174 protein-coding genes, 3 pseudogenes and 1 riboswitch (1 of these 178 cut by a window edge) are annotated in these 230,686 nt (G+C 61.5%); of the genes and pseudogenes, 138 read left to right on the top strand and 39 right to left on the bottom strand.

Annotated features, from left to right (window positions below; all coding sequences use genetic code 11):
* From ACFPN2_RS23715 to lexA, 3 genes are all read left to right on the top strand, one after another.
* Nucleotides 1-3,106, top strand: partial view of a pilus assembly protein gene (locus tag ACFPN2_RS23715; RefSeq protein ID WP_380601212.1) — the 3' portion only. Its footprint begins 1,478 nt before the window's first position; the window shows 3,106 of its 4,584 coding nt (coding positions 1,479-4,584); its start codon lies beyond the left edge, outside the window; its stop codon occupies nucleotides 3,104-3,106.
* 15 nt (nucleotides 3,107-3,121) lie between these two features.
* The gene (locus ACFPN2_RS23710; RefSeq protein WP_380601210.1) at nucleotides 3,122-3,544 is read left to right on the top strand and encodes a type IV pilin protein; all 423 of its coding nucleotides are present in this window, start codon (nucleotides 3,122-3,124) and stop codon (nucleotides 3,542-3,544) included.
* A gap of 115 nt (nucleotides 3,545-3,659) precedes the next feature.
* Complete coding sequence (lexA, locus tag ACFPN2_RS23705; protein WP_129778834.1) at nucleotides 3,660-4,289, top strand: transcriptional repressor LexA; 630 nt, start codon at nucleotides 3,660-3,662, stop codon at nucleotides 4,287-4,289.
* 3 nt (nucleotides 4,290-4,292) lie between these two features.
* On the opposite strand, the gene ACFPN2_RS23700 is transcribed toward lexA, so the two are convergent.
* Genes ACFPN2_RS23700 through nirB form a run of 3 tightly spaced genes read right to left on the bottom strand, consistent with a single transcriptional unit; the run spans nucleotide 4,293 to nucleotide 11,031 of the window.
* Complete coding sequence (locus ACFPN2_RS23700; RefSeq protein ID WP_380601208.1) at nucleotides 4,293-6,947, bottom strand: molybdopterin-dependent oxidoreductase; 2,655 nt, start codon at nucleotides 6,945-6,947, stop codon at nucleotides 4,293-4,295.
* Complete coding sequence (gene nirD / locus ACFPN2_RS23695; RefSeq protein WP_380601206.1) at nucleotides 6,944-8,500, bottom strand: nitrite reductase small subunit NirD; 1,557 nt, start codon at nucleotides 8,498-8,500, stop codon at nucleotides 6,944-6,946. The genes ACFPN2_RS23700 and nirD overlap by 4 nt, the downstream gene beginning before the upstream one ends.
* Entirely contained in the window at nucleotides 8,497-11,031 is a 2,535-nt protein-coding gene (gene nirB, locus ACFPN2_RS23690) for a nitrite reductase large subunit NirB (RefSeq protein ID WP_380601204.1), read from the bottom strand. Before nirB ends, nirD begins: the two co-directional genes overlap by 4 nt.
* A 344-nt stretch (nucleotides 11,032-11,375) precedes the next feature.
* Between nirB and ACFPN2_RS23685 the strand changes: the two genes are divergently transcribed.
* The 6 genes from ACFPN2_RS23685 to ACFPN2_RS23660 all read left to right on the top strand — a co-directional run bounded on the left by ACFPN2_RS23685 (nucleotide 11,376) and on the right by ACFPN2_RS23660 (nucleotide 18,901).
* Nucleotides 11,376-11,981 carry an ANTAR domain-containing response regulator gene (locus tag ACFPN2_RS23685; RefSeq protein WP_380601202.1) on the top strand — a complete coding sequence of 202 codons (606 nt, stop codon included), beginning with the start codon at nucleotides 11,376-11,378 and terminating at the stop codon, nucleotides 11,979-11,981.
* On the top strand, nucleotides 11,978-13,141 hold the full coding sequence (locus ACFPN2_RS23680; RefSeq protein WP_380601200.1) for a CmpA/NrtA family ABC transporter substrate-binding protein: 1,164 nt from the start codon (nucleotides 11,978-11,980) through the stop codon (nucleotides 13,139-13,141). Before ACFPN2_RS23685 ends, ACFPN2_RS23680 begins: the two co-directional genes overlap by 4 nt.
* Before the next feature lie 260 nt (nucleotides 13,142-13,401).
* Entirely contained in the window at nucleotides 13,402-14,787 is a 1,386-nt protein-coding gene (locus tag ACFPN2_RS23675; RefSeq protein WP_380601198.1) for a CmpA/NrtA family ABC transporter substrate-binding protein, read from the top strand.
* Between the two features lie 50 nt (nucleotides 14,788-14,837).
* Entirely contained in the window at nucleotides 14,838-15,908 is a 1,071-nt protein-coding gene (locus ACFPN2_RS23670) for an ABC transporter permease (protein WP_380601196.1), read from the top strand.
* 10 nt (nucleotides 15,909-15,918) lie between these two features.
* On the top strand, nucleotides 15,919-17,595 hold the full coding sequence (locus tag ACFPN2_RS23665; protein WP_380601194.1) for an ABC transporter ATP-binding protein: 1,677 nt from the start codon (nucleotides 15,919-15,921) through the stop codon (nucleotides 17,593-17,595).
* 85 nt (nucleotides 17,596-17,680) lie between these two features.
* On the top strand, nucleotides 17,681-18,901 hold the full coding sequence (locus ACFPN2_RS23660) for an alginate export family protein (RefSeq protein WP_380601193.1): 1,221 nt from the start codon (nucleotides 17,681-17,683) through the stop codon (nucleotides 18,899-18,901).
* A 24-nt stretch (nucleotides 18,902-18,925) separates the two neighbouring features.
* Here ACFPN2_RS23660 and arsC read toward each other — a convergent pair whose 3' ends face one another.
* Entirely contained in the window at nucleotides 18,926-19,291 is a 366-nt protein-coding gene (gene arsC / locus ACFPN2_RS23655; RefSeq protein WP_380601192.1) for an arsenate reductase (glutaredoxin), read from the bottom strand.
* 105 nt (nucleotides 19,292-19,396) lie between these two features.
* Between arsC and ACFPN2_RS23650 the strand changes: the two genes are divergently transcribed.
* The gene (locus ACFPN2_RS23650; RefSeq protein WP_380601191.1) at nucleotides 19,397-20,515 is read left to right on the top strand and encodes a dipeptidase; all 1,119 of its coding nucleotides are present in this window, start codon (nucleotides 19,397-19,399) and stop codon (nucleotides 20,513-20,515) included.
* A gap of 60 nt (nucleotides 20,516-20,575) precedes the next feature.
* On the opposite strand, the gene ACFPN2_RS23645 is transcribed toward ACFPN2_RS23650, so the two are convergent.
* Complete coding sequence (locus tag ACFPN2_RS23645; protein WP_380601189.1) at nucleotides 20,576-20,887, bottom strand: HPF/RaiA family ribosome-associated protein; 312 nt, start codon at nucleotides 20,885-20,887, stop codon at nucleotides 20,576-20,578.
* A gap of 222 nt (nucleotides 20,888-21,109) precedes the next feature.
* Between ACFPN2_RS23645 and ACFPN2_RS23640 the strand changes: the two genes are divergently transcribed.
* The 3 genes from ACFPN2_RS23640 to ACFPN2_RS23630 all read left to right on the top strand — a co-directional run bounded on the left by ACFPN2_RS23640 (nucleotide 21,110) and on the right by ACFPN2_RS23630 (nucleotide 23,930).
* Nucleotides 21,110-21,310, top strand: a complete 201-nt coding sequence (locus ACFPN2_RS23640) for a KTSC domain-containing protein (protein WP_380601187.1) — start codon at nucleotides 21,110-21,112, stop codon at nucleotides 21,308-21,310.
* A gap of 80 nt (nucleotides 21,311-21,390) precedes the next feature.
* A complete protein-coding gene (gene sulP / locus ACFPN2_RS23635) occupies nucleotides 21,391-23,544 on the top strand; it encodes a sulfate permease (RefSeq protein WP_380601185.1) in 2,154 nt (717 codons plus the stop codon).
* The gene (locus tag ACFPN2_RS23630; RefSeq protein ID WP_380601183.1) at nucleotides 23,541-23,930 is read left to right on the top strand and encodes a YchJ family protein; all 390 of its coding nucleotides are present in this window, start codon (nucleotides 23,541-23,543) and stop codon (nucleotides 23,928-23,930) included. The genes sulP and ACFPN2_RS23630 overlap by 4 nt, the downstream gene beginning before the upstream one ends.
* 10 nt (nucleotides 23,931-23,940) lie before the next feature.
* Here the strand turns inward: ACFPN2_RS23630 and ACFPN2_RS23625 are convergent, their stop codons facing one another.
* The 3 genes from ACFPN2_RS23625 to ACFPN2_RS23615 form a co-directional block, all read right to left on the bottom strand.
* Entirely contained in the window at nucleotides 23,941-24,528 is a 588-nt protein-coding gene (locus ACFPN2_RS23625; RefSeq protein WP_380601181.1) for a TMEM165/GDT1 family protein, read from the bottom strand.
* Between the two features lie 5 nt (nucleotides 24,529-24,533).
* A riboswitch (yybP-ykoY riboswitch) is annotated at nucleotides 24,534-24,712 on the bottom strand.
* A gap of 68 nt (nucleotides 24,713-24,780) precedes the next feature.
* Nucleotides 24,781-25,401, bottom strand: a complete 621-nt coding sequence (locus tag ACFPN2_RS23620) for a glutathione S-transferase family protein (protein WP_380601179.1) — start codon at nucleotides 25,399-25,401, stop codon at nucleotides 24,781-24,783.
* An 82-nt stretch (nucleotides 25,402-25,483) separates the two neighbouring features.
* Nucleotides 25,484-27,169: an MFS transporter gene (locus tag ACFPN2_RS23615; protein ID WP_380601177.1), complete on the bottom strand. Its 1,686-nt coding sequence runs from the start codon at nucleotides 27,167-27,169 to the stop codon at nucleotides 25,484-25,486.
* Nucleotides 27,170-27,346: 177 nt separating this feature from the next.
* Between ACFPN2_RS23615 and ACFPN2_RS23610 the strand changes: the two genes are divergently transcribed.
* From ACFPN2_RS23610 to ACFPN2_RS23585, 6 genes are all read left to right on the top strand, one after another.
* The gene (locus tag ACFPN2_RS23610) at nucleotides 27,347-27,625 is read left to right on the top strand and encodes a type II toxin-antitoxin system RelE/ParE family toxin (protein ID WP_380601175.1); all 279 of its coding nucleotides are present in this window, start codon (nucleotides 27,347-27,349) and stop codon (nucleotides 27,623-27,625) included.
* Nucleotides 27,626-27,632: 7 nt separating this feature from the next.
* Nucleotides 27,633-27,923: a HigA family addiction module antitoxin gene (locus ACFPN2_RS23605; protein WP_380601173.1), complete on the top strand. Its 291-nt coding sequence runs from the start codon at nucleotides 27,633-27,635 to the stop codon at nucleotides 27,921-27,923.
* Nucleotides 27,924-28,087: 164 nt separating this feature from the next.
* Nucleotides 28,088-29,650, top strand: a complete 1,563-nt coding sequence (locus ACFPN2_RS23600; protein WP_380601171.1) for an EAL domain-containing protein — start codon at nucleotides 28,088-28,090, stop codon at nucleotides 29,648-29,650.
* A 155-nt stretch (nucleotides 29,651-29,805) separates the two neighbouring features.
* Nucleotides 29,806-31,638, top strand: coding sequence for a S8 family peptidase (locus ACFPN2_RS23595; RefSeq protein ID WP_380601169.1), 1,833 nt, complete (start codon nucleotides 29,806-29,808; stop codon nucleotides 31,636-31,638).
* A gap of 110 nt (nucleotides 31,639-31,748) precedes the next feature.
* Nucleotides 31,749-36,215 (top strand): two-component regulator propeller domain-containing protein, encoded by a 4,467-nt coding sequence (locus tag ACFPN2_RS23590; RefSeq protein ID WP_380601167.1) that lies wholly within the window; start codon nucleotides 31,749-31,751, stop codon nucleotides 36,213-36,215.
* A complete protein-coding gene (locus ACFPN2_RS23585; protein WP_380601166.1) occupies nucleotides 36,212-37,984 on the top strand; it encodes a putative bifunctional diguanylate cyclase/phosphodiesterase in 1,773 nt (590 codons plus the stop codon). The genes ACFPN2_RS23590 and ACFPN2_RS23585 overlap by 4 nt, the downstream gene beginning before the upstream one ends.
* A 53-nt stretch (nucleotides 37,985-38,037) precedes the next feature.
* Here ACFPN2_RS23585 and ACFPN2_RS23580 read toward each other — a convergent pair whose 3' ends face one another.
* Nucleotides 38,038-39,063 (bottom strand): GGDEF domain-containing protein, encoded by a 1,026-nt coding sequence (locus tag ACFPN2_RS23580; protein ID WP_380601164.1) that lies wholly within the window; start codon nucleotides 39,061-39,063, stop codon nucleotides 38,038-38,040.
* Between the two features lie 290 nt (nucleotides 39,064-39,353).
* Between ACFPN2_RS23580 and ACFPN2_RS23575 the strand changes: the two genes are divergently transcribed.
* Nucleotides 39,354-41,417, top strand: a complete 2,064-nt coding sequence (locus ACFPN2_RS23575; protein ID WP_380601163.1) for a discoidin domain-containing protein — start codon at nucleotides 39,354-39,356, stop codon at nucleotides 41,415-41,417.
* A gap of 49 nt (nucleotides 41,418-41,466) precedes the next feature.
* Here the strand turns inward: ACFPN2_RS23575 and ACFPN2_RS23570 are convergent, their stop codons facing one another.
* On the bottom strand, nucleotides 41,467-42,483 hold the full coding sequence (locus ACFPN2_RS23570; RefSeq protein WP_380601161.1) for an aldose epimerase family protein: 1,017 nt from the start codon (nucleotides 42,481-42,483) through the stop codon (nucleotides 41,467-41,469).
* A 167-nt stretch (nucleotides 42,484-42,650) separates the two neighbouring features.
* On the opposite strand from ACFPN2_RS23570, the gene ACFPN2_RS23565 reads away from it, so the two are divergent.
* From ACFPN2_RS23565 to ACFPN2_RS23555, 3 genes are read left to right on the top strand one after another with little or no spacing between them, the layout of a single operon-like run.
* Nucleotides 42,651-43,385, top strand: a complete 735-nt coding sequence (locus ACFPN2_RS23565) for an SDR family oxidoreductase (RefSeq protein WP_380601159.1) — start codon at nucleotides 42,651-42,653, stop codon at nucleotides 43,383-43,385.
* 10 nt (nucleotides 43,386-43,395) lie between these two features.
* Complete coding sequence (locus ACFPN2_RS23560) at nucleotides 43,396-44,250, top strand: fumarylacetoacetate hydrolase family protein (protein WP_380601157.1); 855 nt, start codon at nucleotides 43,396-43,398, stop codon at nucleotides 44,248-44,250.
* Nucleotides 44,247-45,014, top strand: a complete 768-nt coding sequence (locus tag ACFPN2_RS23555) for an SDR family NAD(P)-dependent oxidoreductase (RefSeq protein ID WP_380601155.1) — start codon at nucleotides 44,247-44,249, stop codon at nucleotides 45,012-45,014. The genes ACFPN2_RS23560 and ACFPN2_RS23555 overlap by 4 nt, the downstream gene beginning before the upstream one ends.
* Here the strand turns inward: ACFPN2_RS23555 and ACFPN2_RS23550 are convergent.
* Nucleotides 44,989-45,954 carry an AraC family transcriptional regulator gene (locus ACFPN2_RS23550; RefSeq protein WP_380601153.1) on the bottom strand — a complete coding sequence of 322 codons (966 nt, stop codon included), beginning with the start codon at nucleotides 45,952-45,954 and terminating at the stop codon, nucleotides 44,989-44,991. The genes ACFPN2_RS23555 and ACFPN2_RS23550 overlap by 26 nt on opposite strands.
* A gap of 148 nt (nucleotides 45,955-46,102) precedes the next feature.
* On the opposite strand from ACFPN2_RS23550, the gene ACFPN2_RS23545 reads away from it, so the two are divergent.
* The 12 genes from ACFPN2_RS23545 (at nucleotide 46,103) to ACFPN2_RS23490 (ending at nucleotide 62,030) form a co-directional block, all read left to right on the top strand.
* Nucleotides 46,103-48,361, top strand: a complete 2,259-nt coding sequence (locus ACFPN2_RS23545; protein WP_380601151.1) for a TonB-dependent siderophore receptor — start codon at nucleotides 46,103-46,105, stop codon at nucleotides 48,359-48,361.
* A 14-nt stretch (nucleotides 48,362-48,375) separates the two neighbouring features.
* Nucleotides 48,376-49,968: a serine hydrolase domain-containing protein gene (locus ACFPN2_RS23540; protein ID WP_380601149.1), complete on the top strand. Its 1,593-nt coding sequence runs from the start codon at nucleotides 48,376-48,378 to the stop codon at nucleotides 49,966-49,968.
* 2 nt (nucleotides 49,969-49,970) lie between these two features.
* The gene (locus tag ACFPN2_RS23535) at nucleotides 49,971-51,764 is read left to right on the top strand and encodes a GMC family oxidoreductase (RefSeq protein WP_380601147.1); all 1,794 of its coding nucleotides are present in this window, start codon (nucleotides 49,971-49,973) and stop codon (nucleotides 51,762-51,764) included.
* Nucleotides 51,764-52,399 carry a gluconate 2-dehydrogenase subunit 3 family protein gene (locus ACFPN2_RS23530; protein WP_380601145.1) on the top strand — a complete coding sequence of 212 codons (636 nt, stop codon included), beginning with the start codon at nucleotides 51,764-51,766 and terminating at the stop codon, nucleotides 52,397-52,399. The genes ACFPN2_RS23535 and ACFPN2_RS23530 overlap by 1 nt, the downstream gene beginning before the upstream one ends.
* Nucleotides 52,400-52,464: 65 nt before the next feature.
* Nucleotides 52,465-53,397 carry a sugar phosphate isomerase/epimerase family protein gene (locus ACFPN2_RS23525; RefSeq protein ID WP_380601143.1) on the top strand — a complete coding sequence of 311 codons (933 nt, stop codon included), beginning with the start codon at nucleotides 52,465-52,467 and terminating at the stop codon, nucleotides 53,395-53,397.
* Nucleotides 53,394-55,391 (top strand): 3-keto-alpha-glucoside-1,2-lyase-like domain-containing protein, encoded by a 1,998-nt coding sequence (locus tag ACFPN2_RS23520; protein ID WP_380601142.1) that lies wholly within the window; start codon nucleotides 53,394-53,396, stop codon nucleotides 55,389-55,391. The genes ACFPN2_RS23525 and ACFPN2_RS23520 overlap by 4 nt, the downstream gene beginning before the upstream one ends.
* A gap of 14 nt (nucleotides 55,392-55,405) precedes the next feature.
* Entirely contained in the window at nucleotides 55,406-56,539 is a 1,134-nt protein-coding gene (locus tag ACFPN2_RS23515; protein WP_380601140.1) for a Gfo/Idh/MocA family protein, read from the top strand.
* 13 nt (nucleotides 56,540-56,552) lie between these two features.
* A complete protein-coding gene (locus tag ACFPN2_RS23510) occupies nucleotides 56,553-57,473 on the top strand; it encodes a phosphotransferase family protein (RefSeq protein ID WP_380601138.1) in 921 nt (306 codons plus the stop codon).
* Nucleotides 57,474-57,486: 13 nt separating this feature from the next.
* Complete coding sequence (gene eno, locus ACFPN2_RS23505) at nucleotides 57,487-58,776, top strand: phosphopyruvate hydratase (protein WP_380601136.1); 1,290 nt, start codon at nucleotides 57,487-57,489, stop codon at nucleotides 58,774-58,776.
* Between the two features lie 337 nt (nucleotides 58,777-59,113).
* A complete protein-coding gene (locus ACFPN2_RS23500) occupies nucleotides 59,114-59,698 on the top strand; it encodes a class I SAM-dependent methyltransferase (RefSeq protein WP_380601134.1) in 585 nt (194 codons plus the stop codon).
* Nucleotides 59,699-60,264: 566 nt separating this feature from the next.
* On the top strand, nucleotides 60,265-61,266 hold the full coding sequence (locus ACFPN2_RS23495; protein WP_380601132.1) for an SDR family oxidoreductase: 1,002 nt from the start codon (nucleotides 60,265-60,267) through the stop codon (nucleotides 61,264-61,266).
* Nucleotides 61,263-62,030, top strand: a complete 768-nt coding sequence (locus ACFPN2_RS23490) for an SDR family NAD(P)-dependent oxidoreductase (RefSeq protein ID WP_380601131.1) — start codon at nucleotides 61,263-61,265, stop codon at nucleotides 62,028-62,030. Before ACFPN2_RS23495 ends, ACFPN2_RS23490 begins: the two co-directional genes overlap by 4 nt.
* Here the strand turns inward: ACFPN2_RS23490 and ACFPN2_RS23485 are convergent.
* The 5 genes from ACFPN2_RS23485 to ACFPN2_RS23465 form a co-directional block, all read right to left on the bottom strand.
* Nucleotides 62,024-62,965 (bottom strand): helix-turn-helix domain-containing protein, encoded by a 942-nt coding sequence (locus ACFPN2_RS23485; RefSeq protein WP_380601130.1) that lies wholly within the window; start codon nucleotides 62,963-62,965, stop codon nucleotides 62,024-62,026. The genes ACFPN2_RS23490 and ACFPN2_RS23485 overlap by 7 nt on opposite strands.
* A 6-nt stretch (nucleotides 62,966-62,971) precedes the next feature.
* Nucleotides 62,972-64,537 (bottom strand): CocE/NonD family hydrolase, encoded by a 1,566-nt coding sequence (locus ACFPN2_RS23480; RefSeq protein WP_380601129.1) that lies wholly within the window; start codon nucleotides 64,535-64,537, stop codon nucleotides 62,972-62,974.
* 229 nt (nucleotides 64,538-64,766) lie between these two features.
* Nucleotides 64,767-68,120 (bottom strand): glycosyl hydrolase, encoded by a 3,354-nt coding sequence (locus tag ACFPN2_RS23475; protein WP_380601128.1) that lies wholly within the window; start codon nucleotides 68,118-68,120, stop codon nucleotides 64,767-64,769.
* A gap of 11 nt (nucleotides 68,121-68,131) precedes the next feature.
* Entirely contained in the window at nucleotides 68,132-69,973 is a 1,842-nt protein-coding gene (locus tag ACFPN2_RS23470) for a TolB-like translocation protein (protein ID WP_380601127.1), read from the bottom strand.
* A 77-nt stretch (nucleotides 69,974-70,050) separates the two neighbouring features.
* The gene (locus tag ACFPN2_RS23465) at nucleotides 70,051-71,715 is read right to left on the bottom strand and encodes an AMP-binding protein (RefSeq protein ID WP_380601126.1); all 1,665 of its coding nucleotides are present in this window, start codon (nucleotides 71,713-71,715) and stop codon (nucleotides 70,051-70,053) included.
* Here ACFPN2_RS23465 and ACFPN2_RS23460 point away from each other — a divergent pair.
* The 15 genes and pseudogenes from ACFPN2_RS23460 to ACFPN2_RS23390 form a co-directional block, all read left to right on the top strand.
* Nucleotides 71,680-72,441 (top strand): annotated as a pseudogene (locus tag ACFPN2_RS23460) (cupin domain-containing protein); the annotation flags it as partial. The gene ACFPN2_RS23465 and the pseudogene ACFPN2_RS23460 overlap by 36 nt on opposite strands.
* 9 nt (nucleotides 72,442-72,450) lie before the next feature.
* Complete coding sequence (locus ACFPN2_RS23455) at nucleotides 72,451-72,879, top strand: helix-turn-helix transcriptional regulator (protein ID WP_380602821.1); 429 nt, start codon at nucleotides 72,451-72,453, stop codon at nucleotides 72,877-72,879.
* 319 nt (nucleotides 72,880-73,198) lie between these two features.
* Nucleotides 73,199-75,373 (top strand): DUF6351 family protein, encoded by a 2,175-nt coding sequence (locus ACFPN2_RS23450; protein ID WP_380601125.1) that lies wholly within the window; start codon nucleotides 73,199-73,201, stop codon nucleotides 75,371-75,373.
* Nucleotides 75,374-75,530: 157 nt separating this feature from the next.
* Nucleotides 75,531-76,793 carry a glycoside hydrolase family 1 protein gene (locus ACFPN2_RS23445; RefSeq protein WP_380602819.1) on the top strand — a complete coding sequence of 421 codons (1,263 nt, stop codon included), beginning with the start codon at nucleotides 75,531-75,533 and terminating at the stop codon, nucleotides 76,791-76,793.
* 35 nt (nucleotides 76,794-76,828) lie between these two features.
* Complete coding sequence (locus ACFPN2_RS23440) at nucleotides 76,829-78,100, top strand: sugar MFS transporter (protein WP_380601123.1); 1,272 nt, start codon at nucleotides 76,829-76,831, stop codon at nucleotides 78,098-78,100.
* Between the two features lie 7 nt (nucleotides 78,101-78,107).
* Nucleotides 78,108-79,814, top strand: coding sequence for a D-lactate dehydrogenase (gene dld, locus ACFPN2_RS23435; RefSeq protein ID WP_380601122.1), 1,707 nt, complete (start codon nucleotides 78,108-78,110; stop codon nucleotides 79,812-79,814).
* A 189-nt stretch (nucleotides 79,815-80,003) separates the two neighbouring features.
* Nucleotides 80,004-81,251 carry a family 1 glycosylhydrolase gene (locus ACFPN2_RS23430; protein WP_380601120.1) on the top strand — a complete coding sequence of 416 codons (1,248 nt, stop codon included), beginning with the start codon at nucleotides 80,004-80,006 and terminating at the stop codon, nucleotides 81,249-81,251.
* A gap of 13 nt (nucleotides 81,252-81,264) precedes the next feature.
* A complete protein-coding gene (locus tag ACFPN2_RS23425) occupies nucleotides 81,265-83,283 on the top strand; it encodes an acetoacetate--CoA ligase (protein WP_380601119.1) in 2,019 nt (672 codons plus the stop codon).
* A 20-nt stretch (nucleotides 83,284-83,303) separates the two neighbouring features.
* Entirely contained in the window at nucleotides 83,304-84,617 is a 1,314-nt protein-coding gene (locus ACFPN2_RS23420) for a serine hydrolase domain-containing protein (RefSeq protein WP_380601117.1), read from the top strand.
* 46 nt (nucleotides 84,618-84,663) lie between these two features.
* Nucleotides 84,664-86,283, top strand: a complete 1,620-nt coding sequence (locus tag ACFPN2_RS23415) for a tannase/feruloyl esterase family alpha/beta hydrolase (protein WP_380601115.1) — start codon at nucleotides 84,664-84,666, stop codon at nucleotides 86,281-86,283.
* A 203-nt stretch (nucleotides 86,284-86,486) separates the two neighbouring features.
* A complete protein-coding gene (locus ACFPN2_RS23410; RefSeq protein ID WP_380601113.1) occupies nucleotides 86,487-88,799 on the top strand; it encodes a TonB-dependent receptor in 2,313 nt (770 codons plus the stop codon).
* Nucleotides 88,800-88,869: 70 nt separating this feature from the next.
* Nucleotides 88,870-91,374 carry a glycoside hydrolase family 2 TIM barrel-domain containing protein gene (locus ACFPN2_RS23405; RefSeq protein ID WP_380601111.1) on the top strand — a complete coding sequence of 835 codons (2,505 nt, stop codon included), beginning with the start codon at nucleotides 88,870-88,872 and terminating at the stop codon, nucleotides 91,372-91,374.
* A 12-nt stretch (nucleotides 91,375-91,386) separates the two neighbouring features.
* Nucleotides 91,387-93,186 (top strand): IlvD/Edd family dehydratase, encoded by a 1,800-nt coding sequence (locus tag ACFPN2_RS23400; RefSeq protein ID WP_380601109.1) that lies wholly within the window; start codon nucleotides 91,387-91,389, stop codon nucleotides 93,184-93,186.
* 33 nt (nucleotides 93,187-93,219) lie between these two features.
* Nucleotides 93,220-94,080 carry a fumarylacetoacetate hydrolase family protein gene (locus tag ACFPN2_RS23395; RefSeq protein ID WP_380601107.1) on the top strand — a complete coding sequence of 287 codons (861 nt, stop codon included), beginning with the start codon at nucleotides 93,220-93,222 and terminating at the stop codon, nucleotides 94,078-94,080.
* A 16-nt stretch (nucleotides 94,081-94,096) separates the two neighbouring features.
* Nucleotides 94,097-94,858, top strand: coding sequence for an SDR family NAD(P)-dependent oxidoreductase (locus ACFPN2_RS23390; RefSeq protein ID WP_380601105.1), 762 nt, complete (start codon nucleotides 94,097-94,099; stop codon nucleotides 94,856-94,858).
* An 18-nt stretch (nucleotides 94,859-94,876) separates the two neighbouring features.
* On the opposite strand, the gene ACFPN2_RS23385 is transcribed toward ACFPN2_RS23390, so the two are convergent.
* A complete protein-coding gene (locus ACFPN2_RS23385) occupies nucleotides 94,877-96,256 on the bottom strand; it encodes a class I adenylate-forming enzyme family protein (RefSeq protein WP_380601103.1) in 1,380 nt (459 codons plus the stop codon).
* Nucleotides 96,257-96,423: 167 nt separating this feature from the next.
* On the opposite strand from ACFPN2_RS23385, the gene ACFPN2_RS23380 reads away from it, so the two are divergent.
* Nucleotides 96,424-97,818 carry an MFS transporter gene (locus ACFPN2_RS23380; RefSeq protein WP_380601102.1) on the top strand — a complete coding sequence of 465 codons (1,395 nt, stop codon included), beginning with the start codon at nucleotides 96,424-96,426 and terminating at the stop codon, nucleotides 97,816-97,818.
* A gap of 15 nt (nucleotides 97,819-97,833) precedes the next feature.
* On the opposite strand, the gene ACFPN2_RS23375 is transcribed toward ACFPN2_RS23380, so the two are convergent.
* Complete coding sequence (locus ACFPN2_RS23375; protein ID WP_380601100.1) at nucleotides 97,834-98,526, bottom strand: TetR/AcrR family transcriptional regulator; 693 nt, start codon at nucleotides 98,524-98,526, stop codon at nucleotides 97,834-97,836.
* 209 nt (nucleotides 98,527-98,735) lie between these two features.
* On the opposite strand from ACFPN2_RS23375, the gene ACFPN2_RS23370 reads away from it, so the two are divergent.
* Together ACFPN2_RS23370 and ACFPN2_RS23365 are read left to right on the top strand one after the other, a co-directional pair.
* Nucleotides 98,736-100,082 carry an alpha/beta hydrolase gene (locus tag ACFPN2_RS23370; protein ID WP_380601098.1) on the top strand — a complete coding sequence of 449 codons (1,347 nt, stop codon included), beginning with the start codon at nucleotides 98,736-98,738 and terminating at the stop codon, nucleotides 100,080-100,082.
* 34 nt (nucleotides 100,083-100,116) lie between these two features.
* Nucleotides 100,117-100,491 carry a hypothetical protein gene (locus ACFPN2_RS23365; RefSeq protein ID WP_380601096.1) on the top strand — a complete coding sequence of 125 codons (375 nt, stop codon included), beginning with the start codon at nucleotides 100,117-100,119 and terminating at the stop codon, nucleotides 100,489-100,491.
* A gap of 19 nt (nucleotides 100,492-100,510) precedes the next feature.
* On the opposite strand, the gene ACFPN2_RS23360 is transcribed toward ACFPN2_RS23365, so the two are convergent.
* The 5 genes from ACFPN2_RS23360 to ACFPN2_RS23340 form a co-directional block, all read right to left on the bottom strand.
* Nucleotides 100,511-101,641 (bottom strand): hypothetical protein, encoded by a 1,131-nt coding sequence (locus ACFPN2_RS23360; RefSeq protein WP_380601094.1) that lies wholly within the window; start codon nucleotides 101,639-101,641, stop codon nucleotides 100,511-100,513.
* A gap of 11 nt (nucleotides 101,642-101,652) precedes the next feature.
* On the bottom strand, nucleotides 101,653-102,990 hold the full coding sequence (locus ACFPN2_RS23355; RefSeq protein WP_380601092.1) for a DUF1552 domain-containing protein: 1,338 nt from the start codon (nucleotides 102,988-102,990) through the stop codon (nucleotides 101,653-101,655).
* A complete protein-coding gene (locus ACFPN2_RS23350; RefSeq protein WP_380601090.1) occupies nucleotides 102,987-104,708 on the bottom strand; it encodes a DUF1592 domain-containing protein in 1,722 nt (573 codons plus the stop codon). Before ACFPN2_RS23350 ends, ACFPN2_RS23355 begins: the two co-directional genes overlap by 4 nt.
* A 112-nt stretch (nucleotides 104,709-104,820) precedes the next feature.
* Nucleotides 104,821-106,401: a DUF6351 family protein gene (locus ACFPN2_RS23345; RefSeq protein WP_380601089.1), complete on the bottom strand. Its 1,581-nt coding sequence runs from the start codon at nucleotides 106,399-106,401 to the stop codon at nucleotides 104,821-104,823.
* A 45-nt stretch (nucleotides 106,402-106,446) separates the two neighbouring features.
* Complete coding sequence (locus ACFPN2_RS23340) at nucleotides 106,447-108,540, bottom strand: glycoside hydrolase family 3 C-terminal domain-containing protein (protein WP_380601087.1); 2,094 nt, start codon at nucleotides 108,538-108,540, stop codon at nucleotides 106,447-106,449.
* Here ACFPN2_RS23340 and ACFPN2_RS23335 point away from each other — a divergent pair.
* From ACFPN2_RS23335 to ACFPN2_RS23265, 15 genes and pseudogenes are all read left to right on the top strand, one after another.
* A pseudogene (locus ACFPN2_RS23335) lies at nucleotides 108,502-109,917 on the top strand (AMP-binding protein); the annotation flags it as partial. The gene ACFPN2_RS23340 and the pseudogene ACFPN2_RS23335 sit on opposite strands and share 39 nt — an antisense overlap.
* A 60-nt stretch (nucleotides 109,918-109,977) precedes the next feature.
* Nucleotides 109,978-110,499, top strand: a complete 522-nt coding sequence (locus ACFPN2_RS23330) for an AMP-binding enzyme (protein ID WP_380602817.1) — start codon at nucleotides 109,978-109,980, stop codon at nucleotides 110,497-110,499.
* Between the two features lie 241 nt (nucleotides 110,500-110,740).
* A complete protein-coding gene (locus ACFPN2_RS23325) occupies nucleotides 110,741-111,685 on the top strand; it encodes an alpha/beta hydrolase (protein WP_380601086.1) in 945 nt (314 codons plus the stop codon).
* Between the two features lie 53 nt (nucleotides 111,686-111,738).
* On the top strand, nucleotides 111,739-114,429 hold the full coding sequence (locus tag ACFPN2_RS23320; protein ID WP_380601084.1) for a TonB-dependent receptor plug domain-containing protein: 2,691 nt from the start codon (nucleotides 111,739-111,741) through the stop codon (nucleotides 114,427-114,429).
* Nucleotides 114,430-114,434: 5 nt separating this feature from the next.
* Nucleotides 114,435-115,622 carry a serine hydrolase domain-containing protein gene (locus ACFPN2_RS23315; protein WP_380601082.1) on the top strand — a complete coding sequence of 396 codons (1,188 nt, stop codon included), beginning with the start codon at nucleotides 114,435-114,437 and terminating at the stop codon, nucleotides 115,620-115,622.
* A 270-nt stretch (nucleotides 115,623-115,892) separates the two neighbouring features.
* A complete protein-coding gene (locus ACFPN2_RS23310; protein ID WP_380601080.1) occupies nucleotides 115,893-117,176 on the top strand; it encodes a tannase/feruloyl esterase family alpha/beta hydrolase in 1,284 nt (427 codons plus the stop codon).
* 124 nt (nucleotides 117,177-117,300) lie between these two features.
* Entirely contained in the window at nucleotides 117,301-120,726 is a 3,426-nt protein-coding gene (locus ACFPN2_RS23305; RefSeq protein WP_380601078.1) for a glycosyl hydrolase, read from the top strand.
* Nucleotides 120,727-120,771: 45 nt separating this feature from the next.
* A complete protein-coding gene (locus ACFPN2_RS23300) occupies nucleotides 120,772-123,111 on the top strand; it encodes a glycosyl hydrolase (protein ID WP_380601077.1) in 2,340 nt (779 codons plus the stop codon).
* A 108-nt stretch (nucleotides 123,112-123,219) separates the two neighbouring features.
* Entirely contained in the window at nucleotides 123,220-124,104 is an 885-nt protein-coding gene (locus ACFPN2_RS23295; protein WP_380601075.1) for a ThuA domain-containing protein, read from the top strand.
* A gap of 24 nt (nucleotides 124,105-124,128) precedes the next feature.
* Nucleotides 124,129-124,728: a gluconate 2-dehydrogenase subunit 3 family protein gene (locus ACFPN2_RS23290; RefSeq protein WP_380601073.1), complete on the top strand. Its 600-nt coding sequence runs from the start codon at nucleotides 124,129-124,131 to the stop codon at nucleotides 124,726-124,728.
* A gap of 14 nt (nucleotides 124,729-124,742) precedes the next feature.
* Nucleotides 124,743-126,428 (top strand): GMC oxidoreductase, encoded by a 1,686-nt coding sequence (locus ACFPN2_RS23285; protein ID WP_380601071.1) that lies wholly within the window; start codon nucleotides 124,743-124,745, stop codon nucleotides 126,426-126,428.
* 42 nt (nucleotides 126,429-126,470) lie between these two features.
* Nucleotides 126,471-127,388 carry an alpha/beta hydrolase gene (locus ACFPN2_RS23280; RefSeq protein WP_380601069.1) on the top strand — a complete coding sequence of 306 codons (918 nt, stop codon included), beginning with the start codon at nucleotides 126,471-126,473 and terminating at the stop codon, nucleotides 127,386-127,388.
* 14 nt (nucleotides 127,389-127,402) lie between these two features.
* Nucleotides 127,403-128,977 (top strand): tannase/feruloyl esterase family alpha/beta hydrolase, encoded by a 1,575-nt coding sequence (locus tag ACFPN2_RS23275; RefSeq protein ID WP_380601067.1) that lies wholly within the window; start codon nucleotides 127,403-127,405, stop codon nucleotides 128,975-128,977.
* A gap of 17 nt (nucleotides 128,978-128,994) precedes the next feature.
* Nucleotides 128,995-131,028 (top strand): beta-galactosidase, encoded by a 2,034-nt coding sequence (locus ACFPN2_RS23270; RefSeq protein WP_380601066.1) that lies wholly within the window; start codon nucleotides 128,995-128,997, stop codon nucleotides 131,026-131,028.
* Between the two features lie 91 nt (nucleotides 131,029-131,119).
* Nucleotides 131,120-132,028: an alpha/beta hydrolase gene (locus tag ACFPN2_RS23265; RefSeq protein WP_380601064.1), complete on the top strand. Its 909-nt coding sequence runs from the start codon at nucleotides 131,120-131,122 to the stop codon at nucleotides 132,026-132,028.
* Nucleotides 132,029-132,050: 22 nt separating this feature from the next.
* Here the strand turns inward: ACFPN2_RS23265 and rhaT are convergent, their stop codons facing one another.
* Genes rhaT through ACFPN2_RS23250 form a run of 3 tightly spaced genes read right to left on the bottom strand, consistent with a single transcriptional unit; the run spans nucleotide 132,051 to nucleotide 135,414 of the window.
* Nucleotides 132,051-133,112 carry an L-rhamnose/proton symporter RhaT gene (gene rhaT / locus ACFPN2_RS23260; RefSeq protein ID WP_380601062.1) on the bottom strand — a complete coding sequence of 354 codons (1,062 nt, stop codon included), beginning with the start codon at nucleotides 133,110-133,112 and terminating at the stop codon, nucleotides 132,051-132,053.
* Nucleotides 133,112-134,005, bottom strand: coding sequence for an L-lactate dehydrogenase (locus tag ACFPN2_RS23255; RefSeq protein ID WP_380601060.1), 894 nt, complete (start codon nucleotides 134,003-134,005; stop codon nucleotides 133,112-133,114). Before ACFPN2_RS23255 ends, rhaT begins: the two co-directional genes overlap by 1 nt.
* Entirely contained in the window at nucleotides 134,002-135,414 is a 1,413-nt protein-coding gene (locus tag ACFPN2_RS23250) for an FGGY-family carbohydrate kinase (protein WP_380601058.1), read from the bottom strand. Before ACFPN2_RS23250 ends, ACFPN2_RS23255 begins: the two co-directional genes overlap by 4 nt.
* A gap of 94 nt (nucleotides 135,415-135,508) precedes the next feature.
* Between ACFPN2_RS23250 and ACFPN2_RS23245 the strand changes: the two genes are divergently transcribed.
* The 4 genes from ACFPN2_RS23245 to ACFPN2_RS23230 all read left to right on the top strand — a co-directional run bounded on the left by ACFPN2_RS23245 (nucleotide 135,509) and on the right by ACFPN2_RS23230 (nucleotide 143,352).
* Nucleotides 135,509-137,626, top strand: coding sequence for a bifunctional rhamnulose-1-phosphate aldolase/short-chain dehydrogenase (locus ACFPN2_RS23245; protein WP_380601056.1), 2,118 nt, complete (start codon nucleotides 135,509-135,511; stop codon nucleotides 137,624-137,626).
* A gap of 21 nt (nucleotides 137,627-137,647) precedes the next feature.
* Nucleotides 137,648-138,814 carry an L-rhamnose isomerase gene (gene rhaI / locus ACFPN2_RS23240; RefSeq protein WP_380601054.1) on the top strand — a complete coding sequence of 389 codons (1,167 nt, stop codon included), beginning with the start codon at nucleotides 137,648-137,650 and terminating at the stop codon, nucleotides 138,812-138,814.
* Between the two features lie 195 nt (nucleotides 138,815-139,009).
* Complete coding sequence (locus ACFPN2_RS23235; RefSeq protein ID WP_380601052.1) at nucleotides 139,010-141,667, top strand: TonB-dependent receptor plug domain-containing protein; 2,658 nt, start codon at nucleotides 139,010-139,012, stop codon at nucleotides 141,665-141,667.
* Nucleotides 141,667-143,352: a tannase/feruloyl esterase family alpha/beta hydrolase gene (locus ACFPN2_RS23230; protein WP_380601050.1), complete on the top strand. Its 1,686-nt coding sequence runs from the start codon at nucleotides 141,667-141,669 to the stop codon at nucleotides 143,350-143,352. Before ACFPN2_RS23235 ends, ACFPN2_RS23230 begins: the two co-directional genes overlap by 1 nt.
* Before the next feature lie 144 nt (nucleotides 143,353-143,496).
* Here ACFPN2_RS23230 and ACFPN2_RS23225 read toward each other — a convergent pair whose 3' ends face one another.
* Genes ACFPN2_RS23225 through ACFPN2_RS23215 form a run of 3 tightly spaced genes read right to left on the bottom strand, consistent with a single transcriptional unit; the run spans nucleotide 143,497 to nucleotide 146,853 of the window.
* Nucleotides 143,497-144,723, bottom strand: a complete 1,227-nt coding sequence (locus ACFPN2_RS23225; protein WP_380601048.1) for an NAD(P)/FAD-dependent oxidoreductase — start codon at nucleotides 144,721-144,723, stop codon at nucleotides 143,497-143,499.
* Nucleotides 144,708-145,655: a hydroxymethylglutaryl-CoA lyase gene (locus tag ACFPN2_RS23220; protein ID WP_380602815.1), complete on the bottom strand. Its 948-nt coding sequence runs from the start codon at nucleotides 145,653-145,655 to the stop codon at nucleotides 144,708-144,710. The genes ACFPN2_RS23225 and ACFPN2_RS23220 overlap by 16 nt, the downstream gene beginning before the upstream one ends.
* 16 nt (nucleotides 145,656-145,671) lie before the next feature.
* The gene (locus tag ACFPN2_RS23215) at nucleotides 145,672-146,853 is read right to left on the bottom strand and encodes a CaiB/BaiF CoA transferase family protein (RefSeq protein WP_380601046.1); all 1,182 of its coding nucleotides are present in this window, start codon (nucleotides 146,851-146,853) and stop codon (nucleotides 145,672-145,674) included.
* Nucleotides 146,854-147,055: 202 nt separating this feature from the next.
* Here ACFPN2_RS23215 and ACFPN2_RS23210 point away from each other — a divergent pair, with 202 nt between their 5' ends.
* On the top strand, nucleotides 147,056-148,063 hold the full coding sequence (locus tag ACFPN2_RS23210; RefSeq protein ID WP_380601044.1) for an aldo/keto reductase: 1,008 nt from the start codon (nucleotides 147,056-147,058) through the stop codon (nucleotides 148,061-148,063).
* Here ACFPN2_RS23210 and ACFPN2_RS23205 read toward each other — a convergent pair.
* Nucleotides 148,048-148,899 carry an IclR family transcriptional regulator gene (locus ACFPN2_RS23205; RefSeq protein ID WP_380601042.1) on the bottom strand — a complete coding sequence of 284 codons (852 nt, stop codon included), beginning with the start codon at nucleotides 148,897-148,899 and terminating at the stop codon, nucleotides 148,048-148,050. The genes ACFPN2_RS23210 and ACFPN2_RS23205 overlap by 16 nt on opposite strands.
* Nucleotides 148,900-149,097: 198 nt before the next feature.
* Between ACFPN2_RS23205 and ACFPN2_RS23200 the strand changes: the two genes are divergently transcribed.
* The 6 genes from ACFPN2_RS23200 to ACFPN2_RS23175 all read left to right on the top strand — a co-directional run bounded on the left by ACFPN2_RS23200 (nucleotide 149,098) and on the right by ACFPN2_RS23175 (nucleotide 154,233).
* Complete coding sequence (locus tag ACFPN2_RS23200; protein WP_380601040.1) at nucleotides 149,098-149,967, top strand: helix-turn-helix transcriptional regulator; 870 nt, start codon at nucleotides 149,098-149,100, stop codon at nucleotides 149,965-149,967.
* A 69-nt stretch (nucleotides 149,968-150,036) separates the two neighbouring features.
* On the top strand, nucleotides 150,037-151,245 hold the full coding sequence (locus tag ACFPN2_RS23195; RefSeq protein ID WP_380601038.1) for an alpha/beta hydrolase: 1,209 nt from the start codon (nucleotides 150,037-150,039) through the stop codon (nucleotides 151,243-151,245).
* A gap of 23 nt (nucleotides 151,246-151,268) precedes the next feature.
* The gene (locus tag ACFPN2_RS23190; protein ID WP_129780891.1) at nucleotides 151,269-151,496 is read left to right on the top strand and encodes a biotin/lipoyl-containing protein; all 228 of its coding nucleotides are present in this window, start codon (nucleotides 151,269-151,271) and stop codon (nucleotides 151,494-151,496) included.
* A gap of 15 nt (nucleotides 151,497-151,511) precedes the next feature.
* Entirely contained in the window at nucleotides 151,512-152,495 is a 984-nt protein-coding gene (locus tag ACFPN2_RS23185; RefSeq protein WP_380601036.1) for a thiamine pyrophosphate-dependent dehydrogenase E1 component subunit alpha, read from the top strand.
* Between the two features lie 62 nt (nucleotides 152,496-152,557).
* A complete protein-coding gene (locus ACFPN2_RS23180) occupies nucleotides 152,558-153,523 on the top strand; it encodes an alpha-ketoacid dehydrogenase subunit beta (RefSeq protein WP_380602813.1) in 966 nt (321 codons plus the stop codon).
* Entirely contained in the window at nucleotides 153,523-154,233 is a 711-nt protein-coding gene (locus ACFPN2_RS23175; RefSeq protein ID WP_380601034.1) for a 2-oxo acid dehydrogenase subunit E2, read from the top strand. Before ACFPN2_RS23180 ends, ACFPN2_RS23175 begins: the two co-directional genes overlap by 1 nt.
* A 22-nt stretch (nucleotides 154,234-154,255) precedes the next feature.
* On the opposite strand, the gene ACFPN2_RS23170 is transcribed toward ACFPN2_RS23175, so the two are convergent.
* Nucleotides 154,256-154,720, bottom strand: a complete 465-nt coding sequence (locus ACFPN2_RS23170) for a DUF3237 domain-containing protein (RefSeq protein WP_380601032.1) — start codon at nucleotides 154,718-154,720, stop codon at nucleotides 154,256-154,258.
* A gap of 150 nt (nucleotides 154,721-154,870) precedes the next feature.
* Between ACFPN2_RS23170 and ACFPN2_RS23165 the strand changes: the two genes are divergently transcribed.
* The 13 genes from ACFPN2_RS23165 (at nucleotide 154,871) to ACFPN2_RS23105 (ending at nucleotide 165,879) form a co-directional block, all read left to right on the top strand.
* On the top strand, nucleotides 154,871-155,494 hold the full coding sequence (locus tag ACFPN2_RS23165; protein WP_380601030.1) for a VOC family protein: 624 nt from the start codon (nucleotides 154,871-154,873) through the stop codon (nucleotides 155,492-155,494).
* A 4-nt stretch (nucleotides 155,495-155,498) separates the two neighbouring features.
* A complete protein-coding gene (locus ACFPN2_RS23160) occupies nucleotides 155,499-156,266 on the top strand; it encodes an SDR family NAD(P)-dependent oxidoreductase (protein ID WP_380601028.1) in 768 nt (255 codons plus the stop codon).
* Nucleotides 156,266-157,450: a cytochrome P450 gene (locus ACFPN2_RS23155; RefSeq protein ID WP_380601026.1), complete on the top strand. Its 1,185-nt coding sequence runs from the start codon at nucleotides 156,266-156,268 to the stop codon at nucleotides 157,448-157,450. Before ACFPN2_RS23160 ends, ACFPN2_RS23155 begins: the two co-directional genes overlap by 1 nt.
* A 66-nt stretch (nucleotides 157,451-157,516) precedes the next feature.
* A complete protein-coding gene (locus ACFPN2_RS23150) occupies nucleotides 157,517-159,685 on the top strand; it encodes a TonB-dependent receptor (protein ID WP_380601024.1) in 2,169 nt (722 codons plus the stop codon).
* Nucleotides 159,686-159,860: 175 nt separating this feature from the next.
* Complete coding sequence (locus ACFPN2_RS23145; RefSeq protein WP_380601023.1) at nucleotides 159,861-161,090, top strand: MFS transporter; 1,230 nt, start codon at nucleotides 159,861-159,863, stop codon at nucleotides 161,088-161,090.
* Entirely contained in the window at nucleotides 161,091-161,822 is a 732-nt protein-coding gene (locus tag ACFPN2_RS23140; protein WP_380601021.1) for a hypothetical protein, read from the top strand.
* A 42-nt stretch (nucleotides 161,823-161,864) separates the two neighbouring features.
* Nucleotides 161,865-163,088, top strand: a complete 1,224-nt coding sequence (locus ACFPN2_RS23135) for a cytochrome P450 (RefSeq protein ID WP_380601019.1) — start codon at nucleotides 161,865-161,867, stop codon at nucleotides 163,086-163,088.
* On the top strand, nucleotides 163,085-163,435 hold the full coding sequence (locus tag ACFPN2_RS23130; protein ID WP_380601018.1) for a hypothetical protein: 351 nt from the start codon (nucleotides 163,085-163,087) through the stop codon (nucleotides 163,433-163,435). The genes ACFPN2_RS23135 and ACFPN2_RS23130 overlap by 4 nt, the downstream gene beginning before the upstream one ends.
* A 19-nt stretch (nucleotides 163,436-163,454) precedes the next feature.
* Nucleotides 163,455-163,763: a 2Fe-2S iron-sulfur cluster-binding protein gene (locus ACFPN2_RS23125; RefSeq protein WP_380602811.1), complete on the top strand. Its 309-nt coding sequence runs from the start codon at nucleotides 163,455-163,457 to the stop codon at nucleotides 163,761-163,763.
* Nucleotides 163,764-163,769: 6 nt separating this feature from the next.
* A complete protein-coding gene (locus ACFPN2_RS23120) occupies nucleotides 163,770-164,510 on the top strand; it encodes an SDR family NAD(P)-dependent oxidoreductase (protein WP_380601016.1) in 741 nt (246 codons plus the stop codon).
* Between the two features lie 31 nt (nucleotides 164,511-164,541).
* Complete coding sequence (locus ACFPN2_RS23115; RefSeq protein WP_380601014.1) at nucleotides 164,542-164,904, top strand: hypothetical protein; 363 nt, start codon at nucleotides 164,542-164,544, stop codon at nucleotides 164,902-164,904.
* 10 nt (nucleotides 164,905-164,914) lie between these two features.
* Nucleotides 164,915-165,229, top strand: a complete 315-nt coding sequence (locus ACFPN2_RS23110; RefSeq protein ID WP_380601012.1) for a 2Fe-2S iron-sulfur cluster-binding protein — start codon at nucleotides 164,915-164,917, stop codon at nucleotides 165,227-165,229.
* Entirely contained in the window at nucleotides 165,142-165,879 is a 738-nt protein-coding gene (locus ACFPN2_RS23105; RefSeq protein WP_380601010.1) for an NIPSNAP family protein, read from the top strand. The genes ACFPN2_RS23110 and ACFPN2_RS23105 overlap by 88 nt, the downstream gene beginning before the upstream one ends.
* 59 nt (nucleotides 165,880-165,938) lie before the next feature.
* Here ACFPN2_RS23105 and ACFPN2_RS23100 read toward each other — a convergent pair whose 3' ends face one another.
* On the bottom strand, nucleotides 165,939-166,724 hold the full coding sequence (locus ACFPN2_RS23100; protein WP_380601008.1) for an SDR family NAD(P)-dependent oxidoreductase: 786 nt from the start codon (nucleotides 166,722-166,724) through the stop codon (nucleotides 165,939-165,941).
* 13 nt (nucleotides 166,725-166,737) lie between these two features.
* Entirely contained in the window at nucleotides 166,738-168,201 is a 1,464-nt protein-coding gene (locus tag ACFPN2_RS23095) for an efflux transporter outer membrane subunit (RefSeq protein ID WP_380601006.1), read from the bottom strand.
* A 94-nt stretch (nucleotides 168,202-168,295) separates the two neighbouring features.
* Here ACFPN2_RS23095 and ACFPN2_RS23090 point away from each other — a divergent pair, with 94 nt between their 5' ends.
* The 17 genes and pseudogenes from ACFPN2_RS23090 (at nucleotide 168,296) to ACFPN2_RS23010 (ending at nucleotide 190,671) form a co-directional block, all read left to right on the top strand.
* A complete protein-coding gene (locus tag ACFPN2_RS23090; RefSeq protein ID WP_380601004.1) occupies nucleotides 168,296-168,913 on the top strand; it encodes a TetR/AcrR family transcriptional regulator in 618 nt (205 codons plus the stop codon).
* A gap of 75 nt (nucleotides 168,914-168,988) precedes the next feature.
* Complete coding sequence (locus ACFPN2_RS23085) at nucleotides 168,989-170,107, top strand: efflux RND transporter periplasmic adaptor subunit (RefSeq protein WP_380601003.1); 1,119 nt, start codon at nucleotides 168,989-168,991, stop codon at nucleotides 170,105-170,107.
* The gene (locus tag ACFPN2_RS23080) at nucleotides 170,104-173,223 is read left to right on the top strand and encodes an efflux RND transporter permease subunit (protein ID WP_380601001.1); all 3,120 of its coding nucleotides are present in this window, start codon (nucleotides 170,104-170,106) and stop codon (nucleotides 173,221-173,223) included. Before ACFPN2_RS23085 ends, ACFPN2_RS23080 begins: the two co-directional genes overlap by 4 nt.
* 42 nt (nucleotides 173,224-173,265) lie before the next feature.
* Nucleotides 173,266-173,664 carry a hypothetical protein gene (locus tag ACFPN2_RS23075; protein WP_380600999.1) on the top strand — a complete coding sequence of 133 codons (399 nt, stop codon included), beginning with the start codon at nucleotides 173,266-173,268 and terminating at the stop codon, nucleotides 173,662-173,664.
* A gap of 306 nt (nucleotides 173,665-173,970) precedes the next feature.
* Nucleotides 173,971-174,231: pseudogene (locus ACFPN2_RS23070) on the top strand (aldo/keto reductase); the annotation flags it as partial.
* A gap of 91 nt (nucleotides 174,232-174,322) precedes the next feature.
* A complete protein-coding gene (locus ACFPN2_RS23065) occupies nucleotides 174,323-175,288 on the top strand; it encodes an MBL fold metallo-hydrolase (RefSeq protein WP_380600997.1) in 966 nt (321 codons plus the stop codon).
* Between the two features lie 45 nt (nucleotides 175,289-175,333).
* Nucleotides 175,334-175,873, top strand: coding sequence for a sigma-70 family RNA polymerase sigma factor (locus tag ACFPN2_RS23060; RefSeq protein ID WP_380600995.1), 540 nt, complete (start codon nucleotides 175,334-175,336; stop codon nucleotides 175,871-175,873).
* A 7-nt stretch (nucleotides 175,874-175,880) separates the two neighbouring features.
* Nucleotides 175,881-176,924, top strand: a complete 1,044-nt coding sequence (locus tag ACFPN2_RS23055; protein ID WP_380600993.1) for a FecR family protein — start codon at nucleotides 175,881-175,883, stop codon at nucleotides 176,922-176,924.
* Nucleotides 176,925-177,035: 111 nt separating this feature from the next.
* Nucleotides 177,036-179,744: a TonB-dependent receptor gene (locus ACFPN2_RS23050; RefSeq protein WP_380600991.1), complete on the top strand. Its 2,709-nt coding sequence runs from the start codon at nucleotides 177,036-177,038 to the stop codon at nucleotides 179,742-179,744.
* Between the two features lie 22 nt (nucleotides 179,745-179,766).
* Nucleotides 179,767-181,248 (top strand): serine hydrolase domain-containing protein, encoded by a 1,482-nt coding sequence (locus ACFPN2_RS23045; protein ID WP_380600989.1) that lies wholly within the window; start codon nucleotides 179,767-179,769, stop codon nucleotides 181,246-181,248.
* 131 nt (nucleotides 181,249-181,379) lie between these two features.
* The gene (locus tag ACFPN2_RS23040; protein ID WP_380600987.1) at nucleotides 181,380-182,360 is read left to right on the top strand and encodes a dipeptidase; all 981 of its coding nucleotides are present in this window, start codon (nucleotides 181,380-181,382) and stop codon (nucleotides 182,358-182,360) included.
* A gap of 19 nt (nucleotides 182,361-182,379) precedes the next feature.
* On the top strand, nucleotides 182,380-183,663 hold the full coding sequence (locus ACFPN2_RS23035) for an MFS transporter (RefSeq protein ID WP_380600985.1): 1,284 nt from the start codon (nucleotides 182,380-182,382) through the stop codon (nucleotides 183,661-183,663).
* A gap of 21 nt (nucleotides 183,664-183,684) precedes the next feature.
* Nucleotides 183,685-185,109: an aldehyde dehydrogenase family protein gene (locus ACFPN2_RS23030; protein ID WP_380600984.1), complete on the top strand. Its 1,425-nt coding sequence runs from the start codon at nucleotides 183,685-183,687 to the stop codon at nucleotides 185,107-185,109.
* The gene (locus ACFPN2_RS23025; protein WP_380600982.1) at nucleotides 185,106-186,023 is read left to right on the top strand and encodes a sulfite exporter TauE/SafE family protein; all 918 of its coding nucleotides are present in this window, start codon (nucleotides 185,106-185,108) and stop codon (nucleotides 186,021-186,023) included. Before ACFPN2_RS23030 ends, ACFPN2_RS23025 begins: the two co-directional genes overlap by 4 nt.
* Nucleotides 186,024-186,113: 90 nt before the next feature.
* Nucleotides 186,114-188,531, top strand: coding sequence for a TonB-dependent receptor (locus tag ACFPN2_RS23020; RefSeq protein ID WP_380600981.1), 2,418 nt, complete (start codon nucleotides 186,114-186,116; stop codon nucleotides 188,529-188,531).
* A gap of 21 nt (nucleotides 188,532-188,552) precedes the next feature.
* Nucleotides 188,553-189,218, top strand: coding sequence for a response regulator transcription factor (locus ACFPN2_RS23015; protein WP_380600979.1), 666 nt, complete (start codon nucleotides 188,553-188,555; stop codon nucleotides 189,216-189,218).
* 10 nt (nucleotides 189,219-189,228) lie between these two features.
* Entirely contained in the window at nucleotides 189,229-190,671 is a 1,443-nt protein-coding gene (locus tag ACFPN2_RS23010; RefSeq protein ID WP_380600977.1) for a sensor histidine kinase, read from the top strand.
* Here the strand turns inward: ACFPN2_RS23010 and ACFPN2_RS23005 are convergent.
* Nucleotides 190,589-191,665 carry a helix-turn-helix transcriptional regulator gene (locus ACFPN2_RS23005; protein WP_380600975.1) on the bottom strand — a complete coding sequence of 359 codons (1,077 nt, stop codon included), beginning with the start codon at nucleotides 191,663-191,665 and terminating at the stop codon, nucleotides 190,589-190,591. The two genes, ACFPN2_RS23010 and ACFPN2_RS23005, sit on opposite strands and share 83 nt — an antisense overlap.
* Before the next feature lie 231 nt (nucleotides 191,666-191,896).
* On the opposite strand from ACFPN2_RS23005, the gene ACFPN2_RS23000 reads away from it, so the two are divergent.
* The 5 genes from ACFPN2_RS23000 (at nucleotide 191,897) to ACFPN2_RS22980 (ending at nucleotide 198,054) form a co-directional block, all read left to right on the top strand.
* Entirely contained in the window at nucleotides 191,897-194,098 is a 2,202-nt protein-coding gene (locus ACFPN2_RS23000) for a TonB-dependent receptor (RefSeq protein WP_380600973.1), read from the top strand.
* 29 nt (nucleotides 194,099-194,127) lie between these two features.
* Nucleotides 194,128-195,483, top strand: coding sequence for a sodium-dependent transporter (locus tag ACFPN2_RS22995; RefSeq protein WP_380600972.1), 1,356 nt, complete (start codon nucleotides 194,128-194,130; stop codon nucleotides 195,481-195,483).
* Between the two features lie 30 nt (nucleotides 195,484-195,513).
* Nucleotides 195,514-196,089, top strand: a complete 576-nt coding sequence (locus tag ACFPN2_RS22990; protein ID WP_380600970.1) for an RNA polymerase sigma factor — start codon at nucleotides 195,514-195,516, stop codon at nucleotides 196,087-196,089.
* A gap of 71 nt (nucleotides 196,090-196,160) precedes the next feature.
* Complete coding sequence (locus ACFPN2_RS22985; RefSeq protein ID WP_380600968.1) at nucleotides 196,161-196,307, top strand: hypothetical protein; 147 nt, start codon at nucleotides 196,161-196,163, stop codon at nucleotides 196,305-196,307.
* 121 nt (nucleotides 196,308-196,428) lie between these two features.
* Nucleotides 196,429-198,054, top strand: coding sequence for a gamma-glutamyltransferase (locus ACFPN2_RS22980; RefSeq protein ID WP_380600967.1), 1,626 nt, complete (start codon nucleotides 196,429-196,431; stop codon nucleotides 198,052-198,054).
* Here ACFPN2_RS22980 and ACFPN2_RS22975 read toward each other — a convergent pair.
* Both ACFPN2_RS22975 and ACFPN2_RS22970 read right to left on the bottom strand, forming a co-directional pair.
* On the bottom strand, nucleotides 198,048-198,929 hold the full coding sequence (locus tag ACFPN2_RS22975) for a bifunctional 5,10-methylenetetrahydrofolate dehydrogenase/5,10-methenyltetrahydrofolate cyclohydrolase (protein WP_380600965.1): 882 nt from the start codon (nucleotides 198,927-198,929) through the stop codon (nucleotides 198,048-198,050). The genes ACFPN2_RS22980 and ACFPN2_RS22975 overlap by 7 nt on opposite strands.
* 63 nt (nucleotides 198,930-198,992) lie before the next feature.
* Entirely contained in the window at nucleotides 198,993-200,273 is a 1,281-nt protein-coding gene (locus ACFPN2_RS22970; protein ID WP_380600963.1) for a spinster family MFS transporter, read from the bottom strand.
* Nucleotides 200,274-200,305: 32 nt separating this feature from the next.
* Between ACFPN2_RS22970 and ACFPN2_RS22965 the strand changes: the two genes are divergently transcribed.
* Together ACFPN2_RS22965 and ACFPN2_RS22960 are read left to right on the top strand one after the other, a co-directional pair.
* Nucleotides 200,306-200,458, top strand: coding sequence for a hypothetical protein (locus tag ACFPN2_RS22965; protein ID WP_380600961.1), 153 nt, complete (start codon nucleotides 200,306-200,308; stop codon nucleotides 200,456-200,458).
* Between the two features lie 32 nt (nucleotides 200,459-200,490).
* On the top strand, nucleotides 200,491-202,197 hold the full coding sequence (locus tag ACFPN2_RS22960) for a gamma-glutamyltransferase (protein WP_380600959.1): 1,707 nt from the start codon (nucleotides 200,491-200,493) through the stop codon (nucleotides 202,195-202,197).
* Here the strand turns inward: ACFPN2_RS22960 and ACFPN2_RS22955 are convergent.
* Both ACFPN2_RS22955 and ACFPN2_RS22950 read right to left on the bottom strand, forming a co-directional pair.
* Entirely contained in the window at nucleotides 202,187-202,648 is a 462-nt protein-coding gene (locus tag ACFPN2_RS22955; protein WP_380602809.1) for a POT-type proton-dependent oligopeptide transporter, read from the bottom strand. The two genes, ACFPN2_RS22960 and ACFPN2_RS22955, sit on opposite strands and share 11 nt — an antisense overlap.
* A complete protein-coding gene (locus tag ACFPN2_RS22950) occupies nucleotides 202,620-203,066 on the bottom strand; it encodes an oligopeptide:H+ symporter (RefSeq protein ID WP_380600957.1) in 447 nt (148 codons plus the stop codon). Before ACFPN2_RS22950 ends, ACFPN2_RS22955 begins: the two co-directional genes overlap by 29 nt.
* A gap of 287 nt (nucleotides 203,067-203,353) precedes the next feature.
* Between ACFPN2_RS22950 and ACFPN2_RS22945 the strand changes: the two genes are divergently transcribed.
* From ACFPN2_RS22945 to ACFPN2_RS22910, 8 genes are all read left to right on the top strand, one after another.
* The gene (locus ACFPN2_RS22945; RefSeq protein WP_380600956.1) at nucleotides 203,354-205,180 is read left to right on the top strand and encodes a DUF885 domain-containing protein; all 1,827 of its coding nucleotides are present in this window, start codon (nucleotides 203,354-203,356) and stop codon (nucleotides 205,178-205,180) included.
* 69 nt (nucleotides 205,181-205,249) lie between these two features.
* On the top strand, nucleotides 205,250-206,971 hold the full coding sequence (locus ACFPN2_RS22940) for an alpha/beta hydrolase-fold protein (RefSeq protein ID WP_380600954.1): 1,722 nt from the start codon (nucleotides 205,250-205,252) through the stop codon (nucleotides 206,969-206,971).
* A gap of 35 nt (nucleotides 206,972-207,006) precedes the next feature.
* A complete protein-coding gene (locus ACFPN2_RS22935) occupies nucleotides 207,007-207,573 on the top strand; it encodes an RNA polymerase sigma factor (protein WP_380600952.1) in 567 nt (188 codons plus the stop codon).
* Entirely contained in the window at nucleotides 207,570-208,619 is a 1,050-nt protein-coding gene (locus tag ACFPN2_RS22930; RefSeq protein WP_380600950.1) for a FecR family protein, read from the top strand. Before ACFPN2_RS22935 ends, ACFPN2_RS22930 begins: the two co-directional genes overlap by 4 nt.
* A 470-nt stretch (nucleotides 208,620-209,089) precedes the next feature.
* Nucleotides 209,090-211,366, top strand: coding sequence for a TonB-dependent receptor (locus tag ACFPN2_RS22925; RefSeq protein WP_380600948.1), 2,277 nt, complete (start codon nucleotides 209,090-209,092; stop codon nucleotides 211,364-211,366).
* A 111-nt stretch (nucleotides 211,367-211,477) separates the two neighbouring features.
* On the top strand, nucleotides 211,478-213,319 hold the full coding sequence (locus ACFPN2_RS22920) for a DUF885 domain-containing protein (protein WP_380600946.1): 1,842 nt from the start codon (nucleotides 211,478-211,480) through the stop codon (nucleotides 213,317-213,319).
* Nucleotides 213,320-213,453: 134 nt separating this feature from the next.
* Nucleotides 213,454-214,425, top strand: a complete 972-nt coding sequence (locus ACFPN2_RS22915) for an alpha/beta hydrolase (RefSeq protein WP_380600944.1) — start codon at nucleotides 213,454-213,456, stop codon at nucleotides 214,423-214,425.
* Between the two features lie 7 nt (nucleotides 214,426-214,432).
* Complete coding sequence (locus tag ACFPN2_RS22910; RefSeq protein WP_380600943.1) at nucleotides 214,433-215,662, top strand: metal-dependent hydrolase family protein; 1,230 nt, start codon at nucleotides 214,433-214,435, stop codon at nucleotides 215,660-215,662.
* A gap of 35 nt (nucleotides 215,663-215,697) precedes the next feature.
* On the opposite strand, the gene ACFPN2_RS22905 is transcribed toward ACFPN2_RS22910, so the two are convergent.
* Nucleotides 215,698-216,396 (bottom strand): FadR/GntR family transcriptional regulator, encoded by a 699-nt coding sequence (locus ACFPN2_RS22905; protein ID WP_380600941.1) that lies wholly within the window; start codon nucleotides 216,394-216,396, stop codon nucleotides 215,698-215,700.
* A gap of 93 nt (nucleotides 216,397-216,489) precedes the next feature.
* Between ACFPN2_RS22905 and ACFPN2_RS22900 the strand changes: the two genes are divergently transcribed.
* From ACFPN2_RS22900 to ACFPN2_RS22835, 14 genes are all read left to right on the top strand, one after another.
* Nucleotides 216,490-217,266, top strand: a complete 777-nt coding sequence (locus tag ACFPN2_RS22900; protein WP_380600939.1) for a (Fe-S)-binding protein — start codon at nucleotides 216,490-216,492, stop codon at nucleotides 217,264-217,266.
* Nucleotides 217,263-217,946 (top strand): LutC/YkgG family protein, encoded by a 684-nt coding sequence (locus tag ACFPN2_RS22895; RefSeq protein ID WP_380600938.1) that lies wholly within the window; start codon nucleotides 217,263-217,265, stop codon nucleotides 217,944-217,946. The genes ACFPN2_RS22900 and ACFPN2_RS22895 overlap by 4 nt, the downstream gene beginning before the upstream one ends.
* Nucleotides 217,943-219,391 carry a LutB/LldF family L-lactate oxidation iron-sulfur protein gene (locus ACFPN2_RS22890; protein ID WP_380600936.1) on the top strand — a complete coding sequence of 483 codons (1,449 nt, stop codon included), beginning with the start codon at nucleotides 217,943-217,945 and terminating at the stop codon, nucleotides 219,389-219,391. The genes ACFPN2_RS22895 and ACFPN2_RS22890 overlap by 4 nt, the downstream gene beginning before the upstream one ends.
* A 56-nt stretch (nucleotides 219,392-219,447) precedes the next feature.
* Entirely contained in the window at nucleotides 219,448-221,451 is a 2,004-nt protein-coding gene (locus tag ACFPN2_RS22885; protein ID WP_380600934.1) for a sigma-54-dependent Fis family transcriptional regulator, read from the top strand.
* A gap of 274 nt (nucleotides 221,452-221,725) precedes the next feature.
* The gene (locus ACFPN2_RS22880; protein ID WP_380600932.1) at nucleotides 221,726-222,574 is read left to right on the top strand and encodes a transporter; all 849 of its coding nucleotides are present in this window, start codon (nucleotides 221,726-221,728) and stop codon (nucleotides 222,572-222,574) included.
* Between the two features lie 16 nt (nucleotides 222,575-222,590).
* On the top strand, nucleotides 222,591-224,024 hold the full coding sequence (gene aldA / locus ACFPN2_RS22875) for an aldehyde dehydrogenase (RefSeq protein WP_380600930.1): 1,434 nt from the start codon (nucleotides 222,591-222,593) through the stop codon (nucleotides 224,022-224,024).
* 18 nt (nucleotides 224,025-224,042) lie between these two features.
* Nucleotides 224,043-224,639 (top strand): QcrA and Rieske domain-containing protein, encoded by a 597-nt coding sequence (locus tag ACFPN2_RS22870; RefSeq protein ID WP_380600928.1) that lies wholly within the window; start codon nucleotides 224,043-224,045, stop codon nucleotides 224,637-224,639.
* A gap of 55 nt (nucleotides 224,640-224,694) precedes the next feature.
* Nucleotides 224,695-226,422 carry a PQQ-dependent dehydrogenase, methanol/ethanol family gene (locus ACFPN2_RS22865; protein ID WP_380600926.1) on the top strand — a complete coding sequence of 576 codons (1,728 nt, stop codon included), beginning with the start codon at nucleotides 224,695-224,697 and terminating at the stop codon, nucleotides 226,420-226,422.
* 467 nt (nucleotides 226,423-226,889) lie between these two features.
* Nucleotides 226,890-227,072 (top strand): hypothetical protein, encoded by a 183-nt coding sequence (locus ACFPN2_RS22860; protein ID WP_380600924.1) that lies wholly within the window; start codon nucleotides 226,890-226,892, stop codon nucleotides 227,070-227,072.
* Nucleotides 227,073-227,641: 569 nt separating this feature from the next.
* Nucleotides 227,642-227,869, top strand: a complete 228-nt coding sequence (locus ACFPN2_RS22855) for a hypothetical protein (protein ID WP_380600922.1) — start codon at nucleotides 227,642-227,644, stop codon at nucleotides 227,867-227,869.
* The gene (locus ACFPN2_RS22850; protein ID WP_380600920.1) at nucleotides 227,866-228,246 is read left to right on the top strand and encodes a helix-turn-helix transcriptional regulator; all 381 of its coding nucleotides are present in this window, start codon (nucleotides 227,866-227,868) and stop codon (nucleotides 228,244-228,246) included. The genes ACFPN2_RS22855 and ACFPN2_RS22850 overlap by 4 nt, the downstream gene beginning before the upstream one ends.
* Nucleotides 228,243-228,458: a hypothetical protein gene (locus tag ACFPN2_RS22845; protein ID WP_380600918.1), complete on the top strand. Its 216-nt coding sequence runs from the start codon at nucleotides 228,243-228,245 to the stop codon at nucleotides 228,456-228,458. Before ACFPN2_RS22850 ends, ACFPN2_RS22845 begins: the two co-directional genes overlap by 4 nt.
* Before the next feature lie 241 nt (nucleotides 228,459-228,699).
* Complete coding sequence (locus ACFPN2_RS22840; RefSeq protein WP_380600917.1) at nucleotides 228,700-228,987, top strand: HigA family addiction module antitoxin; 288 nt, start codon at nucleotides 228,700-228,702, stop codon at nucleotides 228,985-228,987.
* 1,019 nt (nucleotides 228,988-230,006) lie between these two features.
* A complete protein-coding gene (locus ACFPN2_RS22835) occupies nucleotides 230,007-230,603 on the top strand; it encodes a phage integrase N-terminal domain-containing protein (protein ID WP_380600915.1) in 597 nt (198 codons plus the stop codon).
* Nucleotides 230,604-230,686 lie beyond the last annotated feature (83 nt).

The following is a 230,686-nucleotide window of genomic DNA, read 5'->3' as shown; positions in this document are numbered from 1 at the left end:
CAGCGATGCCGTCAGCGACACGCTCGCGGATACCAATCTGGCGCCGGCGATGAACGTGTCCGACCTGGCCACTGAGATCACCGATAACGAGCCTGGCATTCGCGGGCTGCGGTTCATCGGCCAGTCCGGTGCCACCTACGACGGCTCGCCCCGGCCCAAGACCGTGGACAGTCTGGCCAGCGTTCGCGGCCTCGCGCCCGAAGAGCCGACCAAGCAGGGCAGCTACTATCCTGCGAGCGTCGCGTACTACGGCATGAAGAATCGCGCCAACGCACGCACGCGCCAGAAGGTGCAGACGTTCGCCGTGGCGCTGGCGTCGCCGCTGCCGAAGATCGAGATCCCGGTCGGCGACAAAAAGATCACGCTGGTGCCGTTCGCCAAATCGGTTCAGTACAACAGCGAAATCAATCGCACCGAGGGCCAGTTCCAGCCGACCAACCAGATCGTCGACTTCTATGTCGAGAACATCGCCGCGGACGGCCGCAGCGGCTCGTTCCAGGTGAACTTCGAAGACGTCGAAGCCGGTAACGACCACGACATGGATGCCATCGTCCGTTACAGCTACCGCATGGTCAACGCCACCACGCTGGAAGTGGAGTTGTCCTCGGACTACCAGGCGGGCGGCATCATCCATCACATCGGTTATGTGATTTCCGGTACCACCGCGGACGGTGTGTACCTGGTCGTGCAGGACTGTAACAAGAACAGCTCCGGCGGCTATGACTGCAATGGCAGCGATCCGAACTACTTCCTGGACGTGCCGAACGATAACAATCCGCTGCCGGGTCGCTCGGTGCGTCAGTTCACCGTCAATACCGCCGCCAGCAGCGCCACGCTGTTGAGAGATCCGCTGTGGTACGCGGCCAAGTGGGGCGGCTTCGAGGATCGCAACGGCAACGGCATCCCGGACCGGGATGACGAGTGGGACGCGGACCACGACGGCAAGCCGGACAACTACTTCCTGGTCACCAACGCGTTGACGTTGAGTCAGCAGCTGCGCGAGACCTTCAACGAAATCATCAACCGTTCGTCGTCGGCCTCGGCCGCCTCGGTGAACAGCGGTGCGATCAGCACCACGACGCGCATCTATCAGGCGAAGTTCGACACCGACGGCTGGACCGGCACGTTGTCCGCCTTCGGCCTCAATAACACCGGCACGGTCAATCCCACCGCGGTATGGGAGGCGAGCGCGAAGATTCCGTCCGCCGGCGACCGCAAGATCTATACGATGAACAGCGACAATACCGTCGTGCCGTTTACGTGGGACACCACGGGCATCGATGCAACCCGTCGCCTGCAGCTCAACTCCAATGCGACGGAGGCGCAGAAATATCTGAACTTCATCAGAGGCGCGAACGTCGTCGGCTTACGCCAGCGCGCCACGCCCCTGGGCGACATCGTCTCGTCAGCGCCGATCTACGTCGGCCCGCCGCGCGGCCGCTATTCGGACGATCTCGAAGCCCACAAGTATTCGACCTTCGTCAATTCGAAGCGCGAGCGCATGGGCGTCGTCTATGTCGGCGCGAACGATGGCATGTTGCATGCCTTCAAGGCCGATGAAGTGCTCGAGTTCACCGCCGCCGGTAACACCGAGAAGCGCCGGGTCGACGACAGCACCAATGTGCCGGACGCCGGCAAGGAGCTGTTCGCCTATATTCCCAAGACGGTGTTCGGCAACCTCCGCACGCTGACGCGGACCAACTACTCGCATAAATATTTTGTCGACGGCTCGCCCAATTCGGCCGACGTGCACGTCAACGGCGGCTGGCGCACGGTGCTGGTCGGCGGCATGAATCTCGGCGGTCAGGGCATTTATGCACTCGACATCACCACTCCCGAGCCCGACGTGGGTGGGCTGGGAGCGAACTCGGTGATGTGGGAGATCAACGATCGCACCAGCGCCGACTTCGCCGACCTGGGCTTCACCTACAGTCAGCCGGCGATCGTTCGCCTGCACGACGGCACGTGGGGCGCGGTGTTCGGCAACGGCTACAACAACACCTTCCCGGATGGCACGGTCAGCAGCACCGGCAACGGCGTGCTCTATATCGTGAACATTGCCAACGGTCAGCTGCTGCGTAAGTTCGATACCCGGCAAGGTATAGCGCAGGATCCGACCGGCGCTGGCCGCCCGAACGGCCTGGCGACGCCGACCCTGGTCGACCAGGACGGCGATCGCATCGTCGACTTTGCTTATGTCGGCGACCTGTTCGGTAACGTGTGGAAGATCGATCTCAGCTCGACCAGCGCGAACAGCTGGGATTTTGCGTTCCATGCCTCCAACGGCGATCCGCAACCCTTCTTCGTCACGACCGACGACGGCACGAATACCGATGCCGACGCCGACCTGGAGATCGCGGCTCAGCGTCAGCCCATCACCTCCCGCATCGAAGTGGCGCGCGGTCCGTACGGCGCCGGCGTGATGGTGCTGTTCGGCACCGGTAAGTTCCTCGAGCCCGAGGATAAGGTGATCCTGCCGCGCGCCGACCAGACCTTCTATGCGCTGCTCGATCCTCTGGACGGCACCCGCATCGTCGGTCGCTCGGACCTGGTGGAGCAGACCATCGAGGAGGAGTACCAGCTGGGTGAGGACGACGCTGCGACCACCACCGTGAATGAGCGGAATCAGCTCAACTTGCGCGGCCGGAGAACCTCCAACCGCGGCATGATGGGTAAGGGCTGGTATCTCGACCTGGTCTCTCCGGCGAACGGCTATGAAGGCGAGCGCGTCATCACCGATCCGATCGTGCGCGACGACCGCGTCATCTTCAACACACTGATCCCGAACAACGATGTCTGCGGCTACGGCGGCCGGAGCTGGACCATGGCGCTGGACCTGCTCAGCGGCGGGCGGCTGCCGGATGGGCAGTTCGATACCAACGGCGACGGCGTCATCGACGGCGACGACGATCCGGATGTGTCGGGTGTCACGAACCAGGACAACAATGGCGGTATCCTGTCGCGACCGGCTGGCCTGCGCTGCCTGGACGACAGCTGTGCCACGGACAATCTCATGTCCTCGAGCACCAACGGCACGCTGGATCAGCGGTTGCTACGGTCGCTGACCGGTGCGCGCGGCCGGCAGTCGTGGCGACAGATTCGATAAAGGAGTGAGCTTCGCATGCGGCACAAGCAGCTGGGTATGTCCCTGATCGAGCTGATGATCGTGGTGGCGATCGTCGGCATCCTCGCGGCGATCGCGTATCCGAGTTACCGCCAGTACGTCGTCAGAGGCAATCGCACGGAGGCGAAGACGGCGATCATGCAGGCGTCGCAGGCGATGGAGAAATGTTTCACGCGCTTCGGCGTCTACAACAGCGCCCAGTGCGCGACGTACAACAACCTCCGTGCCGCGGCCGGCGTGGTCACGGAAGGTGGTAGATATCGGCTGACGTTCGCGCAGATCAACGATGTGCAATTTACTATCCAGGCGGCTCCTTTGGGGGCGCAGGCCACCGACGATAGAGCCTGCGGCACGTTGACGCTCGATCAAACCAACCAGCGTGCGGCATCGGCAACGACCGATACCAAGAAGTGCTGGTAGCGGCCGCATACGACTGACATTCAAGGCTGAAAGCGACCTCCTTCATGGAGGTCGCTTGCTTTCATGCGTAAGCACCTGTATATAGGCACAGTCGTTGGATGCATATACAACCGCTATGTCCGAACTGACGCCCCGGCAACGTGAGATCGTCAAGCTGATTCAGGAGTCCCTGCGCGATAACGGCATGCCGCCCACGCGCGCCGAGATCGCGACCGCGATGGGCTTCAAATCGGCCAATGCCGCCGAGGAGCACCTGCGTGCGCTCCAGAAAAAAGGGGTGCTCGACATCATTCCCGGCGCTTCGCGCGGCATCCAGTTAAAAGATTCTCTTCGTGAGCAAATGGGTCTGCCGCTGATTGGTCGAGTTGCAGCCGGCAGGCCCATGCTCGCGGAGGAGCACATCGAGGGCCGGTATCAGATCGATCCGAAAATCTTTCAGCCCCGCGCGCATTACCTGCTCAAGGTGCGCGGCATGAGTATGAAAGACATCGGCATCATGGATGGCGACCTGGTCGCCGTGCATCGCACGCCGGAAGTGCGCAATCGCCAGGTCGTGGTCGCGCGTCTGGACAACGAAGTGACGGTGAAGCGTTACAAGCAGGACGGCAAGATCGTCTGGCTGTTGCCCGAGAACGAAGAGTTCGAGCCCATCCGGGTCGACTTGAAAGAACAGTCGCTGATCATCGAAGGCATCGTGGTCGGTGTGCTGCGCCAGGGCGGCAAGTCCAAAGGGCTGTTCCAGTAGCCCTCATTTCGCCAGCCCGGCGATCAACGATTTGATTTCCGGCAGGCACGAGCCGCAGTTCGTGCCTGCTTTCAACCTCCGACCCACCTCCTGCGGCGTCTTCAATCCATCCTGGGCGATGGCCTTGCACAGCGTGTTGCGGCCCACGCCAAAACACGAGCACACCAACGGACCGGGATCTTCCGCGGCCGAGGTCGGCCCGCCGTTGAGCAGCGACGCTCGATCCGCGTTGCCGATCCGTTTCTTCGCGAACAGATTGGACAGCCAGGTTCGCGAGGGCAGGTCGGTGCGAGGAGAAATGAACACGCAGCCTTCGAGTCGCTCCTCCACCAGCAGCGCGCCCCGAAATATCCCGCACGCCGGATCGGAGAATTCCACCCAGTCCGCGTCGGGATGATTCGCTTGGAAAGCCTCACGCGCCCAGGCCGACCCGGGTGAGCGGCCGCGTCCGGCAATCTCATATCGCATGAACTGCGCGCCGCGGATGGCTGTCCACCAGGTGGCATCCAGCTTTTCGATGGGCGTGCGTGTGAGCACGAACCCGTGCCAATTGACAGGGAAGGGCGTGACGCGCGCCGGCGTATGTTTGAACTCCGGCTCACCCGACACCGGATCGACGACTGGATTGACCAACGCCCCCACGCGCGCATCCGATGCAACAGCGCTATTCCAATGGATGGGCACGAAGATCGTGCCTCTCGGCATTTCACCGCTGGTCTTCACGCGTGCGACCAGTGCACCCCACTGAGTTTCAACGCGTGCGAGCTGACCATCGCTCACCGCCGATAACAAGGCGTCCTGCGCATGCATGTCGATGTATGGCTCGGGCAGATGCGCGCCCAGTTGAGGAGCGCGTCCGGTGCGGGTCATCGTGTGCCATTGATCGCGGATACGGCCGGTGTTCAACACCCACGGAAATTCCGAATCGACCTTGTGAGCGGGCGCGCGGGTTGCGGTCGGCACGAAGCGGGCGCGACGGTTGTTTCGATAGAAGCGCCCGGACTCGAGCAGGCGCGGCGTTCCGGGATGATTGCGCTCAGGCACCGGCCATTGGATCGGCGCGAGGTCGTCGTATTCGGTCGAGCTGATTTTCGCCAGGCCGCCGATGTCGAAGGCGCGCTCACCGTCGTTATTCCATGCCGACAGCGCGGCGTGCTCGACGAAAATCTCGTGCGCGTTGTCGTAGTTGAAGCTGCGATCGAAGCCCATGCGTCGTGCGACTTCGCAGATCAACCACCAGTCGGGTCGCGCGTCGCCGCTCAACTGTTGGAATGCTCGCTGACGTGAGATCCGTCGTTCCGAGTTGGTGACAGTGCCGTCTTTCTCGCCCCAGCCCGCGGCTGGTAGCAATACATGCGCGAGCGCGTTGGTGTCGGTGCCGGCAAAACAATCGGACACCACGACCAGCTCGCACCGTCGCAACGCTTCCTTGACCTTGTCGGCGTCGGGCAGGCTGACCACTGGATTCGTCGCCATGATCCAGACGGCTTTGACTTTGCCGTCGTGAATGGCATCGAACAGCTCGACCGCTTTGAGTCCGCCGCGCTCGGCCATGCGCGGGCTGCGCCAGAAGTCCTGAACGAGATCGCGATGGCTCGTATTTTCCAGGTCCATGTGAGCAGCGAGCATGTTCGCAAGGCCGCCCACTTCGCGACCGCCCATCGCATTCGGTTGGCCGGTGATAGAAAAGGGCCCGGCACCCTGCTGACCGATGCGACCGGTGAGCAAGTGACAGTTGATGATGCTGTTGACCTTGTCCGTGCCGGCCGACGACTGATTCACGCCCATCGAGAACGCGGTGATGACGCGCTCGTGATCGGCAAACATGCGATAGAACTCGAGCAGTCGCTCGGTCTCGAGGCCGCAGGCGGCGGCAACTTGTTTCATGTCGCCGGCGGATTCACGGGCAACGCGCAATGCTTCGTCGACGCCTTCGGTGTGGTTGGCAATGAAGTCGTTGGCAACGTGGCCGTGCTCGTGCAGATACGCGAGCAGTCCGTTGAACAGCCACACATCGCTACCGCTGAGCACCGGCACATGCAAGTCGGCGATGTCGCAGGTCATCGTTCGCCGCGGGTCGACGACCACGATTTTCATTTCCGGCCGCTGCTGTTTCGCTTGAGCGATGCGTTGGAACAGCACGGGATGACACCACGCGGTGTTCGAGCCGACCAGCACGATCAGATCCGCCAGCTCCAGATCTTCGTAACACGCCGGCACGATGTCCTCGCCGAAGGCGCGTTTGTGACCGGCGACCGCCGATGACATGCACAGTCGGGAGTTGGTGTCGATGTTCGCGGTGCCGACGAATCCTTTCATCAGCTTGTTCGCGACGTAGTAGTCCTCGGTCAATAACTGACCCGAGACATACAGCGCGACCGAATCAGGCCCGTGCTCGGCAATGATGCGATTGAAGCCGGCGGCGACGTGAGTCAGTGCCGCGTCCATGCTGACGCGCTGGCCGTTGATCTCGGGATAGAGCAGCCGACCGTCCGAGCCCAGCGTTTGGCCCAGCGCCGAGCCTTTGGAGCACAGGCTGCCGAAATTGGACGGATGAGTTGTATCGCCGCTGATATTGACCGTGCCGCGCGCAGCGTCGGGTTGCGCGATGACTCCACACCCGACGCCGCAATACGGACACGTCGTCTTGATGCTCACTGTCGCCGGGCCACCGCTTCGCCAAATATCAGTTTGTCGCGCAACGGACCGACGTCGCGGCCTTCGCTCATCAGCTCGCAGTACCACGCGCCGTCGCGAGTGTCGCCGTACAACACGGCGCCGCGCACTTTGTTGTCCTCGATGACGATGCGTTTATAAATGCCGCGCTTGGCATCGCGTAGAACCAACGCTTCGCTGGCCGGACCGCCCATGAAGTCGCCGGCGGAGAACAGGTCGATGCCGGTCACCTTGAGGTGGGTGGACAGCATCGAACCGCGATAGCGACCGACGCCATGCTCGGAAAGATGTGTCGCGCAGACGCTGGCCTGTTCGTAGAGCGGGGCGACCAGGCCATACGTGTTGTTGCGATGCTGGACACATTCGCCGACCGCGTACACGCAGGGATCGAACGTTTGCATCGTGTCGTTGACCAGCACGCCACGGTCGCATCGCAGGCCGGCCGCGCGAGCCAGGTCGGTGTTCGGACGAATGCCGGCGGCCATGACAACCAGGTCCGCCTCGATGATAGTTTCATCCGCGAACTGCACGCCTCGGACTCGATCGGTGCCCAGAATCGCCGTGGTCTTGGCCGGCATGTGGAATTGCAGTCCTCGTTTCTCGAGCGACTGCTTCAACAGCTGCGCGGCGACCGGGTCGAGCTGCCGCTCCATCAATGTTTCCAGCAAGTGCACGACAGTGACTTGCATGCCTTGCTTCAGCAGCGCGTTGGCAGCCTCCAGGCCCAACAATCCGCCACCGATGACGACGGCCTTCTTGTGCGTGCGAGCGGCCTCGAGCATCGTGTTGACGTCCTGCAGATCGCGGAACGTCACGACGCCTGCCAGGTCCTTGCCCGGGACAGGCAGCACGATGGGATTGGAACCTGTCGCCAACAGCAGCCGATCGTAATCAGCTTCGATACCGTTCTGCGAGCGCACGCGACGACGGATACGATCGATGGCGACCGCCGGATCGCCGAGATGCAACGTCACGCCATTGTCCCGATACCACTCAATGGGATTCAGCACGATATCGTCGAACCGTTTCTCGCCGGCGAGCATGGGCGACAACAGAATGCGGTTGTAGTTGGGCACAGGCTCGGCGCCGAACACGGTGATGTCGTACGGCTGACCGGCGATGCCGAGCAGTTCCTCGACCACCTTCATGCCCGCCATGCCGTTGCCGACGACGACCAGCTTGCGACGCGAGGTCTTGCGCAGCGGCTGAGTCTTGATCCAGATCTTGCCGTCGCTCACCCGCGTCGGCCAGGCGCGCACCGAATAGTCCGCATCTTCGACGCAGCGTCCGGTCGCAAGATTGAAGTGATGTTTGTAAACGGGGGAGGCGACGACCGGCTCACCGTTCAAATCGCCGACCAGACCGCGGGAAAGCACGTTGGCTTCGCTGTGCGGGTCGTAGTTGTCGAGTGCGTAGATCGCGTCGCCGACGCGGAAGATGGCAATCTGCCGCCCATCGATCAACGCTGCGACACCGCTCTCCGGCAGCAAGTCATCGAACGAGCAGGCGCTGCTCCAGGCGTGCGTGTGCTTCATACGGCCTCCCGCTGGCGCTGCGCGCGTTCTTCGTTGGTCGCAGGGCGGATCTGTCCGCGCTCCTGCACGAACACGACGTTGTCGTCGGTGCGATCGCTGTTCACAAAGTGGCGGAAGCGTTTCAGCGTCTGCGGATCTTCCACAGCCTTCTTCCACTCGCACTCGTAAGTGTTGACGATGCGCGCCATGTCCGCTTCGAGCTCCGCTCCGATGCCGAGCTTGTCTTCGATAACGACCTGCTTGAGGTAATCGAGGCCGCCTTCCAGATTGTCGAGCCACACCGACGTGCGCTGCAGGCGGTCGGCGGTGCGGATGTAGAACATCAGGAAGCGATCGATGTATCGGACCAATGTTTCGCGATCCAGATCGCCGGCCAGCAGATCGGCATGACGAGGCTTCATGCCGCCGTTGCCACACACATACAGATTCCAGCCTTTCTCGGTGGCGATGATGCCGACATCCTTGCTTTGCGCTTCGGCGCATTCACGAGTGCAGCCTGACACCGCGAACTTGAGCTTGTGCGGGGAGCGCAGACCTTTGTAGCGGTTCTCGATGTCGATGGCGAAACCGACGCTGTCCTGGACGCCGTAACGACACCACGTCGAGCCGACGCACGACTTCACGGTGCGCACGGACTTGCCGTAAGCGTGGCCGGATTCGAAACCCGCATCGATCAGCTCGCGCCAGATCAGCGGCAGCTCGTGAACCTGTGCACCGAACAGATCGATACGCTGACCGCCAGTGATCTTCGTGTACAAGCCGTACTTCTTCGCCACCTCGCCGATGACGATCAGCTTCTCCGGCGTGATCTCGCCGCCCGCGATGCGCGGGACGACGGAGTAGGTGCCGTCCTTCTGCATGTTCGCGAGGTAATAGTCGTTCGTGTCCTGAAGCGTGGCTTTGTCGCGCTTCAGCACGAACTCGTTCCAGCACGACGCGAGGATGGATGCGACGGTGGGTTTGCAAATGTCGCAGCCCAGGCCGCGGCCGTGCTTCTTCAGCACTTCGTCGAAGCTCTTCAGCTGGCCGACGCGCACGAGGTGAAACAATTGCTGGCGCGAGAAGCGGAAGTGCTCGCAAAGATTGTTGTTGACCGCGACGCCTCGGCTCGCCAGTTCTGCCTTCAGAATCTGAGTGACCAGCGCCGTGCAGCCACCGCAGGAGGTTGCTGCCTTGGTCGAGCTCTTCAGGGAACCGATGGTCGTGCAGCCGGCATCGATGGCCGAACAGATCATGCCTTTGTTGACGTTGTTACAAGAGCAAATCTGAGCGGTCGCGGGCAATCCCGCGACACCCGATTTCTTCGGTTGCTCGGCGCCGCCGAAGTTCGGGACGATCAACTCTTCCGGATTCGACGGCAACGCGGTGCCATCGAGCATCATGTTCAACAGCACGCCGTAGTCTTCGGCATCGCCGATCAGAATGCCGCCGAGCAGTCTCGTCCCGTCGTCGTTCACGACCAGCTTCTTATAGACCTGCTTGCGCTCGTCGACGAAGGCATAGGCACGTGAGCCCGGGCTCGAGCAGTGCGGGTCGCCGATCGAGGCGACGTCGACACCCATGAGCTTGAGTTTCGTGCTCATGTCCGCGCCGGTGAAGATCGGGTCGGCAGTCTCCTGCAAGCGCGCGGCGCAGACGTTGGCCATTTGGTAGCCGGGCGCGACCAGGCCATACAACTTGCCATTCCACAGCGCGCACTCTCCGATAGCGAAGATGTCTGGATCGGAGGTGCGACAGTCGCTGTCGATGACGATGCCGCCGCGCTCGGCGACGTTCAGTCCGCAGGCGCGGGCCAGCTCGTCGCGGGGGCGAATGCCCGCAGAGAAGACCACGATGTCCGCCTCGAGCGAGCTGCCGTCGGCGAAGTTCAAGCGATGCCGGCACTGCTCGCCGTCGATGATGCCTGTCGTGCTCTTGCCCGTGTGAATGCCGACATCCATCTCGGCGATCTTCTGTCGCAACACGCGACCGCCGACATCGTCGATCTGAACGGCCATCAAGCGCGGCGCAAACTCAACGACGTGCGTCTTCAAGCCGAGATCGCGCAGCGCCTTGGCCGCTTCGAGGCCGAGCAGGCCGCCGCCGATGACTACGCCGACCTTACTTTGCGCGGCGGCTGAACGAATCGCTTCCAGATCTTCGATGGTGCGATAGACGAAGCAGCCCGCGCGCTCCCGTCCGGGGATGGGAGGCACGAAAGGATAGGAGCCGGTGGCGAGCACCAGCTGATCGTAGGGCAGGGTTCGACCTTCCGCCGTGCGCACACAGCGCGCGTCGCGATCGATCCCGACGGCCTTATCATTCAAATGGAGCGCGATGTCGTTGCGCTCGAAGAAGTCTTCGCTGACCAGCGACAGCTCGGCGGCACTCTTACCGCTGAAGAAACTCGTGAGTTGCACACGATCGTAGGCCGCGCGCGGCTCTTCGCAGAGCACGCTGATTTCATACGACGAGCTCGCGTCCACGAGCCGCTCGAGGAGGCGTTGCCCGACCATGCCATTGCCGATGACGACCAACTTTTTCACAGACATCTTGCACCCATGACTTCAGGGCCCCGAGAGCGGGCATCCAGATCGTTTGCTGAGGGTGGTTGGGACAGCGAGCTGCGACAGGCCGCGCGTGGCGGAGATGAGTACCGGCAGTCACTGGTGCTGCGCCCGTCATTGGAGCAGCCAAGATGCTTCCAATGTTGCAAGCGCTATGCCACGACCCGCCGGGCGATTTGCCCGCTATTTGGCGCCTTTGCGGGGCCTGAGTGCGCGGATGTGGTGCGTGCGTCCCCCATGGCGCGCTTAAAGTGGTGCGGTTCGGGCCGCGCCTCCTGATAGTGCAAGGGCCCGGGCCATGGCACAGGCATTGCAACCCCCACTGATCGATGCCCGATGCCAGGCCAAAAACTGAAGCCTCCTTGCGCGTGCTGATCGTCGATCAGAACGTCATGCGAGCCAGCATTCTCGAAGAGGGACTGCGGGAGGCCGGCTATCACAACGTGACGGTGCTGCGTGAGATGCACAACCTCATGCGACGTATCGTCGACATCGATCCTGAGGTCATCGTCATCGACCTGGAGAATCCCAATCGCGACGTGCTGGAGCAGATGTTCCAGGTGTCGCGCGTGGTGCGCAGGCCCATCGCCATGTTCGTCGACCGCTCCGACACCGACATGATCGAAGCGGCGGTGGATGCGGGTGTCGGCTCTTACGTCGTCGACGGTCTGAAGAAGGAGCGGGTGAAAGCCGTGCTCGACATGGCGATCAGTCGCTTCCACGCCTTCAACAAGCTGCGTGAAGAGCTCGACAGTGCCCGTCAGGCGCTGGACGAGCGCAAGATCGTGGAACGGGCCAAAGGCATCCTGATGAAGCAGCGGGGCATGAGCGAGGAGGCGGCCTATGCGCTGCTGCGTAAAGCCGCGATGAACGAGAATCGCCGGATCAGTGAGGTGGCGCAAAGCGTCGTGACTGCGTCGAGTTTGCTGAAATGAATGAAGTGACCACCGTCGTCGGATTCATTCCGTTGATGGACTGCGCGCCGCTGGCGGTCGCGGTCGAGAAAGGGTTTGCCGCCGAGGAAGGGCTCGACCTGCGTCTGGTGCGCGAAACTTCGTGGGCGAACATCCGTGATCGGGTTGTGGTCGGTCATTTCGATGCCGCTCACATGCTCGGTCCCATGGCCATTGCATCGACGCTGGGCATTGGTCATCTCAAGGTTCCGATGGCCGCTCCCTTGTCGTTGGGCTTGGGCGGTAACGCCATCACTGTTTCTTTGCGAGTGTGGGACTTGATGCTGGCGGAAGGCGCTGTCTTGTCTGCCGGGCCGCGTGCGCTTGGTGAGGCGCTTCGTAATGTCGTGCGTGCGCGTGAGCGGGCGAACAAGCAGCCGTTCACGTTCGCCATGGTCTATCCATTCTCCGCGCATAACTATGAGCTTCGGTATTGGCTGGCGGCGTCGGGCATCGATCCGGATCGGGATGTGCGGCTCGTCGTGATTCCGCCGCCCTTGCTTGTCGATGCCATGCGTGAAGGGCAGATCGACGGTTTCTGTGTTGGCGAGCCTTGGAGCAGTGTCGCGGTGTCGGCCGGCGTCGGCTGCATTGCATTGCCGACCACTGCGATCTGGAAACTGAGCCCGGAGAAAGTGCTCGGCTGCCGTCTCGAGTGGACGCAGCGACATCCGGATCGTCTGCAGGCGCTGGTGCGCTCCTTATATAGGGCAGCGGTGTGGTGTGAGCAACCGGAGAATCACTCGGAACTGGCACGCTTGCTGGCCGAACCGCGCTTCGTCGGTGCACCGGCGGAAATTCTTCTGCGCGGCTTGTCGAACCGACTGTATTTGCAGCGGGGCGGAGAGCCCGAGCACTTGCCTGGGTTTTACTTGCCCGCGTCGCAGGCGGCGACGTTCCCTTGGGTGAGTCATGCGCTGTGGTTCTATTCGCAGATGGTGCGCTGGGGTCAGGTCGCTTTCGATCCCGAGCACGTTGCACAGGTGCGGGCGACGTATCGGCCCGATCTGTATCGTCTCGCGCTGGACAAAACAACAAACGTTCCTTCCGCGGATACCAAGCTCGATGAGCTCTTCGACGGTGTCAGCTTCGATTCGGACGATCTTCCTGCCTATCTCGCTGCGCTACTGTCGTGCAGCTGAAATAAACATCTGCTCCGTTGCGGCTCAAAGACGCGGCGCATCTGTTTGCTCCAAATATGCAAGTCCTTGTCTTCTCGGGAACAGAATGACGTTAGTCATGCTGGCACGGTCGTTGCAACTCTGAGCGCAACGGGGCGATTCGTCGCTCCCACCAACGGGCTGGCCCAATAGCGGGCTGGCCGGGCAACGCCGCCGACTCCACTGCATGCCATGCGCGTGCAATGAAGTCGGCGGCGTTTTTTTTTTCGCCTGGAGATGCCATGCTGAAGAAAACGTTTCGGGCTTGTTGGCTGATTGCCGCCGCATTCAGCGCCACTCATGCGGCCGCAGCGGAGCTCGAGCTGGAGAAGGAACAACTCAAGCTCGGCTTCATCAAGCTCACCGACATGGCGCCGCTCGCCATCGCTTACGAGAAAGGCTTCTTCGAGGACGAAGGGCTGTATGTAACGCTGGAGCCGCAGGCGAACTGGAAAGTCATCCTCGATCGCGTCATTACAGGCGAGTTGGATGGCGCACATATGCTCGCAGGACAGCCGCTCGGCGCAGCGGTGGGCTTCGGCACCAAGGCCGACATCGTCACCTCGTTCAGCATGGATCTGAATGGCAACGCCACCACCGTCTCGAACGAAGTCTGGAATTTGATGAAGACGAAGTTGCCGGCGGATGCGCAGGGCAAGCCGATTCATCCGATCAAAGCGGACGCGCTCAAGCCGGCGGTCGACGCGTTCAAAGCGGCGGGCAAGCCATTCAAGATGGCGATGGTGTTCCCGGTATCCACGCACAACTATGAGCTGCGGTATTGGCTGGCGGCGGGCGGGCTGCACCCGGGTTTCTATTCGCCCACTGATGTGTCCGGCCAGATCAAGGCTGATGTGTTCCTTTCCGTGACACCGCCGCCGCAGATGCCGGCGGCGTTAGAAGCGGGCACTGTCAATGGCTACTGCGTCGGCGAGCCGTGGAATCAGCAAGCCATCTTCAAAGGTGTCGGCGTTCCCATCGTCACCGATGCGGAAATCTGGAAGAACAATCCGGAGAAGGTGTTTGGCGTCACGCGAGCGTGGGCGGAGAAACATCCGAATACTTATCTCGCGCTGCTCAAGGCGCTGATCCGTGCCGGCAAGTGGCTCGATGAAAACAATGGCGCGAATCGCAAGGAGGCGGCGCAGATTCTGTCGCGGCCCGAGTATGTCGGCGCTGACTACCGTGTGATCGCCAACAGCATGACAGGCACGTTCGAGTTTGGCCGCGGCGACAAGCGAAGCGTGCCGGACTTCAATGTGTTCTTCCGCTACTACGCAACATATCCATACTACAGCGATGCGGTGTGGTTCCTCACGCAGATGCGGCGTTGGGGTCAGATTCCCCAGACCCAGACGGATCAGTGGTATCACGACACCGCGAAGAAGGTTTATCTCACCGAGCCTTATCTGCGCGCGGCGAAGCTGCTGATCGAAGAGAAGAAGGCCAAGCAGGAGGACTTCCCTTGGAACAGCGACGGCTACCGCCCGGCGACCAAGGAATTCATCGACGGCGTCGAGTACGACGGCCGCAAGCCCAATGACTATTTGCAGAAGCTCACGATTGGCCTGAAACAAGGCCAGATCGTCGAGAGCGGCAATGTCGTGACCAAGCAGGGAGCCACCTGATGCCTACATCAAGTTTGGCTATCGCGCGAGAGCAAGCCCCATCGAGTGCAATGGAGGCAGCGTCGCCGCCGCCTCCCGAAAAAGCGAAGGCTAAAGAGTCGCCACTGTGGCTCGAGCGTCTGTTGCGCTTGTTCGCGACCATCGGGCTTGGCTTTATCAACCCCATCGTTCGCTTGTGTCGCGGCGAGAACCCACAGCTGCAGCTGCGTGAGCTATGGCGACAACTCGGCGTGCCGCTGCTTGCCATCGCGATCTTTCTCTTTGCCTGGAGTCAGGCGTCCAGCCGCATTCAAACCAGTCTCGGTCAGATCCCGGGCCCGATTGCCGTTGCGGCGCAGGCGCAGAGCTTGTGGGCGGATCACAAGGCGGAGCGCGCCAAGGCGGCGGCGTTCTATGAGCGCCAGGAGAAGCGCAACGCCGCCAAGTTGGCGAAGGATCCGAACGCCGAGATCAAGTTCGTGAAGTACACGGGCAAGCCGACGTACATCGATCAGATCCTCACCAGCTTGAAGACCGTGTTTACCGGCTTCCTGCTGGCGACGCTGGTCGCGGTGCCGCTCGGCATCTTGTGCGGGCTCAGCACGACCATCAACTCGTCTCTGAACCTGCTGATCCAGATCTTCAAGCCGGTGTCGCCACTCGCGTGGCTGCCACTCGTAACCATCATCGTTAGCGCGGTTTACGTGACGGCGGATCCGATGTTCGAGAAGTCGTTCCTGATCTCGTCGATCACGGTCACGCTGTGCTCGCTGTGGCCGACGCTGATCAATACCGGCGTCGGCGTGAACTCCATCGACCGCGATCTGCTCAACGTTTCGCGAGTGTTGCAACTGAAGTGGACCACCAAGCTGTTCAAGCTGGTGTTGCCGTCGTCGCTGCCGCTGATCTTCACCGGCATGCGACTGTCATTGGGCGTGGGCTGGATGGTGCTGATCGCGGCCGAAATGCTCGCGCAGAATCCAGGCCTCGGCAAATTCGTGTGGGACGAGTTTCAGAACGGCAGCTCCGATTCGCTGGCGCGGCTGATGGTGGCGGTATTGACCATCGGCATCATCGGCTTCCTGCTCGATCGGGTCATGCACACGGTGCAGAGCCTGCTCGACTTCGGCGTGCGTCGCTAAAGGAGGTCGCATGTCGTTTCTGCAACTCAAAGGTGTGAGTAAGAACTATGGCTCGGGGGAGCAACAGGCCGAGGTGCTCAGCGACGTTGATTTGAGCATCGAAGAGGGCGAGTTTGTCGCCATCGTCGGCTTTTCCGGCAGCGGCAAAACCACGTTGATCTCGACCATCGCCGGCTTGATCCAGCCGGACGCGGGCGAGGTGCTGTTCCAGGGTCGGCCCGTCACCGGGCCGGCACCGGATCGGGGCGTGGTATTTCAAAATTATTCATTGCTGCCCTGGTTGACGGTCCAGAGTAACGTCGCTCTGGCCGTCCACAGCGTGTTTCCAAAGTGGTCGGCCGAACAGCGGCGGGCGCACGTTCTCAAATACATCGAGATGGTCGGCTTGACTCACGCGGTCGATCGCCGACCGGCGGAGTTATCGGGCGGCATGCGTCAGCGTGTGGCGGTGGCGAGGGCGCTCGCGATGGACCCGAAGGTCTTGCTGCTCGATGAGCCATTGTCCGCGCTGGATGCGCTCACGCGGGCGCGCTTGCAGGATGAGATCGAGGCGATCTGGGAGCGTCAGCGCAAGACCGTCATTCTCGTGACCAACGATGTGGACGAGGCGCTGTTGCTGGCGGATCGAATCATCGCGCTGAAGCCGGGGCCGCGAGCCACGCTGGGTCGTGAATTCAAAGTCGACTTGCCACGACCGCGCGATCGCAGGGCTGTCAACGAAGATGATTCCTATCGGCGGCTGCGTGCACAGGTCTCGCAATACTTGATGAGCCTGAGCATGCAGCGGAGCGGGGCGGCCAACGCGACGCGTGCGCTGCCTTCGGTCGTTCCTATCGAACCGCCGGTGCCGAAGACCATGCGCAAGGCGACGCGGCCGAAGCCCGCCGAGAATCTGGATAAGTTCGTCGAGTTCTACGACGTGAGCAAGGTGTATCCAACGCCAAAGGGACCGCTGACCGTCGTCGATCGTTTTCAGCTCGACATTCGCAAGGGCGAGTTCATCTCGCTGATCGGACACTCGGGCTGCGGCAAGTCGACCGTGCTGTCGATGGTTGCCGGGCTCAGTGAGGTTTCCGGTGGTGGCATTACGCTGGATGCGCGCGAAGTCACGTCCGCTGGCCCGGATCGTGGCGTCGTGTTTCAAGCGCCCAGTCTCTTGCCCTGGCTGACGGCACGCGAGAACGTGGCGCTCGGCGTGAACCGAGTCTATCCGCACGCCACCGAGCAGGAACGACGCGACATCGTCGAGTACTACCTGACTCGCGTCGGCCTGAGCGACGTGCTGGAGAAGAAGGCGAGCGAGTTGTCGAACGGTATGAAACAACGCGTCGGTCTGGCCCGCGCGTTCGCTCTCTCGCCAAAGCTGCTTCTGCTGGATGAGCCGTTCGGCATGCTCGACGCGCTGACCCGCTGGGAGCTGCAGGAGGTGCTCATGGAAGTGTGGAAGCGCAATCAAGTGACCGCGATCTGCGTCACGCATGACGTCGACGAGGCCATTCTGCTCGCCGATCGCGTGGTGATGATGACCAACGGTCCGCAGGCGCGCATCGGTCGCATCATGAATATCGATCTGCCGAGACCGCGGACGCGCAAGCAGCTCCTGGAGCACCCGATGTATTACCGCTATCGGAACGAGCTGTTGGCATTTCTAGAATCTTGCGAGCGACAGCATATACACGCCGCATAATTGGGCCAAACAAACGCTCTCGGAGGGCGAAACAATGGGTTCATGGGGTCAACGAAGCAGCTTGAGGTTGGGCGTGGCGCTGGCTATGGCAGCTCCATGCGTGTCTGGTGCCGCGGACTTGGGTGTTCTGGGCGGCGCGCTGAGCGAGTCGAAGCCGATCTTCGATGCGCGATTGCGCTACGAGGATGTGGATCAAACGCCGTTGGCGGAGGATGCGGACGCAGAAACATTGCGTGTCCGGCTCGGCTTCGAGACCGGCAAGGCGTGGAACACGACTTTCCTGGCCGAAGGCGAAGCAATCGTCGACCTGGCCGGGAACTATCGTGACGATCCGTCGCGGCCACGTAATGCCGCCTATCCCGTAGTCACCGATCCCGAAAGTGAGGAGATCAATCGCCTGCAGCTGGTGAATACGTCGCTGCCGGGGACCACAGTGACTCTCGGTCGGCAGCGAATCCTGCTCGACGATCAGCGCTTCGTAGGCAACTCCGGCTGGCGGCAGAACGAACAAACGTTCGATGCCGTGCGCATCGTCAACAAGCCGACATCATCGCTCACCTTGGATGCGAGCTACTTGACCCAGGTCAATCGCATCTTCGGCCGTGACTCCCCGCAAGGCCGTTATCACGGCGAGGGTGTGCTCGCCAATGCGGGGTATCAGTTTGGATTCGGCAAGCTCAGTGCCTTCGGCTATTGGCTGGACTTCGATCACCTGGAGGGCGTGCCGGTGGCGCTGGATCCGATTCGAGTGTCCAGCGAAACGTTTGGTGCCCGATTCGCGGGCGATCGCCCGTTGAGCAAGATCAAGCTGGCATACGCGGCGTCGTACGCCCAACAGAGTGATTCCGGCAACAATCCGCTCAATTTCGACCTCGATTACTATTCAGTCGAATTGACCGGCACCTATCGCCAATACAGCGTGACATTGGGTCAGGAAGTGATGGAGGGCAACGGCACGGTCGGCTTCTCGACGCCGCTTGCGACCATGCATCGCTTTCACGGCTGGGCGGACAAGTTCCTGACCACGCCGGCCAATGGCATCGACGATAAGTATGTGAGCGTTGGTTATCTCGCGAAGGGCGTCGCCATGCTCGATACCTTGTCCGCAACGCTCGTGTATCGCAACTTCGAATCGGAGCGACTGTCGCAGGATCTGGGCGACGAGGTCGATCTGCAGGTGCAGGGCAAGTATCAGCGCTTTGTCGGGCTGGCGAAGATCGCGCTCTACGAGGCGCACGAAGGCCGCACGCCGGTCGCCTATCAGGACACGACCAAGTTCTGGGTGCAGCTCGAGTACGTCTGGTAACGAGTCGAGCAAAAGATCCTGTCGTTACTTCTTTGGCGGCAGGATCTTCAACACAGTCTCCGGCGGACGGCTGAGCACGGCGCCGAGCGATGTGATCACGATAGGGCGGTTCATCAGAATCGGATGCTTGAGCATCTGCTCGACGATCTCATCGTCGCTCCACTTGGCGGTGTCGCCCAGGCCAAGCTTTTCCGCGTCTTTCTCGCGCAGTAGCTCGCGAGGCTTCAGCTTGGTTTTCTTCAGCAGATCCAGCAGCATTTTCCGGTCGGGCGGCGTTTTCAGATACTCGATGACCGTGGGCTCGATGCCACGTTCGCGGATCAGCGCCAGGGTGTTGCGGGAGTTACCACACGCGGGGTTGTGGTAGATGGTCACGTTGTTCGAGCTCATGCCGGCAGTTTAGCACCGAGTCGCATGGATCGCGATTTCGCGACTGTCGCGATCCGGCGTGCGGTACGCTGCGGAGCCACCATAAATGTCCAGGGGAAGCTTGCAGTGATCACTCGCCGCTCTGTATTGAAGTCCGCCGCTGCCGCGACCGCCATGATCAATCTAGGCCAATACCAGGCGTTCGCGGATTCGCCGACCAAATACTCGGCGAAGACCATGAAGACGGTGGAGCGCGCGATCGTGATCGACATGCTCGGGCCGCTGAAGATCAACTTCGCTCCCGAGGCTTATGCGGGACGCATGACCGACGCCGAAGCCGAGATGTTTCGGACTTGCGGCATCACTGCCTTTCACAACTCCATCGGTACGGGCGGGCCGAGCGCCGTTGAAGACACGCTGTCCTTCATTGCGGCCTGGCAAGGTTACGTCGCGCGCAATTCGCATGTGTTCACACAGGTGAACACCGCCGTCGACATCGATCGCGCCAAGGCCGATCGCAAGATCGCCGTAATCACGGGCCTGCAGAACTCCGAGCACTTCCGCAAGAAAGAAGATGTGAAGGCGTATTATCAGCTCGGCCAGCGTTGCTCGCAGCTCACGTACAACACGCAGAACCTGCTGGGCAGCGGCGGCACTGAACGCGTTGACGGCGGCTTGAGCGATTTCGGCGTGGAGATCGTCAACGCCATGAACGAAGTGGGCATGCTGGTCGACGTCTCTCATTGCGGCGATAAGACGACGCTCGATGCGATCGAGGTGTCGCCGAAGCCCATCGCCATCACGCATTCGAACTGCCGCGCCATCTTCAATCATCCGCGGCTGAAGACCGACGAAGCGATTCAAAAGTGCGCGGCGAAGGGCGGGGTGATGGGCATCACCGGCGTGCGCATGTTCGTGCGGGACAAGGAGCCGACCACGATCGAGCACATCGTCGATCACATCGATCATGTGGTGAAGCTGGTGGGCATCGAGCACGTCGGCATCGGCTCGGATGCGGATCTGAACGGTTACGACGACATGCCGCCCGATCAGCTCAAGATGCTGCGTGGCTCGTACAAGGCGAGCTATGGTTTTCGTGACAAGATCGACATCGAAGGCTTCGATCATCCGAAGAAGGTCTTCGATTTGACCGAAGCGCTGTACCGTCGCGGCTATTCGGAACAGAACGTCCTCGCCGTGCTCGGCGGCAACTTCCGCCGGCTGCTCGGATCGACCTGGATCTAACTGCCGATCAGGTCAGGGTCGTGCGAGAGCCAGCTCTCGCACGACTTGTATGAGACTCGACTAGTGCGTTTCGCGCTTGCCGATGGCGTGGCTGATCGCGTGATCCAGCCGCTCCAACGCGCCGTCGATGGCGAGTTGCAGGGTCTCGGCGTGATGGCTCACTGCGATGGGTTGCAGATTCGACATGCGCGCTTCGAGCATGCAGCGCTTGTCAGGGCCTCCTTTGCCTCCGTTGAGGTCACCCAGGTGCATTTCTACTCTTGTGATCCGGTCGGCGAACTTGGCGAGAGAACTCTCGACGGCCTGGGAAAGCCGTTCGGCGGTGTCCCCGGTGAGACGGACGCGGTTGTCGTGGTTCACTTGTATCTGCATGCGAGCTTCCTTCGAGACCCATAAGCCACTAATTGGCCTATTTAAAGTACTCAGGCGGCTGTCGAGTTGTTCCTGTCGGTGAAAACTCCACAGCGGCGCCCCACACCTGCACGATGGGGCCGTTGCGGACATTACGCAAGTGTGCCCGGTCACGATTCAATAAGGCCAAGCCGCAAGGCGTGAGCCGGGGAACCACTGGGAATCCGGCGCCGTTTGGGCCGCATGCCTTCGACCGTGATTCAGTCGTTCCAGTACGATGCCGGCAAGCGGGAGTTGCGAGTGGTTTTCACCTCCGGCCGCCTCTACGTTTACGAAGGCGTGCCGCCCGACACTTATACTGCCATGCGCCGCTCGTTCTCCAAGGGCGAGTATTTCAACGAGCACATCCGCGACCGGTACGCCTTCCGGCGCGAAGAGCCGTAGGTTGTATATAAAAGGTCCGTAGTCACCCCCGCGAAGGCCGGCGTATGATTCCGGGCTGGGTGAAAATAACGAGAGCGGGTGTGAACAAGGTCACCGTGCGAGGCGTCGATGGCTCCCACCGCGACTATGGACTGACCGCCGGGACTCTCGCCATCGGCCGCGATCCGGCCAGCGCCATTCATTTGAAAGACTCGCAGGTCAGCTGGAAGCACGCCGTGCTGATCAGCGACGCGAATGGCTGCATCATCGAAGACCTGGGCAGTTCCAACGGCACGTTCGTCGGCTCGCATCGGGTCCAGCGGCATGTGGTGCATCCCGGCGAGCGCATCAAGATCGGTCCGTACGAGTTGATGTTGCAATCGGCGCAGGTGCCGTCGCCCAATTCCGCCAGCGAGCGCACGTTGTTCGCCGCCGCCGATCACTACGTCCAGCGCCACGAACAAGAGCAAGACGCGAGTGTGCAGGCCGCGGTCGAGAAGGCGGGTGCCGCGGCCAAGCCCACCCTCGAAGTGCGCGACTGGCGCTCGTTGACGAAACGTTTGTTTCCGATTGCGAGCGGCAAGGCACTGTACGGCGACTTCCAGCTGCGCACCGAAGTGCTCGCGGGTATCACGGTTGCGGCGTTGTTGGTGCCACAAGGCATTGCCTATGCGTTGCTCGCCGGGTTGCCGCCTGTGATGGGTTTGTATGCGGCCATCCTGCCGATGATCATGTATGCGCTCACGGGCAGCGGCAGACAAACGTCGACGGGACCGGTGACGGTCGATTCGCTGATGCTGGTGCTCGGCCTGAGCACGATTGCGACGGCGGGCACCGCGGCTTACATCGCGCTCGCTGTCTTGCTCACTGCAGTCATCGGCATTTCACAGTTGTTGATGGGGGCGCTGCGGCTCGGCTTTCTGGTGAACTTTCTTTCCTATCCGGTGCTGGCCGGCTTTACGTCGGGTATCGCCATCATCACGGTGCTGGGTCAACTGCATCATCTCCTGGGTATTCCTCAGCATCAGTTCCCATATCTGTACGAATCCGTGATCGATGTGGCGTCGCGCGCCGATCAAACCAACCTTGCGACATTTGCCATCGGAGTCAGCTGCATTCTGTTGTTGCTGGGCTTCACGAAGCTTTCGCCCAAGGCGCCGGGGCCGCTGACCATGGTCGTAGCGTGCACGGTGTTGTCGTTCGTGTTCCGGCTCGATCAGCACGGTGTCGCTGTGCTCGGCGACGTGCCGCGAGGTTTGCCGCATTTCAGCGTGCCGAATTTTGAATGGGCGCAGATCAAACAACTGCTGCCGCTGGCGTTGACGATGGCATTGGTCGGGTTCGCACAAACCGTGTCGGTGGGGAAGTCGCTCGGCAATAAATATGGTTACGACATCGACGCGAATCGCGAGCTGTCGGCGTTGGGGTTGGCGAACATCAGCGCGAGCGTGTCGCAGGGTTACGCGGTCTCGGGCAGTCTGGGTCGATCGGCGTTGAATGCAACGGCGGGCGCGAGAACGCCGATTGCCGCCATCGTGACGGCGCTGTGCATGCTGCTGATCGCCTTGTTCTTGACCCCGTTGTTCACCTATCTGCCCAACGTGGCGTTGGCTGCCATCCTCGTCGTCTCATCGATGCGATTGATCGATACGCGGGAGATCCGCTATCTGTTCAACGTGAAGATCACGGAAGGCCTGCTGCTGGTGTTGACGTTCATCGCAACCCTCGTGTTCGGGGTGATGCCGGGGCTGTTGTTGGGCATCGTCGCGTCGATCCTGCTGTTCATCACGTTGAACACGCGACCCTATACGGCCATCCTGGGTCGGCTGCCGAACACCAACATCTTCCGCAACGTCGAGCATTTCCCGGAAGCGGAGACCATTCCAGGGCTGGTGATCCTGCGCATCGACGCGTCGCTGTATTTTGCGAACGTGGTGTTTCTCAAGGAACGTTTGCACGAAATCTGCGATAGATACGAGGGTGAGCTGCAGGCGTTGATTCTCGATGCCAGCGCGGTGAACGATCTCGATTCCTCCGCGGACACGGCGCTCCATCAGCTCTCCGATGAGTTCAAGCAGAAGGGCATCACGTTTTATATCGCTGGCGTGAAGGCGCCGGTGCGGGAAGTCATGCGACGCTCCGGACTGTACAGCGCCCTCGGCGGCGATCATTTCTTTTTCACCATCGATGCGGCGGTCCGGCGCTTTCAGGAGCGGACTGGGATCACTGCATTGAAGAGCGCGATACCGCGATGAAGCGTCCGACTGAGAGCTTGTGTCCCTGTGGCTCTTCGCGCGCGTATGAAGGCTGCTGCGGCCGATGGCATGCTGGCGAGCCCGCGCCGGATGCGGAATCGTTGATGAGATCGCGATATTCGGCGTTCGTGATGCGGAATGAGCCGTATCTGCTCGCGACGTGGCACAGCACTCAGCGTCCCAAGTCGATCGAGTTCGATCCCCATCAAAAGTGGCTGGGGCTGAAAATCGTCGACGCCCGCAACACTGGCACCGACACGGCGGAAGTTGAATTCATCGCTCGGTTCCGGATCGGCGGTGGCTCCGCGGCGCGGCTGCATGAACGCAGCCGCTTCGTGAGAGAGGAGGGCCGCTGGCTCTATGTCGACGGCGACATCCGCGGCTAGCCTCGAGCGATTACAGGCCGCCCAATCCCAGGCCGAAGTTCACCTTTAGCAGGATGAGCGCGCCGAAGATCGCGAACAGCGCCGCCGCGACGAAACGCATCTTGCTCAACGGGAAGCGTTTCGCCAGGCTCTCGCCGAGCAGCACCGCGGGAACGTTGGCGATCATCATGCCGAGCGTCGTGCCCATCGTGACGGCGAGCAGATTGTTGAACTGAGCTCCGAGCGCGACGGTTGCGAGCTGGGTCTTGTCGCCCATCTCGGCGATAAAGAACAACACCAGCGTCGTCAGGAACGCGCCGTGTCTGGCAGTGTTCTGTTCGTCTTCATCGAGTGTGTCGGGAATGAGGGCCCAGGCGGCGAAGGCGAGGAAGGCGAGGCCGAGCACCCAGCGCATCACGTCGGGGCTAACTTTCATCGCGACCCAATCGCCCGCCAGCGCGGCGAGCGCATGATTGACGACGGTGGCGATGAAGATGCCCGCGATGATGGGCCAATGCTGGCCTCGGAACCGGGCGGCGAGAACGAACGACAACAGCTGCGTCTTATCGCCCATCTCGGCGAATGCGACCATGCCGAGCGAGCTGAGCAAAGCTTCCACGAATTGAGACTCCCGGGCCAGCGGCGCAAATACCCATGACTCCACGCCCACCGCCGGCCCCGGCCATGGTCGTAAAGTCAAAGGTCTCGCCTAGCTGATGCCGCCGACGCCATGGTCTTCGACCAAGTGTGTTGACGTCGGCTCCTTACGTTGCGTAAGGCGGCTACTCCCCAGTGACGGGGCGCAAGATAACGACTCGGGCGGCGACATACAAGGGTCGCCGCCCGCCTGTGGATGATTTAAGGGTTTGGCCTAGGCGGCCTTCTGCTTCTCTTTCGCGCGTTGATAAGCGGGGCGCGCCTGCAGCTCGGCGAAGTAGGACTGGATTCGCGGCGACATGTGCTCGAGTAGTCGCATGCGGGCGGCGAGGTGCAGGTTGTAGCCTACCGAGATGTCGGCGACGGTGAAGCGGTCGGCGCACAGGAACTTCGAGTTCGCCAACGCAGCTTCGGCGGTACGCAGCTTGTCGAAGAAGACATTGCGAAATCCTTCGGCGAGCGCGGGCTGACGTTTGTCTTCCGGCTCGAGGAAGCTGAAGCGCAATGCCGAGGCCAGTGGCACGGTCAGCGCTGCTTCACCGAAGGCGACCCAGTTGAGCCAGGCGCCATACGCAGGATCGTTCGGCGCGACGGCGAGCTTGCCATCGCCGTGTTTGACGGCGATGTACTGCAGGATGGCCGTGGACTCGTTCATCGTGACATTGCCATCGAGCAGATACGGCACCGTGCCGACCGGATTGATCTGCAGAAACTCCGGCGCCTTCTGTCGCGGCGGATAGGGCAGGACCTTCAGGTCGTACTGCAGGTCGAGCTCTTCGAGCGCCCAGAGCACGCGGAGCGAACGCGCGTCTGCGCAGTGATACAGAGTCGGCACGATGATTCCCCCGTTTGAACGATCGCGCCGATGCTAACAAACGAGCGTGCGGAACGCTTGTAATGCGCGGCGTTTGTGAGCTTCAGGAAGCGCGCGAGGGATCGGTGAGAGGTTCGGCCAAGTCGTGCGGTGTCGAGACATGGCCGGCCGGCAGTGCTCCGGTTTGTCGCTCGATCATCCGCTTGACGACCGGCAGGCCGGGACCTTGATGCAACTCGTGCAGGCGCTCGGGAATGGTCGCGTCATCCTGCGTAATACGATTGTTGTGCCGGATATATTCGAGCCAGGTCGGCGTCGTGTAACGCTCCACCCAGACGGTCGCGTCGGCGAGGTCGCGCAGTAACATCCAATGCATCGCGCCGTCGCGCTTGCGGATGCGTCGACGCTCGGCCATTACGGCGAGAAATTCCAGCACGTCCTCTTCGCGAATTTTGTATTCGATGGTGATGACAACCGGACCTGTGCGTGACTCGACGGGGACGGCCGTGTCCGGCGCCTCCCATCTGCGTAGCGGATCCAGATTCAGATCGGCTGTTTCCGAGAGCGGCAGTCGCAGGCCAATCGCCGCGCAGATCAACATGACCAAGGCGGCGGCGAACAATGCGAGGCTCACGCCATCGCTTTCGGAAATCACACCCCACAGCCAGCTGCCGGCCGCCATGCCACCGAACGTGGTTACTTGATACAACGACAAGGCGCGTGCGACGACCCAGCGCGGGGTCGAGAGTTGCACCGAGACGTTGAATGTTGAAAGCGTCAGCACCCAGGACGCGCCCGCGATCATCATTGTCGCGACGGTCAGGGCTGAAACGGTGCTGATTCCGGCGACGGCCGCAGCGACAGCAAATCCCACGCACGACACGCGCGTCAGTCCTTCCGACGACAGTCGCTGACGCAGACGAGCGCTGCTCAATGCGCCCAGCACCGCGCCGAAGCCGAACGCTCCCAACAAAAGGCCGTAGGTGAGTGGGCCGCCGGTGAGTAAATCTTTCGCAACCAGCGGCAGGAGCGCCATCACCGAGCTGGCACCGATGCCGAACACGGAGCCTCGGAGCAACACGCGTCGAATCGACGGTGACATGGCCACGTAACGAATGCCCGCCGCGACCGCGATTCCCAATGTTTCTCTTGGCAGCAGTTGAGGAGGGCGTACAGGACGCCAGCGCGCGAGCACTGTGATCAGCGCGATATAACTTGCCGCGTTCACCGCAAACGCCGCCGCCGCGCCTGCGGCCGCCACAATCGCACCGCCGATTGCCGGGCCCACGCTGCGAGCGATGTTGAAGCCCATGCTGTTGATGGCGACCGCGCCCGCAAGATGCGCCCTGGGCACCATATCGCCCACCGACGCCTGCCACGCCGGCCCGTTGAACGCCGCTCCACAGCCGATCAGGAACGTGAACATCAGCAGCAGCCAGGGCGTAATCAATCCCAGCCACGCACACACGGTCAGCGTGATGGACACGAACAGCATGAAAATCTGCGCACCCAGCATCACCTTACGGCGATCCAGGTTGTCCGCCATCGCCCCGGCAAACAACGACAGCAACACGATGGGCAGCGCCACCGAGGTCTGCACCAGGGCGACCATGTCGGCCGATTTCGCGATGGACGTCATCATCCACGCCGCACCCACCGTCTGAATCAACCCACCCAGATTCGACGCCACACTCGCGAACCAGATCGACCGGAACACCGGAAACCGGAACGGCGACAACGCCGACACAGGCGGCGTGTCGTCAGCGGGAGAGGTCGTGGCCTGGAGCATCCTGCAATGGTATGCGAAGGCACAGATCTCGACACCAAAAACAACTTTTAGCGTGGGTTTTGGCTGGCTATTCGCCGGTTCTGCCCAGGTGGACGGCCCTCTAATCGATGCGGTGTTCATAGGTGCGATGCCGGTGCATCAGCGAGTTGCCAAACTGTATCGCGTAGAGATACACTCATGATCAAGCGTTTCCGCCATCGTGGTCTCGAGTCCTTCTTTTTGACGGGCTCGAAGGCCGGGATTCAACCGAAGCATGCCGCGCGTCTGCGGCTTCAGTTGGGTCAGCTGGATGCCGCGAGCGAGCCGGGCGATATGGATCGTCCAGGCTGGAGATTCCATCCGCTCCAAGGCGGATTGCAGGGATATTTCGCCGTTTGGGTCGACGAGAACTGGCGTCTGACTTTTATTTTCGATGAGGGTCACGCCGACATCGTCGATTACCAGGATTACCACTGAGGCCACCATGTCGCAAATGCACGATCCGCCGCACCCGGGTGAAATTCTCGAAGACACCGTGCTTCGTGAGCTGTCCGTCACTGAGTTCGCGAAGCGGCTCAGCGTTTCTCGTGTCGCGCTCTCTCGCGTGGTGAACGGCCGCGCGGCCGTGAGCGCGGAGCTTGCGATCCGATTGGCAGCCGCGCTCGGCGGCTCCGCGGAGACTTGGATGCGTATGCAGGTCACCTACGATCTGTGGCACGCACAGAAGAAAAAACGGCCGAAGATTCGGCCGATCGAACTGGGGCAGGCGCCTTAGCTCACATCGAATGATCTGCCTTATGTCATTCCACGGCCGTTGCGCGGTCAATCAACCCTAGCCTCCGCGACGCAGTTCCCGATTTCACAAGGATCTCGAGCAGGGGCGGTTCGGCTTGGAGTCATTTCACATCGGCAATTGATGCAGGACGTTAACGTCCGTCAATGTCTGCTGTGCTAATCGATCTGTTGCCGGATCTGGTGTTCCTCATGCGTCGCGACGGTTCAGTCGTGGCGCACGTGGGTGGCCAGGCTGTTCCTGATTTTCGTCGCGACGGCCTGGATGCAGGCGACAAGGTCGAGCAGATCTGGTCGCCGACGACGGCGGCCCTCATCAAGCGACTGCTACGTCGGAGTATCACCAGTCGCGGTCCGGTCGAAACCCGCTTTCAAGAGCAGGGGCGCAGCTACGAGCTGCGGATTTCGCCACAAGGCCCGAGTCGGGCCATCGGTGTGATTCGTCCGGTACTCTCGGACTCGAATCCAGAAGGCGAAGCGACCGCGGACGAGCCACGCTGGCTCGGCCTGGATCGGCGTGGTTTTCTGCGCCGGTTGAATGATTCGTTGTCCACGTCGGTGCTGCGGGAGATGCCCATCGCCTGCGCCGTCGTGCATCTCGAAGGAATATCGGAGATCGCGCGGACCCTCGGCGTCCGGGTGTCGGAAGAGGTCATGAGTACCGTCATGGCCCGGGTCAACGAGCAGCTGGGCACCAGCGAGACCAACTATTCCGGTCAGCTGCGCGAGAACGAGCTCGCAGTCGTGTTGAACACAACCGATCGCGACGCCATCGAAACCAGCCTCAAGGATCTAACCAAACATTTACGGGCGCCGATTCCTTCCGGCGACGTCGAATTCCGACTCACGCCCCACATCGGCGTGGCGTTATCAGCGGTGGATGCTTCGTCGGCTGAAGCGTTACTCGAACATGCGCGCACAGCGGTCGAAGAGGCGCGGCGGGCGGCAACGACGCGGCCATCGTTCTATAGCGAAGCTATGCAGGTGCGCTCGTTGTCGAGGCTCGATCTGGGCCGCGAGCTGCGCGATGCCATCGCCAATCGTGACATTCGGTTTCGTTACGTCGGTCGTTACGATCTGGCCACCGGGCGACAAGTGGCGACCGTCGCTTATCTCAGCTGGCATCACCCGCTGCGAGGTGAGATTCCACCCGCCGAGTTCCTGCGCATCGCAGTCGCCACGGGGCTTGCCGTGGATCTGTCCAGAATGGCTCTGGATTCGATCGTCGACGAGTTCGCCGCCCAGCTACAGCAGTGCGCGCCGGACCTCAGAGTTTCGTTCGGTCCACTGCGCGATCACGTTCTTCACGAAGACTTCGCCGCCGACGTCGAGCGCGTGCTCGCGCGATTGCCGCCGGAGCGACTGGAGCTGCGCATCGCCGAGAAGGCCTTCGTCGCTCGCGAAATCCACGCTCTGCGTACGTTACACAAGCGAGGAGTGCAGATCGTCGTAGACGAGGCGGCTCGCGCCGTCGCGTCGTTACCTTCTTTGGCCAGCGCTCCTGTCTCGGGTTTGCAGCTGGACCGTTCCTGGACGACTGCGCTGTTACGAGACGAGACAGCGCGGAAGGTCTGTCGCGCGACCATGAGCATCGCTCATGCGCTAGAGCTCGCGCCGATTGCGGCCGGTGTCGACACCCAGGAAATCCGCGACTTGCTGCTGGAAATGGGCTGCCGCTACGGCAGCGGCGATGTCTTTGCCGCGATATAACAAAACCAATAACGGCGCGGAATTTAACACCACGTTATGCGAACCGCGTCACAAGTACCTGCCGGTTTCGCGCGACTACTCCAACGCCGTCATTGCTGCATTCGAGTGAAATGACGATTACGGGACACGCACCGTCCCGCACTCGTGAGTCACCCATGCGAATGCGCTCGACTGCCTTGTTATTGACTGCTCTGGTTGCCGCCGGCACCGCCCTGGCGGATGCGCTGCCCCGGTCGTTGTATATCGTCCAGAGCAAGTCGGCCGATGCGGCGTCAATACGTCTGCGCGAGGCCGGTGTGCAAGCCGAACGTGAACTAGGCGTCATCAACGCGGTCTCGGCGTATCTCACGCCGGAGCAGGTCGCTACGCTGCGTGCCGATTCGAGCGTGCGCGTCTTCGACGATCGCGAGGTGAGTCCGCGGGGTGGTTTGTTCGATTCGCTCGGCGGCTTGTTGGGCAACAACGCGGTGATCAAGCTCACCCAGCAAGCGACGACGCCGATCGTTTCGCCGCTGTTGCAGAGTTATCTGACCAGCTCGCTCACGACGCCACTGATCCAACAGCTGAGCGCTCAGCAACAGCTGAAGGACGGCAAGGGCCTCAACACGCTGGGCCTGCTCTATGAAACAAATTATCCGGCGCTGATCGGTGCGGATTCGCTGCATACCGCTGGCGTCACCGGTAAGGGCGTCACCATCGCCGTGCTCGATACCGGCTTCTGGCAAGACGTGAGTCAGAACTACGGCAACCGCGTGCTGAAGACGGTCGATGTGACCAATGGCAACGGTCCGATCAAGGACGACCCCTATGGTCACGGAACGCATGTAACAGCGATCGCCGCCAGCGGCTCGCAGGCGCTCAACGGCAGCTATTCCGGTATCGCGCCGTCGGCGAACCTCGTCCTGGTGCGTGCGTTCAATGGCGAGGGCGCGGGTCGTTACACCGACGTGATCGCTGGCGTGAACTGGATCGTCGCCAATCGCGACAAGTACAAGATCCGCGTGCTGAATCTTTCGTTCGGTGCGCCACCGCAGTCGTATTACTGGGACGATCCGTTGAATCAGGCGGTGATGGCGGCCTGGCGTGCGGGCATCGTGGTCGTGGTGTCGGCGGGCAACGAAGGCCCGAGCCCGATGACCATCTCCGTGCCGGGCAATGTTCCTTACGTGATCACGGTCGGTGCGTTGACGGACAGCAACACGCCGTACGATGCGACCGACGATCGTCTCGCCTCCTTCTCGTCCGCCGGTCCGACGTTCGAAGGCTTTGTGAAGCCGGAAATGGTGGCGCCCGGCGGTCACATCGCATCGTCCATGCCGAGCAGCAGCTATCTCGCGACGCTCGACAAGGATTCGATGAACCTCGCCAGCAATCTGTTCACCATGTCGGGCACGTCACAAGCAGCGGCCGTGACCACGGGCGTCGTGGCGCTGATGTTACAAGCCGATCCGAGCCTGACGCCGGACACGGTGAAGTGCCGGCTGCTGGCCTCGACGCGGCCGGCGATCAACGATCAGGGCAAGCTGGCTTACAGCGTGTTCCAGCAGGGCGCGGGCTTGATCAATGCCGTCGCCGCGGTCAACAGCTCGGCGACCGGTTGCGCCAACCGCGGCTTGAGTCTGCAGGCCGATCTCGATGGCTCCGCGCACTTCGGCGGCCCGGCCAATATCGATGACAACGGCAACTACGTGATCATGGATATGGAAAGCACCGCCTGGGGCGACACCGTCGATGCCGACGGTTACACCTGGTCGAAGGGTTACACCTGGAGCAAGGGTTACGCGTGGAGCGAGGGCTACACCTGGAGCAAGGGCTTCACCTGGTCGAAGGGCTATACCTGGAGCAAGGGGTTCACCTGGTCGAAAGGCTTCACCTGGAGCAAGGGTTACACCTGGAGCAAAGGCTTGAGCTGGTGGGAAGCGATGTCACAAAGCTATGCTACCGGCGCTCGCTCGGCGTCCATCGCGTCCTGGGTGCCGAACGAATAACGGGTCTTTTCACGGGATTGTGACGCGCGTCGTGCGGTCCTCCACCGGCAGCCGTTGATTCGCCAAACCAGTCAACGGTTGCTTTATCAAACATCGGGCAAGCTGTGCCCGTGAGTGCAAATCCACTGACGCGCGCCTGGCGGGCGTCACTGATCATCGCCGGTTGGTTGTCAGGAGCATCGATCGCTACGGCCGCCGATGCTCCTCCGCTCATTCTGGAGCACCTGACGACGGTCGAGGGTCTGCCGCAGTCGACCGTCATGGCCACCCTGCAAGACTCGCAGGGGTTTGTCTGGTTGGGCACCGAGGACGGCCTGGTCCGTTACGACGGCCACCTACTGCATCGCTATGCCGCCGTCCGAGGCGAGCAGGGCACGCTGTCCGGCAACTACATCTGGGACATCGCGGAAGATGCCGGCGGCGACCTGTGGATCGCCATCCGCGACGGCGGTGTGGCTCGGTGGCAGCGCAAGTCCGATACATTCGCCATCTATCGTCACGACGCCGACAAGGCCGATTCGCTCGCGAGCGATAGCGTTCGCACACTCCTGGTCGATACGCGCGGACATGTCTGGATCGGCACCAGCGATGCGGGTGTCGATATTCTCGATCCTGCGACGGGGGGCGTTCGACACCTGCGTTCCACAGGACGCGGTCGGGCCGCGTTGAGCAGCGACCGCATCTTCACCCTATCTCTGTCTCGCTCGGGCGATGTTTGGATCGGCACGCAGGCGGGACTCGACCTGTGGCGTCGCGCGGACGAGTCGATCGCTCCGTTCGGTCCGCCGGCCGGTGCGCCTGGCTCGCTGGTGGGCCAGGAAATCTCACATGTGCTCGAAGACAAGAGCGGTGCCGTGTGGGTGGGCAGTTTCAAGGTCGGCCTGACGCGACTGGATCGCGAGGGGCGGTTGCTGGCGGCGTATCGCCAGAGCCGAGAGCCTGATGCGCTCGGCAACGATGATGTTCGGAGCATTCTCGAAGATCAGGCCGGCCGCTTGTGGGTCGGCACCGCGGACGGACTCGAACTGCTCGATCGCGCCAGCGGTCATTTCACGCACTTCCGTCACAACGACAGCGACGCGAATTCGCTACTCGATTCGTTCGTCATGTCGCTGTACGAGGATCAGGCCGGCGTGATGTGGATCGGCACGCGTACCGGGGGCGTGAGTCGCTGGAATCCGCGCAGCTGGGAGCTCGGCGGGCAGCGCCCGCAGTGGGTGGGCAGCGGACCAGTCAATGCATTCGCCGATGCGGGCGATGGCCGCGTCTGGATTGCCGCACTGGATGGGGGGTTGCGTCGGTTCGATCCTCGGACGAACGAGGCGACGCCGCTCGACACGCTCACGCGAGACCACCAGGTGCTGCGTGACGAGCGCGTGATGTCACTTCTGCAAGATCATCTCGGCACGTTGTGGATCGGTACGATGTCCGGCGGTCTGAAGAAGCTCACGCCGGCCGGACGCATTGAATCGATTCCGGTGAAGGCCGGCGATCCGCATGCCACCAGCGCCGCGGGCATCATGAGCATCACCGAGAGTCGCAGCGGTCAAATCTGGATCGGCACGTTCGGTGGCGGCGCGAATGTGCTCGACCCGGCCTCCGGCGCAATTCGTCAATTGCCCTTCGGCGATCGGACTGGAGCCGTGAGCGCGGCTGAAGTGACTTCGTTCGCCGAAGACGCGCGGGGCAATTGGTGGATCGGCACCATGAACGGCTTGAATCTGGCGCGTGCCGATGGGCAAGTCGTGAAGGTGTTCAAGAACGATCCAAACGACACGGCATCGCTCGCGGCGAATGTGATTTATGCAGTGACCGTCGACGCGCACGATCGTGTGTGGGTTGCGACGGACGGCGGCGGCCTGGCCCAAGTCCTGGGCTCATCCGCGGCGCCGGAACAGATCCGCTTCAAGACGTTCATGCGCGAGCAGGGCCTGTCGAGCGACACGCTGTACGGTGTCGTTGCCGATGACGCGGGCTCGCTCTGGTTGAGTGGCAACGCCGGCCTGATGCGATTCGATCCTGAGAGCGGGGCGATCAAGACCTTCCATCGCGAGCACGGTCTGCAAGGCGAGGAGTTTGCATTCGGCGCTTACCGTCGTCTTGGCGACGGCCGTGTGTGCTTCGGCGGTCCGGGCGGTTTCAACATCTTCGATCCGACGCTGTTGAGCGAGAACCGTCAGCCGCCGCGTCTGGCGCTGACCAATGTCGACGTTCTCGGCGTCCGCATGCGCAGCGGCACGCCGTTCTGGTTGCTCCAGACTATTCCGCTCAGTTATCGCGACAGCATTCTGTCGCTGGACCTCGGCGTGCTGGATTTCGGCTCGACCCAGCACAATCGTCTGGCGTATCGCCTGCCCGGGCTGAGCGATGACTGGATCGATCTGGGCAGTCAGCGACGAGTGACGCTGACGACGCTGCCCGCCGGCGAGCACGTGCTCGAAGTTCGTGCCGCGAGCTCCGACTCGGGTTGGAGCGAGCAGCCGTACAAAATCACCATTGAACGCGCGCCGGCACCTTGGCAATCGCCATGGGCCTATGCCGCGTACGCTGTGCTGATCCTCGGTGTGATCGTGTATCGCGCGCATCGACAGCGCCGTAAATACCAAGCCGTGGTTCAACAGCGTGAGCTGCTCGATGCTGAGGTGAAGTTGCGCACGCGAGAGCTCGTCGACAGCAACCGTCAGCTCGCCGAGGCCGCGCAGGCCAAGAGCAACTTCCTCGATCGCATGAGTCATGAGCTGCGTACGCCCATGAACGGCGTGGTCGGCATGACCGAGCTGTTGTCGCGCACGCAGCTGTCGGCGACGCAATCTCATCTCACCAAGACCATTCGATCCTCGGCGCAGATCCTGCTGCAGATCGTGAATGACTTGTTGGATCTGTCGAAGATCCGTGCGGGCAAGGTGGCGCTCGAAGCATTGCCCATCGACCTCGGCCAAGTGCTGGAAGAATGCACCAGCCTGTTTGCGGGTGCCGCCGAGAGCAAGGGTATCGAACTGATTGTTTGCCCACCTGTGCGTGGCGAGCAAGTGTTGCTCGGCGATCCACTTCGCGTGAGACAGATCGTGATGAACCTCGTCGGTAACGCAGTGAAGTTCACCTCGCAAGGCGAGGTCGTCGTGCGCGCCGATGTGACGATGGTCGAGGACGACCGCGCCGTCGCCAGAATTTCCGTGACCGATACGGGCATCGGCATGGACGAAGCGGCCGTGAAACGCATCTTCGAACCGTTCTCGCAAGCTGACGAGACCACCACTCGTAAGTTCGGCGGCACCGGTCTGGGCCTTGCGATTTGCCGCGAGCTGTCCGATATCATGGGCGGCGAGATCACGGTGGAGAGCACGCCTCAGGTCGGCTCGACGTTCCATCTGTCGTTGCCACTTCAGATCGACTCCACACCAGCAGCAACCGAGACGCCGTTGCCTCGTCGTGCCGTCCGCATTCTCACGCGGCGCACGTCGTTGGGTGAGTCGCTGACGCGTCATGTGTCTTCGCTCGGGCTCGTGCCTGCGGACGGAGCGGAAGAGATCACGATTCTGGATGCGAGCACGCATGCGGAAGACTTGAAACGTCTGCTCGCCACTCAAACCGCCTGGCCCGGGCTCATCGTCATCGCGACCAATGCCGAGGCCGACTCCAACAATCTGCGGGCACTGCTCGATGAGAAGACCATCGTGCTCAAGCCCGTGCACCGAATTGCGTTGCGCGAGGCACTTGCGGTGGTTACTGGCGTCGAGGTCACACCGGCCGAGCAGTCGCGTAACGTGGCGAGCGATACGCCATCGTTCAAGGCGCACGTCCTGCTGGTCGAGGACGAGCCAGTCAACGCGGCGGTCGCCGAAGGCTATCTCGCAAGCCTTGGCTGCACGAGCGTGTGGGTGAAGAGTGGCGAAGAAGCCGTCGCGCGCAGCGCCGGCGAGCGCTTCGATTTAATCCTGATGGATCTGAACATGCCGGACATGGACGGATTCGCGGCGACGAAATTGATCCGTCAGCGAGCGAAGCAGGGTGAGCGCACGCCCATCGTCGCGCTTACGGCGCACGACGCGACCACGTATCGCGATAAATGTTTGCGCGCCGACATGGATGACATCCTCACCAAGCCTTACACGCTGGACGAGTGCGCGCGTCTGCTACGCAAATGGCTGGTGATGCAGGAAACCAATCCATCGGCGCAAGTGATCAAACTGCCCGCTGCGACGGTGAAACAAGACTCGCTTGCCAGCGTCGATGCCAATGCCGTCGCGTCGATGCGAAAGCTGAGTGCTCGCGGTCACACTGACTTGTACTCGAAACTCGTGGAGTTGTTCCGAACCGGCTCGGCGGAGTCACTGGCGCAGTTGAGTGCCGCGATGGCGGAGCAAGATCTGAAGGTCGCGGCTGGCATCTGTCACAAGCTGGCTTCGAGCGCTTCGAATGTCGGCGCGCTGACCTACGGCAAGGAGCTGCGCCGGCTCGAGCAACTGTGTATCGCAGGCGAGCAACAACAAGCGGCCACGCTCCATGAGACGATTCAGTCGGCACACGCGCCCCTGATGAATGTATTGCTGGGCCTGACCATGAAGGCGAGCGCATGAGTATCGCGGACCGCCATCCCGGCCTTGCCATCATCGCCGACGACGAGTCGACCGGTCTGGTGCTGCTCGAAGAGTCGATCGCTCAGGTCGGCCTGGACGCTCTGGCGTTCGACAATGGCGCCGACGCGCTCGCGGCCGCGCTCAACAATCCAGTGGCCATCGTGCTGCTCGACGTCGATATGCCGGGTCTCAACGGCTACGAAGTCTGCCGCCGTCTGCGAGCTGACGCTCGCTTCGCTACGACGCCGATTGTCATGGTGACCGGTCACGAGGATTCCGACGCGATCACGCTGGCATTCGAAGCAGGCGCGACCGATTTCGTTTCCAAGCCGGTGAACTGGGCACTGTTGCCGAGGCGTCTGGAATACATCCTGCGCAACGCGGCCGGCGCGCGAGCGCTGATTGCGAGCACCGAGCACATCGAACGACTCGCTTACTATGACACGCTGACGGGTCTGCCCAATCGGCAGCGCTGCATGGAAACGGCGGCGACGATGTTCGATGCCGCCCAGCAGGCGGGGGAGAACGCGGCGGTCGTTTATATCGATCTCAACAGCCTGAAGCGCGTCAACGACTCGTTCGGCCACGCCATGGGCGACGCGGTGTTGCGTGCCTTTGCGGATCGCCTGGTGCGAACCGTGAAGGAGTTCAGCATCGAGCCCGAGCGAGTCCTGATCTCGCGGTTGGGCGGCGACGAGTTCGTGGTGGTGCTACGGCAGGCCGCTGCTCGTGAAGTCGCGATGACCATCGCACGACAGTGCGCCGAAGCGTTCAAGCTGGCCATCACTCACGATGCGTTGGAGTTTTACTCGTCGCCGAATATCGGCGTCGCGGTTTATCCGGATGACGGCGCGGACGTGGCCACTGTGTTCAAGCATGCGGACACGGCGATGTATCACGCGAAGGCAACCTCCGGCGCCGTTGCTTCGTACGCGCCGGCGATGAGCGCCAGAATGCGCGACTGGCTCGAGCTGGAAGGCCGACTGCGCAAGGCGGTTCACAACGACCTGCTGAGCCTGGTCTTCCAACCCAAGTTCCGAATCAAGGATCGCAAGCTGGTGGGTGTCGAAGCGCTGCTGCGCTGGCGCGACGCCGAGTTCGGCGACATCTCGCCGAATCGGTTTGTCGAAATTGCTGAAGACAGCGGCCTGATTCTGGACATGAGCGGCTGGGTGGTGCGAGCGGTGTGCCGGCAACTGCGCAAGTGGCTGGATCGCGGCATCGTCCTGCCGGTCGCCATCAATTGCTCGGGCAAGGAGTTGTTACACGGCGATCCCGCGAAGGTCGTGGAAGCCGAAGCCCGAGCGGCGAACGTGCCCCCGTCGTTGATCGAAATCGAATTGACCGAGTCGTTGCTGATCAAGGACTCGGCGACGGTGCAGAGCGCATTGAAACGCCTGCGACAGCTCGGCTGTCGAATCGCGCTGGATGACTTCGGCACCGGCTACTCGTCGCTTGCATATATCACGCGCTTTCCTCCGGATCGCATCAAGATCGACAAGGCGTTCGTTCGCGATATCGAGAACTCAGCGGGCGATGCGGCGGTGGCGAGCGCCATCCTGTCGCTAGCTCACAGTTTGAATCTGGTGGTGACCGCTGAAGGCGTGGAGCGCCAGGGACAGCTCGACTGGCTGCTGGCGCGGGGCTGCCACGAAGTTCAAGGTTTCCTGTTGGCCAAGCCGCTCTCGGTCGCGGATCTCGAAGCTCGTTTCTTTTCTACAGCGAACGAAGCGGCCCCGGAGCCGCAGCAACTGTTGACGCGCGCCTGATCGGGCCTGAGCTTGTTGTGCCTGGGCGGCGCGTGTTTGTCACACGCGTCGGCTCAGGCGCTTTGGTAGAGCGCGACTCGATTGCGGCCGGCTTGCTTGCCCGAGTACATCGCCTTGTCGGCGCGGTCGAGTAAGCTTTCGAGCTTGTCGGAATCCGTGCTCGCGGCGACGCCGATTGAGATCGTCACTCGATCGATAGATTGCTCCGTGCCACTGCGTCGAATCGTGCGGGACGACGTGGCTGCGCAGATGCGCTTCGCCAGAATCGCGGCGCCTTCGATAGTCGTGTCGGGCAGGAAGATGGCGAACTCTTCGCCACCGATGCGCGCGGCGATGTCACGACCTTTGATGCTCTCACAAATGACCTGCGCGACCGCTCGAAGCACTTTGTCGCCGAGCAGGTGGCCGTAGGTGTCGTTCAGTGTTTTGAAGTGATCGATGTCCGCGAGCAGCATGACGCCGCCTTTCATCGAGCCCGCGTCCTCTACGAACGACTGCATGCGTTGCTCGAGGCCGCGTCGATTGAGCATGCCCGTCAGCGGATCGAGCTTGGCCTGATGCTCGGCCTGCTTCAGCTGTTCGGTGAGGTGACGCGCTTCCTGCGTCGAGCGGTCGAGTTGCTCGGACAGCTCTTGTGTCACGACTCGCATGCGCTCGGTGTCGGTGATGAGATCGGCGACGATGTCAGTGATCAAATCCATGGCCAGCGGTTGAGTCAGCTGGTTCTTATGGAGCTGCAGCGTCTGGTTGAACTGCGTGGCCTCGAGCCCCGCGCTGGAGGCGGCTATAGCCGTGTCCGACAGTAGCGTCTGCAGCCGTTGATGCATGCGTTCCAGCGCTTCCGCATCCCGGGCGATGACGAAGTTCGCATGCAACCGCCAAACGTCGTCGTCGGTCAGCGATTCGCGCCGGGCCACACGCTGATCGAGCTCGTTGCTCAATCTCGGATTGATGCCGGCAACGTGCTCATACCACAGGGTATAGGTTTGAGGGTGATAGGCGGCCCGATGCTGTGCCATCAACGGCAGCGTCAGGCGCAGGATCTCCGCGCTCTGTTCTTTGGTCTCTTTGTATCGCATTGTCGACGCCGGTTGACCCGGACTTAGTCTTGACCCGTTTGACCCCGACCTCCTGGGGCCCGGCAACCGCGCGAGCGTGCTTGCCATAATGCAAGTCTGCGGTCGGAGACGCGTATTGACAAGGCAAATCGATAAAAGCCTCACGTCATACCATTGCAAGTGTCGATCGTCATTACACAGTCGGCCGCAATAGGCTATCGACGTCCCATCAATTGAGTCGTGGTGTGCGATGCGAGGGCACGGCTACCTTCGCGCCGCGATCGACCAGCAAACTCAACACGGGGGATGTCATGAAAGGATCCGGATATCGCGCGTCACGATCTTGCAACCTGGCGGCAGTCGCGCTGCTAGCGTCGTTGTCTCACGTGGGATCGGCCGATGCGATCACCATCACCAACTCCGATTTATTGTTCGAGGCCGGCGCGGCCACCGTCACGCTGACCAACTCCACCGGCAATGTCTCCTGGACGCTGCTGGATGTCGCCGGCAACATCGTCGCCAGCGGTACCGCCAGCGGCACCAACGGCTCCATCAATCTCAACAGCATTCCGGCCGGGTATTACCGGCTGTCGCTGGGTGCTTTGTTCCAGGGCACGATCGACACCAGCATCGGCATCATCACCAACCTGTCCACGGTACCGGCCGCGTCGACCAATAAGTTCGGCACGACGGCGCATCCGGAGATCCTGCCGTCGCCCAACTATGCGAGCCTGCTCGCCAAAGGCGGCCTGTCCTTCATGCGCTTCGACATGCGCTGGCCGCAGATCGAGCCGACCGCCGGTAACTACACGTTCGCGCCGACCACGCCGTACTTCATCGACTACGATGTGCTCATTGCCTCGCTGACCAATGCGAACATCAAGCCGTTGGCCGTGCTCGGATATTCCAATCCGGCCTACGACAACGACACTCGTCCTTACTCGCCAGCGGGACGCGCCGCCTATGCGGCGTATGCAGCGGCGATCGCCGATCGTTACGGCGCGCAGCTCGAATACGAAATCTTCAACGAGTACAACCATCCTGAAGGGTTCGCACAGGGCAATTGCGACTGGTCGGTGAGTTGTTATCTGCCGATGTTACAGGCGGCGGAAGCGGCCATTCATACCGAAGCGCCGACGGCAAAGGTGGTGCTGACCGGCATGGCGGGCTTGTCGCCGCTGTGGCTCGGCGGCGATACCCAGGTGCAGCCGGACTACAACTTCATCTCCTACAACTGGCTGAAAGATTTCCTGGATGCGGGCGGGGCCAGCTACGTCGACGTGTTCAATATTCACAACTACACCGTCGAGACCAGCACCGGTGCGCTGACCTTCGGCAACCCGGAAGGCGACAACGAAACCATCGTGCAAAACGTCAAAGCATTGCTGGCGCAGTATCCGGCCGCGTCGGGCAAGCCGCTGTGGCTGACGGAGACCGGCTGGTCGACCTATCCAACCGTCGGCGTTTCTGAGACGGTGCAGGCCGCGTATCTGGTGCGCGATGCGGTGCTGACCTTGCGGAAGGGCCTGGATCGTTACGAATTCTACGATCTGTTCGACGACAGCCCGTATGCGAGCCCGGACGGCAACTGGGGCATGCTTCGTCATCCCCAATACAACCCGGCCATCGCGCCGAAGCCGGCGTTCGTTGCGCAGGCGGTGTTGAGTCGCAAGCTCGACGGTTACACCTACTCGAGCTCGGATAGTCTCGGCGCCAACGTGTACTCGCTGGTGTTTACTAAGTCGGGCTCGCCGTCCGTGCGCGTCATGTGGACGTCGAATCAGAGCGCGACCGGCGTCGACGTTGCCGCGAGCTCCGCGTTCAATGTGACGAGCACGTTGGGCGCGGTCAGTTCAGTAACGCCCTCGAGCGGTACCGCAGTCCTCGCGCTGTCGGGCAATCCGGTCTACGTCGTGGGTAGTTCAGTGAGCGGCGTGAGTCTGCACTCCAGCAATCCCAGCGGCGGTGCCGATCTCGCGCTCGGCAAGTCCGTCGTGGCGAGCAGCCAATCCGGCAGCAACGTTGCGGCGAACGCGGTCGATGCTGGCGTCAGCACTTACTGGCAGAGCGCGAGCTTGCCGGCAACGCTGACTGTCGATATGGGCGCGAGTTACGACGTGCATCAAGTGAAGGTGTCGTTGCCGCCGGAGTGGACGTGGTGGAGAAACGAGACCCTTTCGATTCAGGGGAGCACCGACGGGATCAATTTCTCGCCGATCTCGGCGGCCAAATCGTATGGATTCACCAACACCAACAACTTCTCCGTGTCGATCGATCTGCCTGTCACCACCGCTCGATACATTCGGGTGTCGGTGACGGCGAACAACCTGGCCACCGCGGCACAGATCGGTAAGCTCGAAATCTACGGCCTCTGACAGCACGTGGGTTCGATGGCGCGGCTGGCAGTCGGCCGCGCCATCGCTCTCAATCTTCTGCGACCGCGAACGTATATCGAGTGTGGTGACGATAGGTCTCGCCTGGTTGCACCATGATGCTGGGGAACGAGGGCTCGTTCAGCGCATTGGGAAAGCCATGCGGCTCCAGGCACAGCCCGACCCGCGCACGGAACCTGCGAGGCATCGCGTCCGCCAGGCTGTTGCCGGTGTAGAACTGAATTCCTTTCTGGTTGGTGCTGACGCTCAGGTGAATATCCGAGCGGCGGCTCGAGAGCTCGGCGGCGATGGCGGCGCCGGGCAGGATGGGGCAGTAGTGATCGTAGCCACCGCCGGTCTCGTGAATCCTGGCACCGATGGGCGTGCGGCGTCGAAAGTCGAAAGGTGTACCGTCGACTGCCAGGATCTCGCCAGTCGGTATTTGCTCCGGACTCACCGGCAGGTACGTCGAGGACGCGAGCCGAAGCTCATGATCTTCGATGCAAGCGTCCGGATCGCCGGTGAGATTGAAGTAAGGATGCAATGTGAGATTGAGCGGCGTGGCGCGGTCGGTTGCTGCTGTCACCACCGTTCTGAAAGACAGGGGCGAGTCCATCCGCACCTCCATCTGTACCGAGACATTGCCCCGGTAGCCTTCATCGCCATCGGGCGAATGCAATTTCAGCAGCACACCGGGCAGGTCGCCGTCGACGCAAGCGACTGTGCGCCACAGTGAGCGACCGAAACCGATGAGCCCGCCGTGCAAATGGTTCTTTCCATCGTTGCAGCTGAGTTGAAACTCCGGGTGAGCCCGTGCAACCGTGCGATTCGCGCAGCGTCCGATGATTGCGCCCAGAGCGGCAGTGTCGAGCTCATATTCTCTCAGCGATGCGTAGCTGAGGACGGTGTTCATTGGACCCTGGCGCGGATGTGGGAAGTGGATGGCGCGTATGCGGGCCCCGTACTCCAGGATTTCGACGCTGAAGCCGCTGCGTGGATGCGACAACGTGATGCGATCCACCCGACGGTCGTCCTGCAGGTATCCGAACGTATCTTTGATGACTGGCACACATCCTCCCCCGGTCGGCGCGAGGGTAAAGAACGGCGCCTCGAGCCAGCCACGCGCCGCTTGATCGCGTACCGATTCTGAATTGATCGGCGCGCCGTCAAAACGATATCGACTTCGCGTCAACTGCGTCGTGGTGGCGGCGAACAGGCGGCCGCTAAGGTACCGTCATGTCGAAAAGATTGGCGGGCAAGGTTTGTCTGGTCACCGGGGCGGCGCAGGGCATCGGCCGCGCTGTCGTCGCAGCGTTCGCAGCTGAAGGCGCACGCGTGATTGCGACCGACATCCAGACGGAAAAGCTGCGTGACTTGGGCGCTGGCATCGAGATCCTGGCGCTCGATGTCACGAACGCCGACAGCGTTCGCGAGGCGGCCCGACGACATCCCGAGGTCAACGTGCTCGTGAACTGCGCCGGTTATGTCGCGGTGGGCACGGCGCTCGAATGCACGCCCGAGGATTTCGAGGCCAGCCTAAGCATCAATGTGACTTCCATCTACACCATGGTTCAGGCGTTTCTGCCGGGCATGGTCCAGCGTCGCGACGGTGCCATCATCAACATTGCTTCGGTGGTCTCGACGACCATGGCGGCGAGCCGGCGCTTCGTGTACGGCGCCACCAAAGGCGCGGTGATCGCGATGACTCGTTCCATTGCGTTCGACTTCGTGCGCGAGGGAATTCGTTGCAATTGCATCAGCCCCGGCACCATAGATTCGCCGTCATTGGCCGATCGCTTGAATGCTTTCGCCGATCCGCGCGCCGCGCGGGAAGCGCTGATTGGCCGGCAACCCATGGGGCGGATGGGGCAGGCGCATGAGATCGCCGCAGTGGCGGTGATGCTGGCGTCGAACGAAAGCTCGCTGATCAACGGCGCCGATCTGGTGGTCGACGGAGGCATCAGCATTTGATGAGCCGGCCATGAAGTTGCTTAGATTCGGCCCGAAGGGCAGCGAGCGTCCCGGGCTGCTCGATGGCGAAGGCTGCATTCGCGATCTTTCGGGAGTCGTGTCCGATATCGATGCGCGGACGCTCGCGGACTTGCAGCGATTGCGCGTGCCGCCCGTCGATAGTCTGCCCATCGTGAGTCCCGACGTGCGCATCGGCGCACCGGTCGCCGGCGTCGGCAAGATCGTCTGCGTGGGACTCAACTATTCGGATCACGCTCGCGAAACCGGCCAGGCGATCCCCCGCGAGCCCATCCTGTTTCTCAAGGCCTCTTCATCCATCGTCGGCCCGAATGACGACGTGATCCTGCCGCCCGGAGCGAAAAAGGGCGATTGGGAAGTCGAGCTTGGCATCGTGATCGCGCGCGAGGCGCGCTACGTGCCGCTGGCTAACGCGATGGAGTACGTCGCGGGCGCTTGCGTCGTCAATGACGTCTCGGAGCGCAGCTATCAGCTGGAGCGAGGCGGGCAATGGGACAAGGGCAAAGGCTGCGACACTTTCTGTCCGCTGGGACCCTATCTCGTGACGTTGGATGAGATTCCGCGTCTCGACGATCTTCGGATGTGGTGCACGGTGAATGGCCGCACCGTCCAGGACGGCAACACGCGCACCATGATCTTCGACGTTCCGTATCTGGTTCACTACATCAGTCAGTTCATGAGTTTGCAGCCGGGCGACGTCATCAGCACCGGGACGCCGCCCGGCGTAGGCATGGGCATGAAACCGCCTCAGTGGCTCGAGGAACAGGACCTCATGGAACTGGGCATCGAGGGATTGGGAACGCAGCGACAACGCGTCGTGCGCTACACCGCCGAGGCGTGCTCGTGACTGAAGCAACCAGGCTTGCCGTCGTCACGGGAGGTAACTCCGGTATCGGTTACGAGACGGCGATCGCGCTTGCGAGCGAGGGCTGGGATGTTGCCGTCAGTTATATTCACGACGACGCGGCGGCCGCAACGGTGGCGCGTCAGATCGAGAGCCACGGTCGACGCGCCTGGGTGAAGCGCTGCGATGTGGGCATCCGGGAGGATGTCGAGCATTTCTTCGATCACATCGTCGCGGCGTTCGGCACCGTGCCGACGCTGCTGGTCAACAATGCCGCGGTCCAGACCTGGAGTCCCTTCCTGCATCTGGAAGAAGCCCACTGGGATCAGGTGATTCGCACCAATCTGAAGGGCTGCTTTCTGAACACGCAGAAGGCGGCGAAGCTGATGATCAAAGCCGGGCGGCGCGGCACCATCATCAACATCGGCTCCGGTTGTAACAAGGTCCCGTTTCCCAACCTCGTCGATTATTCCGCTTCGAAGTCCGGCATCGAGCAACTCACCCGGCTCGCGGCGGTCGAGTTCGGCCCGCATGGCATCACCGTCAATTGTGTGGCGCCCGGCGCCATCGAGAACGAGCGCACGCGTCAGGAAGTGCCGGACTATGCCGCAACGTGGGCGCGAATCACGCCGATGCGACGAGTCGGCACGCCGGCCGATGTGATCAACGCAATTTTGTTTCTGGCCCGCGAAGAATCCAACTTCATCACGGGGCAAACCCTGAACGTCGACGGCGGCGTTTTTACTCAGCCGAACTGGCCATACTGATTCGATTCGGATGCGGCTTGCGCTGCATGTCGGCGCCGACTGCCTGCACCGGCGGACGGTCCAGTATCCGGCTGCGCTGCTCGCGGAACTGAGTCGGATTCATGCCCTTCAGCGCCAGGAACTGACGATTGAAATTGGCGATGTTGTTGTAGCCGCAGTTCATCGCGATGTCGGTGATGCCTTCTTCGCTCTCCATCAACAGGCGACACACCTCGTTGATGCGCAGGATGTTCACGAACCCGACGAACGTCTGGCCGGTGGCCTTGCGAAAGAAGCGACTGAAGGCCGGTGGCGTCAGACCGACCAGCGTCGCGATCTCCGACTGGCTGACCTCGCGCCCCAGATTCTGTCGCACGTAACGATGGATGAACTCGATGCGCTGGCGATTGGTCTCGGTGATGTCGTTGGTGATGTGATAGTCGGCGCTGGCCAGCGAGCGCAGGTCGTTGGGGGCTTGCGCCATGACCTGCAGGATCTCCAGCAAGCCCAGCAGTCGCTCGAGCCCGGTCTTGCGAAAGATCGATTTCATCGAGCCCTGCACGCGCGCGGCCGTTTCGCCCTGAATGTGTAATCCGCACTTGGAAGCGCGGAACAAGCGGTTGATGGGCGCGAGCTCAGGCAGACCCAGGAAATCCCCGCCGAAGCTTTCAGGGCGAAATTGCAGCACGACCGCTTCGGAGCCATGCTCCTGCGCGCCGAGATCGGTCTCGTCGTGCCAGCAGTGGGGCAGGTTGGGGCCGAGCAGCACCAGGTCGTTCGGCTCGTAGCGCTCGATGCTATCGCCGACGAAGCGCGTGCCGGCGCTGCGCACGATCCAGCTGAGCTCGAATTCCGGGTGATAGTGCCAGGTGTGGTCGTCGGCCAGGCGGGCGCAGGAAAACCAGAGGCTGCAGAAGGAGCTCTCGTTGTCGGTCTGCACGTTCTCGAACTTCGGTTCCACGATGTCCCCCCACGGCACTGAGCGTCGGGCCATATTAAAACTGTACGTGTGGCTGGCCAACTATTGCGTAGTCGGCAAGTGTGACGCTGTGTCCTAATCTCGCCACATTAGCGCGGACCCTGAAGAGTCCGTCACGGCGAGGGGGATCATGAAATACAAAGATCGTGGCTTGGTTTTCGGGTTTAAGGGCATGGGCGCGGCAGTCTGCGCTTTGTCGGTTGCGGGCGTGGCGTCGGCGCAATCGGTGGAACAGAGCTCGCAGTTGCTCGAAGAAATCGTGGTGCAGGGCTATCGCATCGATGCGTCCACCAGCGCCACCGGCATCGTCACCAGCATTCTGGATACGCCGATTTCGATCACGGCCCTGACCGCGGACTTCCTCGACGACACCGGCTCCAAGCAGATCATGGATGCGATCAGCTCGATGACGGGCGTCATGGGTCAAAGCAACAGCGGCGAGGTCGGCACCAATTTCGGTGTGCGCGGCTTCGCCGTGACACCGCAGGTCGACGGCTTCGATACGCTGTCGACCGCAGCGGGTCTGGGCTCCTCGGTGGGCGTGGAGCGCATCGAGGTGGTGAAGGGACCGTCCGCGGTGTTCAACGGCAACGTGCCGCCGGGCGGCACGATCAACATCATCTACAAGAAGCCGTCGTTTACGCGCAAGAACTACATTGAAGTGGGCTATGGCAGCTGGGACTACAAGAGCGCCGAAGTGTTTTCGACGGGCTCGTTGTTCTCCGACAAGCTCGCCTATCTGATCAACGGCTATCTGAAAGATACGGACGGCTGGGTGAAGTGGACCGGGCAGAAGGAGCAGACCGTCATTCTGGGCCTGACCTACAAGCCCATCGACGATCTCACCTTGTCCTTGAACTATCGCAAGGCCGAGGTCGATACGCGCGCCTCGACATTGCCCGTCAGTCACGAAGGCTTCATGGGATCGGGCACGCCGTGGTTCGTGCCACTGGATGCGTGGGTCGGCGCGAACTACGGTCCGACGGAGCCGATCCAGACAGTGACGGTCGAGAACTACCTGCCGGGCGGCAAGCGTTACAACGTGCTCGGCCCGCAAAATCTCAACCAGGCCGAAGTCGAGATGGCGAGCTTCGATGTGAACTACCGGATCAACGATCACATCGAAATACGCGACGGCTTCTTCTACAACACGTATCTCTGGCAGCCGCTCGCGCTGATCCAGAGCGGCGCGAAGGTGCTGGGCGCCGACGGCCGCTCGAGCATTCTTTCCATGTTCCTGGGCGGCCGGACCGGCGAGACCGGTTGGCAGAACAAGCTCGAGGCTGCGCTCGATTTCGACACCGGTCCGATCAGCCATCAGGTGCTGGTCGGCTATTCGGATTCCTACAGCGAGGCGGATATTCTCGAGGCTTACATCGGCGCCCCCGCGATCAAGCCCAACGGCGAGCCGTGGGACTATCGCACCGACGGTCCGCGCAGGTTGCGTGATGAGTACAACGCGCGTCTCGCTGCCAATCCGACGCCCGATATTCTTTCCACCGACTATGCGCACACACGTACGCATGCCTATTACGTCGCCGAGCAGGCGTCGATGTTTGACGGTCGCCTGCGTGCGCTCGTCGGCGGTCGTTACACCGAGACGACGGTTTCCGGGCTGCGCGTCACCGATACGACACCGCAGGCCGGCCTGGTGATCAAACCGTTCCCGGGCGATTCCTCGTTCGCCGACACTTCGATTTTCATGAACTACTCGGAGTCGTTCACGCCTTCGGGGTTGTTACAGCCGGGCACGGATCAGGTCGTGCCGCCGGCGCAGGGCACCGGTAAGGAAATCGGCGTCAAGACCGCATGGTTCGGCGGCGAGGTCGCCAGCACGGTTTCCGTGTTCCGTGACGACCTGGGCAACATCGCGACGCCAGACTATTCCACGCAAGGCCAGACCGGCAGCATTGTTTCCTATCATCTGGGCGGCAAGGGCCGCACCGAAGGCGCCGAGGCCGAGCTCGTGTGGACGCCGAGCCGCAGCCTGCAGCTCTCCGCCAACTACACGTACATGCCGACCGCGAAATATCTGGCATACCCCGGCGTGCCGCAGATGGTCGGCCTGCGTTTCGGTAGTACACCCAAGGAGCAGTGGAATCTCAGCGGTCGCTATGCATTCGACCAAGGACTGTTGTCGGGAGCGTACGTCGGCGCCTGGGTCCACGGGCAATCGGGCACTCAAGGCGTGATGGCCGGCGATTGGCAGTACGCCGTTCGGATCCCGAGCCTGGTGCAGGCCGACCTGTTCGCCGGTTACGCGTTCAACAAGCTCGAGGCGCGCGTGAACGTCAAGAACGTCGGCAACCGCGGCGGCTATGTCATGAACAATGTGTTCCAGCCCAATTCCCCGAGATCGGTGTACCTTACATTGAATTATTCGCTGTAAGGGGAAGCGGAGCGATGGGGACCTTCGATCGTCGGGCGTTTTTGCAACAGGCGGGCTGGGCGACGATGGCACTCGGGATGGGTGCCACATCGTTGCGTGTGTTGGCGGATGCAGGCGCCACGCCGGAAGCTTCAGGTGTCTCGTCACAGGCGATTCGAGCTTTCCTGGACGCGGTCGCAGGTTCAAATCATGAGATGCACAGTCTCATGGTCGTGCGACACGGTCGAAACATTGCGCAAGGGTGGTGGCGGCCGTATCGCGCCGACACGCCGCAAACTTTGTATTCGTTGAGCAAGAGTTTCACGTCGACCGCGGTGGGACTCGCGGTCGCGGACGGCAAGCTGAAGGTGACCGACCGCGTCATCGATTTCTTTCCGGACCGCTTGCCTGCCAGCGTCAGCGATAACCTGAAAGCGCTCCGCATTCAGCACTTGCTGACCATGTCGGCAGGACACGCCGTCGACACGGCGCCGCTGATCACTCGCGAACAGGACTGGGTGAAGGCGTTTCTGGCGTTGCCCGTCGACAACGTCCCGGGCAGTGCGTTTGTCTATAACAGCGGCGCGACATACATGCTCTCGGCCATCGTGCAGAAGGTGACGGGGGAAAAGCTGATCGACTACTTGCGTCCTCGGTTGTTCGAGCCGCTGCAGTTGCAAGTGGGGCCGTGGTCGACGTGTCCGCGCGGTATCAACACGGGCGGTTGGGGGCTGAGCGCAACCACCGAAGCGCTAGCCAGGTTCGGCCGGCTGTATTTGCAACAGGGACGGTGGGGCGGCAAGCAACTCTTGCCGAAGTCCTGGGTGCAGGAGGCGACAACTTTCAAGATACAACAGCCCGCCACCGCGCCCGGCACCGATCTCGCACAGCTAAAACAAAGCAGCGATTGGCACCAGGGCTATGCGTATCAATTCTGGCGCTGCCGGCACGACGCGTTCCGCGGCGACGGTGCGTTCGGTCAGTACTGCATCGTGCTGCCGAAACAAGATGCGGTGATCGCACTCACCAGCGCTACCACCGATATGCAAGGTCTGATCAACCTGGTGTGGCTGCATCTGTTGCCCGGCATGCAGGACCAGCCGCTGCCGGCGGATGTGTCGTCGAGCTCGAAGTTACAGGAACAACTCGCCGCGCTGGCATTGCCGCTGCCGTCAGGTTCGCAAGCCCCACCGACGAGCGCACGAATCAACGGTCGGAGTTTCGAGCTGGAATCGAACAGCCTCGGCGCAAAGAGTGTCGCGCTTCGTTTCGAGCGCGACATATGCAAGTTCGAGCTGGCGACGGCGGCCGGTCGCTTCGACATCGATTGTGGTCTGGGGCGCTGGTCGGAGGGCACGACGTCGATGCCGGGCACGCCGCCGGAAATCTCTGAATTGATCGGCCCGCCCGTGGGCGAGCAACCGCCCGTCAAAGTAGCGGCTGCGGGCGTTTGGAAAGATCCGAACACGTTCCAGATGCAATGGCGCTTCTATGGAACGCCTCATCACGATGTTGTTACGTGTCGCTTCGATGGCGAGCGCGTACAAGTCGAATTCAAGAACAGCATCACGGCACTCACGGGCGGCGGACATCCCGAGACGCGGCCGATATTGACGGGACGAGCGTAACAGTGGGATTCATTACTGCCGATGCGGCCCTGAAGTCGCAGTACGACGTAATCGTGGTGGGCTCTGGCGCCGGCGGCGGCCAGGCGGCTTATACGCTTGCGATGGAAGGCGCCCGGGTCCTGATGCTCGAAGCAGGGCGTCGTTACGATCCCACGACCGAGACGCCGATGTTTCAGACGCCGGAACAGGCTCCGTTGCGAGGCTGGATCACCACCGACAAGCCTTTCGGCTTCTACGATGCGACGGTGGACGGTGGCTGGGAAGTCCCGGGCGAACCGTACGTTCAGGGCAGTACCAAAGCGAGCGAGCAGTTCAATTGGTGGCGCGCACGCATGCTCGGTGGACGGACCAATCATTGGGGGCGCATCTCTCTGCGCAATGGTCCGTATGATTTCAAGCCTCGCACGCGCGACGGACTCGGGTTCGATTGGCCGATCTCCTATGAAGAGCTGGCGCCGTACTACGACAAGGTCGAGATGCTCATCGGCGTGTATGGCTCGAAGGAAGGACTCGAGAATACGCCGGACTCTCCTGACGGAGTGTTGCTGCCCGCGCCGAAGCCATTGGTCAGCGACCTGCTGATTGGAAGAGCGGGCGGAAAGCTCGGCATCCCGATGGTCGCCTGTCATCGCGCCGTGCTGACGGAGCAACTCGACTGGAAACGCTCGCCGGCCAGACTGCATCCGGGCAACGCCGCTGCGCAGGCCATCATTGCGGCCGACATGAAGAAACGAGCCGCTTGTTTCTGGGCGACCCCTTGCGGCCGCGGTTGTTCCATTCGCGCCAACTATCAATCGACCACAGTGCATCTTCCGCCAGCGCTGGAGACGGGCCGGCTCGATATCGTGACCGATGCGATGGTTCGCGAAGTTACGCTTGCCAAGAACGGCAACGCGTCTGGCGTCATTGCTGTCGATAGAAAAACACGCCGGGACTTCCAGGTCACGGCACGCGCGGTCGTGTTGGCGGCGAGCGCGTTGGAGTCGGTGCGCATTCTTCTGAATTCGACCCCTGCGGGGCTGGCGAACTCGAGCGGCAAGCTCGGCAAGTATTTGATGGATACCGTCGGCAGCGATCTGTCGGGGCAGATCCCGTTGCTCGAGAACATTCCACCGCACAACGAAGACGGCGTTGCCGGCGGACATTTGTATTCGCCGTGGTGGCTGTACAAGGAACAGCTGGCCGGCAAGCTCGGCTTCGCGCGGGGATATCACATCGAATTCGGCGGCGGTCGGCACATGCCGGAGCTGTCCACTGCCATGGGCTTGGAGTGGCTGACGGGTGGCAGCTACGGGGCGAAGTTCAAGGAAGATGCGCGCCGCTACTATGGCTCGATGGTTTACTTCGCCGGCCGCGGCGAGATGATTCCCAACGAACATTCCTATTGCGAGATCGATCCCGTGATCAAGGACAAGTGGGGCATCCCGGTGTTGCGCTTCCACTGGAGGTGGTCGGAGCACGAAACGCGTCAGGCGGCTCATATGCAGAAGACCTTCGCGCAGATCATCGAAGCAATGGGCGGTCGCGTGCAGGGGCGCGTGGAGACTGACGGCAGCAAAGCGATTGCGGCCGGAGGCAGCATCATTCACGAGGTGGGTGGCGCGATCATGGGTGACAATCCGCGCGACTCGGTGGTGAACAAGTGGTGCCAGGCCTGGGACGTGAAGAATCTGTTCCTAGCCGACGGCGCACCGTTCCCATCGAACGCCGACAAGAATCCGACGCTCACGATCATGGCCAACGCCTGGCGCGTGGCCGATCACATTCTCGATCGTATGCGTCGCAAGGAGCTGTGATGGACAGACGTACCACCCTCAAATGGGTGCTCGCGGCGTCGGCGTCGATGCCGTTGCTCCAGTACGACGACGATGTTCTTGCCGCGCCGTCGACCAAGGCAACGTCGGCGGTTGCAAAACCGTACGGCACCGACCCGAATCTGGTGCGCGTGTACAAGCCGGGCGATCTTTGGCCGCTCACCTTCACGTCGGAGCAGCGTGCGACGGCTGCCGTGCTGTGCGATCTGATCATTCCCGCGGACGCCAGGTCGCCGAGTGCGTCGTCTGTCGGCGTGGTCGACTTCATCGATGAGTGGGTCAGCGCGCCGTATGAGACGCAGCGCGCGGATCGCATCGTTGTGTTGGAAGGGCTGCAGTGGCTCGATCAGGAAGCGGGGCGGCGGTTCTCGACAACATTCCGTCAGCTCGCGGCGGGTCAGCAGCGACAGCTCTGCGACGATATCTGTTATCTGCCGAAGGTCAAGCCGCAGTTCAAACAGGCTGCTGTGTTCTTTGCGCGTTATCGCGATCTCACCGCCGGCGGTTTCTATACGACGCCGCAAGGCCGTAAAGACCTCGAGTATATCGGCAATGTGCCGATGGCCAGTTTCAATGGACCGCCGGCCGAAGTGCTGAAGAAAGTGGGATTGCTATGACCCGACCGCTGCTTCGATCGCGTCGTCAGGTGCTTGGAGGGCTCGGTGCCCTTGCGGCGGCCGCAATGCTGCCAACCGTCCGAACAGAGGCGGAGGCCACCAGTGCCGCGAGTGCGAGCTCGCCGTGGGAGCTGGGATTGCAGCTCTACACTCTGGAGGATGCACCCGCGAAAGACCTGGACGGCACACTCAAAGAAGTCGCCGGCATCGGTTATCGAACCGTACAGATCTCACAAACCTACGGTCAGTCGGTTCAGCAACTCCGACGCGCGTTGGATCGGGCCGGACTGTCTTGTCCCGCCATTCATGTGTTGCCGCGTCCTGCCGCCAACAGTTGGGACCTGGAAGGTGACCTGTCCCGACTGGCCGATGACATCTACACGTTGGGTGCGACGTACGCGGTCCTGCCGGTTCCGCGCTATTCAGATGCGCTCGTCGAGGCGCTGAATCATCCGCCGCCCGGCGGCTTCAACGCAGAAAAGCTGTTCGGCGTGCTCAAATTGATGGGGGTCGAGGACTGGCAGCGCACTGCCGACTTGATGAACTCCAAAGCGGAGATTCTGGCGCGCTCGGGCATTCGCGTCGGCTATCACAATCATGGTTTCGACTTCGTGCCCGTCGCGAACGGCAAGAGCGGCTTCGACCTTCTGTTGGAACGCACCGATCCGAAGCTCATCGATCTGGAGCTCGACATCGGCTGGGCGGTATCGGCCGGGCAGGATGTCAAAGCGCTGTTCCACCGTGCCAATGGACGCATCCGCACTGTGCATCTCAAGGACACGGCGAGAGTGTCGAGTAATCCGATGGATCTCGCCTCCACTGACGTGGGCACAGGCATCGTCAACTGGCGAGAGGTGTTCGGACTGATTCGTGAGACCCGAGTCCGTTATCTGTTCGTCGAGCAGGAAGCGCCGTGGGTGAATACGTCGCCGATGAAGGCCGCACGCGCGGCCTATGCCTATATCAGCAAACAGTTTGGACACGCGGCAATCCGATGATGACATTCAACGAGCGTCACTCTGTGCTGGCCGGGAACCGGTGCGACCTGAAGAGCGTCGCCGAGCCAGTTCTGCGCGCGAGCTCGCAGCGGTCGAGATTTCTGCATGCTTTCGCCGGGGCCGCGCTCATGCTGCTCGCGATGAGTGCCAGTGGCGTTGCCTTCGCGTCGGAGCCGGATCTTGCCGCGACGGGGCCGGGCTCGCTGGTGGAAGCGAAAACCGTCACCGATATCGACGAGTCGATCAGCGCTCTCGGTGCGACAGCGGTGCGAGTGAAGTATCGATCGACGTCGGGTCGCGACGGTTCGTCCACGGTCGTCTCCGGCATGATCTTCGTGCCCGCGGGCACACCGCCTCCGGGCGGCTGGCCCGTGCTGGCTCATGCGCACGCAACGGCGGGCATCAACTACGAATGCGGTCCTTCGTTGTCGAGAAACATGTTTGGCACGGCGCCGATGATGGCGGCTTCGCTGAAGATGGGCTATGCCGTCGCGGCGGCTGACTACGAAGGCCTCGGCGCACCGGGGATTCATCTCTATCTGGACGCGAAGACCGAAGCCTGGAATGTCATCGATTCGGTGCGTGCGCTTCGTCACTTCCGACCCGGCGCGATTTCCGATCGATGGCTGGTGTTCGGCGGTTCGCAGGGCGGGGCGGCGGCGTGGGCAACGGCGGAGCAAGCAGTGACCTATGCGCCGGAGTTGAATCTGCTCGGCGCAGCGGCGTTGGTCCCGCCGACGGATTTTTCCGAGTATGCACAGATGGCGGCGGAAGGCTCTTTCAACGAGTTTCAGAAGGCTGCGTACATTTGGATGTTGATGACTCAGCATCGGGTCAATCCGAAACTCGGTCTCGATCTTTATCGACGCGGTTCGGCGAAGGCCAACTGGCAGGCGCTGTCCTATTGCTTCGGGCCGCACGAGCAAGAACGCGCTGAGGCTTTGCAGAAAGTCACAGCGGACGAACTCAAGCCCGCAACGCCGGCGGCCACTCGGCACATGGCGGAATTGCTCAAGAAGATGGCACTCCCCCAGCAGGCCGCGACGGCGCCCATGCTGGTGATCTATGCCGGTAAGGATGAGTTCATCAAGCCCGAGTGGACCCGAACGGCTATCGAGAAGGCGTGCGCGATGGGCACCAAGATTCAGGAAGTGTTCCTGGCCGACAAAGGGCACATCGGGCCGAGCTGGGAGATGTCCACGCAGTGGCTCAACCAACGGCTGGCAGGCGAGCCGTTCCAGGATACTTGTTCGCAGAAGGAAGAAGATTTTCCGGTCGGGTATTCGGACGGTCCCAAACTGCCGGGCAGTCCGTGGCGCGTCCACGACGAGAAGCGTCCGCATCCTGCGATCGTCACGCCTGCCGCGGCTGAGGGAAAACCGCCCTCCGATGCCGTCGTCTTGTTCGATGGAACAGACCTGAAGGAATGGGTCTCCGCCAAGGACGGCTCTTCCGCCCCCTGGAAGATCGTGGACGGCGCCCTCCAGGTCGTCGCGGGCACCGGCGATATCGTCACCAAAGAATCGTTCGGCGATAGTCAGCTGCACGTCGAATTCGCCACGCCCGCGCTTCCCATCAATCGCAGCCAGTGGCGCGGCAACAGCGGCGTGTTTCTGTACGGCCTGTATGAGGTGCAAATACTCGACAGCTATCAGAATCTCACCTATGCCGACGGCGAGGCCTCCGCCATCTTCGGGCAGTCGCCGCCGTTAGTGAACGCGTCGCGTCCGCCCGGTGAATGGCAAAGCTTCGATATCGTCTACACAGGTCCGCGTTTCAAGGACGGCAAAGTCACGACGCCCGGGTACGTCACGGTGTTCCACAACGGCGTGATCACGCAGAATCACACGCAGATTCTGGGCACGACGTTATTTCACCAATTGCCGGGGACGGCGGTGCACGGTCCGAAGGGACCGATCAAGTTGCAGGATCACACCTATCCGCTGCGTTTTCGCAATATCTGGATTCGACCGCTGCAACCGACCGCTCCGTAAGTCAGGAGTCAACGATGGCGAAGCTTCGTATGGGAATGATCGGTGGCGGCCCCGGTTCGTTCATCGGGCGCATTCATCGCATGGCTGCCGAGCTGGACGGCGACATCCAGCTGGTCTGTGGCGCCTTCAGTAGCGACCCGGAGAAATCCAAAGCGGCCGGAGCCGCCATGCACCTGGATCCGGCGCGCGTCTATGGCAGCTATGTCGAGATGATCGAGAGCGAGCAGCGCTTGCCCGCGAACCAGCGCATGGATTTCGTCGCGATCGTCACGCCGAATCATGTTCATTACCAGCCTGCGATGCTGGCGTTACAGGGCGGGTTTGACGTCGTTGTGGATAAGCCGATGTGTTTTTCGCTCGACGAGGCGCGGTCGCTGGAACAGGAAGTCGAACGGACCGGGCGGTTGCTCGCCGTCACCTATACCTACAGCGGCTATCCCATGGTGAAGGAGATGCGCGCCATCATCGCCGCCGGACGCATCGGCAAGATTCGTAAGGTCTACGTCGAGTATCCGCAAGGATGGCTCGCGACCGATCTGGAGACAGGCGGTAACAAGCAGGCGGACTGGCGCACCGATCCAAAGCGCTCGGGTGCGGGTGGCGCCATTGGTGATATCGGCACTCACGCGGCGCATTTGGCTGAGTACGCAACCGGGCTCCGAATTACGGCCATCAACGCCATGTTGAACACCGTCGTGCCCGGCCGACGCCTCGATGACGACGCCTCGATGCTGCTCCGATTCAACAACGATGCGACCGGCGTGTTGACCGCCACGCAAGTTGCCGTGGGCGAAGAAAACAATCTCAATATCCGCATCTATGGCGAGAAGGGCGGCCTCGAATGGCATCAGGTCGAGCCGAACTCGGCGGTCTTGCAATGGCCTGACCAGCCCCGCGAAATCCTGCGCGCCGGCTGGGGATATCTGGGTTCCGCCGCGCAAAGTAACACTCGAACTCCGCCGGGGCATCCCGAAGGATATCTGGAAGCGTTCGCGAACATCTACGCCGCGTTCGCGCGAGCGCTGCGCAGTCGAGCTTCAGGCGATCGTGACTTTCCGACGGTGGTCGATGGGGCGCGTGGTATGGCCTTCATCGACTGCGTGATCCGCTCCGCGGGCTCTTCACAGAAATGGACGGAGATGCCATGAAGACGATGCTGGCGTGAGCGCCGGTCGCGTCCATCTCGACGGCGGGGTCGCCAGCGACGTCGCTATTGTTCGCGACGAAGAAGGCCGAGAGTTGGTCGTCAAGCAGGCGCTGCCGAAACTCAAAGTTGCGGCGGATTGGCGCTGCGATCCAGCGCGCTCGAGCCAGGAAGTCGCAGCGCTTCGAGTCGCGCCGGCATTACTCGGCAGTGGCGTCGTGCCGCAAGTCCTGTGGGTCGATGCCGCCAATCATCGATTTGCCATGGAGCGGATCGATCCTGGTTTGGGGAACTGGCAGGCGCAGCTGAGCGGAGGCGAGGTTGATTTAGTGACGGCGGCCCGAGTCGGCGAACTGCTCGCGCGCCTGCAATGCGAATCAGCGCGCGATTCGAGTCTGGCGATCGCGTTTGGCACGCGCGAATATTTCGAGCTGCTTCGTATCCAGCCGTTCTTCGTTCGGGCCGCTGAAATGAATCCGGCGGCGCGCGAGCCGATGGATCGAGTCATCGAGCTGCTGCGTGCGCCGGGACGAGTGCTCGTTCACGGCGACTACAGTCCGAAGAACATTCTGGCGCGCGGTGCTCGAGTCGTGATTCTCGATTGGGAAGTCGTGCATTGGGGCGAGCCGCGCTTCGATATTGCGTTCTGTCTGTCGCACTTACTCCTGACCGGCTGGCGTCGCGACAGCTCGAAATCTTCTTACTACGCCGCCTGTCACGCGTTCACCGGTGGCTATGCCAGGCACGGGCCGATTGCATTGCATGACACGGTGCTCGCACGAGTGATCGGTGCGCTCGTGCTGGCCCGGCTCGATGGCGATTCGCCGGTGAATTTCCTCGACGAGCTCGATGTTGAGGAGGTGCGACGGCGCGCGTTACGGCTGCTGCTCGAACCGGCGCCGTCGTGGTTGGAGCTCTTCGATCGGCTACTGTACTGAGACTGCTGCGTCCATGAACCCTTCGCGAATCGCTTCTCTGAAACTGCGTCAGATCCTCGACTCTCGGGGTCGGCCGACCGTTGAGGCCGATGTGATTTTGAATGACGGATCGATGGGCCGTGCGTCGGTGCCTTCGGGCGCTTCAACTGGCAAATACGAGGCGCGCGAGTTGCGAGATGGCGATGTCGATAGCTACGAAGGCTATGGCGTTCAGGCGGTCATTGCGAAGGCGTTGCAAGCTTGCGAAGGGCAGCTGCAAGGCGTGGATGCGCTCGATCAATCTGCCGTCGATGCAACGCTCCGGTGGATCGACGGCACGCCGGATTATGGACGCGTCGGTGCCAATCCGATCCTTGCCTTGTCGCTTGCGACCGCCCGAGCGGCGGCTGCGCATGTGCGTCGGCCCTTGCATCGGTATCTCAGCTCGCTCGTGCCCGGATTGTTGCCGTCCCTGCCGATGCCGATGACGAACATTCTGAGCGGCGGCGCACATGCCAACGGCGGCATGGACTTTCAAGACTTCCTCGCGATGCCGATCGGCGCGACGACGTATTCTCAAGGCTTGGAATGGATCGCGCGTGTGCGCAGCGCCGCCGCGCGACTCATGGCGCAAGAGGGACGAGTCACATTGCTGGCGGACGAGGGTGGTTTGAGCCCGGGTTTTGAAGCCGCCGAGCAAGCGTTGACGCTGATGGTGCGCGCCATCGAGGCCGCACGATTGCGCCCGGGACATGATATGGCCATCGCCATCGACGTTGCCGCGAGTCAGTTGTATGTAGAGCAGCGGCATTGCTATCACTTGCACCGCGCGGGCCGCGATCTGACGCCCGACGAAATGATGTCTCATGTGTTCGACTTGTGCGGCAGGTATCCGATCCTCTCGGTGGAGGATCCGTTCGATCAGGACGATTGGCAGGCCTGGCAATCGTTCACGCACAAGATGGCCGAGCGTTCGTTACAACTGGTCGGAGACGATCTGTTCGCGACCAACGTACAACGCCTCGCTACAGGCATTGAGCGGCGGGTGGCAAACGCCGTTCTCATCAAGGTCAATCAGAACGGCACATTGAGCGGCACGCTCGACGTCATCGCGCTGGCCCGCAAGGCAGGCTACGCAACCGTCGTCTCCGCCCGCTCGGGCGAAACCGAGGACTCCTTCATCGCCGATCTGGCGGTTGCCGCCGGGGCAGGGCAGATCAAGATCGGGTCAGTGCGTAATTCGGAGCGGCAGTCCAAATACAATCAGCTGCTGCGGATCGAGGAAGAGGGGACGCTGACGTTGGCCGCCTTCATGCGCCAATAACACCGCAGTCGTTCATTCGGCGGAAACTCAGCCCGGACTTCCTAGCTGCAGACTGTCCACAGTCCGTCCCGGCGGGCAGCACGGGATATGTAAAGAGTGTATACCGCATTCTAAATATTCCTTCATTGATGCAACTGATGTAGGCTGCCGCCTTGGTGCACCGCCTCCCTAAATTAAGACTACAAGGAGGCCCGATTCTCAGTGACGAGCCTTCAATCGACCCTAAATGACCAGCGTTATTTCGGCGGATAAGACGACAGCGAAAGTCGAGAAACCCGTTGTATTTCAAAGGGTTTTGCGCAGGATTCAGTGCACTTTTCTGCCCTGGACCGTGTTGATGCCGCGACGGGGACCCGCGACCCGTGAATATTGGGAAACCTATCCGACCACCCACTTCCAGGAGCTGGGGGAGACCTGTCATACCTTGATGCAGGAAGTCCTTCATGTGTCGCCGGACCGGAACGCGGCGATCCTGGACATGGGCTGCAATGTCGGCCGGCACCTGAACTTTCTGTACGAAAAGGGCTATCGGAACCTGCGGGGCGTGGACTTCAATTCCAACGCGCTTGCCGAGATGGCGCTCCGCTATGGGCCCATGCACGCCGGCGCGCGGCTATATGAGATGTCTTTTGAGGAATTCCTGACGAGTGTCGACGACCCTGTCGATGTGGCTTACACGCGGGGCGCGACGTTCGAGTTGGTGCATCCCAGCTTTCCGTTGATCAAAGAATTATGCGCGAGGGTGCGCAAGCATGTGGTACTCGCGATCCACGAAGCGGGCCACGACTACCCGCGCTGCTGGGAATATGAGTTCGCGCGGCAAGGATTCGAACTGATGAAGTTGCAGCGTCAAGTCGCATCCCACCTCCCCAGAACCAAGATCGTGACCTTCCTGACCTTCGAGCGGATCACGCCGTACTGATCGAGCGCTGATCGACTCACTGCCGCTCCCAATACTCACAATGGGAGCACCCATCATCCGGGTGCCACGGCGTCGCCTTCTTGCACACACTGCAGTAGCGATCGGTATAAGGAACATCTCGTCTCTTTGCGTAGCGCCTATAGAGAACGACGACGCCCGCGCCCAGTCCGATCCCGAACAGAAGATTGAGCACTGCCTGCATAGTCATCGGGCACCCATGTGAGTTGCCGAATGACCGTTTGATGCCGCGCGTGGCCCCGTTCGAAGCAGGCGCGATTGAATTGATGCAACCCGTTAGAGCTGACGGGTTGATGGGGAACTGGTGGAGGCGGTGGGAATCGAGCCCAGCCAGAAGGGCAAGTGAATCAATGAGTTATTGATTCGTCATTGTCCGGGATCCCCTCCAATAGATTCTCCCTGCGAGCTGAGCCCGTACAAGAGTTGTACGGGCTTTTTCTTTTGGGAGGCATTCAGAGGCCGCGAGGCCGGTGATTGCGCAAAACGGCCTGCGAGACATCAATGATGCCTCGTGAGCAAAAAAATAAATCGTAAGTCTAGGCTAAACGATGACGGGCGAAAGCACCGTTGCGGGATTCGATGCGCCGGGCAGTGCGGCTGTGGCAATCCGTCGCGCTCTGTCGCTAGGACCATCGCGGTCTGATCAAGCATCAAAGCATTCGAAGTTCGATCCGATGATGGATGGGGCGGTAGTTGGCGTTAGTTCCCGAGAGGGCGCATCTGTTACTCATCAAAAGAAGATCGGAATCGCAGTCAACTTTGTCGTGTTGAGTCACGCGTGCGCGAATCTATGCTGTGCAGATATGCGCGAGGTGGACATGCGGGGACGACTAACTGGCAAGCGTTGCCTGATCACGGGTGCGGGGCAGGGCATCGGACGCAGTATTGCTGAAGCATTTCACGCCGAAGGTGCACGCGTAATTGCGTCCGATCTTCGAGCGGAGTACTTACGCGGCCTGGCCGGGATGATCACGGTGCCTTTGGATGTGACGAGAACAGCGGATGTAATGGAGGTCGCCGCTCAGCATCCTGACGTGGAAGTGCTGGTGAATTGCGCGGGCTATGTCGCGGTGGGCAATGTCCTTTCCTGCACCAATGAGCAGTTCGATACATCCATCGCCGTCAACGTGCGTTCGATCATGAACATGGCCAAGGCGTTCCTGCCTGGCATGTGTCTGCGAAACAAGGGCTCCATCGTCAACATCGCTTCGGTGGTTTCCACCACGAAGGCGGCACCGGACCGCTTTGCCTACGCCGCCACGAAAGCTGCGGTTCTCGCCATGACGCGCTCCATCGCGATCGATTTCATCAAGCAGGGCGTTCGTTGCAACTCGATCAGTCCGGGAACGATCGACACACCCTCGCTGTCGACCCGCATTGCCGCCGCGAGCGATCCAGAACGAGCCCGGGCCGCGCTCGTCGCCCGGCAACCCCTGGGGCGCCTCGGAAAAGCGACGGAAGTGGCAGCTTTAGCGGTAATGCTCGCCTCCGACGAAAGCTGCTTCATGACCGGCGCGGATCTCGTCGTTGATGGGGGGATGAGCCTATGAACCGCTCAACCAGATTGGTTGTCGTGACGGGTGGAAGCTCGGGTATCGGCCGGAGCATTGCGCTCGCTCTGGCACAGAAGGGCTGGGATGTTGCCTTCAGCTACCTGGAAATGAACGAGGTCGTCGAATCGCTGGAAAAAGAGATCGCCGCGTTTGGGCAGCGTGCGTGGAGTGCAAGTTGTGACGCTGGTGTGCGGGTCGATGTGGATCGCTTCTATGAATCCCTGGATCGCGAGGTCGGCCGCGCGCCGGATCTGCTGGTGAACAACGCCGGAGTACAGACCTGGAGCCCGCTTCTCAAGCTCGACGAAGCGAACTGGGACCGCGTGATTCAAACCAACCTGAAAGGTTGCTTCTTGAACATACAGAAGGTGGCAAAGCTGATGATCCGCGACAAGCGGCGCGGGGCCATCGTCAACATCGGATCAGGCTGCAACAAGGTGCCGTTTCCGAATCTCGTCGACTACACGGCATCGAAGGGTGGTATCGATCAGCTCACGAAGGCTGCCGCAATCGAGCTCGGCCCGCACGGCATCACGGTCAACTGCGTGGCGCCCGGCGCCATTGAAAACGAGCGCACACGGCAGGAATCGCCCGACTATGCGGGCACGTGGGCGCGTATCACGCCGATGCGGCGAGTCGGGCAAGAGCGCGATGTGGCTCACGCCGTCCTGTTCTTTGCCGATGAGAGATCCGACTTCATTACCGGCCAGACGCTTTACGTCGACGGCGGTGCGTTCACGATGCCAAATTGGCCCTACTGATGGAGGGCCTCAGCCGGCAGCGCGGGCTGTTTTGGGCGGTGAGTTGAGGTGCGATCCTGAAGGTGCAGCGCTCTTTCGCGAAACTGCCGCGGCGTCATGCCCCTCAGCGCTATGAACTGACGATTGAAGTGGGCGATGTTGTTATAGCCGCAGTTCATTGCGATGCTGGTGATTCCGTCGTCGGTCTCCACGAGCCACCGGCACACCGCGTTGATGCGCAGAGTGTTGACGAACCTGACGAACGTCTGGCCGGTGGCTTTTCGATAGAACCGGCTGAACGGTTGCGGTGTCAGGTTGACCAGAGCCGCGATCTCGCGCTGGCTGATCTGGCGCGCAAGATTCTCTCGTACGTAACGATGGATGAGCTCGATTCGGTCGCGATGGGTCTGTGTGATGTCGTTGTCGATGTGATGGTCGGCACTCGCAAGGGATCGTAGGTTCCGTCGGCCGTCTGTAAGCGTCTGCAAAATTTCGAGCAGGCACATGAGGCGCGGCATGCCTCGCTTCTTGAGTGTAAGGAGCATCAGGTCGCGCACTCTCGCAGACGTTTCACCTTGCACATGGAGCCCGCGCTTCGAGGCGAGCAACAGCTCATTGATCCGACGTGCCTCAGGCAAGCCAAGGAACTCAGTCCCAAAGATTTCGGGCCGAAACTGCAGCACGATCAGGTCGGGGCCGGGATTGCCGCCGATCGCCGCTGGCTCGTCATGGTAACAATGGGGCAGGTTCGGTCCGATGAGCACCAGATCGTCCGCGCGATAGGGCGCGATGCTGTCGCCGATGAAGCGGGTACCTTCGCTACGGATAATCCAGGTGAGCTCGAATTCCGGGTGATAGTGCCAGCTGTGATCCTCCGCGAAGCTTGCGCAAGTGAAACGGATGCTGCGGAATGAGCTGTCCACGTCGCTCTGGACGGTTTCGAAGTTCGGCTTCATTACGAATCACTCGACCGGAATCTCCAGCGTCCCACCGTAGATCGTCTGGTGCGCGACGACCGGATCCGCAACCTCACTCCAAAGGCCGTCCCGATTGGGATGCGGGAAAAACGCTGGAGCACTGGATGAGGAAATATCCAGTCGCAGCCGAGATCCTTCGTGCAGACGCCAGATGATTGGCGTGAGGTCAAACGTGACCTCGACCTGTTCGCCAGGCGTGTATGGCATTCGATGCCGTGCGTGATTGCGCATGCTGAGCGTGCTGATGTCGTCTCGAATGTTGTAGACGCGGCCGTCCGCGAATTTCTCGGAAAGCTTGACGCTGAACGCCGTGTCGGCCGCGTCGGTGGCGACACGGAGAGTGATGCGGATACCGCCGTTGACGACGGTATCTGCTGACACCGGTGCAGACGCGAACGACAAGACATCTGCTCGTTCGCAGAGATCGTTGCCCTGCTCAGCGACGGGGTCGCTGATCAGTTGGAATGCGCCACCGCGTGTCGGGACGGGTTTGCGGGGATCGTAGGCGTAACGCGCAGTTTGCTCGGAGGAGGGCGCCTCAATCGACAACGCACCACCGTCACACGCCTGCGATTGAGCCAGATTGTCGAGGCGGTAAGTGAGCACGGGAGACTGCCGCGGCCATCGGTCGAAATGACGCCAGCTATTGTCACCATGCACGAAGACGTTGACGCCCGGCCTCAGACGCTCTGGCAAGGGTGCGTCGCGCAGATGATGGTCGAGCCAGGCCAGAGTGTCTGCGTAGTCGCGAGTATATGAACCCTCAACTTCCGCGTCAGGGCCACCGCCGTGATTGCCCGGTCCGATGACAAAGACGCTTTGATCGCGCGTCGGAAGTTCTTCATAAGTCTGCAGCATGCCGGGTAAGAAGAAGTCGTTGGCATACCCGATCATGAACACGGGCACGTGCACGTTCTTATGCGCCTGCCGAAGCGCGACATAGTCTGGCGACTGCCAGTACGGATCATCCTTGTCAGGATGTAGCAAGTAGTCTCGGTAGGGCGTCCAGGCTCTGCCGAATTCGTTCGGGTCGGCGGCCAGCGCCGGGAAATGTCCTGCAATATGCGTGCGCCAGTGCTTGGCCGCGAACAACATGCGTGTGATCGGCTGAAACTGGCTGTGCAACCAGACGCCGGCGATGCCCTCGTTGAACACGCCGTTGTGATAGGAGAGCTCGTAGACATCGCCGTGGGCCACGGTCGGCACGAATGTCTTCACTTCAGGTGGCAGATCGCCCGCGACTGCCCACTGCACTACACCTAGATAGGAGCCGCCTTGCAGGGCGAGGCGACCGTTCTGCCAAGGTTGCTCGAGAATCCAGGCGATCGTGTCGAGACCATCCCGCCGCTCATCGGTAAACGGGTACCAAGTGCCTTGAGACGGTCCGCGACCACGCACCTCCTGATAGACGCATGCGTAGTCGTACTGCACGAACACTTTGCACGAGGCGTACTGGCTGAAGCTGTACGGATCGCGCACGACGATGACCGGCCAGGGGCCTTTGCTCTCGGGCAGAAATATTTGCGTGCTCAGTTCAACGCCATCGCGCATGCGCACCTGAGTCCTTTGGACCGCCTGAGCTTCTGTGCGAGGCGGTACATCAGCGAGGCGGCTACGCACGATGGTGTCGGTCAGAAGGCGAGTAGCGACCCAGTCGCGAAACGAAGGCGAAAGCGCAACGGCGACGATCAAAATCGCAACCAAGGCGACGAGACCGCCAACGATCGAGAGCAGCAGCTTCCAAAGCTTTCTTTTCCGACGGGGGCGAGGTGCAGCGGGTTCACTCATGGACAGACGATGATTTTGTTTCTGAAACGCCGATCAGTTGCACCGGTCCCAGCAGTCCCGAGGGAAGTAACGGTGAGTTGGCGTTGTAGGGCGATTGTGGAGCGAAGGTCACGGGAGTGGCGCCAGGCTGCTTGTCGCCGATCAAGCGGTTGGGCCACAGGTTTACGACTTTGATCTCGAGCTTGTTTTCGCCACGCCGAAGTGCGTCGGTGATGTCCAGTCGATACGGCGCATGCCAGGCAGTTCCGACCGGCTTGCCATTCACCATGACTGTCGCGAGCTCATGCACTGTTCCTAAGTCGAGGTGAACACGTTTGCCGCCAGCGAGCCAACCGGTCGCGACTTTGATTTGCTTGCTGTAAGTCGCTCCGCCGGAGAAGTAACGAATGCCGGGGGCCTCGATGTCCGGCCAGGAGACCAGCTGGTCGAAAGTGGCCGTAGGCGGCGCTCCGCGACCGGATTCGAAACTCACCGACCAGGGACCATCAACCGTGGTGAGCGCTTCTTCGAGCTTTGGCGCGGTCCACTCTTTCTGCTCGGCCTTACGGCGAAACACGATGAACACGGCCTCATGCGGGTCGAGCTTCAATGGTGTGCTGACGCCGTCGCCGTCCAATCGATAACTCAGCTTCTCGATGGACGCCGTCTCCGCGCGCCAGAGTTCCGGAGCGCTACCGGTAACTCGGAAGGTCACCTCAACTGTTTCCGGGCGCGCTTGCTGATTCGAGATGAAGTAGATGTCACTTTCGCCGCTGCGCCGGTGGGTCGTCAGAAGCCGCGCATCAGATGCGGCGCCGGAAAAGCTCACATCGGCTGCGATCTTCTCGGCCGCGAGCACAGGCGCGAGGTCCGATGTTTCATACACGCGGCCATGTCCGAAGGCGTGGCTCGTCCGCGACGGAGCTTGTCCCCAAACTTCTTGAGCGATCGCACGTACGTCGTCGTCAGAACCGGCGAGTCCCAGCCCACCGGTCGGCTTCGGACCCACGATCACTGCACCGGCCGAGACGAGCTCACGCACTTTGCGGAGCGCAGGCAGCGTGTAGCGCGTCACATGGGCGGGCATGTAGAGGATGCGATAGCTCATTCCGCTGGGAGTGACAATACGTCCATCCTTGACCGAAAGACGAGTTAGCAGGGCCTCCGGATTGATGTAGTCGTAGCGGTAGCCCGGTGGCACATCGGTGTTGAAGCGATCACGGAACAGCTCGGTGAGGTTTTTCTCCTCACCATAAAAATAGGCGATGTCCGCGATGTACTGGCCCTGTTGCAGCAAGTAGGAGGTGCGCGCGAGATAATCGATCCATGGTTTCGCGTGCTCGGCCCAGGTTTCATTTCTGGTGAAGAACTGCCCGAAGATGGACAGGGTCAGCCCGGGTTTCTTGTCGATCAGCGGCTGCAAGTGCGATTCGTGAATCAGAATCCGGTTGATCCCGCGCGCGAAGATCTCATCTGCGACGGGCTTCAGCATCGCGGGCGAGAAGCCCCATCGATCGTCTCCCGCCGCGACTGTGAGCGCTTCGGCGGCGGCAAACGGCTTGCCATAGACGTGCGCGGCAGACGCAGCTTCCTCGAGATCAGCTTTGAGCGATGGCTGGCCGGGCGCGGTCGCGAAGGGACGATACCAATACTCAGCCGTCGGAACATCCGAACGCGCCTTGAGCGTCATGCCATCGGCAATCGCTCGCGGAGTGTCGCCTTGTGCTTCGGAGTAATACCCCATGCCTCGCGCACGCAATTCTTTCGCGATCACGCCATGGTGGCTGTCCGCTACCCTGTCCTTGAGTGTTTGTCGGAAGTCCCACAGAAAACGTTCGCTCGTGTCGATGCTTTCGACGATGCGTCCCGCGAGCACTGGAAAATAGGGCAGCGGGTCATAGCCGCGGAGAGCGCGAAAGGCATCGACGAACTTCGGCGTCCAGTTCTGAACGCCGGCTTCCCAACTGTCGGTCAGCAGGTGTTCAACGCCGTTTGGACCGAGCTGTCCGCCACTAGCGCTCGCGTACATATCGAGATAAGCATCGAGGTAGCGTTTCACGGCTTCCGGATCGAGCTTGTCGACTTCGAGCCCGGTCGCGCCGGATTCAGCGGGCCCGTTCTTGTGGCCGGTGAGGGAATAGCCAAAGCGCAGCACAGTCCACTCACCGGGGGGAGGAGTCCAGTCGAGGCGACCGTCCGCACTCATGCGGCTGGTGAGATTGAACACCTGTGAATTGCGGATGATGGCTCGCGAATCAGCCGGCAGCTGTGGCGTATCCTGATTGGATCCTATCGTCGGTTCGAATCCCGCCTTGGCTTCGAAGTGATCGAGGCGAGCCCCCGTCTCGAGCTGGAGTCGCATGATTGCGAACTCGGTAGCGGGCTTGGCTCGCGGGAATGCCTTCGGCAACCCAGGCAACGGTTCAGGCGGCGGGGGAGCGGTCAGCACCACGCGAAAGAGCTTTCCGACCGTGGGAGAAAATGCATACATTCGTTGCGGTCCTGGCACATCGATGGTGTTGATGGCGCGTGGCGCGGTCTGCATCAGGCTGCGGAACTGCTGGCCATCCTCGCTGACCTGAACTTCGACGCCTGCAACCACGGGGCTCGCGACAGCCAACGTGAGCGCGCTGACTTCAGTCGGCTTCGCATACTGCATTTGGACCCAGGCACTGCGAGTGCCGGCGACGATTGGAAGCTTGATGACGTTGGCGAGGTCGCCGCGGGCAATGGGTGACAAGTCGATCGTACCGGCACCCGTCGTAAATGCGGGTTGTGCCGAACGGACTTCAGCCGCTGGCGTTCGAAACGCTACGACAAAGCTGTCCTTGTACAGCTCCGGCATGGTTTCGCCGGGCTTGGCATGCAGGCTGGCGCCAAGGAAGGGACCGCTCGTCGTCGGTGGCCGCTCGAGCAAGCCGCGAAATGGACGACCGCCCTCGATGTGCGACTCGCTCCAAACATATTTTTTCATGGCATCCGCGGGAGCGACCCAGGGCCCGCCGGTCTGGCTCCAGCCTGGCGATCCAGCGATGGTCAGTTCCATCCCGGCGCGACGGGTCGTCTCCAACGATTGCCGAAACACCTGCTGCCACGTCGAGCTCATGAATGGCACAGGCTCGGGGACAACTTTCAAATCCCCCATCGCGCCGGAGAACACGTGTACGCCGCCGAGACCGATTCGCTTCATCCACTCGAGGTCGAGCGCCGCGCCCTCGGCGGTGATGTTTCCGCCCATCCAGTGCCACCACACTCGCGGTCGCGCCGACATGGGGGGATTCTTGAATTCTTCCACCGAGGCGTCGGCCATCGAGACGATCGGCATGAGCATGGCGGCGGCTACGATGCCGCCCAAAGTAGCAGGCATTGATTTCATGGTTATTGTGCAGGTCGCGCCCGGGTCGGAATGAAGGTGTCGCCGGCAGTGACGGCGACCTCCGGTTGCTCACCAGGTGCGATGCTCAGCATCGCCTCGCCCAGCTCATTCGTTCTGACGGAGTCTTCTCCATAACTAACTGTGGCGTTCATGACCGGGCGAATATCACCATAGATATCGGTGGAAACCTTCGCGCGCACGCCGTTGTTTGTTCGCTTCAGTTCGAGCCGGAGCGGCGATGCTTTGGGCAATGCGTCGTAGCACGGCGCCAGAGCAGGCAGGGGCGGTGCGACCTTGCCGTCATAAACCGCGTTCACTGTGCCGGTCAACTTGGGCAGCGGCTGGACCGTATTGTCGATGCTCAAATCCATTTGGAGTTTGCCGGTATGACGCCCCGAGACGACAACGTCAGCGACGATGGCCCATGATCGCTTTTCGCCCGACCCTCCTTTCCGGGCCGACCCGGACAGGGTTCCGGTCACAAAGGTCGCGCCGTCATCGGTGAATCGATCGAACACGACCGCAGTCAAGGGACCCGCCCCCAACGCTCCTTTATAAGTGATCGTTGCCTTGCCTCCGGCCTTGCCGCGCACGACCACGGTTCGCTCCTCGGAGTTTGGGCCTCGATAGAGTTTTGCAGAGGGCGCCCACGCACCTACAGCTGAGCTGGCAACTGGAACCGGGCGCGTCGGTTCGCGCCCGAGGCGGGCCAAGGCGATCCGGTTTGGAGACGATACGCCTTTCGTTCGGGTTCGTTCCTGCAGCAGAACCATCGTGCTGTCCGGACTCCAGACCTGTTGTCCCGATAAGTTATTACCCGCGGTGAGCTCGCCATCGTAGACGTTCAGCGGCTGGCCTAACGATTGTCCGTTGTCGTCGCCGCGCGCCGGCAGCAGCCAGGGAGACAGGTCGCATTGAAAGCCCGTCCAGGTCGATACGTAGTAGGGAGCGATGGCAGCGCCGATCATCAGCCCAGTGAAGCCACGGATCTGCGGGATCCATGCGAGCGCGTCGAGCCGATTTCGGGCGCGCCAGGAGTTGACGACGAACAACCTTTGATCGGGAGATAACGAGGAGTCCTCATCCCAATCGGTGTGCGCGGTCAGTCGCGTAGTGTGGCCAGTTTCGAGATCGATTCGAATGACGTCCACATTGTTGTTCGGCAGGCCGACCGCAAGGATGCCTTTGCCATCCGGCGTGAAGCTCTTGAGCTCGTACAGCTGAGAAAGATTCTCCCAGCGATCGGCATCGTCATCGCTCGGCGATTTCGGCCCGATGGGGTTCACCACGCGCGGATCGGCGGCGACATATCTGTCAGCTTCGCGCTGCAGTCGGGCCACGATCATCAACGTTCCATCGGGACGAACTTCCATCCACCCCAGGTGTACGCCATCTGGCGCCAGGTGCCAGGTCCGCCGCTGCATTACTGTAAACGTGCCGCGATCCGCGCTCATGTCGATGGGGAGGAACCGGTGAGCGGCACAATCGCGGATGCTTGGCGCACATTCCAGCACCCATGCATCGGCGTCCGGTCCAGAATCTATCCCCATTGCGAGACCATGCGTCAGCACCAGTCGCTTGCCGTCGGGCAGCGCATACGCGAATCCTCCACCGCGCGTGTTCGGACGGTCATCGAAGTCGCAGGTGATGCACAGAAGATTCGAGCCATCGCTACCGATGATCCAAACCGTATTCGTCGGCTCATCCTGGAACAGGATCTCGCGCCCCTCCGCGATGAAGATGGGGAACTGAGGCTGCAGGTCCTTCGGCAGCTCGAGATAGTGATGCTCGACGGGAATATACGCCGGCTTGTCGACCGCATTTGGAGCGGACCGGGCAGCCAAACACGAGATCGACGTTGTCAGCAGCATCGCTAGAAGCGCGCCGCGTACTGTTCTTCTGGGCATGGATGGATACCTTGTCATCGCGAGCGGGGAGGCGAATCCGCGAGCTCGGCACGACGGCGTTCTCGCAAAACAAAGCGTTGCACCTTGCCGCTCGGTGTCTTTGGCAAGCTGTCGGCGAAGTGGACGATACGAGGGTAGGCGTGCGCTGCGTACTGCGTCTTCACCCATCGCTGCAATTCCTGGCTGAGTTCCTTCGATGCCGATACTCCCGCACGCAGCACGACGAAGGCTTCGAGCACTTCGCCGCGCATTGCATCGGGCGTTGCGATCACTGCGCTCTCGGCAACAGCAGGGTGGGTCGCCAGCACAGACTCCACCTCAAACGGACCGATGCGATAGCCCGCCATGATGATGACGTCATCGTCGCGAGATGAAAAATAGAAACAGCCGTCGTCATCCATGCGGGCTACGTCGCCCGTCAGATACCAGCGCCCATCGCGAGAAAATTTCTCCGCGCTTTTTTTGGGATCGTCCTGATACCCGATGAACCAGGCCAAGGGGCTGTGATCCAGTGCCAGCGCCAGCCGTCCCACGGTTCCATGGGGAGCGGGCTCATCCCGATCCTGACGCAAGATGGCCGCCTTCCAACCCGGCATCGCCGATCCCATGGAGCCGGGCTTCAATGAGTGTTTCACGGTCTGGTGATGATGGTTGTTTATCAGCATGCCTGCTTCGGTCTGACCGTAATGGTCGTGAACCGCCACGCCGAGCGAGGTCAGGGCCCATTCGTTTACATCCGGTGTCAGCGGCTCGCCCGCACTCGATGCGCAACGCAGTTTCAATGCCGCGGGCACCAGCAGATTCGACGTGCGCAGGGCGCGATAGACGGTCGGTGCGGCAGCGAAGTTGGTGATGCCGAAACAATCCAGCACAGAGAATGTCATCGCGGCCGAAAAATTTCCTTGAACCATCACGCCCAGGGTTCCCGTCGAGAATGAGGCGAGCACTCCGAAATAGAGGCCATAAGCCCAGCCCGGATCGGCGGCACACCAATAGATGTCATCAGGGCGAAGATCGAGGCCGAACTCGAGATACGCACGAAACGAGGCCAGGGCGCGTATCGGCACCGCCACGCCCTTGGGTCGGCCCGTCGTACCTGACGTATAGATTTGAATGAACGGCGCGTCACCCCCAAGCACTGCGGCGGGAAACCCCGGTTCGAACGCTCCTAGCAACTGATCGAAGTTGAATGCATCGCCCGTCGGCGGCCCAGTTGTGATCACACGTAAAGATGAGCTGTCGAGCTCCGTGAGTTTGGACAGCTGCGTCGGATCGACAACGATGAGCTTCGCGCCGCTTGCTTGCAGTCGAAATTCAATCGCCTGTGCCGCGAACGCCGTGAACAATGGCACATGCACGGCACCGAGGCGCCAAATCGCCATCAGCGTGACGAGGTACTCACGCGACTTGCCCATCAGGGTTGCAACTCGATCGCCCGGACGAACACCGATGCTGGCGAGCGCCGCCGCGAAGCGCTCAGAGTCTTCGCGCAGTGCTTGATAGGTCAGATCGTGACTGGATAAATCTTCCGTCACGATTCTATATGCCACCTTCGCGGGATCGTGCCCATCGCACAACAGCCACGCCGCCGAGGCCGTCGGGCTGCCGTAGAGCGCGAGCCACTCGCGCACGCGTTCTAACAAATGCACGGATGTGGAAGCGGATTGAGATTGAAGCATGGATCTTGGAGTGCGTCTTCGTTCACGCCAGCCTACTGTCCGGACAATGGACCGGCTTTCGTCGCAGAGCACTCGAATTCTTCTACAGAGTACGCGGACGCGATGGTTTCGTTGCGCGAGAAACAGGTGACGGCGTACTCTTGCGTCACAGTGTCTCCTGCTCAAAGACACAGTTGGGGGAAAGCAACGATGAGCGCGTCGATACAAACTCAAGATCGATTCAGCGGCTGCGCCATGAGCCTGCCGGATCTGCGCGATCGGTGGCTGTGTTTCATCCGTCGCCATTTGATGCCGTACCAGCTCGGTTTGGGTGGGGCGACAGATCGTGACTTTGCGATGGCGGCTGAGGGCCGTTCCGTTGCGGATTGGTCCATCATCCGCATCACGACGACCGCTGGCAAAGGCCAGCTCATGCGGAATCACCAGCAGATCGCAGCGGATTGCCGCGAGCGCTACATCATGTATATCTCTTTGCGAGATTGCATAGAGTTCGAGCAGTTCGGGCGTAGCCGCCGTTGCGGAGCGGGAACGGCTACCTTGGTGTCCTCGAGCGATCCTCTGGTGCATTCGAAATTTGGCAATAACGACACGATCGGCTTGGGCATTCCGCGCGATTTCGCCGATCAACGACTGATGGCGGCGGAGCGCAGATGCTTGACACCAATCAGTGTGGGCGATGGATTGGGACGACTGGTGGGCGAGTCTCTGCTTTCGCTGCAACGGAACGCGGCCAGGATGACCGATGAAGAATTCGTCCAGGCTGCGCACCCACTCGCCGATCTCGTGTTGCTGGCGTTCGGAGGTCAAGCCGATGTCATGACGTCCACGACCAGCGTTCGCACCAGCAACCTGGCCCGTGCCAAACGCTTGATCAGACAGCACTTGGCGGATCCGGACCTGCGACTCGAAGACATTGCCCATGCGTGCGGCTTCTCGCTCAGCTATTTGCACAAGCTGTTCCGCGACGATGGACGTACCGCGCGCGAGTATGTGAACGAGGAGCGCTTGCAGAAGGCGCACCTGCTACTGAGGAGCGGGCGGGCGATCAGCGTCACGAGCGTGGCATTGGAGTGTGGTTTTTCCAACATGTCTCACTTCAGCACGGCCTTCAGGGCAGCTTTCGGAATTTCGCCTCGCGACGTGCTGGGTCAGCGCTGGTCATAGCACCCCGGGAACAAAGAAACAAGCTTGACTGCTCGGAACAATCGTGGCGGGATGCCGGCGGGGTTATATGCCCGTAGCGCTCGCTGAGCCAACCGGCGTCAGCTGCGCTCCAATTGTCGGGTAAGTTCCGATCACGATTGACTTTAAATCCGCCCGCCAGTGCTCCCGACGCAAATTCGAGTGCTCCGTGCCGAAAGCGACGTGGTTCCGGCCCAGGTAGGCTTGCCTGAAGAGGGGCGCTCAGACTCTGCCGGCGACCCAACAGCTGGTTGGTCCGCGGCGAACCCTTGGGAAATGGTGCCCACTCGCCGGATATGACATGAAGATGTTGACCGTTTTGCTCGGCTCGATCCTCTGCCTCGGATTGGCAGCTGCCTCGGCGCAGGAGGTAACGGTCTTGTCGAGCCGTCCTGACACGGTGAGCGATGGCGACGCGCTGATCGCCGTGGCGCTGCCAGTGGGGGAGGGGCGGTCGGATCTGAAGGTTTCAGTCGGCGACACCGATGTGACTTCGAGCTTCACGCTGCAAGGCCGCTCGATGATCGGGCTCGTCAAAGGGCTGAAGCCCGGCAAGAACAAGCTGACCGTGACGGTGCGCGGCCGCTCGAGCAGCGTGGTGCTGATCAACCACGACCGGAACGGGCCGATCTTCTCAGGCCCACACCAGCAGCCTTTCATGTGCGAAACCGACAGGTTCAAGCTTCCTGATGGTTCCACCTTGGGAGCGCCCCAAGATGCGGACTGCAATGCGCCGACCAAGGTCCTGTTTGTATATCGGTCGTCGTCGGGTGGTGCCTTCAAACCTCTGCCTGCAGGGACGACGCTCCCACCGGACATGGGTCAGACAACGACGTTGAACGGCCGGACGGTCAACTACATCGTCCGCGTCGAAACGGGCACGATCAATCGCTCGATCTATCAGATGGCGATGCTGTTCGATCCGACGCAAGACGAGGCGCCTTCACCCACGTCGACCTACAAAGGATGGAACGGCAGGGCGGTGTTCTCATTCGGCGGTGGCGCCACAGCCGGATATCATCAGGGCGCCATAGCCGGCGACACGCTTGTGCACGATATGTTGTCGCGGGGCTTCGCGGTAATGAGTTCGAGCCTCAATGTGATGGCCTTTGTCGGCAGCGATGTGGTCTCCGCGGAGACTGCTTCAATGGTCAAGGAGCGATTCATCGAAACATTCGGCCCGCCAAAGTATGTGATGGGGTGGGGCGGGTCCGGCGGGTCGATGCAGCAGCATCTCATCGCCAACAACTATCCAGGAATTCTGGATGGAATTGTCCCCGGCGCCTCTTTTCCCGATCTCTATTCTCTGGTGCCGTACACGGTCGATTGCGCGTTGATGGCGAAGGCTTTCGATTCCGGGCAGCAGACCTGGACCGATGAACAGAAGCGAGCTGCTGCCGGTTTGAACACCTGGAAGACTTGCGCCCAATGGGTGCTCTTCTTTACGCCTGAATGGATGTGGGCCAGACAAGCCGATCCATTGATACGAGCCGGCGATAGCAACTGCCATTCGGTGATCCCTCGTGAGTTGACGTACGATCGGTTGCGCAATCCACGCGGCGCCCGCTGCGATATTTATGCAGCCGGCCGCAATGCTCTGGGCTTCGATCCGAAGACCGGTCAAACCTATCGCGCATATGACAACGTCGGCGTCCAATATGGACTCAAGGCATATCACGCAGGCGCGATCTCAGCGGAGCAGTTCGTCGAGCTGAATGAGAATGTTGGCGGCTTCGACGACGACGGCGATTTTCAGGTCGCCCGCTCCGTCGCGCATCCGTTGGCGTTACGTAGGATGTTTGAATATGGGCGGATCAACGAGGCGGAAAATCTCGACGATCTTCCCATCATCGATCTACGCGGCAATCCAGGACGGGGGCCTGATGTGCACGATGCGGTGAAGTCAGAGAATACGCGAGCGCGCATCGTAGGAGCGAATGGCGGCGCCGCTGGACATGTGATGGTGCGCGCCGAGGCCCCTGTTGCCACGGCGCCGGGTTCCGGTGCTCCCTCGCATCATGCGAGCATGAACGTCTTCGCTCTGCTGAAGATGGACGAATGGCTCAATAACATTGTTAGCGACACTCGGCACTTTCCTAGTAAAGCGGCCAAGGTCGTCGCCAACAAGCCGGCGGATCTCGCGACGGATGTCTGCTTCATGGCGGACGACACGCGCATCAACGAGGCGTCTTCCCTCGGCAACTCTGGCTCATGTGGCAGCAAACTGCCCTATTTCGAAGACCCGCGGATGACCGCAGGCGCACCGCTGACCAATGACGTTCTCAAATGTCAGCTGCGCCCGTTCCGAGCCGTCGACTATCCAAACATGGCGCCGGCCCTGGTGGCACGGCTGCAAGCGGTCTTCTCGACTGGTGTCTGCGACTATTCGAAGCCGAGCGTCGGCTTCCGGCCTTTGAAGGGAACCTGGCTGTCCTATCCCAATCCTGGCGTCTCGGTTCCGATGGCCCCACTCTGAGACATCGGCGCGCCTGTCGAAGTTGCAATCAGTGTTGATTGTAAACAAGCTCCGGGGGAGAATCGCGCCACAGCGGCAAACAACATCACCCTGAGGATGTGACTTGAAACGTCGAACCCTGATCGGAGCCGGTGCCGCATTGGTCACTCTGCCATTCATGGGCGCAATGGCCGCCCGCCCCCGCAATGGTTCCTTCCCAAAGGGTTTCCTGTGGGGCGCCGCGACTTCCGGGCACCAGATTGAAGGCAACAACGTCAATGCCGACATCTGGGTCGTCGAGAATGTGAAACCGACGATCTACGCCGAGCGGTCGGCGGACGCCGCCAATAGTTTCGAGCTGTGGCCCCAGGATCTGGAGCTGGTCAAAGAGATCGGGCTCAACAGCTATCGTTTCAGCCTGGAGTGGTCGAGAATCGAGCCCGACGAAGGGCAGTTCTCGATCGCGGCATTAGACCACTACAAAAGAATCATCGACGGCTGCCGTGAGCACGGGATCACCCCAGCAGTTACATTCAATCACTACACCACGCCGCGCTGGTTCGCGGCGCGTGGCGGTTGGACAAAGCAGGACGCACCGCAACTGTTTGCGCGCTTTTGCGATCGAGCGGCCCGGCGGCTCGCAGAAGGAATCGGCTATGCCACCACGCTGAACGAGCCCAATCTGATCGCGGTCCTTCGCTTCGCCGCATTGGCCGAGCAGTTGGACAAGCTGATGCCGTACGTTCGAGCGATGAACGAAGCGGCGGCGCGAGCAGTTGGCAGCGAACAATTCGTCACCGGCAACACCATCAGCGTCGATGACGTTGAGGGCCTGACCCAGACTCTGATCGCCGGGCACAGGGCTGGCCGCGAAGCCATCAAGGCCGTGCGAACAAACTTGCCTGTTGGAGTGAGCCTGGCGGTCATCGATGACCAGGCTGTCGAACGAAACAGTATTCGCGACAGCATGCGTAAGAAACTTTACGGTGCCTGGCTCGAAGCCGTGCAAGGCGACGACTTCCTGGGCGTGCAGAACTACGAACGACACCTCTGGGACGCCAAAGGCACGGTCGCGCCACCGCCCGGCGATCGCAACGCTGCGGGTGGTGAAGTTTATGCAGCATCTCTGGCCGGCGCGGTCCGCTACGCCCATTCCGTCACGGGCGTGCCGATCATCGTGACCGAACATGGCGTAAACACAGAAGACGATGCACTTCGCGCACGCTTCATTCCCGCCGCGCTGTCCGAGCTGAAGAAAACCATCGATGAGGGCGTGCCGATTCTCGGCTATTTCCATTGGAGCCTCATCGACAATTTCGAATGGCTGTACGGCTACAAGCCGAAGTACGGACTCGCCAGCGTCGATCGGCAGACGTTCAAGCGCACGCTCAAGCCGAGTGCGCAGGTATATGGCGCCATCGCTCGGCGCAACGCTCTTTGAGCGGCGCTGCGTTCGACTGAGAAGGGGAGAGTTAGATGGTTGCCACGGTAGGTCCGGCAGTTGCCCGCACGACTGCTGTGAACGGGAGCCACAACGGAGCGCTCGCCGTTCTCGCCACCATCTTTTTCATGTGGGGTTTCGTCACGGTCCTGAACGACGTGCTGATTCCGCATCTGAAATCGGTTTTCGATCTGACCTACACCGCGACATTGCTGATTCAGTTCGTCTTCTTCGGCACGTATTTCCTGATGGCGCTGCCCGGAGCGAAGCTCATCGAAGGGTTCGGCTATCGTCGCAGCATCGCCATCGGACTCGCCATCACAGGCGTCGGCGCGGCCGGGTTCATTCCCGCCGCCACCCTGCCTTCGTATCCATTGTTTCTGGGGGCTCTGTTCGTGCTGGCAGCAGGAATCACCGTGCTCCAGGTTGCTGCCAATCCGTACGTGGCAGTCATTGGTCCGCCGCAGACGGCATCGAGCCGACTCAATCTCGTCCAGGCGTTCAACTCCTTGGGCACGGCCGTCGCACCGACGTTCGGCGGCATGCTCATTCTGGCGAACACCGTCGGTGGAACATCGTCGCACGAGCAGGTGCTCTCGCAGGCGCAACGCGCTGCTGATGCGCTCGCCGTGCGGTGGCCCTATGCAGGAATCGCGTTGCTGTTACTGGTGCTCGCGGTGGTGATCTATTTGTGGCCGCTGCCGCCCGTTCCAACCGAGGACACGCCGGACGATCGCGTCAACGACAGCGTCTGGCGGCATAGACGATTGGTGCTCGGGCTGGCCGCCATCTTTACCTACGTCGGCGCTGAGATTGCGGTGGGAAGCTTTCTCATCAATTACATCTCGGGTCCGACGGTCGGCAACATGTCGCATGCCGACTCGGCCTTCTATGTGACTTTGTTCTGGTCCGGGGCGATGGCTGGCCGCTTCGTGGGCTCCGGCTTGATGCGTGTGATTCCGCCCTGGTCGATGCTTGCGATTCAGTCCATCGCTGCGACGCTGCTCATCCTGCTGTCGATCTCGACGAGCGGCACGGTTGCGATCTGGACCATCGTGCTGGTCGGTCTGATGAACTCGATCATGTTCCCCACGATCTTCGCGTTGGCGATCGAGGGCCTCGGACATCTGACGCAGCGTGGTTCGGGGCTGCTCATCATGGCCATCGTTGGTGGCGCCATCGTGCCACTCATCCAGGCAGTGATCGCCGATGCCCACGGCATACGGCTGGCGTTTCTCGTGCCGGCGGCGTGCTACCTGTGTGTGCTGTATTTCGCGCTGGCCTGCCGGCCAGCAGCCCGATACTGAAATCCTCGTGGAGCTGCACTCGACAACCGAGGTGGTGGGGCAGTTGCGACAGATCGTCGGCCGAAGGCACGTGATCACGGAGCAGTCCAAAGCTCAACGGTTCTCCGCCGGCTATCGTTGCGGCGGCGGAGCGGTAGCGGCAGTCGTTCGTCCCGGCTCGCTCATCGAACAATGGCGCGTGTTCCGAGCGTGCATTCGCGCTGACTACATCGTAATTGTGCAAGCGGCGAACACCGGGCTGACCGGCGGCTCGACGCCGTTCGGCAGCTATGACCGCCCAGTGGTGATCATCAACACCCTGCGCATCAGGAGGATTCACTTGCTTCGCGAAGGTCAACAGGCGGTATGCCTTGCGGGCGCGACGCTGCATGAACTGGAGCGCGTGCTTGCGCCGCTCGGCCGAGAGCCTCATTCGGTCATCGGGTCTTCTTGCATCGGTGCGTCGGTGATTGGTGGCATATGTAACAACTCAGGCGGAGCGCTCGTGAGGCGCGGCCCCGCGTACACTGAGTACGCGCTCTATGCCAAAGTCGATGAATCAGGTGAGATTCATCTTCGCAATCACCTTGGCATCCGTTTAGGCGATCAAGCCGAGGACATTCTCGAGAGGGTAGAGCGCGGAAGCTTTTCAGATCGCGATGTCATGATGGATCATCGCCACGCATCTGCTGCAATCTATGCACGGCGCGTTCGCGATGTTCACGCATCGTCCGCGGCGCGCTTCAATGCCGATCCGTGCCATCTATTCGAAGCGTCGGGAAGTGCGGGCAAGGTCATGGTGTTCGCGGTGCGCGTGGATACCTTCCCCAAGGACCAACTCACCACGACGTTTTACATCGGAACCAACGATCCGGGGGAGCTGACCACGCTCCGCCGACGCATCCTTACCGAGCAGCCAGTGCTGCCGGTCGCTGGCGAGTACATCCATCGCGAGGCATTTGATCTCGCCGCGATCTACGGCAAGGATATTTTTCTCGCGATCGAGCGATTGGGTACGCAGCGATTACCGATCCTTTACGCTGCCAAGAGCCGAATCGACACGTTCGCGCGTCTGATTGGATTGTCGCGAGCCAATGTTTCCGATCGGCTGCTGCAACTTGCAAGCCGCTGGTTCTCCAATCATCTTCCCGCTCGCATGCTGGCTTTTCGCGACCGATTCGAACATCACCTGATCCTCAAGATGGCGGATGATGGCATCGAACCGGCGCGCTCGCTGCTCTCTGAGATGTTCCCTAGCGCCGGAGGCGACGTTTTCGAATGCACGCGTGAGGAAGAAACAAAGGCGTTCCTTCACCGCTTCGCGGTGGCCGGCGCTGCTGTTCGCTACCGCGCGATCCACCACGCCGAGGTCGAGGACATCCTTGCCTTGGACATTGCCCTACGCCGCAACGATGAGGACTGGTTTGAGCGGCTGCCCGCAGACGTGGCCGCTCCTATCGCGAAAGCGATCTACTACGGGCATTTCTTCTGTCACGTGTTTCACCAGGATTACGTCCTCCGCAAAGGGGCCGCGTCCCTGGAGCTCAAACATCGCCTGCTCGAGCTGATCGACGGCCGCGGCGCCCAGTATCCCGCCGAACACAATGTCGGACACCTATATCCAGCCACGGCGGCCCTTCAGGCGCATTACCGCGAGCTTGATCCGGGCAACCGGCTCAATCCAGGCATCGGGCAAACGAGTCGAGAGCGGTCTTGGGAGTCTCATGGCCCATGAATCCCCTCAGTGCTCCCGGCACAAATTCGAGTGCTCTGTGGGGAAAGCGATGTGGTTCCGGCACAAGTAGGCTCGCCTGAAGGCCGGCGGATCGCCGCGGTCCATGCATAACGTGAGGATGTGAACTTGAAACGTCGAACTCTGATCGGAGCGGGTGCCGCGCTGGCTGTTCTGCCCCTGACCGGCGCAATGGCGGCGCGCCCGCGCGGCGGCTCTTTCCCCAAGGGATTTCTGTGGGGAGCCGCGACCTCGGGCCACCAGATCGAGGGCAACAACATCAACAGCGACATGTGGGTCGCCGAGACGGTGAAGCCCACGTTTTTCGCAGAGCCGTCGGGCGACGCGACGAACAGTTTTGCGCTGTGGCCGCGCGATATGGATCTGGTCAAATCGTTCGGGCTCAACAGCTATCGATTCAGCGTGGAGTGGTCGCGCATCGAGCCTGAGCCGGGCATGTTCTCCATAGCGATGCTCGATCACTACAAGGCGATGATCGAAGGGTGCCGCGAGCGAGGACTGATCCCCATGGTCACCTTCAGCCACTTCACGACTCCGCGCTGGTTCGCTGCGCGCGGAGGCTGGACAAACGCAGAGTCTCCGGATCTCTTCGGTCGATTCTGTGAGCGCGCGGCTCGCCATCTGGCGGCAGACATCGGCTACGCGATGACGCTGAATGAGCCCAACGTTCTTCGCAACCCCACGGACGATGCGAAGTTGGCCAAGATCAAGCCGGTGTTCGACGGCATGACCGCGGCTGCCGCCAAGGCGATCGGCAGTACACGTTTCGTGATAGGGAACTTCGGCGTCGAGGATCTCGATCAATACACCCGCACGGTGATTGCCGCACACAAGGCGGCCAAGGCGGCGATCAAGGCGGCGCGCAGCTCGCTGCCGGTGGGCGTAACCCTGGCCATGCCGGACGACCAAACGGTCGGCTCCAACAGCATGCGCGACAAGTTCCGCGCGCAATCCTATCTGCCGTGGCTCGAGGCGGCGCGGTCCGACGATTTCTTGGGTGTGCAGAACTACGAACGTCAGCTGTGGGACGCGAACGGCAAGGTCGACCCGCCAGCGGGCGGTGTTCGCAACGCCGGAGGCGGTGAGGTCTATCCCGCGTCGCTCGCGAATGCCGTGCGCTATGCCCATTCGGTTGCGCGAGTTCCGATCATCGTTACCGAACATGGCGTCAACACGGACGATGACACAATCCGTGCTCGCTTCATTCCCGAGGCGCTTGCGGAATTGAGAAAGGCCATGGACGAGGGGATCCCCGTGAAGGGTTATATCCATTGGTCGCTGCTGGACAATTTCGAATGGATCTCTGGTTACAAGCACCACTACGGACTCGTAGCGGTCGACCGCAAGACATTCCAGCGCACTCCCAAGCCGAGCGCGGCTGTCCTGGGAGCAATTGCTCGCGCCAATGAGTTGCCGTGAGCCGCGAGCCTAAATGAGCACGTCGGTTGAACTCGCTTGGGAACCCACAGCGGAGCGCATAGCGAGCGCAAGAATCACCGCCTTCATTGCATGGTTAGCGGAGCGTCGCGGCCAGCGCTTCGATAGTTATGAAGCGCTGTGGCAGTGGTCGGTTGAGCAGCAAGAGGATTTCTGGGCCGCGGTCTGGGAATGTTTCGGAGTCGTTGCCGAGCGTGGCTACGACAGCATTCTGTCCGACCCCAGTATGCCGGGCGCTCGCTGGTTCGAAGGTGCGCGACTGAATTTCGTGGACCAAGTGTTTCGACATCGCGAGCTTGGCTCGCCTGCCATCATCTTCGAGAGTGAAGCGGGCGGCCGAGGTGAGATCGGCTGGCCCGAGCTCGAGCGACAGGTTGCGGCAATCGCCCGGACACTGCGGGAGTTTGGCGTCAAACCAGGCGATCGTGTCGTCGCGTACCTGCCGAATATTCCTCAGACTGTCATCGCATTTCTCGCCGCCGCGAGTATCGGGGCGATCTGGTCGGTCGCCTCCCCAGAGCTGGGACCGGTGAGTGTCGTCGATCGTTTTCGACAGATCGAGCCCAAAGTGCTCATTGCCTGCGACGGCTATCGGTTCGCCGGCAAACCGCAGGACCGTCGCGAGGTCCTAGATTCCATCGTCTCGCAACTGCCCACAGTAGAGTCGATCGTTTGGGTTCCACATCTCGGTTCGACAGCGCTGCCGCCGTCGACCGTATCGAATCGACGTGTCGTCGACTGGGCAGCCGCTTGCGCAGGCTCGGGCATACTCGAGACCGCGGCGTTGCCTTCAGACCATCCACTTTGGATCCTTTACTCGTCGGGTACGAGTGGATTGCCGAAAGCAATCGTCCACGGACATGCGGGCATCGTCATGACGGGGTTGGTCGCGGTTGCTTTCCACAGCGATCTGCGCGCTGGAGATCGAGTTCTGTGGACTTCCAGCACGTCCTGGATGGTTTGGAATGCGCACGTTGGATGCCTCCTGGTCGGAGCGACGCTGGTGTTGTTCGACGGAGCTGTGACGGGTATCCGAGATCTACCCGACTGGTCAGTCCTGTGGCGCCTCGCGGAGCGCGAACAAGTGTCGTTCTTTGGCGCCGGCGCTGCGTTCTATCACGCCTGCCTCAAAGCGGGGCTCACGCCAGGTGAGCATACAAACCTGACTGCCTTACGAACCATCGCGTCGACCGGCTCACCGCTATCGGCGGATGGATATCGCTGGTTGTATGGAGCGGTGAAGCGCGACGTTTGGGTGAACTGTGTCTCTGGGGGCACCGATATCTGCGGTCCCTTCATCGGCGGCCTGCCAACGTTGCCGGTCTACGTGGGCGAGATGCAATGCCGTGTGCTCGGCGCAGCAGTGCACGCGTTCGATGAGAAGGGGCAAGCGGTAACGAATGCTGTCGGGGAGCTGGTTTGCACGCGTCCGCTGCCCTCGATGCCGCTGTTCTTCTGGGGCGACCAGGACAACCGTCGCTATCTCGAAAGTTATTTCGATACGTTCAAGGGCCCCGCCGACGAGAATGTCTGGCGCCATGGTGATTGGCTCGAGCTGACCCCGCGGCCACGCGCAGTCGGCGCCGTGATCTATGGACGCTCCGATGCGACGATCAATCGCCAAGGCATCCGGATGGGAACCGCCGAGCTCTATCGAGCGGTGGAGGCTTTCCCCGAGGTGACGGATAGCCTGGTCGTCGATCTCGAGTACTTGGGGCGTGAATCGTATATGGCGCTGTTCATTGTCCTGCGGCCAGACGTGGCGCTGACCGATGAACTCGATAAGCGCCTTCGCCAGTCGATTCGCACGGCATTGTCGCCACGCCATGTGCCCAACGACATTCTGCAGGTACCGCAGGTTCCGAAGACATTGACCGGTAAGAAGCTCGAGCTGCCGATCAAAAAGCTACTGCTCGGGCATCCGCTCGAGAAAGTGGTTGCGCGCGATGCGCTCGCGAATCCTGCGAGCCTGGATTGGTTTGTCGAGTTTGCAAATAAACAGTCGAGACTGTAGCGAGAACAGGGGATATGGCATTGAAGAGCATTGATTCGATCACGCGCCGCCGGGCGCTCGGGCTGGGCCTCGCGCTGGGGGTTGCCGGCTGCGCACCCAAAGCTACAAAAGAGCTGGAGCGCATGACTGCCATCGGACGGCCGTCGATGTTCGACTGGAAGCTACATGCGCCGGAGGAAGTGGGCATGTCCCGCGCCGGCCTCGAGAACGTGCGAGCGGCGATCCGGAAGTATGTCGATAAGAACGAAATTACCGGTGCGGTCGCTGCGATCGCTCGTCACAACAAGCTGGTTTGGTACGAGGCCCAGGGTGTGCGGGATGTAACCACGGGCGAGCCCATGCGTAAGGACGACCTGTTTCGAATGATGTCCTCCACTAAAGTCGTCACGGCAGTCGCAGTGTTGCAGATGATGGATGAAGGCAAGCTGGCGCTGGACGATAAGGTCAATCGCTTCATTCCGACCTTCAAGGATACGAAGGTCGCGGTGACGCCGCCGAATGCCAAAGAGGCCTCGCAAGTGCAACTGGTGCCGGCGAATCGGGATATCACAATCAAGGACCTGCTGACTCACACGTCCGGATTGTCGAGTTCCGGTGAAGCGTCATTGGTCAACAAGATCGAGCGCAGGCCCGATGACACCCTCGCCGATTACATCCCGCGGCTGGGATCGGCGGCGTTGGATTTTCAGCCGGGCTCGAAGTTTCGGTACTCGCCCCTGGATGGTTTCGACGTCCTGTTGCGGATCGTCGAGATTGCTTCTGGCATGCCGGCGGATGCGTTCTTGCGCGAGCGACTGTTCGAGCCGCTCGAGATGCGGGACACGTATTTCCACGTTCCGCCTGAGAAGCAGGAGCGCATCCTCACGCTCTATGCTCGCAAGGAGGGCGCGTGGAGCGCTCAGCCGTCCCTGTTGGGACTCGGGCCAAAATATATCTGCGGCGCCGGTGGGCTATTCAGCACCGTGCGTGACTTCATGCAATTCGAGGCGATGTTGCTGAACAGGGGCTCTCTCAACGGACATCGCATTCTCAAAGACCAAACCGTCGCGCTGATGTCGAGCAATCAGGTGGGTTCGATGTTCGCCGAGTGGTTCCCGGCCATGACCGCCGGGCACGGCTTCGGCTTGAGCGTCCGTATCGTGGAAGATTCCGCGAAAGGCTCTGGCCGCAGCGTCGGTGCCTTCGGTTGGGGCGGCGCGTACGGAACGGAGAGCTGGGCGGACCCAGAGCTGGATGTAGCCGCGGCGCTCTTCATTCAGCAGCCGGTTACCGCGGTTCAGCACGATTTCCAGCGGGCGCTGCGCGATGCGATCGTCGATCGGGCCGCGGTGTGAATCAAATGTTCTCGAGATGCATTTTGATACTTGGGGGAAATCTGTGATGTCGTTACGTTTCTTGGCTCTCGGTCTAGCTGCGATGTCGCTGGGTGTGTCCGCCCATGCATCCGGCACGTCGTGCGAGCAACTGAAGCAGCTCCCGCTCAGCGACACTTCGATCGAAGGTACGGTCGTCCCTGCGGGTGAATATAAGAATCCCGCGGCTGCGTATATGCCCGCCATCGCATTGCCGGCGCATTGCCGGGTTCGGGGCACGATCAAGCCCACATCGGATTCGGATATCAAGTTCGAAGTGTGGCTGCCGCTGCAACAGTGGAATGGCAAGCTGCAAGGGAGTGATAACGGTGGCTTCGCGGGCTCGATCAATGTGCCCGCCCTGGCGATTTCCGTAAAGCGTGGCTACGCCGGTGTGTCCTCGGATACCGGGCACGTCGCCAGCGTCGCCGAAGATGCGTCTTGGGCCAAAGGTCATCCCGAGAAAGTCGTCGACTTCGCTCATCGAGCCATTCACCTGATGACGGTGAATGCCAAAGCGATCGTCAACGCGTTTTACGGACAAGCGCCGAAGCGTTCGTACTTCGCTGGCTGCTCGAACGGCGGACGACAGGCATTGATGACGGCGCAACGCTATCCGGATGACTATGACGGAATCGTCGCGGGCGCGCCGGCGCACGACTGGACGCACCTGATGATGTCATTCGCGTGGAACACCAAGGCGTTATCGGCCCCTGGTGGGTTCATTCCGGGAACGATGGCGCCGGCGATCCAGGCGGCGGTCAACGAGCAATGCGATGCTCTCGACGGGGTAAAAGATGGCTTGGTGGCCGCCCCGCAGTCCTGCACGCTCGATCCGAACAAACTGCTGTGCACGGCTGGCAAGTCCGAAGCATGTTTGACGCCAACGCAAATGCAAGCGCTGCAGGCTATTCATCGTGGGCCACATACATCCAAGGGGGTTCGCTTGTATCCTGGGTTTCCGCCGGGCGCGGAAGTCGGCGCGCCGCTGCCCGGCATGGGTTGGGACGGTTGGATCTTCGGCCAGGAGCCAGGCGGGACGGGGCAGGGGCGTTTCGCTCTGAACTTCATGCGTTACATCGTGACAGGCGATGAGGGTTGGCGAGTCACGGCGTTCGATCCGGACAAGGATGCCTCAACCATCGATGCTCGCTTTGCCCCGATATTCAATGCAACCGATCCAAACTTGAGTCGCTTTGCCGCGCGCGGCGGCAAGCTGATCCTGTTCCACGGCATGGCGGATCCGGCGATTCCCGTCGGCAGCAGCATCGACTACTTCGAGTCAGTGGGCCGCAAGATGGGCGCACCGGAACGAGACAAGGTCGTGAAAATGTTTCTGGTGCCTGGCATGCAGCACTGTGTCGGCGGCCCCGGTCCCAGCATCATGGGTGGCCTGGGCGCGGCTGTGCAGCCTCCGGATCCGAGCACCGACCTTTCGGCCGCACTGGAGACGTGGGTGGAGCAGGGCAAAGCGCCCGAGAGCGTGCGTGTCATCAAGCCGAAGAAGCTGGCCGTGGCATTCGCTGACCCGCGGGCTGCCGGGGTGGAGCGCAGCGGACTGCTGTGTGCCTATCCGAAGCGCGCGAAATGGAACGGTACAGGAGATGCGAGCGATGCCGCGAGCTACGGCTGTGTATCTGAGAACTAGAAGAAAGTAACTCCACCTGGCTGGGGCGGGCCTGCGACGCCCCGCAATCGCCGGGCACGGCTTACATAAAAACAAGCTAGACTGCTTGTAAGATTAATGCTAAAAATTTGGCTGTCACTGGGACTCCCGGCCCGGCCGGGGCGCTCGACTGAAGTCCAATTGAGATTGCATAAAGATAGGCGCGTACGCGCCAGGGGGAGAAGATGTTGAAGCGTACATGGGGTGCATTGCGCACATCGTGGCTGCCGGTGTGCAGCTTGAGCATGCTGGCGCTACCGGCGGCGGCGCAGACCACGGACAGTGCGAACGCGCTCGAGGAAGTGGTCGTTACGGCACAAAAACGCACCGAGAGCATTCAAGACGTGCCGGTGACCGTGACTCTGGTCAGCGAGGAGTTCCTGGCCCAGAAAAACATTACGGCCGTTGACGAGTTGTCCCGCGCGGTTCCCGCGCTCAGCGGCAACAACGGCAACTACGGCATCCGCGGCGTGGCAACCGGCGGCTTTACCGTCTCCTCGGAGCAGGCGGTTGCGACGGTGCTGGACGGCGTCGTCATGGGGCGCACCAACATCAACAACCTTTTCGACATCCAGCGGGTAGAAGTACTGAGCGGTCCTCAGGGCATGCTGTTCGGCAAGAACGCGTCCGCCGGTGTCATCAATATCGTGACGAATGCGCCCAGTCTGTCGGAGTTTGAGCTCATCGGCTCGGTGGACTTCGGCAACTTCGAACGTGAGCGCGAGCGTTTGACGGTGAATGCGCCAATCGGCTCGACCGCGGCTCTGCGACTGAGCTTGCAGAACAACAGTCAGGCCTCGCCGATTCGCAACGTTTTGACGGATACCCGGGGTGAAAGCGAAAGCTATGGCGGGCGGCTGCGATTTTTGTGGGAGCCTAGTGACAACCTGTCACTGAATCTGATTGGCGATTGGGAGGAAACGCGAAACAACGGCGAGTCCACATTTGCTTTCTCAGTCGCCAGTCGCCCCGCGGTGGTCAACGCATTAGCGGCCTGCGGCATCGTCGCCGATCGCAGAAACCGTGAGGTTTGTTCTGAGGGCGTCTACAGGAACAACAGCGAGCATCGCTACGGCGCGTCGGCTCAAGTCGACTATACCTTGCCGAACGACTATGTGATCACGTCGATCACCGCCCAACGCGAAACCACTTATGGTCCGTCGAATTTCAACGGCCTCGGCGGCGACACAGATACTCTCCCGATCAACATCCTGAGCACGAACATGCCCTCGGGTGAGGACAAGAATTTCAGCCAGGAGATTCGGTTTACTTCTCCCGCCGGTCAGACCGTCGAGTTTGTCGCGGGTCTGTTCTACTACGACAACAGCACGGAATCGAACTCCATTCAAGCTGGCCGCCTGGGCTCGTTCGCGCCCCTGTTGGATGCAGCCTTCTATCCCGGCGCCGTGACCGCGCGGTCATATAACATTAATGTGGACTCCGACGGCTGGGCCGCATTCGGTCAGGCAACCATCCATGTGACCGACAAGTGGTCGTTGATCGCGGGAGGTCGCTATACCGAGGAAACGCTCTCCGCAGTCTCGCACCGCGCAGACGCCGCCGCGCTCGCCAGCCGCGGGTTTGTTTATTTCCCGGCATTCTCGGGAACGTTCCCAAACGTCGATCAGGGTGTGGATACAGACAATTTCTCGTGGCGTGCGGGCGTCCAATACGACTGGACGCCCGATGTGATGACGTTTGCAACCGTGGCTCGCGGCTACAAGGGACCTGCGGTGAACGATCTGGCCGTGGTGTCCGATCCGTCGCTGGTCATCATCGACGAAGAGATTCCCACCAACTATGAGATTGGCATTCGCGCCAATATTTTCGACCACCGCATCTTCGCATCCGCGACGGCGTTCCACACCAAGGTCGACAATTTCCAGACTCAGGTGTATGTGCCATCGAGCGCAACCAATCCGGTGCCGGGCTTTGCGAACGGCAACGCGCCGTATATCACGACTCAAGGCGTCGATATTCAGATGTTCGGACGCATTACCGATGGGCTGACGTTCAACACGGGCGTCATCTACACGGATGCAGAGTACTCGGATAGTTTCGTCGTAGCATGCAGCAGCTATCAGACAGCGACTGCTACTTGCCCAGCTGGTGGCACGACACGGTCTATCGACAATCTGGCGAATGTCTCGGACTGGCGCGTTCTGGTGGGCGGGGAATACGCACGGCAGGTGGGTAGCTTCGAGCTGTTCGTGCAGAGCGACCTGGTCTACGAGACCGGCTACAGCATGAGCGCCTCGCCCGATCCCTTCCTGGTGATGCCCGATCGGACCTTGCTGGGCGCGCGGCTCGGCGTGCGTTCACCCGATGGTCGTTGGGGGGTGAGCCTGTGGGGACGCAATCTGCTCGACAACTACTACCCGACCCGATCGCCCGATCCACTGGGTGGCTTCAACGGCGGCGGTAGCACGTCTTATATCTCCACCCAGACCAGCAATCTGTATCGCACGTACGGCATCGCCGTCGACTTCCGAATGTAAGAGATCGGGGCGCGCTCGGCTTTGTCGTCGAGCGCGCGACCTGTGTTGTTTGTTGAGTTCCGTAGCAAAGATGAGCCCGAATCCCAGAGCGCTGATCGCGTTCGACAACGATTGGTGTTTCTTAAGTTCGGATCATCCGGAGGCTGAGCGGCCCGAGCTGGATGACTCGGCGTGGCGGAGGGTCGACCTGCCGCACGATTGGAGCATCGAGGATCTGCCCGGCGCGCCGAAGACAACAGCGCCCTGGACGCCGCCGGTCGCGACCTGGACGGTCGCGCGAGTTCCGGCTAAACCCAGTAACGTGCCGATCCGGACTGCGTCGTGGCCGGATCCATCAGCCGACGGGCCTCCTTTGCGCGTCGGTCCGTTCGATCCGAATGCGAGTGCCAGCACCTGGGGTACTGCGTGGACGGTCGGCGGTGTGGGTTGGTATCGCAAGAGCTTTACCGCACCCACCCACTCGGCACAGGACAGAGTCGAGATCCGTTTCGACGGCGCATTCGGCGAGACGGAAGTGTGGCTCAACGGAACGAAGCTCGGGTCGAATATATATGGCTACGGCGCTTTCAGCTTCGACATCACCGCACAGTTGCGACCTGGCTGGCCCAACGTAGTCGCAGTCCGCGTCGTCAACGAGCGGGAAACATCGCGTTGGTATTCCGGCTCCGGCTTGAATCGACACGTCTGGCTGACTGTGACCGGGCCCGTGCGCATCGCTCCTTGGGGTGTGGCTGTCACCACGCCGAACATTGACAGCCAAGGTGCGGACGTTCAGATCGACGTCGATCTGAAGAGTCACCTGGCGGAAGAGACCATCGTCGATATCTACGCGCGACTCCGGGACGCGACGGATCAAGCTGTTGGCGAAGGACACGCGCGCGTGTTAGTTCACGCAAGTGGGACAGGGCAGGGACGGGTCGCGGTACGAGTGGCCGAGCCGAAGCTATGGGGACCGGAACATCCGCACCTGTACTCGGCGGACGTTTCCTTGGTGGTTCAGGGGCGAGTCATCGACAGTTCGTCCGTGCGTTTCGGGGTGCGCTCTGTCGCGGTCTCCGCCACGCACGGTCTCACCATCAACGGCGAGCAGGTAAAGCTCAAGGGAGCCTGTGTTCACGCCGATCACGGCATCCTCGGCGCGGTAGCCATCGATCGAGCGGAAGTACGCAAGGTCGAGCTGCTCAAGCAGCACGGTTACAACGCGATTCGAGTCGGGCACCATATGTTTCCTGCCGCGTTCCTCGATGCTTGCGATGAGCTCGGGATGTTGGTGGTCGACGAAGTGTTCGACGTTTGGGAGCTGCCCAAGTTTCGTAACAACGACTACTCCAAACACTTCAAGCAGCACTGGCGTAATGACCTCGAGCGGATGATCCGCCAGGATCGGAACCATCCCAGCATCATTTTCTGGAGCATCGGCAACGAGATTCCAGAGCGTAACGCGCCGCGCGGCGTCGAGATTGCCGCTGAGCTGCGCGAGGCCGTGCTCGCGTTAGATGCATCTCGGCTCATCACGGCGGGAATCAATGGCCCACCCGGTAGTGAAGGCGAGCCGGCCCGTCGCCACTTAGACGTGGTCGGGTACAACTACATGCAGAAGTATCTCGACGCGGACCACGACGCCTATCCAGACGTCGTGTTCATGCTGACGGAGCAGTGGGCCAAGGACATTCACGATGGCTGGCGCAAAGCGCAGGCATGCCCGTGGTTTATCGGCGAGTTCGTCTGGGCAGGCATCGAGTATCTGGGCGAGGTGGGCGCGGGCTCGTCCATGCTATTGCCCGTGGGTACACCGCCGCCGACGTCGCCTTTGCCTTTCACAATGTTTCTTTGGGACTACCCGGCCTATCTCTCCGGCTGCGGCGAGATCGACATTCTGGGGCGCCGCAAGCCGCAAGGTTTGTATCGCGACGTGCTTTGGGAGCGCAGCGCCCTCGAACTGCTCGTTCAGCGACCGACGCCGCCGGGTACGTACGAATGGCTCTCCGACTGGGGCTGGCACGACGAGCTCGAGAGCTGGACCTGGAACTCGCCGGGCCAGACCGTCATCGTCAGAGCGTACACACACGGAGACGAAGTGCGCTTGATCCTCAATGGACGAGAGATCGGCCGTAAACCGGTCACCCGCGCGGACAAGCTCACGGCGGAGTTCGAGATTCCTTACGAGCCGGGCGAGCTCGTTGCCATCGGGTTCCGAGGCGGCCAGGAGATCGGTCGAAAGAAACTGGTCACCGTGGGAGCACCGGCCACTGTGCGTCTGAGGGCTGAGCGAACAAATATCGCAGCGACCCCGAACGATCTTGCGTACGTGTTCGCTGAAATCCTGGATGCGCAAGGACGGATCGTTCCCGACGCGGCGGTGCCGTTGACCTTCGCAATCGAAGGTCCCGGGCGGCTGCGAGCGACGGGCTCGGCCAATCCGCGGGGGCTGAAAAGCTTCAGCGATCCAAACTGCACGACCTTTCATGGCGAGGCGCTTGCCATCGTTCAAGCCACCTCACGATCCGGAAGAGCGGTGCTTCGTGTGAGCTCTCCCGGCTTGAGCTCGGACTCGCTGGATATTGAAATCGGCTGATATGGAATACGCATGACTGAGCCCCATCCTCCGCGTCGACTGCGCTCGCAGGCCTGGTTCGACAATCCGGACAACATCGACATGACCGCGCTCTACCTGGAGCGCTATTTGAATTTCGGTCTGTCGTTGGAGGAGCTGCACTCCGGAAAACCGATCATAGGCATCGCTCAGACCGGTTCGGATCTCGCCCCATGCAATCGGCACCACATGGTGCTCGCGGAGCGGGTGAAAGAAGGCATCCGAACCGCGGGCGGGATTGCGTTGGAATTTCCCGTTCATCCGATTCAGGAAACAGGCAAGCGTCCCACCGCGGGGCTCGATCGCAATCTCACTTATTTGGGACTGGTCGAGACCTTATATGGATATCCGTTGGATGGCGTCGTGCTCACCATCGGCTGCGACAAGACCACGCCGGCGTTGCTCATGGCGGCCGCCACGATGAATATTCCCGCGATCGCGCTATCCGTCGGGCCGATGCTCAACGGTTGGTACAAAGGCGCGCGTACCGGTTCGGGCACCATCTTCTGGAAGGCTCGGGCGATGCTGGCGGCCGGTGAGATCGATCGCATCGGCTTCACCAAGCTGGTTGCTTCGTCGGCGCCTTCGACCGGCTACTGCAATACCATGGGCACCGCGACCACGATGAACTCCTTGACCGAAGCTCTGGGAATGTCGCTGCCGGGCTCGGCGGCCATTCCCGCGCCGTATCGCGATCGGCAGGAAGTGGCGTATGTCACAGGGCGCCGGATCGTCGAGATGGTGCACGAGGATCTAAAGCCGTCGGACATTCTCACGCGTGACGCGTTCCTCAATGCCGTCGTCGTGAACTCTGCGATCGGCGGCTCAACGAATGCGCCGATCCATCTGAATGCGCTCGCCGCTCACATGGGAGTGCAGCTCAACCTCGCCGATTGGCAGACGTACGGCGAGGACGTGCCGCTGTTGGTGAATATGCAGCCGGCGGGGGAATACCTCGGCGAAGACTACTACCGCGCAGGCGGTGTCCCGGCCGTCATCGCTCAGTTGATGTCACGCGATCTCATCCGCACGCATGCGAAGACGGTGACGGGTCGAGCGATCGGCGAGCTGTGCGCGAACGCAAAGATTGAGGATGAAGCAGTCATTCGTCCCATCAGTCGGCCGATGGCCCAGCGCGCCGGCTTCGTCGTCATGCGCGGCAACCTCTTCAACAGCGCCATCATGAAGACGAGCGTGATATCGGCCGAGTTTCGGGAGCGTTATCTCTCGAATCCCGCGGACCCCGATGCGTTCGAAGGAACTGCGGTGGTGTTCGACGGCCCGGAGGACTACCACGCACGGATCGACGATCCGTCGCTGAACATCACCGAAGACAGCATTCTCTTCATGCGTGGCTGCGGTCCGATCGGATATCCGGGCTCCGCGGAAGTGGTGAACATGCGGCCGCCTGACTATCTCCTGCGCAAAGGCGTGCGACAGCTTCCATGCGTCGGTGACGGGCGTCAGTCGGGCACTTCTGGCTCGCCTTCCATATTGAATGCTTCACCCGAAGCGGCCGCCGGTGGTGGGCTTGCGCTGCTACGTACGGGAGATCGGATTCGGGTCGATCTACGCAAAGCGCGCCTCGACGTTCTGGTGCCGGCGGAGGAAGTCGATCGTCGTCGGATGACCCTGGAAAGGGAAGGGGGTTACCGATATCCACCGAGCCAGACACCCTGGCAAGAGATCCAGCGCAAGCTGGTGGGCCAGCTTGAACATGGCGCGGTGCTCACCGATGCGATCGAGTTTCAGAAAATCGCGCAGACGCGTGGCATCCCCCGGGACAATCATTAACCGCGCTTGAAGCGCCTGCTTTGGAAGATTTCGATGAAGTTATTGCGCTATGGACCCGTCGGCCAGGAAAAGCCAGCACTGCTGGATCCGAGTGGGACGATCCGTGATCTTTCGGCTCACATACTGGACATCACGCCCGACGCGTTGACGCCGGTGAGTCTGGCTCGTTTGTCCGGTATCGATCCGTCGACGCTGCCGGCCGTTACCAGCAGCCCTCGATACGGCGCGCCGCTCAACGGTGTCGGCAAGTTCATCGCGATCGGGCTCAACTTCTCCGATCACGCGGCGGAGTCGAACATGCCGATCCCGAGCGAGCCCATCGTGTTCACGAAGGCGACGACGTGCATTCAAGGGCCAAACGATGACGTGATGATCCCCAAGGACTCCAAGAAGACGGATTGGGAAGTGGAGCTCGGTGTGGTGATTGGCTCTACGGCGCGCTATGTGGATGAAGCGGACGCGCTCTCTCACGTGGCTGGCTACGTCGTCGTCAACGACGTTTCGGAGCGGGAGTATCAACTGGAGCGCGGCGGCTCCTGGGACAAGGGCAAAGGTTGTGACACCTTCGGTCCGATTGGTCCCTGGCTGGTGACCGCTGACGAGGTGGGTGATCCGCAAGAGCTCGATATGTGGCTGGAGCTGAATGGTCAGCGCATGCAAACCGGCAACACGCGGACCATGATCTTCGGCGTGGCCAAACTCGTCAGCTACTGCAGCCGGTTCATGACCCTCGCGCCGGGAGACGTCATCACCACGGGCACACCGCCCGGCGTGGGCATGGGGATGAAGCCGACGCCGATGTTTCTGAAGGCCGGTGATCGCATGCGACTGGGCATTGCGAAGTTGGGCGAGCAGCAGCAGAGCGTGATCGCGTATCGATCGGCGGCCGGCTGAATCGATGGCGAGCGACATGCACAAGGAATCGCAGATGTTCAAAGACCGCTTTTGGGGTCGTACCGCCGTGATCACCGGTGGCGCTTCGGGAGCCGGTAAAGCTGCCGCAGCCCGGCTGGTGGCGGAGGGCGCACGAGTTGCGCTTTGGGATCAAAACCAAGAGGCGCTGATTCAGGCGCAAGCGGAAGTTGGCGCGACATCGACGCACGTGGTCGATGTCGCGGATCCGCTGTCTGTGCAAGCGGCGGCCGAAGCTTCGCACGCCGCACTATCGAGAATCGACTTGTTGGTGTGTTCAGCGGGCATCACTGGCGCAACCGCCCCGGTACGCGAATATCCGATCGATAGCTGGAACCGGGTGATCTCGGTGAATCTAAACGGCGTCTTTCATGCCTGCCGGGCGATCGTGCCCTTCATGATCGCGAACAAGTATGGTCGCATCGTCAATGTGGCCTCGGTCGCCGGCAAGGAAGGCAATCCGAATGCATCCGCCTATTCCGCATCGAAGGCGGGTGTCATCGCCTTCACGAAATCGCTCGCCAAGGAGCTCGCCACCACCGGCGTGCTGGTGAATGCAGTAACCCCGGCCGTGTTCGTGACGCCGCTGCTGGAGCAGATGCCGCGCAGCCAGGTCGATTTCATGAAAGCCAAGATTCCGATGGGTCGGTTCGGCGAGGTACCGGAGGTCGTCGCGATGATCTCCTGGCTGCTGAGCGAGGAGTGCAGCTTCTCGACCGGCGCGGTGTTCGATATCTCAGGAGGGCGAACGACGTACTGAGAAAGCTCCGTCGCTTCCTCAGTACTGATACAACAATTGTTTCTTTCGCCGGCCATGCACCTTGGCGCGCCTGCTACGAGTCGCTCCGTTTCCGGAGCTATCCAACGTATCACGTGCTGCCGCGCCAGCGGCGATCGCGCCTTTCCTGCGATCGACCAGGGTCAGAAATCCGTCTGAGTCCAGTTGCCCGATGTCTCCGGTGCGAATGAACGGCCTGCCGACCTTGTCGTGCCACCACACTTCCGAGGGCTGAATGGAACGATTCAGATAACCGGTCATCATTTCGGCGGAGCGCCCGACGATTTCACCGGTGTTTCCCGGCGGGACTTCCTCACCGTATTGATCGACGACGCGAATATCGCTGCCTGGCGCGGCCTTGCCCACAGTGTGTAACTTGTCCGGATAGCTCGGAGCGTCGAGCATGCACACACCGCCGCCCTCGGCCGTGCCGTAATACTCGACCAATCCGCCGGGCCAGCGTTCCATGAGCTGCTTTTTTAAAGCGGCGGAGATGGGGCCGCTGATACTGAATTTCTGCCGGAACGAGCTCAAATCGTATGCGGTAAAAATCGGCATCTCCACGATGCGCTGATACTGGCCGGGCATGAGCATGGTATGGGTCGCGCGATGTTTGTGCGCGAGCTCCAGATAGCCTCGTGCGTCGAACCGCGGCATCAACACGATCTTTCCGCCGCCGACCAGCGCTGCGAAGACGCTGACCAGCGTAATGTTGTGCTCGAGAGGTGTTGCACAGAGTGTCACCGCCGACTCGGTGAAATCGAATTCCGCGCCAGCCGCCGACTGTGCCCAACGCATTCCGTGCGATTGGATAACTCCTTGCGGAAAACTGGCGGTGCCGGAGGAGTAGACAATGTTGAAGGCGTCCTTCGGACCGATATCCACGGACCGCGGTATCGATGCGTCGCAAGCCAGCCAGGTGTTGAACCCGGGATTCGCAAGCGAGGAGTCCAGAGCAATACGTTTGATGCCTGCCGACATCGCCGAGATCGTTCGATTGCGGGCGCTGTCCAGGAACAGATGCGTGGCCTGGCAGTCCTCCAGGATGGCGACCAGCTGATCCTTGGGGACATGCGCGGGCAGCGGGGCGACGGCCGCTCCGGCCTGCAGCGCGCCAAGGAACGCGGTCAGGTAGGCGATCGATGATGGCGCGCAAATCGCGACCACGCTTCCTTTGGAAACGCCTTCGCCTTGCAGTGTCGCGGTCACCCGATCCATCGTGGCACTCAATCTGGCGTAATCGATAGCTTCGCCATCGCAGACGACTGCGATGCTGTCAGGACGTGTCCGTGCGTGCTCGCGAACGACGTCTGGGATCGATCGGAACTCCGGCGCAGTAGCACCGCCGTGGGTCTTCTTGAATTCGAGAATCGTCGCCATAGCACACCCATGTAGCTCGCGTGCTTCTTTAGCATGCGACATCTTATCTTGCAATCAGTTGTGATTGTAAATAGTCGATCCAGAATGGTTGCGAAGGCCGGGAAACAGTATGATGTGCTCGTAACACTCCCATCTGCGCCGGGTCGGATTCCTGTCGATCTGAAACTATGTCACGAGCCAATTCTTCCAAGCTGAGCTTCGGCAACATCGTCGGCTATGGTGCCGGCGACTTCGGCTTCAATCTCAGTTTCACGTTCTGCTCGCTGTTCCTGCTGTACTTCTACACCGACGTGCTGGAGCTCAACGCCAGCACCGCCGGGCTGATCATCATGGTCGCGCTGGTGTGGGAGGGGATCTCCGACCCGATCATCGGCTTGATCACCAATCGAACCCGCACACGATGGGGGCGGTATCGGCCTTACATCCTGTTCGGGGCGGTGCCGTTGGGTCTGTCGGTCGTCGCGATGTTTTTGCCGCTCGATTTGCCGGCCGGCGCGCTGGTTGCCTATTGTTTCGCGACTCACGTCGTTTATCGAACGGCGTTCACGTTCGTCAACATCCCTTACATCGCTCTGTCGGCACAGATGACCCAGGACAGCGATACGCGCGGTCAGCTCGCCGCCGCGAGAATGCTGTTTGCGATCGCCTGCGGGCTGCTGCTATCGGCGCTGACGCTGCCGGTGTCGAAGGCGCTCGGCGGCGGCCGGACGGGTTTCTTCCTCATCAGCGTCATTTATTCGGTCGTGGCGACGGCAGTCTTGCTGCTGACGTTTGCCTCCACGCGGGAAGCGATCGATGAATCGGCGCAGGAGCATCCGAACCTGGGCTCGATGCTGGTCACGCTGCGAGTGAATCGTCCATTCATCCTGTTGTTCGTGGCGACTGCCCTGGGGGCGACTGGCTACACCCTGTCTGGTAAAGCGCTCATCTATTACCTCAAGTATTGGGTGGGGGCGGAAGCGATGGTCACCACCGGACTGGTCGTGACCCTGGGAGCGGCGGCGCTGGCGATGATTCCATGGATGATGATCGCGAGGCGTGCGAGCAAACGCCTCGTTTGGCTCGCCGGTGTCGGTCTCAATATCCTTGCTTATATCGTGATTCTGACCTTCGCTCCCCGCGGCGGTCCGATGCTGTGGCTGGTATTGATCGCGGTCGGCATCGGCAACTCGGCATTCATCCTGAATGTCTGGTCGATGCTGCCCGACACGGTCGAGTACGGAGAATGGAAGACCGGCACGCGTGCCGAAGGCGCAAGCTTCGGGCTGATGGCGTTCTCGCAGAAAGTCGCGTTGGGTATCGGGACGGGCCTGGTCGGAATACTGCTGGACGCGATCGGGTATGTGGCCAATCGCCCTCAGTCGCCGGAGACGCTGCAGGGAATCACTTTGTTATACGGAGCGGGTCCGCTCATCCTGTTCGCCGCCAGCCTGGTGGCGATTTGGGCGTATCCGTTAGATGGCAAGACCCATCGCCGGCTGGTGCGCGCGATCGAGTATCGTCGGGTCCGGGCGCGCCGCCAAGCGGTCGCACCGAGCGCAGCGAAGGCGGCCGCCAGCTAAGGTCGGCCCGCTCGATCAGGCGGTCTCCGCCGCTGTTCTTTTCTTCTTCGCCGATTTGTTGAGCGGCTTGCCGGCGGCCTTCGCCTTGGAGCCGATGACGCCCGTCTCGATTCCTGCCCGCAGCAGTCTTTGGAGGAGTTTGACGGCCTCGGTGACGTCCTCGCCCTCGGGAGCGATGACTTGCTGAATGGACAGCCCCCGGATCACGCCCACCATCAAACGGAACAGGGGCGGCGAGATATTCCGGTGCATTTCCTGGCGCAGTATCGCTTTTGCGCTATCTTCGATCCTCGCTTCGACCGGCTTGAGCTTTTCCGCAAGCACTTTGTCACTGCGGGAGCCCTGCAGGATTTCCAGTACCGCGACACCCGGCGGGCGGCTCTGAATTTTCCAAGCCGCCATGGCGTACGCGACCATCCGCTCGTCCGGGTCGCTGACGTTCCGCAGCAGTTCGCGATACATCGCCGTCTCTTCTTCGAACACTGCCTCGACGACGTAGGCCATGAGGTCGGCCTTGGAGGGGAACTGGTGCAGCAGGGCGCCCCGGCTGATGCCGGCGATATCGGCAATCAAAATGGTCGTCGTCTGACCGTAACCATGTTCGAAAAGACATTTGACCGACGCCTCGAGCAGCACCTTGCGGGTGGCGGCGCTGCGTTCGGCCTGGGTCAGGCGGGCCCGTTTTTCGCTCTTGGTTTTTTGCATCATAGGGTTACGGATTTTATTCGGGTCTTCTCTCCGGGTCACGCAATTTCCCTGGCCGCCGCTCCAGCTGCGCCCGGACGCCACGCAGCCGCCTTTCCATCCGCTTTCAGAAAAACAAACAAACTTGACTGTTCGTTATCGGTCTGCTGGGATACTTTGAGGCGGTCCCGCACCGCCTCACAAAAGTCACAACGCGAAAAGGGGGATGGAGAATGGAGAAGATCCGTCGACTGGCGCGCACCGCCAGGTGCTGCCTCGCTTTGGCCATCGCGGCCAACATTGGATTTGTTTCGAACGCAAGCGCCGGCCACCAGCCTGAGCCGGCGCCCCAGCCGGCCTGGTACGTGGATGAAGCCGCTCTGCCATTCACGGCCCTGCCGAATGCCACTGCCTACTATGGCATTCACAAGGGAGCGGGGTATCACATCGAGGTCCCCGACAACTGGAATGGCGAGCTGGTCCTGTGGGCTCACGGCTATGTCGGAGATGCGCTGGCGCTCACCGTCGGTGACCCGCCCATTCGCGAACACTTGATCGCGAAGGGTTTCGCCTGGGCGGCTTCGAGCTTCAGCGCGAATGGCTACAACACCGATGCAGGCGCGGAGGACACGCGTGCGTTGGCGAAACTGTTCGAGCGCAAGGTGGGCAAGCCGAAGCGCACGTACATGACCGGCGGGTCCATGGGCGGCAATGTCACGGCGGTCGCGATTGAGAGGTGGCCGCGTGCCTTCGATGGCGCGTTAGCGATGTGCGGCAACATGGGCGACAACGAGCTGTTCGACTATTTCCAGGATGCGTATCTGGCCGGCGAGACGTTGATTGGGCACACGGCGCAAGTGCCAAGACCCGCGGATTGGGCAACGAACGGTTACCCGATCCTGCGTACGTCGCTAGGCCCGCTCTTCCCGACACAGCTGAATTCGACCGGCCTGAAGTTCAAGGAAGTCATCAAGAATCTCAGCGGCGGCGAACGACCGATCTTCGAGCAGAGCTGGAACGGCGTGCCGATCTCGTTCACCGGCGGAGAATTCATCCTCGGCTTCATGGGAACGGTGCCCGGCGCGGGGAATCTCTTCACCGTCTATCAGTTCGATCAGGATCCCGCCTTATCGCAAGAGGAAGAGGCGTTCAACGACACGATCGTTCGCGTTGCGCCTGATCCTCGCTATCGCACCAGGTATGGCCTGATTCAGGGCACCGCCAACTCGCCACGCATCACGGGACGAATCAACATTCCTGTGTTGAGCATACACACGCTCGGTGACTTGTTCGTGCCGTTCAGCATGGAACAGGTTTACGCACGCCGCGTGGCCAGGCACGGCAAATCGAAGCTGCTGGTGCAGCGAGCCATTCGCGATATGAATCATTGTGTGTTCACCGCGGAGGAATCGATTCGCGCCTTCGACGATCTCGTGAAGTGGGTGAGGAAAGGAGTCAAACCCGCGGGCGATGACGTGCTCGATCCGGCTGTAGTGGCCGATCCGAACTATGGGTGCAAGTTCACGGAAGGTGTGAGCCCGTTTCGTGCGGCCTTGCCGCCGTGCCCAGCTCAGAACTAGGCGCTCGACCACATAACCTACATTGGAGAAGCTCGTGAATATCTTGCGCAGAACGTTGTTGATCTCGATGGCCGCGCTGGGCGTCATGGCGTCTTCCGCCTTCGCCGCCGATGCGAATATCTCCGGCACGTGGAACATGACCACTGAAACGTCTGCCGGTACGGGTTCACCGACGTTCACCCTCAAACAGGCCGGAAAAGAAGTCACTGGCGACTATCAGGGGGCGCTGGGTCAAGCCCCCGTCACCGGCACGGTGAAAGAGAATAATGTCGCCCTGAAGTTCACGGTCAATGCGGGAGGCATGGAACTTACAGTGACGTACACGGGCACGGTCGAGGGCAACACGATGAAAGGCAAAGTGTCGCTCGGCGAACTGGGTGAAGGGACCTTCACCGGTCGGAAGAGCTGATGGGCGGCCGGGGCTGAGTTTACGACTCAGCCTCGGCTTTCAAGGCGCTCACGATTTGCATCGGTCCGGAGCCGTCGGGCTTGATGATGAAGGCGGGCACGGCGGAGTACCGGATGGCAGTCGAGATCGCCGTGTTCTGTCCGGTCTGCGGATCTGGACGCGCGTCAGCGTGGCGTTTGATGGCGTACCACGCCGCGGTCAAGTCGACGTGACTCACGAGCTCGACGCCAGTCGGGTTGGTGGTTATCCACGTGTCGATGGCTTCTTTGATCGGCTTATAGCCGCCAATCATTCCCACCAGCGTGCCATCCGACTCGAGTTTGAGTCGAGCCCGGGCTGAATACAGCGTGAGAACGGGATCGAGGCTCGCCTCCCGCCAGCGGACGTCCTGCGGCGCGATCACCTCGAGCACACCCTTGCTGATCCTGGCCTTCAGCACGCTCGAATGCGCCGGATCGCTCTCGATCTTGTATGAATAATCACCGGCCACATTGCCGTTGCCGTCTTTGACGATGGGATCCTTACTTGTGTAAAGACCCAGCCTCACGTCATCGTCGTTGTTCGGATCCTTGTTGCCGGAGATCAGCATGACGATCGTGAACTTGCCATTGCGCATATCGTCGTTGTGATACTGGCCGCCGAAGGATTTGCCGGGCGGGCCGCGAAACATCTCCCAGCACCCCCAGGCTCGATAGAAGTTGTTGTCGATGCCTTGCTCACCGCCGGTGCCTTTGAAGCCAGTGCGAACATTGCCGTCGAGATTGAATCCCTGCGCCACATTGCCGACAACGGTGCGCATGCCGCGATCCGGCACCGACTCGAGATTGGTATAGACGCTTTCGCCTTTGCGTGGGCCTCGAAGACCGAGGTTCTTCGCAAGCGACAGGTTCTCCGGATTGAGGATGAAGTCCACCTCTTCCTCAGTGCGCCAGGAGGTTTTGAGGATCTTGCGGAAATCCAGTTTCGGCTCGGATCCTTGGGGGCAATCGGGTCCCGGCGAGGAGATCGCTTCGGTCTTGCCACCGAACCAGGCGGCGGGTTCGGTCCACTCCACCACAAACCCGCGCGACCACGGTGCCGCATGGGCATCGGAAGTGTAGATCGCGAGCGAAGTGCAGATGCATGCCAGCGTGGGCGCAATGACTTTCACTGTGTCGTCTCCTACGCGAACAGCTCAGAGAGGGACTTCGAAGTTTGCATGCTGCCGGTGCCGAACTCTCCGACGGGCAGTCCCGCGAGTTGTTGCGCGGTGAGTGTGACGCGTGTGACCGGATCGCCATTGGCGGCGACGTGCTGACCCATCTTGTGTTTGCCGCCGGCACCGCCTGCGAAGAACATCGGGATGTTGTCGATGGAATGAACCTTCGCATAGCCGGACTCGCTGAATCCCATCACCAGCGTATTGTCGAGCAGCGTTCCGTCGCCCTCGCGGACCGCATCCAGCGCGCGAATGAAATCCGCGTATCCCTGGAAGCAGAGGGTCGCCAGTTGGCTGGAGATCGGCTGGTAGCCAAGTTTCGGATCGACGCCTTCGTCATGCGTGTGCAGGTGGTAGGTGGCCGTGTCGCCCGGCAGATAGGCTTCCGACGTCGATCCCGAATGCACTACGTTGAAGACACTCGTCTGATTGCAGGCGAGCGCCATGGCCATCAGTTCGGCCATTAGTTTGTTGTTTTCATTGACGACGTCGATGCCGGCGCTGCGTGGCCGCTCTTCGGGTGCCTGCGGAACTACGCATGCCTCGGCGGGGGCAGGCCGTTGGAGTTGAACTGCAAGACGCTGTTCGAGCGAGCGCACGGACGTGAAATACTGATCGAGCTGGATCCGGTCGGATGCCCCAACGCTGGCCAGCAGCGCGCGGCGTTCGTCACTGATGGCGGAGAGCACGCTTCGATCGACGATCACGGCGGGATCAGGCTTCCATGAACTGCTGTTGGGATCCTGAAAGCCTTCGCCGAACAGACGTTTGTAAAGCGCAAGCGGGCTGGTGTCCGGCGTGTTAAAGCTTCGGCCTGTAGCGGTCGAGTAGCTCAGGCGCTCGTTCCCGAACGGTGTGAGCTGAATGGCTTTGAAACGTGTGCTCTTGCCCAGCGCATCGGCCACTGCCACATCGAAGCTCGGTAGATCAAATGCACCCACAGTGCTTGGCGCCTGGCCTGTCAAAATGCCGCAATGACCGGTCCAGTGCACGATGTTCGAGCGCCCGTCGGGGTTGACACGGAAACCGGAGAGGACCGACACCTTCTTCTTCAGCTCGCCCAGGGATGCGATCTCCGGGGGCAGATCATAGTTTGCACCGATCGTCTTCGGTGCCCAGCGTCCGGGTGTCAGTCCGAGGCCCCAGAAATAGGTGCCGAATCGAGCCGGGCGTCTGGCGCCATCCGCATAGGCTACGCCGTTGCCATCGAGGAAGCAGTCGAGTGCCGGGAGGGCAACACCCACGGTGAGTCCACCGAGCACGCCACGCAGGACGCTGCGCCGATTGAACTTGCGCTTCATGTTCTTTCTCCCGGGGCTGACGTGAGCGAGGCAGGCACGGCGAACGATGCGGGGCTGGCAGCCAGGCGTGCCATCGCGCGAATGACGTTGAATCCGTCCGATATGAATTCCTGGACCATGGCGTCGATCGCGGCTTGGTCTTCGCTGGCTGGCGCACGGCCGGTGTCGAACGATCGCAGGCGATTCACCAGACATGCGGGCACGTTCGGGTCGTTGCGCAAGAACTCACCGAGGCCTCGTGCCCCGTCGATGTGACTTCCAAAGAAGTCGCTGCTGACATCGATCACCGCGCCGTTCTCCTTCAATCGATGCTGACCGATCCCATCGAAGTGTTCGAGCGCCAGGCCGGCCGGATCGGTGAGCATGTGACAGCCAGAGCACATCGGCTCGGAGCGGTGGAAGATCAAGCGGTCACGTACCGTCTTGCCGGTGTTGGCCGCGCTCGATAGTTGGCTCAAATCCACGTCGGCCGGAGGCTGCGGCACGATCACGCATCTGAAGATCTCGTTGATGGCGACACCGCGCTTGGTCGGTGAGCTACGGGCTGGATGCGAAAAGAGCGAGTTGAATGTGACCTGCGTCAAGACTCCGGACTGCCCGGATTCCTCATCGAAGGTGTAGGCCACCCATTCGTCTTTCGTCTTCGCGGCGTACGGTACTCGATAGATCGCGCCAAGGGAGCGATCGATAAAAGTGTCGCGGGTCGTGAAGATCTCTCGGAAGTCTGCGTTCTCCCGCATCACCTGAGCGAGAACGACTCGAAGCGTTTGCTCGCGGGCCGCGGCGGCGACAGCAGGGCTGAACTTCGGGTACTGCGCGGCATCCTTGGTCAGGCCGTCGAAGCGATCGAGCTGCAGATAGTCAGTGAAGAAGGCGCGCACGCCCTGTTGGACACGCGGTGACGCCAGCAGTCGGTCGACTTGGGCCTTGAGCCCGGCTTCCGTCATCAAGTCGCGGTTTTCCGCGGCTGCCAGCAACTCTCTATCCGGAGGCGCATCCCATAACAGAAAGCTGATCCGCGCCGCGCGTGAATAAGGATCGAGCGTCCAGGTTTCGGCCGCTCCGCGGACCACCTCGGCTCGTTCGATTCGGAACAAGAAGTCAGGCGCCGTCAGCAGACTGACCAGCGCCGATTCGAGTCCGCTGCCGACCTTGCCTGTTTGTTCGGCGACATCCGCGGCGAGGGCGATGCGAGGTGTCAGCATCTGTGCGTCAATCGGGCGGCGGAATAGCTGGGTTCCGACCTCGCTGACGATCTGCTTGAGGCAAGGGTCATTGCGCACCTTCGCTGGTTCCGACGGAAGAGCGCAGGTCACCACACGCGATCGGTTCGCTTCGGTCAGTGCTTGCTGGGAAATGCTTCGGGCCGCTGCGAAGTAGCCTTCGAAGCCGTTTGCGGAGATGGTCGCCGTGTCCGCGCCGATTGCGAGCAAGCTGTCGCTGCGCACCTCAGGCTCGAATCTCACGTTGACGATCACGTCGGGCCCGAATACGTCCTTGATTGCAGACCGATACTGACTTTCCGTGAGACGACGGGCTGCCACGATTCGCGTGGGAGGAGGTGCGGGTTGCGCGGTGATCGCGGTTGTTGGTGCACCGGCTTCTATAGAGTCGGATGCACAACCGGCGAACAGCGCCGGCACGAGCGCGACCAGCGAGATAGCTGCGCACCTTGCAACGTGATTCGACGTCATCAATCCCGGATCGACGGTCTTCATTCATCCCCCCGCGTTCGCACCTCATCATCGAGGGCGCGTGACGCCAGGGGATCGATACTAGTTCGCTTCTAACTTGCAATCAACAATGATTGCAAGTTGGAATTGGCGGGCTTCAGCGTGTTGCTGGTCGCGGTGCTTCGCAACTGAAGTTCGCCGCATCGTCGGTGGAGCCGCTGCCTTTGTACTGTGCGATCTTCGGCCAGGCGCAGACCGGGCGGGTCCTCAGCAACTTGCCCGAGCCGGTGTTCATCGAAGTTTCGTTTTCGTATTTGCTGACGACGATGCGCTCCGGGGCGACGCCGCCGTCGACCCAACGATCGAGGATGTCGAGCTTGTCGAAAACGGTGGGTCCCGGTCCGCCTGCGCAATGTGAGACTCCAGGCATCATGAACAGCCGCAGGTTGCCGTCCACGGCGTCGCCCATTCGGCTTCGAACCGCCGCGTAATAGTCCAGGGTTGCGCCTGCGGGAATCAGACCGTCCTCCCAGCCGTGATACATGAGCAGTTTGCCGCCGTGCTGCGTGAACCCGCTAAGATCAGGGTTGGTTGCGTCGATGAGGGCTCCGAGCCGCGACTTGGCGAGCGCGTAGTCCCGTTCCAGTTCGAAGCTTTGCGGAGTGAAGTTGGGATCCTGAGTGACTATCCATTGAAAGAAGGGGATCGGCAGGAGGTTTGCGACGACACCTTTTGCGACAAGCATCGGCTCCCAGCCGGCTTCGCTCCCGACCGCGGCGCCGCTGAGGATCTTTGACCCGCTCGCCGTGCGAGGGCCACGATAGACCTCACGCGCGACGTTCACTTCGGCGCTCGTAAGGCAGCTTGCTTGATCCTGGCCAGACTTGCATTGCAGCTCCGCCGGATCGAACTTACAGGTGAGAGGATCGTTGATCACGCCGTCCTTGACGCCATCCAGCTTATCGCACTTTCTTTCAACAGCAGCCCGCAACAGTTTGGCTTTCGGTGGCAAGCTCGCGCTCTCGGGCAGCCGGTACACTCTCTGGGAATTCCAGAAACCGGAAGTCATGAGTCCCGTGAAGTCGGCTGCCGGCGCTCCCGCGACGATGCCGTCATAGTCGGCTGGATATCGTTGCGCGAGCATCAGTGCTTCACGCCCACCGCCCGAGCAGCCTTGAAAATAACTGCGCTGCGCTGGCTTGCCGTAATACTCCGCGATGACGGCTTTGCCCAGGACGGCGGCGACATGATTGCCGCGATGTCCGAAATCCACGATTCGTTCCGGCTGTTGATAGCCCCATTTGCCAGCGGGCGAAGCGGAGTCGTGGCCGACATCGTCGATGACGCCGGCATAGCCGCGCGCGATCGCAGCCGAATGTTCTTTATCGGAGTTGCGCAACCCACCATTCATCCCGCCGCCGCCGGTGGCTACCATCTTTCCGTTCCACGCATCGGGCAGCCAGACTTCAATCTTGATGTTCGAGTCTGGCACTGGCGAAATCGCCGCGCGCACGCGACACACATCGACGGGGGCGGGGACGGGGCCGCTGAAGTCAGCGCCAAGCGGTTCGGTCTTGGCGATCCGCTGTGCATCTTCTATGAGGGCGCCGCCGAGCTGCTTGCCTTTCAACTGCACGCAGCGATCCGCACTCGCCGAGGGCGCAGCCTGCAAGGCTGACACTGCACCGACGAGCAATGCGGCGGCAGAGATGACACTGCTGAGAACGGGCTTTCGCATGACGATTTCTCCGCGCGCGACCAAGTCGGGCGCTCGATGAGCTGTTTACATCGTGCTCCTGAGCACAAGATCGGTGGCCGAGCGTCCAACGGCGATCTGCAATTCGTCGCTGGCAAATATCCATTTGCGTGATGCCTCGTCCCAGCGAGCGTAGGTGCGCGGCTCGAGCGGTATGACGACACGCCTGGTCACGCCGGGATCGATCTCGATTCGAGCGAAACCGGCCAGTCGCCAGGTTGTGGTGCCGTCCGCGCCGGTTGCGCGCACATAGATCTGGGGGACGTCGGCGCCCGCGACCGGGCCGGTGTTCGTGATGTCCAGAGTGACTCGCGGAGCGCTGCCGCCGATGGCAGCGAGGTTTGAGTAGCTGAAGGTCGTGTATGAGAGTCCGAATCCAAAGGCGAACAGAGGTTTCTGCTTTTTGATCTCGTACCAGCGATAGCCTACGTTCGCGCCCTCATGATAGACCACGCTGAAGGGAGCGATCCTCACTTTCTCATCGCCGGCCTCGCGAGCCGCATCGCGCGCTCGCAGCTGTTCCAATCCGCCGGGCTCTGGGCGAGGTGCTTGTGTCGCTGTGGCTGGGAACGTGATGGGCAACCGTCCGGAAGGATTGACCTTGCCAAACAGGATGTTTGCGATCGCTTCGCCGCCGCGCTGACCTGGATACCACGCCGCCAGCACCGCGGACACTCGGTCCATCCACGGCATCAGCACCGGCCCGCCAGTTTCCAGAACAACGACGGTTCGTGGATTGGCAGCGGCCACAGTCTCGATGAGCTCGTCCTGATCGTCCGTCAGAGACAGGCTCTGAAGATCCACGCCCTCGGTTCGCCAGTGAGTCGCGAACACGACGGCCATATCTGCGGCGTGCGCCGCCTTGGCCGCGAGCGCTCTGTCGGTCCCGTCCAGGAAAGAAACGTCGGCGCCACTGGCGAGCGCCTTGATGGCTTGCAGTGGGGACGATGCATGCCAAGTCTGTCGCGCGAACAGCGCCGCGTCTCCAGACTCGAGTCCGATCTCGATGGGCGCGCCGCCAACCGATCGCACCTGCGAGGAGCCACCGCCTGAGAGCACGCCGATATCCGCGTGCCCCCCGATGACGACGATGCTCTTCACTGCGGCGCTCAACGGCAACATGTTTCGTTCATTACGTAACAACACCGTGCCGGCTTCGGCCACGCGCTGCGCGACAAGCGCATGCGATTGCATATCGATAGGCTGCGGATGGCTCGGCACCGGATGGTCGAACAAACCTTTATCGATCATTCCAATCAGAACTCGGCGAACCATGTCGTCCAGTCGTGCGGCCGGCACCCGGTGCTCGCGCACGGCGTCGAGCAACCGGTCGGTGAAGAAGATCGCACCGTTCAACATGACATCGAATTCCATGCCCGATTCCTGGTCGAGCCCGGCCAATGCCGCCTTCTCGGTGGAGTGAGTGGAGCCCCAATCGGACATGACCCAGCCGCGAAAGCCCCAATCTCGCTTGAGCACGCCATTCAGCAGCTCATCGCTCTCGCAGCCGAATTCGCCATTGATCTTGTTGTAGGGACCCATGACGGAAGCCGGCTGTCCGAGCTCGATTGCGATCTCGAAGGCGAGCAAGTCGCTCTCGCGTAGCGCTGCGGGATCGATGCGCGCATCCATGATCATGCGTCCCGTCTCCTGCGGATTCAGCACGAAGTGTTTGGCCGTCGAGGCGATTCGATTGCTCTGTACGCCCTGGATGGCAGCGCCCGCGAGTGTTCCCACGAGCAAAGGATCCTCGCCGAGATACTCGAAGTTACGCCCGGCCCAGGGATCCCTGATGATATTCGCGGCGCCCGCGAGCAAAACATTGAATGTCTTGGCTCGTGCTTCTGCGCCGACCATTGCGCCTCCAGCACGCGCGATCGAGCTATCGAAGGTAGCGGCCGTGGAGAGGGCGGAAGGTAATGCCGTGGCTGTGTCGCCTTCGCGCTTGTTCAGGACGTTCGCCACGCCGAGGCCGGAGTCGGTCATCCGCAGCGCCGGGATGTTCAGGCGTGGAATGCCAGGGTTGAAGCCGGTTGCGAGCGGCATGTTGTACCGCTGCGCCAGCGGTGAAAACAGCGGGCAATGACTGCTGAGGAGAGAGATCTTTTCGGCGAGTGTCATGCGTGCGATCAGCGCGTTCGCTCGTTCAACGCATTGGTCTGCCGCCGACGACGAATCGTACACGTGCGCCTTATCGGCGATCTTGCTCGTCCCTTCTGGATTGTCTCGGAACATTGCGCTTCTGCTGCTGCAAACGGCTGCCCGGCAGCATACTCGATCGCGACAAACAAACAAGCAATATTGCTTGTAAATAGCGTAAAGGCTAAGGTGCCCGTCGACGACACAAAGCCAGATCGGGCCGAAGGGGAGAGGGGTATGCGAATGCACGCGTCGCCGGGTTCGTCACATGAGTCGCTGCGGCAAGCGCGCGATCTGCTGATCCAGCATCGGCTCGACTATCAGGCCGCCTGCCGCGAGTTCCGCTGGCCGCGGCTGGAGCATTTCAATTTCGCGCTCGACTGGTTCGATCGTATTGCCGAAGCGGCTGATCGGACCGCGCTCAGAATCTGCGACGCCGGCAGCGTCGCGCGTGACTACAGCTTCTCCGTCTTGTCGCGACGCTCGAATCAAGTGGCGAACCTGCTCAAGGATTCAGGGATCGGTCGCGGCGATCGGGTGTTGCTGATGCTCGGCAACTGCGTCGAGCTGTGGGAATGCATGCTTGGCGCCATGAAGCTGGGCGCGGTGATCGTGCCGACCACGACACTGCTCAGTCGCGACGATCTGCAAGATCGATTGGCTCGCGGCAATGTCAAAGCTGTTATCGCCGCGCAGGAGTGTGTTCCGAACTTCGACTCACTCGCCGGGGAGTGGATCGGCATCGTCGTCGGTCAGCGGCAGCGTGGCTGGCGGAGCTTATCGCTCTCGGAGGCGATGCCTGAAACGTTCGCGGCGGATGAGCCCACGCGCGGTTCCGATCCTTTGTTGCTCTACTTTACGTCGGGCACCACGGCGAAGCCGAAGCTGGTACTCCACAGCCATGTGTCTTATCCGCTCGGGCATCTATCGACCCTGTACTGGATCGGTCTCCAGCCGGGCGATGTGCATCTCAATATTTCCTCGCCGGGCTGGGCCAAGCACGCCTATAGCTGCTTCTTTGCGCCTTGGCTCGCCGAGGCTACGGTGCTCATCGTCAACCAACCTCGGTTCGATGCAAAAGGCATTCTCGACGCCCTCGTACGCGAGGAGGTGACCACCTTCTGCGCGCCTCCCACTGTGTGGCGGTTCATGATTCAACACGACCTCTCACAATGGCGGACTTCGCTGCGCGAGCTGGTGAGTGCGGGCGAGCCGCTGAACCCGGAAGTCATCGAGCAGGTGCGCGACCATTGGGGTCTCACGATTCGCGATGGTTATGGTCAGACAGAGACGAGCATCATGATCGCCAACACGCCCGGGCAACCGGTCGTCCCGGGCTCGATGGGGCGTGTCATGCCGGGCTTCGTGATACCGCTTCGAGATGCGGACGGGCAGGAATGCCGCGACGGTGAAATTACCATGAGCCTCGGCGCGCAGCGGCCGGTGGGCTTGATGCAGGGCTATGGTAGAGAGTGCGGCATCGAGCCGATTGCAGGCGAGTGGTACCGGACAGGCGATACTGCGGTGGTCGATGAGAGCGGCGTGTTTACCTACGTCGGTCGGGCCGATGACGTCTTCAAGTCTTCCGACTACCGCATCAGCCCCTTTGAGCTCGAAAGCATCTTGATCGAGCACGATGCGGTCGCTGAGGCCGGTGTCGTGCCATCGCCCGATTCGGTACGGCTATCCGTGCCGAAGGCGTTCGTTTCGTTGCGCCCGGGCGCTCCCGCCACGGCCGCCACGGCCAAATCCATTCTGGCTCACGCCCGGGAGCGCTTGGGTCCCTTCAAGCGCATCCGGCGAATCGAGTTCTGTGAGCTGCCGAAAACCGTGTCCGGCAAAGTGAGGCGTGCCGAGCTCAGAAAACTGGAAGCGGAGCGACGTGCACGCAATGAGCGAGGCGCTCAGGAGTGGACCGAAGAAGAACTGGCAAAGCAGTAACGCCCTGGCCAGCAGAAGAGCAGAAACGCTCACCGGCTCCCCGGAGTGACGCCGGTTCCGTCAATTACAATCAAGCAATCCTGCTTTTTAGATGAGTGGCGAGCAGATTTGATCATTTACAATCAACACTGCTTGCATTTATGATCGGTCGAAAGGAATCGCTGGGTTGCCGCTGCACGCCTCGATGAGGCGTCTGCGCGACAGTGGACCGGACAAGTATGTGCTCGGAGGGGGAATCGATATGACGCGTTCAGGCATTGCCACCGCGGTGGCCGTCCTCGCCTTGGCAATTTCGGCGCACACAACGGAGTCATCCGCGGCGGAAGAAATCGTGAAGCTCTGGCCGGGCAAGGCTCCGGGCACCGAACAATGGTCGAAGCCCGAGACCACCGAACAGATGCAATCGCCGGCGGGCGGTCGCGCCATCCAGATCATCAAAAATGTCACAGAGCCGACGCTGACCGTCGTTCGTCCCGCCGCTGGTCGTGCCAGCGGTGCGGGAATGATCGTTTTGCCGGGCGGTGCCTTCGGCGCTCTCGCCTGGGATCTTGAAGGAACGGAAGTGGCTCGATGGCTCGCGGAGCGCGGTGTCACTGCCTTCGTGCTGAAATATCGGATTCACGACGGTGACGAGACGATGACGGCGAAGATCACCGAGATCTTTGCCAAAACGCCGCCTGCCGAGCGCTTCGACGCCGCCATGAAGGTGTTCGAACCTCGGAAACGGATTGCAGCTGAGGATGCGATGCAGGCGGTTCGTGTGATTCGCTCCAATGGCAAGAAATATGGAGTGTCGCCCGATCGCCTCGGCATGATGGGTTTCTCCGCCGGCGCGATTACTACGATGAGCGCCGTTCTGGAGGGTGACGCGGCCTCCCGGCCGAATTTCGCCGCACCCATCTACGGCGCCATGTCATCGAGCCATTCGCCGTCCAAGGACAGCCCGCCGTTGTTCATCGCCGTGGCAGCCGACGATGACACGGTGGCGGCGAGCAAGAGCACGGCCATCTTCCAAGCATGGCAGACGGCAAAGCTGCCGGTGGAACTGCACATCTATGAAAACGGCGGTCACGGCTTCGGCCTCGGCAAGCCGAAGACCGCATCGGCCAAATGGACCGACGCCTTCGAAGCGTGGCTGACTGCCCACGCACTCATCTCTGGCGAGCGAACCTCGCAGGCTCGATAGCTTCCCGGCACTCCGCAGCGTCGGAGCAATAGAATTTTCTCAGTGGGGTATTCATGAATATCAGTACGTCCGTTCGTGCGCTACTCGGCCGTGGCGCGTTGGTCATGCTGGGCGCAAGTGCCGCGCAGGCGCAGGATGCGCAAAGCCCGTCCGGTGGTGCGCAGGTCGAACAACTCGAAGAGATCATCGTCACCGGCACATTCATTCGCAATGCCGCGCCCACGGGCACGAACGTCGTGCCGCTCACGCGCGATGAAGTCATTGCCACGGGCGCGACGAATGCCAACGAAGTGCTTGCCACGATTCCGCAGGTGAGCAGCAATTTCAATCAGGTCCGCGCCGTGCAGACCAGCCAGTTCGGTATCAACAATCTGGCGCCGAATCTTCGCAACCTGGGGGCTGCTGGCGGCGCCACGACCCTGGTGCTCATGGATGGTCATCGCATTACCAATGCCGGCGTTCTTTCGACGTCCCCCGATCCCGATGTGATTCCGCCGGGCGTGCTCGAACGAGTGGAAATCGTTCCGGACGGCGGGTCGTCGCTGTACGGCTCCGATGCGGTGGGCGGCGTTATCAACTTCATCACGCGCAAGAGCGTGGAGGGTTTCGAGATTGCGGGTCACTACGGCACCGGCGATAACTACTACACCACGGATTTGAACCTGACCGCGGGCACGAGCTGGGATTCGGGCTCGGGTTATCTGTCCTATGTGTACGCGGAGAATGACGACATCTTCGGGCGCGACCGCGATTTCGTGCGGCAGACGGCTCCAAATACAGGGCATTGTGGCGCGGGTACGGTGTTTGTCGGCACAACGGCGTACCCCATGCCTGGCCTCGTAGCCGGTCCGCTTGCCGATTGCGACAGCACCGACGACGCGACGATGGTTCCCTCGCAGACCCGTCACTCAGTCTTCGGTGGATTGACTCAACAGCTGGGCGATGCAATCACGCTGGACGTGCGCGCGTTCTACACGAAACGAGAGAGCGAAGGTCAGTCGGATCCGGAAAACGCAGGCTCGGGTGGGGCAGGGCAGACGGTGGTGATTTGTTCGCCTGCGGTGGGCGCGGTCAACTGCAGGAATTTCGGCGGTGTCGTCTTCCCGGGCTACACGCCCGTCGCAGGTGACGTTGGCGTGCAGCGTGTGGCGTTCAACTACGGTGGCCTGGTCGACACGCGACAGCTCAACGATCTCGAAGAATTTCAGATCACCCCGACATTGACGGCGGACATCGGCGGCGATTGGCAGCTGCGCGTGCTGGGCAGCTATGGCGAGAGCACGACAGATATCTGGCAGCAGCAGATCAATGCCACGCCTCAGTTGCTGGCGATCGCTACGGGCGCGCTCAATCCATACAACGTACAGGCAACCAATCCTGCGGCGCTGAACGGTGTGTTCCAGAATTTCGTCGGCCACGGTGTGCAGGAATTGATCAACGCTCGAGCCATCGTCGACGGTTCACTGTTCGATCTTCCGGGTGGCAGCGTTCGTCTCGCCGCCGGCGCCGAATACATCAAGGAGAGCTTGAGTGACGTGGTGTTCGGCTACTTCACACCGGGAACGGAAGGATCGGCGGTGCCGGTCGACGCGGATCGGAACGTCAAATCGGGATTCGCGGAACTGGTCATCCCCATCGTCGGCGATCCGAATGCCTTCACGGGCGTTAAATCGCTGACACTGTCGGCGTCGGCCCGCTATGACGATTATTCCGATTTCGGCGACACCACCAATCCGAAATTCGGACTCACCTATCAACCCTTGGATTGGATCACCCTCCGCGGCAACAAAGGCAAGTCATTCAACGCCCCGAGCCTTGCGGATACGAATGCACCGGATACGCGGTCGTTCACTCTCCCGGCCGTTGCCAGTCTGAATCCCAATGTCCCTCTGACAGATCCGGCTCAGCAACTGGTGGTGCTCGTCGGCGGCAACTCGGAACTCGGACCGCAAGAGGCCGACACATGGTCTCTCGGCATCGACATCGACGCGCCATTCCTCGAAGGTCTCTCGTTCAGCGCAACGTATTACAACATCCAGCTGACGAATCAGATCGCGCTGCCTCCGTTGACGCAGCAAATCTATTCGCCGGCGTATGCGCAATACGCCATTATGAATCCGACGCTTGATCAAGTGCAGGCGCGCCTTGGTTCGGTGCCGTACCTCGGCCCGCCGCTGGCATCGCTCTACACCGCGACTTACGGCCCATATGCATTGCTCGACTTCCGTCGCCAGAATCTCGGCGAGGTCAAGCAAGACGGCATCGACTTCAATGTGAAGTACAACTTCGACATTGGCTCCGGCCGCTACTACGTTGGTGTCGCGGGCACGCACACGTTGAGTAGAGATGTGGCGTCCATTCGCGGAGCGCAGTTCATCGATGTCCTCGACTCTCCGGGCGGGAGCGATCTCGCGTATGTCGTATCCATCGGCGGGCAGGTGGGTAACTTCACCGCCTCCGCAGCCTGGAACCATTCCGACGGTTACGGCTTGACCCCGGCTCTCGTGACACCTCGATTCGGAAGTCAGACCAGCGTCGACTCGTTCGATACGTTGGATCTGTTTTTCAAGTATGACCTGTGGGGCGAGGGTTTGACGAAGGATCTGTCGTTCACGCTCAACGTGGAAAACGCCCTGGATGAGGATCCTCCGTTCTATGGCGCCGGCGATGGCGGGCTGTCCGGTTATACGAACGGATCCACGCTGGGTCGCCTGTTCCTGTTGGGTGTGCGCAAGCAGTTCTGATTTCCATGACGACTGCAATGAAGCCGACCCTGCTGGCCATGGTCTGCATCCTGGCGCTGACGGCTTGTTCGTCAGCGCCGGCGCCCCCGGCGCTTGAAACGTTCGCTGCGTCCGAGCTCGACGAGTTGCAGGATCTCGATGTCGTCATCGAGTCGCGAGTCAAAGCAGGTCGTTACCCCGGCGCTGTCTTCCTCGTCGCGAATCCCGACCAGGTGCTACACGAAGGCGCGGTGGGCGAGGCTAACGCCGAAAGTCACACACCCATGCGAGCGGATTCGATCTTTCGCATGATGTCGATGACCAAGCCCGTGACGACAGTTGCGGTCATGATTCTGGTCGACGACAAGAAAGTCTCGCTGGACGAACCGGTGAGCCGCTATGTGCCGCAATTCGTCGGTTTTGGCGCGAAGCATCCGCAAGACCCAACGCCCATCACGCTCCGGCACCTGCTGACTCACACCGCGGGGCTCGGCTTCGGCTCGATGTTTTTCATCGAAGACAATCTCAAGGCTCGAATCGACGAGATCGTCAGCGACGGACCCGGTGATCCGCCCGGACAGAAGTGGCAATACAGCGGCCTCGACGGATTCGACATTCTTGCACGCGTCGTCGAAGTGGTTTCGGGCGAGTCTTACGATCATTTCCTCAAGCGTCGGCTGTTCGATCCGCTGGGCATGAAGGACACCGGCTATGTTCTGGACGCTTCACAGCAAGCCCGCCTGGTCGGGCTCTACAAACCGGCGGGCGGCACCTTCAAAGCAGCGAGTTCATTGCTCGCCGATGTGAAATATCCCGCGGGCGGCGCGGGCCTGTATTCCACGGGTGCCGACTACATCAAGTTCGCACAGATGCTTGCAGGCGGCGGCTCCTATGGGTCCGTGCGCATCCTGAGCACCGCCGCTGTGGAGGAAATCTCCAAAGAACAACTCGCCGGCGGTTTTCCGGGGCTTCCCGCAGGTCTGGGCTGGGGATTGGGAATGCGCCGCGTGGTCGATCCTGCGGCGTTGAAGTCACCGCTGCCTGCGGGTGCCTATGGTTGGAGCGGAGCGTACGGCACGCATTTTTGGGTCGATCCCGCGCATCAGCTCACCGCCGTGTTCATGATCAACCTGACGACCGCTGGCGGCGCAGCTTCGCCCGATGCGTTCGATTACGAAGAGATTGTCATGCGAGCGTGTAAGACGGAGAGATGAACCAAAGCTCGAACCAGAAGGAGAGAAGAGATGAGGCTTCGAACCGCAAGGTCGAACATGAGGAGCGGCGCGTGCGCCGCCATCTTCATCGCAGGGGGACTGGTCACAACTGTCAATGCTCAGACCGCACCGCCTGACGCCAGCGATTGCGCGGCGCTGGTTGGAACGCAGGTTGACTCCGGCACCGTAACGGCTGCCGACCGATTCACCCAAGGCCAATCCATGCAGCTATTGGGTCCAACTGCACCGGTTGATCTTTGCCGCGCACGCATGCGACTGCAGCCGACATCGAGTTCGGACATCAATGTCGAAGTGTGGTTGCCAGAAGCGTGGAACGGAAAGTTGTTCACTCATGGCGGCGGAGGTTTTTCCGGCGGATTGGGCTCATCGATGGATCCGCTCATCAAGAGTGCTGGCCGAGGCTACGCTGCCGCCACCAGCGATCTCGGACATGCGACCGGTGCAACCGCCCAGTGGGCCTACAATCAACCGGAGAAGGTGATCGACTTCGGTCATCGCGCCAATCATCTCGTCGCGGTCACCACGAAACAGGTCATCAGCGCTTACTACGGCAGCCCGGCGCAGCGCGCGTATTTTCAAGGTTGTTCCGGCGGTGGGCGCGAGGCGCTCGCGGAAGTCAGCCGGTATCCGAATGATTACGATGGCGTGATCGCGGGTGCCCCTCCCATGGACTTCGGTGAGCTGATGACGCAGCTCATCTGGAACAATCAAACCCTGGCGGGCGCGCCGCTCCTCAATCTAAAGCTGGGAACGGTCAACAGTGCGGTTCTTCAGCAGTGCGATACGCTCGACGGCGTGCAGGACAATGTGCTCGAGAATCCGCAACAATGTCACTTCGATCCCGCATCGATCCAGTGCCAGTTGCTCGACACTCCCTTCTGTCTGAGCAGGAACGAAGTCAGCGTGCTCCGCAAGATCTACGATGGGCCGCGGCTTGCCAACGGCGAACGGCTCATTCCTGGTCCCGCGGTGGGAAGCGAAGGCATTGCCTGGGTGCTCGGAGGGCCGCTCTTCAGTCTGGTGGGAGGCCAGGAGTATTACCGTTGGATGGTTTATAACAATCCCTTGTGGAGCGCGGTCGGTTTCAACCTCGACAGCAATTATCCCGACTCGCGCACACGCGTGGAGCCGTTCGTGGACTCCGGCAATCCTGACATCAGCGCTTTCACTCAGCGCGGCGGCAAGTTGATCCTTTATCACGGCTGGAGTGACCCGTTGATTCCGGCCGCCAACACCGTTCGATATTACGAAGCGACCCGCAGCTATGTCGGTCCGACGCTGCAGAAGAATGCGCGGCTGTTCATGGTTCCGGGAATGGGGCATTGCGAGGGCGGCAGCGGAGCGACGAGCTTCGATATGGTGCCCCACCTGGAAGCCTGGGTTGAACAGGGGCAAGCGCCGAATAGAGTCATCGCTGTGCAGCCGGGGTCGCCACCGACACTCGCTCGTCCGTTGTGCCCGTGGCCCAAGACGGCGCATTACAACGGTTCCGGCTCGACTGATGACGCGGCCAACTTCACTTGCAGTGAATGACGCATCGATGCAAGCCGCCGCGCTTCGCAATGGTTGCGCGGCCGGCGGCTACGTGCCATTTGCAAGCACGATTGATGGTAACTTAGGATCCGGTATCCAAGGGCAGATCGCTTTGGGGGGATGAGTGAAGGACGAGAATGTGACGCTTGCAGGTCAGCGTGCCTCGGCATACTTGAATCGGTGCGTACTGTCGTGTTTCGCAGCGACGCTACTCGCCAACGTGATCCTCGCGGATTCCGCTCAGGCTCAGAGCCAGGCGGCCGCGGCGGCCGACAGTCTTGCGTCGGAATTCGCGAACCCGCCGCCGAGCGCACGCCCGCGCGTTTGGTGGCACTGGATGAATGGCAATGTCACGAAGGATGGCATCGTCAAGGATCTGGAGTGGATGAAGCGCGTCGGCATCGGCGGTCTGCAGAATTTCGACGCGAACCTCACAACACCACAGATCGTTCCGCAACGGCTCGTGTACATGACGCCGGAATGGAAGGATGCGTTTCGTTTCGCTGCCCAAACCGCAGACCGCCTCGATTTGGAGATGGCGATTGCCGCATCCCCAGGTTGGTCCGAGACCGGCGGGCCGTGGGTCAAAGCCGAAGACGGCATGAAGAAGCTGGTATGGAGTGAGATCGAGGTCAGCGGTGCGAAGCGAACGTCGATCAAGCTTCCCGCGCCACCGAATGCAAGCGGTCCGTTTCTCGATTTGGGTACAGGCTCGGACATACTCGCTGGCGCGACGGGAAATAAGCCATTCGTGCCGCCCGTGCACTATGGCGATATCGCGGTGCTCGCGTATCCGGTGCCGGCGGCGGCGAAACTGCCGACGCCTCGGGTGTCCTGGAATGGCCAGGCGCTCGATGTTTCTGCTTTGATCGATGACAAGTTGACCACGGCCGTGGAGGTAGGCTCCGCATCGGCGGAGCGACCCGTGGTTCTTTCGATCGATTTCGACGAGCCACAAACGGTGAGCAGCGCGCGTCTGTTCTTCGACGGCGCCACGCCGAGCATCGGCGGGCACGGGGGCGTGCCGCCGCACCTGGAAGCAAGCGACGATGGGAAGCAGTGGCGCAAGCTTGCGGATATCGCCCTCAGCACGGTTCCCACCACCGTTAGTTTTGCTCCAACCGCCGCTCGCGCTTTCCGAGTGGTATTCGCAGTTCCTCCCAAATTAGCTCCGCCCTTCAACCCGGTCGCTGGCGCCGATCCCTCAGCGCTCGCTGCTATCTTCAAGCCACCGGCGAGCTTGAAGATCGCGCAGCTACAGCTCTTCGGTGAGGCGAAGATCAACATGTTCGAGGCCAAGGCGGGATTCTCGATCAGCGACGATTACTACTCGCTCGACGCGAATGTCGGTCCCGATCGGAACGGGGTCGCGCTCAAGGATGTCATCGATCTGACGGCGCGCATGAAGGCCGACGGTACGCTCGATTGGACGCCTCCCAAAGGCAACTGGCGCATCGTCCGGCTGGGCTATTCGCTGACCGGCAAGACGAATCATCCAGCCAGTGCCGAGGCGACGGGACTGGAAGTCGACAAGTACGACGCGAATGCCGTACGCGACTACATGGAAGAGTACCTGGGCATGTACAAGGATACCGTCGGCGCCGGGTTCATGGGCGAGCGCGGCGTGCGTGCGCTCCTTACCGATAGCATCGAGGTGGGCGCCTCGAACTGGACGCCCAAGTTGATTGAGCAGTTCAAGACCCGGCGCGGCTACGATCCCACGCCCTATCTACCTGCCCTGGTAGGGACGATCGTCGGGTCGCGACGCGAGAGCGATGCGTTTCTTTACGATTTCCGCCGCACGTTGACGGAGCTCATCGCGTCCGAACATTACGGCACCGTGGCCAAAGTCGCGCATGAGCACGGTCTGAAAGTCTACGGTGAATCGCTCGAGGGGTTTCGTCCCACGCTCGGCGACGATATCGACATGCGCAGGTACGCGGACTATCCCATGGCCGCACTGTGGACGTTCGGTCGGGAAACGGGCGCGAGCTCATCGTATCGAGCCGACATGAAAGGAGCGGCTTCGACCGCGAACCTCTACGGACAGAAGATCGTCGCAGCTGAGTCCATGACCTCGGCGCTGGCGCCTTGGGGACATGCGCCCGCCGATCTGCGACGGGTCATCGATCTGGAGTTTGTGACCGGCATCAACCGTCCGGTCATTCACACTTCGGTCCATCAACCGGTCGACGACAAGCAGCCTGGACTGTCGTTGCTGGTGTTCGGTCAGTACTTCACGCGGCACGAGACCTGGGCGGAAATGGCCAAGCCCTGGGTCGACTACCTCTCGCGCAACTCATATATGTTGCAGCAGGGGCGTACCGTGGCCGATGTCGCGTACTTCTATGGCGAGGACGCGTCCTGGATTCAGCATAGCTATCAGGCATTCTCGAAACAGCTGCCGACCCGCTACAACTACGATCTCATCAACGCGGAGGCAATACTCAATCTGTTACGAGTCGAGGGCGGGGAAGTGACCGCGCCGAGCGGGGCGCGCTATCGCGTCATCTATCTCGGCGGCACTAGCGAGAAGATGACGCTGCCAGTGTTGCGACGTTTGGCTGCTTTGGCCGAAGGCGGGGCGACCGTCGTAGGCACGGCGCCGAATGGTTCACCGAGCCTGAAGGACGAAGCGGCTGAATATGCAGCGCTCGTCAAGAAACTTTGGTCGGGCAGCGCGACGACGCAAGTCGGGCGAGGGCGGGTGATCGCGAACACCGACGTTGAAGCGGTGCTTGCCTCGCTCGGCGTCCCGCCCGATTTCAGCTATGACAAGCCGGCCAGCGACAGCGAAGTGCTGTTCCTGCATCGCAAGCTCGACGATGGCGATGTTTATTTCGTCAACAATCGCGTTAATCGCGCGGAGCGCATCGAGGCACGCTTCCGGGTGACCGGTAAAGCGCCGCAGCTCTGGCGCGCGGACACGGGCGGTGTCGAGCCGCTGTCATATCGGATCGATAATGGCGTGACCATCGTGTCGCTGGAGATGACCGCCGAGGATAGTTTCTTCGTCGTGTTTAGAAAGCCCACGACGCAAACGAGTGCGACGTTCGCGAAGACGAATCACGAGCCGCTGCTGACGATCGAGGGGGATTGGAACGTGAGCTTTCAGCCAGGCCGCGGTGCGCCCGGCGGTGTGAAACTGGCATCGCTGGCCTCGCTCTCTGAACACTCGGATCCCGGCATCAAGTACTTCTCTGGCATCGCGACGTACACGAAGCGATTTGCTCTGCCGAAGGGAGTCAAACGCGGCCAGTCCGTCATGCTGGATCTCGGGAACATCGGCGACGTCGCGGAGGTGCGCGTAAACGGCCAGCTGATCGGCACAGTTTGGCACGCGCCGTATCAACTCGATATCGGCAAGTCTGTTCGCGCCGGCGCCAACGAGTTGGAAGTGAAGGTAGCGAACCTTTGGGCCAACCGCCTTATCGGCGACGCCCAACCGAACACCAAGAAGGTGGCGTTCACCACGGTACCCACGTACCGTCCCGATGCGCCGTTGCGTCCGTCCGGCCTCATCGGACCTGTGCGCCTGCTGGCGCCGTGATCGCGCGCGGACCGGCATGTTTCGAGAGGTAGATTGATGCGACGGATGTTGTCGGTTCTGACGACCCTGCTGGGTTGCCAATTGGCGGCGCTTGGTGCGAACGCGCAGAGTCTGGAGCCGCGTAAATTTGCAGATCCGCCTGCGACCTATCGGCCGACGGTGACGACGGAAGAAGGTGCCGGCTACGCGGCGCCGCTGGGCGAAGCGGCACGACGTGCGATTTACGATCTCGATGCGGGCAGCATCATGATCAGCCCGCAAGGCGATCCGACGCGACGCAAGGCGCTCGACGCGGCGGGCATCGCGGCCGCGCAGCTGGGTTTGCTCGATGCTTATCCGCAGAACGCAACGCCTTGGCTGCCGAAGGCCCTGCCGGGCGAGGCACGCTTTGGAAGCTATCTGGCCGATGGCAGAGCCGGCCCGGGGCCGGGACCCAACTTGGGGTATATGACTCCGGAATGGTTCGCGGCCATGCGAGAGCTGCTCGAGGTCGCAAAGCGCAATGGTCGGTTCGCAACCTTTTACGACGAGGCAGGTTTTCCCAGCGGCAGTGCCGATCACACGATCCCGGCGCGCCTCTATCGAAAATTGATCCGCCGAGAAGAGGTCACGATTTCGCCGAGCCAGACCTTCGTCGTCGAATTTTCTGCAGACACGCGTCCGTTCGCGGTCGTTGCGTTAGACAGCACGACCGGCAAGCGGGTTGATCTTCTCTCTCAGGCAGCCAACGACAGGATCCTGTGGATCGCGCCCAAGGGGAACTGGCGCGTGCAGAGCTACTACATCGGCACATCCACGGCCAAGCCATTGGGCCCAGATTATTACGGTACCGCGGACTACCTCGATCCCGATGCGTCACGATGGTTTATCGAGAATGTCTATGATCGCGCGCATCGCGGGTTGTCCGAGTTCTTCGGGTCGACGATTCGTTATACGTTCTTCGATGATGTCGGTATTTATTCCGATGAGAAAACCTGGCATCCCGCCGTTGCCGAGCGTTTCGAGAAGATCACGGGTCAGCCGGCGACGCTTTACTATCCGGCGCTTTGGGACGACATCGGTCCGGATACCGCCGCGGCACGCGTCGGCTTCTTCAAAGCGCGTGCGGAGCTGCTGGGTGAGACGTTTCCAAAGCTCATTACCGACTGGGCACACGCGCACGGGGTGAAGTCGACCGGCCACGCTCCGGGCAACTATGACCTGCAGCCCACCGACACGATCGGCGACCCGTTCAAGTTCTATGCTTACACCGACATGCCCATGGCGGATGTCTTGTGGGGAATCGGGTTTGCGCGTGGCGGCTTCAAGCTGATCAGCTCCGTGTCCGCCCAGCGCGATCTACCTTTGACGGCGGCAGAAGCATTCAGCGTCAACAACGATGCGAATGGCTACCGTCGGATGATCGAGCTCTACACGCGCGGCTTCAATCATTTTATTACCGGCGCGCGTCAGCCCTCGAAGCCGCGAGGAACGGGGGCCGAGCTCAATCGATGGGCGGGGCGGAGCTCCTATCTATTACAAGGAGGAAAGCACGTCGCCGACATCGCGATCGTGTTTCCGATCGAATCCTTGCAGGCTTTCTATTCGTTCAATGCGCCTGGCAATTCGGCCGGGCTGCCTGCGGGCGTCCATGCCTATCGCGATGCGGATTACCAGGCCGTCGGCGAGATGCTTCACAGCGAGCTGCATCGTGACTTTACGTTCGTTCACCCGGACGCGCTCGGCGGTGACAAGCTCCAGGTCCGCGGGAACGAGCTGGTCATGCAGAACAAGATGAATCGTGAGTCCTATCGCGTCGTGATCCTGCCTGGAGGCGAGGTGCTTTCCGTCGCAGCGCTCGAGAAGATCAAGGCATTCTACGATGCGGGTGGAACGGTCGTTGCCACGTCACTGCTGCCGAAGCGGTCCGCCGAGTTCGGCGCCGACGCGCGAGTGAAGGAACTCGTTGCGGCGATCTTTGGAGACACGCCGGGCGACGCAAGGGAGCCGGAAATCAGGCGCAACACGGCAGGCGGGCAGGCGGTGTTCCTTGCGCAACCGAGCGCCGCCCTGTTGGCGGCGACTTTCGATCGTCTCGAGCTCCATCCAGACGTCGCGTTCCACGACAATCCCACGCCGAGCAGTGGCAACGGCGTCTTCGGGTATATCCACCGTCAGCGAGACGGGAAGGATATCTATTATTTTGGTAATTCCAGTGACACGCCGGTCGAGACGATCGTGAGCTTGCGCGGTCGGCTGAGTCGGCTGCAGTTGTGGAATCCTCACGACGGCAAGGTCACGGATGTCTCAGGCATCAAGTATCGATCCATGTCGGGCGGGACGGTGACGGAGTTTCGTCTATCGGTTCCCGCGGTCTCATCTGTCGCGATCGTCGGGAAGCTCTAGTCGCTCGAGCGCGCCCGGCGTGCGCCCGTCCTGCGTTTGTAGATGACAAACAAGCTTGACTGCTCGTAACAGTTTTGTTGGGATGTCGCGAACGGGGGAAGCTGGCCAATGAAACGTATCCTGGGTTGGAGTGCCGTAGTGCTGCTGGCGCTCCTCGCGATCTTTGTCGTTCGAAATTATCAACGCGTGGCGCTTGGGGGCGTAAAGGTCTACGAGACTACTCCGCCGCGGCTTCCCGACCGCATCCAACGACCCGCGATTCTGGTGTTCTCGAAAACCAACGGCTTTCGGCATGAGGAGGCCATTCCGGCCGCGAACGCGCTGTTCGCAAAATTCGCAACCGACCAGGGCTGGGGGTATTTCCAAACGGAGAATGGCGCGGTCTTCAATCGAGACGATCTTTCCCGTTTCGATGCGGTTGTGTTCAACAACGTCAGTGGCGATGTGTTCACCGCCGAGCAAAGGGCGGCATTCGAGCAGTTTCTGCGGGTGGGGGCCGGCTTCGTCGGCGTTCACGGCAGCGGTGGCGACATGACTTACAACTGGCGTTGGTATGTCGAGGATGTGATCGGCGCCCAGTTCAAAGGTCATCCGATGTTCCCGCAGTTTCAACCAGCGAAGGTCCGCATCGAAGACAGGTCCCATGCAGCCACTCGTGAGATGCCGGCTGAGTGGTTACGAACCGATGAATGGTATTCGTTCGAGAAGTCCCCTCGGGGTACGAGTTACAACATTCTTGCGACGCTGGATGAGAAGAGCTACGCGCCCAAAGGTCTGTTCGGCAAAGATCTCTCGATGGGCGAGGACCATCCGATCATATGGTGGCACTGTGTTGGCCGAGGCCGAGTGTTTTATTCGGCCCTTGGCCATCGGGCCGAGGCGTACTCAGAGCCGCAGTATGCCGCCATGTTGCTCGGTGCGGTGAAGTGGGCGCTACGACGCGAGGGCAGTGAGTGCGAGGTCGCGTCGGCGACTGACGCCTCCGCGCCTTGAGCGACGATTCAACGGGGGATGAGAATGGCCGGAATCTCAGGTATGGATCGGCGCGAGCTCTTGCAGAGAGCGCTGCTATTGGTAGGGGCAAGCCTGCTTCCGCTGGGCGATCAGGCGCACGCGGATTCGACGCCTGCAAAGACCAGGATCGGGCCGAGAGAGCTTGCGCTGATCACGGCCGTGGCAGATACGATCATCCCCAAGACAGACACTCCGGGCGCGGTGGAGGCAGGGGTGCCACAAACCTTCGCAGCCATGCTTGGCACCTGGGCATCGCCCGCGCGGCGTGCGGATCTCATTGAGGCTTTCGACAAGATCGACCAGCTTGCGAAACAAAAGCGAGGGCGGAGTTTTACTGAGCTGACGCCGGGAGAGCGGCATGAGTTGCTCGCAGCACATGACGCGGCGGCGCTGCAGCCGGCCCAGAACAATTCGTCGCCTCTCATTCCGAAATACGCGGATCCGGCGTACGCAAAGCTGAAGGAGCTCATCGTCATGCTCTTCTATCTTTCCGAAAGCGCACTGACTCATGAGCTCGTCTATGAGCATACGCCAGGGGCATGGCGGCCCTCGGTGCCGGTCACGCCCGAAACCCGCAACGTCGGCGGCCTGAGCAGTCTTTGATCGGAGCGCTTCCTATGTTTGATGCAATCGTCATCGGCTCCGGGATGAGCGGCGGTATCGCCGCGAAGGAATTGTGCGAGCGAGGACTCAAGACACTCGTGATCGAGCGTGGACGGAAACTCGAGCATCGTGCGTCCTACACCGATTGGATGCAGCCTTGGCAGATTCCCAATGCCAATCTGATGCCGGAAGAGGAGCTGGCGCGAGACTACCCGATTCAAAGCAAGTGCTACGCGCTGACTGAAGCGACGCGGCAGTACTGGGTGAAGGACACCGAACATCCCTACACCTTCCCGGACGACAAGCCCTTTCATTGGATCCGGGGTTATCATCTCGGCGGTCGTTCCATCATGTGGGGACGACAGTCGTATCGTCTCAGCGAGATGGATTTCGAGGCCAATGCGAAGGACGGCCATGGCGCGGACTGGCCGATCCGGTATGCGGATCTCGCGCCCTGGTACAGCCATGTCGAGCGCTTCATCGGTGTGTCTGGAACCAAGGAGGGGCTGGCGCAACTTCCCGATGGTGAATTCCTGCCGCCGTTCGCGCTCAACGACGCCGAGTTGCAGTTCAAGCAAGCGGTCGAGAAGTCGTTTGCCGGGCGACGCGTGATCCCGGGTCGAACAGCGAATCTCTCTCAAGCACAACCGCATCATGAGGGGCTGGGCCGCGCCACGTGCCAGAACCGATCGTTTTGCGAACGTGGCTGCAGCTACGGCGCATATCACTCGAGCTTGAGCTCGTCTCTGCCAGCGGCCGAGCGCACCGGCAATCTCACGATCGTCACCGATGCGATCGCTCACAGCATCATTCACGATCCGAAGAGCGGTAGGGCGACTGGCGTTCGAGTCATCGATGCAAACACGAAACAAGGGCGCACTTACGAAGCCAAGGTGATCTTCTGCTGCGCCTCGGCGATCGCAACCGCTCAGATCCTGCTCAACTCCAAGTCGGAAGCCCAGCCGCAGGGCCTCGGGAATTCATCGGGTATGGTCGGCCGCAACCTGATGGACCACGTGTACGGAATGACGGCGGCAGGCGTGTTGCCTCAAGGCCCGAACACCTTCTATCACGGCAGACGGCCGACGGGTTTTTATATCCCGCGCTTTCGTAATCTCACCGGGTCTGATGAATTCGTGCGCGGGTATGGCTATCAGGGAGGGGCTATGCGCATGGGTTGGCGCTCCGCTGCGCTGTCCGGCCCTGGCATCGGCAGTGAACTCAAGGAGCGCACGCGCAAGCTCGGGCCGTGGCTCCTCTTTGTCAGCGGGTTTGGCGAAATGCTGCCGGATCCAAATAATCGCGTCACCTTGCATCCAACTCGCACGGACCAGTGGGGGATACCGTTGGTCCACATCGATTGTTCACTCGGTCCCAACGAGCAGGCCATGGCCAAACATATCGCTGCGGATGCCAAGGCGATGGTGGAAGCCGCGGGGGGTAAGGTGGTGATGGCCGCCACGGCTCCGGGCGCGCCGGGTTTGGGCATCCACGAGATGGGAACGGCGTGCATGGGCAAGGATCCAAGAAAGTCCGTGCTCAACAAATACAATCAGGCTCATGACGTTCGTAATTTGTTTATCACAGACGGTGCGGCGATGGCCTCTGGCGGCTGCCAGAATCCGTCATTGACGTATATGGCGCTGAGCGCCCGCGCAGCTCACCATGCGGCGGAGTTTTTGCGCGAGGGGCGCGTATGAGTCGATGCCTGGCTTTAGTTGGATTGTGACTTGGAGATGCTGATGATGAAGACGTTCAGCGCGTTCGTTCTCGCGTTAGTGTGCTGGGTTGCCACCGCCTCTGCGGATGATGGCGTTCCTGTCGAGCCAAGCGAAGTACTGAAGCTCTGGCCGGGTGTGGCGCCGGGCTCTGAGCAGGCAAGGCATGTGGAGAAGGAGTCGCGCAATCCGTTCGGCAACGACATCATCGCTCGCAACGTGGTCAGTCCCACGCTTGCCGTGTACTTGCCTGCGGCCGCAAAGGCGACGGGCACGGGTGTGATCATCGCGCCGGGCGGTGGATTTCGCTTTCTTTCCATGAATTCGGAAGGCCATGACGTGGCGCGCTGGCTGGCTGCTCGAGGCATCGCTGCGTTCGTGCTCAAGTATCGACTCGTGCCGACTCCGGCCGATGATGCCGAGTTCCGGAGCGAAGTCACGAAGTGGCTGATGGGACAGTCAGGCAAGCCGGTCGACCTCGACAGTGATGCGCGGCTTGGCATCAACGACGGTCTCGAAGCGCTGAAGCTCGTTCGGCAGCGTGCGAAAGACTGGCATCTCGCACCGGAGCGCATCGGCTTCATGGGCTTCTCCGCGGGTGCAATGGTTACGACGCTGACAGCGTTGCAAGCGCCGGCGGACGGGCGGCCGGCGTTCGCTGCGCCGATCTATGGCGCGGCATTCGGTACGCTGCCGAGCATTCCTGTCAACATGCCTCCGGTGTTTCTCGCGTACGCAAGCAATGACGATCTGGTTCGCCAGCCTGTTCGTGCGTTCTACGATGCATTGCTCGTCGCGGGTCAGCATCCTGAGCTCCACGTGTATCGCAACGGCGGTCATGGCTTCGGTCTCAACAAGCACGGCACGAGCAGCGACTTCTGGATCGAGGATTTTTACAACTGGCTGGGCTCGCTCGGATTGACGAAGGCGGGCGTGCCATGACCCCGCGAAACGCAATGTCAGTGCGTACCAAGGGTGCGCTGGTCGGGGTCTTCATCGCGGGCGGATTCGTGTTTGCTACCGCAGCCGGACAAACAGCGCTGGCTGCGCGATCCACTAGCTCTGCCTTGCCAAAGGCGAGCGCCTGCGCAGCCCTCGCCGGTATGAAGGTCGAATCGGGCACCGTCGAGGGTGCGGAAAGTTTCAGCCAGGGGCAGGCAGTTGTGGGTGGCGAAACCGCGGGCGCCACGGCCGGAGCGAATCTGTGCCGAGCGCGGCTGCTTCTGCAGCCCGAGCCAGGCTCGAATATCAAAGTCGAGGTCTGGCTGCCGGAGAATTGGAACAACAAAATGTTTGGTTTCGGCGGCGCCGGATTCGACGGCGGCCTGTCGCCGGGTGGAGCACAGTTGCTCAACAAGGTGGTCGTGCAGGGCTACGCCGCCGTCCAGACCGATGTCGGTCACAAGCCCGTGCCGGGCCTGGAGGCATGGGTTCACAAGCAGCCGGAGAAGGTCGTCGACTTTGGTTATCGCGGCAACCATCTGGCTGCGGTCGTTGCGAAGCAAGTCATCGCTGCGTATTACGACAACCCGACCCAGCGATCTTATTTTCTCGGCTGCTCCAACGGCGGCCGCGACGCTCTCATGGCGGCCAGCCGCTATCCCGAAGACTACGACGGCATAGTCGCTGGGGCGCCGGCTCGCCGCTATCTCGAAGTTCTCACACAGCTGCTTTGGTATCACCAGGCTGTACACGGCCCCGGCGGCGCTCCCACGCTGGAGTCCAAGCTTGGTCTCGTGCACGACGCGATCATGAAGAAGTGCGATCGGCTCGACGGTGTGAACGACGGCATCGTGGACAACCCACAACGCTGTCGTTTCGATCCAGCGGAGCTCCAGTGCAAGGGCGCGGATGCGCCCATCTGTCTGACGAACGCTGAAGCGGGAGCGTTTCGTAAGATCTACGGCGGGCCGCGGCTGAGCAATGGTGAGCGGATCAGTAGCGGCCCTGCGCTCGGCAGCGAAGGCGTTCCCAACAACTGGACCGCGTGGGTCACCACTCCGCAGACCGCCGCGTTCGGCCAGGAATTTTATCGCTGGATGGTGTTCGACGATCCGAAATGGAACGTCGCGGACTTCAAGCTTGACCGTGACTATCCATCGGGACGCGAGCGTATCGCGCCGATCGTAAATGTGAACAGCGCCGATCTCACGGCGTTTACCCGTCGCGGCGGCAAGCTGATCATGTATCAAGGCTGGGACGATCCGATCATCGCACCGACGGATACCATCAACTACTACGAGGACGTACGCAAACGCGTCGGCTCGAACGTGGATGACCACGTGCGACTCTTCATGGTCCCGGGCATGGGGCACTGTGCGGGTGGGCCCGGCGCGACCAGCTTCGACATGCAGCCGGAGCTCGAGCAGTGGATCGAGCAGGGCAAGGCGCCGGAACGCGTGATCGCAATCAAGCCCGACAGCGCCGAGCCCTTCAGCCGGCCGCTGTGCGCGTGGCCCAAGACGGCGCATTACGATGGCGCGGGTTCGAGCAACGACGCTGCCAGTTTCAACTGCAAGGCGCCGCGTTGAGCGTGCGGCCGAACGCGATGAAGCTCTTAGGAACATTGTTCAGCGCCGCTGCGTTGCTCGTCGCCGCGATGCCCGCAGAAACAAAAGGCGCTCCTCCGACCATGGCGCAGCTTGGCACCCACGAGCTTTTCATCGGCACGTGCTATCAGCCCGTGGACCGCTCGAAAGAGCAGATCATCTCCGATGTCGCTGTGATGAAGCAGGCGGGACTCAAGGTCGTTCGCATGGGCGATCTTTCCTGGGAATATTTCGAGCCCGCCGATGGCAGATTCGACTTTGCTCCATTCGATTTCGCGATGGACCGGATGGCGGCCGCCGGTATCAAGGTCATTCTCGACATCCCTGGGACACCGGCACCGCTCTGGGCTCATCAAGCCTATCCCGGCATCACGCTGATCGGCGAGAGCGGCACGCCCCTCCATCCTGCCGAACGCTACATGGACGATATCTCGGATCCTGATTTTCGCCGGCTGCAGTTGCGGCTCGCGGACCGGGTGACCAAACGATATGCGCGCCACCCGGCCGTCATTGCCGTCGGTTACAGCAACGAGATCGGCAACGGTTATCTCTCGTATTCTCCGGCGACCCGCCAGCGTTTCATCGCGTGGCTGCAGAAGCGCTATGGCAATCTCGACGCCTTGAACAAGGCATGGGCGGGGCAGCGCTGGTCCCGTACGGTCAGCGACTGGCAACAGGTTCAGTTGCCCTATGCAAGCGGGCCCGGCCCGAGCGAGCGTTATCTCGATCTGCGTCGCTTCTGGTCCTCGGTGACGATTGATCTGCTGCGCGACCTCGACGCTGTCAGACGAGCGAACATGCCCGACAAGCCCTCGCTCTCCAACCTTTACGACGCCGCCTCCCGGCGCGGCTTCGACTATCTCTCGACCCAGAGCGACTACCAGAACTATGGCGCGTTTGGATATTACTCGAGCGATCCGGTCGACGGTGCGTTCCTGGCCATGATGATGAAGGGCCAGTTACCGACGCCGATCTGGTTCAACGAATTCCAGACCGGCTTCTTCGGCGACTACGGCACCCGAGGCAAATCGCGAATGATTGTCTATTTGGGGCTGGCCTATGGCGGCCAGGGATTTCTGGCCTGGACATTCAATTCGCATCTCGGGGCGGAGGAGCAGATCTATTTCGGGCTGCTCGATCACGACGGCACGCCGTCGTGGAAGCTGGCTGAGCTCAGCCGCGTCGCATCGGAATTCGAGACACTCGAATCTTTGGGCTTTCCTCGCCCGGTGCAGCCGAAGATTGCGCTGTCTTATTCATTCGAGTCCAAGGTCCTGGCGGACCGCAAGGAGTTGAAGCTCTACTATCGAACGCCCTACATGGAACACAAGCTCAACGCATTCGGCCCGATCTACGACGACAATATCGATGCGGCGGTCGTCAACCTCGGCGCATCGGATCTCTCACGTTACAAGTTGCTCGTGATCGCTGGCGAATATTTGATGGACCCACCCTCGGTCGAGGCAGTTCGTAATTTCGTGAAGCAGGGCGGTACGGCGATCATGACGGCTTATTCGGCCAAGGCGGATGCAACCGGGCAATGGTATGGCACTGCGCTGCCCGGCGGCCTCAGCGATGTGTTCGGCCTCAGAACCGGCGAATTCTACAAACGCAGTGAACTCCTGACCGGCACGATCGCGGGCAGCACCTTCAGCACGACCATCAACAACTATGAGGTGCTCGAACCTTCGACTGCTCGGGTCCTGGGCCGTTTCACCAACCTCGACGGCCCGCCTGTGGCTACCGTCAACAGCTACGGCAAGGGACAGGCGATCTATGTCGCGGTGACGGCGCAGCCGAGCGTCATGAAGCCCTTGTACAGAAGCCTTTACGAGCAACTTGGCATCGTCCGAGGGCCGGACACTCCCAAGGGCGTCGTCGCGCGCGAGGTCGAGGGTCGTACGCTTTATATCAACACGAGTGCGGAGCCAGCCGCGGTCCAAATCGCGGGTCATCGCAAAGGGCGAACGTCCGGCAAGATGTGGGACGGCGTGTTGCGTCTGGAAGGCTACGGCGTCGACCTGCTCGAGTGACGTCTTCGGAGAATCTATGAAACGCCTCGCATCGGCCGCTGTCATCGCGGCCTTGTTATCGACCTGCGCATTTGCGCGTCCCGCCCCAGCGTTGGCGAAAGCCAGCACCGCTGCTTCCTCGCTGCAGAGAACTTCACATCTTTACGCCACCAAAGAGGGTCAGCAGCTGTTCCTCGACCTTATCGTCGACAGCTCGGTGAAGGTGACGGGCAAGCGCCCTGCGATCGTCTTCTCCTTCGGTGGAGGTTGGGAAGGAGGGGCGCGGAACGATCAAGGCCTCGAAGGCGCAATCGAATCGTTCACGTCGATGGGCTATGCCGTGGCCGCCATCGATTACCGGCTTGGCATCAAGATCGCGAAGCAGCGGAAGGAGCTCACGCCGGAAAACGGGACGCAGATGTATCTGCGCGCCATCGAATGGGGCGTCGAGGACATCTTTGACGCGACCTCGCTCGTCCTGAAGCGCGCTGACGAGTGGAACATCGACAAAGATCAGATCGTCCTCATGGGCGGCAGTTCGGGCGCTACTGACTCGCTGGTCGCGGAATACAATGTCGCTAACGAAACCGAACTGGCCCGGAATCATTTACCCACGGGTTTCCGCTACGCGGGGGTCATCTCGATGGCTGGCGCCTTCTGGCTGAAGGCGAATACGCCGCTGCTGTTCAAGAACAAGCCGGCGCCAATCATGTTCTTCCATGGCGCGAAGGATCAGCTGGTCACCTACGATGAGGTCCAGGGACCGTTCTCCGGCTATGGCCCGGTCTACTACTTCCGCAGGTTCGCCGGCCCCGATTATCCCAAGTGGTTCGTGGACTATCCGCAAGGCGACCACATCATCGCAGCCTTTCCGTCGATCGACTCAATGTATGAAATGAAGGCCTTCCTTCAGAAACTGGTCAAGGAACGCCAGCAACTTTCCATTCATACGGTCGAAGAAGGCAAGGTGCCGAAAACGTTCCAAAACGCCGCCCAGCTTTTACCCAAGCCGGCGAAATAGGCTTCACGCGGTCGGCCGCTGCCTAAGTGGCGAGATAGTTTCCAACGCCGATGACCACGGTTGCTCCAATCAGTGTGCCGATGCCGAGCTTGACGTGGTTTCGAGTTCGTCCGCTCGAGCCGCTCCATTCCCGCAGAGCAAATCCCCACAGCGTCGAAAAGAGAATGATCGATGCCATGTGGAGCGTCCAACTGGAGAATCCGTAGCGTCCCATCTGACTCTCGCCCATGGTGTAGAAGAAGAACTGGAAGTACCACAGCGAGCCGCCGAGAGCGGCGAGCAAGTAGTTTCGAACCAAGCCGGATTTCGCTCCGGTGTGCTCCGGTGCCACTCTGCCAAAAAATTCTCCGGCTGATCGATTACGCGCAATCAGAACCAGGCACCAGACAAAATTGGTTGTGAACCCGCCCGCCAGCACGACGCATAGCACCGGCAGGCCCTGACTGAGCGGATCCGTGCCAGCGGCCAACGAGAGATCGCGAATGGGCTGTCCGGCATCGAGCCCCCACGCGAAGCAGCCCGACATGACGCCGGAGAACACGGCGATCGCGAGGCCTTTCTTGACATTGAACTCGGCGACGCCAGCGCCGGAGATGGCCGTGGGCGTCTCCTGTTCTTTTGCCTGACCCGCTTTGGCGACGATCACGATGCCGACTAACGTGACCAGAATTCCAGCAAAGGTAATCTGGCCGCTGGTGACTGCCGCGAGCTCGAACAATGTGCCGTGGAAAATCGGCGGTCCGAGCGTTCCGATGACGGTCGTAAGGCCCAACGCCACGGCCATGCCCAGTGACAAGCCGAGATAGCGCATGGTGAGGCCGAAGGTCAGACCGCCGAAGCCCCACATTGCACCCCAGAACCAGCACCAGAACAGAGTTTTCCCCGGCGCTGCGCCCAGCACGCCGAACAAATCATTGGTGCGCAGGGAAGCAAATATCCACGGGGCGACGATCCAGGAGAAGATGCCGCCGGTAAGCCAGAAGATTTCCCATGACCAGCCGCGGATCCGCTTGTACGGTACATAGAAACTCGCGGCCGCGAGTCCACCCAACCAGTGAAAGAATACTCCGAGCAAAGGATTCACTAAGTCTTCTCCGCGAGTGCTGTCGAAGCTTGGAAGAGAATGCTGCGATCGATGGCGGGAATATTGGTGACGCCCGTCAGGGCCATAGCCACCTGCATTTCAGCCTGGATCAGTTTTAAAACATGAGCGACGCCGGCTTGGCCGTTGGCAGCGAGCGCGTATACCCACGCGCGCCCGAGCAAGACGCCTCTCGCGCCGAGCGCGAGCAATCGTATGACGTCGAGTCCGGATCGAATGCCGCTATCGGCCAGCACGGTCATGCGGTGGCCGACCTTGTCTGCAATGTACGGTAGCGCTGTGGCCGTGGAGGGCACACCGTCGAGCTGCCGACCGCCATGATTCGAGACTACGATTCCATCGGCGCCCAGGTCGGCGGCGGCGACGGCATCCTCGCTCTCGAGGATGCCTTTAATGATGAGCGGGCCCTGCCACTCGGAACGTATGAGCTCGAGATCCCGCCAGTGCACGGTTGGGTCGAAGTTGTTTCGCATCCACGCGAAGAAATCTTCCAGTCCCGTGTTCTTGCCCAGCACGGGCGCAACGTTTCCTAGACTGTGTGGTCGACCGCGGATGCCGACATCCCAAGCCCAGCTCGGCCGCAGCATCGCTTGCCATGTGCGTTTCAAGCTGCCGCGTACACCGGGCGCGCCCGCGAGCCCGGATCGATAATCTTGATACCGGGATCCCGGCACGGGCATGTCGACCGTAAAGACCAGTGCGGAACACTTCGCCTCGCGCGCCTGTTGAAGCAGATCTCGCATGAAGGCTCGATCGCGGATCTCATAGAGCTGAAACCAGAGCGGCTGGGAAGTCGCCGTTGCAACCTCGAAAAGAAATTTTGGTAACCGGCGGCGGGCGATCTCGCGGTAGTCCAGCGCGGAGGCGGCCTTCATGCCGCACTCCGTTGCGCGTGATCGAGCCATGCGTGGGCATATTCCGAAAAGTCTACGGCCAACGGCTCAACTGGCACGAGTGCCGAAGAAGGCTTGAGCGTAGGCTCGATGAGGCGCATGGCGCCGAATGGCACATCATCATGCGCATTCGAGACGAACACTTGCTGTTGTGGACGAAGCGCGGCCAAGGCGCGTATGAAAACCACTGCCTCGGCGAAGCGCCCCTCGATGATCAAGCGTTCGCGCGAGCCGATCAGATCCAGTGAGGCGTTAGCCAGCAGCGCCAGATGCAGGCCGGCGATGGCGCGCTGGTCCGCTGGATCGCCCGGCTTTCTTCGCCAGCCGCCAGTGGCACGCGGAAAAGGTCCGCAACCGCTTGCAAACGAAGGCAGTGCGAATGTCCCGCTGTTGAGCAGCTCTGGAATCCGATCGATCAGACGTTGCGGGTCGTAGTTCGTGGTGAGTGCATGGCTGTTCAGTTGTGCCATCACTTCCGCTTCGCGGCCGCCCATGAAACGGGAGGAGGGGACCGGGCGGCCGTCCACGTCCACATTGATGAGGCAATCGCGCGTCTCATCGAGAGCGGCCAAGTCGGGTTCGGTGTTGGCAGCCGGTACGCGCATGGCCACGAACCACGTGCCGGTCGAGAGCACGGTGGTGTCCCGGTCCTGCCCATCTGCATGGGCGCGTGCCGCGAGTAACGCAGCGTTGCTGTCGTGTAGGCCGCAATAAACAACACAATCCTGTGGAATCCCGGTGCGCTTCGACCACTCCGGCGTGATCACGCCTAGCGGCGCGCCAGCACGATTCAGCGGCGCGAAGCGCTGATCCCAGCCCCTGCGTTGAGCGAGTCCACTGAATTCATGTTTGTGGGGATTCCACAGATCGGTGTGGCAACCCAGGCTGGAGACCTCGCTCGCCATGATGCCAGTCAAGCGCCAAGCCCAGTACTGCGGCCAAGGCAGGATCTGAAGATCTTCAGGCCAGGCGCCGGCGGTCCGTTCGAGATCGTATAGCTGCGTGCCGAGGTTCAATCCTTGAGGCAGCGCAGGGGATCCCGTTTCGCTGAACGGATCGCGCTCCGATAAATAGCTTGCCCGTACGGAAGCATCAACTTCGTGCTCGTAGTCCATCGGTGCCGAAAACAATCGATTCTCATAGATGAGGGCGGCCGCGGCACCGTGGCCAACGGGGATGATGGCGCCGATGCTCGCCTGTCGGGCGAAGTCAGCCAGGGTTTCGGCGAGCCAATGTTCAATGCCCTCGGCATCCAGCGAGCGGTATCCGGGGACGGCGGCATCGCGATTACGTCGGACCCGTCGTGCCAAAGGCTGACCCTGGCGGGTCCATAAAGTCAGCTTCGCATTGGTTTTACCGACGTCGAAGACCAGGATGCAGCGCGCGTTCAAACAGCCCCCTCGTGACTACAAACAATCAATACTGATTGTAAATGATCGATTAGTCGTTATGCTATGCCTCCATCGATCAACGACGGGTAAGAACATGAGCACGACGCGGTCCCCTCAGGGCTCCACGGTGAACGCATTGCCTTTTCAGGTTCCAAGCAGCCGCTGGTCGGATGAGCGCGCACAGGGGCTCAAGGCAGCTGAACTCCTTCTTTATCGATCGAATCTTCTCGGCTCCGATCTCACCGTCACGAACTTCGGGGGCGGCAACACGTCCGCCAAACTGCAGGAGCAGGACCCGTTGAGCGGCGAATCGGCGACGGTCCTATGGGTCAAGGGATCGGGGGGCGACATCGGCTCGATGAAGCTGGATGGCTTCTCCACGCTCTATCTCGACAAGCTGTTGCGCTTGGAGAAGTTATATCGCGGCGTCGAGCACGAAGACGAGATGGTCGGCTTCCTGCCCCACTGCACATTCAATCTGAATCCTCGCGCAGCCTCGATCGATACTCCGTTGCATGCTTATCTGCCATTCGCGCACATCGATCACGTCCATCCGGACGCCATCATTGCGTTGGCCGCATCGTCGGGCGGTGAGGCGGCGACACGAGAGATCTGGGGCGGGGCGATCGGATGGCTGCCGTGGAAGCGGCCGGGCTTCGATTTGGGGTTGCGATTGCGCGATTACGTCGCCAACAACCCGGGACTGCGCGGCGTCATGCTCGCGGGCCACGGCATCATTTGCTGGGGCGATAGTTCCAAAGCGTGTTATGAAAATACCATCGATCTGATCGCCGGCGCCGCGAAATATCTCAACCAGCGCCTGGTGAAACATCCCGCGTTTGGCGGTGTCAAGGTGAGCGCGCAACCTGCGGATGACCGCGCCAGGATTGCCGCTCAACTCATGCCTCGCCTGCGGGGGCTGATGAGCGCAAAGCAATTCAAGGTGGGCCACTTCAGCGATGACGCGGAGGCGCTCGAATTCGTGGGCTCCGCCAAGTTCGAAGAGCTTGCGCGCGTGGGCACGTCGTGTCCCGACCACTTTCTCAGGACGAAAATCGCTCCGCTGACATTGGATCCGGCTCGGCTGGACGATGCCGAATATCTCGCGAAGGCGGTGAGCGCCTATCGCGATCAGTACGCTGCGTACTATCAGCGCTGCGCGGGCCCAAAAGATCCGCCGATGCGCGATGCAAATCCTGTCGTAGTCCTCGTACCAGGTGTTGGCAGGATCACCTTTGCCGCGGACAAGACCACTGCCCGACTGGCAGGAGAGTTCTACGGAAACGCAATCAATGTGATGCGAGGAGCTGAGGCGATCGGGCGTTATATCGGGCTCGATGAGCAAGAGGCATTCAACATCGAATATTGGGCGTTGGAGGAGGCCAAGCTGCAGCGTATGCCGAAGCCCAAGCCGCTGGTGGGCAAGATCGCTTTGGTGACGGGGGCGGCTGGAGGCATCGGGGCGGCGAGCGCCAGACGTTTATTGGCCGATGGCGCTTGCGTGATGCTCACTGATCGCGATCTGGACGCGCTGACCCGCGTGGGCACGGCACTTTCTCAGCAGTACGGCCAGGACCTGGTGCGAACGTCGCTGTGCGATGTCACTCAGGAAGATCAGGTGCAGGCCGCCTTCGATGCGTGTGCCAGGGAATTCGGCGGCCTCGACATCCTGGTCTCGAACGCCGGATTGGCTTCGTCCGCACCGATCGAGGAGACCACGATTGCCTTGTGGCGCAAGAACTACGATGTGCTTGCCGAGGGGTACTTCCTCACTGCTCGCGCGGCATTTCCGCTGATGAAGCAGCAGCGCGGAGGCTCCATCGTCTTCATCGGATCCAAAAACGCGCTTGCGGCCACACCAAATGCATCGGCGTATGCTTCGGCAAAGGCGGCATCGATCCACCTCGCGCGGTGCCTCGCGCTGGAAGGCGCCGAGCACGGCATTCGCGTGAACGCGGTGAATCCGGATGCTGTCATTCGTGGCTCCAGGATTTGGGACGGGGAGTGGCGTAAGGAGCGCGCCGGTGCGTATGGAATCGATCCGGGCGATGAGCTGGAGGAGTTCTACCGCAAGCGTTCCATGCTCAAGCAGAACGTTCTGCCGGAAGATATCGCGGAGGCGGTGTGGTATTTCGCTTCTTCGATCTCTTTGAAGTCGACCGGCAACATCCTCAATGTCGATGCCGGTAACGCTCAGGCGTTCACTCGCTGATCGAAAACGCGGAGATTCTGTATGAGCACGTTCTCAGCGATCGCCGCCCGTCTGGGCGAGCAGGCTATCGAACTTCCGTCGTGGGCGTTCGGCAACTCCGGGACGCGCTTCAAGGTGTTCATGCAGAAAGGCGTGCCGCGCGATCCTTTCGAGAAGATCGCGGACGCCGCGCAAGTTCACAAGTTCACGGGACTTGCGCCGACCATCGCTTTGCATATTCCCTGGGACAAGGTGGATGACTACGGGGCATTGCGCCGACATGCCGAAGAGCACGGCATTGCACTCGGCACGATCAACTCGAACACGTTTCAAGACGACGATTACAAGCTTGGCAGCGTCACGCACTCTGACGAGCGCATTCGTCAGAAGGCGATCGATCATCATTTTGCATGCATCGACATTATGCATGCGACCGGATCGCGCGATCTGAAGATCTGGTTGGCGGACGGCACGAACTATCCGGGTCAGGATGACATGCGCGCACGCCAGGATCGGCTCGCCGATTCGCTTCGAAAGATCTACGACCGGCTCGCGGGCCAGCAGCGACTCGTGCTCGAGTATAAGTTTTTCGAGCCGGCGTTCTATCACACGGATGTGCCGGATTGGGGCACTGCCTATGCGCAGGTGATGGCACTCGGTGACAGGGCGGTCGTTTGCCTGGACACCGGTCATCACGCGCCGGGAACGAATATCGAGTTCATCGTCGCGACGCTGCTGCGGCTCGGCAAGCTCGGCTCGTTCGATTTCAATTCCCGGTTCTATGCCGATGACGATCTGATCGTCGGCGCGGCCGATCCGTTTCAACTGTTCCGGATTCTCTTCGAAGTGATACGCGGCGGGGGCTACGGCAGGCAGTCGCAAGTCGCATTCATGCTCGATCAATGTCACAACATCGAGGACAAGATTCCAGGGCAGATCCGCTCGGTGCTCAACGTCCAGGAAATGACGGCTCGCGCATTACTGGTCGATCGCGTCGCCCTCGAAGCGGCTCAGCGCGAGGGCAATGTCTTGCGCGCGAATGAGATCTTCATGGACGCGTTCTACACCGACGTTCGTCGGGATCTTTCCGAGTGGCGCGAATCTCGTGGGCTGCCGGCCAAGCCCTTGGCGGCTTACGCGGCAAGCGGGTATGCAGAGCGAATCGTGCGGGATCGGGCTATCGGGAAGCAGGCGGGGTGGGGAGCGTGATGCCGGAATATCCCGTGCTCTGAGTACAAAGTCGAGTGCCCTGCGACCAAAGCGAAGCAATTCCCACCGAAGTACGCTGCATTCAGGTGGGGGGGAATATATCGCTCCTGGGAGCAACTCCCCGAGATACGACTACAGACTCAGCCGAATGCTGGGCAAAAAAAGGGCGCCCCATGCGCCTTCAGGGGAATGCAGATGAAGAAGAGCTCCTCGCGTGCTTCGCACGCATTGGTGGTACCGGGCTGCAGCCAATCTCTGCTCTGCCGTACTACAGCTGCCCTGGCACTGCTCGCGCAGTTCTCATCGCTGGCGATGGCGCAAGACGCAGCGACGCCGCCGGCAGAGCAGGTGGACCTCGAAGAGATCATCGTTACCGGCACTCAGCTGCGCGGCATCGCGCCTGTGGGCACAAATGTTGTATCGATGTCGGAGCAGGAAATCATCGCGACAGGCGCACCCAGCGCCAACGAGATTTTGACGAAGGTTCCGCAAGTCAGCAGCGCCTTCCTCAACACGCCGACAACGGCATTGGATGCAGGCCTCGCACTCATCCGCCCGAACATTCGTAATCTCGGTGCCTCAGGCACTTCGACGACTTTGGTGATCATCGACGGCCATCGTGTAGTGGGCGCCGGAGCGCTGCAATCCACGCCGGATCCCGACGTGATTCCGCCAGGCGTCCTGGAACGGATCGACATCGTTCCAGACGGCGGTTCTTCGATCTATGGATCGGACGCTATTGGCGGCGTTATCAACTACATTTCGAAACGGAGGTTCGACGGGCTCGAAGTCAGTGGCCGGACCGGCTTCGCGGATGACTACCAGCCCGCTGATGTAAATGTCACGGCGGGCAAGGATTGGGGCAGCGGCTCAGGTTATGTGTCGTACGCCTGGGCGCACAATGACTCGATCCTTGGCAAGGACCGGGATTACTTGCGCCAGGTCACTCCAAATTCGGGCTACTGCGGGGCCGGAACGATCCTTGCGAACGGTACGACATACGCGAACACAGGTCCCAATACGGGCAGCTTGACACCGGGCACGATGACGAGTTGCGACACTACCGATGAGGTCAGTCTTTGGCCAGAGCAGACGCGACACAATGTTTTCGGAAGCCTGAATCAGGAAATCACGAGCTCCGTTACGCTGGACGTCCGTGGCTATTACGCTCGGCGAGAGCTGACACTGCTACCAGGTTTGGATGCTCGTGACCTGGCAATCACTGCGGCGAATCCATTCTTCGACCCGATCGCGGGTGAGACATCACAGACCGTTCGCACCAACTTCCTCGGGGCGATCGACCAGCAGGCGACAAATACCCTGACATCGTATGGAATCACACCCACAGTCACGGTGGCTCTGGGCGAGAATTGGCAGCTACGCGCATTGGCGAATTTCGGTCGCAGCGAAACCGAGGTCAGCAGCGCCACCGTGAATGTTCCGGTCGCGCAGACCACTCTTAATCCCTATGACCTTCGCAGCAATTCTGAGGCGGCGCTTGCGGCAGCTTCACTGCACAACCTCGTTGTCGGCAAACAAAGGTTGTCGAACTACCGCGCGATCCTGGACGGGTCGGTCTTCCAGCTTCCGGGTGGCAACGTACGGCTCGCGATCGGCGCTGAATATATGAAGGAGAACCACGATTCGCACAACGGCGTGACGGCGTTTGGCGCGGAGGGCACCACGCCCACCGTCCGCTTGGATCGTGACATCGAATCAGTGTTCGCCGAAATCGCCGTGCCGATCGTTGGCGCTGGCAATGCGATCTCAGGAGTTCACTCACTGACCTTCTCGGCCTCCGGGCGGTACGATGATTATTCGGACGTGGGCGGCACGTTTAATCCGAAGCTCGGTGTCACTTACGAACCGCTCGACTGGATCAAGGTGCGCGGCAATTGGGGTAAATCCTTTAATGCGCCCAGCCTGGTGGACAAGACGGGGGTTGAAGCTGGGGGCGGTATTTTCTCCTTTGCCTTGCCTTACGGACAAACCGCGCCCTGGGCGATCGCAATCGCAGGCAACAGCGGCGCGGATATGGAGCCGCAGACCGCAACCACCTGGTCGCTGGGTGCTGACTTCCAGCCTCCGGTCGTTCCTGGCCTCACGCTGAGCGCGACCTATTACAACATCGACCTCGAGAAAGTCATCGGACTGCTCGCGGGTCAACCGTATTCTCCGGAGCTCGAGCCATTCTTCAGGGACAATGTTCCTTGCGCGCAAGCCACCGCTGAATTGGGATCCGTCGCTCCCTTCCCGCCGCTGGTTCCGGTATCGCTGACCTGCCTGTTCTCGCCAACGACCGCGATTTTTGATTATCGAGTTCAGAATCTGGGCGAGATCAAGACTGACGGTATCGACTTCAATGTCAGCTATGACCGCTCCGTCGGCTTCGGCCTCATCTACGCTGGATTGGGGGGAACCTACACGCTCAATCGCGACAGAGCACTCGTTCCCGGGGCTTCTTTCGTGGAGTACCTCGATAACCCTGGTACGAGCCGCCTGTCACTGATCCTCACGGCTGGCGCTCAGGTCGGCAATCTGAACGCCTCGGCCTCACTCAACCACCGCGGCGGCTACGACATCGATCCTGTGGTGGCGGCGGATCCCAACAATCCGTTCCCCGAGGAACAGAATCACGTGGACTCATTCACCACGGTCGACTTGTTCTTCAACTATAAGCTGCCGGAAGCGTGGGTTCACCAGGATCTCAATCTGTCGCTGAACGTCACGAATCTGTTCAATGAAGATCCACCGTTTTACAGCGGCGGGTGCTTTAGCCCGGCCAGTTGCGGGTTCACGAATGGATCGACGCTCGGTCGTCTCATTCAGCTCGGCCTGCGGATTAAACTTTGATGATCGGTGGTAGCAAGACCCTGCGTGGCTCATCCGTTCGAGCCTTGCAGCTCATCCTTGGTGTCACAACGTTGGTAGCCGCTCAGTTGCTCGGTGCGATGTCGCCGGCTGCGGCCGCGCCCGCGTGCGAGAGCATGGGCAACGGAACGCACATCGGTAACGCGACCGTCGTTCTGGCCCAAGCCATTCCTGCTGGCGACTACAACGCTTCAGAGGGTCTCAAGCTCACCGGCCTGCCTGCGTTCTGCCGTGTATTCGCGGTGGCGAGTCCGCATCCGTCGTCGCGAATTCTGATTGAAGTCTGGATGCCGGCAGCGGAGCAATGGAATGGCAAGCTTTTGGGCACCGGCAACGGCGGCGCTGCGGGCAAGATCTCACCCGCATCGCTTGCAGGCGGGCTTCGCCGCGGCTTTGCCACAGTCACGACGGATATGGGCAGTTATCCGGCAGGTCAGCCGGGCATCGGATTCAATTTCGGTGATGGCCGTCCCGAGGCGATCCGTGATTGGGCATTCCGCGCGACGCACGAGATGACCTTGCTTGCGAAGGACGTTGTTTTGCGATTCTACGGAAGGAAGCCCAGCAAGGCTTATTTCGTTGGCTGCTCGACCGGCGGGCATCAGGCGCTGACGGAGGCGCAGAAATTTCCTGAAGACTATGACGGCATCATCGCCGGCGCGCCTGCTCACAATCGCACGCACCTTCACAGCCGATTCGCGGCACTCCGCAAGCTCGGTAATGAGAAAGGCGCTGCGATCCCGCCGGCGCTGATGAGCACCTGGCAGCAAACAATCGTGAAGGCCTGCGCGGGCCGTGACGGTGGCGCGCCGGGCGACAATTTTCTCACCAATCCTCTGCAATGCACGGTGTCGCCGCGTCAGCTGGCGTGCAAGCCGGGTGCAGCGGCGGACTCGTGTCTGACTGATACTCAGGTGCGCGCGATCGAGACGATCTATAGCGGAACGCGCAATCCGCGCACTGGCGAGATGATTTATTTCGGCGACGTCCGCGGCGCCGAACGCGAGATCATGGCCGTGTACGGCGAAACGCCACTGTCGGACAATTTCAATATCAATCACTGGACGCTGCCGCCGGAGCGTACTGCGGAGAGCTTTGACTTCGATCGTGACATGGCTGCGATGGATGATGCGCTCGCCGTAGAAGTGAATGCGATGGATCCCGATCTCTCGCGCTTCGCGGCGCGCGGCGGCAAGCTCATCATCTATCACGGGTGGGCCGATGGATTAATCACTGCAACGGACTCCTTGGACTATTACCAGCGAATGCGTGCGGATGGCCGTGACAAATCTAACTTCGCGCGCCTGTTCATGGTCCCTGGCCTCGGGCACTGCGCCGGCGGTCCAGGCATCGGCTTTTTCGGTCAGGGGCCCGAGCTTCCGCAAGGCACGGATGCAACACCCGACAACGATCTGCTGCTCGCGCTTGATCGCTGGAGCGAGAAGGGTGAAGCGCCCGATGTAATGATAGGCGAGGGGACGGCATCGCCGAAGGCCGTGAAGTGGGGAGCGATAAAAGAAGCGTTCGGCGGCACGCGACCGATCTGTGCGTTCCCAAAGGTTGCGCGCTACCAAGGCAAGGGCGATCCGAACGCCGCCACGAGCTTCGCTTGCGTCAACGCGCCCATCCCCAAGTACGAACGGCCAGCATCAATTTACCTGCGATAGCCAGGAGACAACAGCGAGCAAATCATCCACATTCAATTGGAAGCTTCAGTCGCCCGAAGCTGCGGGTATGACGGACGCCGGCATCGCGGCTGCCCGGGCGGCCATCCAGGAAAATATCGATGCCAAGGTCATCTCGGGGGGCCGCTACGCCGACAGCAGCTGCTTCAGCTCGAAACTCTCGTCGGCGGCCTGTTCAGGAGTCAGCGCAACCTTGCTTGCAATCAGCCGCCGTGCGAGCAGGTGCAGAGCGGGGCGGTTGATCGTTTCTACGCAAGCCAGCCGGCCAGCGCGCAAATGTAAGACGGCACAAGTTGCGCCGTTCGGCTGGCCACGCATTACCCTCTGGTCGGTCGCGAGCGCGAGACCGGCAATCTGCAATTTCAGGTGTGCCTGATCGCTCCAGAACCAGGGCACCGCGCGATAGGGTTGCGGCGTTCCTACGATATCGGCGGCTACACAGCGTGCCTGATCGGAGGCGTTCTGAATCGACTCCAGGCGGATGAGAGAGCCGTTCGCATGATCGCTGCGATAGGCCGCGACGTCGCCGATGGCACTGATGTGCGGGTCCGAGGTGCGCAGGTGCTGGTCCACGACGATACCGTTGTCCACCATCAGGCCACTAGCCCCAGCGAGTTCCGTGTTAGGCGTCACGCCTACGCCGACCAGCACGAGCGAAGCTGCGAAAGTTTCGCCACCGCGCGTCTGCACTCCGACTACACGTCCGTTCGCACCGAGAATACCAGCGATGTCCGTGTTGAACCGCAATTGCACGCCGAGCTTCTGGTACTCATCGACGCAGACGCTCGATATGCCGCTCGAAACGGCGCGGGCCATCGGCCGGCTGGCGAGCTCGAGTACGGTGACGCGCATGCCAAGTCGGGTCGCGCAAGCCACAAACTCCAGCCCGATGAAGCCGGCGCCGATGACGATCGCGTCTTTGCCTGGCTGCAGTTGTTCGCGCAGCACGTCTGCATCGGCGAGCGTGCGCAAGTAGTAGACGCCATCCAGATCGATGCCGGGGATTGCGAGCGCGCGATTTCGGGCGCCGGTGGCCAGGATCAAGCGTTCGTAAGTAACGATGCTGCTGTCGTCGAGGATGATTTCACGTCGAAGCCGATCGATTGCCGTTGCGCGTCTGCCGGACAGCAGTTCGATGTTTCTATCCGCATAGAACGTTGCAGGGCGTAATGCGAGCCGCGCGGCGGGAGTGTGTCCGAGCAGATATCCCTTGGAGAGGGGCGGACGCTCGTAGGGCGGATGTGGCTCCGCGTCGATCATCACGATGCGTCCACTGTATTGCTGTTCCCGCAGCGACGCTGCGGCTTGCAAACCGGCGTGACCCGCTCCGACGATGACTACGCCGGCTTGCATGATGTTGAGCTCCGCTCCGTCGCTGGCCAGGGATAGCGACGGTCTGCCGGACCGGCTTTCGCAACCTGACCGGCGACGTCATGACCTACTAAAGCCGGCATGGCTTGCGCCCGTTGCAGCAGTGCCGCCAGATCGATGCCGGTCGTGAATCCCATTGCGTGCACCATGTGGACAACGTCTTCGGTGCATACGTTGCCGCTGGCCCCCGGTGCAAAGGGACAACCGCCGAGCCCGGCAAGCGATGTATCGAAGCGATCGACGCCGGCGGCGATGCCCGCGAGCACGTTCGCGAGCCCCATGCCACGGGTGTCGTGGAAGTGCAGTGTCAATCGGAGCGAAGGCCACTGCTGTCGCACGCTCTGACTCATCGACAGCACTTGCGCAGGGTTTGCAACGCCGGTGGTGTCGCAAAGGGTGACGCGTTCCATGCCGAGCGCAGCGATGCGATCGAGCAGAGAGAAAACGTCCGCCGCCGCGATCCGGCCTTCGAAGGGGCAGCCGAATGCGGTGGAGATAGAAACATTGAGCGGCACTTGATCGCGGACCAGAGCGGCGATCTTCGCGAACTCGGACAATGAATCCTCAGGCGTCATCCGCAGATTCGCCTGACTGTGGGTACGGCTGGCCGACATCACCAGGTTCAGTTCGTCCAGGTCGCAGGCCAGCGCACGCTCGGCGCCGCGGCTGTTCGGCACCAGGGCGGCGTATTCGACACCGGGGACTCGATCGATACCGGTCAGCACGGCTTCCGCATCCGCCATCGAGGGCACGGCACGAGGCGAAACAAACGACGTTGTTTCTATTTTTGCCAGGCCGGCGCGCGACAGCGCGTTGATCAGCTCGATTTTCTCGCGCGTGGCGATCGGTCGCGGCTCGATCTGCAGCCCGTCTCGAGGTGCTACATCCTGGATGTGAATGTGTCTGGGCGACAAGTCGAGCACGGCACTCTCAGTCGGGTTTGGTTGTGAGGACGGGCGGCGGGGCACCCAGAATCTCTTCCGAATGCGCGCCGAGCCGAGGCCCGAGCCAACGTGTCCGGCCCGGAGTTGCGGAAAGCTTGGGAACGATGCCGGGAATCGTCAGGCGCAGCCCATCGGGTAACCGAGCCGATTCGAGCATGCCGCGGGCCTGCAGCTGCGGATCGTTGACGATGTCGGCGGCCGAATGAATCTTGCTTGCCGGCACGGCAGCGAGCTCCAGTCGTCGCACGACTTCGTCGATGGGCAACCGGGACGTCCAGGCATTGATGGCCGCGTCGAGCTCATCGGCGTGCGCGACGCGGCCGTCGTTTCGCTGCAAGCCAGGATCCTTGGCCAGATCCTCCCGGTCGATGGCAATCATCAGTCGCTGGAACAGAGAATCGGCGTTCGCTGCGATCACCACGTGTCGCCCGTCGGCGCATTCGTAGGTATTGGAAGGCGCGATGCCGGGCAGGCTCGCGCCGCTGCGTTCGCGGATGAAGCCCTGGGTGGAATATTCCGGGACCAGGGATTCCATGACGGCGAACACGGCTTCATTGAGCGCCATGTCTACGACCTGCCCCGCGCCGCCGTTCTTGACGTGATGGAGCGCGACCATCGTACCGATCGTGCCGTACAGCGCTGCGAGCGTGTCGCCAAGACTCACGCCCGTACGCACTGGCGGACGATCGGCGAAACCGGTGACGTAACGCAGGCCGCCCACAGCCTCGGCAATCGCGGCGAAGCCGGGCAGGTCGCGCTTCGGGCCGTCCTGGCCATAGCCCGAGACACGCAGCATCACCAGCTTCGGATTGATTTGCGACAACTCAGCCCAGCCAAGACCCCAGCGTTCCAGAGTGCCGGGGCGAAAGTTCTCGATGACGACGTCCGCGCGCTCGACCAACTTTTTCAACGCCGCCTGGCCGTCGGTGCTGGCGAGATCCAGCGCCACGGATTTCTTGTTCCGGCTCTGCACGTACCACCACAGCGACGTGTCACCGTGCAGCTTGCGCCACGTGCGCAACGGATCGCCGCCCGGCGGTTCGACCTTGATCACCTCCGCGCCGAACTGCGCGAACAACGAGCCCGCATAGGGCCCGGCGATCAGCGAACCGAGTTCGATGACGGTAATGCCACTGAGCGGCAATGCGCTCGAATCGTCCACGCTCATTCCTGTTACTCCTGATGGTGTCAGCCTATCCGGTGAGTATTGTGTGCCACAGTCCCCGGGACGGGGGACGCGGAGTTCAGCGCCGCGCGAAGGTCCCGTGCCGGAGGGACAGCGTGCTCGATCACGAATGTGATATCCATTCATGCGGCGTCGTACAGGCGCCGGAATTTCTAGTGACGGTCGACGCCATCGAGGGGGCTCAATGAAATATCGAACGCTGGGGCAGGGGTTGCAGGTGTCGGCGCTGGGGCTGGGCTGTTCTCCGCTGTCCGGCACGCCTCTCGGGGACTATGGCTACGTCGAGGATGACGTGGCGCTGGCGATCATGCATCGGGCGATGGATATGGGCGTCACGATGTTCGACAGCGCCGAGTGTTATGGCCCGTGGCGTAGCGAAGAGCAGATAGGTCGCGCGCTCAAAGGGCGCAAGCGCGAGCAGATGGTGATCGCGACCAAGTACGGCTTCACCTTCGCGAAGGACGGGAGTTCGGTGACCGGGCAGGATGGCAGCGCGGCGAATGCCCGGCGCGTCTGCGAAGAGGCGCTCCGACGGCTCGGTACCGATTACATCGATCTCTATTATCTGCATCGGGTCGACGCGAATGTGCCCATCGAGGAGTCCGTGGGTGCGATGGCCGAGCTGGTTCGAGAAGGCAAGGTTCGCTACCTCGGCCTGTCGGAGCCGGGGATGGATACGCTGCGTCGAGCGCATGCCATCCATCCCATCGCCGCCGTGGAGTCGGAATATTCATTGTGGGAGCGGCGTGTCGAGGTGGACGTATTGCCGACGATGCGCGAGCTGGGCGTCGCGCTCGTGCCGTTCGCTCCGCTCGGGCGCGGCTTTCTCACCGGTGCCATCACCTCGACCAAGGATCTCGGCGAACGAGACCTGCGCCGTTCCGGGTTCGATCCGCGCTTCAACGAAGGCAATTTTGAAAAGAACTACCGGATGGTCGAAGCAGTGCTCGAGGTCGCGCGTGCGCACGGCACCACCGGAGCGCGCATAGCCATCGCGTGGCTGCTCTCGAAAGGAAACGACATCATTCCGATTCCTGGCGTACGCAAGCTGGTCGAGTTGGAAGACACGTTCGGCGGGGTGGATGTGCAGCTCACCGAGCTGGACATCCGCAAGCTCGAAGCGGCGGCGCCTATCGGTGGAACGGCGGGCGACCGCTATTCCAAAGCACAGTTGGATCAAGTCCGACGCTGATGCATGCCGGCGCCGTGCTCGCGTTCGGAGCGCGGCGCCGGAGTCTGGCTGGCGCCATCCGGGCGCGCGAGTTGCGATTCCAGACGTGCCACTTCGGCGCGGAGCATCTTTGCCAGCTCCTGTCGGCGTTCTGTATCTAGACGCTGTTCGATGGCGGCGACTGACAAGGCACCGATGCATTCGCCGCGCGCATCGCGCACGGCGACGGCAACACCGCAGCTGCCGGCGGTCAGGCGGCCCGGATTGAATGCGAAACCCTGCTGGCGCGCGAGCTCACGGTCGCGTCGAAGGACGTCGGGCGAGTAACCTGGATAACGAGTCGCGATCTCGGCGGCGTTCGCGTCGATGGCCGCCTCAGCTTCTTCATCTGACAAAGCGGCCAGAATGGCCATGCCGCCCGCGCCGATGCCGAGCGGCAACCGGTCGCCGACTTTCAGTGCGTGCGTCCGAATCGGAAACGCGCCTTCCTCCCGGTGCAGACACACCGACTGCCAGTCTCTTCGCACTGTTAGAAAACTCGTATCCCCAGAGATCGCGGAAAGCCGATACAGTGCCGGCAGCGCCGTACGATGGATGCCATAACGCTCGGCTGCGAGCATACCGAGTACGAATGTTTCCGGGCCGAGGTGATAGCTCGTCGAATCTTCTTCACGGTGAATCAGTCCCTCGCGTTCCAAGGCCGAGAGGAGCCGATGCGCAGTCGGCTTGGACAGCTTCGCTCGCCGCGCTAAATCGCTGAGGCGTGCGCCGTGTGCGGCGTTCGCTGCCACCAGTCGCAGTAGCAGGATTGCCCGACCCAGACTTTGCGAGCGGCCACCCCGAGGCTTCCCCGCCACGATGCTCCTCGTGTGTGTTCCACATTAGGAAACAAATTCACGGAACCCATGAAACCCATCGCCGCGTGCTTTACACCGCGGCGAACTCAGCATATGGTCGGTACCGTAGACCTGTCAAAGCAGGCACGAAGTAAAGTGTTTCATATTGTGAGACATCCGGCGGAGCTCCACAGGGCCGCGCGGGCAAGGGGGTGAGGAATGGCTGCGAATCCGTATTCGCTCGAGCATGCCGCCGCGCCAGTCGCGGCGGGAGACCTGTCGCAGCTCATCAGCTCTATCGGTGAGCCTACATTCGAATCTCGCCTGATGGATTATCTGCATCACCTCTGTGGTGCCGAACACTGCTCCATCTTCCAACTCGGCTCCGCCGAGGAGCCGGTACAGTTCACGGCCGTCAGCCTCGACGGTACCGACACAGCACGCCGTCAGGCGAGCATCTACATTGGACGCGAATGGTGGCGCCGTGACCCGGCATTTCGCGAAGCTCAGCGTGGACTGGACGCCCCGCGGCCAAGTTTAGTGCGTCTCGACGTGCGCACGCTGGAAGACCTCGAGCTGCGCGACATCCTATACGGCCGCACTCACATTCGTGATCGCTTGCTGGTCTGTGGTGCGTCGGCCGGTATGGCCTTCGGCGTCAGCATCCTGCGCTCCGACCGACGCGGTCCGTTCGCTGCGGGTCAGATTGAGGAGCTGGACGTCGTCTCCGGCACGCTGCTGTCGCTGATCGCGAAGAACGCTGGCGTGCGCTGGCAGAAGTCCAGCCTGGCAAGTGCACTGACGTCACTGGCCGAGATCGAAGCCTGCTTACTCAAGGCGCCACAGCAGTTTCCCCGGCGCGAAGCGGAGGTGTGCGCACGCATTCTGTACGGCATGACCTCGCTAGGCATCGCGCTCGATCTGGGTATCGGCGAGGAGACAGTGATGACGTACCGTAAACGCGCGTACCAGCGGCTGCAGCTCGGCAGTCATCGCGAGTTGCTGTTGTGGTATCTCGCACTATGGAGCTCTCTGCCGGCTCAAGCGGCGCGGACGGCGGCAGTAAGAGTGGAGCGGCACGACGCCTGATGGCCGTCGAGGCCGCTGTCCCTTGGGATGGGGACGGAAGTGTCCAGTGGTGGCGGCTAAGGTTGCGCCATGCTCAACATCCCCACATCGCCGACTCCGCGTGCCGACAGCGAGCTGCAATTCGATTGGGTGCATGTCACGCACGGTGGCACGCCGGCCTTCGTAGAGACCTACGGGTTCTCAGGCAGCCAGAACGTAGTCAACCTGGAGGGCGTGCTGATCCGCCCTCGCAATCGTCCGTCCCGCACGTTGCATGTCTTCATGCATCCGTCATCCACTCTGCAGCTATTGCCCGTGCCGCGGGCCTTCGCGAAGCGCGGCGCTCACGTACTGTGCGCGGGTAGCCGATACGCACGTAACGATACTGCTGGCGTTCTGGAGAACGTGCTGGTCGATCTCGGGGCTTACATCCATTACGCACGCGAAGTTTTGGGTTACGACAAGATCGTGCTGGCCGGATGGAGCGGCGGGGGCGCGCTGGCGATGTGCTATCAGGCCGAGGCCGAGCGGCCAAGTATCGAGCGCACGCCGGCAGGAGATGCAATCGATCTGCGTTCCGCGCGTCTGATTCCAGCCGATGCGGTGATTTTCCAAGCCGCGCACGTCTCGCGTGCGCAGCTCTTGCTCGACTCTATCGATCCGTCGGTGCTCGATGAGAACGACCCCGACCGGCGTAACTCCGAGCTGGATATCTACGATCCGAAGAATCCCAATCAACCGCCGTATTCGGCGGATTTCATCCGTGCGTATCGCGCTGCTCAGCTGCATCGCATGCGAGCAATCACTGCGCGCGTGAAGCAGACGCTTGCGGATCTACGGAGCCGTGGCACCGGCGAAGTCGAGCGTGGCTTGATCACTCATCGAACGATGGCCGATCCGCGCTATCTCGACAGCACTCTGGATCCGAACGATCGTCGTCCCAAGTGGTGCTACCTCGGTGTACCCGAGACCGTGAACAACGGGCCAGTGGGTCTGGCGCGCTTCACGACACTTCGGTCGTGGCTATCGCAATGGTCCATCGAGGACAGTCGCGGAGACGCGTGTGCGTGCGCCAAGCGCGTGAGTGTGCCGTTGCTGGTGATGGAGAACTCGGCGGACGACGCCGTGCCGCAGCCGCATTCGCGCATGCTGTTCGACGCGGCAACGACACAGGACAAGACGTTCACCGTGATTCGAGGGGCGAACCACTACTACGCCGGGCAGCCGGACCAGCTCGAACAGGCCATGCGGCAGATATTCGACTGGTCGGGCGCGCGTGGCTTCGATGTCGGCAGCTGATCGCAATTGAGAGGACGGCAAGCGTGGATGTAATTGTCACCGAGCAGGTGCTGGGCGAGGAGAGCGAGGCCGACCTCGTTGAATGGCTGGTTGCCGACGGCGCGAGCGTGCAGGCCGGGCAACCGATCGCGGAGTTGGAAACCGCCAAGGTGCGAGTGCAGATCGAATCGCCCGCCGCGGGAACGGTGAGCATCCTCGTCGGACCCAGCTCCGTGGTCGAGCTGAATGCCGTCATCGCACGTGTCGCCTGACAGGAGAGCGTCCGAATGAATTTACGCGAACACGGTCGGGCGGCGCTGCGAATGATGCTGCTGATCCGCGAATTCGAGCAGCGTCTGAAGGGGTTCGCCGAGGAGAAATTGATCCGTGGCTCCACGCATCCGTCGGTAGGCATGGAGGCAGTGGCAGTTGGCGTATCGATGGCGCTGGGCCCGGACGATTGCATCGCCAGCAACCACCGCGGCCACGCGCATTGTCTGGCGCGTGGCGCCGATCCAGGGCGCACGCTCGCGGAGATCTTCGGGCGCGCCGACGGCTATTGCAAAGGCAAGGGCGGCTCGATGCATATCGGCGTGCAGGAGCTGGGTATTCTCGGTACCAACGGCATCGTCGGCGCGGGCATCGGGCTTGCGACGGGCGCGGCGCTTGCCGCGTCGGTGAGTAAGAGGAACGAAGTCGCGGTCGCGTATTTTGGCGACGGCGGATCCAACCAGGGCGTGCTGGCCGAGAGCATGAATCTCGCGGCGATCTGGAAACTGCCGGTGATCTTTGTCTGCGAGAACAACCACTACGCACAGTCTTCAGCCATCGAGCGCATGTTCGCGCAGCCGCAAATCAGCCGGCGTGGTCCCGCTTACGGCGTGCCTGCTGTCGACGTAGACGGTATGGATGTGGCTGCGGTTTACGACGCCGCGGTCGCGGCCGTGACGCGCGCGAGAAGCCAGGGTGGTCCGACGCTCATCGTCGCTGATACCTATCGGTTTCTCGGTCACATGGCCGATGACACGCAGATGTATCGCGCGCTCATCGAGGTCGACGAGTGGCGAGCCAAATGTCCCATCGATCGGCTGGCGAACACACTCGTCGCTGCGGGGCTGCTCACGAAGCACGAGCGAGATGAGATGAGCACCGAAATAAAACGTGAGGTCGATGATGCCGAGTGCATGGCGCGGCAGTCGCCGGCGCCGACGGCGCAGTGGGCGTTCACTGATGTCGATACCTGGCAAGCGGCGGAAGGAGTGATTGCGTGAGCGTAGTAGCTGCTGCGGCTGTTGATGTATCCCAGGCTGCCGCTGGCAGCCGTCCGGTGCCGATGTGGCGTGCCCTGAATGCAGCGCTGCGCGATGCGATGAGCGCCGATCCAAGCGTCTTCGTCATGGGCGAAGATCTGACGCGCTGGGGGACAGGCGGAGGCATCTACGGAGTCACGAAGGGCTTGCTCGAACAATTCGGTGCCGCGCGGGTGCGCGATACTCCGATCAGCGAGGAAGCTATCGTTGCGGCCTCCGTTGGCGCAGCTGCGCGTGGCGTGCGGCCGATTGTCGAGATCATGTATTCGGATTTCATGTTGCTCGCGATGGATGCCATCGTGAATCAGGCCGCCAAGGCGCGGTACATGTTCGGCGGCCAGTTCCAGATCCCTTTGGTGATTCGTACCAACGGCGGCTCCGGTATCGGCAAGGCCGCGCAGCACTCGCAATCGCTCGAGACGTTGTTCGCGCACATCCCGGGGTTGGAAGTAGTGGTGCCCGGCACGCCGGCGGATGCTTATGGGTTGATGCTGTCGGCCATCGCGAGTCCCAACCCCACGATCTTCTTGGAGCACAAAGCGCTCTACAACGAGCGCGGTATGGTGACTGCGGAGCCGATTCCGCTCGGCCGTGCGTCGGTGGTGCGTGGAGGTAAAGATGTCACAGTGGTCGCGACTCAGCTGATGCGCAAGCGAGTGCTTGAAGCGGCAGAGATCCTCGCCGCCGAACAGATCGAGATCGAAGTCGTCGATCCGCGCACGCTCTATCCGTTGGATATGGAAACAATCGTCGCTTCGGTCACACGCACCGGGCGCGTGCTGATCGCTCATGAAGCGCCGCTGCTGTATGGATTCGGTGCAGAGCTGGCCGCACAGCTTGCGTCACGGCTGTGGCGTTCATTGAAGGCACCGCCTCAACGACTGGGCGGCGCACGCACGCCGATTCCCTATGCGGAGGATCTGGAGAAGCGCGTGATACCCGACGTTGCGGCGGTGGTCTCCGCCGTCCGCGCACTGGTGAAGTCGTGATGAACAATAGCGACACGTCGGCAGTCACGGCGATTCCCATGAGCCGATTACGTCGAACGATCGCGGAACGGTTGACGCTGAGCGCGACCACGGTGCCGCAGTTCACTGTCACCGTCGTCGCAGATGTCACGCAGCTCCTGCAATTGCGAGCTGAAGCGAAAGAGCGCGCCGACGGTGCCTACAGCATCACGGACTTCGTGCTCGCGGCTGTTGCCCGCTCGCTGCTCGAGTTTCCAATGTTGAATGCATACACCGATGGGCGGGCGATCTGGCCCCGCGCCGAAGTAAATATCGGTGTGGCGGTGGACGTCGATGGCGGTTTGCTAGTGCCGGTGATCAGGCAGGCCGAGCGGTTGTCATTGCGTGAGCTGAGTGCCGAAGTGCGCAGGCTCGCGGAAGCCGCGCGGGCGCGCACACTTTCAGCGGCGGACATGACGGGCGGCACCTTCACTGTGTCCAATCTCGGCATGTTCGGTGTCGATGAGTTTTGCGCGATCGTCAATCCCGGCGAGTCCGCGATTCTGGCGGTGGCCGCGGTCGTGCCGACGGCGGTACCGCTCGGCAACGGTTTCGTTGCCCGGCGACTCATGAAAATGACACTGACCGCTGACCACAGGTTGATCGACGGCGCGTTGGCCGCGCGTTTCCTTGGCGTGTTGCGTGGCCGACTGGAGGATGCCGATGCGTGGCGTTCGGAAGCCGAGAGTTGAGCGGGTGCCGCTGGCCCGCTGCTCACAGCACTTCGTAGATCTCATAGACGGCAGCATCGCGTTCCCGCCGACCGGTGCCGACGATCATGATGTCGTTGAGCCAGCCGAGCGTCGTGGTCGGCGCCTCGAACGACCCGACGATACGGTAGTAGTCCTCGCCCGGCGCAATGAGTTCGCCGCGATGAATGCGCGCCACGACTTCGGGCGAACCACCGCGTCGTCCGGTGTAGGTGAAATAGATTGTTTCACCGTCGCGGGTCTGCAGCATCAAACGCACGTCGAGTGCGAGTACGCCATCCGGCCGGATCATCAGTGCATCGGCGCCACCGCTCAATACGATGCCGCTCAAACGCTCGCCCGTAAACTCGCCGCCGCTGACGCGCATGATCCGACGCTGGTAGCCCATTGCCGTCGGGCTAACGAGCACGGGCGGGTCGGTGACTCGGGCGGTCAGCGTGAACAGGTGGCGCAGAGAGATGTCGTTCATGGCGAATTCCGTGAAGCAGGCCCGGGATCGATGATGCCGCAACAACCGGCCCGGCAGCGGTCCCATCGCACGGGGACAGCTGTCACGGCCCAAGGTCGTTACGGTAGCACCTGAAAACAGCGAACGGCTCAGACGAGAGGGGGCTTGGGTATGTCGGCAACGAAGGAACAATCAGTAGCACGCGTGGCGCGGTCCGCCAATCCGGGGCTGACGCCACTGATGCTCAATCACGCGGCTTGGGTGACGCACGACGTCGAAGCGACCGCTGAGTTCTATACGCGCGTAATGGGGATGGAGCTCGCGAGCACCGTGTACGACGACCGCGTGCCGTCCACCGGCGACCCGTTTCCATACTTCCATATTTTCTTCCGTATGGCCGACGGCTCGACCATCGCCTTCTTCGAGGCGCCGGGACTGCCACAACGTCCCGCCGTGACTCATCCGGCCTATGACATCTTCGATCACTTCGCGATGCAGGCGAAGGATCGCGCCGAAGTGGATCGCTGGCACGCCTGGCTGGTGAGCAACGACGTCGAGGTGGTCGGTCCCACCGATCACAAGGGGCTCATCTACAGCATCTATTTCTACGATCCCAACGGCATTCGCCTGGAGATCACCACGCCGCTGGATAAGGACTGGAACTTCCACACTGCGCAGGGCCAGGCCGACCTGAAGGCCTGGTGCGACACGAAGAAAGCGGCACAGCGCGGCGGTCTGGATGTGACCGCCGAGCTGGTCGCGTTCATCCGCAAGCAGCGGCAACGTTACAAGTAACACCATGACCAGGATCGCTCTCATCACGGGTGGCGCGGGCGGCATCGGCCTGGCAACGGCGCGCCGTTTTGCCGATGGCGGCATGACGGTCGCGCTCGCCGATCTCGATTCGGACGCCTGTGTTGCGGCGGCGGCAAAGCTGCCAGGCTCGCAACACTTCGGTGTGCGCATCGACGTGTCCGATGCGCAGAGCGTGGCGAGCGCATTCGATGAAGTGGAGCGGCGGCTCGGACCCATCGCCGTGCTCGCTCACTTCGCTGGCGTTCTCGGCCAGCGCCTCGATCAGCCGCGACCGGGCATCGACGAATATGAGCTGGAGAGTTGGGAGCGCGTGTTCGCAATCAACGCGCGCGGTGCGTTTCTAGTCATTCGAGAAATGGCACGCCGGCGCAAGGCGAACCCGGTGCCGCACGGTCGCATCGTCACCATTTCTTCGGCGGCGGCGCAGCTCGGCGGTTATCAGGCGAACACCGCATACATTGCATCGAAGGGCGCTGTGTTGAGTCTGACCAAGGGCGCGGCGCGCGAGCTGGCTCAATACGGCATCACGGTCAACGCCATCGCTCCCGGTCCCATCGATACACCGATGTTGCATGCGGCGCGCGGCCAGTCGGCTGGCGATGAAGGATTCTCGCATCTGAGCATGTTGCCGGTGGGCAGGATCGGACGTCCCGAGGAAGTGGCTGCGGCAGCTGCGTATCTCGTTTCCGAGGAAGCCGCATTCGTCACCGGAGCGACGCTCGACGTCAATGGCGGATTGAGGATGCAGTGATGACAGCCCCGGACTTGAGCATCGATCCGTTCTCTGACCAGGTGCTGCGGGATCCGTATCCGTTCTTCGAGCAGCTGCGCGAGCTTGCGCCGGTTGTCACGTTGCCGACGTACGGTTGCTACGCAGTGGGGCGCTACAAAGAAGCCTTCGAGCTGGTGTCGCACCCGGAGCGCTTTGTTTCTTCGTATGGCATGGGGATGAGCAATATCCAGGAGCCCGGCGCGTGGCGTACAGCGAGTCCCATCAGCGAGATCGATCCACCCGTGCACACGCGCGTGCGCAAGGCGCTCGCGAAGATTCTGTCGCCCAGCGTGATCCGTCAGTGGCAACACGCGTTCGAGCAAGAGGCCGAGCAAGTCGTCGATCGCGCTGTCGAGCTCGGCACGGTGGACGGCATCAAGGACATCTGCGAGCGCTTCGTGCTGAGCGTGTTTCCAAGAGTGCTCGGTGTCGACGTCTCGCCGGAGCTGTTCATCGCCATCGGCGATATGAACTTCAATCAGCTCGGGCCGAACAACGAGCGCACCCAGGCGTCGGTCGCGAACGCGCAGCCGTACCTCGCCAAGTACGAACAGAGCTTTCAGCGCGCCAGCATGATTGCCGGCGGCTTCGGCGAGCAGATATTCGAGGCTGAGGATGCAGGTGAGCTGCTGCCAGGCACGGCGACCGCCCACGTGCGCAGTTTCCTGCGCGGCGGTGTCGATACGACGATTTCAGGCATCGGCTTCGCATTGAATCAGTTGGCGCGCAACTCGCTGCAATGGGATCTGTTGCGCACTGAGCCCAATCGCTCGCGCAATGCTTTCGATGAGGCGATCCGGCATGAATCGCCGGCGCAGGTGCTGTTCCGAACCACGCTCGAGGAAACCGAGCTGGGCGGCGTCCGTCTGCGTGCACGCACCAAAGTCGCGTACTTCATCGGTGCCGCCAACCGCGATCCACGCAAGTGGCTGGATCCGGATACCTACGACATGACGCGCCGAGGCCTGAGCTCGCAACTGGCTTTCGGCGGTGGACCGCACATGTGCATCGGGCAGCTGATTGCCAAGCTCGAAGCCGACAGCGTGCTGGGGGCGCTGACACGGAAAGTGGCCCGTATGGAGCCGGCAGGAGAGCCGGAGTATCGCCTGGTGAATACATTGCGCACGCTCGACCGGCTGCCGTTGCGGCTGCACGCCGCATGAGCTGAGGGACCCGCCGCAAACATCGCGAGACACGCGCACGAACACAGCATGATCGATGGGGGATGTATGCATAAGATCAGAATGATGCCGGTAATGGGGTTGACCTGCGCCGCGTTCGTCACACAGCCAGCGGTGGCGCAGTCCACTGAGCCGCGCGCCGACGAAACGGCGCCGGTCTCGGCGTTGCTCGAAGGCGTGGTGGTCACCGCCACCAAAAAGACGCAGGCCGAGGATTTACAGGAGGTACCGGCGAGCATCTCGGCGTTCGGTGCCGCGCAGCTGGAAGCCATGCAAGTACGAAATATCGAGAGCCTGGCCTTCTCGATGCCGAACGTGGCGCTCGATGCGCTCGGCACGGTGAAGGGTGTCGCCAGCTTCTCGATTCGCGGATTGGGCGTGAACAGCTCAATACCGTCGATCGAGCCGGCGGTCGGCACATTCGTCGATGGCATCTACATGGGCACGAACTATGGCGTGGTCGTCGACACGTTCGATCTGGAAGCCATCGAAGTGTTGCGCGGTCCGCAGGGCGTGCTGTTCGGTCGCAATGTCACCGGCGGCGCGGTCTCCATCCGCACGCGGCGTCCCGGCGATGAATTCGCGATCAACGGCCGGCTCGGCTACGAAGATTACGGCAACGTGCTGGCATCCGGTTCGATCGAAGGTCCGCTCGGCGGCCCGAAGCTGCTCGCCAAGCTGACCGGTTATTACAACGACGATCCAGGCTATTTCAAGAACCGTTTCACCGGCCGCGACGATGGCGAGACCCGAACCTGGTTCGTGCGCCCGACGCTGGTGTTCATGCCGACCGATGACATCACCACGACGTTGATCGTCGAGCATTCCGATATGACGGGCGACGGCCCGGTCAATCGTAATCCACGCTACGCCTCGAAGTTCGAAACGGTTTCGGGCGAGGTCGGCTTCAGCGATCTCACTGCGAGCTCCGTGGTCTCCGAAACGGTGGTGAATGTGGGCCTCGGCGACGGCAGCATCACCAACATCGCTGGCTACCGCGAGGTGGACAACAAGTCGCTGTTCGACATCGACGGCGTGCCCACCGCGTACGGCACGCTGGGCAATTCGCTGGAGCAGGACCAGTTCAGCGACGAGCTGCGTTACGCGGGCCGCTTCGGCAGCACCGACCTGGTGACCGGCCTGTACTACTTCGAGCAGGACTTCTTATATATAGAGCGCACCACGGTCGATCAGTCCGGCCTGGTCGGCGACTACGGCGGTCATCAGGATCAGCAATCCTTCGGCGTGTTCGTCAATGCCGATATCGGCTTTGCCGACAAGTACACGCTCGGCCTCGGCGGTCGTTATTCCAGCGACCGCAAGAGCGTCAAGGTCAACACGCGCAATTTTGCCGACAGCCTTTGCAATTTCGATACGCGTACCTGTAGCGCCTATCCGTTCCAGGACAGCAAGACGTTTACCAGCTTCACACCGCGCGTGATGCTGAAGTACGACATCAACGATGACTCCAATGCATATGTTTCATACACCAAGGGCTACCGTAGCGGCGGTTATAACATCCGTAGCCAGACCGCAGCGCCGCCGGGACCGTTCGACGACGAGAAGTCGGACGCGTACGAGGTGGGTTTCAAATCCGCGTTGCTCGACCGCCGGCTGTTGCTGAACATCGGCGTGTTCTATCAGGAAATCGGCAACCTGCAGCGCGAGACCAGTTATTCACTGCCAACGGGGCAGGTGACAATCATCGGTAACGCAGCCGATGCGCGTATCCAGGGTATCGAAGCTGAGATCACCTATTCCGCGGGCAGGGGGTTGGTGCTGAAGGGCTCGGTCGGCAAGACCGATGCCGACTACGTCACGGTGTTCGCCGATTTGAATCGCGACGGTGTCGTCGACCAGCACGACAAGGCATTGAAACTGCCGCGCCAGGCGCCGCTCACTTACAGCATCGGCGCGTATTTCGATCGGGAGTTGAACGCCGGCAGCCTCGGTCTGCAGGTGTCGCTCGATCACCGCGATGCGTCGTTCTTCAACGATGCCAACACGGGACCGTTGCCCGCGGTCGACAATCTGTATGCGAGCGTATCGTTCGCGCCGGCGCGCATGGAGTCGGTGAAGTTCACGGTGTATGGCAAGAACTTGTTGGACGAGTTCAACACCGGTAACAACAGTCCGCTCGCGTTCCCGAGCGGCGGCAACGTCAATTTCCCGGTGAAGGGTCGCGTGGTCGGTGGCGATGTCACAGTCAAGTTCTAGGCCGGCAAAAGTCGCGCCTTTTGACGGCCGTGTCGAAAGGGCCTCGGCCACTTTCGACCAGAGAAGTAGTAGTGCTTGTGAGCTCGGGCGGTCGCTGCCGACAGCATCGCCCGAGGTCCACGCGCCGCATGCGACAGTCGCGGCGAACCAGGCCGAACTCGTCGAAGGCTGGCGCTTGCTACTTGCGTGTGTCGCCGGCGTGGCCTTCGGCTCGATCGGGTTCGCGACCTATTCCATCGGTGCGTTCGTCAAGCCGTTGGAAGCTGAGTTCGGTTGGGGCCGTGCTGACGTGCAAGGCGCCATCCTGTTCAGCATGGGGCTCGGCGGCATCGCGGCGCCGCTTGCGGGCATGCTCATCGATCGCTTCGGTGCGCGGCTCATCGCGCTCACCGGATTGATTGGGGCGGGGCTCGGTTTTCTCAGCGCGGCGTGGGCCACCTCGTCGATCTGGACGTTTTATCTGGCTTACGCCCTGGTGGCGTGCTTGGGCGCGGGTAGCGGTCCTGTGTCGTGGACGCGCGCAATCGCCGTTCAGTTTCAGAAGTCGCGCGGACTCGCGCTCGGGTTGGCGCTGTCGGGTACGGGCGTTTCCGCCATCTTCGTGCCGCCCTACGTGGTCTCGCTCATCGAGAACTTTGGCTGGCGAATCGGATTTGTCGGTCTGTCGCTGCTGCCGGTCGCGATTGCATTGCCGATTGCCTATTTCTTTTTCCACCCGCGCGACACCGCCGCGCCGAGACCCGGCGTGCAAGCCACGCAGCTGCCGGGACTCACTGCACTCGAGGCGCTACGCTCCTATCGCTTCTGGGTGTTGATGTTGTCGATCATCGCCATGTACCTGGGGATCACCGGCATCATTCCCAATCTCATTCCGGCACTGACGGATCGCGGCTATTCGCCATCGGCTGCGGCAGCCGTACAGAGTGTCTTCGGTCTCGCCGTGATATTCGGCCGACTGCTGGTCGGCTGGCTCATCGACCGCTATTGGGCGCCCGCTGTCGCGGCGGCCGTGCTGACGCCGCCGGTGATCGCATGTGTCATTTTTCTCAATGACGTTCCGTATGCGGCGTATCTATTCGCCGCGTTACTCGCGGGATTGGCTGCCGGCGCCGAACTCGATCTGCTGGCGTTCTTCACTGCGCGTTACTTCGGATTGCGCAGTTACGCTCGCACTTACAGTCTGCTGTACGCCGGTGTCGCCGTCGCGGCGGGCATAGGTCCGGCGGCATTTGCCTACGTCTATGAGATGACCGGGAGCTACAACACCAGCTTCACGCTCGCCGCGATTCTGTTCGCCATCGGTGGGCCGTGCGTGCTGACGCTCGGTCGCTATCCCACGTTCACGCACGCGCGTTCGGCCGGGGCCGCGCCTGTCGATATCACCACCGGCCGGGGGAAGGGTTGAATGGACAATGGGCTTTGGGCGAGCTGGTACGACATCGATCCGGCGGACGAGGCGGAGTGGCTTACGTGGCTGCACGGCGTCTATCTGCCGAAGCTGCTACAGCGGCCTGGGATTGCCTGGGCAGCTCACTATCGCAACACCGGGGGCGGCGAATCGATGCGTGAGTTGCATCGAGTAGCCGCACGTCCCGATGAGGCGGTGCCCGATGGTTGCGCGTTCCTGTTGCTGGTCGGCGCACCTTCGCCGCACACGTTTTTCAATCCGCATGTGCTGGACATGCAGGAGACTGCCGAGGACGGGCGGTGGCTCGGCAAGCGCCGAGGCTTGCGCCACGAGTTCTATGTCGAGGAAACGCGCGTAGACGGTTGCGCCATCGAGCACCGGTTCCCAGGTTCCACCAGTGCGCCGGCGATCCAGTTCGGCGCCTATCGCATGCGGACCGTCGAGGCGGAGCTGGAATTGAGCCGCTGGTACTCGCAGCAGCGCTTGCCGCTGATGAGTCGGATGAAGAGCTGCGTGCGCACGCGCAAGCTGGTCAGTGTGGCTGGCTGGGCCAAGCATGGTGTGTTGTATGAATTCTCCTCGTTGGCCGATCGTCTCGCCGATCACGAGCAGCCGCACGAGTCCAAGACACTCGACCCGCAGGCGTGGACCGGAAAGATCACGTCCAACGCGGTGTATCCGCCGGGCTCGCCGTTCGTCGGCGAGCGCATCTGGCCGCCGGTGCGTTGAGCACGATGCGGATCACGACTGAAGACGATAGGGGCATCACTCATGAGCACAGATCTTTCCGCGGAGTTGTCGGCGAAGTTTCCGCCCAAACGCAATTCGGCGCGGCCATTTGATCCGCCCGATCAACTGCTGGCATTGCTCTCGCAACCGCTGGTGCGCATTCGCCAATGGGACGGCGTCAATGCATGGCTGATCGCACGCTACGAGGATGTGCGCTCCGTCCTCAACAGTGCGAACTTCAGCGCCGATCCGCGTAAGCCAGGGTATCCAGAGAAGAGTGCGGCGTACGGGGCGACCGTCGGCCAGGATCACAACCTCCGAACCATGGACGAGCCCGAGCATGGCGTGCAGAAACGCATGCTGCTGCAGGACTTCTCGGTGAAGCGCGTGAATGAGCTGCGCCCCGCGATCCAGGCGAAGGTGGACCAGTTGCTCGATGACATGATTGCCAAAGGTCCGCCGGCCGAGTTCGTGCATGATTTCGCATTGGCGATTCCGACCATGGTGATCTGCGAACTGCTTGGCGTGCCGTACGCCGACCGTGACTACTTCGCGGAACAGACGGCCATCTGCCTGTCCTCGGATCATCCGGCCGAGGTGGGGGCCGCCGCCGGCCGCAATCTCTCCGAGTACATCGACCGTCTCCTCGACGTAAAAGATGCCACGCCGGAGAACGATCTGCTGAGCCGGCTCGTGGTCGAGCAGCTGCGCACCGGCGCGCTGTCTCGCAAGGACGTGGTCGGACTCGCTCGTCTGATTCTCATCGCCGGTCATGAGACGACGGCCAACACCATCGCGCTGAGCACACTGGCATTGCTGATCAACCCGGATCAAGCGCAGATCCTGCGAGCGGGCACGGACGCGGCGACGCTGTCGAATGCGATCGACGAGCTGCTTCGTTATCTATCCGTCACGCATACGGGCCGCCGCCGCGTGGCGATCGCCGATGTGGAGATCAATGGACAGCTGATCCGCGCCGGTGAGGGCGTAATCATCCTGACCAACATCGCGGATCGCGACGAGCGCATCTTCGATGGAGCCGCGAAGCTCGACCTGAAGCGCAAGAACGCTCGCAATCTGATGACGTTCGGCACCGGGTCGCATCGTTGCTTGGGCGCCTTCCTGTCCAAGGTGGAGCTGGAGATCGCGCACTCGACCTTGTGGCGGCGCTTGCCTGGGTTTCGACTCGCCTGTCCGTTCGAGCAGATCGAGTTCATCGAGAGCGGGCAAGTGCTGGGCGTGCGGCGCCTGCCGGTGGCGTGGTGACGCACTGGACCTACATCGTCCTGTGCTCGGCGCTGCCGGGCCGGGATGACGACTTGAACGAGTGGTACTCGGATCGGCATCTGCCCGACGTACTGCGCATTCCTGGCGTACTCGCCGCTCAGCGGTTTCGTCTGGGGCCTGCGCAGCGAACTGATCCGCCGTATGCATATGACTATCTGGCGATCTATGAGATCGATCCCGCGAGGGCGGCCGACGTGATGGCCACGTTACGGTGCGATACAGGAACGCCGGCGTTGCCTGTCAGCGATGCTGTCGCCCCCGAATATTTGCAATTGATGTTCGAGCCGCTGACGCCGCGACGCGTGCGGGCGTCGGCACAGGGTTAGTACCGTCATGCCGAAGGTTGTGTTCTTGCGGTCCGGAAAGCCGAACGCCGAAGTCGAGGTGCCCGTTGGCATGAGCCTGATGCGGGGTGCGGTCGAGAATCAGATCTACGAAATTCTCGCCGAGTGCGGCGGCAATATGGCCTGCGCGACCTGCCATGTGTACGTGAACGAGGAAGATCTGCCACGCCTCACTGCTCCGACTGCCGGCGAAATCGACATGCTCGAATATGCACGCGCCCCGAGACGCCCGAACAGCCGACTGAGCTGTCAGATCGTCGTCACGGATGCGCTCGATGGCTTGACCGCGACGATTCCGGAGGAGGAGTGAGGCTCTATGCTCGACTTGACTGGCAAAGTCGCACTGATCACGGGAGCGGCGCGAGGGCAGGGTGCTGCGGAAGCCGAACTGTTCGCTCGTCACGGCGCACGCGTAGTGCTGGCGGATATTCTCGATGTCGAAGGGCAGGCGCGCACCGCGGAGATTGCCGGTGCAGATTACGTGCATCTCGATATCTCCAGTGAGGAACAGTGGCAGGCCGCCGTGCAGCGGACGCTGACGAAGTTTGGCCGGCTCGACATTTTGGTGAACAACGCCGCGGCCCTCGGCTTCGGCTCCATCGAGGAGACCTCCCTGCAGGAATTCATGCGCATGCAGTCCATCAACCTGGCCGGCGTCTTCCTTGGCATGAAGACGGCTGTGTCGGCGTTGAAAGCGAACGGCGGCGCCATCGTGAATGTTTCCTCCATTGCGGGTATCCGTGGACGGGCGAATCTGTCGGCGTACGGCGCGAGTAAATGGGGCGTACGTGGACTGACCCAGTCCGCTGCGCTGGAGTTCGGGCGCTATGGCGTGCGGGTGAATCTGATCGTGCCCGGGTTGATCGATACCGATATGACTCGCGGTCGCTACGGCCTGGAGAAGGTGCGCGAGCGAGGTGCGACGCTGCCTGTGGGCCGGCACGGCGAGCCGCTCGACGTGGCGCGGCTGGCGTTGTTTCTGGTGGCTGACGAGAGCGGCTTTTGCACGGGCGCGGAATTCGTGTGCGATGGCGGCGAGACCGTTGGCTGGATCTGAACGGCTCCGATGCGAATGACGGAGGTGTGAGTTGAGCGAACAGAAATACTTTTACATTGTGCTGTCCAATGCGGCTGAAGGCTGTGACGACGAGTTCAACGATTGGTACACGAACCAGCACGTGGTCGACGTACTGAAGGTCGACGGTGTGATCGCCGCGCAGCGCTTCCGGCTCGCGCCTGAGCAGCGCCGTGATCCACCTTTTCCTTACCGCTATCTCACTATTTACGAAGTGATGGCGGGCGCTGCGCGGCACGTCATGGACACTTTGCGTCGCGACTCTGGATCGATGGTGATGCCGGTGAGCGATACGTTCCAGCGCGATCATGTCGCACTGGTGTTCGACCCGATCACACCCCGCCGCCTGGCCAGCGATGTGCGCGGTGCAGCCTGAGAAAGCAGTCATGAGTAAAGTCATTGTGATCGATCGCAACGGAACCGAGCAGCAGGTCGAGGCGGTTGCCGGTTCGAGCCTGATGGAGACGCTGCGTAATCTCGATGCCGGTGTCGCCGCGATCTGCGGCGGCATCTGTGCGTGCGCCACGTGCCATGTATTCGTTGATGAGGAGTGGTATCCCCGGCTCATTCCGCCCAGCGGCGACGAACGCGAGCTGCTCGCGGAAGTAGCGCATTGCCGGCCAACATCGCGTCTGTCCTGCCAGATCGCATTCGAACCGGAACTCGGGGGTCTGCGAGTCACGCTGGCCCCCGAGGATTGAGCACCGAGGCGCCGCTCTTGATCTTCGAACTACGACGTTATCGTGTTGCATCGGGACGATTGCCGGATGTGCGCAGGCGTTTCGCGGAGCATCTGCCGCCACTATTTGCGCGGCATCATCTCAATGTTCTGGGGCGTTGGACGGCGACGGCGAGCGATGCCCCCGCATCGTTTGTCTATCTGCTGGGCTTCGATCGGCTCGACGCTCGACAGTCTGCGTGGGCGGGCTTCTACATCGATCCTCAGTGGCAGCAGGTCCGCGCGTCCACCAACGCCGGCTCGGAGATGATTGAAAGGACCGGGCTCGCATTTCTCTCGCCGAGCGCGGCTTGTGACGGACTGGACTCGCGTCGCTGGAGCGGTGGCATTCACGAGTTGGTCGATCAGCGTGTTGCCATCGGCCAGAAAGCGGTGGTCGAAGCGTTCTTCGCCGATGTCTATATACCGGCGCTGCGGGCAAGCGGCGCCGACGTGCTGTGGTTGGCCGAAGCGATCACGGGGGAGGACTTGCCGCAGTTCAGTTACATCTTACGCTGGCGCACTACGGAGGATCGACGCGCTGCCCAGCCACTCCTCGAAAGCACGGCGAGGCTCGGCGCCGCGCTCTTGCTGGGGACGCGCGCTATGGAAATGAATTGGGTGAGCTCATAGCTGAGCGCAAACCAGCGTCTGAGTTTGTCGTTGAGCACCCAGGTCACAGCGGCTCCAGCTCACGCGTTCATGATGCGAGAGAAGGCCGCTTGGTGCAGCCAGCGTGGTGTTGCCCAAGTAAAGATAACCGCGGCCTTGTTTGCCCAGCCTGGCACGGTGCTGATGCGCCCGGCCCGCAGCGCGCGGATTCCGGCGCGTACCACCGGTGCAGGTTGCATCATCAACAGCTTCAACGCGGGCGTGATCTTCTGTTGAGCCGCCGTTGCGAACCCAGTGTCCGACATGCCCGGGCAAAGCACCGTCACAGTAATCCCATCGCGTTTGAGTTCCCGATGAAGGGTTTCACCCAGGCGCAGCACGTACGCCTTGGCGGCCGCGTAGACAGCGAAATTCTCCACCCCCGGATAGGCCAACAGACTGGCGACCAGCAGGATCTTTCCGCGTCGTCGTGTCCGCATGTCTTGTGCAAAGACGTGGGTGACCGCGGTCAGGCTCACGACATCCAGCTGCAACATCGCCAATGCCGCGTCCAGCCTGTGATCGACGAATGGTCCTTGCAGTCCGTGGCCCGCGTTGTTGATCAGAATGTCGATCGCAATGCCTCGCTCGCGGAGCCGCTGATGCAGTCGGATGATTGCGGCAACATCCGAAAGGTCGACCTGCTCCACGACGACATCAACGTCGTGCTGCTGGCGTAGTGTCTCGGCAAGCGTTTGAAGCCGATCCAGCCGTCGCGCGACCAGCACCAAAGAGTGGCCCCGCTCGGCATATTGTCGTGCGAAGTGCTCGCCGAAGCCGCTCGATGCCCCTGTGATGAGAACCCACGAATCGTTGCTTGCCGTCATGTCGTTCACCTGCTCACCGAAGGGCGCTGTAGCGCTTGCTGTCCGCATCCCATCCGCCGCCCAAGGCACGGAAGGAAGCAATGGCGGAGCGCGCAGCTTCGGTTTGTGCCTGAGCCTTCGCGTCGCGCACCTGAAGCAAATTGCCTTCGGCATCCAGAACCTCGATCAGGCTCACGACGCCGCCTTTGTAGGCGGCGAGCGCGTTCTCGCGTGCACGCGCGAGCGACGTTTCGCCCTGGGTGAGGATGCCGACTTGAGTCTCGCGTTTGAGGAGGGCCGAAAAGGAGTTCTCCACTTCCTCGGTCGCCCGCAACACAGCCAGCCGGTATGCAGCGAGGGCTTCGGCCTCTTGGCCGTGCGCGGCCGCGATCTGAGCATCGACGCGACCGAAGTCGAACAAACGCCAGCGAAGTCCGAGCAAGCCTTGGGCTTGATTCGCATCGCTAGCGAAGAGATTGCCGCTCGAGATCGCGGTGGCGCTGCCTAGTAGCGCGCCGAGCGAGAACTTGGGGTAGTACTCCGAAATCGCCACCCCGATGCGCGCGTTGGCTGCTGCCAGGCGCCGCTCGGCGACGATGAGATCTGGTCTGCGCCGGATCATGTCGGCCGGCGTGCCGGTCTCGGTTAGAGCCGGAGCGATCGGAATGGACGCAGCCGGGTTCAGTTCGCCCCGGTAGGTTCCCGGCTGCGCTCCGACCAGTACGTCCAGCGCGTTCATCGCTGCATCGAGGCCGGCCTGCAAGACAGGAATCTGCGCCTCGACCTGCGCGAGCGAACCTTCGGTCTGGTGTACCTGCAATTCGGCGGCGACGCCTTTCTCATACTGAAGTTTGATCGTGGATAGCAGTCGACGACGCGTCTCCGCTTGTTCTCGAGCGATCTCGATGCGCGCCTGCAATCCTCGGATCGTGACGTACACATCCGCCGTCTGCGCGGCCACGGCCAGGCGCGTTGCCAAGGCGCCGGCTTCGGAGGCCTGATACTCCGCAAATGCGGCTTGCCGCCCGCGTCTCAGGCCACCGAACACATCGATTTCCCAACTCGCGCCGAGGTCAGCTTCGTAGTAGCTACCACTGCGGTCGAAGTCGGGCGTGGCGTTGAGCACCTGTCCCAGCGGGGTCTCGATCGACTGGTAGGTTTTCACACCCTGCGTGCTCACATTCCCTGCTGGCAGCAGCGCTGCAGTTGCCAGTCGTAACGACGCGCGCGATTGGGCGACTCGTGCCGTTGCCTGTGCAATGTCCAGGTTCTGTTCGAGGGCGAGCGAAACGAAGCGCGTCAGCACCGGATCGTCAAAGCCGGTCCACCAGACTTGCAGGTCCGCTTTACTCTGAACCTGCCGGTCCGCGATGGACTGCTGATCGAGGAAGCGCGGCGACAGGGCGAGCTCGGGCGTGCGGTAATCCGGGCCGACCGCGCAACCTGCCAGGAGACCGAGACTCACTGCGAGAACGATAGGGCGGAGACGGACGAGCATGGGAGAGCTCTTGAGTAATGAAGTCATGGCAGTGACCATAACCCATATTGGTCACTGGTTGTCAAGTGAATAGAGGCAGGGTATGGTTTCTCCCATGAATGAAATCGAGTCTTCGGCCCTGCCGCCGCGGGGCCCCGCTGAGCACGCTATTCGAGAGCAGATCGTGGCGGCAGCCGAACAGCACTTCAGCCGCTATGGTTACGAAAAGACCACAGTGTCCGACCTGGCCAAGTCGATCGGCTTTTCCAAGGCTTACATCTACAAGTTCTTCGATTCCAAGCAGGCCATCGGCGAGGCCATTTGCTCCAAAACCTTGAGTGCGATCATCGCGGCGGTCGAAGAGGCGGTCGCGGGCGCGACCACGCCCACAGAGAAATTCCGTCGCATGTTCAAGGCCTTAACCACGACCAGCGTGAGTTTGTTCTTCAACGACCGCAAGCTGTACGACATCGCCGCGTCCGCCGCCGGTGAGGGGTGGCCATCCGCCCGCGGCTACGCGCAGCGCATCCGGCAGATCCTGGCGGACATCGTCCGCGAAGGTCGCGAGACGGGCGAGTTCGAGCGCAAAACTCCGCTGGACGAGACGGTGCACGCGATCTACCTCGTCGTGCAGCCCTATGCGAATCCGCTGCTGCTCCAGCACAACCTGGATCTGGTGGAGGCGGCACCGGTGCAGCTGTCGAATCTGGTACTGCGCAGCTTGGCTCCCTAGCACTTTGTTCGAGTGACTATTGACGTAAATAGTCACTAGCCATACAGTGAAGCCTTCGATTTATCGGAGGCTCCCATGCTGCAACGCCGTGAGATTTCCTTCCTGGCCTTCGTCGGTTTGTTGCCTTTCGTGCTGGCGGCATGCGGTGATGCCACTTCTTCGACCGATCCAAGAACGCAGCCTCCGCTGGTGCGGATAGAGACGGTCGGGAACTCGACCGCGTCAGAGCGTTCGTTCACCGGTGTCGTTGCAGCTCGCGTGCAGAGCGACCTGGGATTCCGGGTTCCCGGCAAAGTCCTCGAACGCTTGGTGGATGCAGGACAAACGGTCAAGCGCGGCCAAGCGCTCATGCGCATCGATCCCACCGATTTGAAGCTCGCTGTGCGCGCACACGAGGAAGCTGTTGCCGCTGCCAAGGCTCTCGCACGCCAAACCGCGGACGATGAAGCGCGATACCGCGATCTCGTCGCCGGAGGGGCAGTTTCGGCGTCGGCCTATGACAAGGTCAAAGCGGCCGCCGAGTCGGCAAGAGCAGAACTCAATGCCGCCGAAGCCCAAGCCTACGTTGCTCGCAACGAGACCAGCTATGCAGTGCTGTTTGCCGATGCCGACGGCGTGGTTGTCGAGACTCTCGCGGAGCCGGGGCAGGTCGTCGATGCGGGCCAGGTCGTGGCGCGCGTGGCGCATGCAGGACGTCGCGAAGCAATCATCGAGCTTCCCGAAACGTTACGGCCGGCGATCGGATCCACTGGCCGGGCAACTTTGTATGGAAGCGGGCTGACCGGGGCTGCGAAACTTCGCCAACTCTCAGACGCCGCAAATCGTCAGACTCGAACGTTCGAGGCTCGGTACGTGCTGGCGGATCGTCTAGCGGACGCGCCGCTCGGCTCCACGGTCTCCATTCAAATCTCCGACGGCCGATCTGCGTCTGCCCTGCAAGTACCGATCGGCGCGATCTTCGATTCAGGCAAAGGTCCCGGCCTATGGCTCGTCGCAGGCGAAACGCCTCACGTCACGTGGCGCGCTGTGCAGATCGCCGGCCTCAGCGACGAAGCGGCCTCGGTCATTGGCAATCTCAAGGCGGGTGATCGCGTCGTTGCGCTCGGTGCGCATCTGCTGCACGAAGGCGATCAGGTGCGACTCGACAACGAGGCCGCGCCAAGCGTGGTCGCCAAAGACGGGGCAGAGTCATGAGCGGCTTCAATCTCTCCGCTCTCGCCGTGCGCGAGCGCTCCGTCACGTTGTTCCTGCTCATCGCGATTTCAATTGCCGGCGTCGTGGCGTTCCTGGTGCTCGGCCGCGCGGAAGACCCGGCTTTTACGGTCAAGCAGATGACCATCGTCACGGCTTGGCCGGGCGCTACGGCGAAGGAAATGGAAGAGCTGGTCGCCGAAAGGTTGGAGAAGCGGATGCAGGAGCTCCGCTGGTATGACCGAACCGAAACATTTACGCGTCCGGGCCTGGCGTTTTCCATGGTGGTCCTGCGCGACAGTACTCCGCCCGCCGATGTTCCCGAGGAGTTCTATCAGGCGCGGAAGAAACTAGCTGACGAGGCCGCCCACTTGCCACGTGGCGTGATCGGTCCCCTGGTCAACGACGAATATTCCGACGTGACCTTTGCACTGTACGCGTTAAAGGCGAAGGGTGAGCCGCATCGGCATCTGGTCCGTGAAGCCGAAGCTTTGCGACAACGGCTGCTGCACGTGCCTGGCGTCAAGAAAGTGAACATCATCGGCGAGCAGGCGGAAAGGATCTTCGTCGAGTTCTCTTATGACCGCCTCGCAACTTTAGGTGTATCCCCTCAGGAAATATTTGCCGCCCTCAACAGCCGCAACGTGATGACGCCGGCCGGCTCGATCGAAGTGAAGGGGCCGCAAGTCTTCATCCGCCTGGACGGCGCGATCGACGATCTGCGGGAGATCCGCGATACCGCCATTGCCACGCGAAGCGGCACCCTGAAACTCTCCGACATCGCCGACGTGAAGCGCGGCTATGAAGACCCGGCGACGTTCCTGATTCGTAACAACGGCGAGCCCACGTTGCTGCTCGGCGTGGTGATGCGTGAAGGATGGAACGGCCTCGAGCTCGGCAAAGAGCTGGTCGCGGCGACGGCGGCGATCAACGCGGAAATGCCGCTCGGGATGAGTCTGTCCAAGGTCACGGATCAATCCGTCAACATTCAGACGGCGGTCGGCGAGTTCATGGTCAAGTTCTTCTTCGCGCTCGGCGTCGTGATGCTCGTGAGCTTTCTCAGTATGGGATGGCGCGTGGGCATCGTCGTCGCGGCGGCGGTCCCTCTGACTCTGGCCGCGGTATTCATCATCATGGCGGCGACGGGCAAGGACTTCGATCGGATCACGCTCGGCTCGTTGATACTCGCGCTGGGACTGCTGGTCGACGATGCGATCATCGCTATCGAGATGATGGTCGTGAAGATGGAGGAGGGCTTCGACCGCATCAGCGCGGCGGCGTACGCGTGGAGTCATACCGCCGCACCCATGCTCGCCGGGACGCTGGTGACCGCGATCGGCTTCATGCCGAACGGCTTCGCGAAATCGACCGCCGGCGAGTACACCAGCAACATGTTCTGGATCGTCGGCATCGCGCTGATCGCATCCTGGATCGTTGCTGTCGTGTTCACGCCCTACCTCGGCGTGAAGTTGCTTCCGAACATCGAGAAGCGTGAGGGCGGACACGAGGCGATCTACGGCACGCCGCGTTACAACCGCTTCCGTGAGTTTCTAGGACTCGTAATCCGGCGCAAATGGTGGGTCGCCGGCAGCGTGATCGGTGCGTTCTTTATCGCGGTGCTGGGGATGAGCGTGGTGAAGAAGCAGTTCTTCCCGACGTCCGATCGCCCGGAGGTGCTGGTCGAAGTGCAGATGCCGTATGGCACGGCCATCGAGCAGACGAGTGCCGCCACCGCCAAGATCGAAGCCTGGCTCGCCAAGCAGCCGGAAGCCAAGATCGTTACTGCGTACGTCGGTCAGGGGGCGCCGCGCTTCTATCTCGCGATGTCGCCGGAGTTACCTGATTCATCGTTCGCGAAAATTGTCGTATTGACGCCGGACGAGGCAGCGCGCGAGCAGCTCAAACACAGGCTGCGAGAGGCCGCAGCCGAGGGTCTCGCGCCGGAGGCTCGCGTGCGAGTGACCCAACTCGTGTTCGGGCCGTACTCACCTTTTCCGGTCGCATTCCGTGTGATGGGCCCCGACCCGGACAAACTGCGTGACATCGCCGCGCAGGCACTGGCCGTGATGCGGGCCAGCCCGATGATGAGAACGACCAACAGCGATTGGGGCGAGCGGGCGCCCACGCTCCGCTTTGTGCTCGACCAGGACAGACTGCAGAGCATTGGTCTCACGTCGAGCGACGTGGCGCAGCAGCTGCAGTTTCTGTTGAGCGGCATCCCGATCACCGATGTGCGCGAAGACATCCGTTCGGTGCAGGTCGCGGCCCGTGCTGCCGGAAGCGCGCGACTCGATCCGAGCAAGATTGCCGATTTCACTTTGGTTGGCGCGGCCGGCCAACGGATTCCGCTATCGCAGATCGGAACGGTGGAAGTCCGCATGGAAGACCCGATCCTGCGTCGCCGTGATCGTACGCCGACGATCACCGTGCGCGGAGACATCGCCGAGGGTTTGCAGCCGCCGGATGTATCTACTGCCGTGTGGAAGGAGCTGCAACCTATCATTGCCCGACTGCCGGCCGGCTATCGGATCGAGCAAGGCGGTTCCATCGAGGAATCCGGCAAGGCAAATCGCGCCTTGGCGCCGCTGTTCCCCATCATGATCGCGCTCACGCTGATCACGATCATCTTTCAGGTGCGCTCGATCTCCGCGATGACGATGGTGTTCGCAACCGCGCCGTTGGGCCTCATCGGAGTCATTCCGACTTTGTTGTTGTTCCAGCAACCGTTCGGCATCAACGCGCTGGTCGGGCTGGTTGCGCTGTCCGGCATTCTGATGCGCAACACGCTCATTCTGATCGGTCAGATTCGCGCCAACGAGAAGGACGGATTGGCGCCCTTCGATGCCGTGGTCGAGGCCACCGTGCAGCGCTCCCGTCCGGTCATCCTGACGGCGCTCGCCGCCATGCTGGCGTTCATTCCTCTCACCCAATCCGTTTTCTGGGGAACGTTGGCGTACACCTTGATCGGTGGAACGTTCGGCGGGACGGTGCTCACGCTGGTGTTCCTGCCGGCGATGTATGCCATCTGGTTCAAGATCAAGCCGGCCGTGAAAAGCACCGTACGCAGTAGCGTAACGCTCGTGATGACGACTTCCGACCGAAGCGTTTCACGCGCATGACGAGAGATGAATTGAACATTGAATTGAAGAGGAGATCTGTTTATGAAATCGCGTTTACTCGTGATCCCGTTGATTCTCGCGACGACTGCGGCCATTGCAGATACATCATCGGGGGCGTCACGTCCGGCGGATGCGCGGGCGCAGGCGGCCGCATTGCTCAGCCCGCATACGTTCAGCATTCCGAAAGAGAAGGGGCAGATGCAGTCACCTTCGGTCTCATCGGCACCAATGGATGCTCAGGCGAGTGCGGCGGCTCTGCTCAGTGGGACTCGCCCTGCGAGTGCGGGGAATGCTCGCGTTCCGGTCGGCGAAACATCGGGCGAACAGATCCGCGGCGACGCGCAAGCGCGAGCCGCAGCTCTGCTTCTCGGTTCTCAGCGCTCCTCCTATCCGCGATTGCAGGTACAACAGACGAAGGGCGGTGTGGCCGGCGAAAGGTGAGCAGCTGATGCATATCTTGCCGCAGTGAACTTGTGCTTTCTGGCGAAGCAGGGCTTCGCGCGATCGGAGAGCGAGCAGACACGATCGATGGCCGGCTTCAATCCGCCGGCTTCGATCGCCGGATCATGACTTGTCGATGCCTGTGGATGCCGACCGACCAGTACTGACGTTTCGCCGCCGAGGTTCAGTTGAATGCGGACACGTTGCTGTTCGCGAGTTGGACCAAGGATTATCGCAGCGGGTTCACCCTCTGGGACACCGCCTTCGTGTACGGCATGGGCCGATCAGAGACCGTCCTTGGTACACAGCATGCTGCCTCAGCTGAAGGCCCTGACGAACAAGCTCGCCTCGATCGGCCAGAGCCAGGGCGCGGCAGCTGCCGATGTCGTGATCGCGTGGGCGATCGCCAAGGGCACGACGCCGATCATCGCCGTCACCAAGCCCTACCATGTCGATAGTCTGGTCCGAGCCAGCAGCATCACGTTCACCAGCGACGACATCGAGTTGGAAGCTCTTGCCGACGCCGCTAACGTGAACACCCGCGGCTTCTTGGAGCAAGAGATGTAAGTCTGCAGCTTCGCTGTCGCCAGCAACGGCCGCATTTCCACTGACGCCTGCTGTTCGCGTAGAGTCCGCGAATCGAATCAAGGGGCTGCTCGTGAAAGAACTTGCGGTGAGGTGTTTATATTCGGCGTTGGTAGTTGTGTCATGGCTGGCCACCAGCGCGCGAGCGGAATCCTGGTGTGACGCCGCGCCGCTGCCGGTGCTGGCTGCGCTCACTCAAGTCGACTCGGGCGAGGATTGGTTCAAGATTTACGTCGTGGCCGACGGCGTGTTTGCCATTACTGAGCCGCGCCAGGCCGAGGGCGTCAATTCGTTCCTGATCGTAGGATCCCGACGCGCCATCCTGTTCGATTCGGGGCTGGGTGTCGGGCGCATCGGGAAGGTCGTTTCGAAACTGACGCCACTGCCCGTGACCGTGCTCAACTCGCATACTCATTTCGATCACGTCGGCGGCAATGCCGAGTTCGCTGACGTGCGCAATCTCAACATTCCCTACAGCCTGGCGAGCTCGCGTGGGCAAGTCGATCCGGCGCTGGCCGAATATGCAAGGCCCACGCTCGCCGAGGATCGCGTTTGCGGTCCGCTGCCAACGGAAGTGACGAGCCGCGAATACAAGATTCCAACGTGGCGCATCTCACGCTACATCGAGGACAACGAACGAATCGACTTGGGGAGTCGAACGCTCGAAGTACTGCGAACCCCAGGTCACACGCCGGATTCGATGACCTTGCTCGACCGCGCGCGAGGTCTGCTGTTTACCGGCGATACCTACTACTCAAATCAGATTTATCTCTGGGCCCCCGGCACGGATCTGGGTGCGTATCGCGCATCGATCGATCGGCTGGTGGCGTTGCGGCCCGGTCTCAAGGCACTATTGCCGGCGCACGGAGCACCGACTGCCGATCCCGAGCAACTGGTCGAGCTTCAGACGGCTCTGCGCGAGATTGTCGCGGGTTCCGCCCCGTCGACACCTGCGCCCCAGAATCGTCGCGTGTTTCGCTTCGAGCATTTCTCCATCCTGATGGCCCAGCCGCCAGAGACGGCGCGAGCACCGAAGTGACCGGTATCCACTTTTCGGCTCAGAGCTGTCTACAGTGATGGGAGAGTGGATTTTCGGACCGTCATGGGGACAGAGAACAGACAGACCTTCATCGCCGCGCTGGCCCGGACGCATGGTTCCCGGCTGCGCCGATTTCTGGAGCTGAAACTCCGGGGTGCTTCGGCGGATGCGTCGGATCTGGTGCAGGACGTCTATCTGCGGCTGCTGAGGATGCCGCGCCACGAAACCATTCGCAGCCCACAGGCTTACCTTTTCACCGTGGCCCGCAATGTCCTCTACGAACATCGCCTGAACCATGCCGCGGCATCCAAGGCCGTGGAGATGGACGAAGTGCTGGCCGAGATCGAGGCCTACGTGCAGGACGATCCCGGTGCCTACATCGACGCGGTTCGGCAGCTCGAGCAATTCGATCAGGCACTGAGCGGGCTATCGCCACGGGCATACGCAACTTTCGTGCTACAGCGGCGCTACGGCTACACCCTCGATGAGATCGCCAAGCAACTGGGCGTCTCGCGCCCCATGGTCAAGAAATATCTGGCCAAGGCGGTACAGCATTGCCGGCAGCATTTTGAAGGAGTTCGGTAACGCCATCATGAGCAGGGAGACTTCCAGGGAATCGACGAATTCGCAGATCCTGGCGGAAGCCAGCGAATGGCTGATCGAATTCGAGACCGGTGAACCCGATTCCGACACGCGACGCGAGTTCGACGACTGGTTGCGCCAGTCGCCGGAGCATGTGCGCGCCTATCTCGGGCTGCTGCCGCTCTGGAAACAGGGCGCGGTCGCGAAGTTCTCACGCGATCAGGGACCGGAGTCTCTGATTGCCTACGCCAACACGGAAGGAAATGTCGTTGCTTTGACCGGTAGCGCCCAGTCTGGGAAACGTTCGAGGACTCGCACGCGTTGGCGAGCCGCGATGGCTGCCACGATAGCCTTCGCGGTAGTGGGTGGATTGTTCGCGTGGCGCGAATTTCACGCTCCGCTCTATACGACCGGCATCGGCGAACAGCGTTCCGTGTTGCTGCCGGACGGATCAACGCTCGAGCTCAACGCGCGAAGCAGAGTGCGCATAGAGTTCACTGAGAAGCAGCGCGGGATCGATCTGTTGCAAGGTCAGGCACTGTTTCACGTTGTGGCCGATGCACATCGCCCGTTCGTAGTGAGCGTCGACACGCTCAGTGTTCGCGCGGTCGGGACGCAGTTCGACGTGAACAGAAGGGCGAGCGGCACGGTCGTCACGGTTGTGGAGGGCCGCGTGTCCATTCTGGAGCCCTCGTCGAGCGGTGGCGCTGACGCGAGTCGAAAGTCTTTCCTGTCCGCGGGCGAACAGGTGACGGTCAGCCCTGATCCAGCGAATCAGCCCAGACAGTCAAGAACGGCGGATGCGGCGGCGGCCACCGCGTGGACTCAGCGCAGGCTGGTGTTCGACGCCTCGACGTTGTCGGAGGTCGTCGAAGAGTTCAATCGATACAACGTCAGACCGATCAAGATCGTCGACGCCAGCCTGGATGGATTTCCCATCACTGGATCCTTCTCCTCCACGGATTCCGCTTCGTTGTTGCGCTTTCTCGAGGCCCAGCCCGGCGTCCAGGTCACGACTGCTGACGATGAGATCCGCGTCGCTCTTCGCAAATAGATCGTCGCTGCGGTATCCGGTTTGCCGCGCGTTCCTGTCTATACGTGCATGAGCCAGTCATTTCGAATGACGGCAATCACAAGAAGCCTGGGGAATGGCGGAGGGGATCTCATGCGCGTGATGGTATGTGCGGCTTTGATGTGTTGTGCGACGGTGGGTCTGGCTTCCGCGCAGAACGCACACGCGATGATGCGCAAGCCAACGAATATTTCAGCCCAGCCGCTGCGTCCGGCGCTACAGCTGCTGTCCAAGGAGCGGGACATACAGGTGGTGTACCGCACGGATGTCGTCGCGGACCTGCGCACCGCAGGTGCCGTAGGCGACCTCACCTCCGAGGAAGCGCTTCACCAACTTCTCAAAGGGACCGGTCTGACCTGGCGCTATCTCGATGAAAAAACTGTCACGATCGTGCCGATCGTCAGCGCTTCGCCGCTGCGCATCGGCGCGCGGATCGATAGTGATGAAGTTTCTTTGGCCCAGAATAGAGCGCAGGCGGGCGCTGCTTCGCCATCCGATGAAGCGGCAGGCCTCGAGGAAATCGTCGTCACGGCGACTCGCCGCACAACCACGCTCCAAGATACACCTATCAATATCGCTGCCGTGACTGGCGCGCAGATCGAGCGCGAAGGCCTGAGAACATTGTCCGAAGCGACGCGCGCCATTCCCGGTATCAATGTCATCGATCAGGGCGGCAGAGGCGGCAGCCAGATCGTCGTGCGCGGGCTCAACGCGGAACCTCTAGCCAACAACGACAACAGCAACGATGGGGGCGGCACCGTCGCCACGTATCTTGGCGAGACCCCGGTGTTCATGGAGCTCAAGCTCAACGACATGGAGCGCGTTGAGGTTCTGCTAGGGCCGCAGGGCACGCTGTACGGCGCCGGCACGCTCGGGGGCGCGATTCGATACATCCCGCGGCGGCCAAGTTTCACCGAGACGTCAGTGGAAGTTCGTGGTGCCACCTATCGCTATAGCGCGGCGTCCACCCAGAGCTTCGATGGCGGAGCGACCGTCAACCTTCCACTCAGCGACAAGTTGGCATTTCGGGCCTCGGCCGATCGGCTCGACGATTCGGGTTTCATCGATCAGCGCTATGTTCTGCGGGAACCCGGGAACTCGCTGTCCAGCGCATTTGGCAGCCCGGAAGCCATCGCCGAAAATTTTCGCCGCAAGCGCGACGTCAATTACGAAAAGACCTGGTCGGGTCGCGTTGCCGCGCGCTGGGCACCTGCCGATGCAGTCGATCTCAACCTCACGTACTACTTCCAGAATCAGGAGGTCGGCGGGCGGCAGTCCTCGTCGCACCGGCTCGACAGCCTGCCGGTTTCGTTCGGCAACTATGAGTCGGCGCTACGCGTGCTCGAGCCGGCCGAGCGAGACAACCAGCTGCTGACGCTGGAGGGAACCTTCGACGTCGGTTTCGCGGAGCTGACTTCGGCGACCAGCTATTCGGAATATTCGTCGCACAGCCAGCGCGATCAGACCGATCTCGCCATCGAGCTCGGCTTCGGCTACGAGCTGTTCCCGGGCCTGGTGAATTTCACCGACGAGCAGATCGAGGAGAAGCGCGTCAATCAGGAGCTGCGCCTCGTGTCCAAGGGCGAGGGGCCGCTCAGCTGGACGGTCGGCGCGTTCTACAATCGTTTCAAAAGAGCGATCGACTACGTCGAGCTCACGCCCGGCCTGCACGAGTTCTTCGATTTTGCCGTGGGCGACGACCGTGACTATCTCTCGATCGACCGCAGCGAGCGGGAGGAATATGCCTTCTATGGCGAGCTCTCGTATCAACTCACCGATGCGTGGTCCGTTACGATCGGCGGTAGATACTACAACTACGATCTCAGGCTGGCGTCGGCCGCAACGTTCCCGCCTTTTCCGGCGACCGGACCGCAATTCAACTTCTCCAACGCCGGGCAGAAGGACGACGGCGTGCTCGGCAAGCTCAACGCTTCGTACCGCGTCTCGGCAGACACACTGGCTTATGGCACGATCAGCCAAGGCTATCGCGGCGGCAGCTCGAACGCTCTGACGCTATGCCCTGTACCGCTCCCGCCGGATACTTTCGTCTGCGGTCAGCCCAGCGAGCTCTTCTACACGCCCGACAAAACGACCAACTACGAGCTCGGACTCAAGAGCCAATGGTTGGATCGTCGAATAACGCTCAACTCGGCGGTCTTCTATATCGATTGGAAGGACGTGCAGCTCGGTTCCTCTACCCAGGTCGGCGCCGTGGGAATCACGGTCAACGGAGAGGGCGCTTCCAGCCGCGGCGCCGAATTCAATCTCGACGCGAAAGTCACCAGCAAACTGCGCCTCGAAGGCAGCTACGCGTACACCGACGCGCAGCTGGACGAACGCTCGCCGAGGCTCATCCGTACGATCGTTCCGCCAGGTTTCGCTGCTGTTTATATCGATGGCGATGCGGGTGACCGGCTGCCCGGCTCAGCCAGGCACCGAGGCAGCATTGCCGCTTCCTATGTGGAGCCGATCAGTGCCAGTTTCGATCTCGACTTGGGCTGGAGGACGGTTTTCTCCGGCGATGTGCTGAGCATGGCTGGTGCGCGCGGCGACAGCGTAACCCTCCCGTCCTACTCGATCAGCTACGCGCGGATCGGTCTCACCGATACACGGAACCAATTTTCGGTCACGGTTTACGCCGACAACGTGTTCAACAAATTCGTCGAGGTCAGCGAGCGCGGCACGCCGCTTTTCAATCAGGTCGTCGCGGATGTGTTCGGTGATCCGGTCTACGATCGACGCTTCTCCACCGGTGTCCTGCCACCTCGGCTGGTCGGGCTGCGCTTCACGAAGGCGTTCTAGGAATCGGTCCGGGGGATAGTTCATGTCCAGTCGTCGCGACTTTCTGCTGCGCACGGTGGGTGCCACGGCAGCTGCATTGCCCTTTGGCCAGGCAGTATCCGCCACTGACTCACGGCTCGAGCCCACGGATCGCCCAAAAGTTTCGGCGCACGACGCGACGAATGACTATGCGCGGCGGCTCGATGCGGCGCGCCTCGCTACCGGGATCACCGGAGCCTCGTTTGCCTATTGGGATGGCGGAACACTTCACACTGCTGTCTCCGGTCTTCGCAACAGCGTGACTCGGGACCCGGTGACCGTCGACACCGTGATGCACGTCGGCTCCATCACCAAAGTGATGAACGCTGCATTGATGATGCAGTTGGTGGACGACAGCATCATCGCACTTGCCGATCCGGTGCTGAAGCATCTCCCCGAGCTTCGCCTGCGCGACATGCAGGCGTTGCGGCGAATGACCTGCGGGATGCTGGTGAACCACACCAGCGGTATCGATGGCGAGTGGCTACCGGAATACGGACCGGACCAGGAGCGCATCGTCGATGCGGTCAACCGTTGCGCTGATCTGGGGCAGTTGTATGCGCCGGGAGAAGCGACGTCCTACTGCAATCTCGCAACCGTCATCGCAGGTCATATGACCGAGAGGTTGCGCGGCAAGAGCTGGTACACGCTGGTGAAGACTCGCATTTATGAGCCGCTCGGCATGCATCACGCCCTCGTGGATCCTCTGGAGGTGCCACGCTTTCGCGCAAGCATCGGCGACTTGACGGACGTCACAACGGGAAAGCTCGTGCAAACGACGCGGCCGTTTCTCGCTCCGAGCTTTGCACCAGCCGGTTCGACGCAAATGACCACGGCCGCGGATCTGGTGATGTTCGCTCGCGCGATGATCAATGGCGGAGTAGGTGTGAACGGCACCCGAATTCTCTCGGACGCTTCGTCCAGACGCATGATGGAACCAACCGCTGAATTTGTATCCATCGGCACTTCGATCTTGAAGGTCGGACTGGGATGGATGATCTCGGAAGGCGGCGTGCTCGGCCATGGCGGCGGCGGGCCGGGCGTGCGCTCGCAGTTGTACGCTCATCCTGCCAGCGGCCGTGCCCTGGCTCTGCTGACCAACTGCGACAAGGGTGAGGCGCTGAAGTCGGCATTCCTCGATCCGATTCTCGAATCCTGGACCGGCATCAAACATTCCAGGCCGCCTCGCCTGAAGGAGCAAGTCGACCCCAGGCCTTACGAAGGGACCTACGAAAACAATGCGGATCGTTACATCGTCACTGTCCGTGAAGGCGGCCTCGCTCTGCGCACCGCGGACAAATTGAGCACGTTCGATAATTCGAATCAGCAAAGGCCGGCGGCGGCGCTCTATCCGGTCGGCAACGATACGTTCGAAGGAACGACAGCGACCGGTTCGGAGGTGGCAATCCGTTTCGTCCGGCCTGACGCCCGCGGGCAAATGCGGTTTCTCGCTAGTGGCGATCGGCTGCTGGCTCGAAGCCAGTAGGGCCGCGAACGCCTATGATCGGAACGAACCGGCGTGAGTTTATTCGTGGCGCGCTCTCAATCGGCGTGGCAGGCCCGACTTCAACGCTCTGGGCAGGAGACGCCGCACGACCGAGCACGCCAGAAGGCGATGTGCTTGTAGTCGACGGGCTCGATCCTTCGAGCCTCAGCGCGGAGTACCTCGATCTTCTCAGAGCGGGTGGAGTGAGCTGCTGGCACCGCAGTGTTGGAGACGATTTCGCCAGCTTCGCTTCGCTGCTGAGCTTCTGCGACGAACATAAAACGCGGATCGCTCCAGCGGGCTGCGTGCGTGACATCCGGGAGTTTCACCGTCAAGGCATCATTTCGCTCGTGTCAGGTTGGCAATCCGCGGACGGATTGATCGTCGCCGGTGAGCCTGAGCTCGGAAATCTGCGTGCGTATCACGAGTTGGGCCTGCGGATCTGTGGGATCGCCTACAACGTCGCGAATCAGTTCGGAGGAGGGTGTCTCGACCCTCAGGTCGGCCTGACGCGCGCCGGCCACCGTCTGGTCGAGGAGATCCACCGATCGCATATCGTGTTGGACGTCGGCGGGCACACGAACGAGCAAACATCCTTCGATGCTATCGCGATCTCAGCCGGCGTCCCCGTCATCTGCAGCCATACCAATGTGCGGGCGCTGAACGACAATCCACGTTGCTCCACCGACCGAATGCTCGAAGCAATCGCCAGGACCGGCGGCGTCGTCGGCGTGACGGCGTTCAGCGACTTTCACGTGAGGAAAGCGAGCGACACGCAGGTGATGCGCACACCGCAGGCAAGCCTGGATCGGCATCTCGATCAATATGATTATCTCAAGCGGCTGGTGGGTACGGATCACATCGGCCTGGGTCCGGATTTCCTGAGCGGCCGCAATGATTCGGGACGCCTGTCTGCCGCCGATCAGCTGATCATGGCGCCGGAAGCTTACAGCCAGGAAACACCCTGGTTCTACGTCAAGGGATTCGAGAGCATCGACGAATTACCCAACGTCGCGCAGGGCCTGCTGCAACGAGGGTGGTCCACCGCGGATGTGCGCAAGGTGCTGGGTGAGAACTGGTTGCGCGTCTATGAGGCGGTGTGGGGTGCCTGATACCGTGGATCGAACCCAAGTGCGGATTTCGAACCGCCAGGTCGCCGGTGTCTGTCTCGGCAATGCGATCGAGTTCTACGATTTCGTGACGTATGCCTATTTCGCCGCGCAGATCGGAAGAACCTTCTTCCCCTCTGAGACACCCGGCGTGAGCTTGCTGGCATCGCTCGCGACGTTTGGCATGGGATTCTTCACGCGACCGCTCGGCGCGTTGTTGCTCGGCAGATTCGCCGACCGGGCCGGCCGCAAGCCGGCGATGCTCCTGTCGTTCGCGCTGATGGGTGGCGCGTCGATCGCGCTGCCATTGATCCCTTCTTATGCGTCCATCGGCATCGTTGCACCGATTCTGGTCCTCGCGTGTCGTCTGGTGCAGGGCTTCGCGGTCGGCGGCGAAGTAGGCGCGAGTACCGCATTCCTGGTGGAGGCGGCTCCGGCTTCGCGTCGCGGCTTGTATGCGTCGTTCCAGGCCATGAGCGCGGACATGTCTGCGCTCACAGCTGGAATTATCGGCGTCGCGCTCGCGAGCGTGCTAGAGCCGGCGGAGCTCGATGCATGGGGATGGCGGGTTGCGTTACTCCTCGGTGCGGTGATCATTCCAGTCGGACTGATGTTACGTCGGACGCTCGATGAAACATTGCAACTGGATGGCGTTTCTCTGGAATCTGCGCCGGTGCAAAGCTACGCGCGCGTAGCGGTGGCCGGAGTCTGTCTCGTGGCTGCGGCAACCACGACAAACTACTTGCTGAAATACATGACCACTTACGCTAACTCGACACTCGGGATGACTTCCCGCCTCGCGTTCGGTGCAACGGTGGTCGTTGGATTATGTGGCGTGATATGCGCTCCATTGGCCGGCTCGCTCTCCGACCGATATGGGCGCAAGCGGGTGATGCTCATCCCCTGGCTATTCCTGGCGATGCTGGTGTTTCCGTGCTTCGAGATGCTCGAGCGCGAGCGGACCGCTGTGGCGCTCTATGCAGCCTGTGCCGTGCTCGCGACTGCATCGACGCTTTCCACCTCCGTGTTTTTCGTCGTCATCGCTGAAGCATTGCCGCAACGGGTGCGGTCGGGCGCGCTGGGATTAATCTACGCACTAGCCGTTTCGATCTTCGGCGGATCCGCGCAGTTCACCGTTGCGTGGCTCACTCGCCTCACTGGAAACCCGCTGACACCGGCGTGGTACATGATTGGCGGCGTGATCGTGGGCTTGATCGCCATGCGCGCCATGCCCGAGACCGCGCCCTGTCAACGACGATTGTTTTGCGCCACCGGCGACAATCGGACTGTTTCAGTCAAGAGATAAGTAATGGAACAAAGGGGCGACATGCGTGAGTATCTTGGGTTCTATATAGACGGTGGTTGGGTCGAGCCCGCACGCCCCGAAACATTGGACGTGATCAACCCCGCCAACGGGAACGTCGCGGGTCGGATTTCCATGGGGTCGGCTGCAGACGTCGACCGCGCGGTGCAGGCCGCCCGCCGCGCGTTCGTCAGCTGGTCCAGGACCAGCCGCGCCGAGCGCATCGAAGCTTTCGAGCGGGTCATCGAGGAATATCGCCGCCGTCACGATGAGCTGGCAGACGCGATCACCGAAGAGATGGGCGCGCCGATATCCCTGGCCCGACAGGCGCAAGCGCGCAGTGGCCTGGCGCATCTGGAGGCAGGTCTCGCCGTGCTGAGGAATTTCACTTTTGAGCAGACGCGCGGAACCACGCGGATCGTCAAAGAGCCGATCGGAGTTTGTGGGCTGATCACTCCGTGGAACTGGCCCATGAACCAGATCGCCTGCAAGGTCGCTCCAGCGCTCGCAACCGGCTGCACGATCGTGCTCAAGCCCTCTGAAGTTGCGCCTTTCTCGGCCTGCCTGTTTGCCGAAATCCTCCACGCAGCGCGGATTCCTGCGGGTGTTTTCAATCTCGTCAACGGCGCGGGCGCTACCGTTGGCGCCGCCATCGCCTCCCATCCGGGAGTGGACATGGTTTCATTCACCGGCTCGACGCGGGCAGGGGTGGAGGTGGCGAAGGCCGCGGCGCCCGGCGTGAAACGGGTTGCGCAGGAGCTGGGCGGAAAATCGCCGAACATCATTCTCGACGATGCCGATCTCGAGAAGGCAGTCACGGCGGGAGTCAAGCACGTGATGGGAAATTCCGGCCAGTCATGTAATGCGGCGAGTCGGATGCTGGTGCCCGCCGAGAAATTGGACGAGGTGACTGCGATAGCAAAAAGAGTCGCCGAGGCCATACGGGTGGGCGATCCGCGCAGCGGTGCGGACATGGGGCCGGTGGTCTCGCCGGCACACTGGCAGAAAATTCAGGAGCTGATTGCCAGCGGGATCGAAGAAGGAGCCGCTCTAGTCACGGGCGGCTTGGGTCGTCCGGAAGGATTGGATGCGGGTTGCTACGTCAAGCCCACGATCTTCGCGCACGTGAAGAACGACATGAGGATCGCCCGGGAGGAGATATTCGGTCCGGTTCTTTCCATCATCAGTTACAGCTCAGTCGATGAGGCGATCGAAATTGGCAATGACACCGAATATGGCTTGGCCGCTTACATATGGGGCGCCGACATGGCGAGGGTTGGTGCGGTAGCTGCGGAACTGCGTGCGGGCCGCGTGTCGATCAATGGTGCTGGGGGGGATCTGCTGGCGCCGTTCGGCGGATATAAGAAGAGTGGCAATGGCCGGGAATGGGGCGAGTACGGCTTCAACGAGTTTCTCGAGGTCAAGGCAGTGTTGGGCTGCGAGGAATGACGGCACTGTTGCAACAAACGACAATCGCGACGTATGTATTGATCGGAGCGCTCTCGCTTACTGCGGTGTGGTATGCATGGCGCTGGTGGTCTACTGAACGCAGACGGCCTGTCCCGGCCACACGCAAGCTACGCCCGGGCGACACGCTGCTCGGGTTCGTCACGAATTTCTTCGACACGCTCGGGATCGGCTCGTTCGCACCGACCACCTCAATATTCAAGCTCTGCGCTCGCATGCCGGACGAGCAGATTCCGGGGACTCTGAACACTGGACACGCGCTCCCGACTCTGGTGCAGGCATCGATCTTTATCGGCGTCGTCAAGCTCGATCCGGCGACGCTTATTAGCATGATTGTTGCCGCCGTCATGGGGGCGTGGATCGGAGCGGACGTCGTCGCGCGTTTGCCACAGAGGCTGATTCAGGCGGGCATGGGCGCGGCGCTGTTCGTCGCGGCGCTCGTCTTCGTCGCAACCAATTTGGGTTGGCTCCCCGGTGGAGGTGACGCGCTCGGACTCACTGGCACTCAGTTGGCTGCGGCAATAGTAGTAAATTTCTTTCTGGGCGCTCTGATGACGCTGGGAGTGGGACTGTATGCGCCGTGTCTTGTGTCGATCAGTCTTCTCGGAATGAATCCGCTGGCGGCCTTTCCCATCATGATGGGCTCGTGCGCCTTCTTGATGCCCATCGGTGGAGTGCGTTTCATCCGCGCGGGGCGGTATGACCCGCGTGCTGCGCTGGGGCTCGCCATCGGCGGGATCCCCGGCGTGTTGATCGCCGCGTTCATCGTCAAGTCCCTTCCGATCGGCTGGCTGCGGTGGCTCGTGGCTGTGGTCGTGGCCTATACCGCCATGGTCATGCTGTATTCGGCGCGAATGCAGAAGGATCGTATGGTCTCCAGCACGCCTTCTTTGTAGCGGCAACTTCCGCGCCGGCTGCAAGTTTCGCGACAGACTCGATTGCTAGCTTGGCTTCCGATGACGATCAACCGTTCGAGGAACCAGCCAATGCTGAATCGATTCTTGCCGCTTGCCGCTCTCATGTATGTATCTGTCTCGCTTCCGGCGGATGCCCAGGCGCAAGAGGGGGCGGCGGGCGCCGTTCGCGGACGCATCGTGGATTCGGTGACTGGCCGGGCAGTACCGACAGCGACTGTACACCTCGTGCGCAATCAGCGCGTTCACGGCACGGTTGAAGCCGATACCGCCGGAGAGTTTTCGTTCGATCACGTGCCGGAAGGTGTGTATTCGGTCGAGGTGGAAGAGCAGGGCTACCTGAAAGCCGTGCAGGCGGATGTACGGGTCGTGCTTCGCAGAGCGGCCGCCGTCGAATTCGCGCTGGTGCGCGGGAGCGATGAGGTGCTTGCCGAAGTGGTTGTCGCGGCGCGTGCGACAGCTGGGGATCCGCGAGCGACGCCGAACACCGTGCTGCTGGAGCGGGAAGAGATACGACGTAATCCCGGCAGCGCAGGCGACGTGTTCCGTGCGCTGGACGTTCTGCCGGGCGTCGTTTCGACGGGTGAGTTCTCGAGCTTCACCGTGCGCGGCAACGGGCCGCGGGACAACCTGATCCTGATCGATGGCATTCCTTTCGATAAGGTGGCGCATTTCGATGAGTCGCTCGGCGAGCAGGAAGCCGTCGACGGCGGCGGACGATACTCGATCTTCGCGCCGAACATCATCGGCAGCGCCAAGTTTTCTCCGGGCGGCTGGCGGGCGGCCGAGGGCGGCAAGAACGGTTCGTTGCTGGAGCTGGAGATCGCGGACGGCAATCCCGTGAGCTCCACGGCGGGCGCACGCGTCGACATCATCGGCATCGAGGCAGACTACGACGGGCCGAGCTACGTGGCCGATAACACCAGCTTGCTGCTATCGGCGCGCTCGTTCGATTTCAGCAACTTGTTCGAAGCGATCGATGAGAAGGACATCGGCACGCAGCGCCTGACCGATTTCATCGCGAAGTCCGTCACCGACCTGAATGACGATCATCGTCTGGAACTGCTGGCGATTCACGCCAGCGAGGATTCCAAGCGCACGGTCGAGAATGCGCTCGCGTCCGAAAACTTCGAGGACGTGGGGCTCGAGGACTCGAAGCAGGACAGCACATTGCTTGGCGTGACGTGGCGCTGGTCTCCCGGTGACGTCGCACAGTTGCGCAATACGTTCTATTACCGCAACAGCGATACGACAGGCACGGAGGGCGAGGCATATCCGGATCTCGCGGGCCCCAACCCGACACCTGCGACGACGCCGGTCCGCGAGAACATTCTGCGCATCAAGGAGCGTGAAACGGAGATCGGCTGGCGCAGCGACTTCAGCACGTTGCTCGGCTCGGATGGAATCTTCTCCGCCGGCGCGCGGGTCGCTCGCGTGGATCTCGATTTCGACCGTCGTCTCTCCGGCGACTGGACACGATATGTATACGAGCAGTCGGACTTTCGCGCCGACCCGACGCAACAGTACATCGTGCTGACGCCCGAGGAATACAACTCGAGATTGAGCGCAGCGGAGACGCAGATTGCCGCGTATGCCGACTACGCCTGGACCATCGGCGATTTCACATGGACACCCGGGATGCGCTACGAGCGCGACGGGTTTTCCGGAAAGTCCGTCGTCGCCCCGCGCCTGCTATTGAGTTGGCAACCCGATGCGGTCACCCGAGTGTGGACCGGAGGTGGCGTGTATTATCAAACACCGCGCTATCTCGATATCGCGGCCGATCCATCCAATCTCGATCTGAAGAGCGAGCGCTCCACGCAGTTGACGCTGGGTTATTCCCGGCACCTGCGCGAGGACCTGCGTTTTTCGGCCGAAGGGTACTATCAGCAGCTCGACGATCTGATCGTGTTCGACGATCGGACCACGAACACCGCGACGAACAGCGGCGAGGGTTCCGCGTCCGGCGTGGATTTGATGCTTGCCAAGCGCATGAGCCGAGGCTGGAGCGCTTCGGCGACCTACTCATACTCGCGCGCCCGCCGCGATGACAAGCTCGGCGAAGGGGAATATGCGTCGGATTGGGATCGACCGCATGCGTTCGGTATTGTCGGCGCCTGGCAGCCGAGCGATCGATGGACATTCTCGGCGAAATGGAAATATGCTTCGGGCCGGCCCACCGATGCGTTCGTCGTGCACGGCGACGTGTTGGGCGGCGCAGGCCCGGTGCGCTACTCGAAGGAGCTGACGCGCACCAACGCCGAGCGTCTGCCTGCCTATCATTCGCTGAGTCTGCGCGCGGACTACCAGCGCCGCTTCGGCCCGCTGAGCCTGGTTGCGTATCTGGACATCCTGAACGTCTACGGTCGCGAGAACGCGAACGGTTATGAATGGGACGAACGTCGCGGCGTCAACATCATCGAAGGACTCGACGAGCCGCTGCCTACGATCGGACTCAGGTTCGAATACTCCTGGACGCCAGGCGAATGAACCGATCACAGAGATTGCCCATTGAGACTGCTCATCGTCGAAGATAACCAGCGTCTCTGTCAGGCCGTCGCGGAGAGCCTGCGGGCGCAAGGCTTCGCCGTCGATACAGCAGCCTCGGCGTCCGAGGGGCTGCGGGTCTGGCGAGCGGCCGACTACGATGCCGCCGTGCTCGATCTCATGCTTCCGGACGGCTCCGGCCTCAGCGCGCTGAAGGAAATGCGTGACCGAGGCGATACGACACCCGTGCTGATCCTCACCGCGTTAGGTGCGATCGAGGATCGCGTGCGCGGTTTGGATGGCGGCGCGGACGACTATCTCGTCAAACCCTTCGCCATGCAGGAGCTCATCGCTCGGCTGCGTGCGTTGTTGCGTCGTCCGGGCGCGGCATTGGGCCGCACGCTGACGCTCGGCAGCGTGAAGCTCGATACGTCCGCACGCATCGCCACCGTCGCCGAGACGCCGCTCGATTTGACACGCTCGGAGCTGATCGTGCTCGAAGCGCTACTGCGTAATCAGGGACGTGTCATCTCGAAGGAACGGCTTGCCGAATGCCTGTACGATTTCGAGCAGGAGCGCACCGCGAATTCGGTGGAGACTCAAGTGCACAGATTGCGCAAGAAGCTCGCGGCCGCGGGCGCTGATGTGTCGCTCCGGACTTTGCGCGGCCTGGGCTATCTTGCCTCCTGATCGCAGCTCGATGCGTGCCCCATCCCTGCTTCGAGCACTCGTCGTTCGACTGACCATCGTGGTCCTGCTGGCGCTGGTCGGCAGCTATCTGGTGTTGTACTTCGAATTTCGCGACGGGCTCATGGGTCTGGAGGGCCAGAGCATTTCCAACCAAGTTCAGGACCTGCGTGCGTCGATCGTGTCGGGAACGGGCCCACCGCATCTCGAGCTGCCACGGTCCCTGCAAGAGTTCTACGCCCAACCGGATGCATTGAACGGTTATCAGTTGCTGAGTGCAGACGGCACGGTGCTGCAGTCAGGCGGGTTCTCTGCGCCTTATCTGCCATTGCCGGTCGCGCAAGGCGGTGGGCAGGTCGTCCTGCAGCGGGAAACGGATGCGTCGTCGGGCAACAGCATCATGGCTGCCGCGCTCTATCTCGATGATCGTCACGGCCCACACTGGTTGCGTGTGGTGCGGAATCTCGAAGATGCTGAGAGTCTGGTCGCCGAGCTCATGCTCGGCGCGTTGGACGAGCTGTATTGGCCGATAGCCCTGCTGCTGATCGCCGTGGTCAGCGTCGTGGTCGTGACGGTGCTGTCATCGCTTCGCTCATTGCGCGCCGTCTCGCATCAGGCCTCGATGTTGTCGCTATTCCGTTTAGATGAGCGGTTGCATGCCAAAAACCTTCCTCGCGAGCTCGTTCCGCTGGTTCAGGCAGTCAACGCCTCGCTCGATCGGCTCGAAGCGGACTATCGCGTGCAGAGAGAATTTACCGCCAACGCCGCGCATGAGCTGCGCACCCCGCTTGCAACGTTGCGAGCACGGCTCGAGTCCCGCTTTTCGGCGCAGGAGCTGGGCGATGTTGCGTTCGAAATCGAACAGCTCGCGCGGCTTGTCGAGCAACTGCTCTGTCTTGCGCGCCTCGATTCGCAGGAACAGTTCCAGTTTGCCGCGTTCGACGCTCACGCCGTTGCGCTGGAAGTGGCTCGGGAGCTGGCGCCAGTTGCGCTCGAATCAGAACACTATGTAACCGCCACGACGCCCGACGCTGCCGTGCCTGCGCACGGGAATGCAACACTGACGCGCCTGGTCTTTCGCAACCTGATCGAGAACGCGATTCAGTACACGCCCGCAGGCACGTCGATCACGCTGTCCGCTGACTCTGCCACTGTGATCATTGCCGATGATGGGCCTGGACTCGATGCGCCTGCCATTGCATCCCTGTTCGAGCGGTTCCGTCGCGGTCCCAATGCCTCGGGCGCCGGCGCGGGCTTGGGGCTCGCAATCGCGAAGTGCATCATGGAGCGGCAAGGTGGACGCCTGTCGCTCGACACGAATGCGGCCCGCGGGGCGCGTTTCGTGATGGAGTTTCCCGAACCGAAGATATGGATCAGGGAGAACGCGGCGGCGATCCGTGGCGGGGCCGACGCGAGGGCATTCGACCCGGCCGCCGACCGACGTGACTTGGAGTGATGCCGTAGTGAGCTTTGAAAGCGCGGGTGAAACTCGCGGCGTCACGATAGCCGACTCGCGCGGCGACGGAGGCCACTCGCTCGGCATGTTCCAGCAGTGTCCACGCTTGTCGCAGTCTTTCGCTCTGTAGAAATGCAAAAACCGTTTCGCCGAACTCCGTATGGAAGGCTTCTGCCAACAGGGTGCGATTCAAGCCGAGCGATCGCGATAGCGATTGCAAAGTGTGCGGCTGTTCTGGATTGTCGGCGATGAGAGTGCGGACGCGTTGGAGCAGCCGTCGCGTCCGGGTCGGCAAAGGGCGGCGGCGATAGGTATCGCTGAGACCCGCTACCACCTCGCACAGCAGCTGTTGAGCGCGTGCTTCGGTATAAGCGCGTCCTACCGCGCCAGTGAAACGGAAGGAGAGGAGATCTCGCAGAAGCTCCGTCACGCCCTGCGTGACGATCCAAGGCTTGCGAACGATCTGAGTGCATTGTTCCAGCGTCGATGGTGTGTGATCCAGCGCCTGGGCCATCGCAAGGCCCAGTCCCCATCGCTGTTCGAGTGCCTCCAGGGTGCCGAAGACTGCGATGGTGTGCCAGGAACTCGCGCGGGAAATCCGCCATGGCATGCGAGAGCCAGCCGGAAAGTAGGAGACCATGGCGGAAGCCGTGCTCTCATCGACCTGTTCACCGTGGATGGCGTCGCCGCTCAATCGGAATTGCACGACCATCAGGGAATCGCCTGCGATCGAATAGTTCATGGCGGGGGCTCGCGTGAGCGCCGAGACCATCACGCACAGATCCCGTTGCGGCCTGCACATCCATTGGCGGCCTTGCATCGCTTCCGAGTCGTACTTGATCTCCAGCAGGCCTGCTGCCAGTTCGACGGCGCTTCCTTGCGGAAGGGCGCGGTGCCCTTCCAACAACGATCGAGAAAGCTCGTGAACGTTGTGAGCTGGCGCATCGCAGAGCGCTCGAAGATCCACAACGTTCAGCGGTTCGGGAGCCGCCACGGTGGGCTCTTGTTGTCTGGTTCTTGCCACGCCGTGGAGTAAACCGTGTTGCCGGGGGCGGGTGCAAGTCTGACGAACTGCATGATCGTACGGACGATCTGCATAGGCCACTGCCGATCTTCCACGTCGGAACAATGACGTCGGAGCAGATCGGAAGTCGTTCGCTTTCAATGATTCTCTTCGGACATATGGGTGTGCAATGTCGCTCGCGGCTCAAGCAGGAAGATCAGCATGAACGGCGCAATTGCATCCTCGTTGACCATCGCGATCGCTTTGGGTGCAGAATCGGTTGCTGCTCAAGACCCGACCGGGTTGGAAGAGGTGCTGGTCACCGCCAGTAAGCGCGAAGAACGCTCGATCGATGTGCCGGCGGCCATGGATACCTTGAGCGGCTCAACGCTGGAGATGCTCGGCGCCAGCGGCTTCAAAGATTTCGCGGATCTGGTACCCGGCCTCGATCAGCGTAGCAACGGAGCGCCTGGTGCCGGCACCGTGATGATTCGTGGGCTGAACTCGGGCCCGCAACAGACGACCAACACCGTTGGTTTCTATCTGGACGACGTTCCCTTTACCGCTTCCGGTGCGCTATCCGTCGGCTCAGTGATCACTCCTGACCCCGATTTGGCCGATATCGAGAGTGTTGAGGTGCTGAAAGGGCCCCAGGGAACTCTGTACGGAGCGAGCAGCCTCGGCGGTTTGATCCGCATCCTTAGCAGGCGACCTGATCTCGCGAAGTCAGGCGGGGCCGCGTCCATGACGGGCTCGGCGGTCGATGGCGGTGGCACGGGCTACGGCATGCGCGCGTCGCTGAATGTGCCGCTCAGTCAGGATCGGATCGGCCTGCGTCTATCCGGTTTTTATAGACAGGACCCCGGCTTCGTCAGCAACGTCGGCACCGGCAGCGAGGATGTCAACGAGGCAACCGTGTACGGTGGGCGGCTCAGTCTATTGAGTGCAGTCAGCGAGGATGTCCAGCTGCTGTTCACCGGGTTCTATCAGAAGATCGAAGCGGATGGGTTCTCCTATCAGGACAATGTGACCGATACGCTGCAACCCGCGTTCGGACCACGGAAGTTCTCCAACTATTTCGATCCTACTTACGAGGCGGAATATCAGGCACTGTCGGCGACGCTTGACTGGAACTTGGGCCCTGGCGTGCTCACCTCGACGCTGGCTTACGGCCAGTATGAGACCCGGCTATTGGCCGACTACACGCAGATCTATGGTTCCACGTTCGCCTCCGTGCTGCCCGTCGGCACTGGATTGAAGGGAGATCCGTCGCCGCAGATGGAGAAGGGCACGGTCGAAATCCGTTACGCCTCCGAACGGATCGGGGCGTTCGCGTTCCTCGCGGGCTTGTTCTACACCGACGAACGGAACACTTATCCAGTTGCGATGACCGCCGAGGATCGAGTTACGGGAGCCACGCTGCCGGAACCGTTCGGCAACCTGCTGAGCACAATCACACGCTCTGACTACACGGAGCGGGCTGCGTTCGCGAACATTACCTACTATTTCACGGATGGGGTCGATCTCACTCTCGGTGCGCGTTACGCAAAAAACGATCAAGACGTGGCTGCGACTCGCTCTGGCCTCTTGGTTGACTCACTCGTGCCGACCAGCCGCTTCGAGTTTGATGACGATGCGACGACATACTTAGCTACGCTACGTTGGCGCGTGACGCCGGTGCTGAGTACGTTCGTTCGCGCCGCGAGTGGTTACCGCCCCGGCGGCCCGCAGACCAATTCTTTGTTTCCTGATGCGCGGCCGTTTGAGGCCGATACGGTTTGGAACTACGAGGTTGGTGTCAAAGGTTCGTTGCCCGACAGACGCGTCGGATTCAGCGCTTCCGTTTATCACATTGTCTGGGATGACATTCAGCTCAACACGCTGCGCGGCGGTTTCGTGTTCCAGGGCAACGGCGGCAAGGGCGAAGTGAATGGCCTCGAGCTCGAAGCACGCGCAGTGCCTATCGACAATCTCACGGTCGCGATGAGTTTCGGCTACAACGATACCGAGGTCGTGAGCATCGACGCTGAGTCGTCGGCGTCGCTCGGGGCCGCTGCAGGCGATCCGTTCCCGCTGTCACCGGAATGGGGCGGCGCCTTGATGTTGGACTATCGTGTTCCGCTGGCTGCGAATTGGACGGCTACTGCGGGAGCCTCCGCGAAGTACACCGGCGAGCGCCCTTCGTCATTCTCGAACGCAGAGCTGAACCCAAGTGTCAGGTTGCCTGATTACACTACCCTCGACCTGCGTACCGGTCTCGAACATGGTCCGTGGCGGTTCGCGCTACGCGTGGACAACGTCACCAATGAGGACGGGCTCGCCTCGTTCTCGACCGACAAAATCTTTGCCGGACAGCTGGTGCCATCGTCCGCGATCCTCATTCAGCCGCGCAGTTATGCGCTGACGCTCTCGGTGGATTTCTGAGCGAGCATGATGTGTCAGTAAAGAATTCGATGAGTTCCGCGAACGGACGTTGGTCTTCATGGGGCGCCTTCAATCTTGCGGCAGTGGGCGCGGCGGTCGGCCTCGGCAGCATCTGGCGATTTCCTTATCTGGCGGGAACCTACGGCGGCAGCACATTTCTGCTGGTATTCATCCTTGCCTGCCTGGCAATAGCAACGCCGCTGCTGGTCGCGGAGTTCGTCATCGGGCGCCGATCGAGACAGAGCCCTCCGGAGGCGGCGGGGCACGTCGCGGCGGCGTTCGGGTACTCGCGATCATGGAACTGGATTGGGGTGCTGGGCACGATCGCTTGCGTGCTCATCATCTCGAACTACACCGTGGTTGCGGGTTGGGTGATCGCATACGCATGGAAATGTGCCTCCGGCCAGATCATGGGACTCTCCAGGGCTGCGGTCGCCGATCATTTCGCAGGCTTCCTCGCAAGCCCATGGCAAGTGGGTTTGTGGCACATCGTATTTCTCGGAATCGTAGGATGGGTCTCGGCGCGCGGCTTGAGCCGCGGCATCGAGATCGCCAATAAGGTTCGCGCTCCCGGGTTGCTGATTCTTTTGCTGGTATTGGTTGGCTATGCGCTAGCGATCGGCGATCCACACGGTCTCGCGTTCGCGTTCCGACCCGATTTGAGCAAGCTGTCGGCGGATCTCGTGCTCGCGGCGATTGGTCAGGCTTTCTATGCGACTGGGGTAGGCATGGCAATCATGCTGGCCTATGGCGCGTATGTGCCGAACAATGTCTCTCTAGTGCGATCCGCTCTATTGATCAGCACAGCCATTGTCGTCGTGTCGGTGCTTGCCACGGCAATGGTGTTTCCTTTGGTGTTTCAGTACGGATTGAATCCCGCGCAAGGCCCGGACCTCGTCTTCAACGTGCTTCCGACCGCGTTCGTTGAAATGCCAGCGGGGCGTTGGGTTGGGACGCTGTTCTTCATTCTGTTGGTTCTCGCCGCGCTCACCCCGACCATCGGAGGCTTAGAGCCCATGGTTGCCTGGTTTCAGCAACGTCGCGGCCTGTCGCGTCCGACCGCCGTATTTTTCACGGTTGCGATCGTCTGGGGGCTCGGACTGGGCAGCGTCCTGTCATTCAACGTGTGGAAGGACTGGCATCCGCTTGCTTGGACGGCTTACCTTCAGAACAAGACCGTCTTCGATGTGATCGATTTCGTTTCTTCCAACATTCTGCTGCCCGTCGGCGCACTGCTCAGTTGCGTGTTCGTCGGGTGGCGGTTGCCGTTCTCGTTGATTCAGGAGCAATCCGCCGACACGGCGGCGGTGCAAACGTGCTGTCGCCTGCTGCTCAAATTCGTGTGCCCGTTTGCCATCGCCACGGTGCTGATCGCTGCGCTCTGATCAAATCTAGAAAATGATGTACGGAAGACTATGGCAGTAGCAGTCGAGAGCATGCGCAAGCTGCGACACGCGGACACAGGTTGTGTCGATGATGTCGCCAGCCAGAGAATGAACGACGTGTTCCAGGGACTGGATGCGCCGCTGCGTGCGTTCCTGACGCAGCAGACGCGCTCCCTGGATGACGCCGAGGATTTGGTGCAAGAGATCTTTCTGCGCCTGTGGCGCATGGGAGTTCGTACCGAGATCCGCTGCTTCAAAGCGTTTGCATTCAAGATGGCCTGCAATCTCGTCAAAGACCGGAGTCGGCGCACGTATACCCGGATGATGCGTCAATCGGTGCCGGCCGCCGAAGTGCAACTCTCCGACATGGGCCAGAGCGAACCATCGAGCGTCGTGCAGTCACTGCAAATGCTGAGCATTGCCACCGAGACGATGACCAAGTTACGGCCGAGCACGCGGCAGGCATTTTTGTTGTATCGAGTGGAAGCCTGGTCGCATGCGAGGATCGCCGCGCAGATGGGAATTTCGGTCAGCATGGTGGAAAAGCACGTGAGTCAGGCGACCGCGGCGCTGCGTAACGCAGGGGTCGAATACGGCGAGCGTTGAGCCGATTCGTTGTGGGTCGGCAATCGCGGCGCGTCTTTGCCTCGAACCCACTACATTTCGGTGAGTGGAAGGTGTCGGCGTTGGTCCGCAACGTATTCGACAGCTTCGATTGTACGAACATCAGTTACAACGGCTTCGTCGCTGCGTCGGCGTCGGAGTTTCTGGTGATGCCGCTCGAGCCGCGCACCTTCGGTGCCGTGGTCAGTCGCAAATTCTGAAGCAGGGGAAGGTCAATCCATGAGCAAGCGCATGCTAACGGCAGCGAGCTTGAGTCTCGCTTGTACACTCGCATTTGGTGCTGAAGTCAATGAGTCGCAGCAGTCTGGAGTACAGCAGCCCGTGCCAGTAAGAAACGGCATGGTCACCGGCACGACCGGATCGACGGCGATCGAAGGCGGCGTCGAGATTCTGAAGGCCGGCGGCAGCGCTGCCGACGCTGCTCTGGCGACCGCGCTTACGCAAGTCTGCATGGCGGCGGGCTCGTGGGTGAGCTACGCCGGCATCATGACCATGGTCTATTTCGATGCCTCGACCGGAACGACCTACAACCTCAATGCGGGCTATAACACTGTCGCCGCCGAAACGGATCCGCTCAACATGCCGGGTGTCGATCTGGCGAAGCTGATCAACAACCTGACTGCCACCGACACGTACACGCCCAGTGGGAGGACGGCGCTGGTCCCCGGCTTCATGGCAGGTATCGAAGCGGCGCACGAGCGCTTCGGCAAGTTGCCACGAACCAAAATCTTCGAACCCGCCATCCGTTGCGCCGAGCAGGGTTTCGAGTGGAGCCGTGGATTGACGGCCCAGTATGCCTATCGTAAGGACGTGCTCGGCCGGTTGCCCGAGACCAAGGCGGTCTATACCAAGCCCGACGGCAGCGCCTACCAGCCGGGTGAAACATTCAAGCAGCCGGCGTTGGCAGGGACGCTGCGCCAGGTGGCGGAGCAGGGCGCGGACTACATGTACAAAGGCCCCTGGGCGAAGAAGTTGATCGCCGCGCTCCAGCGCGACGGCGGGCGCATGACGCTGGACGATCTAGCGAATTACCGTGTCATCTGGGCACAGCCGCTGCACACCGCTTATCACGGGTTCGACATCTACGTGCATGGTCTGCCCGCCAGCGGCGGCGTCGACTTGATCGAAGCGATGAACCTGGCGGAAGTCTCGCAGCTGAGTAAGCTCGGGCGGTACTCGCAGTCCCCCGAAGCAATGTTTACGCTGGCGCAGATCGCGAAGCCGGCGCTGATGTTCTCTTATTCGAAGCCGGAGACGTTCGAGCCTCTAGGTTTGGACCGCGCGCTCGAGGCGCGCGTCACCAAGCAGTCGGCGGCGAAGATCTGGGAGCTGATGCGCGCCGGCAAGATGCCGATGGTGCCAGCGATGGCGAAAATGCCCGTGCACTCCGACGCGATCATCGCGATCGATCGCTGGGGGAACATTGCCACGGTGTGCCACTCCATCAATGCGGTTAGCTGGGGGGCTTCGGGCATCAATGTCGAGGGTGTCTCGATTCCCGACTCCGCCTCATTCCAACGCGATGACATCGCAAAGATAAAGCCCGGCTCGCGTCTGCCCGATCCCAGCAACCCTGGCTTGATCGTCCGCAACGGCAAGCCATTCATGGGCTTCAGCTCGATCGGTGCGGGCCTGCACCTGCGCACCCTCGGTGCGCTCGTCAATGTGATCGACTTCGGCATGACGCCGCAACAGGCCATCAACGAGCCCAGTCTCGGTATGTTCGTGCTTGGCGCGCCCGGTGAGACCACGCCGCCGCTGGCCATTGGCGCGAAAGATTTCTCGCCCGCATTCATCGAACGTGTTGGCGAGCTGGGCCAGAAACTGGTGGAGAACGACTCGCTGCGTGGCTATTGGCTCGGCATTCAAGTCGACCAGAAGACCGGCGAACTGCACGGTGGTGCCATTCGCGAGCTTGCGGTTGGCGGCCGCGCTGTCGGCTATTGAGGAGCCTTGGTACCCTGCGCCTCATCGACTGAGGCGCGGGCAGCCACCAAAGTATTGTGTAGGAGCATGGTGATGGTCATCGGCCCGACGCCGCCGGGGACGGGCGTGATGTGCGAGGCTTTGAGGCGCACCGATTCGAAATCTACATCGCCGACGATGCGTCCGTCGGGCAGGCGGTTGATGCCGACATCGATCACTACCGCGCCGGTCTTCACCATCGGCGCAAGGATGAGATTGGGCCGGCCCGCGGCAACCACCAGAATATCGGCCGCTATTGTGAATTGCGCGAGGTCGCGCGTTTTCGCGTGGCAGATGCAAACGGTGGCGTCTTTTTGCATCAGCATCAACGCGGTTGGCTTGCCGACGATGTTACTGGCGCCGACCACCACGACATTCTGGCCGGCGATGGGGATCTGTTCGGCTTCCAGCAATTTCTGGACGCCGAATGGCGTGCACGGCGAGAAGACGGTCGAGCCCACGACCAGGCCGCCGACGTTATACATGTGGAAGCCATCGACGTCTTTTGCAACTGAGATGCGCTCCAGGACAGCGCGCACCGGCAGATGCGCAGGCAGGGGCAACTGCACGAGGATACCGTGAACGGTAGTGTCCTCATTGGCCGCGTCGATGACGGAGAGCAGCTCCGGCAGCGTACACGACGCGGGCAGCTCGATGGTCACGGATTGCATGCCGACGTCGCGACAGGCTCTCGCCTTGTTCGCGACGTACAGCCGCGACGCGGCGTCGGTTCCGACCAGAATGACTGTGAGTTTTGGCTGGACGCCCGTGCGTGCCAGGAATTCAGCAATGTCCGTGGATAAATCCGCTCGCAGCCGTCTAGCGTGTCCGACTCCATCGATGATTCTGGCGCTCAACGCGGTCCTCTCGGGCGGTCTCGAAAATTACATACACAAGTGTATAGACTCAGCGCTGCGCTGTCAGTCCTCCACGGCTGCGACCACGTGCTTGCCGGTCATCACCAACAACCAGGCACAGGGCAGCAGCATCGTCATGACGAGCAGCAGCGCATACCGGATTCCGACCGGTCCGTGGAGGGCGCTGAAGGCGTCGCTCAGCGCGCCGGCGACTACCGGACCGAGACCCAGCCCGATGAGATTGGCAAAGAAGAACACCACGGCCACGGCAACGGCGCGCCGTGCCGAACCGCAGATCACGTGAATACATGTGAACATTGCTGGCACGGCGGCGTTGAGCGCCAGGCCGGCGAGTCCGGCAAACATCAGCGCCATTGCGAAGGTGGGCGCGAGCAGCATGGCTTCGTAGAGCGGCCAGCACAGTAGCAGTCCGGCCGCGGGCAACCAGCCCAGCCAGGCAAGATCGCGTTTAGACAGCCGATCGACGAGAAAGCCACCGAGCAGGCTGCCAAGGATCGACGATACGGCGGAGACCAAACCGTAGGCGGTGCCGACTTCGGCGAGCGGTACCTTCAGCACGCGGACCATATAGGAAGGCAGGAAGACGATCGCGCCATAGGCGATCAGAAAGTAGATCACCATCGCGATCACCAAATAGACAAAGGCGCGTTTGGCAAGCAGCGCCCGGAATGTCGCGTGAATGGGTTCCTGTGAACCGGGGAGCGGCTGGAACTGCGGCAGGGTCCTGGGCTCGTGCAGAACCACGTGAACGAGCACCGCCAGTGCCAGGCCTGGCAGGCCCACGATCAGGAATGCCGTACGCCAGCCATACGTCGTTGCAATGTGCGCGCCGGCTACGAAGCCAAGCAAATACCCGCACATGGAGGACGACATGAAGATCGACAGCGCCCGCCCGCATCGCGTCGGGCCGAAGTAGTCGGCAATGAGAGATTGTGCGGGAGGAAGCGCACCCGCTTCACCGGCGCCTACGCCCACTCGTGCCAATGCGAGTTGCCAAAAGGATTGCGCGAGCCCGCACAGCGCGGTCATCACGCTCCAAATCGTCAGAGACAGCGTGATGATGGTTTTGCGGTTGCCGCGATCTGCCCAGCGTGCCACCGGGATACCGAGCGTTGCATAGAACACTGCGAATGAGATGCCGGTGAGCAATCCCAGCAAAGTGTCTGAAACACCGAATTCCGCTTTGATGGGTTCGAGCAGCACCGAGATGATGTTGCGATCGACGTAATTCGAAGTGGAGACGAGGAAGAGAACCGCGAGAAATGACCATTGCCGTGCCGGTCGATATAAGTGCGATGGATGCGAGGCGGGTGTGGTCTTCACGTGACGTTGACGGTACTAAAGAGGTGGCGAGCTTGGAAATCTACAGACGCGCCTCCGACGCCGACCCACAGTCGCGCCTGAAGCTGACAGATCGCATCAACTTCCTGACGATCTGCATGGAGCGGGCGCTGCCGGTCGCGCACGATCCGATTGCGTTGTGGAGCGCGGGCCGTCCTGCGTCTTGAGTGCGAATGGCCAAAGCAGAGCTGGAGGGCTCGTGACCACTGACCTTTCTCGTTACATCGTGAATCCCGGCCCGAAAATCCCGGTGGGCGGGCTCGATGCCGCCGTGACCACCGGGTCCGCCATCGTTACCGAGACCATGGTGAATGTGCTGAAGCGCGGTGGCAACGCGGCCGATGCCGGCATCGCCGGCTGCTTGGTGCAAGCCGCGGTCGAGCCGTACATGACGAATCATGCGGGCCTGGTGACATTTCTCTACTACGAAGCCAAGTCCGGCATGATTCATCAGCTGGACAGCCTCGGCGCTTTCCCCTCTGGTTTGCCGCCGTTCAGACCGGTGCCGCCAGGCATGGGACCGTATGCTGCGCTTCCACCGTCGGCGATCATTCCTGGGTTCATGCCTGGGCTCAAGGCCATTCACGAGCGTTTTGGTTCGCGCCCGTGGGGCGAGTTGTGCCTGGATGCCGTGACCTGGGCGGAGCAGGGGCATCCAGTGTCCACATTCGAATTCGGCGTCAACATCTTCGGTGAGAAGTTCATCTGTTATTTCCCGGAAGGCCGCGACTTCTATCAACCCAAAGGCTACTTCCCCAATGTGGGGGATGTTTTCGTCCCGCCGGGTCTGGCAACGACGCTCAAGGGCGTAGCGGAGCACGGGCCGGATTACATGATCACCGGCCCTTGGGCGCAGAAGTTCGTCGAGAAGGCGAACCAGATGGGTTGGCGGATCACGCCGGAGCATATGACGGAGACACCGCCACGCTGGGTGCAGCCACTGCGGTTCGCTCATCACGAGTACGAGATCGTGAGTCTCGGGCCGCCTCAGGCGCAGGGGGTCTACATCGCCATTGCGCTCGGCGTGTTGAAGCACCTCGGTATCCGTCAGATGAAGCCGGGATCCGCCGACCATTTCTGGGCCATGGGTCATGCGCTTCGTCAGGCATCGCGGCATTGGGAATATGTGCAGGACGATCGGATCTATGGCGTGCCGCGAGATGAATTACTCGACGATGGCTATCACGCACACCTCGCGAAAATGATTGCAACGGCGCGTCCGAAGATCGATCTCAGCGAGCATATCCGCCTGAGCGGCGACGGACCTGGGGGAGGCGCAGACCTGTTGTCGCTGTTCGCGGGCTCCGCGGGTCGGCCGAGGCTGAGTGGCTCCGAGAACGCGCAGCCTTCCGGCTCTTGCGAGCTCGCGGTGGTCGATGCCGAGGGCAACTGGGTACAGATGATGAACACGCTGCAGGGTTCCGGTATCCCGGGTATGGTCGTCGGTGGCGTGCCGATGGTTGGCAGCCACGCAACGTTCGGTGCTCTCGCCAGTCCCATGGATGCGACGCTGGTCAAGGGAGCGAAGGCCCGCTGCGTCATCGGTAACACACTCGTGCTCAAGAACGGTCGTCCGGTGCTCTCTGCGGGATCACCGGGCAATGTCCACTGCACGATGCCCCAGGTGCTCACTTACGCGCTCGATTTCGGGCTCGATCCTTATGCGAGCATCGACGCACCTCGCATGTTGCCCATGACCGAAGCGCGTGGCGTGGTGATCGAAGATCGATTGGGGCAGGGCGTCGTAGAGGGCCTGCACCAATTGGGCGTTCGAGTGGGTGTGGTGCCGAGCTACGACTATCACATGGGATCGTTCTCCGTGATTGCTCGTGACGAGGAAACGGGGAAATACACGGCAGTGGCGGATCCGCGTCGCTGCGCAGTCGCCGATGGTCTTAGAGACTGATGGATCTGGCAATCAGCTCCATCGGGCCAAGTGCTCCACAACCCAGGATGATATAAACGTGAGCATAGTTTTCCATGGCGACGGTGTTACTCGCCGCTGACTGGTTGGAGACGCTCTGCGCCGTGAGGCGCGCGATCTGGCCGGCGATGAAACTCTTGTCACCGGGCTCGGTGAGGTCGATGCCTGCGCTGAGCGTGAGAAAGGCAAGTCCGACCAGGGCGATGGCGAACGAGAATTTCATGGCCGCTGACGGGTCTCGATGGCGGCGCGCGAGATACATCCAAAGGCTGCTGAACAGCGTCGCGCCGAGAATGACGAAAATCGATGGCAGCCCTTGCAACATGGCGGCGGGAATTTCGTGGCCGAACACGCGCCGATCCACCAGGCGATCGGCGAAAACATTGAGCGAACTGCCTAATTGCTCATAGAGAGCCCAGAATGCGACCCGCATCGCGCCGCGAGTCATCGGGTGCGTACATCGCGCCTACCAGCGTGGAGGCATTCGGCTTGAGCAGGCCCACGCCGACGATGATGAGCGCCAGGCTGAGATAGAAGATCTGCACCGAGGCTTCGAAAGAGATGCCGAAATGGCCGATGACCAGCAGCACGGCTCCGAGCGTCACGGCTTTACGTGCGCCAAGGTACCGGTCAGCGATCAGGCCTCCCAGGATCGACGTCACGTAGACCATCGCGGTGTAGGTGCCGTAGATCAGAAAGCTGTCTGCCTCGGAGAACCCGAAGTGCTGCATCAGGTAGAAAATGAGCAGAGCACGCATGCCGTAATAGCTGAAGCGTTCCCACACCTCCGTGGCGAAACAGATGAACAGGCCGCGAGGGTGCTGCGAGAACATGCCCGGTGACTGCGCCAAATGTCGGACCTCGGCTGGAAAGAACTGAGACGCGGGCGCCGACTGTTGCCACACCGGCCCCCGGCAACGACGGGCGGGTGGGATGGCGTTGTGGGAGGAGGCGCTGCCTGCGTCTGATGAACGGGTGAATTTCGGGGAGACTGGCAGTGACGAGGGTGCGAACGTTCATGATCGGCTGCGCCGTGTTGTTGGCGACGCTCGGGGCGGGGGGATGTCAGAAGCCAGAGTCAAGTGCTGTCGCTGCACCCCCCGCAGTCGCTTCGAGCGATGCTTCGAAGCAAGTGACGATGCTGGCGGACGAGTTGCTCGCTTACTTCGAACGCAGTTCCGCCATGGTGAAACTGCTGCGAGGAAAGCAGGTCGATGCTTTCGACTCGATCACTTTCGAGGCTGCGCTGGATGGCGCGAAGTACGGCCGGGTCGGCCTGCAGCGGCTCGACGCCATCGCGCTCGAGAGCTTGCCGGAAGAGCAATGGCTGCTTGCGAGTTTGTTACGACACACATTTACGACGCTTGCCAACGGTGAACACAGCTACTGGTTCGAGTCTGCGGTGACGCCCTACGCCGGCGGGTGGCACATGGCGGCTCACCAGATACTCGCCGGGCACGGATTCGAGACGGCGAGCGATGTCGAGCATTACCAGCAATTGCTCGATTCCTATGGCACCGTGCTCGACCAGGTCGCCGCCAAGACGCGCGCCCAGAGCGAGCGCGGCATTCGAGTCGCCCAACCTGCGATCCCGGGCGTAGTTGCAATGTTTCACGGGTTGCGGGCTGCCGCGCCCGGAAACCTGATACCTGCATCTTCCCGGCTCGAGAAGCTCAGGCCCGAGCAGCGCGAGGCATTCACGGTTGCGATCAAACGCAAGCTTCAGGAGCGCATCCTCCCCGGCTATGACGCCGTTATCGCGATCTTTGGTGAAGACTATGTGCGCAGCGCGCCTGCGCAGGTCGGGATCGGCAATCTTCCCGGCGGCAGGGATGAGTATCTGCGGAGGATCGTGGATCAGACCGGGCTCACGCTGACGCCTCAACAAATTTACGATCTCGGGCAGAAGCGGGTCGCCGAAATCGATGAGCGCATGCGTAGCGTGCGCGAGCAGCTCGGGTTCAAGGGCAGTCGCGAGGAGTTCTATGCGAGTCTGCGCAAAGACTCGCGCTTCATCGCCAAGTCACCGCAGGATATGGAGCAGCGCTACCTTGCTTACGCCAGGCGCATGGACCCGCACCTGGCGCGCTATTTCTCACGACTGCCCAAGGCGCCGTACGGAGTCGCGCGCCTGGCGCCAGCGGCGGAAGCCGCAGTGACCTACGGCTACTATCAGCCACCGACGCCTGCCAACACGATGGGCATCTACAACTACAACGCTTCTCAACTCGAGGAGCGCTCGCTGCTCTCGGCGGCACACCTGATGTATCACGAGCTCGTGCCAGGACACCATCTGCACTTGGCCTTGCAGCAGGAGAACTCGAATGCGCACCCGCTCCGCGCATTTCTGCTGTACGGCGCGTTCAATGAAGGCTGGGCCGAGTACGCAGCGAGCCTTGGTGAAGAGCTAGGTTTGTATCAGGATCCGTACGACCTCTACGGGCACCTCACGATGCAGGCGTTCCTCGCATCGCGCCTGGTCGTGGACACGGGTATGAACTATCTCGGCATGTCGCTGCAGGAGGCCCGCGATTTCATGAAGGCACACACATTCGAATCGGATGTGCAAATCGACTCGGAGACACTGCGCTATTCGACCGACATCCCGGCGCAGGCGATCGGCTACTGGTTGGGGTATGAGAAGTTCTGGGAACTGCGGCGCCGGGCCGAGCAGAAGCTGGGATCGAGTTTCGACATTCGAGCGTTCCACGCAGCGGCGATCGGCGAGGGCGCGATGCCGCTCAACGTCTTGGAGCAACATCTCGATCGTTTCATCTCGCACGCTGCTCCGAAGGCACTTACAGCACGTATCTCGCCGGTGCCAGCACCGACGGTTACGCTCGTCTACCGGCGAGCATCAATGGCCGATGGCCAACAGCAAACATCCGGCCCATGCCGCCATGATCCCCTACACGATCGAGCCCAACAAGATCGATCTGACCAACCCCAAGAACAGATCGGATGAGTTGTTCATGGCGCATCTCTCGCACATCGTGCTTCCCATCCTTGTCGACGCATCACAGGAGGTGGGCCGATGAGATTGCCAACGCATTACGCTGCGCTGGGTCTGATGACGTTGGGGTTGCTGCTGGACCGGGATGCTGTCGCAAGCGCCCCGCTGCGATCCGTGACCGTCACACTCAGTGGTACGGTCGCGACCAACCCCGAAACGGGCAGGCTCTTCGTGATGGTGAGCGATCGAACGGACAAGGAGCCGCGCTCGGTCACTCCCATCACGGCGGCCTATTATTTCAACGACGCTTCGATGGAGTATGCCCCGTTCTTCGGACAGAACGTCGCGACGCTGCGGCCCGGAGCAAGTGCCACGATGTCGGGTGAGGAGGCCGGCTATCCGTTCAGCCATCTCTCCGATCTGCCGCCGGGCGAGTATTCGATACAGGCGGTGCTGCATCGCTACGAACAAGTGACACCCGCGCATGGCAAGACCATTTGGCTGCCGATGGACGATTGGGAGGGTACTCAGTTTCATCTGTCGCCGGGCAATCTATATAGCGACGTTCAGCGGATCAAAGTCGTGGCGGGCGAAGGTTTCAAGGTGTCACTGACGCTGCATGCTCGAATTCCTCCCATCGAACAGCCGGCCGACACGAAGTATCTGCAGTTCCGAAAGTTTCGCAGCGAGCTGGCGTCTCGGTTCTGGGGACGTGACACGCCGGTCGGCGTAAATGTGTTGCTGCCCGAGGGCTACGCCGAGCATCCCGACGCGCGTTATCCAGTCGTATTCCACATGGGGCACTTCCAGGAACATACGCCTCTGCGTTTCCCGACCCGCGAGCCGGAGGTAACCAAAGGTCCCGCTGCCACAGGCTCACCGCGATGGATCTGGGAGAACTGGTTGGCCGCGGACACGCCGCGTGTCATTGTGGTGACACTGATGCATCCGACGCCGTTCTACGACGACTCATATTTCGTGAACTCGCCGAATACCGGGCCCTGGCAGGACGTGCTCATGCAGGAGTTGCTTCCTTATATCAATCGCGAGTTTCGCACGATCGATGCTCCGTGGGCGCGTGTGATGTTTGGCGGCTCGACCGGGGGCTGGATTTCGCTATATACACAGGTGACGAAACCCGAATCGTTCGGTGGCGCCTGGATCTATTGCCCCGACATGGTCGACTATCGGGCGCTGGCCCACACGGACATCTACAAGGAAAAGAACTACTACACGCCGGAGAGCTACAAGTGGTTGCAGCCCGAGCGTCCCTACGCCCGCACGGTGACCGGTGGCTGGTCCGTATCGGCGCGACAGTTTGGCCAGCTATCCCGGGCGCTCGGCGATAAATCGCGCGGCGGCGAGTGGATCGATGCGTACGCGGCCATGTTCGGCCCAGTCGGGCCCGATGGTTACCCGGTGCCCTTGATCGATTGGCAGACCGGCGCGATCGACCGTCGTGTGGCGGAGCTCTGGCGTGAGAACGGCTTCGACATCCGCTACTACTTGGAAGAGAACTGGGGGATTGTAGGGCCGAAGGTCCGCGGTAAACTGTTCTTCCTGTGCGGCGACATGGATCAGTTCTACTGCAATAACGCCATGTATCTGCTCGAGGACTTCTTGAAGACCACGCGGGACCCGCCGTACGAGGGGTCGTTCCGCTACGGCCGACCCAAGATCGGGCACACGTTTCACGGACTCGGGCTGGATCCATGGCCTTTCGCGATGTTGCACGAAATGGCAGCGCATATGCGCAAACAGCAGCCGGCTGGCTTCGACAGCCGTCAATGGAACTATCCGTAGAGGCCGCCCCGTGAGCCGCCGAGGCGAGCGACAACATGGCTGATTTTTTTCCGCGCAACCCGGGTCCGTGGTCAGGCTCGGCTGATCGTGAGACTGCGACGGTCCAGAGCGTTGGCATCGAGAGCTATCGCCCGGCACTCCTTGCATACTTCGGCCGTCGGGTTCGCAGCGCCGCTGAAGCCGAGGATTTGACCCAAGACGTATTCGAGCGCATGTTGCGCAGTCTCGAGCAGGGGCCGATTCGCAACGCCGAGGCCTTGCTATTCCATATCGCCGTCAATCTGTTACGCGACCGCGCTCGCAAGATCCACACCCGCGGCGTCGAAGAGCCGCTACCATCGGAACCCGTGGCCGCTGTCGCCGATGCCCTCACTGAGGGTTTGTCCCCCGAGCGCGTCGTAATAGGTCAAAGGACACTGCAGGAAGCACTCTTGGCCCTCGACGAGCTGAGCGAACGAACGCGCGCCATGTTCTATTTGTATCGCTTCGAGAACCTGAAAGTTCGTGAAATTGCCGAGCTGTATGGCATCTCGGTGAGCGGCGTCGAGAAGCAGATCAGTCGGGCGCTGTTGCACCTGACGCGTCGGATGCATCCCCAATGAGCATGTTCAAGCATTCGGCAGCTGCGGATTCGAATTCGGACGATCGCTTGGAGCAAGCGACGCACTGGTTCTTGCGGGTCGGTTCGGAGTCGGCGGGCGTCGAAGATCTCTCGGAGTTCAAGCGCTGGATCGAGAGCGATCCGAAGAACGAGCTGGCTTACAAGCAAGTCTCGGCCGCGTGGGCTGGCATCGGCGCACATGCTGCTGCACCCGAGATCATCGTCGCTCGTCGCAATGCCCTCGATGACGCCCGCCGCGCGGCTAACCGAAGGTGGTCCATTCGTGCATGGCGCGTCCGGTCCCTGGCACTGGCCGCGTCGATCTGCGTCGCGCTCATCGGCACCGCGCTCTATTTCTATCTCCAGCAAGGCGTCTACTCGACCGGGCTCGGAGAACAGCGCGCCCTGCGACTCGACGACGGCTCGCTGATCACGCTGGACGCAAAATCCACGGTTCGCGTGGCCTACTCGGATGATGTGCGCCTGCTGGTGCTCGAGCGGGGAAGGGCTCGATTCGACGTTGCACGCGATCCGGCGCGGCCGTTTCGCGTTCAGGCGGGCAATCAGACCGTGGTTGCGCACGGTACCCAGTTCAATGTCGAGCGAGTCGCGAATACCGTGTTGGTAACCTTGATGGAAGGTCGTGTGTCCGTGACCGGAATCACGCCGCAGACGGATACGCCAGCCGTGCCTGCGCCGGGAAAGAAACTTTCGATTCCTGTCGTTGAACTCAGCTCGGGCCAGGGAATACAGGTTCGAGCGAACGGTAGTGCCACAGTGGTCCGGAAGATCGACGTGCAACAGGCCACGGCCTGGCAGAGCGGGCGACTGTTCTTCAACAACGAATCGTTGGCAAGCGCCGCGGAGCGCGTCAATCGCTATTCGAAGTTGCAGGTTGAAGTCGACCCGTCGGTGGCAGATGTCGGCGTGAGCGGCACGTTCACAGCGGGCGATGCCAGTGCCTTCGTCGAGGCAATCTCGACGTATTTTCCGGTGCGGGCTGAGCACGTCAGCGCATCCGTCATCTATCTCACCGCTCAGGATTGATTCGCGTCCTGCGTCGATGAGAGCGTCACGCGGACCGCACGCCACCTGCAGGCGGGATCGACCGCATCTGCCTCACAACTGCGTCGTAGTAAAACTGCAAAAAACTCGTCAACCGTGAGTGTGGGTTTGCCGGCATGGCTCGTCGGAATGAACGTCGGGTTGATTTTCTCTTCAAAAATATCGCCGCACGACACTGGCGTCCGACGGCGTCGAATCTGGCCAATTAACGACAGCAAGGGTGACGACCGATGGCTAAGACCCCGAGTGCTCGCCGAAGCATCAGGCTGCTTTGCAGAGGATCGCTTTCGGTGGCTGCCTCCGCGACCGCATGCTCCGCGTTTATTCTTGCGGGTGCGAGCGCGCTTGCCGCGCAATCTGCATCAGCCCGCGCGATTACCCACTCCCTGTCCATTCCAACACAACCACTTTCGGAAGCTCTCAAAGCTCTCTCCGCCGCAGCCAACGAGCAATTGCTGTTCTCGCAGGACCTCGTGGCGGGTCGGCAGAGCATGCCGATCTCCGGCGCATACACCACGGACGAGGCTCTGGATCTACTGCTCGCGGGCTCGGGCCTCAAAGCCGACAGGACGCCGTCAGGGGTCTTGATGATCCGCGACCCTGCGAAGATCGGCAAACCCGACAAGCGGCCGGCAAAACCGCTGAGAGTGTCGTCGCTCGATTCGAGCGACGAACAGAGCGTGCCCGATGCTTCCGAGCGCCTACGCTCGAGGGCGGCAGGCGAGGCTGAGAGTCAACTGGCGCTTGAAGAAATCATGGTCACCGCTACCAAGCGAGCGGAGCGCATTCTCGACGTGCCACAGTCGATCACTGCCTTCACCAATGACAGGATGCGCGAGCAAGGCGCGGTGCAACTCGCCGATTTTCTACAGGCAGCGCCCGGCGTCAGCGTCGTCGATACGCAGGCAGGGACACAGAGCATTCAGATCCGCGGCATCAACTCGACGTTCGGTGACGCGCCGATCGGTTATTACCTCGATGAGTTGCCCTTCAGCTTCATCTCGCAACCTGTGGTGCCGGATGTACGCACCTTCGATCTGGAGCGCGTGGAGGTGCTGCGAGGCCCGCAGGGCACGCTGTACGGCGATGGTTCACTTGGCGGCACGATCCGTGTGTTGACAGCCGAGCCCAATCTGACCGACCTGCAGGGCGATGTCGATCTCACGGCAACGTCGACCGAGGGCGGCGATGACAGCTGGGCCGCCAAGGGCATGCTCAATCTGCCGATGGTGGAGGGTAAGGTGGCGCTGCGCCTGGTCGCCTCGCAGGAGGATTTCGGCGGCTGGACCGACAACACGTCGACTGGTGTGAAGGATGAGAACGAGCGTGACATCGACACGTACCGCGGCAAGTTGCGGTTGGCGCCGAATGACAAGCTGGATGTCGTCCTTTCTTTCTGGCGCACCGACTCGGCGGCAGGCGGTTCCAATGGAACCTACGAAGATCAGACGACGGATCTCACGCCGGTCAGCACCGATATGGAATACGACCTGTACAGCCTGACAGTGCGCTATGACTTGGGATTTGCCGATCTGGTGAGTGCCACCTCGTATATGGACTTCCATCTGTTCAATGCAGGCACGTTATTGGGCTTGCCGGTACTCTCCGACCAGACTCAAGACGTGCGTTCGGAGGAACTGCGACTCACTTCATCCAACGAGGAGGGGTTCCGCTGGACCGGCGGACTGTTCTACCGAAAGATCGAACGCCCGGTCGAGGCTCAGGTTCTCGGCCTGAGCTTCGGGGAGTTTGCCGAGAGCGAGTCATACGCGATCTTCGGCGAAGGCACCTGGCCGCTCATCGAGCGCAAGCTGGACCTCACGCTGGGATTGCGCTATTTCAAGGACGATCGTCTGCGCGCCGACCCGATCGACGCCGCGACCCTGGCGCTCGTTCAAATGATGGATCCGAGTTTCACCGGACGCGTCGAGAGCTCCATCGATACCGTCAACCCGCGACTGAACCTGGCGTGGCACGTCAGCGACGATTGGATGTTGTACACGAACGTGGCGAAGGGCTTTCGCGCGGGTCAAGTCCAGCCAACGGTGTCGCTCATCACCGCCGCGCTGAGCGGCATAGACGTTCCGGTAGGTATCGAAGAGGAGATCGTGTGGAGCTACGAGCTCGGCGCGAAAGGGACGTTCGCCAACGGTCGCGCCGCGCTCGAGGCGGCGGTCTATTACAACGACTGGCAGAACCTCATGGTCAACGTCATCGTCGAACCGGTGACGCAGTTGAGCGCATTACAGAATGGCGCGGAGGCTCGGACCATCGGCGCGGAACTCAGTCTGTCGGTGCAGCCGATCGAAGGAATGAATCTGCAACTGTCGGCCAGTCATGTGGATGCGGAATACACCGAGGCCGATGCGGGAGTGAACATTCGAAAGGGCGACCGTGTTACGCGAGTTCCCGAGAACACGCTATCCGCGTCGGCAACGTACCGCTGGCCGTTGACTGCCACGCTCGATGCCTTCGCATTCGGTCAGGCGCAGTACACCTCCGACCAGGTCGATATGATCAACAATCTCGAGCCGTCGGATGAAGTCACGTTGCTTGGCGCGCGACTCGGCCTGGAAGGGAAATCTTGGGGACTCTACTTGTTCGGAGACAATCTCAGCGACGAGAACGCTGCCATCTCGGTCGCCGGCGTATCCAATGGCATGGTTCTACCGACTGCGAGGCCGCGCCCGCGCACGGTCGGTTTGAACATGAGCTATCGCTTCCGCTGACTGCAGTGAGTGATGTCTCGACGCCAGCGGCGCACATGACCTCGAAGTCGGCAACAGTGAATTGCCGGCTTCGAGGCGCGCTTGCGGCCGGTCAATTCGGGAAGGATGAAGATGAGAATCTCGAAGGCGTTGTTTGTCGGCGGATTGCTGTTGGCATGCATGGGATCGAACGTGGCGATCTCGGCGGAGGAGCTGTCTGCGCGCGACGCCGCGGCCGAGATCGGGCGCATCAATGCTTGGTTCGACGCCAAATACGAGGAACAGCTCGCGCTGAGTCCGATCGCCCGGACTTACGCCGGTGACAAGAAAGACTACGACAAGATCGACGACATGTCCGAGGCGGCGGCGGATCGCGCGCTTGAATGGCAGCGCAAATCGGTCGAGGAACTGAAAGCCAGTTTCGATCGGACGAAGCTGCCGCCGGAGGCACGGCTCTCCTATGATTTGTGGATCTATCAGTACGAGGATGCGGCGTCGCTCGCCAGGTTCAGGCGTAACGCCTATATCTTTCACCAGCTGTCAGGGCCGCACACTTGGATCCCGCAGTTCCTGATGCTGGTCCACCGCGTGGACGATCCGGCGGACATGGAGGCTTATATCGCGCGTATCGGCGGCGTCGCACGCGCGCAGCTGCAACTTCTCGATATCGCGAAACAGAACGCGGCGGCTGGTTCGCGCGTGCCGCGCTTCTCCTATGAAGCGATGATTTCGCAGGCGCGCTCGATGATCACAGGTGCGCCGTTCGACGGGCAGGGCGACAGCGCGATATGGGCCGACGTTCAGGCCGAGGTCGAGGGATTGGTGAAGGCGGGCAAGATCGATTCCGCCAAGGCGCGCGTCTACGAGACGGCGGCGCGCAAGGCACTGCTCGAGCAGTGGCGGCCGGCCTACGATCGACTGATCGCCTGGTTCGAGTCCGAAGTGCCAAAGGCCGACAAGATCGCCACCGGCGTTGGCAAGAACCCGAATGGCAATGCCTATTACGAGGCCATGCTCGCCAACTCGACGACGACCAGATTGACGGCGCAGCAGATCCACCAGCTCGGCCTCGATGAGATCGCGCGCATCAAGGGCGAGATGGAACGAATCAAGCAGCAGGTCGGCTTCAAGGGCACGCTGCAGGAGTTCTTCAAGTTCGTGCGAGACGACGACCGCTTCTACTATCCGAATACGGACGCGGGGCGGCAGGCGTATATCGATGCGGCCACGAATCACATCGCTGCCATGAAACAGCTGTTGCCAAAATACTTTGGCATCTTGCCGAAGGCCGACGTGATCGTGAAGCGCGTCGAGCCCTATCGAGAGATCGCGGGTGCGCCTCAGCAATATTTCGGGTCTTCGCCGGACGGGTCGCGGCCGGGCGTGTTCTACGTGCATCTGTCGGACATGCGGGCCATGCCGATTCCGCAGCTGGAGGTAATTGCCTATCACGAAGCGTTGCCTGGCCATCACATGAACTTTGCGATTGCTCTCGAGCTGACCGACATCCCGAAATTCCGCAGATTTCTTTCCATCAACGCCTATCAGGAAGGCTGGGGCCTCTACACCGAGAAGCTCGCGAAAGAAATGGGTGCGTATCAGGATCCATACTCCGATCTCGGTCGTCTCACTACCGAAATCTGGCGCGCGATCCGCCTGGTCGTCGACACCGGACTGCATTCGAAGGGCTGGACCGAAGATCAGTCGATCAAATATTTCAGCGAGAATTCGCCGGCCAGTGAGGGCCAGATCCGTGCCGAAGTGCAGCGTTACATCGTCATGCCGGGACAGGCGACCGGCTACAAGATCGGCATGATCAAGATCCAGGAATTGCGCCAGCGTGCGCAGACGCAGCTGGGCGGCAAGTTTGACATCCGCGGCTTTCATGACGCCATCCTGGGCAGCGCGCAGATGCCGCTCGATCTGCTCGATCAGCGCATCGACGATTGGATCGCGGAACAACAGACGCGTTGATTCACGATTGTGGGTGCGCGTGTGCGGTGTCGCCAGCGTGAATGAAAGTTCCGGGCAAACATCGGTTATTCGCTACTCGAGGCAGTGTTGTCTCGCGAAAGTTACGGTGGGGGTGTGGAATGTTTGGACGACGAATGTTTCTGATGTCGGGCATTGGGCTGTCGACTGCTTTGACGGCATCGCGCCTCACCGGAGGATTTGCGCACGCCGAGGCACTGCCACGATCCCCACTCGTGCGGCCCAACGCCGAGCAATGGGATATGACCTCCAAGATCACCGGTCGGACCTACCGCATCTATGTCGCCAAGCCAGTGGCGGCGCAGGAAGCCCCGCCCAGCGAAGGCTATCCGGTCATCTATCTCACCGACGGGGACTTTAACTTCAATACCGCCGCCGACGCGGTGATGATGCAAAGTATCGGCCGGGAAGCGAAGCCGGCGTATGTCGTCGGCATCGGTTACGGCAAGGATTGGCAAACGGCTTCGCGCACGCGGTGTGCGGACCTGACTCCATTCCCGCCCGATGCCGCGACTCTTGCTTCGCTGGAGGCTTCGCCTCTGACCAAGGGCGCGAGTTATGGCGAGGCTGCGGGTTTCCATCGCTTTCTGACCGAAGAGCTGCGGCCGCAGATCGATGCTACCTACTCCACCAACCGTCGCGACAACGTCCTGTGGGGCCACTCCTTCGGCGGCCTGTTTGCGCTATACGTCCTGTTCAATCATCCAGATGCCTATCAGACCTATCTGATCAACAGCCCGTCGATCAACTGGGGCAACGGTGCGATCCTGAAGCAGGAGGCCAAACTCAAAGATGCTCTGGCGGCCGGAAAGGCCGCACCTCGCGTGCTGCTCATTGCGGGAGAATATGAGGAGAAGCTGGCCGATCATGTAAAGCTGTACCCGGGTGTCACGCGGGAGCAGATGCAAGCGATGCTGACGTCCTTTGGAATGGTCACCAATGCGCTGGCCTTGGCTGACCGCCTGAAGGCGATGAAAGCTCCCGCCGGTTTTCAGGTCGAGGCCGTCATCTTCCCGTCCGAGACTCATTTGAGCGTCGTTCCAACGGCAATCAGTCGCGGCCTGCGCTTCGCTCTGCCGCTGGAGTAACTCGATCATGATTACGGTGCTGCAGAATGCGCGCGTGTTCGACGGCGTCTCGGAGGCCTATCACGAGGGTGCCAGCGTCGTGATCGAAGGCGAGCGCATCCGCGAAGTGTCCGATCGCCCCGCCAAGTTCTCCGATGCGCGCGTCATCGATTGCGGCGGGCGCGTGCTGATGCCGGGCATGATCGATGCGCACTTTCACGCATACACGCCCACCTTCGATATCCTCGACACGGACCGGATGCCGCAGGCGTTCCTGGTGTGTCACGCCGCCAAGATTCTCGAAGGTTCGCTTCGCCGCGGATTCACTACAGTGCGAGATGCCGGCGGCGGCAATGTAGGGCTGCGAATGGCCATCGATGCCGGATTGATCAAGGGGCCGCGCTTTTTCTTTTCCGGAAAAGCGATCTCGCAAACGGGCGGCCATGGTGACATGCGCCCTGGCACGGAGGTCGAGCCGTGCTCTTGTGGCAGGTACACCGGCTCGCTCTCGCAGGTCGCGGACGGACCCGATGAAGTACGCAAGGCCGTGCGCGAAGAGCTGCGGATGGGGGCGACCCAGGTGAAGCTGTTTGTTTCGGGCGGCGTAGTCTCGCCGACGGACCCGATCTGGATGCCGCAATTCACCGACGAGGAAATTCGCACGGCCGTGTACGAAGCCTCGACCCGCCGCACTTACGTCATGGCTCACTGTCACACCGACGAGGGTGCCAGACGTTGCGTTGAGAACGGGATTCGTTCGATCGAGCACGGCACGCACATCACCGATGCAACGGCAAAGTTGATTGCGAGCAAAGGCGCGTTCGTGGTGCCAACGCTTTCGGTGGTGGATGTCCTGCGCAAGCACGCTCCCGAATTGGGCGTGCCGCCGATGTCGATGAGTAAGATCAAAGGGCTTTATGAGCAGATGCTGGCCTCGATCGAGGCTTGCACGCGCGCGGGCGTTCAAGTCGGCCTCGGCGCGGATCTTTTGGATCACGTCTTTCATACCCTGCAGGGCGGCGAGCTTGCGTTGCGCGCGGAAGTGAATCGTCCGATCGATGTGCTCCGCTCAGCCACTTCAGTCAATGCCGCACTGTTGCAGTCGAGCGACGATCTCGGATGCATCAAGCCGGGGGCATATGCGGACATCCTGGTCTTGAATGGGGATCCGCTGCGTGATCTTGGGCTGTTCCGCAATGAGGCCGCGAATCTTCCTTTGATCATGAAGGGCGGCGCGCTGGTATGTAACTCACTTTAGCCCATCGATTGGGGCTCGGCTGCGAGGCGTCAGCGCTAACGATCGCGGGTCAGTGCGTTGAGCTGCGTGGCCACGAATTGCATGTGGCCGCTCGCGAGGACTCGTGCGTTGTCGACGTCGCGAGCCAGAATGGCGGCGGCCAATGCGCGGTGTTGATTGCGCAACTGCTGCGCCGTCGGGGATTCCGGCTCGAGTCCGGCCAGGCTGAGTTGCACGTGTTCATGCAGCAGCTTCAGCAGTGACGACATCAAATAAGAGAACAGCGGATTATGAGTGGCGTCGGCGATGGCGCGATGAAACTCCACATCGCTGCGAATCTGTTCTTCCCGTTGATTCCCCGAGTAGGCCGCGTCGACCGCGGCGAGGGCATCGGTGAGACGCCTGCGATCCTGCTGATCGTAACGTTTGGCCGCAAGCTCCGCGGCGCGGCTCTCCACCATCGAGCGGAACTCGACCAGGTCGGCCTGCAGCCCTGGATGCTGCTGTGACATGTCGACCCAGATCTGCGCCATGCGATGTTCGGACCGATCCACCGCATACGTGCCGTCGCCTTGCCGGCGCGTCAACATGCCGCGAGAGATCAGGATCGCGATGGCCTCGCGAACGGTCGAGCGGGACACGCCCAGCTCGAGCGCCAGGGTTCGCTCCGACGGGATGCGCTGAGCGGGCGTGAAGGTGCCGCCGAGGACGGCGCGCTCCAGATGGCGAATGACTTGTTGAACCTGGGTTTTCATGACGTTACGGCTGGGCGCGTGACTGGTCGGACCAATGTGCCCGGGGCACGCCCGGGCCTCAGAATGCGTCCGCCCCAAGCCACCCACTGCTCTATGAGTCCGTCCATTAAAGCCGCGCCGGCGTCTCGCCCACAAGTCTATTTCTTCGCGACGTGCGTGATCGACCTGTTCTATCCCGACGCGGGCATGGATGCCATCGCGGTGCTGGAGCACGCCGGCTTCGAGGTCCTGTTCCCCGAAAGCCAGACGTGTTGCGGCCAGCCGGCCTACACCAGCGGCTTCCCGGAAGAGGCACGCGAAGTGATGAGAGCGCAGCTGACGTTGTTTCCAGCGCCGCTACCCATCGTCGTGCCGTCCGGCTCCTGCATGGGCATGATGCGGCATCATTGGCCGCATCTGTGTGGCGAGGACGCCGCCTTGCGCAGCCGGGTGTCCGACATCTCCGCGCGCGTCGTCGAGTTCACCGACTTCATCGCGGACCGGATCGATCTCAGCAAGCTCAAGAGGAAATCGCAGCAAGTTTGTCTGCATACGTCCTGCAGCGCGCGTCGAGAGACTGGCGCGCTGTCGAGCGGCCGCAAGGTGCTCGCGGGCTTGCCGGGCGTGACTTTGCTTATCCAGGATCACGAGTCCGAGTGTTGCGGCTTCGGTGGCACATTCTCCGTGAAGCATCCGGAAATCTCCGCGGCGATGGCGAACGACAAAGTCGCCGCGCTCACCGCGAGCGGCTGTGATTCCTTCGTCAGCGCCGATTGCGGCTGCTTGCTCAATCTCAACACCACGCTGGAAAAACGCGGCATGCCGCTCCGAGGTCGGCATGTGGCGAGCTTGTTGCGCGACAGGCTCCCCGACGACGGAGTCATCCTGTGAAAGATGCATCCATCGATACCGCGCGTCGCGCAATCTTTTCCCGGCTGCGTTCGGCCATGCCTGCCGAGCAGGTTGGGCCACCGAACCTCGATGGCTACTACGCCCAGTCATTCACTGCGTCGACGGCGGATCGGGTCGCGCAATTTGTGGAGCGGGCGCGTGGGTGGCAGGCAGAAGTGATCGAAACGACGCTCGCAGACTGGCCGGTCGCGCTGTTATCGGTGCTGGAGGTCAAGGGCGTGAAACGGTTGCTGGCGGGACGGGATACCGAGCTGAGCACCTCGTTGGCCTCGACCGTCGGTGCCGAATGTTTATGCTGGTACGACGAATCGCTCGACCGCTTCAAAGCGACGCTGTTCGCTGAGATGGACGCGGGCATCACGACCACGCGAGGCGGCATCGTCGAAACCGGCAGCCTGATCCTCTGGCCGAACGGCAATGAGCCGCGAACGCTGTCGCTGGTTCCGCCATTGCATATCGCGGTCGTGCATGTCGATCAGCTGCACGACACGCTGTACTCCGCCATACTCGCTCAGCGCTGGTCCGAGGGCCTGCCGACGAATGCGCTGCTGGTCACGGGTCCCTCGAAGACCGCGGATATTCAGCGCCTGCTGGTGTATGGCGCGCACGGGCCGAAGCAACTGACGATTCTGTTGATCCGGAGCGAGGAGCAGGCATGAGTCATCCTCATCCGGTCGCCGATCCGCTGGCGTTCAAAGCCAACGCGAAACAAACATTGGCCGACGCCGCCCTGCGCCAGAGTTTTCGGGGCGCGATGGATTATCTGACCGACAAGCGCGCGGCGCAGTTTCCGGATCGGCCGGCGTTCGAGCGGCTGCGGGCCTTGGGTGAGAACATTCGCAAGCACGCGCTGGCGCGCTTGCCAGAGCTCTTGGAACAGTTGGAGACACGGCTCGCCGCGAACGGCGTGATCGTGCATTGGGCGGAAGATCCCGCGCAGGCCAACCAGATCTTTCTGCACATCGCCCGTCGCCACGACGCGCGGCGCATGGTCAAAGGCAAGTCGATGGTCAGCGAGGAGATCGAGCTGAACCATCGCATGGCCGAGCACGACATCGCCTGTGTCGAGACCGACATGGGCGAATACATCCTGCAGCTCGACGGCGACCGGCCCAGTCACATCATCATGCCGGCCATTCACAAGACCAAGGCGGATGTCTCGCGAATTTTCGCCGAGCATTTGCCACACGAGCCGTACACGGAAGACGTGTCCGAGCTGATCGCGATCGGACGCCGCGCGCTGCGCGACGAATTCCGGAATGCGAAGATCGGCGTCTCCGGTGTCAACTTTCTGGTGGCGCAGACCGGCTCGCTGGTGCTGGTCGAAAATGAAGGCAACGGCCGGCTCGCCACCAGCGTGCCCGACGTCCACATCGCGATCACGGGCATCGAGAAAGTGATCGAGCGTCTCGAGCACGTGGCGCCGTTGTTCACGTTGTTGACGCGTTCCGCGACCGGGCAGGCGGTCACGACCTATCTCAATATCATCAGCGGACCGCGACGTCCCGGAGAGAAGGACGGGCCGAAGGAAGTGCATCTCATCCTGCTCGATAACGGCCGCGCGCAAGCTTATCGGGAGGCGAACTTCCGGGCGACGCTCCAGTGCATCCGCTGTGGAGCGTGCATGAATCATTGCCCGGTCTATGCCCGTGTCGGAGGCTTGTCGTACGGCACGACCTATCCCGGTCCCATCGGCTCCATCATCTCGCCGCATCTCATGAATCTCGCGACCACGCGAGATCTGCCCACCGCCTCGAGCCTGTGCGGAGCGTGCGGAGAGGTCTGTCCCGTTGGGATTCCGATCCCGAATCTGCTGATGCGACTTCGCGAGGCTGGCCGGCATGCCGAGCCGCCGGCCGGTCAACAACAGCGACTGAAGGGGCAGGGCACGGCGCGCAGCGGGCCCGAAGTGCTTGCTTGGAAGGCGTGGCGTGTTCTGTATTCGCACGCGGTCTTGTATCGCGCTTTTGCCTGGATGGCGTCGCGCCTGAGAGCGTTCACGCCGCGCCGACAAGCCGGTTGGACCCACTCTCGCAGTCCACTGCGCCCGGCACGACGCTCGTTGCGGGAACAATGGTCGAAACGAGCCGCGGTCCGGCGCTAAGATGTCCGGAGGCCGGCGTCATTCGATCGGCCAGGCCGGGCGCGAAAGGGGGGAAGATGACGACTGTTCAGCACCATGTCGATAGAATCCTGCGAGTGGTCCATGCGCACGAGCCGCTCGCCACGCTCGACGCCAATACCAGCCTGATCCATCGCTCCTGGCGCCGTTGCGCAACCGAGCACGCGCTCGATCCCGGCCTGCGCCCCGATGTGCGCATCGAGACATCGAGCCGACTGCGCGAATGCCTCCAACAGAACGAAGAGCATCTGCACGTGGCTCGCGCGGGTATGGAGCAGTTGTACAAGCACGTCTCGGCGCTGGGTTATGTGTTGTTATTGACCGACGCTGACGGCGTCACCATCGACTACATCGGCAACGACACCTGGGATCAGTCGCTGAAGCGCGCCGGCCTCGCGCTCGGTGCGAACTGGAACGAGATCCATGCCGGCACGAACGGCATCGGCACCTGCATCGCGGAGCAAGCGACGCTGACCTGTCATCGCGAGGACCACTACTATGTCGGCCACGTCGGGCTGAGCTGCACCAGCACGCCGCTGTTCGACCCGCTCGGTGGCTTCATGGGCGCGCTGGACGTATCGGTGCTGTCGTCGCCGGATGTCCGTGAGAGCCAGCATCTGATCAGGCATTTGACGCGGCTGTACGGGCGCATGATCGAAGACGCCAACTTCATGCACCAGTTCCGCGAGCACTGGATCCTGCGACTGGGCACCGCCGGCCCGCTGGTGGATGTGTGCGGCGAGCTCATGCTGGCGTTGGATCGCGACGGCAAGATCGTCGGCGCCAATGCCGACGCGCGGCGCAATCTGCGCTTGCTCGAGACGACGCACATTCCCTCGGAGATGCGAGGCAACCTGGTCGGACATCACCTGAGCGGCGTGTTCGGCTCCCGCATCGACGACATCTGGCGGCTGACCAAGGGCACGGCCAGCGATGAGCGAATCATCGTGACCACCTGGGAAGGGCAGGGCTATCACGCGGCGATGATCGCGCCGAAGGCCGCCCCGTCGCGCTATCGGACGGTCGAGAGCGGTGCGCAGCCGAATCCACGTCGCGAGCAGATTCTGCAGCGGCTCGCCGGCGAAGATCATCGCATGCAACAGCTGTTGGACCGTGCCGCGCGGCTGGTGGACAAGCCGGTCAACATTCTGATTCAGGGCGAGACCGGCACCGGCAAGGAAGTGCTGGCGCGGGCGCTTCACGATTCCAGTCGTCGTGCCGATCAGCCGTTCATCGCCGTCAACTGTGCGGCCATTCCCGAGTCGCTCATCGAAAGCGAGCTGTTCGGCTACATGCCCGGCACGTTCACTGGGGCGCGTAGCAAGGGGATGAAGGGCCTGATCCAGCGCGCCGACGGCGGAACGTTGTTCCTCGATGAGATTGGCGACATGCCATTGCAACTGCAGACGCGCCTGCTGCGCACGCTGTCGGAGCGGGAGATCCTGCCGCTGGGTGCGGACCGGCCAGTACATGTGAATTTGCATGTCATCGCCGCGTCTCACCGCGATCTGCGGCGGCAGATCGGCGCGGGTACGTTTCGAGAGGATCTGTATTACCGCCTGTGCGGAGCGACGCTGGCGCTGCCGGCGCTACGCGAGCGCACCGACAAGGAATTTCTGATCACGCGCATCCTGCGCGCCGAAGCCAGCACCATGCAGACCGAAGCGTCGATCAGCGATGCGGCGTTGGCCTTGCTGTTGCGACATGAATGGCCTGGCAATGTGCGCGAGATGCGCAATGTGCTGTGTTTTGCGCTGTCGCTCGCGGAGGGCGAGCCGATCGAGATCCGGCATCTGCCGCAGGAGATCGTGGATCTCGCGTCTTCGGGGTCGGAGCCTGCTGCCGCTCTGGCATTGCCGGCGCCAGTGCGGGCGGCGTCGTTGGAATCAGCGGCGGCTGATTCGGCGAATGAATTGCTCGAAGCGCTGCGTCGTCATCACTGGAACATCACCGAGACCGCCAAGGAGCTCGGGCTGTGCCGCGCCACCATCTATCGCCGCATGAAGCGGCACGACATCGTTCCTCCCACGCAGTTCAGCTGATCCTCGGCGCCGAGGTGCGACAAGTGTCGCACCTCAACTGCGACACTTGTTTATTTCGCGTGTTTCATTGCTTCATCCCGCCGCGACGGGCGCGGCGGCCAGGATTTTCCTGAAACACGGAATGTTTCCTAACGATCAAGCACATAGCTGAGCTCTCAGCGCTGCCCGACGAGCCTGGCACGGCTCTTGCGATTCCCCTCGCGACTGATGGGAAAACGCGGTCTTCAGATCCGCGGTCCCGCCGGCAAACAAACATCCGAATCAGGGGGAGCTCATGACTCATCGTTACTCCGCGCTGTTGCGCCTGTCGTTCGTGTCGCTGCTGGGAGTGGGGGCGCACGCGCAAGCGCAGACCACGTTCGATGTGATCGGTCCGCGCGAGTACGAGCTTCCGGTCGATTTCGAGCCGTTCAACGTCTTCGTGCAGTACGCGACGGTTCAAGACAACGCCCGCGCCTACAACGACGACGGCGATCGCGTGGCTGGCTCCGGCAGCAAGGCAACCACCGGCATGTCGAAATACGTGCGCTTCTGGTCGCCGGAGTCGAATCGAAACATCGGCGTGGCTTGGGAAGTGATCGTGCCCACCGTGGCCATTCGCGATCGCTCGGCGCCCGAGGGCGATCGTCACATCAGCGGCATCGGCGATACGCTCACCGGCTTCGCGATCTGGTATCGGCCGCGCTCGCACATCACGCTGGGCTTCCAGTCGTTCCTGCAGATTCCGATCGGCACCGAGCGCGTCAGCGACACCAACTGGAAGAACCTGTCCAGCCTGTTCTGGGACTGGCGTCTCGGCGACAAATTCGGCTGGACCGGCGATGCCGGCTTCGTCTGGCAGGGCGAGCGCACCAGCGGCGTGCAACCCGGCCTGACCTGGCACAGCAATCATCGCTTCGCGTATCGCGCGACCAAGCGTCTCGAACCGTTCATCGCGCTGGACAACGAGCACACCCGCGCCAACGACGGTTTGCCCGAGGCCTGGGCGCTCGACGGTGGCGTCGGCCTGATGATCCACACCTTCGACAACCAATCCATCTCGTTGCGCTATTCGACCTCGCTCGACGGTCGCAATCACAGCGTCAACGACAGCTTCAATCTCAAGTACGCCTACGTCTGGTAAGCAACGAGGAGTTTCCATGACCCAGCTCTACAAGAACTTCATCGACGGCGCGTTCGCGGCCGATGCGACGGGGCTCGTAGATGTTTTCAATCCGGCCACCGGCGCCTTGCTGGCGCAGGTGCCCGACAGCGACGAGTCGATCGTCGCCCGAGCCGTCGAAGCGGCGCGCCGAGCGCAGCCGTCGTGGGGCAGGCTCGCTCCGATCGAGCGCGCCGGCTACCTCCGCAAGATCTCCGCGAAGGTGCGTGAGCGTCGCACTGAGTTGGCGAAGATCATCGTCGCCGAGCAGGGCAAGACGCAGCAGCTCGCGCAAGTCGAAGTCGACTTCACCGCCGACTACATCGATTACATGGCCGAATGGGCGCGGCGCCTGGAAGGCGAGGTGCTGACCAGCGACCGGAGCAATGAAAACATCTTCCTGTTCCGCAAGCCGATCGGCGTCGTCGCCGGCATCCTGCCGTGGAATTTTCCGTTCTTCCTGATCGCTCGCAAGCTGGCGCCGGCGCTGATCACCGGCAACACCATCGTGATCAAGCCGAGCGAGGAGACGCCGATCAACGCGTTCGAGTTCGCGAAGCTGGTCGCGGGCACCGATCTGCCGAAGGGCGTGTTCAACCTGGTCGGCGGCCGCGGCCGGTCGACGGGCGAAGCTCTGTGCGCGAATCCCAATGTCGATCTCATCACTTTCACCGGCAGCGTCGCGACCGGCAGCCGGATCATGCAGACGGCGGGCCGCAATCTCACGCGCGTCAACCTCGAGCTCGGCGGCAAGGCGCCGGCCATCGTGCTCGCCGACGCGGATCTGGATCTCGCGGCGAAGGCCATCTACGACTCGCGCGTGATCAATACGGGACAAGTCTGTAATTGCGCAGAGCGTGTCTACGTCGAGCGTGGTGCGCACGAAGCGTTGGTCGATCGTCTCGCGCAACACTTCAAGGCCACGCGCTACGGCGATCCGTCGGTGCGCGACGATCTGCACATGGGCCCGCTGGTCAATCAGATCGGACTCGACAAAGTGTCCGCGCTGGTCGAGCAGGCCAAGCGCGATGGCGCGACCATCATCACTGGCGGCAAGCGCGCCGACCTCGAAGGCTTTCACTACGAGCCGACGCTGATCGTCGATGCGCGTGCCGACATGGACATCATGCGCAAGGAAATCTTCGGCCCGGTGCTGCCCATCCAGGTGGTCGAGGATCTCGATGAAGCCATCGCGTTGTCGAACGACTCTGAGTACGGGCTCACGTCGTCCATCTTCACCAGCAACATCAACTCGGCGATTCACGCAGCTCGCGAGCTGAACTTCGGCGAGACCTACATCAATCGCGAACATTTCGAGGCCATGCAGGGCTTCCATGCCGGCCGCCGCAAGTCGGGGATCGGCGGCGCCGACGGCAAGCATGGGCTGTACGAGTTCACCGAGACGCACGTCGTCTACCTGCAAACGCCGTGAGCACGGTAAGGGGGATTAATGGATCAACGCAGTCATAGTTGTCAGTGCAAGTGCTGCGGCGAGCAGCCTGATTCGGGCCGACGCTCGATGCTCACCGGTGCGTTGGCGCTGGCCATCGCCTCGAGTATGCCCAGTGGTCCGGCACGAGCCGAGCGCAGCCCGAAGCCGGAGCCGGGCGATCGGCTCGCGTTCATGCTGGGCGAACGCGCGCAACAAGAGATCAAGCCGGCAGACATCGAGATCGGCAAGGAGCCGACGCTCGCTTATCCGTTGGATGTCGCGAGCGGCAAGGCGCTGATCTCGCGAGTGAGTCTGCTCGTCGTCACTCGGCTCAAGCCCGAGGACTTGCTGCCGTCGAGCAAGCCGAATGCCGCCGACGGCATCGTCGCCTTTTCGGCGATCTGCACTCACTACGGTTGTCCCGTGACCACGTTGCATCCGAGCCAGAGCCAGCTCGTCTGCAACTGTCACGGATCGGTGTTCAACGCGGCGGACAGGGGCGCCGTTACCGCGGGGCCGGCCACGCGCCGGTTGTCGATGCTGCCGCTCGTCATCAGGGACGGCGTGCTGGAGGTGGCAGGCAGGCTCGATGGCCCGATCGGCCCGCCGACGTGACTCAACGCCGGCGCTCACGAAGTAGAAAACATCAACGATCGATCAGGAGACTCGCATGAAGAAATATTTGCAGCTGGCCGGGCTTGCGGCGGCCGTCGCCGCTGGCGTGTGTTCGGCCGCCGACTACAAACCGGTCACCGATGCGCGGCTCGCCAACCCGGAGCCCGAGAACTGGTTGCTGACCAAGGGTAACTACGCCGGCTGGAGCTACACGCCGCTGGAACAAATCACCCCGCAGAACGTGAGCAAGCTGCGCCCGGTGTGGTCGGCGGCGACCAATGTCGGTTCCGGTCACGAAGCGCCAGCCATCGTCAACGGCGACTACATGTTCGTCTCGACGCCACGCAATCAGGTGCTCGCTTTCGATTCCAAGACCGGCCGTGTGCTGTGGCGTTATCAACGCGAGATGCCGGAGGGCTTCGGCGCGCTGCATATGACGAACCGCGGCGTGGCGTTGTGGGGCGACAAGGTCTACATCGCCAGCATCGATTGCATGATCAGCGCGCTCGACGCCAAGACCGGCAAGCTGGTGTGGGAAGCCGAAGTCTGCAACTGGCAGACCGACAGTGCCTACATCACCTCCGCGCCGTTGGTCGTGAAGGGCAAAGTGATCGTCGGTCCGTCCGGCGGCGAGTTCGGCGTGCGCGGTTTCTTGAAGGCCTTCGATGCCCAGACCGGCAAGCTCGCGTGGACGCGCTATAGCGTGCCGGCGCCGGGCGAGCCGGGCTCGGAAACCTGGCCGCAGCAAGGACAGTGGAAGGATTCGTGGAAGAACGGCGGCGGCACCATGTGGATGCCGGGCAACTACGATGCGAAGAACGACGTGATCTATTGGGGCGTCGGCAACGGAGCGCCCTGGCTCGGCGATCAACGGCCCGGCGATAACTTGTTTCTCACCTCGGTGCTGTCCTTGAATCCGGACAACGGCAACATCATCAGTCATTTCCAGTACCACTGGAACGACTCGTGGGACTGGGCCGGCATGAACGCGCCGACCCTGGTCGAGTTCGATCGCAACGGTAAGAAAGTGCCGGGCCTGATCAGCGCGCAACGTAACGGCAACTTGTATTGGCTGGACCGCGACGCCAAGGGCAAGATCACGTATCAGAAGTCCACGCCGTATGTGAAGAACACGGTGTTCACGAGCATCGATCCCAAAACCGGTCGGCCGACGTACGACGAAGCGGCGAAGCCTGCCACCAATAAGACCGCGACTTACTGTCCGAGTCTATGGGGCGGCAAGGACTGGCCCTACGAAGCGTACAACCCCAAGACCGGCCTGCTGTACATCCCGTTCAACGACAATCATTGCATGACGTTGACGGGCATGATCCAGCCGCGCATTCCGGGTCAGTGGTCCGCGGGCGTGGACATCAACAAGCTCGATCTGAAAGTCGCCGACAACTTCCCCTTCATCGGCGGCATCCAGGCCTGGAGCGTCGATGGCGGCAAGGAAGTCTGGCGCCAGACTTATAAACATTCGTGGAACTGGGGCTCCATCCTCACGACCGCGAGCGGCGTGCTGTTCGCCGGCGGCACTAACGATCGCAAGTTCCGCGCCTACGATGCGAAGAGCGGCAAGCTGTTGTGGGAGTTCCCGACGCCGTCGGGAATCATCTCGCCGCCGAGCAGCTTCTCGATCGACGGCAAGCAGTACATCGCCGTGGTGTCCGGCTGGGGCGTCGACGCGCAATGGATCCAGGGCAAAATGCACGACCAGGCCGGCTGGGAGAAGGCCGTGCCCGAGGGCGGCTCGGTGTGGGTGTTCGCACTGGGTGACTGAGTCGACTACTGACGACCCTTCGGAGCCCGCGGCGACGTCGCCGCGGGCTCCTTTTTTCCTCAAGCGAGATCATAGGCCGGGAAGCCGTCGTGATAGCCTTCACCCAATCGGAATATAGAAGGCGGAGCTATTCGATCCACAGGAGATAGTGAGCCCGTTCGCAGCCGCGCTCGATTTTCTCGCGTGTGACCTCCCCACCGGAGGCGGCAAGGTCACACTCAATTCGACCAGCGGCCGCGTGCGAGACCTCGAGGCCGCCACGAGAACAAACAAAGGCACCCGGAGAGACTTGCGGCCAGGTTTTTGAGCGTTTCATTGCACATTGCGCGATGTACTCCCGATTGGCCGCGATTGCTGCCGCTCATACCAAAAGGATGAAAACCTATAACAACGTGGTGAGCGCCTGACGATGTGCTTTCGATTTTGCGTATAAGGATCACCCGGAGAAGCACAACCCAGCCTCGGGCTTGACGACGTTTCGGATCCAGAAGAAAGATCGTCCGCCCATCGATCCGTTTACGATCCAGGAAGGAGAAATCATCATCGCGGCCTCGCATGAGGAATTTGGCCTGGCCCATGGCAACTACGAGGAATTTCGTTTCTTCACAGGGTTACGACAGTCCGAGCAGATCGCTTTGACCGCGCTTTAGATCTGTTGATGCGTCAGCTCAAGCTGCGAGAGGCGTTATTCGAAGCAGGGAAGATCAGCCACGATCTCGTGTTCTTCGATGAGGCCAGCGCACCGATCATCAACCTGTCCTATCCATACCGGCGCTGGGGATACGTGCTGGAGTCGCGGAAGGTGCGCTACCGGGAGCCGTATAACGCTCGCCACTCATGCATCAGCTGGCGCCTTCCCGGGGCGCCCCTCGGTTCGGCGGATTCGAGGGGATTTGTCCCCTCAATCCCGGGAATTTGCCACCAAACTGAAGGTGGCGAAAACAAAAGAAAAATTGGTGGAGGCGGCGACCCTCCAAAATGCGCAAATCGCGCGAGATTTGCGCGGAATCAGAGCTAGAGCCTGATCTAAGTTCCCCCCCGGAAATACCCCCGCTTTTGACTGCCTGCTGCCGTGAGCGGCCGCCGCCGGTGCGTCAACACCGGCGACGGCCTGACCACAACCGCACAACCGAGGTGCAGTCATGGCTACGGGTGATTCTATCCGGTCGCCGCTGGTTGCCTATGCGCCGCCCATTGTGGGGCGGCGGGGCGGGCCGGCATGAGCGACCAAGAGGATTCGGTAAGAGAGCGTCTCAACGGTCAGGTTCGGCGTCTGCAGAAGGCTGCCGCCGTCCTGGCGTGTATCCAATACGTCGCAGAGTACGAGGAGGAATTCAAATTTAGCTTGGCCGACGCGGTCAGCGTCGTGGTGGAGATGATCGACGACGTGACGGATGCGGTGAGCTTCATCGCGTCTGAGGCCGCAGACATAGAGGTGCGGCCATGATCAAGCAAGAAAGCCGCGCCTACTTCAAAGCGCTCGGTGCTCGGGTCACGGCGATGCGAAAGGCGCGCGGCATGACGCAAGCTGAGTTGGCGAGAGCTATAGGCGTCTCTCAGCAGGCCGTGTTTGCATACGAAGTCGGTGAACGACGGATATCCGTGCTCGTGCTTTCCAAGCTGGCGAAGATATTCGCGGTCTCGGTCGAGGAAATGGTCGGCCTGTCCAAGCCGGTACGTCTTCCCAAGGGGCGACTGTCTCCGCGTTGTGTACGGCACGCGGGGCGGTTGCAGGCGCTGACGAAGACGCAACAGCGCTTTGTCATTCGGATAATCGACGTACTCGAAGACAGCAACAGCCGTCGCTCAGGGGGTGCCAGATGAGCGGCGGCGCGAATAGGCCCATCACTGATGAGCTGGTCTGCCTGAAGCAAGCAGTTGATCTGCTCAAGGTCGCGGAAGACTTGGTGCAACCGGAGAACATCGAGCGATTTCCGGGCGCCATCGCTTCCGTCATCAGATCGGCTCGAACACTCGTCGAAGCGGTTCTGGAAGCGCTTACCGCGTACTTCGCCGCGCAAGGCGGTGCTGAATGATGACCGCGGCAATCGTGAGGCGCATTGAAATGGGGGAGGGGTAAGGGGCCGCATCGAAGCCGGTCAACAACCGGGCGGCCTCAGATGCACGTCTGAGGCCGTTCCTGCTGCCCCAGAAAAGGGAAAGGGGCCAACCCGAAGGTTTAGCCCCTTTTTCCGCCGTCCGCAGCCCGGCGGGGAGATGCGGCGATTATAAGGGCCAACCTCCAAATTACTATCCATCGGCAAGCAAACATCCATCATGAAGATGCACAACCCGCCCCATCCCGGAAGCGTCCTGCGGGACACCGTGCTCCGAGAAATGACCGTGACCGAATTCGCCAAGCGGCTCAGCGTGTCTCGCGTCGCGCTTTCTCGCGTGGGAAACGGCCGCGCGGCTGTGAGCGCGGAACTGGCGATCCGACTTGCCGCAGCGCTGGGCGGCTCTGCGGAGACGTGGATGCATATGCAGGTGGCCTACGATCTCTGGCATGCGCAGAAGAGGAAGCGTCCGAAGATCCGGCCTATCGAGTTGGGGCAAGTCGCATAGGGAGGGCGGCAGCCTGGATCGCGACCTTGCGCCGATCTACGGCGTGAAGACCCCGCGACGACGCCGAACGTTCAAGATCGCAAATTGCGATCTTAAAGATTGGTGGGGGCTACAACGTGAAGCATCTGCCGTATGCCTTCACAGAACACGGAGCCATTCAGGCCGCCAATGTTCTCAACTCACAGCGCGCGGTAGGGCCTTGCCGCAGCCGGACCAGGAGGTTTTCCAGGGGAGAGAGTCGGTGGTCCACGGGCGCGGGCAGCGTTCGAGCGCCGCACCTGCGCAAAGGTTAGCGACCGGAATCGTCAATCGCTGCCGCGCGGCCTTCGGCGGAACTCAGCAGGCACAAAGCGCGCGGACTCACGATGAAAGTTTGCAGATCGCTAGCCGCTGGCGCATTCTCGACCTCGACGATTATTCCCTGACGACGAGGGCATCGTCGTAACCCCGCCTGCGTTTGCAGGCAACCCCAAAGCAGCTTTAGACCAGGCAGAGCTGCGCAGCCGATAAAGTTGTGGTCATGACTCATCACTCAGGCGCTGACGCCTTCCTTCTCCAATCCGCTGTCCAGCGGTCGTCTCCTGCGGCAACTATTCTTATAACAACGTAACTACACAAAGCTGCGCCAACAGCAGCATTCCTCCAGGCGTGCGTCACTGTCTTCGGCGACGCCGAGAAAGTGACGCACACGGCTCACTGCCGCAACCTACTGTCACCGCAACGCATTTTCGCCGATGCGAGAAAGTGGCACCGCGTCTGCAACGGACGCAATCAACCATAGCTTCGCAATGAAGCTCCTTTCGTCGATGTCAGCTACCGCGAGCGGCCCGCCAAGGGCAGCCTCGATCTCACGCTCATGCGTGAGCAGCAGCACATGCCACCGGCACGTGCTGCTGTGAGGCCACGAAACTCACCAGACCGGACTAGCACATCCGGCTGCTCGCGATGGATCAAGGCAGGAAATGTTTCCTGCCGGGATTGCCCGGATGTGCAGATCGTAGTGACGAGGTAGGAGAGTGATGAGTAAGAAAACTGAGTTGCAGGCGGATCTTCAGAGGATCAACTATCTATTGGGTCGCTCGCATAAGACGCAGGAGTCGCGAAGCGGAACATTCCGAACGTTCGCCAGGGTCATGCGGGAAACGAACTTCGGGATTCACTGCGCGGCGCAGATTGGCGGCAAGCATTTACAGGCGTTCGTGGAACGTCGGCTCGCGAGCGGCATTGCAAGCCGAACGATCGACAAAGAGATGGGCCATCTGCGTGCAGTACTGAGGCACATCGGTAAGCAAGGACTGGCGGACAATCCCGCTTATAGCAATCGAGCGCTCGGGATTGCCCAGGGAAGCCGCAAAGGCACCAAAGAGCCTTTGTCGGACGCCGAGATTCGGGCGTTTCAGGAGCGCGCGGAGCGATTGGGCAGGCCGGACATGGGCGCAATTCTGGAGATGCAAAGAGCACTCGGGCTTCGCGAACTCGAAGCCATCCGTGCCGGCCGGAGCGATACGCTTCTCCGCTTGCACCGCGAGCTTACCGAGCGAGGCTGTGCGAGCGTGATGGAGGGCACCAAAGGCGGACGCATGCGCCAAGTACATCCTGCTGTTGATGGCTGTTAAAAACCGCCTGTTTCTGGCGATAGCGCGCACTTCTCTGCGCTGATCGTTCCCACCTGATCTCAACGAAGCGGAAGAAGCACGGC

The organism is Steroidobacter flavus (genome assembly GCF_042651805.1).
GTDB lineage: Bacteria > Pseudomonadota > Gammaproteobacteria > Steroidobacterales > Steroidobacteraceae > Steroidobacter > Steroidobacter flavus.
This window is presented reverse-complemented; position numbering and strand designations above follow the sequence as displayed.

Excerpts from the sequence above, each read along its gene's own strand:
- ACFPN2_RS22835 (WP_380600915.1), top strand. The coding sequence starts at position 230,007 with ATGAGTAAGAAAACTGAGTTGCAGGCGGATCTTCAGAGGATCAACTAT.
- ACFPN2_RS22855 (WP_380600922.1), top strand. The coding sequence starts at position 227,642 with ATGAGCGACCAAGAGGATTCGGTAAGAGAGCGTCTCAACGGTCAGGTT.
- ACFPN2_RS23685 (WP_380601202.1), top strand. The coding sequence starts at position 11,376 with ATGCCCGATGCCAGGCCAAAAACTGAAGCCTCCTTGCGCGTGCTGATC.
- arsC (WP_380601192.1), bottom strand. The coding sequence starts at position 19,291 with ATGAGCTCGAACAACGTGACCATCTACCACAACCCCGCGTGTGGTAAC.
- ACFPN2_RS23275 (WP_380601067.1), top strand. The coding sequence starts at position 127,403 with ATGTCAGTGCGTACCAAGGGTGCGCTGGTCGGGGTCTTCATCGCGGGC.
- ACFPN2_RS23185 (WP_380601036.1), top strand. The coding sequence starts at position 151,512 with ATGAATTTACGCGAACACGGTCGGGCGGCGCTGCGAATGATGCTGCTG.
- ACFPN2_RS23615 (WP_380601177.1), bottom strand. The coding sequence starts at position 27,169 with ATGCTCCAGGCCACGACCTCTCCCGCTGACGACACGCCGCCTGTGTCG.
- ACFPN2_RS23030 (WP_380600984.1), top strand. The coding sequence starts at position 183,685 with ATGCGTGAGTATCTTGGGTTCTATATAGACGGTGGTTGGGTCGAGCCC.
- ACFPN2_RS23465 (WP_380601126.1), bottom strand. The coding sequence starts at position 71,715 with ATGCTTCAATCTCAATCCGCTTCCACATCCGTGCATTTGTTAGAACGC.
- ACFPN2_RS23390 (WP_380601105.1), top strand. The coding sequence starts at position 94,097 with ATGCACAAGGAATCGCAGATGTTCAAAGACCGCTTTTGGGGTCGTACC.
- ACFPN2_RS23355 (WP_380601092.1), bottom strand. The coding sequence starts at position 102,990 with ATGAAGCGCAAGTTCAATCGGCGCAGCGTCCTGCGTGGCGTGCTCGGT.
- ACFPN2_RS23485 (WP_380601130.1), bottom strand. The coding sequence starts at position 62,965 with ATGAAGCCGAACTTCGAAACCGTCCAGAGCGACGTGGACAGCTCATTC.
- ACFPN2_RS22845 (WP_380600918.1), top strand. The coding sequence starts at position 228,243 with ATGAGCGGCGGCGCGAATAGGCCCATCACTGATGAGCTGGTCTGCCTG.
- ACFPN2_RS23295 (WP_380601075.1), top strand. The coding sequence starts at position 123,220 with ATGAAACGTATCCTGGGTTGGAGTGCCGTAGTGCTGCTGGCGCTCCTC.
- ACFPN2_RS23680 (WP_380601200.1), top strand. The coding sequence starts at position 11,978 with ATGAATGAAGTGACCACCGTCGTCGGATTCATTCCGTTGATGGACTGC.
- ACFPN2_RS22920 (WP_380600946.1), top strand. The coding sequence starts at position 211,478 with ATGAGAATCTCGAAGGCGTTGTTTGTCGGCGGATTGCTGTTGGCATGC.
- ACFPN2_RS23215 (WP_380601046.1), bottom strand. The coding sequence starts at position 146,853 with ATGAGCGTGGACGATTCGAGCGCATTGCCGCTCAGTGGCATTACCGTC.
- ACFPN2_RS22995 (WP_380600972.1), top strand. The coding sequence starts at position 194,128 with ATGAGTTCCGCGAACGGACGTTGGTCTTCATGGGGCGCCTTCAATCTT.
- ACFPN2_RS23500 (WP_380601134.1), top strand. The coding sequence starts at position 59,114 with ATGCCGCGACGGGGACCCGCGACCCGTGAATATTGGGAAACCTATCCG.
- ACFPN2_RS22900 (WP_380600939.1), top strand. The coding sequence starts at position 216,490 with ATGAGTCCGTCCATTAAAGCCGCGCCGGCGTCTCGCCCACAAGTCTAT.
- ACFPN2_RS23410 (WP_380601113.1), top strand. The coding sequence starts at position 86,487 with ATGTTGAAGCGTACATGGGGTGCATTGCGCACATCGTGGCTGCCGGTG.
- ACFPN2_RS23370 (WP_380601098.1), top strand. The coding sequence starts at position 98,736 with ATGGAGAAGATCCGTCGACTGGCGCGCACCGCCAGGTGCTGCCTCGCT.
- ACFPN2_RS23405 (WP_380601111.1), top strand. The coding sequence starts at position 88,870 with ATGAGCCCGAATCCCAGAGCGCTGATCGCGTTCGACAACGATTGGTGT.
- ACFPN2_RS23310 (WP_380601080.1), top strand. The coding sequence starts at position 115,893 with ATGCGACTGCAGCCGACATCGAGTTCGGACATCAATGTCGAAGTGTGG.
- ACFPN2_RS23385 (WP_380601103.1), bottom strand. The coding sequence starts at position 96,256 with ATGGCGACGATTCTCGAATTCAAGAAGACCCACGGCGGTGCTACTGCG.
- ACFPN2_RS23160 (WP_380601028.1), top strand. The coding sequence starts at position 155,499 with ATGACCAGGATCGCTCTCATCACGGGTGGCGCGGGCGGCATCGGCCTG.
- ACFPN2_RS22930 (WP_380600950.1), top strand. The coding sequence starts at position 207,570 with ATGAGCATGTTCAAGCATTCGGCAGCTGCGGATTCGAATTCGGACGAT.
- ACFPN2_RS23400 (WP_380601109.1), top strand. The coding sequence starts at position 91,387 with ATGACTGAGCCCCATCCTCCGCGTCGACTGCGCTCGCAGGCCTGGTTC.
- ACFPN2_RS23660 (WP_380601193.1), top strand. The coding sequence starts at position 17,681 with ATGGCAGCTCCATGCGTGTCTGGTGCCGCGGACTTGGGTGTTCTGGGC.
- ACFPN2_RS23285 (WP_380601071.1), top strand. The coding sequence starts at position 124,743 with ATGTTTGATGCAATCGTCATCGGCTCCGGGATGAGCGGCGGTATCGCC.
- ACFPN2_RS23170 (WP_380601032.1), bottom strand. The coding sequence starts at position 154,720 with ATGAACGACATCTCTCTGCGCCACCTGTTCACGCTGACCGCCCGAGTC.
- ACFPN2_RS23445 (WP_380602819.1), top strand. The coding sequence starts at position 75,531 with ATGGGCGCAATGGCCGCCCGCCCCCGCAATGGTTCCTTCCCAAAGGGT.
- ACFPN2_RS23375 (WP_380601100.1), bottom strand. The coding sequence starts at position 98,526 with ATGATGCAAAAAACCAAGAGCGAAAAACGGGCCCGCCTGACCCAGGCC.
- ACFPN2_RS23045 (WP_380600989.1), top strand. The coding sequence starts at position 179,767 with ATGTCCAGTCGTCGCGACTTTCTGCTGCGCACGGTGGGTGCCACGGCA.
- ACFPN2_RS23075 (WP_380600999.1), top strand. The coding sequence starts at position 173,266 with ATGAAATCGCGTTTACTCGTGATCCCGTTGATTCTCGCGACGACTGCG.
- ACFPN2_RS23495 (WP_380601132.1), top strand. The coding sequence starts at position 60,265 with ATGACGGGCGAAAGCACCGTTGCGGGATTCGATGCGCCGGGCAGTGCG.
- ACFPN2_RS23710 (WP_380601210.1), top strand. The coding sequence starts at position 3,122 with ATGCGGCACAAGCAGCTGGGTATGTCCCTGATCGAGCTGATGATCGTG.
- ACFPN2_RS23245 (WP_380601056.1), top strand. The coding sequence starts at position 135,509 with ATGAGCACGACGCGGTCCCCTCAGGGCTCCACGGTGAACGCATTGCCT.
- ACFPN2_RS23000 (WP_380600973.1), top strand. The coding sequence starts at position 191,897 with ATGAACGGCGCAATTGCATCCTCGTTGACCATCGCGATCGCTTTGGGT.
- ACFPN2_RS23230 (WP_380601050.1), top strand. The coding sequence starts at position 141,667 with ATGATCGGTGGTAGCAAGACCCTGCGTGGCTCATCCGTTCGAGCCTTG.
- ACFPN2_RS23025 (WP_380600982.1), top strand. The coding sequence starts at position 185,106 with ATGACGGCACTGTTGCAACAAACGACAATCGCGACGTATGTATTGATC.
- ACFPN2_RS23430 (WP_380601120.1), top strand. The coding sequence starts at position 80,004 with ATGGCGGCGCGCCCGCGCGGCGGCTCTTTCCCCAAGGGATTTCTGTGG.
- ACFPN2_RS23210 (WP_380601044.1), top strand. The coding sequence starts at position 147,056 with ATGAAATATCGAACGCTGGGGCAGGGGTTGCAGGTGTCGGCGCTGGGG.
- ACFPN2_RS23110 (WP_380601012.1), top strand. The coding sequence starts at position 164,915 with ATGAGTAAAGTCATTGTGATCGATCGCAACGGAACCGAGCAGCAGGTC.
- ACFPN2_RS23175 (WP_380601034.1), top strand. The coding sequence starts at position 153,523 with ATGAACAATAGCGACACGTCGGCAGTCACGGCGATTCCCATGAGCCGA.
- ACFPN2_RS23320 (WP_380601084.1), top strand. The coding sequence starts at position 111,739 with ATGAATATCAGTACGTCCGTTCGTGCGCTACTCGGCCGTGGCGCGTTG.
- ACFPN2_RS23545 (WP_380601151.1), top strand. The coding sequence starts at position 46,103 with ATGAAATACAAAGATCGTGGCTTGGTTTTCGGGTTTAAGGGCATGGGC.
- ACFPN2_RS23665 (WP_380601194.1), top strand. The coding sequence starts at position 15,919 with ATGTCGTTTCTGCAACTCAAAGGTGTGAGTAAGAACTATGGCTCGGGG.
- ACFPN2_RS22990 (WP_380600970.1), top strand. The coding sequence starts at position 195,514 with ATGGCAGTAGCAGTCGAGAGCATGCGCAAGCTGCGACACGCGGACACA.
- aldA (WP_380600930.1), top strand. The coding sequence starts at position 222,591 with ATGACCCAGCTCTACAAGAACTTCATCGACGGCGCGTTCGCGGCCGAT.
- ACFPN2_RS22865 (WP_380600926.1), top strand. The coding sequence starts at position 224,695 with ATGAAGAAATATTTGCAGCTGGCCGGGCTTGCGGCGGCCGTCGCCGCT.
- ACFPN2_RS23455 (WP_380602821.1), top strand. The coding sequence starts at position 72,451 with ATGACCGATGAAGAATTCGTCCAGGCTGCGCACCCACTCGCCGATCTC.
- ACFPN2_RS23080 (WP_380601001.1), top strand. The coding sequence starts at position 170,104 with ATGAGCGGCTTCAATCTCTCCGCTCTCGCCGTGCGCGAGCGCTCCGTC.
- ACFPN2_RS23645 (WP_380601189.1), bottom strand. The coding sequence starts at position 20,887 with ATGCAGATACAAGTGAACCACGACAACCGCGTCCGTCTCACCGGGGAC.
- ACFPN2_RS23395 (WP_380601107.1), top strand. The coding sequence starts at position 93,220 with ATGAAGTTATTGCGCTATGGACCCGTCGGCCAGGAAAAGCCAGCACTG.
- ACFPN2_RS23050 (WP_380600991.1), top strand. The coding sequence starts at position 177,036 with ATGCGCGTGATGGTATGTGCGGCTTTGATGTGTTGTGCGACGGTGGGT.
- ACFPN2_RS23600 (WP_380601171.1), top strand. The coding sequence starts at position 28,088 with ATGTCTGCTGTGCTAATCGATCTGTTGCCGGATCTGGTGTTCCTCATG.
- ACFPN2_RS23290 (WP_380601073.1), top strand. The coding sequence starts at position 124,129 with ATGGCCGGAATCTCAGGTATGGATCGGCGCGAGCTCTTGCAGAGAGCG.
- ACFPN2_RS22885 (WP_380600934.1), top strand. The coding sequence starts at position 219,448 with ATGACGACTGTTCAGCACCATGTCGATAGAATCCTGCGAGTGGTCCAT.
- ACFPN2_RS23280 (WP_380601069.1), top strand. The coding sequence starts at position 126,471 with ATGATGAAGACGTTCAGCGCGTTCGTTCTCGCGTTAGTGTGCTGGGTT.
- ACFPN2_RS23530 (WP_380601145.1), top strand. The coding sequence starts at position 51,764 with ATGGACAGACGTACCACCCTCAAATGGGTGCTCGCGGCGTCGGCGTCG.
- ACFPN2_RS23575 (WP_380601163.1), top strand. The coding sequence starts at position 39,354 with ATGAAAGGATCCGGATATCGCGCGTCACGATCTTGCAACCTGGCGGCA.
- ACFPN2_RS23580 (WP_380601164.1), bottom strand. The coding sequence starts at position 39,063 with ATGCGATACAAAGAGACCAAAGAACAGAGCGCGGAGATCCTGCGCCTG.
- ACFPN2_RS23345 (WP_380601089.1), bottom strand. The coding sequence starts at position 106,401 with ATGCGAAAGCCCGTTCTCAGCAGTGTCATCTCTGCCGCCGCATTGCTC.
- ACFPN2_RS23480 (WP_380601129.1), bottom strand. The coding sequence starts at position 64,537 with ATGCGCGATGGCGTTGAACTGAGCACGCAAATATTTCTGCCCGAGAGC.
- ACFPN2_RS23300 (WP_380601077.1), top strand. The coding sequence starts at position 120,772 with ATGTTGTCGGTTCTGACGACCCTGCTGGGTTGCCAATTGGCGGCGCTT.
- ACFPN2_RS22850 (WP_380600920.1), top strand. The coding sequence starts at position 227,866 with ATGATCAAGCAAGAAAGCCGCGCCTACTTCAAAGCGCTCGGTGCTCGG.
- ACFPN2_RS23585 (WP_380601166.1), top strand. The coding sequence starts at position 36,212 with ATGAGTATCGCGGACCGCCATCCCGGCCTTGCCATCATCGCCGACGAC.
- ACFPN2_RS23195 (WP_380601038.1), top strand. The coding sequence starts at position 150,037 with ATGCTCAACATCCCCACATCGCCGACTCCGCGTGCCGACAGCGAGCTG.
- ACFPN2_RS23415 (WP_380601115.1), top strand. The coding sequence starts at position 84,664 with ATGTCGTTACGTTTCTTGGCTCTCGGTCTAGCTGCGATGTCGCTGGGT.
- rhaI (WP_380601054.1), top strand. The coding sequence starts at position 137,648 with ATGAGCACGTTCTCAGCGATCGCCGCCCGTCTGGGCGAGCAGGCTATC.
- ACFPN2_RS23140 (WP_380601021.1), top strand. The coding sequence starts at position 161,091 with ATGGACAATGGGCTTTGGGCGAGCTGGTACGACATCGATCCGGCGGAC.
- ACFPN2_RS23150 (WP_380601024.1), top strand. The coding sequence starts at position 157,517 with ATGCATAAGATCAGAATGATGCCGGTAATGGGGTTGACCTGCGCCGCG.
- ACFPN2_RS22915 (WP_380600944.1), top strand. The coding sequence starts at position 213,454 with ATGTTTCTGATGTCGGGCATTGGGCTGTCGACTGCTTTGACGGCATCG.
- ACFPN2_RS22940 (WP_380600954.1), top strand. The coding sequence starts at position 205,250 with ATGAGATTGCCAACGCATTACGCTGCGCTGGGTCTGATGACGTTGGGG.
- ACFPN2_RS23225 (WP_380601048.1), bottom strand. The coding sequence starts at position 144,723 with ATGCAAGCCGGCGTAGTCATCGTCGGAGCGGGTCACGCCGGTTTGCAA.
- ACFPN2_RS23520 (WP_380601142.1), top strand. The coding sequence starts at position 53,394 with ATGATGACATTCAACGAGCGTCACTCTGTGCTGGCCGGGAACCGGTGC.
- ACFPN2_RS23100 (WP_380601008.1), bottom strand. The coding sequence starts at position 166,724 with ATGACGGCAAGCAACGATTCGTGGGTTCTCATCACAGGGGCATCGAGC.
- ACFPN2_RS23670 (WP_380601196.1), top strand. The coding sequence starts at position 14,838 with ATGGAGGCAGCGTCGCCGCCGCCTCCCGAAAAAGCGAAGGCTAAAGAG.
- ACFPN2_RS23020 (WP_380600981.1), top strand. The coding sequence starts at position 186,114 with ATGCTGAATCGATTCTTGCCGCTTGCCGCTCTCATGTATGTATCTGTC.
- nirB (WP_380601204.1), bottom strand. The coding sequence starts at position 11,031 with ATGTCTGTGAAAAAGTTGGTCGTCATCGGCAATGGCATGGTCGGGCAA.
- ACFPN2_RS23315 (WP_380601082.1), top strand. The coding sequence starts at position 114,435 with ATGACGACTGCAATGAAGCCGACCCTGCTGGCCATGGTCTGCATCCTG.
- eno (WP_380601136.1), top strand. The coding sequence starts at position 57,487 with ATGAACCCTTCGCGAATCGCTTCTCTGAAACTGCGTCAGATCCTCGAC.
- ACFPN2_RS23490 (WP_380601131.1), top strand. The coding sequence starts at position 61,263 with ATGAACCGCTCAACCAGATTGGTTGTCGTGACGGGTGGAAGCTCGGGT.
- ACFPN2_RS23255 (WP_380601060.1), bottom strand. The coding sequence starts at position 134,005 with ATGAAGGCCGCCTCCGCGCTGGACTACCGCGAGATCGCCCGCCGCCGG.
- ACFPN2_RS23675 (WP_380601198.1), top strand. The coding sequence starts at position 13,402 with ATGCTGAAGAAAACGTTTCGGGCTTGTTGGCTGATTGCCGCCGCATTC.
- ACFPN2_RS23425 (WP_380601119.1), top strand. The coding sequence starts at position 81,265 with ATGAGCACGTCGGTTGAACTCGCTTGGGAACCCACAGCGGAGCGCATA.
- ACFPN2_RS23565 (WP_380601159.1), top strand. The coding sequence starts at position 42,651 with ATGTCGAAAAGATTGGCGGGCAAGGTTTGTCTGGTCACCGGGGCGGCG.
- ACFPN2_RS23165 (WP_380601030.1), top strand. The coding sequence starts at position 154,871 with ATGTCGGCAACGAAGGAACAATCAGTAGCACGCGTGGCGCGGTCCGCC.
- ACFPN2_RS22955 (WP_380602809.1), bottom strand. The coding sequence starts at position 202,648 with ATGCGGGTCGCATTCTGGGCTCTCTATGAGCAATTAGGCAGTTCGCTC.
- ACFPN2_RS23010 (WP_380600977.1), top strand. The coding sequence starts at position 189,229 with ATGCGTGCCCCATCCCTGCTTCGAGCACTCGTCGTTCGACTGACCATC.
- ACFPN2_RS23475 (WP_380601128.1), bottom strand. The coding sequence starts at position 68,120 with ATGCCTGCTACTTTGGGCGGCATCGTAGCCGCCGCCATGCTCATGCCG.
- ACFPN2_RS23525 (WP_380601143.1), top strand. The coding sequence starts at position 52,465 with ATGCTGCCAACCGTCCGAACAGAGGCGGAGGCCACCAGTGCCGCGAGT.
- ACFPN2_RS23605 (WP_380601173.1), top strand. The coding sequence starts at position 27,633 with ATGTCGCAAATGCACGATCCGCCGCACCCGGGTGAAATTCTCGAAGAC.
- ACFPN2_RS23340 (WP_380601087.1), bottom strand. The coding sequence starts at position 108,540 with ATGACACTCGCCGAAAAGATCTCTCTCCTCAGCAGTCATTGCCCGCTG.
- ACFPN2_RS23440 (WP_380601123.1), top strand. The coding sequence starts at position 76,829 with ATGGTTGCCACGGTAGGTCCGGCAGTTGCCCGCACGACTGCTGTGAAC.
- ACFPN2_RS23055 (WP_380600993.1), top strand. The coding sequence starts at position 175,881 with ATGAGCAGGGAGACTTCCAGGGAATCGACGAATTCGCAGATCCTGGCG.
- ACFPN2_RS23235 (WP_380601052.1), top strand. The coding sequence starts at position 139,010 with ATGAAGAAGAGCTCCTCGCGTGCTTCGCACGCATTGGTGGTACCGGGC.
- ACFPN2_RS22935 (WP_380600952.1), top strand. The coding sequence starts at position 207,007 with ATGGCTGATTTTTTTCCGCGCAACCCGGGTCCGTGGTCAGGCTCGGCT.
- ACFPN2_RS22870 (WP_380600928.1), top strand. The coding sequence starts at position 224,043 with ATGGATCAACGCAGTCATAGTTGTCAGTGCAAGTGCTGCGGCGAGCAG.
- ACFPN2_RS22910 (WP_380600943.1), top strand. The coding sequence starts at position 214,433 with ATGATTACGGTGCTGCAGAATGCGCGCGTGTTCGACGGCGTCTCGGAG.
- ACFPN2_RS22880 (WP_380600932.1), top strand. The coding sequence starts at position 221,726 with ATGACTCATCGTTACTCCGCGCTGTTGCGCCTGTCGTTCGTGTCGCTG.
- ACFPN2_RS23180 (WP_380602813.1), top strand. The coding sequence starts at position 152,558 with ATGTGGCGTGCCCTGAATGCAGCGCTGCGCGATGCGATGAGCGCCGAT.
- ACFPN2_RS23085 (WP_380601003.1), top strand. The coding sequence starts at position 168,989 with ATGCTGCAACGCCGTGAGATTTCCTTCCTGGCCTTCGTCGGTTTGTTG.
- ACFPN2_RS23135 (WP_380601019.1), top strand. The coding sequence starts at position 161,865 with ATGAGCACAGATCTTTCCGCGGAGTTGTCGGCGAAGTTTCCGCCCAAA.
- ACFPN2_RS23450 (WP_380601125.1), top strand. The coding sequence starts at position 73,199 with ATGAAGATGTTGACCGTTTTGCTCGGCTCGATCCTCTGCCTCGGATTG.
- ACFPN2_RS23380 (WP_380601102.1), top strand. The coding sequence starts at position 96,424 with ATGTCACGAGCCAATTCTTCCAAGCTGAGCTTCGGCAACATCGTCGGC.
- ACFPN2_RS23610 (WP_380601175.1), top strand. The coding sequence starts at position 27,347 with ATGATCAAGCGTTTCCGCCATCGTGGTCTCGAGTCCTTCTTTTTGACG.
- ACFPN2_RS23640 (WP_380601187.1), top strand. The coding sequence starts at position 21,110 with ATGCCTTCGACCGTGATTCAGTCGTTCCAGTACGATGCCGGCAAGCGG.
- lexA (WP_129778834.1), top strand. The coding sequence starts at position 3,660 with ATGTCCGAACTGACGCCCCGGCAACGTGAGATCGTCAAGCTGATTCAG.
- ACFPN2_RS23350 (WP_380601090.1), bottom strand. The coding sequence starts at position 104,708 with ATGAAGACCGTCGATCCGGGATTGATGACGTCGAATCACGTTGCAAGG.
- ACFPN2_RS23200 (WP_380601040.1), top strand. The coding sequence starts at position 149,098 with ATGGCTGCGAATCCGTATTCGCTCGAGCATGCCGCCGCGCCAGTCGCG.
- ACFPN2_RS23120 (WP_380601016.1), top strand. The coding sequence starts at position 163,770 with ATGCTCGACTTGACTGGCAAAGTCGCACTGATCACGGGAGCGGCGCGA.
- ACFPN2_RS23630 (WP_380601183.1), top strand. The coding sequence starts at position 23,541 with ATGAAGCGTCCGACTGAGAGCTTGTGTCCCTGTGGCTCTTCGCGCGCG.
- ACFPN2_RS22905 (WP_380600941.1), bottom strand. The coding sequence starts at position 216,396 with ATGAAAACCCAGGTTCAACAAGTCATTCGCCATCTGGAGCGCGCCGTC.
- ACFPN2_RS23095 (WP_380601006.1), bottom strand. The coding sequence starts at position 168,201 with ATGCTCGTCCGTCTCCGCCCTATCGTTCTCGCAGTGAGTCTCGGTCTC.
- ACFPN2_RS22890 (WP_380600936.1), top strand. The coding sequence starts at position 217,943 with ATGAGTCATCCTCATCCGGTCGCCGATCCGCTGGCGTTCAAAGCCAAC.
- ACFPN2_RS23540 (WP_380601149.1), top strand. The coding sequence starts at position 48,376 with ATGGGGACCTTCGATCGTCGGGCGTTTTTGCAACAGGCGGGCTGGGCG.
- ACFPN2_RS22945 (WP_380600956.1), top strand. The coding sequence starts at position 203,354 with ATGCTGGCGGACGAGTTGCTCGCTTACTTCGAACGCAGTTCCGCCATG.
- ACFPN2_RS23090 (WP_380601004.1), top strand. The coding sequence starts at position 168,296 with ATGAATGAAATCGAGTCTTCGGCCCTGCCGCCGCGGGGCCCCGCTGAG.
- ACFPN2_RS23155 (WP_380601026.1), top strand. The coding sequence starts at position 156,266 with ATGACAGCCCCGGACTTGAGCATCGATCCGTTCTCTGACCAGGTGCTG.
- ACFPN2_RS23515 (WP_380601140.1), top strand. The coding sequence starts at position 55,406 with ATGGCGAAGCTTCGTATGGGAATGATCGGTGGCGGCCCCGGTTCGTTC.
- nirD (WP_380601206.1), bottom strand. The coding sequence starts at position 8,500 with ATGAAGCACACGCACGCCTGGAGCAGCGCCTGCTCGTTCGATGACTTG.
- ACFPN2_RS23325 (WP_380601086.1), top strand. The coding sequence starts at position 110,741 with ATGACGCGTTCAGGCATTGCCACCGCGGTGGCCGTCCTCGCCTTGGCA.
- ACFPN2_RS22840 (WP_380600917.1), top strand. The coding sequence starts at position 228,700 with ATGAAGATGCACAACCCGCCCCATCCCGGAAGCGTCCTGCGGGACACC.
- ACFPN2_RS23595 (WP_380601169.1), top strand. The coding sequence starts at position 29,806 with ATGCGAATGCGCTCGACTGCCTTGTTATTGACTGCTCTGGTTGCCGCC.
- ACFPN2_RS23270 (WP_380601066.1), top strand. The coding sequence starts at position 128,995 with ATGAAGCTCTTAGGAACATTGTTCAGCGCCGCTGCGTTGCTCGTCGCC.
- ACFPN2_RS23330 (WP_380602817.1), top strand. The coding sequence starts at position 109,978 with ATGAGCCTCGGCGCGCAGCGGCCGGTGGGCTTGATGCAGGGCTATGGT.
- ACFPN2_RS23560 (WP_380601157.1), top strand. The coding sequence starts at position 43,396 with ATGAAGTTGCTTAGATTCGGCCCGAAGGGCAGCGAGCGTCCCGGGCTG.